The sequence below is a fragment of the Pseudoclavibacter sp. AY1F1 genome (genome assembly GCF_002931075.1).
Taxonomy (GTDB): domain Bacteria; phylum Actinomycetota; class Actinomycetes; order Actinomycetales; family Microbacteriaceae; genus Pseudoclavibacter.
This window is the reverse complement of sequence record NZ_PSTQ01000001.1, coordinates 570,208-800,893: the sequence shown is the minus strand read 5'-3', so window position 1 is coordinate 800,893 and position 230,686 is coordinate 570,208. Positions and strand designations below refer to the sequence as shown.

General features: G+C 66.3%; 201 protein-coding genes, 6 tRNA genes, 1 other RNA gene and 4 pseudogenes (2 of these 212 running past the window's edge). 77 read left to right on the top strand and 135 right to left on the bottom strand.

The window, feature by feature from the left end:
• The 30 genes from gltB to C5B85_RS03585 all read right to left on the bottom strand — a co-directional run.
• Positions 1-1,093, bottom strand: partial view of a glutamate synthase large subunit gene (gene gltB, locus C5B85_RS03730; RefSeq protein WP_258070562.1) — the beginning only. The gene continues 3,476 nt to the left of window position 1, outside the view; only the first 1,093 of its 4,569 coding nucleotides appear in the window; its start codon is at positions 1,091-1,093; its stop codon lies beyond the left edge, outside the window.
• 187 nt (positions 1,094-1,280) lie between these two features.
• On the bottom strand, positions 1,281-2,315 hold the full coding sequence (lgt, locus tag C5B85_RS03725) for a prolipoprotein diacylglyceryl transferase (RefSeq protein WP_104284668.1): 1,035 nt from the start codon (positions 2,313-2,315) through the stop codon (positions 1,281-1,283).
• Positions 2,312-3,133: a tryptophan synthase subunit alpha gene (gene trpA, locus C5B85_RS03720; RefSeq protein WP_104284667.1), complete on the bottom strand. Its 822-nt coding sequence runs from the start codon at positions 3,131-3,133 to the stop codon at positions 2,312-2,314. The genes lgt and trpA overlap by 4 nt, the downstream gene beginning before the upstream one ends.
• Complete coding sequence (gene trpB, locus C5B85_RS03715; protein WP_104284666.1) at positions 3,130-4,392, bottom strand: tryptophan synthase subunit beta; 1,263 nt, start codon at positions 4,390-4,392, stop codon at positions 3,130-3,132. The genes trpA and trpB overlap by 4 nt, the downstream gene beginning before the upstream one ends.
• Positions 4,389-5,162 (bottom strand): indole-3-glycerol phosphate synthase TrpC, encoded by a 774-nt coding sequence (gene trpC, locus C5B85_RS03710; protein WP_104284665.1) that lies wholly within the window; start codon positions 5,160-5,162, stop codon positions 4,389-4,391. The genes trpB and trpC overlap by 4 nt, the downstream gene beginning before the upstream one ends.
• Before the next feature lies 1 nt (position 5,163).
• Positions 5,164-5,442: an HGxxPAAW family protein gene (locus C5B85_RS03705; RefSeq protein WP_258070561.1), complete on the bottom strand. Its 279-nt coding sequence runs from the start codon at positions 5,440-5,442 to the stop codon at positions 5,164-5,166.
• Positions 5,443-5,477: 35 nt separating this feature from the next.
• The gene (locus C5B85_RS03700) at positions 5,478-6,161 is read right to left on the bottom strand and encodes a Trp biosynthesis-associated membrane protein (protein ID WP_104284664.1); all 684 of its coding nucleotides are present in this window, start codon (positions 6,159-6,161) and stop codon (positions 5,478-5,480) included.
• Complete coding sequence (hisI, locus tag C5B85_RS03695) at positions 6,148-6,537, bottom strand: phosphoribosyl-AMP cyclohydrolase (protein WP_104284663.1); 390 nt, start codon at positions 6,535-6,537, stop codon at positions 6,148-6,150. Before hisI ends, C5B85_RS03700 begins: the two co-directional genes overlap by 14 nt.
• On the bottom strand, positions 6,534-7,334 hold the full coding sequence (gene hisF / locus C5B85_RS03690) for an imidazole glycerol phosphate synthase subunit HisF (RefSeq protein WP_258070560.1): 801 nt from the start codon (positions 7,332-7,334) through the stop codon (positions 6,534-6,536). Before hisF ends, hisI begins: the two co-directional genes overlap by 4 nt.
• Positions 7,335-7,339: 5 nt before the next feature.
• On the bottom strand, positions 7,340-8,179 hold the full coding sequence (gene hisG / locus C5B85_RS03685) for an ATP phosphoribosyltransferase (RefSeq protein WP_104284661.1): 840 nt from the start codon (positions 8,177-8,179) through the stop codon (positions 7,340-7,342).
• A gap of 138 nt (positions 8,180-8,317) precedes the next feature.
• Positions 8,318-8,581 carry a phosphoribosyl-ATP diphosphatase gene (locus tag C5B85_RS03680; RefSeq protein WP_104284660.1) on the bottom strand — a complete coding sequence of 88 codons (264 nt, stop codon included), beginning with the start codon at positions 8,579-8,581 and terminating at the stop codon, positions 8,318-8,320.
• Positions 8,582-8,605: 24 nt separating this feature from the next.
• A complete protein-coding gene (gene rpe, locus C5B85_RS03675) occupies positions 8,606-9,271 on the bottom strand; it encodes a ribulose-phosphate 3-epimerase (RefSeq protein WP_104284659.1) in 666 nt (221 codons plus the stop codon).
• 30 nt (positions 9,272-9,301) lie between these two features.
• The gene (locus tag C5B85_RS03670; RefSeq protein WP_104284658.1) at positions 9,302-10,786 is read right to left on the bottom strand and encodes an RsmB/NOP family class I SAM-dependent RNA methyltransferase; all 1,485 of its coding nucleotides are present in this window, start codon (positions 10,784-10,786) and stop codon (positions 9,302-9,304) included.
• Positions 10,783-11,712 (bottom strand): methionyl-tRNA formyltransferase, encoded by a 930-nt coding sequence (gene fmt / locus C5B85_RS03665; RefSeq protein ID WP_104284657.1) that lies wholly within the window; start codon positions 11,710-11,712, stop codon positions 10,783-10,785. Before fmt ends, C5B85_RS03670 begins: the two co-directional genes overlap by 4 nt.
• Positions 11,713-11,759: 47 nt before the next feature.
• Complete coding sequence (locus tag C5B85_RS03660) at positions 11,760-13,838, bottom strand: hypothetical protein (protein ID WP_104284656.1); 2,079 nt, start codon at positions 13,836-13,838, stop codon at positions 11,760-11,762.
• A 14-nt stretch (positions 13,839-13,852) separates the two neighbouring features.
• Positions 13,853-15,046 (bottom strand): methionine adenosyltransferase, encoded by a 1,194-nt coding sequence (gene metK, locus C5B85_RS03655; protein ID WP_104284655.1) that lies wholly within the window; start codon positions 15,044-15,046, stop codon positions 13,853-13,855.
• Between the two features lie 54 nt (positions 15,047-15,100).
• Positions 15,101-16,318, bottom strand: coding sequence for a bifunctional phosphopantothenoylcysteine decarboxylase/phosphopantothenate--cysteine ligase CoaBC (coaBC, locus tag C5B85_RS03650; protein WP_104284799.1), 1,218 nt, complete (start codon positions 16,316-16,318; stop codon positions 15,101-15,103).
• A gap of 70 nt (positions 16,319-16,388) precedes the next feature.
• A complete protein-coding gene (rpoZ, locus tag C5B85_RS03645; protein WP_068484449.1) occupies positions 16,389-16,715 on the bottom strand; it encodes a DNA-directed RNA polymerase subunit omega in 327 nt (108 codons plus the stop codon).
• A complete protein-coding gene (gene gmk, locus C5B85_RS03640) occupies positions 16,712-17,611 on the bottom strand; it encodes a guanylate kinase (protein WP_104284654.1) in 900 nt (299 codons plus the stop codon). The genes rpoZ and gmk overlap by 4 nt, the downstream gene beginning before the upstream one ends.
• Positions 17,608-18,489 (bottom strand): orotidine-5'-phosphate decarboxylase, encoded by an 882-nt coding sequence (pyrF, locus tag C5B85_RS03635; RefSeq protein ID WP_258070580.1) that lies wholly within the window; start codon positions 18,487-18,489, stop codon positions 17,608-17,610. Before pyrF ends, gmk begins: the two co-directional genes overlap by 4 nt.
• Before the next feature lie 9 nt (positions 18,490-18,498).
• Positions 18,499-21,798: a carbamoyl-phosphate synthase large subunit gene (gene carB / locus C5B85_RS03630; protein WP_104284653.1), complete on the bottom strand. Its 3,300-nt coding sequence runs from the start codon at positions 21,796-21,798 to the stop codon at positions 18,499-18,501.
• Positions 21,799-21,800: 2 nt separating this feature from the next.
• Positions 21,801-22,973, bottom strand: coding sequence for a glutamine-hydrolyzing carbamoyl-phosphate synthase small subunit (carA, locus tag C5B85_RS03625; RefSeq protein WP_104284652.1), 1,173 nt, complete (start codon positions 22,971-22,973; stop codon positions 21,801-21,803).
• Positions 22,970-23,512: a hypothetical protein gene (locus C5B85_RS03620; RefSeq protein WP_104284651.1), complete on the bottom strand. Its 543-nt coding sequence runs from the start codon at positions 23,510-23,512 to the stop codon at positions 22,970-22,972. Before C5B85_RS03620 ends, carA begins: the two co-directional genes overlap by 4 nt.
• Positions 23,512-24,855 (bottom strand): dihydroorotase, encoded by a 1,344-nt coding sequence (locus tag C5B85_RS03615; protein WP_104284797.1) that lies wholly within the window; start codon positions 24,853-24,855, stop codon positions 23,512-23,514. Before C5B85_RS03615 ends, C5B85_RS03620 begins: the two co-directional genes overlap by 1 nt.
• Before the next feature lie 29 nt (positions 24,856-24,884).
• Positions 24,885-25,844, bottom strand: a complete 960-nt coding sequence (locus tag C5B85_RS03610; protein ID WP_104284650.1) for an aspartate carbamoyltransferase catalytic subunit — start codon at positions 25,842-25,844, stop codon at positions 24,885-24,887.
• Positions 25,841-26,404 (bottom strand): bifunctional pyr operon transcriptional regulator/uracil phosphoribosyltransferase PyrR, encoded by a 564-nt coding sequence (gene pyrR / locus C5B85_RS03605; protein WP_104284649.1) that lies wholly within the window; start codon positions 26,402-26,404, stop codon positions 25,841-25,843. The genes C5B85_RS03610 and pyrR overlap by 4 nt, the downstream gene beginning before the upstream one ends.
• Positions 26,405-26,559: 155 nt before the next feature.
• Positions 26,560-26,967: a transcription antitermination factor NusB gene (gene nusB, locus C5B85_RS03600; protein ID WP_068484434.1), complete on the bottom strand. Its 408-nt coding sequence runs from the start codon at positions 26,965-26,967 to the stop codon at positions 26,560-26,562.
• Positions 26,967-27,530: an elongation factor P gene (gene efp, locus C5B85_RS03595; protein WP_068484432.1), complete on the bottom strand. Its 564-nt coding sequence runs from the start codon at positions 27,528-27,530 to the stop codon at positions 26,967-26,969. The genes nusB and efp overlap by 1 nt, the downstream gene beginning before the upstream one ends.
• Before the next feature lie 116 nt (positions 27,531-27,646).
• Complete coding sequence (aroQ, locus tag C5B85_RS03590) at positions 27,647-28,114, bottom strand: type II 3-dehydroquinate dehydratase (RefSeq protein WP_104284648.1); 468 nt, start codon at positions 28,112-28,114, stop codon at positions 27,647-27,649.
• A gap of 21 nt (positions 28,115-28,135) precedes the next feature.
• Positions 28,136-29,005, bottom strand: a complete 870-nt coding sequence (locus C5B85_RS03585; RefSeq protein ID WP_181064257.1) for a Cof-type HAD-IIB family hydrolase — start codon at positions 29,003-29,005, stop codon at positions 28,136-28,138.
• Positions 29,006-29,188: 183 nt separating this feature from the next.
• Here C5B85_RS03585 and C5B85_RS03580 point away from each other — a divergent pair, with 183 nt between their 5' ends.
• Positions 29,189-30,046, top strand: a complete 858-nt coding sequence (locus C5B85_RS03580) for an N-acetyltransferase (RefSeq protein ID WP_104284646.1) — start codon at positions 29,189-29,191, stop codon at positions 30,044-30,046.
• A 76-nt stretch (positions 30,047-30,122) separates the two neighbouring features.
• The gene (locus C5B85_RS03575; RefSeq protein ID WP_104284645.1) at positions 30,123-30,752 is read left to right on the top strand and encodes a dihydrofolate reductase family protein; all 630 of its coding nucleotides are present in this window, start codon (positions 30,123-30,125) and stop codon (positions 30,750-30,752) included.
• On the opposite strand, the gene aroB is transcribed toward C5B85_RS03575, so the two are convergent.
• From aroB to C5B85_RS03520, 11 genes are all read right to left on the bottom strand, one after another.
• Positions 30,749-31,831 (bottom strand): 3-dehydroquinate synthase, encoded by a 1,083-nt coding sequence (gene aroB, locus C5B85_RS03570; RefSeq protein WP_258070559.1) that lies wholly within the window; start codon positions 31,829-31,831, stop codon positions 30,749-30,751. The two genes, C5B85_RS03575 and aroB, sit on opposite strands and share 4 nt — an antisense overlap.
• Positions 31,824-32,339, bottom strand: a complete 516-nt coding sequence (locus tag C5B85_RS03565) for a shikimate kinase (RefSeq protein ID WP_104284643.1) — start codon at positions 32,337-32,339, stop codon at positions 31,824-31,826. Before C5B85_RS03565 ends, aroB begins: the two co-directional genes overlap by 8 nt.
• Positions 32,336-33,607, bottom strand: coding sequence for a chorismate synthase (gene aroC / locus C5B85_RS03560; protein WP_104284642.1), 1,272 nt, complete (start codon positions 33,605-33,607; stop codon positions 32,336-32,338). Before aroC ends, C5B85_RS03565 begins: the two co-directional genes overlap by 4 nt.
• A gap of 4 nt (positions 33,608-33,611) precedes the next feature.
• On the bottom strand, positions 33,612-34,517 hold the full coding sequence (locus C5B85_RS03555; RefSeq protein ID WP_104284641.1) for a shikimate dehydrogenase: 906 nt from the start codon (positions 34,515-34,517) through the stop codon (positions 33,612-33,614).
• On the bottom strand, positions 34,495-35,748 hold the full coding sequence (gene mltG / locus C5B85_RS03550) for an endolytic transglycosylase MltG (protein WP_104284640.1): 1,254 nt from the start codon (positions 35,746-35,748) through the stop codon (positions 34,495-34,497). The genes C5B85_RS03555 and mltG overlap by 23 nt, the downstream gene beginning before the upstream one ends.
• Positions 35,693-36,190: a Holliday junction resolvase RuvX gene (gene ruvX / locus C5B85_RS03545; RefSeq protein WP_181064271.1), complete on the bottom strand. Its 498-nt coding sequence runs from the start codon at positions 36,188-36,190 to the stop codon at positions 35,693-35,695. Before ruvX ends, mltG begins: the two co-directional genes overlap by 56 nt.
• A 1-nt stretch (position 36,191) precedes the next feature.
• On the bottom strand, positions 36,192-38,861 hold the full coding sequence (gene alaS, locus C5B85_RS03540) for an alanine--tRNA ligase (protein ID WP_104284638.1): 2,670 nt from the start codon (positions 38,859-38,861) through the stop codon (positions 36,192-36,194).
• A gap of 70 nt (positions 38,862-38,931) precedes the next feature.
• A complete protein-coding gene (locus tag C5B85_RS03535) occupies positions 38,932-39,126 on the bottom strand; it encodes a Na+ dependent nucleoside transporter N-terminal domain-containing protein (protein WP_104284637.1) in 195 nt (64 codons plus the stop codon).
• Positions 39,127-39,164: 38 nt separating this feature from the next.
• Positions 39,165-39,578: a DUF948 domain-containing protein gene (locus tag C5B85_RS03530; RefSeq protein WP_104284636.1), complete on the bottom strand. Its 414-nt coding sequence runs from the start codon at positions 39,576-39,578 to the stop codon at positions 39,165-39,167.
• Between the two features lie 197 nt (positions 39,579-39,775).
• Positions 39,776-40,405, bottom strand: a complete 630-nt coding sequence (gene rpsD / locus C5B85_RS03525) for a 30S ribosomal protein S4 (protein ID WP_068484404.1) — start codon at positions 40,403-40,405, stop codon at positions 39,776-39,778.
• 198 nt (positions 40,406-40,603) lie between these two features.
• On the bottom strand, positions 40,604-41,929 hold the full coding sequence (locus tag C5B85_RS03520; protein ID WP_104284635.1) for a replication-associated recombination protein A: 1,326 nt from the start codon (positions 41,927-41,929) through the stop codon (positions 40,604-40,606).
• 69 nt (positions 41,930-41,998) lie between these two features.
• On the opposite strand from C5B85_RS03520, the gene C5B85_RS03515 reads away from it, so the two are divergent.
• The 3 genes from C5B85_RS03515 (at position 41,999) to C5B85_RS03505 (ending at position 44,791) form a co-directional block, all read left to right on the top strand.
• Positions 41,999-42,778 (top strand): peptidylprolyl isomerase, encoded by a 780-nt coding sequence (locus C5B85_RS03515; protein ID WP_258070558.1) that lies wholly within the window; start codon positions 41,999-42,001, stop codon positions 42,776-42,778.
• Positions 42,779-42,925: 147 nt separating this feature from the next.
• On the top strand, positions 42,926-44,158 hold the full coding sequence (locus C5B85_RS03510; protein WP_104284633.1) for a DUF349 domain-containing protein: 1,233 nt from the start codon (positions 42,926-42,928) through the stop codon (positions 44,156-44,158).
• A 72-nt stretch (positions 44,159-44,230) separates the two neighbouring features.
• Entirely contained in the window at positions 44,231-44,791 is a 561-nt protein-coding gene (locus C5B85_RS03505; protein ID WP_104284632.1) for a hypothetical protein, read from the top strand.
• On the opposite strand, the gene C5B85_RS03500 is transcribed toward C5B85_RS03505, so the two are convergent.
• From C5B85_RS03500 to C5B85_RS03435, 14 genes are all read right to left on the bottom strand, one after another.
• Positions 44,778-46,982, bottom strand: coding sequence for a bifunctional (p)ppGpp synthetase/guanosine-3',5'-bis(diphosphate) 3'-pyrophosphohydrolase (locus C5B85_RS03500; RefSeq protein WP_104284796.1), 2,205 nt, complete (start codon positions 46,980-46,982; stop codon positions 44,778-44,780). The two genes, C5B85_RS03505 and C5B85_RS03500, sit on opposite strands and share 14 nt — an antisense overlap.
• Positions 46,983-47,097: 115 nt before the next feature.
• Positions 47,098-48,180, bottom strand: a complete 1,083-nt coding sequence (gene secF, locus C5B85_RS03495) for a protein translocase subunit SecF (protein ID WP_104284631.1) — start codon at positions 48,178-48,180, stop codon at positions 47,098-47,100.
• Entirely contained in the window at positions 48,180-49,940 is a 1,761-nt protein-coding gene (secD, locus tag C5B85_RS03490) for a protein translocase subunit SecD (RefSeq protein WP_258070557.1), read from the bottom strand. Before secD ends, secF begins: the two co-directional genes overlap by 1 nt.
• A gap of 57 nt (positions 49,941-49,997) precedes the next feature.
• The gene (gene yajC / locus C5B85_RS03485; protein ID WP_181064256.1) at positions 49,998-50,393 is read right to left on the bottom strand and encodes a preprotein translocase subunit YajC; all 396 of its coding nucleotides are present in this window, start codon (positions 50,391-50,393) and stop codon (positions 49,998-50,000) included.
• 126 nt (positions 50,394-50,519) lie between these two features.
• Positions 50,520-51,554: a Holliday junction branch migration DNA helicase RuvB gene (ruvB, locus tag C5B85_RS03480; RefSeq protein WP_104284629.1), complete on the bottom strand. Its 1,035-nt coding sequence runs from the start codon at positions 51,552-51,554 to the stop codon at positions 50,520-50,522.
• On the bottom strand, positions 51,551-52,174 hold the full coding sequence (ruvA, locus tag C5B85_RS03475; RefSeq protein WP_104284628.1) for a Holliday junction branch migration protein RuvA: 624 nt from the start codon (positions 52,172-52,174) through the stop codon (positions 51,551-51,553). The genes ruvB and ruvA overlap by 4 nt, the downstream gene beginning before the upstream one ends.
• Before the next feature lie 4 nt (positions 52,175-52,178).
• A complete protein-coding gene (gene ruvC, locus C5B85_RS03470; protein ID WP_104284627.1) occupies positions 52,179-52,805 on the bottom strand; it encodes a crossover junction endodeoxyribonuclease RuvC in 627 nt (208 codons plus the stop codon).
• 5 nt (positions 52,806-52,810) lie between these two features.
• Positions 52,811-53,575, bottom strand: a complete 765-nt coding sequence (locus tag C5B85_RS03465; RefSeq protein ID WP_104284794.1) for a YebC/PmpR family DNA-binding transcriptional regulator — start codon at positions 53,573-53,575, stop codon at positions 52,811-52,813.
• A gap of 165 nt (positions 53,576-53,740) precedes the next feature.
• Entirely contained in the window at positions 53,741-55,045 is a 1,305-nt protein-coding gene (locus tag C5B85_RS03460; RefSeq protein WP_104284626.1) for a M18 family aminopeptidase, read from the bottom strand.
• Between the two features lie 47 nt (positions 55,046-55,092).
• Positions 55,093-55,692 (bottom strand): pyridoxal 5'-phosphate synthase glutaminase subunit PdxT, encoded by a 600-nt coding sequence (pdxT, locus tag C5B85_RS03455; protein ID WP_104284625.1) that lies wholly within the window; start codon positions 55,690-55,692, stop codon positions 55,093-55,095.
• Positions 55,693-55,699: 7 nt separating this feature from the next.
• Positions 55,700-56,617, bottom strand: coding sequence for a pyridoxal 5'-phosphate synthase lyase subunit PdxS (gene pdxS, locus C5B85_RS03450; protein WP_068484376.1), 918 nt, complete (start codon positions 56,615-56,617; stop codon positions 55,700-55,702).
• Positions 56,618-56,736: 119 nt separating this feature from the next.
• Positions 56,737-57,309, bottom strand: a complete 573-nt coding sequence (locus tag C5B85_RS03445) for an HIT domain-containing protein (protein ID WP_104284624.1) — start codon at positions 57,307-57,309, stop codon at positions 56,737-56,739.
• Entirely contained in the window at positions 57,306-59,228 is a 1,923-nt protein-coding gene (gene thrS / locus C5B85_RS03440; protein ID WP_104284793.1) for a threonine--tRNA ligase, read from the bottom strand. Before thrS ends, C5B85_RS03445 begins: the two co-directional genes overlap by 4 nt.
• A gap of 197 nt (positions 59,229-59,425) precedes the next feature.
• The gene (locus C5B85_RS03435) at positions 59,426-59,854 is read right to left on the bottom strand and encodes a hypothetical protein (protein WP_104284623.1); all 429 of its coding nucleotides are present in this window, start codon (positions 59,852-59,854) and stop codon (positions 59,426-59,428) included.
• Between the two features lie 249 nt (positions 59,855-60,103).
• Here C5B85_RS03435 and C5B85_RS03430 point away from each other — a divergent pair, with 249 nt between their 5' ends.
• The 5 genes from C5B85_RS03430 (at position 60,104) to C5B85_RS03410 (ending at position 64,959) form a co-directional block, all read left to right on the top strand.
• Complete coding sequence (locus C5B85_RS03430; RefSeq protein ID WP_104284622.1) at positions 60,104-61,192, top strand: acyl-CoA desaturase; 1,089 nt, start codon at positions 60,104-60,106, stop codon at positions 61,190-61,192.
• 112 nt (positions 61,193-61,304) lie between these two features.
• Positions 61,305-62,147: a phosphoribosyltransferase family protein gene (locus C5B85_RS03425; protein WP_104284621.1), complete on the top strand. Its 843-nt coding sequence runs from the start codon at positions 61,305-61,307 to the stop codon at positions 62,145-62,147.
• Positions 62,148-62,239: 92 nt separating this feature from the next.
• On the top strand, positions 62,240-63,718 hold the full coding sequence (locus C5B85_RS03420; protein ID WP_104284620.1) for a nicotinate phosphoribosyltransferase: 1,479 nt from the start codon (positions 62,240-62,242) through the stop codon (positions 63,716-63,718).
• Positions 63,715-64,344, top strand: a complete 630-nt coding sequence (locus C5B85_RS03415) for an NUDIX hydrolase (protein WP_104284619.1) — start codon at positions 63,715-63,717, stop codon at positions 64,342-64,344. The genes C5B85_RS03420 and C5B85_RS03415 overlap by 4 nt, the downstream gene beginning before the upstream one ends.
• A gap of 141 nt (positions 64,345-64,485) precedes the next feature.
• Positions 64,486-64,959, top strand: coding sequence for a hypothetical protein (locus C5B85_RS03410; protein WP_146077832.1), 474 nt, complete (start codon positions 64,486-64,488; stop codon positions 64,957-64,959).
• A gap of 106 nt (positions 64,960-65,065) precedes the next feature.
• On the opposite strand, the gene C5B85_RS03405 is transcribed toward C5B85_RS03410, so the two are convergent.
• Positions 65,066-65,998 carry a hypothetical protein gene (locus tag C5B85_RS03405; protein ID WP_146077831.1) on the bottom strand — a complete coding sequence of 311 codons (933 nt, stop codon included), beginning with the start codon at positions 65,996-65,998 and terminating at the stop codon, positions 65,066-65,068.
• An 80-nt stretch (positions 65,999-66,078) separates the two neighbouring features.
• On the opposite strand from C5B85_RS03405, the gene C5B85_RS03400 reads away from it, so the two are divergent.
• Positions 66,079-66,669 (top strand): SMI1/KNR4 family protein, encoded by a 591-nt coding sequence (locus C5B85_RS03400; protein ID WP_219819325.1) that lies wholly within the window; start codon positions 66,079-66,081, stop codon positions 66,667-66,669.
• A 6-nt stretch (positions 66,670-66,675) separates the two neighbouring features.
• Here the strand turns inward: C5B85_RS03400 and C5B85_RS03395 are convergent, their stop codons facing one another.
• The 4 genes from C5B85_RS03395 to C5B85_RS03380 all read right to left on the bottom strand — a co-directional run bounded on the left by C5B85_RS03395 (position 66,676) and on the right by C5B85_RS03380 (position 67,947).
• Positions 66,676-67,581: a methyltransferase domain-containing protein gene (locus C5B85_RS03395; protein WP_181064255.1), complete on the bottom strand. Its 906-nt coding sequence runs from the start codon at positions 67,579-67,581 to the stop codon at positions 66,676-66,678.
• A 78-nt stretch (positions 67,582-67,659) separates the two neighbouring features.
• Positions 67,660-67,734: transfer RNA gene (locus C5B85_RS03390), tRNA-Val, on the bottom strand.
• Positions 67,735-67,740: 6 nt separating this feature from the next.
• Positions 67,741-67,811: transfer RNA gene (locus C5B85_RS03385), tRNA-Cys, on the bottom strand.
• A 64-nt stretch (positions 67,812-67,875) separates the two neighbouring features.
• Positions 67,876-67,947 (bottom strand) — tRNA-Gly (locus C5B85_RS03380).
• A 318-nt stretch (positions 67,948-68,265) separates the two neighbouring features.
• Here C5B85_RS03380 and C5B85_RS03375 point away from each other — a divergent pair.
• The 3 genes from C5B85_RS03375 to C5B85_RS03365 all read left to right on the top strand — a co-directional run bounded on the left by C5B85_RS03375 (position 68,266) and on the right by C5B85_RS03365 (position 69,717).
• Positions 68,266-68,338, top strand: a tRNA-Val gene (locus tag C5B85_RS03375).
• 940 nt (positions 68,339-69,278) lie between these two features.
• Entirely contained in the window at positions 69,279-69,452 is a 174-nt protein-coding gene (locus C5B85_RS19100) for a hypothetical protein (RefSeq protein ID WP_181064254.1), read from the top strand.
• 46 nt (positions 69,453-69,498) lie between these two features.
• Positions 69,499-69,717: a hypothetical protein gene (locus C5B85_RS03365; RefSeq protein ID WP_104284614.1), complete on the top strand. Its 219-nt coding sequence runs from the start codon at positions 69,499-69,501 to the stop codon at positions 69,715-69,717.
• A 438-nt stretch (positions 69,718-70,155) separates the two neighbouring features.
• Here C5B85_RS03365 and C5B85_RS03355 read toward each other — a convergent pair.
• From C5B85_RS03355 to C5B85_RS03345, 3 genes and pseudogenes are all read right to left on the bottom strand, one after another.
• Positions 70,156-70,949: pseudogene (locus C5B85_RS03355) on the bottom strand (leucine zipper domain-containing protein).
• A 325-nt stretch (positions 70,950-71,274) separates the two neighbouring features.
• The gene (locus C5B85_RS03350) at positions 71,275-72,213 is read right to left on the bottom strand and encodes an AraC family transcriptional regulator (protein ID WP_181064253.1); all 939 of its coding nucleotides are present in this window, start codon (positions 72,211-72,213) and stop codon (positions 71,275-71,277) included.
• A gap of 399 nt (positions 72,214-72,612) precedes the next feature.
• Positions 72,613-74,859 carry a helix-turn-helix transcriptional regulator gene (locus tag C5B85_RS03345; RefSeq protein WP_104284611.1) on the bottom strand — a complete coding sequence of 749 codons (2,247 nt, stop codon included), beginning with the start codon at positions 74,857-74,859 and terminating at the stop codon, positions 72,613-72,615.
• A gap of 575 nt (positions 74,860-75,434) precedes the next feature.
• Between C5B85_RS03345 and C5B85_RS03340 the strand changes: the two genes are divergently transcribed.
• Both C5B85_RS03340 and C5B85_RS19750 read left to right on the top strand, forming a co-directional pair.
• Positions 75,435-76,064 (top strand): hypothetical protein, encoded by a 630-nt coding sequence (locus C5B85_RS03340; protein WP_146077829.1) that lies wholly within the window; start codon positions 75,435-75,437, stop codon positions 76,062-76,064.
• A 6,055-nt stretch (positions 76,065-82,119) separates the two neighbouring features.
• Positions 82,120-83,088, top strand: a complete 969-nt coding sequence (locus tag C5B85_RS19750) for an AraC family transcriptional regulator (RefSeq protein WP_104284609.1) — start codon at positions 82,120-82,122, stop codon at positions 83,086-83,088.
• Here the strand turns inward: C5B85_RS19750 and C5B85_RS03330 are convergent.
• Both C5B85_RS03330 and C5B85_RS19090 read right to left on the bottom strand, forming a co-directional pair.
• A complete protein-coding gene (locus tag C5B85_RS03330; RefSeq protein ID WP_146077828.1) occupies positions 83,066-84,031 on the bottom strand; it encodes a hypothetical protein in 966 nt (321 codons plus the stop codon). The two genes, C5B85_RS19750 and C5B85_RS03330, sit on opposite strands and share 23 nt — an antisense overlap.
• 511 nt (positions 84,032-84,542) lie before the next feature.
• Entirely contained in the window at positions 84,543-85,067 is a 525-nt protein-coding gene (locus C5B85_RS19090) for a hypothetical protein (protein ID WP_181064251.1), read from the bottom strand.
• 618 nt (positions 85,068-85,685) lie between these two features.
• On the opposite strand from C5B85_RS19090, the gene C5B85_RS03320 reads away from it, so the two are divergent.
• Both C5B85_RS03320 and C5B85_RS19745 read left to right on the top strand, forming a co-directional pair.
• Entirely contained in the window at positions 85,686-86,507 is an 822-nt protein-coding gene (locus tag C5B85_RS03320) for a hypothetical protein (protein WP_104284606.1), read from the top strand.
• A 260-nt stretch (positions 86,508-86,767) separates the two neighbouring features.
• Positions 86,768-87,175: pseudogene (locus C5B85_RS19745) on the top strand (hypothetical protein); the annotation flags it as partial.
• A 276-nt stretch (positions 87,176-87,451) separates the two neighbouring features.
• On the opposite strand, the gene C5B85_RS18910 reads toward C5B85_RS19745, so the two are convergent.
• On the bottom strand, positions 87,452-87,724 hold the full coding sequence (locus C5B85_RS18910) for an ABC transporter ATP-binding protein (RefSeq protein ID WP_146077827.1): 273 nt from the start codon (positions 87,722-87,724) through the stop codon (positions 87,452-87,454).
• Between the two features lie 87 nt (positions 87,725-87,811).
• Entirely contained in the window at positions 87,812-89,278 is a 1,467-nt protein-coding gene (locus C5B85_RS03310) for an amino acid permease (RefSeq protein WP_104284604.1), read from the bottom strand.
• A 155-nt stretch (positions 89,279-89,433) separates the two neighbouring features.
• Between C5B85_RS03310 and C5B85_RS03305 the strand changes: the two genes are divergently transcribed.
• Entirely contained in the window at positions 89,434-90,327 is an 894-nt protein-coding gene (locus C5B85_RS03305; protein ID WP_104284603.1) for a DUF5996 family protein, read from the top strand.
• A 32-nt stretch (positions 90,328-90,359) separates the two neighbouring features.
• Here the strand turns inward: C5B85_RS03305 and C5B85_RS03300 are convergent, their stop codons facing one another.
• Complete coding sequence (locus tag C5B85_RS03300; RefSeq protein WP_104284602.1) at positions 90,360-90,578, bottom strand: DUF3263 domain-containing protein; 219 nt, start codon at positions 90,576-90,578, stop codon at positions 90,360-90,362.
• Positions 90,579-90,664: 86 nt separating this feature from the next.
• Entirely contained in the window at positions 90,665-91,228 is a 564-nt protein-coding gene (locus C5B85_RS03295; protein ID WP_104284601.1) for a hypothetical protein, read from the bottom strand.
• A 141-nt stretch (positions 91,229-91,369) separates the two neighbouring features.
• Here C5B85_RS03295 and C5B85_RS03290 point away from each other — a divergent pair, with 141 nt between their 5' ends.
• On the top strand, positions 91,370-91,573 hold the full coding sequence (locus C5B85_RS03290) for a hypothetical protein (protein ID WP_104284600.1): 204 nt from the start codon (positions 91,370-91,372) through the stop codon (positions 91,571-91,573).
• 110 nt (positions 91,574-91,683) lie between these two features.
• On the opposite strand, the gene C5B85_RS03285 is transcribed toward C5B85_RS03290, so the two are convergent.
• Positions 91,684-94,086 (bottom strand): ATP-dependent DNA ligase, encoded by a 2,403-nt coding sequence (locus tag C5B85_RS03285; protein ID WP_104284599.1) that lies wholly within the window; start codon positions 94,084-94,086, stop codon positions 91,684-91,686.
• A 92-nt stretch (positions 94,087-94,178) separates the two neighbouring features.
• Here C5B85_RS03285 and C5B85_RS03280 point away from each other — a divergent pair, with 92 nt between their 5' ends.
• Both C5B85_RS03280 and C5B85_RS03275 read left to right on the top strand, forming a co-directional pair.
• The gene (locus C5B85_RS03280; RefSeq protein ID WP_104284598.1) at positions 94,179-95,150 is read left to right on the top strand and encodes a Ku protein; all 972 of its coding nucleotides are present in this window, start codon (positions 94,179-94,181) and stop codon (positions 95,148-95,150) included.
• A gap of 108 nt (positions 95,151-95,258) precedes the next feature.
• Positions 95,259-98,144 carry an ExeM/NucH family extracellular endonuclease gene (locus C5B85_RS03275; protein WP_104284597.1) on the top strand — a complete coding sequence of 962 codons (2,886 nt, stop codon included), beginning with the start codon at positions 95,259-95,261 and terminating at the stop codon, positions 98,142-98,144.
• Between the two features lie 152 nt (positions 98,145-98,296).
• On the opposite strand, the gene C5B85_RS03270 is transcribed toward C5B85_RS03275, so the two are convergent.
• The 4 genes from C5B85_RS03270 to zapE form a co-directional block, all read right to left on the bottom strand.
• Positions 98,297-99,169: a hypothetical protein gene (locus tag C5B85_RS03270; RefSeq protein ID WP_104284596.1), complete on the bottom strand. Its 873-nt coding sequence runs from the start codon at positions 99,167-99,169 to the stop codon at positions 98,297-98,299.
• Positions 99,170-99,279: 110 nt separating this feature from the next.
• Positions 99,280-99,780, bottom strand: a complete 501-nt coding sequence (locus C5B85_RS03265; protein ID WP_104284595.1) for a DUF456 domain-containing protein — start codon at positions 99,778-99,780, stop codon at positions 99,280-99,282.
• 132 nt (positions 99,781-99,912) lie between these two features.
• Entirely contained in the window at positions 99,913-101,145 is a 1,233-nt protein-coding gene (locus C5B85_RS03260) for an ammonium transporter (protein WP_104284594.1), read from the bottom strand.
• A gap of 220 nt (positions 101,146-101,365) precedes the next feature.
• A complete protein-coding gene (zapE, locus tag C5B85_RS03255; RefSeq protein ID WP_104284791.1) occupies positions 101,366-102,352 on the bottom strand; it encodes a cell division protein ZapE in 987 nt (328 codons plus the stop codon).
• 167 nt (positions 102,353-102,519) lie between these two features.
• Here zapE and C5B85_RS03250 point away from each other — a divergent pair, with 167 nt between their 5' ends.
• Positions 102,520-102,981, top strand: coding sequence for a SufE family protein (locus C5B85_RS03250; protein WP_181064250.1), 462 nt, complete (start codon positions 102,520-102,522; stop codon positions 102,979-102,981).
• Here C5B85_RS03250 and C5B85_RS03245 read toward each other — a convergent pair.
• Positions 102,978-104,159, bottom strand: coding sequence for a S9 family peptidase (locus tag C5B85_RS03245; protein WP_104284592.1), 1,182 nt, complete (start codon positions 104,157-104,159; stop codon positions 102,978-102,980). The genes C5B85_RS03250 and C5B85_RS03245 overlap by 4 nt on opposite strands.
• Before the next feature lie 104 nt (positions 104,160-104,263).
• Between C5B85_RS03245 and C5B85_RS03240 the strand changes: the two genes are divergently transcribed.
• The 4 genes from C5B85_RS03240 (at position 104,264) to C5B85_RS03225 (ending at position 109,537) form a co-directional block, all read left to right on the top strand.
• Complete coding sequence (locus C5B85_RS03240) at positions 104,264-104,869, top strand: DUF3000 domain-containing protein (protein WP_104284591.1); 606 nt, start codon at positions 104,264-104,266, stop codon at positions 104,867-104,869.
• Positions 104,859-106,085, top strand: a complete 1,227-nt coding sequence (locus tag C5B85_RS03235; protein ID WP_104284590.1) for an HRDC domain-containing protein — start codon at positions 104,859-104,861, stop codon at positions 106,083-106,085. Before C5B85_RS03240 ends, C5B85_RS03235 begins: the two co-directional genes overlap by 11 nt.
• Before the next feature lie 75 nt (positions 106,086-106,160).
• Positions 106,161-107,390 carry a thiolase family protein gene (locus tag C5B85_RS03230; protein WP_258070556.1) on the top strand — a complete coding sequence of 410 codons (1,230 nt, stop codon included), beginning with the start codon at positions 106,161-106,163 and terminating at the stop codon, positions 107,388-107,390.
• Positions 107,391-107,395: 5 nt separating this feature from the next.
• Complete coding sequence (locus C5B85_RS03225) at positions 107,396-109,537, top strand: 3-hydroxyacyl-CoA dehydrogenase NAD-binding domain-containing protein (protein WP_104284588.1); 2,142 nt, start codon at positions 107,396-107,398, stop codon at positions 109,535-109,537.
• Between the two features lie 89 nt (positions 109,538-109,626).
• On the opposite strand, the gene C5B85_RS03220 is transcribed toward C5B85_RS03225, so the two are convergent.
• The 5 genes from C5B85_RS03220 to dut all read right to left on the bottom strand — a co-directional run bounded on the left by C5B85_RS03220 (position 109,627) and on the right by dut (position 115,813).
• Positions 109,627-110,778 carry a glycerol dehydrogenase gene (locus tag C5B85_RS03220; RefSeq protein ID WP_104284587.1) on the bottom strand — a complete coding sequence of 384 codons (1,152 nt, stop codon included), beginning with the start codon at positions 110,776-110,778 and terminating at the stop codon, positions 109,627-109,629.
• A 155-nt stretch (positions 110,779-110,933) separates the two neighbouring features.
• Entirely contained in the window at positions 110,934-113,750 is a 2,817-nt protein-coding gene (gene acnA / locus C5B85_RS03215) for an aconitate hydratase AcnA (RefSeq protein WP_104284586.1), read from the bottom strand.
• A gap of 119 nt (positions 113,751-113,869) precedes the next feature.
• Entirely contained in the window at positions 113,870-114,619 is a 750-nt protein-coding gene (locus tag C5B85_RS03210; protein WP_104284585.1) for a DUF3159 domain-containing protein, read from the bottom strand.
• Positions 114,616-115,365, bottom strand: a complete 750-nt coding sequence (locus C5B85_RS03205; RefSeq protein WP_104284584.1) for a DUF3710 domain-containing protein — start codon at positions 115,363-115,365, stop codon at positions 114,616-114,618. Before C5B85_RS03205 ends, C5B85_RS03210 begins: the two co-directional genes overlap by 4 nt.
• Entirely contained in the window at positions 115,352-115,813 is a 462-nt protein-coding gene (gene dut / locus C5B85_RS03200; RefSeq protein ID WP_181064248.1) for a dUTP diphosphatase, read from the bottom strand. Before dut ends, C5B85_RS03205 begins: the two co-directional genes overlap by 14 nt.
• Positions 115,814-115,888: 75 nt before the next feature.
• On the opposite strand from dut, the gene C5B85_RS03195 reads away from it, so the two are divergent.
• Entirely contained in the window at positions 115,889-116,353 is a 465-nt protein-coding gene (locus C5B85_RS03195; RefSeq protein WP_104284583.1) for a DUF3093 domain-containing protein, read from the top strand.
• A gap of 79 nt (positions 116,354-116,432) precedes the next feature.
• Here C5B85_RS03195 and C5B85_RS03190 read toward each other — a convergent pair whose 3' ends face one another.
• Positions 116,433-116,729 carry a DUF4193 domain-containing protein gene (locus C5B85_RS03190; RefSeq protein WP_068483549.1) on the bottom strand — a complete coding sequence of 99 codons (297 nt, stop codon included), beginning with the start codon at positions 116,727-116,729 and terminating at the stop codon, positions 116,433-116,435.
• A gap of 213 nt (positions 116,730-116,942) precedes the next feature.
• Here C5B85_RS03190 and sepH point away from each other — a divergent pair, with 213 nt between their 5' ends.
• On the top strand, positions 116,943-118,046 hold the full coding sequence (sepH, locus tag C5B85_RS03185; RefSeq protein ID WP_104284582.1) for a septation protein SepH: 1,104 nt from the start codon (positions 116,943-116,945) through the stop codon (positions 118,044-118,046).
• Positions 118,047-118,122: 76 nt separating this feature from the next.
• Here the strand turns inward: sepH and C5B85_RS03180 are convergent, their stop codons facing one another.
• Positions 118,123-119,271: an alkaline phosphatase family protein gene (locus C5B85_RS03180; protein WP_181064247.1), complete on the bottom strand. Its 1,149-nt coding sequence runs from the start codon at positions 119,269-119,271 to the stop codon at positions 118,123-118,125.
• Between the two features lie 71 nt (positions 119,272-119,342).
• Here C5B85_RS03180 and C5B85_RS03175 point away from each other — a divergent pair, with 71 nt between their 5' ends.
• Positions 119,343-121,889: a DNA topoisomerase (ATP-hydrolyzing) subunit A gene (locus tag C5B85_RS03175; protein WP_104284580.1), complete on the top strand. Its 2,547-nt coding sequence runs from the start codon at positions 119,343-119,345 to the stop codon at positions 121,887-121,889.
• A gap of 79 nt (positions 121,890-121,968) precedes the next feature.
• Here the strand turns inward: C5B85_RS03175 and C5B85_RS03170 are convergent, their stop codons facing one another.
• Positions 121,969-124,068 (bottom strand): type IIA DNA topoisomerase subunit B, encoded by a 2,100-nt coding sequence (locus C5B85_RS03170; protein ID WP_258070555.1) that lies wholly within the window; start codon positions 124,066-124,068, stop codon positions 121,969-121,971.
• A gap of 220 nt (positions 124,069-124,288) precedes the next feature.
• Between C5B85_RS03170 and C5B85_RS03165 the strand changes: the two genes are divergently transcribed.
• Together C5B85_RS03165 and C5B85_RS03160 are read left to right on the top strand one after the other, a co-directional pair.
• The gene (locus tag C5B85_RS03165; RefSeq protein ID WP_146077826.1) at positions 124,289-124,969 is read left to right on the top strand and encodes an alanine racemase C-terminal domain-containing protein; all 681 of its coding nucleotides are present in this window, start codon (positions 124,289-124,291) and stop codon (positions 124,967-124,969) included.
• Entirely contained in the window at positions 124,966-126,018 is a 1,053-nt protein-coding gene (locus tag C5B85_RS03160; RefSeq protein WP_104284578.1) for an alanine racemase, read from the top strand. The genes C5B85_RS03165 and C5B85_RS03160 overlap by 4 nt, the downstream gene beginning before the upstream one ends.
• A gap of 58 nt (positions 126,019-126,076) precedes the next feature.
• Here the strand turns inward: C5B85_RS03160 and C5B85_RS03155 are convergent, their stop codons facing one another.
• Positions 126,077-126,835, bottom strand: a complete 759-nt coding sequence (locus C5B85_RS03155; protein ID WP_104284577.1) for a type 1 glutamine amidotransferase — start codon at positions 126,833-126,835, stop codon at positions 126,077-126,079.
• Positions 126,832-128,115 (bottom strand): Mur ligase family protein, encoded by a 1,284-nt coding sequence (locus tag C5B85_RS03150; RefSeq protein ID WP_258070554.1) that lies wholly within the window; start codon positions 128,113-128,115, stop codon positions 126,832-126,834. The genes C5B85_RS03155 and C5B85_RS03150 overlap by 4 nt, the downstream gene beginning before the upstream one ends.
• 227 nt (positions 128,116-128,342) lie before the next feature.
• Here C5B85_RS03150 and C5B85_RS03145 point away from each other — a divergent pair, with 227 nt between their 5' ends.
• Positions 128,343-128,582, top strand: coding sequence for a hypothetical protein (locus tag C5B85_RS03145; protein WP_068483529.1), 240 nt, complete (start codon positions 128,343-128,345; stop codon positions 128,580-128,582).
• A gap of 214 nt (positions 128,583-128,796) precedes the next feature.
• Here the strand turns inward: C5B85_RS03145 and C5B85_RS03140 are convergent, their stop codons facing one another.
• The 3 genes from C5B85_RS03140 to C5B85_RS03130 all read right to left on the bottom strand — a co-directional run bounded on the left by C5B85_RS03140 (position 128,797) and on the right by C5B85_RS03130 (position 132,614).
• Positions 128,797-130,200: an RNA polymerase sigma factor gene (locus C5B85_RS03140; RefSeq protein WP_104284576.1), complete on the bottom strand. Its 1,404-nt coding sequence runs from the start codon at positions 130,198-130,200 to the stop codon at positions 128,797-128,799.
• Positions 130,201-130,331: 131 nt separating this feature from the next.
• Complete coding sequence (locus C5B85_RS03135; protein ID WP_104284575.1) at positions 130,332-131,648, bottom strand: nitrate/nitrite transporter; 1,317 nt, start codon at positions 131,646-131,648, stop codon at positions 130,332-130,334.
• A 51-nt stretch (positions 131,649-131,699) separates the two neighbouring features.
• Positions 131,700-132,614 (bottom strand): proteasome assembly chaperone family protein, encoded by a 915-nt coding sequence (locus C5B85_RS03130; RefSeq protein WP_104284574.1) that lies wholly within the window; start codon positions 132,612-132,614, stop codon positions 131,700-131,702.
• Positions 132,615-132,716: 102 nt separating this feature from the next.
• Here C5B85_RS03130 and C5B85_RS03125 point away from each other — a divergent pair, with 102 nt between their 5' ends.
• From C5B85_RS03125 to sucB, 3 genes are all read left to right on the top strand, one after another.
• Complete coding sequence (locus tag C5B85_RS03125; protein ID WP_181064246.1) at positions 132,717-134,183, top strand: leucyl aminopeptidase; 1,467 nt, start codon at positions 132,717-132,719, stop codon at positions 134,181-134,183.
• 118 nt (positions 134,184-134,301) lie between these two features.
• Positions 134,302-135,675, top strand: a complete 1,374-nt coding sequence (gene lpdA, locus C5B85_RS03120; protein WP_104284572.1) for a dihydrolipoyl dehydrogenase — start codon at positions 134,302-134,304, stop codon at positions 135,673-135,675.
• Between the two features lie 32 nt (positions 135,676-135,707).
• A complete protein-coding gene (gene sucB / locus C5B85_RS03115) occupies positions 135,708-137,189 on the top strand; it encodes a 2-oxoglutarate dehydrogenase, E2 component, dihydrolipoamide succinyltransferase (protein WP_104284571.1) in 1,482 nt (493 codons plus the stop codon).
• A gap of 18 nt (positions 137,190-137,207) precedes the next feature.
• Here sucB and C5B85_RS03110 read toward each other — a convergent pair whose 3' ends face one another.
• Positions 137,208-138,833, bottom strand: a complete 1,626-nt coding sequence (locus tag C5B85_RS03110; protein ID WP_146077825.1) for a hypothetical protein — start codon at positions 138,831-138,833, stop codon at positions 137,208-137,210.
• Between the two features lie 116 nt (positions 138,834-138,949).
• On the opposite strand from C5B85_RS03110, the gene C5B85_RS03105 reads away from it, so the two are divergent.
• On the top strand, positions 138,950-139,669 hold the full coding sequence (locus C5B85_RS03105) for a DUF4191 domain-containing protein (protein WP_104284569.1): 720 nt from the start codon (positions 138,950-138,952) through the stop codon (positions 139,667-139,669).
• 36 nt (positions 139,670-139,705) lie between these two features.
• Here the strand turns inward: C5B85_RS03105 and C5B85_RS03100 are convergent, their stop codons facing one another.
• On the bottom strand, positions 139,706-140,131 hold the full coding sequence (locus tag C5B85_RS03100) for an RDD family protein (protein WP_104284568.1): 426 nt from the start codon (positions 140,129-140,131) through the stop codon (positions 139,706-139,708).
• 168 nt (positions 140,132-140,299) lie between these two features.
• On the opposite strand from C5B85_RS03100, the gene glnA reads away from it, so the two are divergent.
• Entirely contained in the window at positions 140,300-141,724 is a 1,425-nt protein-coding gene (gene glnA, locus C5B85_RS03095; RefSeq protein WP_104284567.1) for a type I glutamate--ammonia ligase, read from the top strand.
• 134 nt (positions 141,725-141,858) lie between these two features.
• A complete protein-coding gene (locus C5B85_RS03090) occupies positions 141,859-142,185 on the top strand; it encodes a hypothetical protein (protein ID WP_104284566.1) in 327 nt (108 codons plus the stop codon).
• A 43-nt stretch (positions 142,186-142,228) separates the two neighbouring features.
• Here C5B85_RS03090 and C5B85_RS03085 read toward each other — a convergent pair whose 3' ends face one another.
• Positions 142,229-145,246, bottom strand: a complete 3,018-nt coding sequence (locus tag C5B85_RS03085; protein WP_104284565.1) for a bifunctional [glutamine synthetase] adenylyltransferase/[glutamine synthetase]-adenylyl-L-tyrosine phosphorylase — start codon at positions 145,244-145,246, stop codon at positions 142,229-142,231.
• 3 nt (positions 145,247-145,249) lie between these two features.
• Entirely contained in the window at positions 145,250-146,587 is a 1,338-nt protein-coding gene (locus C5B85_RS03080; protein ID WP_104284564.1) for a glutamine synthetase family protein, read from the bottom strand.
• Positions 146,588-146,662: 75 nt separating this feature from the next.
• Here C5B85_RS03080 and panB point away from each other — a divergent pair, with 75 nt between their 5' ends.
• Positions 146,663-147,490: a 3-methyl-2-oxobutanoate hydroxymethyltransferase gene (panB, locus tag C5B85_RS03075; protein ID WP_258070553.1), complete on the top strand. Its 828-nt coding sequence runs from the start codon at positions 146,663-146,665 to the stop codon at positions 147,488-147,490.
• Positions 147,491-147,531: 41 nt separating this feature from the next.
• On the opposite strand, the gene C5B85_RS03070 is transcribed toward panB, so the two are convergent.
• On the bottom strand, positions 147,532-147,720 hold the full coding sequence (locus C5B85_RS03070; RefSeq protein WP_104284562.1) for a hypothetical protein: 189 nt from the start codon (positions 147,718-147,720) through the stop codon (positions 147,532-147,534).
• A 12-nt stretch (positions 147,721-147,732) separates the two neighbouring features.
• On the opposite strand from C5B85_RS03070, the gene map (C5B85_RS03065) reads away from it, so the two are divergent.
• Positions 147,733-148,605: a type I methionyl aminopeptidase gene (gene map, locus C5B85_RS03065; RefSeq protein WP_104284561.1), complete on the top strand. Its 873-nt coding sequence runs from the start codon at positions 147,733-147,735 to the stop codon at positions 148,603-148,605.
• A 48-nt stretch (positions 148,606-148,653) separates the two neighbouring features.
• Positions 148,654-149,436: a polyphosphate--glucose phosphotransferase gene (gene ppgK, locus C5B85_RS03060; RefSeq protein ID WP_068483611.1), complete on the top strand. Its 783-nt coding sequence runs from the start codon at positions 148,654-148,656 to the stop codon at positions 149,434-149,436.
• A gap of 72 nt (positions 149,437-149,508) precedes the next feature.
• Here ppgK and rnpB read toward each other — a convergent pair.
• Positions 149,509-149,895, bottom strand: an RNA gene (gene rnpB / locus C5B85_RS03055) — RNase P RNA component class A.
• A 327-nt stretch (positions 149,896-150,222) separates the two neighbouring features.
• On the opposite strand from rnpB, the gene C5B85_RS03050 reads away from it, so the two are divergent.
• The 3 genes from C5B85_RS03050 (at position 150,223) to C5B85_RS03040 (ending at position 153,737) form a co-directional block, all read left to right on the top strand.
• Complete coding sequence (locus tag C5B85_RS03050) at positions 150,223-151,539, top strand: ABC transporter substrate-binding protein (RefSeq protein WP_104284560.1); 1,317 nt, start codon at positions 150,223-150,225, stop codon at positions 151,537-151,539.
• A 108-nt stretch (positions 151,540-151,647) separates the two neighbouring features.
• Positions 151,648-152,778, top strand: a complete 1,131-nt coding sequence (locus tag C5B85_RS03045) for a carbohydrate ABC transporter permease (RefSeq protein WP_068492550.1) — start codon at positions 151,648-151,650, stop codon at positions 152,776-152,778.
• Entirely contained in the window at positions 152,775-153,737 is a 963-nt protein-coding gene (locus tag C5B85_RS03040; RefSeq protein ID WP_104284559.1) for a carbohydrate ABC transporter permease, read from the top strand. Before C5B85_RS03045 ends, C5B85_RS03040 begins: the two co-directional genes overlap by 4 nt.
• Positions 153,738-153,981: 244 nt before the next feature.
• On the opposite strand, the gene C5B85_RS03035 is transcribed toward C5B85_RS03040, so the two are convergent.
• The 3 genes from C5B85_RS03035 to C5B85_RS03025 all read right to left on the bottom strand — a co-directional run bounded on the left by C5B85_RS03035 (position 153,982) and on the right by C5B85_RS03025 (position 156,938).
• Positions 153,982-155,130: an ABC transporter ATP-binding protein gene (locus C5B85_RS03035; protein ID WP_068479005.1), complete on the bottom strand. Its 1,149-nt coding sequence runs from the start codon at positions 155,128-155,130 to the stop codon at positions 153,982-153,984.
• A gap of 150 nt (positions 155,131-155,280) precedes the next feature.
• Entirely contained in the window at positions 155,281-156,015 is a 735-nt protein-coding gene (locus tag C5B85_RS03030) for a zinc ribbon domain-containing protein (RefSeq protein ID WP_104284558.1), read from the bottom strand.
• A gap of 98 nt (positions 156,016-156,113) precedes the next feature.
• On the bottom strand, positions 156,114-156,938 hold the full coding sequence (locus tag C5B85_RS03025; protein ID WP_104284557.1) for a Nif3-like dinuclear metal center hexameric protein: 825 nt from the start codon (positions 156,936-156,938) through the stop codon (positions 156,114-156,116).
• 176 nt (positions 156,939-157,114) lie between these two features.
• Between C5B85_RS03025 and C5B85_RS03020 the strand changes: the two genes are divergently transcribed.
• Positions 157,115-158,101, top strand: a complete 987-nt coding sequence (locus C5B85_RS03020) for a LacI family DNA-binding transcriptional regulator (RefSeq protein ID WP_258070552.1) — start codon at positions 157,115-157,117, stop codon at positions 158,099-158,101.
• Between the two features lies 1 nt (position 158,102).
• On the opposite strand, the gene C5B85_RS03015 is transcribed toward C5B85_RS03020, so the two are convergent.
• The 6 genes from C5B85_RS03015 to C5B85_RS02990 are packed head-to-tail and all read right to left on the bottom strand — an operon-like array spanning position 158,103 to position 164,466.
• A complete protein-coding gene (locus C5B85_RS03015; RefSeq protein ID WP_104284555.1) occupies positions 158,103-159,077 on the bottom strand; it encodes an aldose 1-epimerase family protein in 975 nt (324 codons plus the stop codon).
• Positions 159,078-159,106: 29 nt separating this feature from the next.
• Entirely contained in the window at positions 159,107-160,534 is a 1,428-nt protein-coding gene (locus tag C5B85_RS03010; protein WP_104284554.1) for an NAD(P)/FAD-dependent oxidoreductase, read from the bottom strand.
• Positions 160,531-161,058 (bottom strand): hypothetical protein, encoded by a 528-nt coding sequence (locus C5B85_RS03005; protein ID WP_104284553.1) that lies wholly within the window; start codon positions 161,056-161,058, stop codon positions 160,531-160,533. The genes C5B85_RS03010 and C5B85_RS03005 overlap by 4 nt, the downstream gene beginning before the upstream one ends.
• Positions 161,058-161,867: a glycosyltransferase gene (locus tag C5B85_RS03000; protein ID WP_181064245.1), complete on the bottom strand. Its 810-nt coding sequence runs from the start codon at positions 161,865-161,867 to the stop codon at positions 161,058-161,060. Before C5B85_RS03000 ends, C5B85_RS03005 begins: the two co-directional genes overlap by 1 nt.
• The gene (locus tag C5B85_RS02995) at positions 161,864-163,405 is read right to left on the bottom strand and encodes a bifunctional PIG-L family deacetylase/class I SAM-dependent methyltransferase (protein WP_104284551.1); all 1,542 of its coding nucleotides are present in this window, start codon (positions 163,403-163,405) and stop codon (positions 161,864-161,866) included. The genes C5B85_RS03000 and C5B85_RS02995 overlap by 4 nt, the downstream gene beginning before the upstream one ends.
• Positions 163,402-164,466, bottom strand: a complete 1,065-nt coding sequence (locus C5B85_RS02990) for an acyl-CoA dehydrogenase family protein (protein ID WP_104284550.1) — start codon at positions 164,464-164,466, stop codon at positions 163,402-163,404. The genes C5B85_RS02995 and C5B85_RS02990 overlap by 4 nt, the downstream gene beginning before the upstream one ends.
• Positions 164,467-164,676: 210 nt before the next feature.
• Here C5B85_RS02990 and C5B85_RS02985 point away from each other — a divergent pair, with 210 nt between their 5' ends.
• The 4 genes from C5B85_RS02985 (at position 164,677) to C5B85_RS02970 (ending at position 169,200) form a co-directional block, all read left to right on the top strand.
• Positions 164,677-166,482: a glycoside hydrolase family 15 protein gene (locus C5B85_RS02985; RefSeq protein ID WP_104284549.1), complete on the top strand. Its 1,806-nt coding sequence runs from the start codon at positions 164,677-164,679 to the stop codon at positions 166,480-166,482.
• On the top strand, positions 166,472-167,362 hold the full coding sequence (locus C5B85_RS02980; RefSeq protein ID WP_104284548.1) for an SMP-30/gluconolactonase/LRE family protein: 891 nt from the start codon (positions 166,472-166,474) through the stop codon (positions 167,360-167,362). The genes C5B85_RS02985 and C5B85_RS02980 overlap by 11 nt, the downstream gene beginning before the upstream one ends.
• A 64-nt stretch (positions 167,363-167,426) precedes the next feature.
• The gene (locus tag C5B85_RS02975; RefSeq protein ID WP_104284547.1) at positions 167,427-168,227 is read left to right on the top strand and encodes an SDR family NAD(P)-dependent oxidoreductase; all 801 of its coding nucleotides are present in this window, start codon (positions 167,427-167,429) and stop codon (positions 168,225-168,227) included.
• A gap of 79 nt (positions 168,228-168,306) precedes the next feature.
• A complete protein-coding gene (locus tag C5B85_RS02970) occupies positions 168,307-169,200 on the top strand; it encodes an SDR family oxidoreductase (protein WP_104284546.1) in 894 nt (297 codons plus the stop codon).
• Positions 169,201-169,235: 35 nt separating this feature from the next.
• Here the strand turns inward: C5B85_RS02970 and C5B85_RS02965 are convergent, their stop codons facing one another.
• Entirely contained in the window at positions 169,236-170,276 is a 1,041-nt protein-coding gene (locus C5B85_RS02965; RefSeq protein WP_104284545.1) for a sensor histidine kinase, read from the bottom strand.
• 64 nt (positions 170,277-170,340) lie between these two features.
• Here C5B85_RS02965 and C5B85_RS02960 point away from each other — a divergent pair, with 64 nt between their 5' ends.
• The 8 genes from C5B85_RS02960 (at position 170,341) to C5B85_RS02920 (ending at position 175,901) form a co-directional block, all read left to right on the top strand.
• Positions 170,341-170,982 (top strand): Pr6Pr family membrane protein, encoded by a 642-nt coding sequence (locus C5B85_RS02960; protein ID WP_258070551.1) that lies wholly within the window; start codon positions 170,341-170,343, stop codon positions 170,980-170,982.
• A gap of 573 nt (positions 170,983-171,555) precedes the next feature.
• Positions 171,556-172,218 (top strand): hypothetical protein, encoded by a 663-nt coding sequence (locus C5B85_RS02950; protein ID WP_104284786.1) that lies wholly within the window; start codon positions 171,556-171,558, stop codon positions 172,216-172,218.
• A 47-nt stretch (positions 172,219-172,265) separates the two neighbouring features.
• Entirely contained in the window at positions 172,266-172,724 is a 459-nt protein-coding gene (locus C5B85_RS02945) for a MarR family transcriptional regulator (RefSeq protein ID WP_308471324.1), read from the top strand.
• A gap of 2 nt (positions 172,725-172,726) precedes the next feature.
• Positions 172,727-173,149 carry an organic hydroperoxide resistance protein gene (locus C5B85_RS02940; RefSeq protein ID WP_104284543.1) on the top strand — a complete coding sequence of 141 codons (423 nt, stop codon included), beginning with the start codon at positions 172,727-172,729 and terminating at the stop codon, positions 173,147-173,149.
• 2 nt (positions 173,150-173,151) lie between these two features.
• Positions 173,152-174,129 (top strand): zinc-binding dehydrogenase, encoded by a 978-nt coding sequence (locus C5B85_RS02935; RefSeq protein ID WP_104284542.1) that lies wholly within the window; start codon positions 173,152-173,154, stop codon positions 174,127-174,129.
• A 113-nt stretch (positions 174,130-174,242) separates the two neighbouring features.
• Complete coding sequence (locus C5B85_RS02930; RefSeq protein WP_104284541.1) at positions 174,243-174,842, top strand: hypothetical protein; 600 nt, start codon at positions 174,243-174,245, stop codon at positions 174,840-174,842.
• Entirely contained in the window at positions 174,826-175,395 is a 570-nt protein-coding gene (locus C5B85_RS02925) for a hypothetical protein (protein WP_146077822.1), read from the top strand. The genes C5B85_RS02930 and C5B85_RS02925 overlap by 17 nt, the downstream gene beginning before the upstream one ends.
• The gene (locus tag C5B85_RS02920) at positions 175,392-175,901 is read left to right on the top strand and encodes a DUF1990 family protein (protein ID WP_104284539.1); all 510 of its coding nucleotides are present in this window, start codon (positions 175,392-175,394) and stop codon (positions 175,899-175,901) included. The genes C5B85_RS02925 and C5B85_RS02920 overlap by 4 nt, the downstream gene beginning before the upstream one ends.
• A gap of 310 nt (positions 175,902-176,211) precedes the next feature.
• Here the strand turns inward: C5B85_RS02920 and C5B85_RS02915 are convergent, their stop codons facing one another.
• The 3 genes from C5B85_RS02915 to C5B85_RS02905 form a co-directional block, all read right to left on the bottom strand.
• Positions 176,212-177,042, bottom strand: a complete 831-nt coding sequence (locus tag C5B85_RS02915) for a hypothetical protein (RefSeq protein ID WP_146077821.1) — start codon at positions 177,040-177,042, stop codon at positions 176,212-176,214.
• A gap of 699 nt (positions 177,043-177,741) precedes the next feature.
• Positions 177,742-177,817 (bottom strand) — tRNA-Val (locus tag C5B85_RS02910).
• Positions 177,808-178,347: a redoxin domain-containing protein gene (locus C5B85_RS02905; RefSeq protein ID WP_146077820.1), complete on the bottom strand. Its 540-nt coding sequence runs from the start codon at positions 178,345-178,347 to the stop codon at positions 177,808-177,810. The genes C5B85_RS02910 and C5B85_RS02905 overlap by 10 nt, the downstream gene beginning before the upstream one ends.
• Positions 178,348-178,470: 123 nt before the next feature.
• Here C5B85_RS02905 and aceE point away from each other — a divergent pair, with 123 nt between their 5' ends.
• From aceE to fabF, 6 genes are all read left to right on the top strand, one after another.
• On the top strand, positions 178,471-181,215 hold the full coding sequence (aceE, locus tag C5B85_RS02900) for a pyruvate dehydrogenase (acetyl-transferring), homodimeric type (RefSeq protein WP_104284783.1): 2,745 nt from the start codon (positions 178,471-178,473) through the stop codon (positions 181,213-181,215).
• 40 nt (positions 181,216-181,255) lie between these two features.
• Positions 181,256-182,500, top strand: a complete 1,245-nt coding sequence (locus C5B85_RS02895) for a CdaR family transcriptional regulator (RefSeq protein WP_104284537.1) — start codon at positions 181,256-181,258, stop codon at positions 182,498-182,500.
• A gap of 78 nt (positions 182,501-182,578) precedes the next feature.
• Positions 182,579-183,502 carry an ACP S-malonyltransferase gene (locus tag C5B85_RS02890; protein ID WP_104284782.1) on the top strand — a complete coding sequence of 308 codons (924 nt, stop codon included), beginning with the start codon at positions 182,579-182,581 and terminating at the stop codon, positions 183,500-183,502.
• 45 nt (positions 183,503-183,547) lie between these two features.
• Positions 183,548-184,558 (top strand): beta-ketoacyl-ACP synthase III, encoded by a 1,011-nt coding sequence (locus C5B85_RS02885; RefSeq protein WP_104284536.1) that lies wholly within the window; start codon positions 183,548-183,550, stop codon positions 184,556-184,558.
• 89 nt (positions 184,559-184,647) lie between these two features.
• Positions 184,648-184,893: an acyl carrier protein gene (locus C5B85_RS02880; protein WP_068479114.1), complete on the top strand. Its 246-nt coding sequence runs from the start codon at positions 184,648-184,650 to the stop codon at positions 184,891-184,893.
• A 90-nt stretch (positions 184,894-184,983) separates the two neighbouring features.
• Positions 184,984-186,225 (top strand): beta-ketoacyl-ACP synthase II, encoded by a 1,242-nt coding sequence (gene fabF / locus C5B85_RS02875; protein WP_104284535.1) that lies wholly within the window; start codon positions 184,984-184,986, stop codon positions 186,223-186,225.
• Positions 186,226-186,366: 141 nt separating this feature from the next.
• Here fabF and C5B85_RS02870 read toward each other — a convergent pair whose 3' ends face one another.
• The 7 genes from C5B85_RS02870 to C5B85_RS02840 form a co-directional block, all read right to left on the bottom strand.
• Complete coding sequence (locus tag C5B85_RS02870; RefSeq protein ID WP_104284534.1) at positions 186,367-186,873, bottom strand: DUF3145 domain-containing protein; 507 nt, start codon at positions 186,871-186,873, stop codon at positions 186,367-186,369.
• A gap of 177 nt (positions 186,874-187,050) precedes the next feature.
• Positions 187,051-189,600 carry an alpha-glucan family phosphorylase gene (glgP, locus tag C5B85_RS02865; protein WP_104284533.1) on the bottom strand — a complete coding sequence of 850 codons (2,550 nt, stop codon included), beginning with the start codon at positions 189,598-189,600 and terminating at the stop codon, positions 187,051-187,053.
• A 52-nt stretch (positions 189,601-189,652) separates the two neighbouring features.
• A complete protein-coding gene (locus tag C5B85_RS02860; protein ID WP_104284532.1) occupies positions 189,653-190,069 on the bottom strand; it encodes a hypothetical protein in 417 nt (138 codons plus the stop codon).
• 119 nt (positions 190,070-190,188) lie between these two features.
• Positions 190,189-191,508 carry a glutamate-5-semialdehyde dehydrogenase gene (locus C5B85_RS02855; RefSeq protein ID WP_104284531.1) on the bottom strand — a complete coding sequence of 440 codons (1,320 nt, stop codon included), beginning with the start codon at positions 191,506-191,508 and terminating at the stop codon, positions 190,189-190,191.
• Between the two features lie 32 nt (positions 191,509-191,540).
• Entirely contained in the window at positions 191,541-192,686 is a 1,146-nt protein-coding gene (gene proB / locus C5B85_RS02850) for a glutamate 5-kinase (RefSeq protein WP_104284530.1), read from the bottom strand.
• Between the two features lie 101 nt (positions 192,687-192,787).
• The gene (locus C5B85_RS02845; protein WP_104284781.1) at positions 192,788-196,510 is read right to left on the bottom strand and encodes an efflux RND transporter permease subunit; all 3,723 of its coding nucleotides are present in this window, start codon (positions 196,508-196,510) and stop codon (positions 192,788-192,790) included.
• A 197-nt stretch (positions 196,511-196,707) separates the two neighbouring features.
• Positions 196,708-197,316, bottom strand: coding sequence for a ScbR family autoregulator-binding transcription factor (locus C5B85_RS02840; RefSeq protein WP_219819324.1), 609 nt, complete (start codon positions 197,314-197,316; stop codon positions 196,708-196,710).
• Between the two features lie 127 nt (positions 197,317-197,443).
• On the opposite strand from C5B85_RS02840, the gene C5B85_RS02835 reads away from it, so the two are divergent.
• Positions 197,444-197,518: transfer RNA gene (locus tag C5B85_RS02835), tRNA-Ile, on the top strand.
• A gap of 50 nt (positions 197,519-197,568) precedes the next feature.
• Positions 197,569-197,913: a thiamine-binding protein gene (locus tag C5B85_RS02830; RefSeq protein WP_104284528.1), complete on the top strand. Its 345-nt coding sequence runs from the start codon at positions 197,569-197,571 to the stop codon at positions 197,911-197,913.
• 6 nt (positions 197,914-197,919) lie between these two features.
• On the opposite strand, the gene C5B85_RS02825 is transcribed toward C5B85_RS02830, so the two are convergent.
• A complete protein-coding gene (locus C5B85_RS02825; protein WP_104284527.1) occupies positions 197,920-198,213 on the bottom strand; it encodes a helix-turn-helix domain-containing protein in 294 nt (97 codons plus the stop codon).
• Between the two features lie 76 nt (positions 198,214-198,289).
• On the opposite strand from C5B85_RS02825, the gene map (C5B85_RS02820) reads away from it, so the two are divergent.
• Entirely contained in the window at positions 198,290-199,072 is a 783-nt protein-coding gene (gene map, locus C5B85_RS02820) for a type I methionyl aminopeptidase (protein ID WP_104284526.1), read from the top strand.
• A gap of 21 nt (positions 199,073-199,093) precedes the next feature.
• On the opposite strand, the gene C5B85_RS02815 is transcribed toward map (C5B85_RS02820), so the two are convergent.
• A complete protein-coding gene (locus tag C5B85_RS02815) occupies positions 199,094-200,347 on the bottom strand; it encodes a glycosyltransferase (protein WP_258070550.1) in 1,254 nt (417 codons plus the stop codon).
• Positions 200,348-200,467: 120 nt separating this feature from the next.
• The gene (locus tag C5B85_RS02810) at positions 200,468-201,478 is read right to left on the bottom strand and encodes a DMT family transporter (RefSeq protein WP_104284525.1); all 1,011 of its coding nucleotides are present in this window, start codon (positions 201,476-201,478) and stop codon (positions 200,468-200,470) included.
• Between the two features lie 65 nt (positions 201,479-201,543).
• Between C5B85_RS02810 and def the strand changes: the two genes are divergently transcribed.
• Positions 201,544-202,119, top strand: coding sequence for a peptide deformylase (gene def, locus C5B85_RS02805; protein ID WP_104284524.1), 576 nt, complete (start codon positions 201,544-201,546; stop codon positions 202,117-202,119).
• A 41-nt stretch (positions 202,120-202,160) separates the two neighbouring features.
• A complete protein-coding gene (locus tag C5B85_RS02800; protein WP_104284523.1) occupies positions 202,161-202,439 on the top strand; it encodes a hypothetical protein in 279 nt (92 codons plus the stop codon).
• Positions 202,440-202,470: 31 nt separating this feature from the next.
• On the opposite strand, the gene hutI is transcribed toward C5B85_RS02800, so the two are convergent.
• The 13 genes and pseudogenes from hutI to C5B85_RS02745 form a co-directional block, all read right to left on the bottom strand.
• Positions 202,471-203,628: an imidazolonepropionase gene (hutI, locus tag C5B85_RS02795; protein ID WP_104284522.1), complete on the bottom strand. Its 1,158-nt coding sequence runs from the start codon at positions 203,626-203,628 to the stop codon at positions 202,471-202,473.
• Positions 203,625-204,968, bottom strand: a complete 1,344-nt coding sequence (locus C5B85_RS02790; RefSeq protein WP_258070549.1) for a formimidoylglutamate deiminase — start codon at positions 204,966-204,968, stop codon at positions 203,625-203,627. Before C5B85_RS02790 ends, hutI begins: the two co-directional genes overlap by 4 nt.
• 79 nt (positions 204,969-205,047) lie before the next feature.
• Positions 205,048-206,712 carry a urocanate hydratase gene (hutU, locus tag C5B85_RS02785; protein WP_258070579.1) on the bottom strand — a complete coding sequence of 555 codons (1,665 nt, stop codon included), beginning with the start codon at positions 206,710-206,712 and terminating at the stop codon, positions 205,048-205,050.
• Positions 206,713-207,279: 567 nt separating this feature from the next.
• A pseudogene (locus C5B85_RS19680) lies at positions 207,280-207,441 on the bottom strand (helix-turn-helix domain-containing protein); the annotation flags it as partial.
• Between the two features lie 150 nt (positions 207,442-207,591).
• The gene (locus C5B85_RS02780; protein ID WP_104284520.1) at positions 207,592-208,119 is read right to left on the bottom strand and encodes a HutD family protein; all 528 of its coding nucleotides are present in this window, start codon (positions 208,117-208,119) and stop codon (positions 207,592-207,594) included.
• 39 nt (positions 208,120-208,158) lie between these two features.
• Positions 208,159-208,764: a hypothetical protein gene (locus C5B85_RS02775; RefSeq protein WP_104284519.1), complete on the bottom strand. Its 606-nt coding sequence runs from the start codon at positions 208,762-208,764 to the stop codon at positions 208,159-208,161.
• A complete protein-coding gene (locus C5B85_RS02770) occupies positions 208,761-209,966 on the bottom strand; it encodes a glutathionylspermidine synthase family protein (protein WP_219819323.1) in 1,206 nt (401 codons plus the stop codon). Before C5B85_RS02770 ends, C5B85_RS02775 begins: the two co-directional genes overlap by 4 nt.
• 111 nt (positions 209,967-210,077) lie before the next feature.
• Complete coding sequence (locus C5B85_RS02765; RefSeq protein ID WP_104284518.1) at positions 210,078-211,913, bottom strand: hypothetical protein; 1,836 nt, start codon at positions 211,911-211,913, stop codon at positions 210,078-210,080.
• Between the two features lie 258 nt (positions 211,914-212,171).
• Entirely contained in the window at positions 212,172-213,278 is a 1,107-nt protein-coding gene (locus C5B85_RS02760; protein ID WP_104284517.1) for a M23 family metallopeptidase, read from the bottom strand.
• A 150-nt stretch (positions 213,279-213,428) separates the two neighbouring features.
• The gene (locus tag C5B85_RS19490; protein WP_258070548.1) at positions 213,429-214,199 is read right to left on the bottom strand and encodes a D-arabinono-1,4-lactone oxidase; all 771 of its coding nucleotides are present in this window, start codon (positions 214,197-214,199) and stop codon (positions 213,429-213,431) included.
• Positions 214,200-214,244: 45 nt separating this feature from the next.
• Positions 214,245-214,679, bottom strand: a pseudogene (locus tag C5B85_RS19740) (FAD-dependent oxidoreductase); the annotation flags it as partial.
• Positions 214,680-215,368: 689 nt separating this feature from the next.
• Positions 215,369-216,190, bottom strand: a complete 822-nt coding sequence (locus C5B85_RS02750; protein ID WP_104284515.1) for a hypothetical protein — start codon at positions 216,188-216,190, stop codon at positions 215,369-215,371.
• Positions 216,191-216,239: 49 nt separating this feature from the next.
• The gene (locus C5B85_RS02745; RefSeq protein WP_104284514.1) at positions 216,240-216,971 is read right to left on the bottom strand and encodes a hypothetical protein; all 732 of its coding nucleotides are present in this window, start codon (positions 216,969-216,971) and stop codon (positions 216,240-216,242) included.
• Positions 216,972-217,384: 413 nt separating this feature from the next.
• Between C5B85_RS02745 and C5B85_RS02740 the strand changes: the two genes are divergently transcribed.
• The 3 genes from C5B85_RS02740 to C5B85_RS02730 all read left to right on the top strand — a co-directional run bounded on the left by C5B85_RS02740 (position 217,385) and on the right by C5B85_RS02730 (position 220,518).
• The gene (locus tag C5B85_RS02740; protein WP_104284513.1) at positions 217,385-218,404 is read left to right on the top strand and encodes a helix-turn-helix domain-containing protein; all 1,020 of its coding nucleotides are present in this window, start codon (positions 217,385-217,387) and stop codon (positions 218,402-218,404) included.
• Positions 218,405-218,698: 294 nt separating this feature from the next.
• The gene (locus tag C5B85_RS02735) at positions 218,699-219,799 is read left to right on the top strand and encodes a hypothetical protein (protein ID WP_146077818.1); all 1,101 of its coding nucleotides are present in this window, start codon (positions 218,699-218,701) and stop codon (positions 219,797-219,799) included.
• Between the two features lie 131 nt (positions 219,800-219,930).
• Positions 219,931-220,518, top strand: a complete 588-nt coding sequence (locus C5B85_RS02730) for an exonuclease domain-containing protein (RefSeq protein ID WP_104284511.1) — start codon at positions 219,931-219,933, stop codon at positions 220,516-220,518.
• A gap of 534 nt (positions 220,519-221,052) precedes the next feature.
• Here C5B85_RS02730 and C5B85_RS02725 read toward each other — a convergent pair.
• The 4 genes from C5B85_RS02725 to C5B85_RS02705 form a co-directional block, all read right to left on the bottom strand.
• Complete coding sequence (locus C5B85_RS02725) at positions 221,053-221,742, bottom strand: TetR/AcrR family transcriptional regulator (protein WP_104284510.1); 690 nt, start codon at positions 221,740-221,742, stop codon at positions 221,053-221,055.
• A 70-nt stretch (positions 221,743-221,812) separates the two neighbouring features.
• Positions 221,813-222,589, bottom strand: a complete 777-nt coding sequence (locus C5B85_RS02720; protein WP_258070547.1) for an alpha/beta fold hydrolase — start codon at positions 222,587-222,589, stop codon at positions 221,813-221,815.
• A 735-nt stretch (positions 222,590-223,324) separates the two neighbouring features.
• Positions 223,325-223,519: a hypothetical protein gene (locus tag C5B85_RS02710; RefSeq protein ID WP_104284507.1), complete on the bottom strand. Its 195-nt coding sequence runs from the start codon at positions 223,517-223,519 to the stop codon at positions 223,325-223,327.
• 54 nt (positions 223,520-223,573) lie between these two features.
• Positions 223,574-224,257 (bottom strand): response regulator transcription factor, encoded by a 684-nt coding sequence (locus C5B85_RS02705; RefSeq protein ID WP_104284506.1) that lies wholly within the window; start codon positions 224,255-224,257, stop codon positions 223,574-223,576.
• Between the two features lie 116 nt (positions 224,258-224,373).
• Between C5B85_RS02705 and C5B85_RS02700 the strand changes: the two genes are divergently transcribed.
• The 5 genes from C5B85_RS02700 (at position 224,374) to C5B85_RS02680 (ending at position 229,831) form a co-directional block, all read left to right on the top strand.
• Positions 224,374-224,991: a hypothetical protein gene (locus tag C5B85_RS02700; protein WP_104284505.1), complete on the top strand. Its 618-nt coding sequence runs from the start codon at positions 224,374-224,376 to the stop codon at positions 224,989-224,991.
• Positions 224,988-226,031, top strand: coding sequence for a peptidoglycan-binding protein (locus C5B85_RS02695; protein WP_104284504.1), 1,044 nt, complete (start codon positions 224,988-224,990; stop codon positions 226,029-226,031). The genes C5B85_RS02700 and C5B85_RS02695 overlap by 4 nt, the downstream gene beginning before the upstream one ends.
• Positions 226,028-226,750, top strand: a complete 723-nt coding sequence (locus C5B85_RS02690; protein ID WP_104284503.1) for an ABC transporter ATP-binding protein — start codon at positions 226,028-226,030, stop codon at positions 226,748-226,750. Before C5B85_RS02695 ends, C5B85_RS02690 begins: the two co-directional genes overlap by 4 nt.
• Positions 226,743-227,930 (top strand): ABC transporter permease, encoded by a 1,188-nt coding sequence (locus C5B85_RS02685; RefSeq protein WP_104284502.1) that lies wholly within the window; start codon positions 226,743-226,745, stop codon positions 227,928-227,930. Before C5B85_RS02690 ends, C5B85_RS02685 begins: the two co-directional genes overlap by 8 nt.
• A 146-nt stretch (positions 227,931-228,076) precedes the next feature.
• A complete protein-coding gene (locus tag C5B85_RS02680) occupies positions 228,077-229,831 on the top strand; it encodes a cell wall metabolism sensor histidine kinase WalK (RefSeq protein ID WP_181064241.1) in 1,755 nt (584 codons plus the stop codon).
• 21 nt (positions 229,832-229,852) lie between these two features.
• Here C5B85_RS02680 and C5B85_RS02675 read toward each other — a convergent pair whose 3' ends face one another.
• A protein-coding gene (locus tag C5B85_RS02675) for a carboxylesterase/lipase family protein (RefSeq protein ID WP_104284500.1) crosses the window boundary here: on the bottom strand, positions 229,853-230,686 show its 3' end. The gene runs 969 nt beyond the window's last position; 834 of the gene's 1,803 nt are visible here — the last part of the coding sequence; its start codon lies off the right edge, out of view; its stop codon occupies positions 229,853-229,855.

Sequence of the window (230,686 nt, the reverse complement as noted above, 5' to 3'; positions counted from 1 at the left end):
CGCACACGTAGCGACCGTCGGTGAAGGCCATCGCTGCCGGCCCGTCCCACGGCTCCATGATGAGCGAGTGGTACTCGTAGAAGTCGCGGACCTCTGCGCTCAGGTCCTCCGCGGTCTCCCATGCCGCGGGCACCATCATGTGCACTGCGTGCGAGAGTGACCGGCCTGAGAGCGTGAGGAGCTCAAGCACCTCGTCGAACGACGCGGAGTCGCTTGCCCCCTCGGTGACGATCGGGAACAGGTCGGACACGTCGCCCAGAATCTCGGATCGGAGCTGCGACTGGCGCGCACGCATCCAGTTCCTGTTGCCACGTACGGTGTTGATCTCGCCGTTGTGCGCCATCATGCGCATGGGCTGCGCAAGCTGCCACGACGGGAACGTGTTGGTGGAGTAGCGCGAGTGGACGATCGCGAGCTTCGACGCGAAGCGCTCGTCACCGAGGTCAGGGAAGAACGGCTCGAGCTGGAGCGTCGTCACCATGCCCTTATAGGTGATCATGCGGCAGGAAAGCGACATGAAGTACACGCCGAGCGAGTGCTCCGCGCGCTTGCGCATGCGGTAGCACTGGCGGTCGAGGGATGCGCCCTTGCGGGGGTTGCCGCGGAAGTTCTGTCGCTCGCTGCGGACGTACAACTGCTCTATGACCGGCATCGCTGCCCGAGCCAGCTTGCCGAGCTCGTCCGGCTGCACGGGGACCTCGCGCCAGCCGATGACGCGGAGGTCTTCCCCCGCTGCCAGCTTCGCGATTCCCGCCTTGACTCTCGCTCGCTCGTCGGCGTCGACGGGCAGGTAGGCGTTGCCAACTGCGTAGCGGCCCTCGGCAGGCAGCTCGAAGTCACTCACCGCGCGGAAGAACTCATCAGGGATCTGCGTCAGGATGCCGGCGCCGTCGCCCGTGCCAGCGTCAGAACCGACCGCACCTCGGTGCTCCATGTGGCGCAGCGCGTCGAGCGCGTGATCGATGATGTCGTGACCAGGCGTGCCACGCAGAGTCGCAACCATGGCAAGCCCGCAGGCATCGCGTTCGTTCGCAGGGTCGTACAAGCCTGCTGCTGTCGGGTAGCCATTCGTGGGAAAGGCGGCGGAGGTCATAACTCGTCCCCTCGTCGGTGGTGCCATGGGTCACTTGGCGGACTCGACAGAAGACTGATGTTGACGGAGCCCGTGGGGGCGGGTGCCTACAGGCGTCCGTCGGTCCATTCAGCAGATTACGACCGCTGTGTTACTTCTGTGTTTCGCAGGTGACCCCCGACGCCTGAGCAGGACGGGGTCGGAGTGGTCAGCTCTTCGGTGCGCTGGTCACTTCTTCTTTCTCATCAGGGGATTCTTCGCTGTCCAACGAGTTAGGCAAGGCTTCGGAAGTTTCCTCGTCGTGACCCTCGTGTTGCGCGGAGGTTTCCTCAGCGTCATCGAGGTCGACAGCGTCAGCGTCGTCTTCCGCTGCCTTCAGCGCTTCCGATTCAGGGTCCCTGCCAGGCAGGTAGATGCTGCTGCTCAACTGAGAGGCGGGCAGTCGAGACACGTAGACGAACAGCGCGATGCCGACGATCACGAGGCACAGCGCCCCGAACACGTTCGAGCGCATGCCCAAGATGACCTCGGAGTAGTCGACGCGAATCGATTCGATCCAGATGCGCCCAGTGCCGTACCAGATGAGGTACGACGCGAGGGTCTTGCCGGTGCGCCAGCGGAACATCCGCTCGAGGAGCACGATGAGCGCGATGCCGACGAGGTTCCAGAGCATCTCGTAGAGGAAAGTCGGGTGGAAGAGCGTTCCCTCCGGCAGACCGATGGGGAACGCAGGGTTGCTCGACTCGATCTGCAGACCCCACGGCAGGTCGGTTGGCCAGCCGTACAGCTCGTGATTGAAGTAGTTACCGAGGCGCCCGACCGCCTGAGCGAGCAGCAGGCCGGGGACGAGCGCGTCCGAGAAGGCGAGCATCCTGATGCCGGTCATGCGGCTCGCGATGAGAATACCGATCGCCCCGCCGATGAGGGAGCCGATGATGGCGTTGCCGCCCTCCCAGATGAAGAAGATGCGCCAGAAGTTCGCGCCCTCGAAGAAGTAATCGGCGGGGTGCGTGAACACGTGGTACAGGCGAGCGCCGAGAAGCCCGAGCAGCACGGCCCAGATCGCGAAATCGACCGTGATCCACTTCTCACCGCCACGCGCCGTCAGGCGGCGGTCGGTCCACAGTACAGCGAGGACCATGCCCGCCACGATGAACAGCGCATAGAGGTGCACCGTGAGCGGGCCGATCTCGAAGCTCGACCACTCGAGGGGCGGGCTGGGGATTCCGGTCAGTGGCGTCATGCCTGTTCCTTCGAAGTCGTGGCGTCGAGCGCCGTGCCGCGTGCAAGCTGCGCCGCGGTCTCCGCGACCGCTTCGACGCCGCCCGATGCGAGGGCTTTGACGAGGGCAGAGCCGACGATGGCGCCCTCGGCGTAGTCCAGCACTTCACGCACCTGCTCTGCCGTCGAGATGCCGAGGCCGACACACGCCCTCATGCAGCCGTGAGCGTGCAGTCGATCAGCGAGCGTCCTCGCGGCCTGGTCGACGTCAGCCCGGGCCCCGGTGATGCCCATTGTGGAGACCGTGTACACGAACCCCCTGCTCGAGTTGATGACGAGGTCGAGTCGAGGGTCGCTCGAGGTGGGAGCCGCCAGGAACACGCGGTCCAGGTCGTGGTCCGTGGCCGCCGTGATCCACTCCGCCCCCTCGTCAGGCACGAGGTCAGGGGTGATGAGCCCGTTGCCGCCAGCAGCGGCCAGGTCGCGAGCGAACTCGTCGACGCCGTACTGCATGACCAGGTTCCAGTAAGTCATGACGACGATCGGGGCATCGACCTCCGCGCGGATCTGTCTGATCGCCTCGAAGACGTGCTCGGTGCGGAAGCCGCCCTCGAGCGCCTGCACGGCGGCGGCCTGGATGACGGGGCCGTCCATGACGGGGTCGGAGTACGGCATGCCGAGCTCCAGCACATCAGCTCCGGCCTTGATGACGGCGATCGCCGCGGCCACTGACGTCTCGAAGTCCGGGAACCCGACGGGCAGGTAGGCGACAAGAGCGCCCCTGCGGTCGCGGTTCGCGGCGTCGATGACGCTCTCGAGTGCGGATGGTGTTGAGGTCACTTGCTCTGTCCTTCTGCTGATTCGTGACCCTCGGTGCGATCCGGGTCGCCGAGCCTGAAGTACTCGGCAGCTGTCTCCATGTCCTTGTCTCCTCGGCCGGAGAGCGAGACCAGGATGGTTGCGTCCGGGCCGAGCTCCTTGCCGAGTTCCAGAGCACCTGCGAGCGCGTGGCTCGACTCGATGGCCGGGATGATGCCCTCGGTGCGCGCGAGGAGCCTAAACGCCTCCATGGCGGCCGCATCCGTGACAGGCAGGTACTGCGCGCGGCCGATCGCCGCCAGGTAGGCGTGCTCTGGCCCAACTCCCGGGTAGTCGAGACCAGCCGAGATCGAGTGCGACTCGATGGTCTGGCCGTCCGAGTCCTGCAGCAGCAGCGTTCGTGCACCGTGGAGGACTCCCGGGCGACCGGCACCGATCGTCGCCGCGTGCCGTGGTGTGTCGACCCCGTCGCCTGCAGCCTCGTATCCGTAGAGGGCGACGGACGAGTCGTCCAGGAAGGCGCTGAAGATGCCGATGGCGTTCGAGCCTCCGCCGACGCACGCGACCACGGCGTCAGGCAGCGAGCCGGTGAGGTCCAGCACCTGCTGGCGCGCCTCTTCGCCGATGATCGACTGCAGGTCGCGGACCAGGGCCGGGAAGGGATGCGGGCCAGCTGCGGTGCCGAAGAGGTAGTTGGTGGTGTCCACCGAAGCAACCCAGTCGCGCATGGCGTCGTTGATGGCGTCCTTGAGCGTCGCTGACCCCGACTCCACGGCAACGACCTCGGCGCCGAGCAGGCGCATCCGGGCGACGTTGAGCGCCTGGCGGGCCGTGTCGACGGCTCCCATGTAGATCGTGCAGTCGAGCCCGAAGAGCGCGGCCGCCGTCGCCGTGGCGACACCGTGCTGGCCTGCACCGGTCTCGGCGATGACCCTGGTCTTGCCGATCCGCTTCGTGAGTAGCGCCTGGCCGAGCACGTTGTTGATCTTGTGCGAGCCCGTGTGGTTGAGGTCCTCGCGCTTCAGGATGATACGAGCGCCACCGGCGTGCGCCGCGAAACGCGGGGCTTCTGTGATGATCGAGGGGCGCCCCGAGTAGTCGCGGTGCAGACGGGCGAGTTCAGCCCAGAACTCGTCGTCCGCTTTTGCCGCCTCCCAGGCGGTCGACAACTCGTCGAGAGCGGCCATGAGGCTCTCGGGAACGAACCTCCCGCCGAACTCGCCGTAGTAGGGGCCTGAGGCGTCGCGCAACGACGTCGTGCTTGGGGGCTGAATGCTCATGCGAGGTGGAAGGTCTCCAGGGTTGATTCGGGGTCACCGCCCGTGACGAGCGCCTCCCCGATGAGGACTGCGTCGGCACCGGCGTCGCGGTAGCGGCGAACGTGCGCTGGTTCGAGGACCGCCGATTCGGCGACTTTGACCACGTCGTTCGGGTAGAGGGGGGCGAGCTCTCCGAAGAGCTCGGGGTGGAGTTCGAACGTCGCGAGGTTACGGGCGTTGACGCCGAGGATTCGTGCTCCCGCGTCGAGGCCGCGAAGCAATTCGTCCTTCGAGTGCGCTTCGACGAGCGCCGTCATGCCGAGCTGCTCGGTGAACTCCGCGAGTCGTGCAAGCGTCGACTGGTCGAGGCCCGCCACGATGAGGAGCGCCAGGTCCGCGCCGCAGGCACGTGCCTCGAGCAGCTGGTACTCCTCGGCGATGAACTCCTTACGGAGCACAGGCACGGCAACCGTGTCGCGAACCGCACGAAGATCGTCAAGCGAGCCGAGGAACTTCCGCTGCTCGGTGAGTACGGAGATCGCGGCTGCTCCCCCGCGCTCGTAGGAGGCGGCGAGAACTGCCGGGTCTGGGATATCGGCGAGGCGCCCGCGGGACGGGCTCGCGCGCTTCACCTCGGCGATGATGTTGACGCGCTCCGAGCGCGCAAGGGCCGAGTAGGCGTCGAGCGCGGGAGCGACGTCCGAAATACGGGCCTCGAGTGCCCGTGCCGGTGTTCGTTCTCGACGCTCCGCGGCGTCCTCGAGAGCGCCGTGGTACAGCGACTCGAGCAAGCTAGTGCGCCTTCGGCCCGAAGCCGAGGCGTGCAAGCGCTGGCCAGGCGATGGCGCCGACGACGATCGCGACGACACCAACCCAGGTCACGATGTTCTGGTCGAACCAGATGCCGAGCGTGCCGACGGTGAAGCCGACGAGCATGATGAGGACTCCGGTCCAGGCGGCGACCGAGTGCCCGTGGCTCTCGTGCGGCTCCTGCAGCGGTGCTTCCTGAATCTCCTCGGCTTCGGCGATGCTCGTGGGTTCGTGGGACGTCTTCGCGGCCAGTTCAGTCATGAGGGTGCTCCTTGTCACGTGCGCTGGGGGTAAGTCTAGCTGGACCGCCGCGGGGAACCGGCGTCGGTCGGGTCGTCGCCGTGGCTCAGCGCGTCCCACTGCTCGACGCGCCGATCGCTGTCCGTCCCCGCGGCGGCCGGTGCCGCATCCGCTTCGCTGCCGCTTTCGGCCTCGGAGTCGACGGGCTCGAGCGAAGTCGTCTTGAAACGACGCCCGCCTGTCGGCCACCGGCGCGCCGTGACAATCGCGAGCACACCCGCGAACGCGAGAACGGCCCCGGCGACAACAGCCAGCCACGGCCAGAAAGTGACCGAGACGGTGCCAGCCGCAACCGCGTCCGCGATCGTCTGCTCACCGGCCAGACCGGATGCGGCGGTCGCCCCGGGAGCGATGGCCGGGACGGGGTTGGCAACAGCCAGGAAGGCCTGGAGCACGAGCACGGCGCCGACAAGCGCGAGGAGCGCGCCGAGGATGTAGCGGAACACGACCCCGGCCAGAGCGAGGGCGGCCAGGACGGCGAGGCCGGCGAGCGCAAGGGCCATGACCGCGGGCGCGGCGACGTCGCCGCGCACCTCGCCGCCGTAGAACTCGGCGCCGAGGGCGAGGTTGTAGGAGAACCAGACCTGCGACCAGGCGAGCATCGCCAACCCCACGCCGACGATGATCGTGAGCAGCGTCCCGCGCTTCCCGCGCTTGCCGGCGAGGTCAGGCGCGATCATGAGGCTGGAAGTCGAGTGCGTGCTCGTCGCCGTCGAAACACGTGCGTGTGCCCGTGTGGCACGCGGGGCCCTGTTGGTCGACGCGGATGAGGATCGTGTCGGCGTCGCAGTCGAGTGCGAAGCTCACGAGCCGCTGAGTGTTGCCGGAGGTGTCGCCCTTGCGCCACAGCTCGGACCGTGACCGCGACCAGTAGACAACCCGACCCTCGGTGAGCGTCATGCGGAGCGACTCAGCGTTCATGTACGCGAGCATGAGCACCTCTCGCGTGTCCCACTGCGTGACGATGACGGGAACGAGTCCGCGTTCGTCGAACGAGGTCCTGGCCACGATCTGATCGATGTCGCCCCGTGCCACAGGGAAGCGTGCTGCCCTCATCTGACGCTCCTCCTCACGGTGACGCCCGCCTCGGCGAGAGAATCCTTGACCTCGCCGATCGTGAACTGCCTGTGGTGGAAGACGCTCGCCGCGAGCACGGCGTCCGCGCCTGCCTCGACTGCGGGCGCAAAGTGCTCGAGCGCACCAGCGCCGCCCGAGGCGATGACGGGGACAGAAGCCAGCTCGCGCACGAGTCGTGTCAGCTCCAGGTCGAACCCAGCCTTCGTCCCATCGGCATCCATCGAGTTGACGAGGAGCTCTCCCGCACCGCGTTCAACGGCCTCGCTCGCCCAGGCCAGCGCGTCGATGCCGGTGTCGGTGCGGCCCCCGTGTGAGGTGACCACGAAGCCCGACTCCGTGGCGTCGGAACGCTTGACGTCGAGAGAGAGCACAAGCACCTGCTTCCCGAACGTCGAAGAAATCTCGTCGAGGAGCGCAGGACGGGCAATCGCCGCGGAGTTGACGCCGACCTTGTCGGCACCGCACGCGAGCAGGACTCGCACGTCTTCGACGCTGCGGACACCGCCGCCGACGGTCAGCGGGATGAAGACCTGCTCAGCGGTCCGGGTCACGAGGTCGTAGGTTGTCCCCCGTCCCTCCGTCGACGCCGTGACGTCGAGGAAGGTCAGCTCATCCGCACCCTGGGCGGCGTAGAGGGCTGCGAGCTCGACCGGGTCTCCCGCATCCTGCAGGTCAAGGAAATTGACGCCCTTGACGACGCGCCCCGCGGCGACGTCGAGACACGGGATGACGCGAGTCGCGAGGCCCGTGCCCCGCGTGGACGGCGAGTCGGTCACCGCCATCACATCCGGACGGCTTGCAGCGCCGTGACGATGATGGCCTTGGCGCCCGCATCCTGCAGGCGGTCCATGACCTGGTTGAGTTCGTTCTGCGGCACCATGGAGCGCACAGCAACCCACTGCGAATCCCGCAGAGGCGAGATCGTGGGCGACTGGAAGCCCGGCGTGATCGCGAGCGCGGCTTCGAGCTTCGAGGATTCGATGTCGTAATCCATGATGGCGTAGCGGCGAGCCACCAGGACCCCGTCGAGGCGTCCCAGGAGGCGCCTCGCGGCGTGCTCCTTCTCTGGCGTGGAGATGAGCACGGCCGTCGACTCGAGGATCACCGGTCCGAAGACCTCGAGGCCCGCCTTGCGCAGCGTCCCGCCAGTCGAGACGACGTCGGCGACCGCGTCCGCGACACCGAGGCGGATAGCCGACTCGACAGCGCCCTCGAGCGGCACGAGTTCCGCCTCGATGCCCGCGCGAGCGAACCAGGACCCGAGGAGCCCCGTGTAGCTGGTCGCGACACGCTTACCCTGCAGCTGACTCACGTCCGTGAACTCGCCGGCGGGACCCGCGAAGCGGAAGGTGGAGTCGCCGAAGTCCAGCGCGCGGACCTCCTTGGCCGCCGACTCGGTGTTCAGCAGGAAGTCGCGGCCGGTGATACCGGCATCGAGCACTCCGGAGCCGACGTACGTCGCGATGTCGCGGGGGCGCAGGTAGAAGAACTCGACGTCGTTGATGGGGTCGATGGCGACGAGCTCTCGGCTGTCGCCGCGGCCGCGGTATCCGGCCTCTTGCAGCATTTCGTTTGCCGTCTCGGCGAGCATGCCCTTGTTTGGCACGGCGATGCGAAGCATTGTGGGAACGTCCTTGGTTCTCGGAGTTGCGAATCGGGGGTGGATGCGCGGGGCCCGGTGGATGCACCGGCGCTGTCGCGCGAGCTGCTCTGCAGGGGCGACGGCCAGCTGGCTCGCCCCGCTGCCGTGGGTTGCCGTCTAGAGCTTGCGGTAGACGTCGTCGAGGGTGAGGCCCTTGGCGAGCATGAGGACTTGCAGATGGTAGAGCAGCTGCGAGATCTCCTCGGCTGTCTCCTCGTCGCTCTCGTACTCGGCGGCCATCCAGACCTCGGCGGCCTCCTCGACGATCTTCTTCCCGATCGTATGCACGCCGGCGTCGAACTCGCGGACCGTCCCGGAACCCTCTGGGCGGGAGCTGATTTTCTCGGAGAGTTCTGCGAACAGCGTGTCGAAGGATTTCACAGCCACAGCGTAGTCGCTTGGCGCCTAGTGCGCGTGCGAGGCACCCGTCGCGGCTGCGCGGAGGGCGGCGATCTGGTCCCCGGGGTCGCCCCGGAACACGGCAGACCCTGCGACGAACGTGTCGGCTCCGTGAGCCGCCGCGAGCTCGATCGTGTCGAGCGAGATGCCGCCGTCGACCTGCAGCCAGGTCTCGAGGCCGTGCGAGCGACGGAGGGCATCCGCCCTGGCGAGTTTCGGCATCATGTCCGCCATGAACGACTGGCCGCCGAAGCCGGGCTCGACGGTCATGATGAGCAGCTGGTCGAAGTGGGGCAGGATCTCTTCGACCGCGCTGAGCGGCGTCGCTGGGTTGATCGCGATGCCTGCTCGTGCGCCGCGCTCCTTGAGTTTCTTCGCGAGGGTCACGGGGCTTGTCACCGCCTCTGCGTGGAAGGTCACCGAGAAGACGCCCATCTCGGCGAACTGAGGCGCCCAGTGGTCCGGGTCCTCGATCATGAGATGGAGGTCGAGCGGGACGGGGCTGATCTCCTGAAGGCGCTCGACCATCGGCTGTCCGAACGTGAGGTTCGGGACGAAGTGGTTGTCCATGACGTCGACGTGCGCCGCGTCTGCGGACGCGATGCGACCGAGGTCCCTCTCGAAATTGGCGAAGTCTGCGGCCAGGATGCTGGGGTTGATGCGCGCGTTCACGGGGCGATCCTACGGGGTCGGTCGCCGCCGCTAGGCGGGATTCTCCGCTGGCGCGCGTCGGAGCAGCGCCAGGAACATCGCATCCGTCCCGTTTCGGTGCGGCCATAGCTGAACGAGCGTGCCGTCGCCAAGTGGCCGGCTGCCGAGCTCGAGGTCGCTCGCGCTGGAGGCACGGGTGGCGATCGCCGCGGCGTCGAGTACCTCGGCCCCGGAGAGTCGAACCGCTCGGCGCACGACCGCAACCGTCTCGGCTTGGTGCGGGGAGCAGGTGACGTACGCCACGATTCCGCCTGGCTTCACCGTGGCGAGCGCGGCCTCGAGCAGCTCCTCCTGCAGCGCGACGAGCTCGCCCACATCGCTACTCTGCTTGCGCCAGCGAGCCTCCGGCCGGCGACGCAGCGCGCCGAGCCCCGTGCAGGGTGCGTCGAGCAGCACACGATCGAACTCGCCTGGGTGAGATTCGGCGAACGAGCGGCCGTCCTCGTTCGTCACGGTGACGGGAGCAGCGAGCGGCGCGAGGGCCGTGCGCACGAGGCCAGCGCGCGCTGGGACGAGCTCGTTGGCGGTGAGCCTCGCCTCGAGTTCTGTGGCGCTGGCGGCGAGGAGTGCCGCCTTGCCGCCTGGGCCGGCGCACATATCGAGCCAGCGTTCACCCGGCAGCACCGGAGTTGCCTCGAGCAGCGCGAGCGTCACGAGCTGCGATCCTTCGTCCTGCACCCTGGCGCGTCCCGCCTTCACCTGCGGCACCCACGAGGGGTCGCCAGAGGCGAGGGTGAGACCCCGCGGCGAGACATGGCCGGGACCGAGCAGTTCGGGGTTGGCCTCGACGAGCTGGTCCGGTGTGTCGAAGCCAGGCAACGAGACGATGCTGACGGCCGGGGAATCGTTGTTGGCTGCGAGGGTTGCTGCCAGTTCGTCGGCGCGGTCCTCTGCGAAAAGGGCGTCGCGGAGGGCGCGCACGATCCAATCCGGATGCGAGTGGCGCACGGCGAGAGCCCGCTCGGCGGTCAAGCCTGACGTGACTTCGTCGAGCCAGTCGTCGAGTTCCGTGCGCGAGATCTTCCGGAGGATGGCGTTCACGAAGCCTGAGGCGCCGCGGGATGCGATGCGAGCAGCCTGCTCGACCGACTCGTTGACCGCAGCGTGGCTTGGCGTGCGCATGCTGAGCAGCTGGTGAGCTCCAAGACGAAGCACATCGAGGAGGGGCGGATCGATGTCGAGGACGTCCCGCCCCGAGGCCTTCGAGATGATGGCGTCGTACGTGCCGCGCCGACGCAGCGTGCCGTAGGTCAGCTCGGTCGCGAGACCGGCGTCGGACGGCGAGAGCCTCGCAGCGGAGATGCGGTGAGGGAGCAGCAAGTTGGCGTAGGCGTCGTCCTCGTCGACCGCCCTCAGTACTTCGAAGGCAACCTGCCGGGAGCGGGTCACCCCGCGGCCGGCCGGGGGCTGGTCCGGTCGTCGCTTGCCGTCGAACGGTCGGTTGCCGCGGCGCCCGCCTGCGCCTGCGGGACTCATGCCAGCACCAGCGTCTCGGCGTCGCGTCGGCCGCGGAGCCAGTCTCTCGCGGGCATCGGCTTCTTGCCGGCAGGTTGCACCGAGAGGAGCTCGAGTGGGCTGGTGCCCGTGCCGACGAAAACCCGCTTGCCGACTGCTCCGAGATGTCCAGGGGCGAGCGTCGGCACCTCGGCGTCTTCCGACGGGCGCGAGATGCTGAGAATCCGCAGGGGCTGTCCATCGACGAGCGACACCGCCCCGGGTTCCGGTGTGACTCCCCGGATGTGGGCGTCGACGACCTCGGAGGGCGCCGACCAGGTGACAGCTGAATCGTGCTTGCCCAGTTTGGGGGCGAACGTCGCCGTTCCCGCCTGGGGCACGGCGTTCAGCGTGTCCGCGCCGATCGCCTCGACCGTCGCCGTGAGGAACTCGGCGCCCTCCACCGCGAGACGTTCGAGGAGATCGCCAGACGTCTCGTCCGCACCGACCGGGGATGTGCGCGCGGCGAAGATGGGGCCCTCGTCGAGCCCGGCGGTGAGCTGGAAGATCGTCATGCCCGTCTCGGAGTCGCCGCGCATGACGGCGCGCTGCGCTGGGGCGGCGCCGCGGAGCTCGGGAAGGAGCGAGAAGTGCAGGTTGACCCATCCGCGGGTCGGTGCCGCGAGCGTCGCCTCGTCGATGAGGGCGCCGTAGGCCACGATCACGCCGAGCTCGGCGTCGAGGTTCGAGAGCTCGTTCGTCACCTCTTCCGACATGCGGTTGCTCTTGATCACGCGAAGCCCGAGTTCCTCGCCGCGGGCAGCGACCGGGGAGGGGGTGAGGACCCGAGAGCGTCCCACCTTGGCATCATCGCGGGTCAGCACAGCCACGATCTCGTGGCCGTCGTCGACCAGTGCGTCGAGGCTGGGGACAGCGGTGATGGGAGTGCCGGCGAAGACGAGCCGCATAGCTGGTGCCTCTCGAGGTTGTTGCGAATGTGGTGCTGGGGCGCGGGTCAGAAGATTCCCGGCGGGTCAAATCGTACGCGCAGGGTCGAAGCGTGGCCGCCGCCACGACCCGCGACTCGCGGGCGCCTGCTCGTCGCAGCGCGAACGAGCTCGCTCTTCAGGGCCCTAGCGAGCGGTGCGCCGAGTGCAAAGCCGAACTTGAGCACTGCCCTGCTCCCGATGTCCTGAGGTGTTGGGCCGAGGATCTGCAGCGCGGCTCCCTGCTGCAGCTCCGGCGTGGCCTGCACCGTCGCGAGGGCGCCGCGGACTTCCTCGTCCGTGCCGGTGATTGTCGCCACGCGGACGGCGGGCGGGAAGTGCAGCTCCCTGCGCTCCGAGAGCTCCCGCGTCGCGAACTCGGGCTGCTGCCAGGTGCGCAGGGCGTGGGATGCCGGGGTCTCTCCCCCGACGATGACGACTTTCGCGCTCGGCCCGGCCAGCGCGGCTGCGTTGGACCAGCCGCGGAGCGCGTCGATCCCTGCGTCGAGGCGTTCCTGGGCCAGCGAGCGCTCCGTGTCGAGCAGCACGATGCCGGCGTAGCCGGACAGCGGGACCGGCTCCGCGCCCCGTGTCGCCACGACGAGGCAGGGGCGGTCGTCGATAGAGACCGTCTCAGAGGCGCCATCGGCGACGATCACTCGCGCGCCGGGGAAGGCGCGACCAAGTTCCTCCGCAGTGCGCTCGGCGCCGAGCGAAGTGTTGCGGAGTCGTTTGTCGCCGCATTCAGGGCACTGCCATTCGGGGTGCAGCGAATCACAGACCCGGCAGGATGGTGGTGCGGACGGGCGTGCGAACTCGAGCGCCCCGCCGCAGACGGTGCAGCGGGCGGGATGCCGGCACTTGGCGCAGCTGAGGCTCGGGATGTATCCGGCGCGAACGACCTGGAGCAGGACGGGCCCATGCTCGAGGGCGCGTCTGGCCTCCTGCCAGGCCAGGGCCGGGATGCGGGCGTGGGACGCTGGCGTCTCCTCGGCGAGCGCCTGGCTGCCGGAGATGATCTTGGGCGAGTCGGGGCGCGCCAGCGGAACGGGGGTGAGCCAGCGCATCCCGACCAGGCGTGCGACCTCGAGGCTCGGGGTCTGGGCCGCGAAGACGAGCGTGAGCGACTCCCGCTCGGCGCGGAGGAGCGCGACGTCTCGTGTGCTCGCGTACGGCGCGAGTTGCTCGGTGAAGCTCTCGTCTGCGTCGTCCCACACGAGTACGGCGCCGAGGTTGGACGCCGGGGCGTAGATGACGCTCCTCGTGCCGACGACGACGCCCGGTGTCTCGTCAAGGCAGGCGAGGAAGGCGCTGTAGCGATCCGCGGGCTTCGCGCGGGTGTCGAGTCTGCGGATGCGCGACGGGTCGAGGAAGCGGCCGAGCGAGCGCAGCGCGAGTTCGACGTCGCGGTAGTCCGGGACGGCGAGGATGACGGACTCGCCCGCCCGAACCCGTGCCGCCGCCGCCGCCGAGAGAGCCAGAAGCGAACGTGGCACGCCTGAGTCGACTCCGACGGGAGCATCGAGTGCCAACCGGGCGGCTCTTCCCCGGGCGAGCAGAGCGGCCGCTTCGGCTCCGTACATAGGGACGAGTGCAGCCTCCGGGTCCTCGAGTTCGCCAGTGCCCGTCGCCGCCGGCGGTGCTAGGCGCGTCTGCTCGGTATCGACTTCGGCATCGACCTCTTCGTCAACCTCGGTAGCGACTGCGACAGCGGCCGCTGCGGCGGCCTCGGCTCGAGCCTCAAGCCAGCGCTGCTCGACTCGGACGGACCTGGCCGGGATGGCGAGGCGCAGCACGTCAGCGGCGCAGCCGGCCTGTCTGTCGGCAACGGCGCGTGCGAGGCCGGCGATCTCAGGGGTGAGCACCCTGGCAGTCGAGACGAGCTCGGTGATGACGGCGAGCTTGCCGGCGTACTCGGCGGCGTGCTCGACGGCCACGACAAACCCCTGCAGCTGGCGGTTGGACGTGCGCAGCGGCACGGTAACCCGCATGCCGACGCCGATGCGCTCGCGCAGCTCGACCGGGATCTCGTATTCGAGTTCTCTGTCGAGCTGCGGGAGCGGGGAAGCGACGACGACGCGCGCTACCCGCGGCAGGGGGTCGTTCACTGCTGGCTGGCCGATCAGAGGCCTGCCGCGCGGCGGAGCTCCTCAGCCCGGTCGGTGCGCTCCCAGGTGAAGTCGGGCAGTTCGCGCCCGAAGTGGCCGTACGTCGACGTCTGGGCGTAGATGGGGCGGCGGAGGTCGAGGTCCTCCACGAGGGCGCCGGGGCGGAGGTCGAAAGTCGAGCGGATCGCCGCGCTGATCTTGTCGTCCTCGATGTGGCCCGTGCCAAACGTCTCGACGTAGAGGCCGACGGGCTCGGCCTTGCCGATCGCGTAGGCGATCTGCACCTCGAGGCGGTCAGCGAGCCCGGCCGCGACCGCGTTCTTCGCGACCCAGCGCATCGCGTAGGCGGCCGAGCGGTCGACCTTTGACGGGTCCTTGCCGCTGAACGCTCCCCCACCGTGTCGTGCCATGCCGCCGTAAGTGTCGACGATGATCTTCCGACCGGTCAGGCCGGCGTCGGCGCGGGGACCCCCATCGATGAAGCTGCCGGAGGGGTTGACGAGGAACGTGGGATCGGCGTCGGCGAAGCCGTTGCGCTCGAGGACCGGGCGCACGACGTGATCGACGACGTCCTTGCGGATCTGCTCCTGCGTGAGGCCGGGGTCATGCTGCGTCGAGATCACCACGGTCTCGATGGACGTGGGGACGCTGCCCTCGTAGCCGACCGTGACCTGGGTCTTGCCGTCGGGACGCAGGTAGTCGACCTCGCCCGACTTGCGGACGGCAGCGAGCTGCTGGGCGAGCTGGTGCGCCAGGTGGATCGGCAGCGGCATGAGCGCCTCGGTCTCGCGGGTCGCATAGCCGAACATGATGCCCTGGTCTCCCGCGCCCTGCTTGGCGATCGCGTCCTCCGAGCTCTCGGACCGGTGCTCGAGGGAGGTCGTGACGCCCTCGCCGATCTCCGGAGACTGCTCACCGACGGAGATCGACACGCCGCAGGAGGAGCCGTCGAAGCCGACGTCGCTCGAGGTGTAGCCGATCTCGCTGATCGTGCGGCGCACGATGCCCGCGATGTCGGAGTAGGCGTTGGTGGTGACCTCGCCGGCGACGTGCACCTGGCCGGTTGTCACGAGAGTTTCAACGGCAACGCGCGCCGCCGGGTCCTGCGTCAGCAGGTCATCGAGGATGCGGTCGGAGATCTGGTCGCAGATCTTGTCGGGGTGACCCTCGGTGACCGACTCCGAAGTGAACAGGCGAAGAGAAGACAAGCGGGACCCCTTGCGGTGAATTGACGGCTGGCCGGTTTGGCGGCGCCGGTGCGACTAGACGATTGCGAGTAGATCCAGGATGACATCGGCCACCGACAACTTGTCGCCTGTGTGACGCGAGACAACGTCGCCGGACGCCGCGAGGACGAAGATCGAGTTGTCGTCCGACTGGAAGCCCAGGCTCCAGCCGACTCGGTTCACGACGAGGTAGTCGCAGCCCTTCCGCGCGATCTTCGCACGGCCGAGCTCGAGCAGCTTGGCGTCATCCGGTTCCGTCTCGGCGGCAAAGCCGATGATGACCTGATCGGCGCCCCTGGAGGAGGAGAGGTCCTGCAGGATGTCGGGATTGCGCGTGAAGGTGAGCGTGAGCTCCTCACCAGCCTGCTCCTTCTTGATCTTGCCCTCGGCCACGGTCACCGGGCGATAATCGGCCACTGCGGCGGCCATGATGACGACGTCGTGACGCGGGGCAATCTCGGCGCAGGCCTGCGCCAGCTGCTGTGCGCTCGAGACGGTGACGAGCTTGACGCCGTCCGGCGGACGCACCTCGGCGTTGGCGGCGACGAGTGTGACCTCCGCGCCTCGAGCGAGCGCACGCTCGGCGAGCGCGAACCCCTGTCGTCCGCTGGAGCGGTTCCCGATGAAGCGAACGGGGTCGAGCGGCTCGCGTGTGCCGCCGGCGGTGATCAGCACACGCCGACCCCTGAGATCGCTGGCGAGGTCTGCGTCCCGGCGTCGCCGGCGCTCGCCTCGTCCTGCGCTCAGAATGGTCGCGACGATCTCGGCTGGATCGGCGAGGCGGCCAGGGCCGGAATCGTTGCCCGTGAGCTGTCCCTCGGCTGGGCCGACCAAGACCACGCCGCGTGCATCGAGCCGGGCCGCGTTGGCCTGCGTCGCCTGGTTGAGCCACATCTCGGTGTGCATTGCTGGCGCGAGGATGAGCGGAGCCGTCGAGGCGAGGATGGTCGTGCCGAGCAGGTCGTCGGAGAGCCCGGCAGCGATCTTCGCCATGGAGTTGGCGGTTGCCGGTACAACAGCAATGACGTCGGCCTGCTGGCCGAGTGCAACGTGTCTGACCTCAGCGACGTCGTCGAAGACATCCGTGCGCACCGGGTTGCGAGAGATGGCCTCGAACGTCGGCCGCCCCACGAAGCGCAACGCGGATTCCGTGGGGACGACGTCGACGTGATGGCCGAGCAGAACAAGATCGCGGATGACCTGGACGGCCTTATACGCGGCGATCCCGCCCGTCACACCAACGACGACGCGCATCGGCTGCCCATCGGACGCGTCGGTCTCGTGGTCAGTCGGATGCCCGCCGGCGATCTCGCTCACGGTCGTGTTAGGCCTGAGGGGCGTCGTCTTCGAAGTTGATCTCGTCGTCGAAGACGATGACGTCGTCGGGAGTCTCGAGCGGGCGTGCCTCGACCATGACGATCTTCTGCTCGTTGATCTCGTGCAGCGCGATCGAGAGCGGCTTGTCGTCGATCGAAGAGTCGATCAGCGGGCCGACGTTCTGGTAGATCGCTCCGTCGTGCAGGTCGGAGTAGTAGTCGTTGATCTGACGCGCGCGACGCGATGCGAAGATGACCAGCTGGTACTTGTTGTCGACTCGCTGCAGCAGCTCGTCCATCGGCGGGTCGATGATGCCCTTTGGCTTCTCAATCATGCGTGCTCCTTGTTCAGTCCCAGATGTTCGACTACGCGTGCCGCAGCCTCAGGCACGGAGTCGTTGACGACCAGTGCATCGAACTCGTCCTGGGCGGCGAGTTCGACCTTCGCGGTTTCGAGGCGCCGAGCCTGTTCTTCGGCCGATTCCGTACCACGCCCGACGAGGCGCCGCACGAGCTCGTCCCAGCTCGGAGGCAACAAAAATACCAGTCTAGCCTCTGGCATGCGTGATCTGACCTGCCTCGCGCCCTGAATGTCGATTTCGAGCAGGACCGACCGCCCGGAAGCGATGGCCTCGTCGATGGGCGCGCGCGGCGTGCCGTACCTGTAGGCGTTGTGCACGGTCGCGAACTCGAGCAGCTGCTCTTGCTCGACGAGGCGGTCGAAGCCGTCGTCGTTCGTGAAGTGGTAGTTGATGCCGTCCACCTCACCAGGGCGAGGAGCGCGGGTCGTGGCTGACACCGAGAGTTCGACCTCCGGGTAGTGCTCCCTGATGTAGTTGGCGACAGTGCCCTTGCCGACGGCCGTCGGGCCGGCGAGCACTACAAGGCGGCTTTCGCCCGTCTGCGCGCCGAGCCGCTCCTCGAGGAAGGCGCGGAGGCGGATGCGCTGGTTGCGCCCCAGTCCGCCGAGGCGCTTCGAGGGCGAGATAGCGAGGTCCTCGAGGATGCGAGCCTGCTTGGTCGCACCGATGTGCGGGATACTCAGCAGGAACTGCGTCACGCGGAGCGAGTGCTCGGCAGCGTGCTCCGGTGAAGCACTTGCGTCGAGAATCGAGAGGGGCGAGCGGGCGCCGCTCGCGAGTGCCCGCTTGACCTCGGCCCTGGCCTGACGGGCGAGCACGGCGGCGCGCGACGCAGCGACGCGGTCGACTGGGGGTGGTACCTGGGTCATGAGAGCACGTCCTCCAGCTCGGCGGTCTGCTCGTCGATGGCTGCAGTTATTCGGTCAGGCCCAGCCGCGAGGACGCTCCGCGAAACGTTCACGATGATCGACTCTGTCGCCTCCCCGAACGTGTCCCTGATGCGTGCGAACTCGGCCCCCTGGTGGCCGAAGCCTGGCGCGAGCACCGGGGTCCTCGGAGCCTTGCCCAGTGACGGGAGATCCACGCCGAGGAGGTCGAAGTCGACCGTGCCACCAAGGACGAGCCCGACGGAGCCGAACTCACCTCGAGCGTGATCGGCGTTCCAGGCAGCGGCGCGCTTCGCGATGCCGCCTGCGACGGTTGCGCCGAGCTGGCTGCCGTGAACGCGACGCGCCGTCTGGATCGAGGTCGACTCGGGGTTCGATGTGGCCGAGAGGACAAACAGCCCCTTGTCGAGGCGCTCCGCGAGCTCGAGTGCTGCCGCGAGCGAGTCGAATCCCTGGTAGGGGTTGACCGTCATGGCGTCCGCCTCAAGAGGCGAGCCCACCTCGAGCCAGGCCTTGGCATAGGCCTCGAGGGTCGTTCCGACATCGCCGCGCTTGACGTCCGCGATCACGAGCAGGCCTGCATCCCGAGCAGCGCCGAGCACCGCTTCGAGCGCCGTGAAGCCCGCGGCGCCGAAACGCTCGAAGAACGCGATCTGCGGCTTGACGACGCCGGTGCGGCCGGCCGCGGCTTCGACGACCCGCAGGCCGAACTCGCCGGCACCGGCTGCCGTGTTTGGCAGCCCCCACGCGTCGAGCAGGAACTCGTGCGGATCGATGCCGACGCAGAGCCGACCCCGCTTCCCCACGGCCTGCTGGAGCCGGGTTCCGAACCCGCCCCCTCCAGCACGCGACGCCACCACTTCAGTCAACTAGCTATCCCCCCTCTGGGTGTTGTACTCCTGCAGGCTCGTGACGGTGAAGCCGCTGCGAAGCGCGGAGAGTGAGCCGACGGCCGCTGAGAGCTCCGAGATCGTCGTGAAGATGGGGAGGTCGGCAGAGACTGCCGCAGTGCGGATCTCGTAGCCGTCAGCCCGCGAGGCGCGGCCGGACGGCGTGTTGATGACCATGTCGACCTCTCCCCCGTGAATCATGTCAACGATATTGCGATCCTGGCCCGGTGTGGTGCCGTCGGGCGAGTCCGGGGTGAACTTGCCAACGACCTTGGCCGAGATGCCGTGGCGGGCGAGAACTGCTGCGGTTCCCTCGGTGGCCGCGATCGAGAAGCCGAGCTCCACGAACTTCGCGATGGGGAGCACGATGGCGCGCTTGTCGCGGTCGGAGACGGAGACGAACACGGTGCCCGACTTCGGCAGTCCGCCGTACGCGGCGAGCTGGCTCTTCGCGAACGCGGTCGGGAAGTCGGTGTCGATACCCATGACCTCGCCGGTCGAGCGCATCTCCGGGGAGAGCAGCGAGTCGACGATGCGCCCATCCTTCGTGCGGAAGCGCTTGAAGGGAAGCACGGCCTCCTTGACGGCGACGGGGCTCGACGCGGGCTGGTGCGTCCCATCCTTCTCGCGCAGGAGCCCCTCGGCCTTCAGTTCTGCGATCGTGACGCCGGTCATGACACGGGCGGCGGCCTTCGCGAGCTGGGTGCCGAGCGCCTTCGAGACGAAGGGCACGGTCCGGGATGCACGCGGGTTGGCCTCAAGCACGTAGAGCTTCCCGCCGGAGAGTGCGAACTGCACGTTGAGCAGGCCGCGGACGCCGACACCCTCGGCGATTGCGAGGGTCGCGTCGCGGACGTTGTCGAGGACCGCGCTCGAGAGCGTGACGGGCGGCAGGGTGCAGGCCGAGTCGCCGGAGTGGATGCCGGCCTCCTCGATGTGCTCCATGATGCCACCGATGTAGAGCTCGTTGCCGTCGAAGAGCGCGTCGACGTCGATCTCGGTCGCTTCGTCGAGGAAGCGGTCGACCAGCAGCGGGTGTGCCGGTCCCACGATCGCCTGTCCCTCGATGCGCGAGAAGTAGTCCTGCATCTGCTCTGGGTCGTAGACGATCTCCATGCCGCGACCGCCGAGCACGAAGCTCGGGCGCACGAGCACCGGGTACCCGATCCCGACGGCGACGTCGAGCGCGCCCTCGAGGTCGATAGCGGTGCCGTTCTCCGGAGAGATCAGGCCGGCCCGGTCGAGGACGCCGGAGAACAATCCACGCTCCTCAGCGAGGTCGATGGCTGCTGGGCTCGTGCCGAGGATCGGGACGCCCGCGGCCTCGAGGCCCTTCGCGAGCCCCAGAGCAGTCTGGCCGCCGAGCTGCACAACCACACCGAGCAGCTCGCCGGCTCCACGCTCGACCTCGACGATCTCGAGGACATCCTCGAGGGTGAGCGGCTCGAAGTAGAGGCGATCGCTGGTGTCGTAGTCCGTCGAGACGGTCTCCGGGTTGCAGTTGATCATGATGGTCTCGAAACCCGCGTCCGAGAGGGCGAAGGACGCGTGCACGCACGAGTAGTCGAACTCGATGCCCTGTCCGATGCGGTTCGGGCCGGACCCGAGGATGATGACCTTGCGGCGGTCGCTCGGGGTCACCTCTGACTCCTGGTCGTAGCTCGAGTAGTGGTACGGCGTGAAGGCGGGGAACTCGCCAGCGCACGTGTCCACGGTCTTGAAGACGGGGCGGACTCCGAAGTTGTGGCGGATCGCGCGGACCTCGTCCTCGCTGCGGCCACGGAGCTCGGCGATCTGCGCGTCCGAGAAGCCGTGGCGCTTCGCGTGGCGGAGCAGGCGGGCGTCGACGACCTCGGCCGAGCTGATCTGGCCAGCGACCTCGTTGATGAGCACGATCTGGTCGATAAACCACGGGTCGATCGCGGTCGACTCGAAGATCTGCTCCGGCGTCGCACCCTTCCAGAGCGCGCGCTGGACGTTGACGATGCGTCCGTCGGTCGGCACCTTGATGATCTCGAGGAGCTCGTCGACCGAGACCTCGTCTGCGGTCCACGTGAACGACGAACCGCGCTTCTCGAGCGAGCGCAAGGCCTTCTGCAGCGCCGTCGAGAAGTTGCGGCCGATGGCCATGGCCTCGCCGACCGACTTCATGGTCGTGGTGAGCGTCGTATCCGCGGCCGGGAACTTCTCGAAGTTGAAGCGCGGTACCTTGACGACGACGTAATCGAGTGTCGGCTCGAAGCTCGCCGGCGTCACCTTCGTGATGTCGTTCGGGATCTCGTCGAGGCGGTAGCCGATGGCAAGCTTCGCCGCGATCTTCGCGATCGGGAAGCCAGTGGCCTTCGATGCGAGCGCCGAGGAACGCGAGACACGCGGGTTCATCTCGATGACGATGATGCGGCCGTTCGAGGGGTCGATGGCGAACTGGATGTTGCATCCGCCCGTGTCGACGCCGACGAGGCGGATGATCGCAATGCCGATGTCACGGAGCCGCTGGTACTCGCGGTCGGTGAGCGTGAGCGCAGGCGCGACCGTGATGGAGTCACCCGTGTGCACACCGACGGGGTCGACGTTCTCGATGGAGCAGACGACGACCGTGTTGTCGGCCGTGTCGCGCATGAGCTCGAGCTCGTACTCCTTCCAGCCGAGGATCGACTCCTCGAGGAGCACCTCGCCCGTCGGGCTCGACTGCACGCCGTCGGCGACGAAGCGGATGAGGTCTTCCTCGTTGTACGCGAAGCCGGAGCCGAGGCCGCCCATCGTGAAGGAGGGGCGCACAACCAGCGGGTAGCCGAGGTCCTCGGCGAAGCCGATCGCCTGCTCGACGCTTGTCGCGATGTGCGATCGCGCGACTTCCGCGCCGGCCTCGATGACGAGGTCCTTGAAGATCTGGCGGTCCTCGCCGCGGCGGATCGCATCCACCTTGGCTCCGATGAGCTCGACGCCGTGGCGCTCGAGGATGCCCTGCTCGTGCAGGGCGATGGCGGCGTTGAGCGCCGTCTGTCCGCCAAGCGTGGGGAGGATCGCGTCTGGGCGCTCCTTGATGATGATCGACTCGATGATGTCCGGCGTGATCGGCTCGACGTAGGTCGCGTCGGCGAAGTCGGGGTCGGTCATGATCGTCGCGGGGTTGGAATTCACGAGGATGACGCGAACGCCCTCTTCGCGGAGTACGCGGCAGGCCTGCGTGCCGGAGTAGTCGAACTCGGCCGCTTGGCCGATGACGATGGGTCCAGAGCCGATGACGAGGACGCTCGAAATATCTGTGCGCTTTGGCATGCTTACGCGTTCTCCTGGCCGTTGGTGGGGGTGGATGGGGACGCGAGGTGCGCGAGCACCATGTCCCTGAACTGGTCGAAGAGCGGGGCGGAGTCGTGGGGGCCCGCCGCCGCCTCCGGGTGGAACTGCACGCTGAACGCCGGGATGTCGAGGCAGCGGAGGCCCTCGACGACCTGGTCGTTGAGGCCGATGTGGCTCACCTGGGCCCGGCCGAAGCCAGCGGGCGTCTCGACGGGGCCGTCGAGCGGCGCCTGGACCGCGAAGCCGTGGTTCTGGGCCGTGATCTCGATGCGCCCCGAGAAGGTGTCGACAACCGGCTGGTTGATGCCGCGGTGTCCGAAGGGGAGCTTGTACGTGTCGAAGCCGAGAGCGCGTCCAAGCAGCTGGTTGCCGAAGCAGATCCCGAAGAACGGCGTGCCGTCCCTGAGCACGTTGCGGAGCAGCTCGACGTGCGTCTCGCTCGAGGCAGGGTCGCCCGGGCCGTTGGAATAGAACACGGCGGTTGGGGCCAGCTCGCGCAGCTGCTCGATGGTCGTGGCGTGCGGCAGCACGTGCACATCGAAGCCGCGCTCGGCGAGCGCCTTGATCGTGGCCGTCTTGATGCCGAGGTCGATGATCGCGACGGCGCCGATGCGCTCCTCGGCCGTCGAGGGGTGGACGACGGCCTCTGGCGTGGAGACGAGGTCGCTCAGGTTGCGGCCGGCCATGCTCGGCTGGGCGCGGACCTTCTCGAGCAGGGTCTCGTCCGCGGCCGAGGCCGCCTCGCCGGAGAAGATGCCGCCCCGCATCGACCCTTCGCTGCGGATGCGGCGCGTGAGTGCGCGGGTGTCGACGCCTGAGATGCCGACGATGCTCGTCGAGGTCAAAGCGTTCTCGAGCGTGTCCTCAGCTCGCCAGTTGGAGACGACTCGCGAGGGGTCTCGGACGACGTAGCCGTCGACCCAGATCTGGCGCGACTCCATGTCTTCCTCGTTCACACCCGTGTTGCCGATGTGCGGGGCCGTCTGGACGACGATCTGACCCGCGTAGCTCGGGTCGGTCAGGGTCTCCTGGTAGCCGGTCATGCCGGTCGAGAACACGACTTCGCCAAGCGTCTCGCCGACGGCGCCGTAGGCGTCGCCCTCGTATCGCGTCCCGTCCTCCAGGACGAGCACGGCGGGAATTGGTGGCGTCATGAGGACTCCTCGGTCGTGGGGGCTGGGGTCAGCTGCAGCGAGTGCAGCGCGGTCTTGAGCTGTTCGCGCGCGTTGGCGTCGACAACTCGGAGAGAGGTTTCAACGGAGACGCGATCGGTCGCGACCTCGTCGGCTGGCAGGAGCCACCGGATGATCGTCAGGCCGCCGTTCTCGACCACCCGGTCGATCGTGACGGTGCCGTCGATCGTGGCTTCGATGTCTCCGGCCGGGATGAAGAAGGGTCGCTCGCCGGCAATCTGGACAACGGGGCCCTCTCGGAGCACCGTGACCTCGGCTCGGCCTCTGAACCCGAGCGGGGGCACGACGATGCGGTCGAGCGCGTCGCCGGTTCGGCTCGTGGACACGTAGTGAACGTCGCGCCATTGGCCGATCGGCTGTGACGTTGACTGCGGGACCTCGAGGGGGCTCGAGATTCCGGCCTGGGCTCGAGTTCGTCGTCGCCAGCCGAGCCACATGAGCGCGACGATGACGAGGAAGGCGAGGATCGTGAGAGCTGCCGGGAATACGCGGTCGTCCATCAGGCGAGTTCCTTCTCTCGTGCCCGAGCCGCGGCGGCTGCGCCCTCGGCGGAGAGCAGCGCCCCGTCGTCGAGCGTGCGTGTTCCGCGGTAGACGGTGTGCACGACCCGTCCCGGCAGAGGCATGCCGAGGAACGGAGAGTTGATGCTCTTGCCTCCGAGCGCGTCCGTCGTGAACGCGGCCGTCGGGGCGGGGTCGTAGAAGACGAGGTTCGCGAGTTCACCGGCGGCGACGGGGCGGCCTGAGATCGGATCGCCGCCGATGCGGGCGGGCGTCTCTGACATGATCCGTGCGACGTCCGCCCAAGTGAGAGCGCCAGTGTCGACCATGGTGTGCTGCACGACGCGCAGCGCGGACTCGAGTCCCACCATGCCCATCGCTGCCTGGTCCCACTCGGTTTCCTTGGCGTCGACCGGATGCGGCGCGTGGTCCGTCGCGACGATGTCGATCGTGCCGTCGGCAAGCGCTTCGCGGACGGCGAGCACATCGTCCTGCGTGCGAAGCGGCGGGTTGACCTTGAACCTGGCGTCGTAGCCGCGCACGAGCTCCTCAGTGAGGAGGAGGTGGTGCGGCGTGACCTCAGCGGTCACGTCGATGCCGCGCGACTTCGCCCAGCGGACGACGTCGACGCCCTCTCGCGTGGAGACGTGGCACACGTGCAGACGTGACGACACGTGGTCGGCAAGGAGTGCGTCCCTCGCGATGATCGAGGATTCGGCGACCGCGGGCCAGCCGCCGAGGCCGAGCTCGGCTGAGAGCGCGCCCTCGTTCATCTGAGCGCCGGCCGTCAGGCGTGGGTCCTGGGCGTGCTGCGCGACTACGCCGCCGAATGCCTTCACGTATTCGAGCGCGCGGCGCATGATGAGCGGGTCAAAGACGCATTTGCCGTCGTCCGAGAACACGCGCACCTCGGCGTTCGACTGCGCCATCGCGCCGATCTCCGAGAGACGCTCGCCCTCGAGTCCCACCGTCACGGCGCCGATCGGGCGAACGTCGGCGTAGCCGGCAGCGCGCCCGAGGGCCGCAACCGCCTCGACGACGCCGGCCGTGTCCTGGACCGGGGAGGTGTTCGCCATGGCGAAGACCGTCGTGTAGCCGCCGAAGGCTGCCGCGCGCGTGCCGGTCAACACGGTCTCGCTCGACTCGAAGCCGGGTTCGCGGAGGTGGGTGTGGAGGTCGACGAGGCCGGGCAGCAGTACGAGGCCCTCGGCATCGATGACGCTTTCCACACCGTCGAGTGAACTGGTTCCGGCCGGAGCGACCTCAGCGATCGTGGTTCCAGTGACAAGCACGTCGACGGGGTCGACGCCGAGCAGCTTGGCGCCTCGGTACAGCGTGGTCATGGTGCCTTTCTCGTTTCCTTGGCCCTCGTTCACGATGCGCTCCCTGAGCGTTCTCCCGAGCACAGCACGTAGAGCGCCGCCATGCGGACTGCGACGCCGTTCGCCACCTGCTCGAGCACAGTCGACTGCGGGGAGTCGGCTGCGATGGAGGAGATCTCCAGCCCTCGATTCATGGGGCCGGGATGCATGACCATCGTAGCGTCGGGCAGGCCCCGGAAGCGGGCCTCGCCAAGTCCCCAGTTCTTCGCGTACTCGCGGGTGTTGGGGAAGAACGCGTCGTGCATCCGCTCAGCCTGGATCCGCAGGAGCATGACCGCAGTCGGGTCAGTGGCGAGGGCCGTGTCGAGGTCGCTTGTGATGGTCGCTGGCCAGGCCTCCGTGCGGACGGGGACAAGCGTCGGCGGGCCGACGAGCGTGACCTCAGCGCCCAGCGTCGTCAGCAGCCAGACGTTCGAACGCGCGACCCTGGAGTGCAGGATGTCGCCGACGATGACGATGTGGCAGCCGTCGAGGCCCTTGCCGCGAGCAGCGCTACGCCCGTGGACGCGACGCCGAAGCGTGAAGGCGTCGAGGAGCGCCTGCGTGGGGTGCTCGTGCATGCCGTCGCCCGCGTTCAGGATGGGAGCGTCGATCCAGTCTCGCTCGGCGAGCAGCTGGGGCGCGCCGCTCGAGGGGTGCCTGATGACTACGGCATCCGCGCCGATGGCCTTGAGAGTCTGCGCCGTGTCCTTGAGCGACTCGCCCTTCGAGACGCTCGACCCCTTCGCGCCGAAGTTGATGACGTCGGCAGAGAGCCGCTTCTCCGCAGCCTCGAAGGAGATGCGCGTGCGCGTCGAATCCTCGTAGAAGAGGTTCACGACGGTGATGCCGCGCAGGGCCGGGAGCTTCTTGACCTCGCGGTCGCCGACGTCGGACATGTCCTCGGCGATGTCGAGCAGCATGATCGCGTCGTCGCGGGTCATGCCCTTCGTTGAGAGCAGGTGCTTCACGCTCGTCCCCCATCGGTGATGACAACTCGGTCGCCGCCGTCGAGCTCCGTGAGCTCGACGCCGATGCGCTCGCTGCGGGCCGACGGGAGGTTCTTGCCGACGTAGTCGGCTCGGATCGGGAGCTCCCGGTGTCCGCGGTCCACGAGGACCGCGAGCTGGACGGCCCGAGGACGGCCCGTGTCGCTGAGCGCGTCGAGGGCCGCACGGACGGTGCGACCGGAGAACAGCACGTCGTCGACGAGGACAACTGTCTTCCCGTCGATGCCGCCCACGGGGATGTGCGTCGGCTGCGATACGCGAGCCGGGCCGCGGCGGAGATCGTCGCGGTACATCGTCACGTCGAGTGCGCCGGCGATGTCCGCGGCTTCGACGTGGGTTCCGTGCGAGGCCTCGAAGCCAGCGATGAGGCCGGCGAGGCGCTTCGCGAGGGGTACCCCACGGCTCGGGATGCCAAGCAGCAGCAAGTCTTGCGACCCTCGGTTCTGCTCGAGGATCTGGTGCGCGATGCGCACGAGGGCTCGTTGAACGTCGTCGTGATTCAGCACGGTTCGCTGTGACACGTCGACCTCCTTCCCCGCCTCACTGGACGGTGTTAAAGGATGTCTGGGATGGAGACCGCGTCTCAACCGAAGTTGACGCTGCGGCCAGAGCCCGACTGGGGCCCGGGTCGTCTCGCCGAAGCGGGTTCGACCCAGGCACCCAGCCTAGCATCGGGCTACTGCTCGCTGATGCGGCCGAGCACTCCGTGGATGAACTTCCCCGACGCGTCCGTCGAGTACTCGCCAGCGGCGCTGACGGCCTCGGTGATCGCCACAGCGGCCGGAATCTCATCGTTGTACTTGAGTTCCCAGATCGCCACTCGGAGGATCGAGCGGTCGAGCGCCGGCATGCGCTCGAGCGTCCAGTCTCGCGCCGTCTCGACGATGTAGCCGTCGATCTCGTCGGCGTGCTCGATGACGCCCAGGACGATCTCCCTGGCGTACCGCCAGCTCGCTGCGCGGTCGGGCTCGTCGGCTGCGCGCTCCGCCTCCTGCCCGAGGAGTTCGGGGATCGGGGTCCCGCGAACGTCAGAGGCGAAGAGGATGTCCATGGCGCGCTTGCGCGCCTTCGTGCGTGCGCTCACTAGTCGTTGACGCGGCCCAGGTAGTCGCCCGTGCGAGTGTCGATCTTGACCTTCGTGCCAGCGTCGACGAACAGCGGCACCTGGATCTCGGCGCCGGTTTCGACGGTTGCCGGCTTGGTGCCCGCGTTCGAGCGGTCACCCTGCAGGCCCGGCTCCGTGTACGTGATCTCCAGCACAACTGACGGCGGGAGCTCGATGTAGAGCGGCTCGCCCTCGTTCAGGGCGATCTGCACGCTCTGCTGCTCAAGCATGTACTTGGCCGCGTCGCCCACGATCCGCTCGTCGAGCGTGATCTGGTCGTAGTCGGTCTGGTCCATGAAGACGTAGCCGTCGCCGTCACGGTAGAGGTACTGGAAGTCGCGGCGGTCGACTGTGGCCGTCTCGATCTTGGCTCCGGCGTTGAACGTGCGGTCGACGGTCTTGCCGCTGACGACCTGCTTGAGCTTGGTGCGCACAAACGCACCGCCCTTACCAGGCTTCACGTGCTGGAAGTCGATGACCTGCCAGAGTTGCTTCTCGATGAGAAGCACAACGCCGTTCTTGATGTCTGCCGTAGTTGCCATGGAAGTTTCTCCGTGTCCATCCCGCGGTGTTGCGGGATTCTTCAGTTATCGGCACCTGGTTGAGGTACGCGCGAGCTGTCGGCGCGAGGCTTTCGCCCCAGCGGCCCCGGAGAAGTCTAGTGCAGGGTGTCGCGCGAGCGCCGATTCGCCTCGCTCAGGGTGCGGATGCCCTCGAGCGCGGCAAGATACGAGCCTGCGCCGAGTCCGGCGACGACGCCCGTTGCGACGGCGGTGATGACGCTCGTGTGTCGGAACGTCTCGCGGGCGTGCGGGTTCGAAAGGTGCACCTCGATGACCGGAGTTCCCGTCTCGGTGACGATGGAGACCGCGTCGCGCAGTGCAATCGAGTAGTGCGTGAGCGCTGCAGGGTTCAGGATGACCGGCGTTCCTGCATCCGCGGCCTCGTGCAGCCACTCGACAAGCTGTCCCTCGTAGTTGGACTGGCGAGCGTCGATCTCGATGCCCTCGCCTGCCCTGCTGCGCAGCAGTTCGACGATGTCGTTGAGCGTCTGCGTGCCGTACGTCTCGGGCTCACGAGTGCCGAGTCGGTTGAGGTTCGGGCCACCGAGAACGAGGATGCGCATGCCCGCAGTCTATCGAGGCGGTCAGGCGAAGGCGGCGGAGCCAACGACCGACGCATCGGCCGCGACGAGCCCGTTGCGCACAAACGCGTTCCAGACCCCGTTGTCGTCCACGCCGGTCGTCACTTGGTCCGCGTGCGCTTTGATGGCGTCCGGCGCGTTGCCCATCGCGACGCCGACGCCCGTGACCTGCAGCATCTCGACGTCGTTGATGCTGTCGCCGATTCCGATCGTGGCCGCCTGGTCGAGGCCCTTGAGCCGGCAGACCTCGAGGATGGCGCTCCCCTTGTTGACGCCGCGCTGCAGGAGCTCTCCGCTGTGCGGCCCGAGCACGGGGACGGTGGCATTGATGACGTCAAAACGACCGGAGAACGCGGCCCTGATGTCGTCGATTGGAGTCTCGGCGCTCAGGAAGCACATCTTGCCGATGTCGTCGCGCAGCACGTCGCCTCCCTGCTCGAAGAACTTCTCGAACTGCAGCTCCCCGTCTGCCTCGACCCGGTTGGACTCCGCGAGCTCGGCCGAGAGCAGTCGGCGCAGGTGCGCCCGGAAACCGTCGCTCGCGACGACGGCCGCGTCGCTCTGCACGTAGAAGTCGATACCGGAGCGCGTGAAGTAGTTGATGGCGAACTCGGCGTCCGCGACCGGCATCGTGCGCGAGACGCGAGTCTCACCGTCGAGCCAGACGAAGCTGCCTCCGGCGCTCACGATGCCGTCGAAGCCGATGTCGAGGATCTGCGGGTAGATCTCCGCGCGGGAGCGTCCGGTGCAGATGAAGAGCAGGTGCCCGGCGGCCCTGGCCCGCACGACCGCTTCGACGGTCGATGCCTGGATGTGCTCCTGATCGTCGATGAGGGTTCCGTCGATGTCGAGGAAGACGATGCGTCTGGTCAACTTGGGTCTTTCTGCTGAGTGGATGCGCGTGGCCCGGCAGCGCCGAGGTGCGAACGCTGAGCTTCCGCCGGCCCGCCGTCCAGGCTAGACGATGCGTCAACTGTGACTGTGACTGTGACTGTGACTGTGACTGCGGCCGCGAGCTCGCTGGCGCTGTGGGCGGAGTGCGCTTAGCCTCGCAGCATGGCTGCAGACCACAAGACCCTCGCCGACGCGGGTGAGCGGGACCCCGCCCATGGCTGGGCTGTGTCGGCGCTCAGGGCGAGCTGGCCCGCGCTCGACGAGCGGCGCCTGCGCGGATGGAGCCTTGGCTTCTCCGAGGGGTTCACGAGGCGGGCGAACAGCGTGTGGATGCTCGGTGAGGTGGGTGACGAAAGCGATGTCAGGGCGGCCATCGGCACCGTCGAGGAGGCCTACCGCGTGCGTGGGCTGCCGAGCCGCTTCCTCACGACGGATTCGAGCGACCCGAGCGAGGTCGCCGCGTTGAAGGCCTTCGGGTACCTATCGTCGCTGTCCGGTCGGATCCTGATGCGGGCGCTCGACGCTCCTCCTGCTGCTGCTCCTGGAGCCGAGGCTGCGGGCGCGAGCGTGCCGGACGACGTCGTCGCCCCAGGCGTAGCAGTGCTCTCGACGACGGCCCGGGATGTCCCGTCCGAGTGGCTCGACGCGTGGCTGGAGTGGAACGGCCGGCGCCTGGCACGTGATCGGCGCGTGGCCCCGCGCATCCTGGCGGCGAACGAGGCGGTTTTCCTCGAGGTGCGGGTCGAGGGCAGGCTGGTGGCGCTTGCTCGCGTGGCGGTGACCGATGGCACGGGTGTCATCGACTGCCTGGCGACCGAGAGCAGCAGCCAAGGGCGCGGCTACGGTCGTCTGCTGCTCGAACGTGCGGCGGGTGAGGCGGCCGCGCGGGGAGCTGCGTCCTGCCTTGCGATGGTCGTCGACAGCAACGCAGTCTCTCTTCGTCTCTTCGAGCGGGCTGGCTTCCGTCAGCTCGGGGCGTTCCGCTACCTGGAAGCACCGGAGCGAGTCAGCTGCTGCTGAACTCGTCCGGTCTCGCGTCCTCGTTTCAGGGCCTTGGACTAGGTTTCTCGAAAAGCAGAGGACACCGGGAGCAGCCATGCGAGAACTTGTGTACTACGTCGCAACCAGCATCGACGGATTCATTGCAGACCCCGATGGCGGCTTCGAGGCGTTTCCCATGGAGGGCGACCACATGGCCGCTCTCCTCGCCGAGTACGCGGACACGTTGCCGGCGCACGTGCTCGCGGCCGTCGGCGCCAGCGCGCCCGGGACGAGGTTCGACACCGTCATCATGGGCTGGAACACGCTGCTGCCAGCCCTCGAGGCTGGCATCAAGAGCCCGTACCCGCACCTCAGGCAGTTCGTCGCGAGCCGCAGGAGAAAGTCAGTTGCGGACGATGTCACGCTGACCGGAGATCCGCTGAAGACGGTGCAGGAGCTGAAGCTGGAGCAAGGGCTCCCCATCTGGCTGTGCGGCGGTGGCGAACTCGCCGGCGTGCTGAGAAACGAGATCGACCGGCTCATCCTGAAGCGGAATCCGGTGGTCTTCGGGGCCGGTGTTCCGCTCTTCGGCCGGGCCGACTACCTGCCGTTGCCCTTCACGCTGGTCGGGACGCGGCGCTTCCAGTCCGGCGTCACGATCGAGGAGTACGTCCGCCTCGACGCGACAGCGCGCGACGAAGCCGACGCACCGCGGGCAGCCGGCGCGAACGAGCAGTGCAGTTAGCTCGCGATCTCCTGGTAGGCCGCGAAGAGCAGGCTCTCGTCAGGCGCCTGCATGATCGTCGGACGCCCGAGGCCGTCGAGGACCACAAAGCGAAGCATGGCGCCTCGTGACTTCTTGTCGCGGCGCATGGTGGCGAGCAGGGTCTTCCAGCGTCCCGCCGGGTAGCTCGTGGGCAGGCCGAGAAGCTCGAGGATCGCCTTGTGGCGGTCAGCCGTCGCGTCATCGAGCCGTCCGGACAGGCGAGCGAGCTCGGCGACAAACGCCATGCCGATGGAAATCGCCGCGCCGTGGCGCCATTGGTAGCGCTCAGCGTTCTCGATCGCGTGCCCGAGGGTGTGCCCGTAGTTGAGGATCTCCCGAAGCCCCTGCTCGGTGAAGTCCTCGCCGACGACCCTCGCCTTCACACGGATCGCGAGCTCGAGGACGCGCAGGAACTCTGGGGTGGTCGGATCCGTCGCGAGCTCGGGGTCGCGCTCGATGATGTCGAGGATCTCGGGCTCGGCGATGAAACCGGCCTTCACCACCTCGGCGAAGCCCGCAAGGAGCTCGTTCCTCGGGAGGCCGGCCAGGATCTCCGGGTCGATGACGACACCTGCCGGCGGGTGGAATGAGCCGACGAGGTTCTTGCCCTCGTTGGTGTTGAGCCCGGTCTTCCCGCCGATGGCGGCATCGACCATCGCGAGCACGGTAGTCGGCATGTGCACGACCTTGACGCCGCGCAGCCACGTGGCTGCGATGAAGCCGCCGATGTCGCTCGTCGCTCCCCCGCCGATCGTGATGACGGCGTCAGAGCGCGTGAAGTCGGCCTGGCCGAGGATCTGCCAGCAGAAGGCGGCCACCTCGATGCGCTTCGCACCCTCAGCATCCGGGATCTCGGCGATGAGGACCTGGTTGTACTCGCTGACGAGCTGCTCGCGAACGCGCTCAGCCACATTGGCGAGGTGCGGCGCGTGCACGATGAGGACCTTGGCGACGCCGTCGCCCAAGAGGGGTGGAATCACGGACGCGGCGTCGCTGAACTGGCCGGCCCCGATGATGATGTCGCCGTGGGCGCCGGGAACCTCGATGATCTCAGGCAACGTCGCTTGGTCCTTCCTTGGTGAGCTGGTCCAACCACTCCGCGATGTCTTCGACAACGCGGACCATGGGCCGGAATGAAGTGTCGAAGCTTGCATCCGCGAGACGCTCGTAGGTTTCGCGGCGCGCTTCGTAGATTTTCGTCCAGCTCTCGATGCCCGTGATGAGCGGGCGCTTCGAGTTGCCGGTGATGCGTTCCGTGATGGCGGCTGGGGTGGCAGTCAGCAGCACGACGGTGTGAGCGTCGAGTCGCGCCTGCGTCTCCGAGTCCATGACCGCGCCTCCCCCGAGGGAGAGCACCTCGGTCGTCTCCAGGTGCTCGGCGATGACCTCGCGCTCGAGGCGCCTGAACTCGGCTTCTCCGTGCTTGGCGAAGATCTCGGGGATCGCGCCGTGCCGATCGACGATGACCTTGTCCGTGTCCGCGTAGCTGGCTCCGAGGACCTTCGCGAGGCGACGCCCCGCCCTCGACTTACCAGCGGCCGGCGGGCCGATGAGGACGACGCTCATACGCGCCACTCGCTGAGCGAGTCCCCCATCGGGGTCTCGTCGACTGGCCCGGCCTGCAGCGCCGACTCGGAGACGGACTCGCTCGAGGTCCGCAGCAGCGGCGGAATGCTCGCGAGGTAACTCTCGATGTTCCGCTTCGTCTCAGCAACCGAGTCGCCGCCGAACTTCTCCAGGATGGAATCGGCGATCGTGAGGGCCACCATCGCCTCGACGACCACACCGGATGCAGGCACGGCGCAGACGTCTGAGCGCTGGTGGTGTGCTGCCGCGTCCTGGCCCGTCGCGACGTCGACCGTGTGCAGCGCCTTGGGCACCGTCGCGATCGGCTTCATCCCGGCACGCACGCGGAGAACCGTGCCCGTCGCCATGCCACCCTCGATGCCGCCAGCGCGGTCGCTCGAGCGCACGATCGAACCGTCGCGAACGTAGAGGGGGTCGTGCGCCGCGGTGCCGGGGCGCCGCGTCGTCTCGAAGCCGTCGCCGACCTCCACACCCTTGATGGCCTGGACGCTCATGAGCGCCTTCGCGAGCCGGGCGTCGAGCCGACGGTCCCAGTGGACGTACGAGCCGATTCCCGGCGGCAGGCCCCAGACCAGCACTTCGGTCACTCCCCCGAGCGTATCGCCGCTCTTGCGGACCTCGTCGATGAGCGCGACAGCTGCCGCTGAGGTCTCCTCGTCGAAGACGCGAACCGGGTCGGCGTCGATCGCGGCGAGGTCGCCGTAGCTCGGCAGCGGCGCATCCTCGGGGACACGCACGGTGCCGATCGCAAGGGTGTGGCTCAGCGTCGTGATGCCCAGTTCGGACAGGAATCGCTTCGCGATGGCCCCGAGCGCGACTCGTGCCGCGGTCTCACGGGCGCTTGCTCGCTCCAGCACGGGGCGAGCTTCGTCGAAGCCGTGCTTCTGCATGCCGATGAGATCGGCGTGTCCTGGGCGTGGGCGGGTCAATTTCGCACCGCGGCCGGTGTCGAAGACAGCGGCATCGACGGGTTCGGGGCTCATGACCTCGACCCACTTCGGCCATTCGGTGTTGCCGATGCGGATGCCGATGGGCGAGCCCATCGTGAAGCCGTGCCTCACTCCAGCGGAGAGCGTGAGCTCATCCTGCTCGAACTTCATGCGAGCGCCACGGCCGTGGCCGAGCTTTCGGCGTGCGAGGTCGGTGCGGAGATCGTCGAGGGAAAGCGGGACACCAGCCGGGAGTCCCTCGAGGATCGCGAGGAGTTCTGGGCCGTGGGATTCCCCGGCCGTGAGCCATCGAAGCATTGGACTATTCTGACACGCGCAGCGCGGCACTCCGCATCGCGGAGCGCACCTCGACCTCTCGCGGCAGCGGTTCCGACTCGCCTCGGCCGGTGAAGAGCCTCACTTGCAGGAGCGCCTGAGCAAGCAGCAGCTCGAGTCCCGACACGACTCGCCCTCCCGCCGACTGCCAACGGGCAGCGAGTTTCGTCGGCCACGGGTCGTAGAGCACGTCGAAGAGCACAGCCCCCTGCACCCAGGACTTGTCCACCCTCAGGTGGTCGCGGTCACCGGGAACCGTGTTCACAACCAGCTCGGCCGCCTTGGCACTGGCCGGCCTGGCGTCGAACTGCGCGAAGGTCATGACCTCGACCTGCAGGCCAAGCGATGACGCGAGCTCAGCCAGGGCCTGCGCGCGCGGCGGGGAGCGGACGACGAGCGAAAGCGCCTCCGTCCGGAGCGAAGGAAGTGCAGCGACCACGGCGGCGGCCGTCCCACCCGCACCGAGCAGCCGCACCCGCCTGGCGCTCTCGATGCCCGCCTCGCTGAGCGCGGCGATGAACCCCGTCACGTCGGTGTTCCAACCCCGGGCCGGCGCCGCCGGGTCGGTCGTGTCGAAGACCAGCGTGTTGACGGCACCGATCTCGGCTGCCGCTGGAGCGAGCGTGGACGCGTAGGCGCGGGCCTCCTGCTTGAGCGGCATCGTCACGGAGAACCCACGCCAACCTCCACCGCGGTTCGCCATGAAATCCGCGAGCTCGCCTTCAGGTACGTCGAAGCGCTCGTAGCGCCAGTCGAGCCCGAGCACCTCGTAGGCAGCGGCGTGGATCGCTGGCGACTTCGAATGCCCGATCGGCGAGCCGAGGACAGCGAGCCGCGTGCCGGTTCCTCTCCCCAGCCCTGCCTTCGCCTCAGCCATACTCGGGGTGCTCATCCATCCAGGCCAGCCACTTGGCAACGGCGACCTCGTGTTCCTCGAACGTTTCGGAGAAGATCGTCTCCCCCGTGTCGAGGTTCCAGGTCACGAAGTACACCCATGGCCCGTCGGCAGGGTTCACGGCAGCGTCGATCGCGATATCTCCAGGGTTGGAGATGGGGCCCGTGACCATACCCGGATGCACGTAGGTGTTGTAGGCGTTCGCGGCGTCAGCTCGCTCAGCGTCGCTCGTCGAGACGCGGTGCGTGTTTCCCGTGCCGTACGCGACCGTCGCGTCGGACTGCAGGAGCATGCCCATGTCGAGACGGTTGAGGAAGACCCGCGAGACCTTGTAGTAGTCCTCGCGGAGGCCGGCCTCCTTCTGGATGAGCGACGCGAGACGTACCGTGTCCCAACGCGCCTCAGGGGCGACGCCGTGCTCGTCCAGCGACTGGAACATGCGGTCGACAAGGGTCTTGAGCACGGTCGTCGCGTCGACGCCAGGGTCGAAGCTGTACGTGGCAGGGAACAGGAAGCCCTCGAGTGTCGTGGCCTCCGCAGGGAGCCCGAAGTTCGCGGGGATCGCTGCAGCCTCGAGGTCGGCAACGGGAATGCCGATGCCACCTTCGATCAGCGCATAGACATCCTGGAGCGCCGTGCCCTCTGGAATCACCACGGTCGACTCCTGGCGGTTCTCCGGGTCGAGCAGCGACGCGAGTGCCGACTCAGCGCTCATCTCTTCCTGCATGCCGTAGCTGCCTGGGATGAAGACTGGGTCCTCCGGCTGCGCCAGAACTTCGTGGACAAACGCGCCTGAGGTTTTCACGATGCCGACTTCGGCGAGTCGTTCGCCGATCGAGGTTCCTGTGTCCCCCGATTCGATCGTGAACGCGGTTTGTGTGCCGTTCCCGGTGCCCTCGAAGTCGGCAGAAGAGGCGCCTCCCCCGAACAGGCTGCGGAGCTGGGAGCCAAAGCCAAACCAGACGACCGCGGCGCTCACAGCGACGACCACGACGAGGACGAGGATGACCAAGAGGCTCCGTTTGCCCTGCCTGACGGCCGCGGACTCGCGTCTGCGCGTGCCGCCAGACCTGCGCGGGTTGCCGCCGTTGGCATCCGCCTGCGTCGCGATCTCGCCGGAGAACAGGTCCCCGAACGGGTCATCCGGGGTGAAGCGCTTTCGTCCGTCTTGGCTACCTGGGGGCTGGTTGTCCGTCAGAGTCCTGATCCTTTCGGGAGAGGAGCTCACCCGGCGCGCGTCCGGATTGGCGCTCCGCGTCGAGCGAGGTCTGCAAGATGACGACTGCCGCCATCTGGTCGATGATGTGCCGAGATCTGGATGCTTTCCTGCCGACGTCACGCAGCTGCCGACTTGCACTCACCGTCGTCAGACGCTCGTCCACCAACCTGAGTGGCACCGGGGAGTGAGCGGCGATCTGCTCGGCGACCCCCCGCGCGTCTGCGGTGGACGCGGTCTCGGCGCCCGATAGCGAGAGCGGAAGGCCGACGACGATCTCGATCGCGTCGTACTCGGCTACGAGTTCCGCGATGCGCTTCGCGTGCGCATCGCCCTTGGCACCGTCTCGCGGCACCGTCTCGAGCGGCGTCGCGAGCATCCCGTGCGGGTCACTCCTGCTGACGCCGACGCGCGCCTTGCCCACGTCGACGCCGAGGCGCGTGCCGAAGCGGATGTCAGCCATTCGCCAGTTCGGAGCGGATCGCGGCGAGCGCGTCGTCGAGGCGCGCGACGTCGGTGCCGCCGCCCTGGGCGACGTCGGGCTTGCCGCCGCCACCGCCGCCGAGGATCGGGGCCGCGATGCGGACGAGCGCGCCGGCGCCTGCCCCTGCGTCGCGGGCAGCCTGGTTGGTGGCCACGAGCACGATCGGCTTGCCGTTTGACGCTGCGCCGAGCGCGACGACGGCCGGGCGGTCACCCAGCTGCTCGCGCACGGCAAGCGCAAGCGAGCGCAGCTCGTCAGCGCTGCGGACCTCACCGAGGTGCTTCGCGACCAGCACGACGCCACCGGCGGTTGTTGCCTCGGCGGCGATGGCCGGCACACGCTGCATTGCCTCGGCCGCTTCGAGCTCTGCGATGCGCTTCTGCGCAGTTTTGAGGCTGGCGGAGAGGTCCTGAACGCGTTCAGCAAGCTGCTCGCGTGGAGTCTTGAGATTGCTCGTGAGCTGCGAGACGATTGCGCGCTCGACGGCGAAGTCGGCGAACGCATCCCGACCCACGAGCGACTCGATGCGACGGTTGCTCGACCCTACCGAGGACTCGCCGACGAGGTTGACGATGCCGATCTCCGACGATGATCCGACGTGCGTCCCGCCGCACAGCTCGCGAGACCAGGGCCCGCCGATGTCGACCATCCGCACCCTGCTGCCGTACTTCTCGCCGAACAGCGCTCGAGCGCCGAGAGACTTGGCCTCGTCGAGATCCATCTCCCGTGTGGTGACGACGTGGTTCGCGCGGATGGCATCGTTGACGATGCCCTCGAGCTCCGACTTAGTGTCGGTCGTGAGCGCCTGAGTCCAGGAGAAGTCGAGGCGGAGGTAGCCGGCCTTGTTGTAGGAGCCGGACTGGTGGGCGTCTGGCCCGAGCACGTCGCGGAGCGCCGCGTGGAGGAGGTGCGTCGCCGTGTGCGCCTGGTTCGCGCTCCGACGGTACGCCCGGTCGACGATCGTCTCGACGCGGTCACCGACGGCCACCTCCCCAGAGACGATGGAGACGGTGTGGCTCACGAGACCCGCGATGGGCCGCTGGACGTCAACCACGTTAGCGACCAGTCCACGGGACGCCGACGTGATCTGTCCTGAGTCGGCTTCCTGTCCGCCGGACTCCGCGTACAGTGCCGTGCTCGCGAGGATGATCTCGACCTGCTGCCCGACGCCCGCGCTGACGGCTGGCAGCCCGTCGACGATGAGGCCAAGGACCTCGCTCTCGTGAGCGAGGTCGGTGTAGCCGACAAACGTCGTCTCGCCGAGCGAGCGGAACTCGCTGTAGACGGAGACATCGGCCAGGGCGGAGCGCTTCGACTTCGCGTCTGCTTTCGCCCGTGTACGCTGCTCGCTCATGAGGCGCTCGAATGCCTCGCGGTTGACACTGACGCCTGCCTCTTCAGCGATCTCCACTGTCAGGTCGATGGGGAAGCCGAACGTGTCGTGGAGCTTGAACGCTGTCTCGCCCGAGAGGTGCTGCACGCCGCTGGCGCGCGTGTCGGTGACGGCGGTCTCGAGGATGGCGGTGCCTGCCGCAAGCGTGCGGAGGAAGGTCTCCTCTTCGGCGTAGGCGAGGCGGGCGATGCGTGGGAACTCCTCGAGGAGCTCGGGGTAGGCATCCTGCATCGCTTCCTTGGAAGCAGGCAGGAGCTGGGGAAGGCTCGCGCCCTCGAAGCCCAGGAGTCGCATGGCGCGGACCACGCGGCGAAGCAGACGACGCAGGATGTAGCCGCGCCCCTCGTTGCCTGGCTCGACTCGGTCGGCCATGAGCATGAGCGAGGAGCGCACGTGGTCTGCGACAACGCGCATGCGCACGTCGTCCTCGTGGACCGCACCGTATGCCTTGCCCGAGATTTCGGCCGCCTTATCGAGCACGGGGCGCACCTGGTCGATCTCGTACATGTTGTCGACGCCCTGCTTGATGAACGCGATGCGCTCCAGGCCCATGCCGGTGTCGATGTTCTGCTTCGGGAGGTCCGCGACGATCTCGTAGTCGTCCTTCGTCGTGCCCTCGCCACGCTCGTACTGCATGAAGACGAGGTTCCAGATCTCGACGTAGCGGTCGTCGTCGGTCTCGGGCCCTCCGTCCGCGCCGTACTCGGGGCCACGGTCGAAGAAGATCTCCGAGCAGGGGCCCGCTGGGCTGCCGGGGCCACCGGCAGACCAGAAGTTGTCCTTCATCCCGAGCCCTTGGATGCGCGCGTCCGGGAACCCGGTCACCTCGCGCCAGATACCGCGGGCCACGTCATCTTTCTCGTAGACCGTGATCCAGAGGTCCTCCGGCCTGAAGCCGAGGCCGCCGGCGCTTTCTGGAGTCGTGAGCAGCTCCCAGGCGAACTCGATCGCGCCCTGCTTGAAGTAGTCGCCGAAGGAGAAGTTTCCGCACATCTGGAAGAACGTGCCGTGCCTCGGCGTCTTGCCGACCTCTTCGATGTCGTTCGTCCTGATGCATTTCTGGACGCTCACCGCTCGGTCGAACGGGGCGGGGACCACTCCGGTGAAGTACGGGATGAACGGCACCATGCCCGCGATCGTGAACATGATCGTCGGGTCGTCGCTTACCAGGGGCGCTGAAGGAACGACGGTGTGCCCTCGCTGCTCGAAGAAGTCGAGGTAGCGGCGACGGATCTCGGCGGTTTGCATCGTGCTGTGTGGCTCTTTCTCTGGCGGCGAGTGACGAAGATCCCCGCGGGTTGCGCGGAGGCTTGTCGCGCTACTTGATGTCGGCGATGGCTGCCGAGAGGTCCTGCGTGCGGGCGCGGTAGCCCTCACCGACGGCTTCGGTGAACTCGTCGACGCGCCCGTTCACGCCCGCGAAGAACTTGCGGCCGGCCGGCGTGGAGTTGACGAGGTGAGCGAGGGCGAATCCTGCGGCGATACCGCCGATGATGCTGAGTGCTGTGCGCATGGGGTCTCCTAAGACAAGGTGTGCGGGGAGCGGGCTGGTCAGCGAGTGCCGCGCTGCTTCGGCTTCTTGGGCTTCGCCGACGACTTGACCGCCGCTGGGGCGTCGCTCTTGAAGCTGGAGATGCCGGCGCGGACAGCGGCAGAGAAGCCCGCGAGCTTGATGAGCGGGCCGCCGACCGTCGCTGCGGTCAATGCGACGAGGCTCGAGACGTTGCTGGTCGTCTCGGAGACGTGGGTCGTGATGCTGTCGATCTTCGCGAGCTGCTTGTTCGCCTCGAGCACGGTGACCTGGGTCTCGGCGAGCGTCGGCGTGATGGCATCCACGGACTCGCGGATGCCGCTGCGCACCTCGTCGAGGACCCCGCCGAGCTTCAAGAGCGGGACGGCGAGCAGAAGGACGAGGACGAGGAAGACTCCGGCCGCGATGAGGCCGGCGATGTCGCCACCAGACATGGTGCTCCTTAATGAGTTCGGCGAGCTGCCGCACGAGTAGGCGGACGGCTTTGCCGCACGGGTAGACGAGCGGCGCAGCGCCGCAGGACAGACAAAGGGGCGGGTCATCTTGCGATGACCCGCCCCTATGCTAGTTGGCTCAAGCGGCTCGGGTTGCCCCGAACTGCCAGTTCCGGTGAACCGGAGTGCCTGCTTGGCTAGCGAGCAGCGTAGTACTCGACGACGAGCTGAACTTCACACGTCACCGGGACCTCGACGCGCTTCGGGCGACGCACGAGGCGCGCCTGGAGCGTTGCGAGGTCGACATCGAGGTACGCAGGCAGCTTCGGGAGGACGTCCGCGTGGCCACCGGCTGCGGCGACCTGGAAGACCTCGAGGGCCTCCGAGCGCTGCTTGACCTGGATGAGCTGACCCGGCTTCACGCGGAAGCTGGGACGGTCGACGAGCTTGCCGTCGACGAGGATGTGACGGTGCACGACGAGCTGACGTGCCTGAGCCGTGGTGCGGGCGAAGCCCGAACGCAGAACCAGCGCGTCGAGGCGCATCTCGAGCAGCTCGACGAGGTTCTCACCCGTCAGGCCAGCCGCGCGACGCGACTCTTCGAAGACGATGCGAAGCTGCTTCTCGCGGAGCCCGTACTGGGCGCGCAGACGCTGCTTCTCGCGCAGGCGGACGGCGTAGTCGCTGTCGGTCTTGCGACGCGTGCGGCCGTGCTCGCCCGGTGCGTACGGGCGCTTCTCGAGCGCGCGCTCTGCCTTCGGGGTGAGTGCGATGCCGAGTGCGCGGCTGAGGCGCACCTTGCTGCGTGAACGTGAGGTCTTGGACACAATTGCCTTTCGAGCGAAGTTTGGCGCGCGTGAGCGCGCAGAAATGAAGTTGCTCTCCGCCAAGGCTGTGCCCCGGCGTCAAACTTGAGCAGTGTCACGCGTGCGTCGGCTACAGACTGCACGCCTTACTCTCGGACGCGCAGCCGCACGAAACCCCGGGAGGTAGACCGAGAAAGACTAGCACAGTGCCGGATGCGGTCAGGTTCCTGGCTTCGTGATGGCGCGCAGCTTCTCGAGCCGCGCTGCGATCTCTCGTTCCTCGCCGAAACGGGTCGGCGAGTAGTACTCGCGTGAGCTCAGCTCGTCCGGGAGGTACTGCTGCTCCGAGACCCCACGCGCGTCGTCGTGCGGGTACTTGTAGCCCTTGCCATGGCCGAGGCGCTTCGCTCCGGCGTAGTGGGCGTCCCTGAGGTGCTTCGGCACGCGGCCGATGCCGCCGGCCTTGACGTCGGCGATCGCCGCGTTGATACCAGAGTACGCAGCGTTCGACTTCGGGGCCGTCGCAAGGAAAACAGTCGCCTGGGCGAGCGGGATGCGCCCCTCTGGCATGCCGATCAGCTGGACTGCGTCGGCGGCGGCCACCGCCATCTCGAGCCCCCGCGGTTCCGCGAGCCCGATGTCCTCGCTCGCGAGAACGATGAGCCTGCGCGCGATGAAGCGAGGGTCCTCCCCCGCGACGATCATGCGCGCCAGGTAGTGGAGCGCGGCGTCTGGGTCGCTCCCCCGCACCGACTTGATGAAGGCGCTGATGACGTCGTAGTGCTCGTCGCCGTCTCGGTCGTACCGAAGCAGCGCTTGGTCGGAGGCGCTGGAGACGATCTCCGCGTCGATCGTCGTCTGCTCTGACGCGTGCGCGGCGGCGGCTGCCGCTTCGAGGGTTGTGAGCGCTCGGCGGGCATCGCCGGAGGAGAACTGGACGATCGCGCGCTTCGCGTCATCTGCGACCTCGAACGCACCTGAGAGGCCCCGCTTGTCTGAGGCCGCCCGGTCGATGAGCTCGATGAGGTCGGCCTCGTCGAGCGGCTGCAGGGTGAGGAGGAGACTCCTCGACAGGAGCGGGCTGATGACGGAGAAGGACGGGTTCTCCGTCGTCGCGGCGACGAGTGTGACCCAGCCGTTCTCGACTCCGGGAAGGAGCGCGTCCTGCTGCGCCTTCGTGAACCTGTGGATCTCGTCGAGGAAGAGCACGGACTGGATCCCGTAGAGGTCTCGCTGAGTCAGCGCCTCATCCATCACCTGACGAACGTCCTTGACGCCGGCCGAGATCGCCGAGAGCTGCGTGAATCGCTTCCCGGACGTGTGCGCGATCGCTTGAGCGAGGGTCGTCTTCCCTGTCCCCGGCGGGCCCCACAGGATGACAGAGGTGCCGGCCCTCGTGTCCTGCTCAGGGGAAGCGAGCGCTCGGAGGGGCGAGCCGGGGCGCAGCAGGTGCCGCTGCCCGACTACCTCGTCGAGAGATCTCGGGCGCATCCGCACCGCAAGGGGCGCAGTTGTGCCCGCAAGGCTTGGCGCGTCACCGGTCATGAAGCCCGATGTTAGTAAACTCCCCTCTGGTGCCTGCACGGCATGCTGAAGACAAGCGAATGGGGCACAGTGGCAACTTCGGACAAGAACTCCCGCGAACAGCGTCGGCGGACCCGCGAGTATGAGGCGCGTGTCGCCGTCCACGAGCGCGGAGTGCGACGACGGAGCCGGGACAACCGCACCTGGGCGATTGCGCTCGTCATGGTGGCGCTTGTCGTCGGCGCGCTGCAGGTCTTCTACTTCACGGGCGGCCCGGGTGGGGAGACGCCTGTCGCGGAGTCGACGTCGACGCCAGGGGCAACGCCCTCCGGTGAGGTGCCGGACCCCGCCCTCGCCGAGGCTCGCACCTGGACCGGTGAGCTGACCATCAACGAGGACATCGCGCTTGGCATCGAACTCGACGGCGCCGCTGCCCCGCAGGCAGTCGCCAATATGGTCTCCCTCAGCGGCGAGAACTACTTCACGGATACTTCCTGCCACCGCCTGACGACGGAAGGGCTCTTCGTGCTCCAGTGCGGCGACCCGACCGGCACGGGGACCGGTGGGCCCGGCTACAGCTGGGGTCCCATCGAGAACGCCCCTGAGGATGGCGTCTACCCGGCCGGGACCATCGCAATGGCCCGTCAGGGCGGCAACGCTGAGAGCATGGGAAGCCAGTTCTTCATCGTCTACGAGGACACGACGCTGCCAGGCGACGCCGCGGGCGGTTACACCGTCATGGGCAAGGTCACGGACGGTCTCGACCAGCTCATCTCCGGAATTGTGGACGCCGGCGTGGACCCAGCCTCCGGAGCAGGTGACGGGGCCCCGGTCGTTCCCGCCGTCATCACGTCGCTTACCCTGAAGTAGCTCGCTCGATCCGATCTCCAGCGACGGCTCCGCTCCCCCCGTCGCGGAGACTGGACATGCGCTGGTGAAGGAAACCTCCGTAGTGTCCTAGCATGGGGAGTCAGTCGCGCAAGCTGCGCAAACGCCTACCGTGAGGGAATACCCGCCATGTCTGCACTCCCCCAGAATCCATGGGGCCGCGTCGAAGAAGACGGCACCGTGTACGTGATCGAAGAAGGTACTGAGCGCAAGGTCGGCCAGTACCCCGACGGCACGACCGAGGAGGCTCTCGCGTACTTCGTTCGCAAGTTCTCCGACCTCGAGGGTCAGGTGTCCCTGCTCGAACAGCGCGTCAAGAATGGAGCACCGGCTTCCGATATCGCGAAGTCGGCCAAGCACCTCAGCGCCCAGCTGGACGGTGCAAACGCCGTCGGCGACCTGGCAGCGCTTCGCACTCGACTCGAGGCCCTCGGGGGCACCGTCAGCGAGCTGACGGAGCAGCAGCGCGAGGCGCAGCAGGAAGAGATCGCTGGAGCCCTCCAGGAGCGAGAGGCGATCGTCGTCGAAGCCGAGCGGCTCGCCGCTCAGCCGCCGGCCTCCATCCAGTGGAAGCAGACGACGGCAAGCATCGACGAGCTCTTCACGAAGTGGAAGACGCACCAGCAGGACGGACCCCGTCTGCCGAAGGCGGAGGCGAACGCCCTCTGGAAGCGCTTCCGCGGTGCACGCAGCACGCTCGAGCGTGAGCGTCGTGCCTTCTTCGCCGAGCTCGACGCCAGCCACAAGACGGCGCGCGACGCGAAGACCAAGATTCTTGAACGCGCCGAAGCGCTTGCCTCGCGCGGTGCAGACGGCGTCGCCGACTACCGCCGCCTGCTCGATGAGTGGAAGGCAGCAGGCCGCGCCGGTCGCAAGTACGACGACGCCCTCTGGAACCAGTTCAAGGCCGCCGGAGACGTGCTCTTCCAGGCCAAGGGCGAGGTTGACGCCGCAGACAACGAAGAGTACGCCGCGAACTACGAGGTGAAGGCCGCTCTGCTCGAGGAGGCGACACCCATCCTGCAGATCACGGACCGCCGAGCCGCCCGCGAGAAGCTTGCCGACATCCAGCGCCGCTGGGACGAGGTTGGCCGCGTTCCTCGTGAGAACTTCAAGGCTACCGAGGACCGCCTGCGCGCGATCGAGCAGCACGTGCGCAAGCTGGACGACGACCACTGGCAGAAGTCCAACCCTGAGCGCCTGGCGCGCAGCCAGGGTATGCACAGCCAGCTCACCGAGGCGATCGAGAAGCTCGAAGCCGAGCGCGCCGATGCCGAGGCGCGCGGCGACAAGCGGGCCGTGAAGGAAGCAGAAGAGGCGCTCGAGGCGCGCCGAGTCTGGCTCGGCGCCATCGGCAGCTGAGTCCCGACAGCACTCTCCACAGCTCTCTGAGCTGATCGGAGCGTGCGGACCGAAGTGGGGCAGGATGCGAGTGTGCATCCTGCCCCACTTCGTCTGCTCCCCGAAGCTGAGCTGCAGGTGATGGTGCGTGACGGCGACATCGTTCGGTTCGGGCACGCGGACGCCGTCGGCTATGTCTCGGTGGCGGACAGGATCACGGCCGAGGTCCGCGCCGCTACGCTGGAGCCCCTGCTCACGGGCAGCTGCGCCGTCGGCGGTGCGTCGGCAGTATGGGTCCACGAGGGTGGGCCGACCCCGCACCTGGTGACACTGGCCACCTCACGCGGCTCACGCCCGCCCCAGGGGGTCGGCGGAGTGCGCTACCGCTCGACGGCCCCGCCAGCGCGGGCCGTGATGCTCGTCGGCGGCGTCCGAGTGGTTCGGCCATGGCAAGCGCTCTTCGACCTGCTCCACGACCCGCAGGCCTGCCAATCGACGATCGACCTCGCCGCGCGGCTCCTGGGCCTGAACCCCGTCGAATTGCTCGCCGAGCATCCGAACGTCAGACGCCCGTATGCTTCGCTCGCGAGGAGGCGAGCGACACTGGCGCTCACAAGCGAGACGCGCGAAGCTGGCGAGACTACTGAGTCTTGACCCGGTACACGTCGTAGACCCCGTCGATGCGACGCACGGCGTTGAGGACCCGGTCGAGGTGTGTTGTATCGCCCATCTGGAAGGAGAACTTGCTGATGGCCAGACGCGCCTTCGAGGTGTGCACGGTCGCAGACAGGATGTTGACGTGATGCTCGCTCAGGACGCGCGTGACATCGCTCAGCAGACCGGAGCGGTCGAGCGCCTCAACCTGGATGTTCACGAGGAACACGCTTGAGGAGCTCGGGGCCCACTGGACCTCGATCATGCGCTCGGGCTCGCGCAGGAGGGTCGAGACGTTGTTGCAGTCGGCACGATGCACAGAGACGCCCTGGCCGCGGGTCACGAAGCCGAGGATCTCGTCCCCGGGGACTGGAGTGCAGCATTTGGCGACCTTGACAAGGATGTCAGGCGCGCCCCTCACGAGCACGCCGGAGTCGCTGGTTGTCGGAATGGTCGTGCCCGGAGTGAACTGCGGGGCCTCATCCGCGGCAGGCACATCCTGCTCCTGGCGAAGTGCCGCCTGCAGCTTCTCCATGACGGACTGCGTCGAGACGTGCCCGTCGCCGACGGCCGCGTAGAGCGCGGTCACGTCGAGGTAGCGGAGGTTCGAGGCGACGGACGAGAATGCCTCCTGGACGTGGTCCTTGTTGAGTGGCAGGCCGGCCTTCCGGAGCGCCTTCGCGACGGAGTCCTTGCCTTGCTCGATGGCCTCGTCGCGGCGCTCTTTCGAGAACCACTGCCTGATCTTGTTCTTGGCTCGGGCGCTCGCCACGAAGGTCAGCCAGTCCTGCTTCGGCCCGGCGTCCGGATTCTTCGACGTGAAGACCTCGACGACGTCACCGTTCTGCAGCTTCGAGTCGAGGGGCAGGAGACGCCCGTTGACCTTGGCGCCCATTGTCCGGTGGCCGACGTCGGTGTGGATCGCGTAGGCGAAGTCCACGGGCGTTGCACCGGCGCTCAGCCCGATGACCTTGCCCTGCGGCGTGAAGACGTAGACCTCTTTGGCGCCGAGGTCGAAGCGCAACGAGTCGAGGAACTCGCCAGGATCCGTGGTCTCCTGCTGCCAGTCGCTGAGGTGCTTGAGCCACGCCATCTCCGTGCGGGTCTCGTCTGCCTTGTCCTGCTTGCCCGACTGGGCGTTCTGCTTGTACATCCAGTGCGCTGCGACACCGAACTCGGCGCGTCGGTGCATCTCGACGGTGCGGATCTGGATCTCGACGGGCTTGCCGTCTGGCCCGATGACCGTGGTGTGCAGCGACTGGTACAGGTTGAACTTCGGCGTTGCGATGTAGTCCTTGAAGCGGCCGGGCATCGGCGTCCACCTCGCGTGGATCGCTCCGAGCACGCCGTAGCAGTCGCGCACGGAGTCGACGATGAGGCGGATGGCCGTGAGGTCGTATATCTCGTCGAAGTCGCGGCCGCGCACGATCATCTTCTGATAGATCGAGTAGAGCTCCTTGGGGCGCCCGTAGACGTCTCCCCGCATCTTGAGCTGGCGGAGGTCGGACTGCACCTCGGCGATGACGCGCTGCACGTACTTTTCCCGCTCAGGCTGGCGGTGCGCGACGAGGTTCTTGATCTCGGAGTAGATCTTGGGGTTGATGACGGCGAAGGAGAGGTCCTCGAGCTCGTTCTTCATCGCCTGGATGCCCATGCGGTGCGCGAGGGGCGCGTAGATCTCGAGGGTTTCTTTGGCTTTGCTCTTCGCCTTTTCCGGGGACATGAAGCCCCACGTTCGGGCGTTGTGCAGCCGGTCTGCCAGTTTGATGACAAGAACGCGGATGTCCTTCGACATCGCGACGACCATCTTGCGCACGGTCTCAGCCTGGGCGTTGTCGCCGTACTTGACCTTGTCGAGCTTCGTGACCCCGTCGACGAGCATCGCGATCTCGTCTCCGAAGTCGGAGCGGAGCTCGTCGAGCGTGTACTCCGTGTCCTCGACGGTGTCGTGGAGGAGTGCAGCTGCGACCGTTATCGAGCCGATGCCCAGGTCGGCGAGGATCTTCGCGACCGCGACGGGATGCGTGATGTACGGTTCGCCACTGCGGCGGAACTGCCCCTCGTGGGCGTCCTTGGCGACCTCGTAAGCGCGCTGCACGAGCGCGGTGTTCGCGCGCGGGTCATGCTTTCTGAGCGACTTGAGAATCGGCTCGAGGACGTGCACGGGCTGCTTCGCGAACATTCGCGGCATTCGCCAGCGCAGCGAGGAGACTTCACTCACACAGCACCTCCATATGAATCATCACCCTGGTCTGCGTGGGTACGCAGACCAGGGTGATGACAAGTTATCACCGTGCGGGCAGTCCTCAGGACGCGGAGGCCTTCGGCGCCGGCTCGGACTCCGCAGCGGCTTCGTCCGCGGCGTTCTCGACTTCGTCCTTCGCGTCGTCTGCAGAGTCCTCGCGCTCCTTGAGCGCGCGGGCACGGGCAGCGAGGATGCGCTTGTCGGTGCGGGCGATCTCGGGCTCGCGAGAGCGCAGCGCGGCGTAGAGCGGACCGGCGACGAAGATCGTCGAGAGAGCTCCTACGAAGATGCCGATGAAGAGCGCGAGCGCGATATCGCGGAGCGTGCCAGCCCCCATGAGGAACGCGCCGATGAACAGGATCGCGCCGACCGGAAGCAGGGCGACAACCGAGGTGTTGATGGAGCGCACGAGGGTCTGGTTGATCGCGAGGTTCACGAGTTCGCCGAAGGTGCGTGAGGACTCCGCGTTGTAGTCCTCGGCGTTCTCGCGGATCTTGTCGAAGACCACGACGGTGTCGTACAGCGAGTAGCCGAGGATCGTCAGGAAGCCGATGACGGCGGCAGGCGTGACCTCGACACCCGTGATGGCGTAGACGCCTGCTGTCACGACGAGGTCGTGGGCCAGCGCGACGAGCGCCGCGATCGACATCTTCCAAGTGCGGAAGTACAGGGACATGAGGATGGCGGCGATCGCGACGAAGACGCCGAGGCCGATCACCATCTGACGAGTGATGTCCTGCCCCCACGATGGCCCGATGGTCGAGAGGTTCACGTCCTCGACCTGCACGGAGTACGCCTCGGCCAGCACGGCGCGAAGCTCGGTGTTCGCGTCCTCCGTGAGCGAGTCGGTCTGCACGCGGATGCCGCCGTCGCCGAGAACGGCGACCTTGGCGGGCGTCGGCGTGAACTCTGCGGCCGCGGCGATCGCGGGCTCCTGTTCGTCGCTTGCGGGCTGCGAGATCAGGAACTCGGAACCACCCGTGAACTCGATCCCGAGCTCGAGTCCGCCTCTGAGGATGGGAACGAGGATCGAGATGAGGATCGCAATTCCCGCGATGGAGAACCAGATCTTTCGCCTGCCGACGAAGTCGAAGGAGCGCTCACCGGTGTACAGGTCGTTGCCAAGCGTCTGGAACTTGCTCATCAGGCCTTCTCCCCATTGCTGGTCGTCGACTTCTGGTCGGCGCTTCCCGATCCGGCGGCAACGAGGTCGTCGCCGGCTTTCTTGGCCGCTTCGGCCTTGCGCTCGGCGAGGGTCTGCCGCTTGGTGGCCTCACGGGTCGCGCCGCGCTTCTTCTGCTCCGGCGTGCGGAACGTGCCGCGACCCCGGTAGACGGCACCGAGCGAACGCGGGTCGAGCCCGGATGCCGGGTGTCCGTCCGCGAAGAACGGGGTGCGAGCGAGGAGCCGCATGAGCGGGTGCGTGAACAGGGTCACGACGATGATGTCGATGATGGTCGTGATGCCGAGCGTCAGCGCGAAGCCGCGCACGTTGCCGACCGCTACGAAGAGCAGCACGATGGCGACGAGGAAGTTGACGGCGTCGGAGGCGAGGATCGTGCGGATCGCCCGGGTCCATCCGCCCTCGACTGCCGAGACGAGCCCCTTGCCGTCTCGCAGTTCGTCCTTGATTCGCTCGAAGTAGACGATGAACGAGTCGGCCGTTATGCCGATGGCGACGATGAGTCCCGCGACACCCGCCAGCGACAGCCTGTACCCCTCTTGGTTGGAGAGGTACGTGACGACGATGTAGGTCAAGGCGGCGGCGATGACCAGTGAGGCGACGGTGACGAGGCCCAGCGTCCGGTACTGGAAGAGCGAGTAGACGACGACGGCCGCGAGCCCGATGAGGCCCGCGATGAGGCCGTTCACGAGCTGCGAGCTGCCGAGGGTCGCCGAGATCGTCGAGGTCGACTGCGCGACGAAGTTGAAGGGCAGCGCGCCGAACTTGAGCTGGTCGGCGAGCGCCTTGGCGCTCTCCTCGTTGAAGTTTCCGGAGATCTGCGGCTTGCCGTCGGTGATCGCCGCGTTTGTGGTCGGAGCGACGATGACCTGGTTGTCGAGCGTCACGGCGAAACGGTTCTGGTTCTCCGTGAGGCCGACGAGGCGTTCGGTGACTCCCGCGAACTCCTGGGTGCCTTGTGCGTCGAACTCGATGTTGACTGCCCACTGGTTGGTGGTCGCACCCGTGCTCGTGGTGGTGAGCCCGCTGGAGGCGTCTGCGATGCGCTCGCCGGTGACCTCGACTGGGCCGAGGACGTACTTCTCGGTGCCGGAGTCGTCACACGTGATGAGCGGCTGCGTCGGGTCGATCTCGGCGGCGGGGGCGAGGTCGGCGCAGTTGAACTGCAGGAAGTCGACGTACATCTGCTCGGTGACCCAGTTCAGGTCACTCGCGTCGGTGGGCTCCGCCGTCGGCGTGGTCGAGAGTTCCTCTGGGAGCTGGTCTGCGGGGATGGCCTGGGTGTTCGCGGCCTGATCGGCGACAAGCACGGCCCGGAACTCGAGCTTCGCGGAGTTCTCGATGCGGTCGCGCGTCAGTTGGTCCATCTCGCCGGGCACGGAGACGACGATGTTCCGGCCGCCCTGCGTGGTGATCTCGGCTTCGGAGACGCCCGAGGCGTCGATGCGCTGGCGGATGATCGAAACCGCCTGCTGCATCTGCTCGGAAGACGGATCGGCCTGGCCCTCAGGCAGCTGGGCCGCGAGCACGACTTGCGTTCCGCCCTCGAGGTCGAGCGCGAGGCGCGGGGTCCACTGACCCCCCTGCGTGGCGACGGCCAGCCAGTTGAGGCCCACGAGGGCAAGGATGAGGATCAGGAGCCACGTGAGCGTGCGCCAGGCGCGCTGGACGATGCCAGCACCCCGACCACGACGCGCCGATGACGTTGTCGACTTCGCCAAAAGAGTTCTGCCTTCTGACCTCGAGACGAGGCCCGTGCGTGAAAGGGAGGGAGTCGCCTACGCCTTGTTGATGTTGGGTCCGGACTCAGAGCCGTTGTCGCCGTCGCGACGTTCTGCTTCTGCCTCAGCTTCGATCTCGGAGCGCTCCTCGACCGCGTCGTGCTCGGCGAGCGCGGAGGCGTCGTCCGGAACGGCCGGCGTGAGGATGTTCGCGATGGTCATCGAGTGGACGCGGAGGCGCGTGCCGGGCTCGGACTCGATCGTCGTGATGTTGTTGTCCTCGTCGATGTCGACGATGGTGCCGTATACGCCGCTCTGCGTCATGACGTCGGCGCCGATGACGGCGCTGCTGCGCATCTCCTGCTGCTGCGCCGAGCGCTTCTTGTTGCTGCGCCACATGAAGAAGATCATGACGCCGAGGAGGACGAGGGGAAGAAGGAGCGTGAGATCCATTGTGGGTGCCTTTCTGGCAGTCCGTACTACGACTATGCACGCCCGGAACGACGGCAAACGCATCTAGTGTACGTCGGGCGCGCCCGGATGTCGCTCAGCAAGAGGTGGAGCGTGAGGTGCCGCGAGTCAGAGGTCGAGGACCGGCCCCGTCGGAACCACTCCCCCTGGCAGGGCTCGGCTCAGGTGGGCGTAGGCCTGCTGGGTGGCGACTCGACCACGCTGCGTGCGTGTCACGAGTCCGGTCCGAACGAGGAATGGCTCCACGACGCTCTCCACGGTCTCCGCTTCCTCGCCGACCGAGACCGCAAGCGATCTGACTCCGACCGGACCCCCGGCGAATCGGTCGATGAGGGCCTGCAGGACAGCCCTGTCGAGCCGGTCGAGGCCAAGCGCATCCACGTCGTACACGAGCAGCGCGTGCTGGACAGCCTGCTCGTTGGCGTCGGTCTCGTGCACAAGGGCATAGTCGCGGACACGCCGCAGGAGGCGGTTCGCGATGCGCGGTGTGCCACGACTGCGCGTCGCGATCTCGGCGAGCGCCGCGTCGTCGACACGCAGGTCGAGGAGCCGGGCCGCGCGTGCCAGTACGCGCTCGAGTTCGCCGTCCTCGTAGAACTCGAGGTGTGCGGTGAAGCCGAAGCGATCGCGGAGGGGGTTTGGCAGGAGTCCAGCGCGAGTTGTCGCACCGATGACGGTGAACGGTGCGAGCTCGAGCGGCACGCTTGTCGCCCCCGCGCCCTTGCCGACCATGATGTCGATGCGGAAGTCCTCCATCGCGAGGTACAGCATCTCCTCGGCGGTGCGCGCCATGCGGTGGATCTCGTCGATGAAGAGCAGCTCGCCCGGCACGAGGCTCGAGAGCACGGCCGCGAGGTCGCCGGCGTGCTGCAGCGCGGGACCGCTGGTCAGCCGGATGGGCTGCCCGGTCTCCTCCGCCACGATGAGCGCAAGCGTCGTCTTGCCGAGGCCCGGAGGGCCAGCGAGGAGGATGTGGTCGGGCGTGCGGCTCTGCATGGCGGCGGCCTTGAGCAGTAGTTCGAGCTGAACTCGAACCTTCGCCTGTCCGACGAACTCCGCGAGGTTCGCTGGCCGGAGCGCGCCCTCGAAGGCGATCTCCGCCTCGGACTCCGGCGCTTCCGGGATGCGGGACGCGTCGGTCACGAGCGGCTCCCGGCCGGACCGAGCAGCTTGAGCGTCGCGCGCAGCAGCGCCGCGACGTCAGGATCCTCGCCATCAAGTGCCTTGGCGGCGTCGTCAACGGCGGGTGCGGCCTGACGCTCGGCGTAGCCGAGGCCAAGCAGGGCTTCGACGACGTCGCGGCGCAGCGCCGCGGAGGCGCTCTCGATGCTGGGCTCCCCCGCCGCCGTCCCTGGGGCGGGCGCAAGAGCGATTTTGCCCGCGAGCGAGAGAATGATGAGCTTCGCTGTCTTGGGGCCGATGCCGCTCACGGCGGTGAACGCCTTGACATCCTCATCGCTGACAGCTCGGGCGACCTGTTCGGGCTCGAGCTGAGCCAACACGCCGAGTGCGGACTTCGGCCCGACTCCGGTGACCGTGATGAGGTGCTCGAAGATCTCGAGCTCCTCGGCGCGCTGGAAGCCGTAGAGCGTCCACGCGTCTTCGCGGACAACGAGGTGCGTGAGGAGCAGTACCTCGGAATCAAGTCGCAACTGCAGCGCGTGGGCCGGGGTCACGTTCACCTGGTAGCCGACACCCGCGGCCTCGATCGTGACCGTGGTGGCGGTCCGGTACAGCACCTGGCCGCGGAGGGAAGCAATCACCGGTCTACCGTACGCGGCGGCTGCGCGTTTTCGCGGCACGCTCGGCGGCGAGCCACGCGCTCTGCGCAGCCGTCGGGGCATCCTTCGATCTAGGCGCAGATGCCGCCGCGCGCTCGGCAGGCGCGCGGTTCCCCGCTGACGCAAGTGCGTCGAGCGGGGACTTCCACGCGGAGCAGATCGCAAGCGCGAGGGCATCGGCGGCATCGGCCGGCTTCGGGATCTCGTCGAGGCGCAGGATGCGCTGCACCATGGTGCCGACCTGCTTCTTCTCGGCAGAGCCGTAGCCGGTCACGGCGGCCTTCACCTCGGAGGGCGTGTGCATGGCGGCCGCGATGCCGCGTCGTTCCGCCGCGACGAGCACAACGCCGGAGATCTGGGCGACACCCATGACGCTCGGCAGGTTCTGCTGCGCGAACACGCGCTCGAGCGCGATGGCGTCTGGTGCGAACTCGTCGAGGATGGCTTCGATGCCGTCGGCGAGGAGCCGCAGGCGACGGGGCAGCTCATCGCCTGGCGCGGACGTGACGACAGAGACATGGACGAACTCCACGCGCTGCCGTCCGTGCGCGTCGACGATGCCGAGGCCGCAGCGTGTGAGACCCGGATCGATGCCCAGGATGCGCCGCGGCACTCGGACTACTCGTCGTCTTCCGAGAGCTGCTGCTGCACCTCTGGGGATACGTCGATGTTGGTGAAGATGTTCTGCACGTCGTCGCTGTCTTCCAGCGCATCGATCAGGCGGAAGACCTTGCGAGCGGTCTCTGCGTCTGCTTCGACCTTGACGTTTGGCACGAACTCAGCGTCGGCCGAGTCGTAGTCGATGCCAGCGGCTTGCAGTGCGGTGCGCGCGCCGACCATCTCGCTCGCCTCGGTGCGGATCTCGAACACGTGGCCGTGGTCGATGACTTCCTCGGCCCCAGCGTCGAGCACGACCTCGAGGACATCGTCCTCGGTTGGCGTCTCCTCGTGCGGGACGACGATGACGCCCTTGCGCTCGAAGTTGAAGGCGACGGAGCCAGGGTCTGCCATGTTGCCGCCGTTGCGGCTCATAGCTGTGCGGACCTCGGCGGCCGCCCGGTTCTTGTTGTCGGTCAGACATTCGATGAGGAGGGCGATGCCGCCTGGGCCGTACCCCTCGTACATGATCGTCGTGTAGTCGATCGACTCGCCGGTGAGGCCAGCGCCGCGCTTGACGGCGCGGTTGATGTTGTCGATCGGGACGCTTGTCTTCTTCGCCTTCTGGATCGCGTCGGCGAGCGTCGGGTTGCCCGCGATGTCAGCTCCGCCGATCTTGGCCGCGACCTCGATGTTCTTGATGAGCTTGGCGAACGACTTCGCGCGACGCGAGTCGATGATGGCCTTCTTGTGCTTGGTCGTCGCCCACTTGGAGTGTCCGGACATCTGTTCTCCGTTGTTCTCGCGCGTCTCGCCGAAGCGGACCCCGCTGCTGATCGTGTGCACGCCGACACCATGGCCCGAGACGTGGGGCATCACTGGTCGCCGCCGGCGAGCGGTCTGCCCGCTAGTTTACTCCGGCTCCTGGACCGCTGCTGTTCAGTGTTCGGTCTACGCGTGCTCAGGCCATGCGCCCGCGAGGAAGACCGCGAGGGCGCGTTCCAGGGCCTCGATGTCGGCAATCGCTGCCAGCTCCCGAGCGGAGTGCATCGAGAGGATGGGGATACCGACGTCGACCGTCGAGATCCCGAGCCGGGTCGCCGCGATGGGGCCGATCGTCGACCCGCACGGCAGGGCATTGCTCGACACGAACGGCTGCACGTCGACGCCGGCGTTCTGGCAGACACCGCTCCAGAGTGCGCTCCCGCGCGCGTCCGTCGCGTAGCGCTGGTTCGCGTTCAGTTTGAGCAGAGTTCCGCGGCCGGCGACCGGTCGCGTCTCGTCGTCATGCTTCTCCGGGTAGTTGGGATGCACGCTGTGGCCGAGGTCGCTCGAAACCAGCCACGAGGCTGCAAGCGCACGGCGTTGCTGCGCGGGGCCAGCTCCGAGGCCTTCCTGGATGCGCGCGAGGACGTCACCGAGGAACGGGCCGGCTGCCCCTGAGCGACTTGCCGAGCCGACCTCTTCGTGGTCGAAGGCTGCGATGACCGGGATGACGCCGCTCGGTACGGTTTCGACGAGAGCCGTGGTGGCAGCGTGCACACTCACGAGGTTGTCGAGGCGGGCTCCCGCGAACAGGGCCTCGCCGTGCCCGAAGAGACGGGCCTCTTGCGCGTCAGCGACGAAGAGATCGTGCCCCGTGATCGACTCGGGGTCGATGCCGGCGTCCGCCGCTAGCGCCGCCAGGACGCCGCCAGCGGCATCGAGACCGAGCACGGGGTGCGTGTGGCGCTGCGGATCGAGCACAAGCCCACGCTCGTTCACTCCCCTGTCGAGGTGGATGGCGAGCTGCGGAATGCGCGCGATGGGGCCCGTCGCGGCGAGCACGGTTGTCCCGTCGGCGAGCGCGAGACGCCCGGCGACGAGGAGTTCACGGTCGAGCCAGGAGTTGAGGAGGGGGCCGCCGTATACCTCGACTTCGAGGCGCCGCCAGCCCTGCGCGGTTGACTCCGGAGTCGGCTTGAGTTTGAAGCCCGGAGAGTCGGTGTGGGCGCCGACGATCGCGAACGGCGTGGTCGGCGTGGTCGATTCAGGCACACGCCAGGCGATGACCGCGCCGTCGCGGACGACGACGTACCCCCCTGCATCCTGTGGCCATTCGTTGCGCTCGTCGAGCGCCGTGAAGCCGGCGTCCTCGAGTCGTCTGGCAACCTCGGCCGCCGCGTGGAAGGACGACGGCGAATCGCGGATGAACGCGGCGAGCGAATCGCTCACCTGCTTGCTTCTGGCTGCCTTGCTCGGCCGGCGTCTCGCCATTTTCTGCTCCTGGCTCTCTATCGATTCGACTGGTGTGCTGGCTCTGGTCAGGCGGAGTGCTCTGCGACCAGGTCCAGGAAGTAGCGGTGGAAGCGCGCCTCGCCGTTCATCTCCGGGTGGAAGGAAGTCCCAAGCAGGTTGCCCTGCGCGACGGCGACCACTCGCCCGTCCGGGAGCGAAGCCATGGCCCGCGCCTGCGGCCCGACGGACTCAACCACCGGTCCGCGGATGAACGTGGCATGCACGGCGGGTTCGCCGAGCTCCGGCACGGCAAGCTGCGTCTCGAAGGACTGGTTCTGTGAGCCGAAGGCGTTGCGCCGCACGGTGACGTCGAGTCCGCCGAAGCTCTGCTGTCCGTTGATCGAGTCAAGTACGGTGTCGGCGAGCATGATGAGGCCCGCGCAGGTGCCGAACACCGGCATGCCTGCCGCGATGCGGGCCTTGATGGGCCCAGCGATCTCGAAGATGCGCGACAGCTTGTCGATGACGCTCGACTCGCCCCCCGGGATGATAAGGCCGGAGACGGCATCGAGCTGGGCGGGCGTGCGGACCTGCACCACTTCTGCACCGAGGTCCGTGAGCACCTGCTGGTGCTCACGGACGTCGCCCTGCAGTGCGAGGACGCCGACTGCGGGAGGTAGTGCCAAAGCCTCGCTACCAGCCGCGCTCTGCGAGGCGGTGCGGGGCCGCGAGGTCGGAGACGTTGATGCCGACCATCGCTTCACCCAGTCCGCGCGAAGCTGCGGCGATCACAGCCGGATCGTCGAACGCCGTGGTTGCCTTGACGATCGCCGCGGCGCGCTGCGCCGGGTTGCCCGACTTGAAGATGCCTGAGCCGACGAAGACGCCGTCGGCGCCGAGTTGCATCATCATGGCGGCATCGGCTGGCGTCGCAACGCCGCCCGCAGTGAAGAGCACAACAGGCAGCTTGCCGGTCTCGGCGATCTCGCGGACCAGCTCGTACGGCGCCTGGAGTTCCTTGGCGGCGACATACAGCTCGTCGCGCGTCATCGAGGTGAGGGCCGCAACTTCGCCGCGGATCTTGCGGATGTGCTTGGTCGCCTCGGACACGTCGCCCGTACCTGCCTCACCCTTCGAGCGAATCATGGCTGCACCCTCGTTGATGCGGCGCAGCGCCTCACCGAGGTTGGTGGCGCCGCAGACGAATGGCGTCGTGAACTGCCACTTGTCGATGTGGTTCACGTAGTCGGCCGGGCTCAGCACCTCCGACTCGTCGATGTAGTCGACGTCGAGGGCCTGGAGCACCTGCGCCTCGACGAAGTGGCCGATGCGGGCCTTCGCCATGACGGGGATGGAAACCTCGGCGATGATGCTCTCGATGAGGTCTGGGTCGCTCATGCGCGCGACGCCTCCCTGCGCGCGGATGTCGGCGGGTACGCGCTCGAGGGCCATGACGGCGACGGCGCCGGCATCTTCCGCGATGCGGGCCTGCTCGGCCGTGACGACGTCCATGATCACGCCGCCCTTGAGCATCTCGGCCAGGCCGCGCTTGACTCGGTTGGAGCCTACGGTCCCGTCGGCGCCGACGAGAGGGGCAGTGCTTTCGCTCATGATGTCCTTACTTTCCGCGTGCAGTCAGTGCAAGGCGGTTCGGGTGTGAATAGTGCTCAAGTCTAGACGGGCGTGCACCGGCGGATGGTTGGGCGACTGCCCAATGAAAACGCCGGAGTTCAGGCGGTCGGCCAGGCTTCGGCGAGCGCTTGTCGTGTCTCCCCCAGCAGCGACGGAAACGCTTTCGTCTTCGCGATGATCGGGAAGAAGTTGGCGTCGAACTGCCAGCGCGGGACGATGTGCTGGTGCAGGTGCCCCGCGATGCCAGCGCCCGCGAGCCGTCCCTGGTTCATCCCGATGTTGAAGCCGTCAACGTTCGAGACCTCCCGCAGCACCCGCATCGCGGTCTGCGTGAGATGCGCGATCTCCAGCACCTCGTCTTCCGATGCCTCGTCGTACATGGCCACGTGCCGATACGGGCACACGAGCAGGTGCCCCGAGTTGTACGGGTACAGGTTCATGACGACAAACGCGTGCTCCCCGCGGGCCACGATGAGCGACTTGGTGTCATCCATCGTGGGCCCGACGCAAAATGGGCAGGCATCTTCGGCGGGGTCCTGGCCGTCCTGGATGTACGCCATCCGATGGGGCGTCCAGAGCCGCTGGAAGGAATCGGGCACCCCGGCGAAGTCGGCGGAGCGCTCGATCTCGAGGCCGTCCAGTTCTCCTTCGGGGAACCCGAGAGCGCTCATGCCAGGTCTTCTGCCGTGTTGACGAGCAGGTGCTCGTCGACCGCTCCCCGCACAAGCCGGATCGCGTCCTCGATCGGAACGCCGTTGCGCTGCGTTCCATCACGGAAGCGGAAGGAGACCGTCTTCGCGGCACGGTCATCTTCGCCCGCGATGAGCTGGAACGGCACCTTGGCCTTCGTGTGATTCCGGATCTTCTTGGGCATGCGATCGTCGGATGCGTCGAGCTCTGCGCGCACACCGTGCGAGCGCAGTTCGTCGACAATGCCCTGCAGGTACTCGCCGTACTGCTCGGCGACGGGGATCGCGACGAGTTGGACCGGCGACAGCCAGACAGGGAAGGCACCCGCGTAATGCTCGACGAGCACGCCGAAGAACCGTTCGATGGACCCGAAGAGCGCGCGGTGGATCATGACGGGACGCTGACGCGTGCCATCCGGTGCCGCATACTCCATGTCGAACAGCTCTGGGAGGTTGAAGTCGAGCTGGATGGTCGACATCTGCCAGGTGCGTCCGATGGCGTCGCGGGCCTGCACGGAGATCTTCGGCCCGTAGAAGGCGGCCCCGCCCGGATCCGGCACCAGGTCGAGACCGGACGCGGTGGCAACCTCCTCGAGGGTGCGAGTCGCCTCCTCCCAGGTCGCGTCGTCGCCCACGAACTTCTCCGGGTTCTTGGTCGACAGCTCAAGGTAGAAGTCGTCGAGTCCGTAGTCCTTGAGCAGCGAGAGCACGAACTTGAGCGTGCGAGTCAGTTCGTCGCGCATCTGGTCGCGCGTGCAGTAGATGTGCGCGTCGTCTTGGGTGAAGCCGCGCGCACGAGTCAAGCCGTGCACAACCCCGGACTTCTCCATGCGGTAGACCGTGCCGAACTCGAACATCCGCAGCGGGAGTTCGCGGTACGAATGCGCCCCCTGGTTGTAGATCAAGTTGTGCATCGGGCAGTTCATGGGCTTCAGGTAGTAGTCCTGGCCCTGCTTCGTGACGTTGCCCGCCTCATCCACTTCCTCGTCGATGCGCATCGGCGGGTACATGCCGTCGCGATACCAGTCGAGATGTCCGGAGATCTCGTAGAGACGTCCCTTGGTGATGTGGGGCGTGGAGACGAAGCTGTAGCCCTCCTGCACGTGGCGCTTGCGGGAATGCTCCTCCATCTCGAGCTTGATGATTCCGCCCTTGGGGTGGAACACCGGAAGCCCGGAGCCGAGCTCGTCCGGGAAGCTGAACAGGTCGAGCTCGCGACCGAGGCGGCGGTGGTCGCGCTTCATGGCCTCCTCGATGCGCTCCTTGTAGGCGCGCAGCTCGTCCTTGGTCGGCCAGGCGGTTCCGTAGATGCGCTGGAGCTGCGGGTTCTTCTCCGAGCCGCGCCAGTAGGCGGCAGCCGAGCGGAGGATGGCGAATCCGTTGCTGAGCATGCGGGTCGACGGGACGTGCGGGCCTCGGCAGAGGTCCTTCCAATAGACCTCGCCGGTCTTGGGGTCGACGTTGTCGTACATTGTGAGCTCGCCGGCCCCGACTTCGACCGACTCATTGTCCGCGTTGGCTCCGCTGCCCTTGAGGCCGATGAGTTCGAGCTTGTAGGGCTCGCTCGCCAGCTCCGCCCTGGCCTCATCGTCAGTGACGACACGGCGCACGAAACGCTGACCCTGGCGCTGGATGCGCTGGGCCTCCTTCTCAATCGCCTTGAGGTCCTCGGGGGTGAACGGCGTCTCGACGTCGAAGTCGTAGTAGAACCCGTCCGTGATGGGCGGGCCGATGCCAAGCCTGGCGTCCGGGTTGATCTTCTGCACTGCCTGGGCGATGACGTGAGCGGCCGAGTGGCGCAGGATGCTGAGTCCCTCGGCGCTGTCGATTGTCACGGGCTCCGCGACGGCACCCTCTGGCACGGCCGTGGCGAGGTCGACGAGCTCGCCGTCGAGCTTCATCGCGACGACGGAGCGGTCTGTGAAGAGCTCGAATCCGGTGGTCGTCGCGCCGGACGTGTTGTCCTGGCGGGGTTCGGTCTCGAGGTCAACGGGATCGCTGGTCACGATGCTCCTTGTCGTTAGGCATGAACAAGCGACCACTTTATCGCGGGACGACCCGCTCCCAGCGCACCGAACAGGGGGAGTCGGGCAGGCGACTACTTCGAGCGTCCGTCGGCCTTGGGCGTGAACGTGCCGATGTCCTCTGGCTCGTCGTGCGCCGAAGCAGAGGGAGCCGATCGCCCTGAGGCTCCGGCGGGCTTCGCCCCGTCCGGACGGGGCGAACCCTTGGCCTCCGACTCGGTCTTCCCGTCCTTGCCGAGGGTGTCGACGAGGCTGTTCAGCGCGAGGAGGGCGAGGCGAATCTTCTGGTGGTGGCGGCCGGCCGTCTTTACGTCCAGCTTCTCGGCAAGCTTCACCGCCTGGTCCTTGATGACGCTCTCACGCCCGGTCACGACCTTCTTCAGCCCCGTGTGCACGGCCTGCACGCGCGCGCCGGAGTCGGCAGATTCCCGCATGCGCTCACCATTGGGCGCACCGGTTTTCCCACCGGTGTTGCCGCTGCTGCCGCTGCCAGTCGAAGTCATCGTTCCTCCAAGTGCGCCGGGCGGCGCGATCCGTGATGGCATCAAGATACGCGTAATCGCGATACATCGCGTGTGAAGACGCTGGGTGACGATTTGGCCAGATACACAGCCAATATGTCCTCGTCTCCCACTAGCCTGAAGTCAGCGATCGGCACACTGCCTTTGGCGAACGAACAACCAAAGGTTGCCGAACGAGGGGATCCTCACATTTCGACTTCATCTTCTCCGCTCCCCCAAGCGTCCGGCCCTATGCAGGGCATCGGTCGCATCCGGACAACAAAGCCTCGCACCCCCGGGGCCAAGTCCGTCACCCAGAGCTACAGCGCCGTGTCGAAGGTCATCCGCGAGATGGGCCTACTCAAGCGCACACGCTGGTTCTACGGGATGCTGGCGGCCGGCCTGATCGTTGCCCTCGGCGGCGCTATCACGGGGTTCATCCTTCTCGGCGACAGCTGGTTCCAGCTCCTGATCGCCGCCGCGCTCGGAATCATCTTCACGCAGTTCGCGTTCATCGCCCACGAGGCCTCGCACCGCCAGGTGCTTGAGTCCGGCCCTGGCAATGACCGCCTGGGGCGCTTCCTCGCGGCCGGCGTTGTGGGTATGAGCTACAGCTGGTGGATGACGAAGCACACGAAGCACCACGTGAACCCGAACAAGATGGGCAAGGACCCTGACATCGACTTCGACACAATCTCCTTCACGGAAGAGGATGCTCGTAAGCAGACCGGTCTGCTCGCGCTCATCACGCGCAAGCAGGGCTACCTGTTCTTCCCGTTGCTCACGTTCGAGGGGTACAACCTCCACTTCCGCTCCATCAAGTCGCTCTTCACGCGTCAGCCCATCAAGGGCCGCTGGATTGAGTTCACCATGATAGCCGTCCGCTTCGCGATCTACTTCGGTGCCATCTTCTGGCTGCTCCCTCTCGGTATGGCGTTCGCGTTCGTCGCCGTGCAGATGGCTGTCTTCGGGGTCTACATGGGCGCCTCTTTCGCCCCGAACCACAAGGGCATGCCGATCATCCCGGCTGACGTGAAGATGGACTTCTTCAGCAAGCAGGTCCTCACGTCGCGCAACGTCAGCGGTGGCTGGTGGGCCAGCGCGCTCATGGGTGGCCTCAACTACCAGGTCGAGCACCACCTCTTCCCGAGCATGCCTCGTCCGCACCTTGCACGAGCCCGCGAGATTATTCGCGAGCACTGCCAGAACCTTGAGGTCCCGTACACCGAGACGACGCTCATCAAGTCCTACGGAATCGTGATCGAGTACCTGAACAGGGTTGGCCTGCAGGCCCGCGACCCGTTCGACTGCCCGCTCGTGAATCAGTTCCGCCGCGTCTGATCTCAGACACGCAGAGAAAGCCCATCCGGAGCACCGGGTGGGCTTTTTCGTTTCCGTGACGACCCCGCTCTCCAGCTATTCGTAAATCTACGAATAGTGATATGCTCGTGGCATGAGCATCCACTTCCAAGCACAGATGCCTTCCGGGTGGAAGGCCACCAGCGCCATCCGCACAATGCGCTTCCCAGGCGGCGAGGTCTCCCTCGTCATCCCAGAAGCACTCGACGAGAAGCCGGCGTACGCAACCGTCACCGGGGCCGACCCGGTTGACTACCTCGCCCTCGGACTCTGGGCCGACTACGTCCACCAGGTGGGGCACCGCGCGGTCGCACTCCTGCCCTACCTGCCAGCTGCGCGCGCCGACCGCGGCGTGCCGTTCGGCGCCAAGGTCTATGCCGAGCTCATCAACGGGTTCGCGCTTGACCAGGTGATCGTGTTCGACCCGCACTCCGAGGTCGCGCCGGCACTGATCAAGAACGTCAAGGTCATTGGCTCCGCGCCGTACGTCCGTCGAGCTGCCATCGGTCGCGTGGGCGACGATCACGACCTCGTCGGCGTCATCGCACCGGACGCCGGGGCTGTGCGTCGCGCCCAAGCAGCGGCCACGGCGCTCCACCTGCCCCTTTACCTGGCAGAGAAGCACCGCGACTTCGCAACCGGTCGCCTCTCTGGCTTCAGCTGCGAGTCGCTCCCCGCAACCGGTCGCCTCTTGGTCGTCGATGACATCTGCGACGGAGGCGGCACCTTCAGGGGCCTGGCGGAGGCGACCGGCCTACCGAGGGAGCGCCTTGCCCTCTTCGTCAGCCACGGGGTCTTCTCGGGCGATGCGCCCTCCCTGCGACAGCACTTCGGAGAGATCATCACCACCGATTCGCACCCTGGCGCCGCGCGCGAAGGGGTTGCCACCAAGGTGCTCTCGATTCGCAACATCCTCGCGCCCTTCGTCGAGGCCTAGCCCTCCCGGTGCGGCTCGTCTCTTCCAGACGACCACATCGTTCAGACGGCCAGACCACATCGTTCAGACAGCCAAATCAGAAAGGCAAGACCATGGATTTCGCGCCAGTTGCCCCGCTCTTCCAGACCGACGCCTACAAGCTCGGCCACCTTCAGCAGTACGGACTTGCCGGTGAGGTCACGGGCGTGTACTCCAACTACACGAACCGCGGATCCCGCATCCCGGACATCGGCGCCGTAATCCACTTCGGTCTGCAGGCGTTCCTGGACACCTACGCTGACTCCTTCACGGTGTTCTTCGACGCCGACGAGGACCAGGTCTGCGCGGCCTACGAGGCCAGGCTGACCGGCATCCTCGGCCAAAACACGATCGGGAGCGCGCATATCCGAGCCCTGCACCGTCTCGGGTTCCTGCCGTTGCGGTTCTGCGCGGTGCCGGAGGGAACGGCCGTGCCGCTGCGCATCCCGAGCTTCACGATCGAGAACACCCACCCCGACTTCTTCTGGCTGACGAACTACATCGAGACGGTGCTGAGCGCCCAGATCTGGCAGGCCTCGACAACCGCGACGGTGGCCAGGGCCATGCGAGAGACGCTCGAGGGAGCGGCGGAGCGAACGGGCACTCCTGCGGCCGCCGTTGACTGGCAGGGGCACGACTTCTCGTACCGGGGGATGTCCTCCAACGAGACGGCCGCGATGAGCGGGGCTGCGCACTTGCTCAGCTTCACCGGAACCGACTCTCTCGTCGCCATCGACTGGATCGAGCGTCACTACGGAGGGGAATTCATCGCGGGGAGCGTGCCGGCCACGGAGCACTCGGTCATGTGCGCGGGAATCGCGACGGTCGGTGAGCGTGAACTCTTCGAGCGGCTGCTCGGCCTCTACCCCAGTGGAATCGTCTCTGTCGTTTCCGACACGTTCGACCTGTGGCGCGTGCTCACCGAGTACCTTCCGGCGCTCAAGAGAGAAGTGCTCGCCCGCGATGGCAAGCTCGTCATCCGGCCCGATTCCGGGGATCCCGTCGACATCCTCTGCGGGGTCGAAGGCAAGCCCGACGCCAAGCCGGCTGAACGCAAGGGCGTCATCGAGCTCTTGTGGGACACCTTCGGCGGCACGGTGAACACGGCTGGGTACAAGGAGCTGGACACGCACATCGGTGCCATCTACGGCGATTCCATCACCCGAGAGCGTGCGGTTCGCATCACCGAACGGCTTGCCTCGAAGGGCTTCGCCTCTGGAAACGTCGTCTTCGGCATGGGAAGCTTCGGGTACCAGTACCAGACCAGGGACACGTTCATGTCCGCGATCAAGGCGACATGGATTCGGGTCGACGGTCGTGGTGTCGACATCCGAAAGGACCCAGTGACCGACAGCGGAACGAAGAAGAGCGCCACAGGTCGACTTGCTGTCGTGCGCGATCCCGAGGGCCAGATGCGTCTGATCGAGCGCGCGACGCCTGCGGAGGAAGCGGATTCACTACTCCAGCCCGTCTGGGAAGACGGAGTGTTCCTTCGACGCCAGAGCTTCCCGGATATCCGTGCGGTGCTCTCCCAGCAGACGGTGCTGCGTTGAGCGAGGCCTACGACCAGCCGCTCGTCGCGATGGATGCACTGCCGGTGCGTTACCGCGACGAGCGGCTGGAGTTCGGCCTGGCTCCCCGCGAGTATTCCCCGCACGAGAGGGTGGAGGCCCTTCCCGGAGTGCTCCTCCTCGCCGGCGAGCACGGTACAGCCCCCGTGCTGCGGGCTCTGCGCACAAAGGCCGGCATCCCGGAAGTCGAGGTGCGGCTGACTCGCCAGCTCGGCTGGTTCGACGGCACGATGCGTGACCCGCGCAGTGCGACCATCTCGCTGGCGAGCCTCGTGCTCCTGGAGGCGGACGCTCGCGATGGCAAGCTGCGCTGGCATCCGCTCGATGCTGTGCCCCCGCTGCCGTTCGACCACACCGTCATCGTCCGATCGGCGCGCGTTCGTCTCGGTGAGATCGTCTGGCGGGACTGGGATGTCACGAGAGCACTCCTCGGCGAGAAGTTCACGTCGGGGACCGCCATTGCGCTTGGAGCGGCACTGCAGGCTGAGCCGTTCGACCGACCGAACTTCCGCCGCTGGCTCGAGGGAACGGGGGCCGTTCGGGTCACGACGGATACGACGGGGGTCAAGCTGCGGGGCCGCACAACCGTCTGGGAATGGAACGACTGACGCGACGAGGGAAGCCCCCAACGACGCGCGGATGGGGAGAAGTCCCCTGACCCGGAGCCCAGTCCCGCCCTGCCGGGCTCCTAGGCTGGCACAAGCCGGACGGGCAGAGGGCTCGGTTAATGGCTGTCGAAAGGACCCCACATGAACCGTCGTATTGCAGTATTGACCATCGCGGCCGCAGCCATGCTCGGCCTCAGTGCCTGCTCGGGATCGCCCTCCGCGGACTCGGGAAGCACCGCAGACTCCGGCTCGGCCGCTGAGGCGCCAGCGAGTGACCAGTCAGTGGCGGACGCATGCGCCGTTGTGCAGACGAAGCTGCAGGAGGCTTCGACGGCACTGTCGGAGATCGACATTACTGCGACCACGTCCGACCCTCAGACCACTATCGACGCCTTCAGTGAGACCGTTGATGGGATCGGCGATGCCGCCGAGTCAGTGTCGAACGAAGAGGTAAAGACCGCGACGACGGCAGTCCACGAGGACTTCGTGACCGTGCGGGACCTCATGCAGAAGGTCCTCATTGATCAGGACACGTCGGTCGCTGGCGAGCTGAGCACGGCAACCACCGACATGCAGACGTCTGGCAACGAGCTCAACACCCTCTGCACCAGCTGACCTCAGGGCGAGCGTCCGGGGCGCTCCGATGGCGCAGCACAGGCTGCGCCATCGGAGCACGCGTCTTTTCGAGGCTCCCCGCTCGCGGTGCGAGCGTGCCGGCGAGCTACGAGTCGACCTCGGACGTCGACGAGAGCCACGCGATGATGAGCTTCTTCTTCGTCGGTGACAGGAGCCGCCCCGGAGAGCCACTCGCCTTGAGCGCCTCCCGCTCGAAGGAGAGCCCGGGATGCGCAGCTTCTAGGTCCCGCAATATGCGCGGAAGATCGTTCGGACTGCCTGCAGGGGGCACCTCACCGGCGACGCCGTGCCCCCGGTCGTAGGCTGCAAGAGGGCTGCTCTTCGGCGGCCGCCAGCGGTCTGCCCCGAGGACATCTCGATTGATGGCACCCAGGCGGAGAGACCAGCGGCTGGGGGTCCCCGGCCGATGCTCGATGTCGACGTAGACGCCCGCATCCGCTCGCCCCTCAGCGAGCTCGCTAGGGATCGCGAGGTTGACTGCCCAGTACTCGGCAGGAAGGTTGAGACCGAGTCCGGAGGCCCAGCTGGCCGCGAGCGTCTCGGGCTCCAGACCCAGGCGGGCACGTGCAGCCGTGCGCAGTGCTGTGGAGCAAGCGAGTTCCGGGTACAAGCCGGCCACGAACTGCACGTGCTCAGCCTGGTTCGGGTCCATCTGCTCCACAAGCGCCGCCAGCCGCGAGATTGGCTCCTCTGCCGAATTCGACAGCTCGGAGTCCCCAGAAGCAATGAGCAGGGCTGCCAGCGCGTAGTCGGACTCGCGGAACTCGGGTGAGAACGCCCCAGCGGCGAGTCCACCGATCTCGGTGGTGCGAGTCTGTACTAGCGCGTCGCCCACCACGGCGACAACTTCGGGTGTCAGTACACCCGCCACCCTGTCCGCATCTTTGCGGTTTCCTGGGGCACGCGCGTACGAGGCGAACTTCTTGGCCGCCCTCGCAAGCGCCGTGCGTGTTACAGAGCTGTCGGATGCAGTCGCGGCTGCCTCGAGCCGTTCTGAGATGCTCTCGTGTTGCGTCATGCCCTGCACCATACTGGCGACAGCCGACAAAGCGGCTCCTCGAGTGAGGGGAGTCTGGAAGTCACGAAAGGATGGGGTACATGGTCGAGATGCCGCACATCGCAGAGGCCTGGAAAACGATCGAGCGTGTCCTGCGCGAGAGTGTCCCCGCGGTCGCCGATACGCTCCGTCCGGGCGTCGACGATGCTGCGTTGGCTGAGCTCACTAGAGCCGTGGGTGAGTTGCCTGACGAGCTGGTGGCAAGTCTGCGCATCCACGACGGGCAGGACAACCCAACCCGGCTTCTTGATCTCTTCGACTATCTGACCTTTCTGAGCGCCGAGGCGATGCTCGACGACCACCGAGTGCGGGGCGAAGCGCTCGGCGACGATCTGGACTCAGATGAGTACTCCTGGATGACTCCGGATCGAGTGCGAACGATCCCGAACAGCCGCGGCTGGCTCCGATTCACCGATTCGGATGGGACGGGTCACGCCATCGACCTTGATCCGCTATCGGCGGGCGAACGCGGGCAGGTCATCTGGCTGCCGATCGACGGGCCGACGCCGACTCCGATCGCCGCATCCTACGGGGCACTCTTGACGAGACTGGCTCGCTGCCTCGAGGACGGGGATTTCACGGTTGACGAGGAGCTCGGAGTGCTCCGCCTCGGACGAGACCTCACGACCTGAGGTGTTTCAGTCGCTGCCGGGAGCGTTCGCCGCAGCCTTCTCGAAGACCCAGATCGCCTTCGTGTCCGGGAACCAGGGCGTGCCGTCCGCTTCGAGCACGGTCCATCCCGAGAGGTGCTGCCGGTACCCGGGCTGGACCCACGCCTCCCGGTGCACAACAGACAACCCCAGGCCCAGGCCCAGAACTTCCTGGACCAGCTCGTCGAGCTCGAACTGGCAGTACTGCTCTTGTGCCTCCCTCGGGAGCGACTCAAGGCCCCAGTTGACCGTCAGCAGGGCCTCCGAGACGGCCCGGGCTGACCCTGTGAAGCTGTGAGGCCCGCTCGCGGTTAGGGCCGCCAGCTCCGGCACCGGGACTTGCTCCAGGTACGCGCCGATCAGCGCGTCCCCGGCCTCTCCAGGTGAGATGAGGGTCAGCGTTCGGTCTGCATCGGCCGGCGTGACGAAGTCTCGGATGATCAACACGCCACCAGGGGCAAGCGCTCCCCCGATGACGGCCAGGTTCGCCAGCGCCGCTTCTCGGCCGTTCTCGGGGCCGCGCGGGTTGTAGGAGGCGATCTCGTGCAAGACCGAGCTCATTACGATGCCGTCCAGATCGTGCAGGCCGAGCTCGGCGAGCTGGTCCGCGGTCCCAGACCGAACCGTGATGCCGTCGATCTCGTTGAGATGAGCGACGGCATCGTCGGAGTCGTCGAGCGCGATGACATCCTTGACGTCGGGAAGCTCCGCAATTCTTGCAGCCAGCTCTCCCCCGCCAGCCCCGATGTCGAGGATGCGTCCGCCGCGCACCCAGTCGGTGAGCTGGGTCTTCTCCTCGACTGCCGCCGCCATTCGCTGGAAGTAGCGCTCCTCAAGCCCACGGCGCGAAGACCTAGCCGCGGGAGAGATTGACGTGTCGGCCACTGACTTCATGACGAGGCCCTTCGATTGTTCCGACACCTGGTGGGGATACAAAGAAGGCCCCTGAAATTTCAGGGGCCTTCTTCTCAATGGTGGGCGATACTGGGATCGAACCAGTGACCTCTTCCGTGTCAGGGAAGCGCGCTACCGCTGCGCCAATCGCCCATTGCGAGGTGACGACGGGATTCGAACCCGTGTGGACGGCTTTGCAGGCCGCTGCCTCGCCTCTCGGCCACGTCACCGTGTTGTGGGTTGAAACCCGTGCAAACTCTGTTTGGTGTTTACCACCAGACTGAGTCACACTCGAGCGGATGACGAGATTCGAACTCGCGACCCTCACCTTGGCAAGGTGATGCGCTACCACTGCGCCACATCCGCATTGCGCTTGTCTCGGGAACTTCCGTTCCGGCTTGACCAGCGCGAGAATGACTCTATAGGAACTCGGGCCGCGATACAAAATCCACCGGTGTAATTCGACGAAAGTCCTGGTCGGGGCGGCAAGTCGCCGAGGGGCACTCAAGCCCATCCCCGCATCTCGGCCTACCGGACCGACGCAGACGCGCTCACCCCGCCCGCGTTTGGCTTCCGGATCCCGGGCAGTCGAGTTCGGCACCTCGACTGACCGACACGACCGCGTCTCGCATACAGCGGTGCTCATGGAGCGCCTGGATCTATGGCATGATTACTTTTCGTCGCGGGTGATTGGCGCAGTTGGTAGCGCGCTTCCTTCACACGGAAGAGGTCGTGGGTTCGAGTCCCGCATCACCCACCGCGCGAACCCCCGGTCGGGAAGGCATTTGCTCTTTCAGGTCCGGGGGTTTTTGTTGCCCAGATGGCCCCGAATGCGGGTGAAGGCACCGTGGCCGGAGCTTGTGGTGGGATCGGCAAGCACAGGCAACGGTTCGCAACGGAACGGTGTCGCTTCGCCGCCGCTTTCGTCGAGGCCGAGGATGGCGTCATGAACCTACAGTTGCTCGACGCGATCCGTTTCGTGACGGAGACCTCATCCCAGAGCAGTTGGCCAAACTGCCGATCGGCCGCACCACCGCCCCATCATCGCCCAGCTGCACGACGAGCTCCTCGCTGCTGGCTACCACCGTTCCAGCGTCGTTCGGTGGGCAACCACAGTCAAATCGGCGTTCACCTGGGCGATCTCGCAGGAACTCGTCGGTGCCGATCCGATCTCGAAAACGTCAGTGCCCACCGCCGTCACGACATACCAGGAACCGATCAGGGCCATGACGTACGAGCAGAGCGCGTCCGTGTTGGCTAGTGCCGCAAAGACGCGTGGACCGTGGGCGGAAATCCCCGATTTCTTCCTCGAGACGGGCCTGCACTGGGTGGCCTGGCGGACCTCCGAGTTTCGCGCGACGAGCAATCCCCAAGCCATACATCACAGTGTCCTGAGCGACTCAGATGGCTACGAGCCGAAGTCCACGAAAAGCTGTCAGACGGGTCGAGTACCTCGATCACCCAGGTTACGAGACATGATCGAGCGTCACATCAGCAGCAAGACATCCGACGCTCTGCTCTCCACATGCTGTGTCGCCGGGCGACTCAACGGCACCAATATCTAACGCTTCCTCGACCGGAAGGCACTCGGCATCGGCTTCCGTATCCACGATCTCCGCCACACCCCACCGGCTGTCAGCGGGGATCGATGTCGCAACAGTCTCCAGCTGGCTCGGGCACAGCAACGCCACAGGACCATGAACATCTACAGTCACCACCTCGGCGGCGCCAGTGACCAAATTGCACTCGAGCGAGTCACCGCGCACCGTGCGTCAGTCGAGCGTGTCCACAGCGACGTCGTCACGCCGGTAGAGCCGCGTGCTCGCGTCCAGCTCTCGGCCGCCGGGCACGAACTCCTCGCGAAGGGGTAGCTCTGCTGGGTGAGCAGTCGAAGGAAGACGTCCCGCCTAGACGGGCATGAGCACTCACAACCCGCACCCTTCCCTCCTCGCCTGTACTGATGCGGAGACCACCGGTTTCGACGATGAGTCCGGCCTCCTCCTCGAGGTTGCCGCCCCCGTCGACGACGTGATCTCGCTCAACGTCGCACCGCGCAGCGTCGAACCCTTCATCGGCGGACTCGGGCCGCGATATCGACCGGGCTCTGCCCGTGGCTGGCCACCGGGCGATGGATGACCTCGGCGCGTGCCAGGCGACTGGTCGGAGCGTTAGCGACAGCATCCAGGCGGTGCTCGCAGCGTTGGACCGCTCATGACCCGGAGCGACACCCGGCCGAGCGAGGCTACGGGTCAAAGCTCCTCCGCTCCCCCTGCTCCGGCTCTCCTACCAGCGTCGCAGCCGAGGTACGTTGCGGTCCGCATTCGCCCGCAGCCCACCACGGATGGGTGCGTGCGTCTCGATCGCGCACCCCGCCGACCGCGTCCTCCAGCAGGTGCCGGGCGTGCCCGCACAGCGTGTCGCGAAGGTCTTCCACTCTCTCGCCGACGTGACGCATCAGAATCACATCTTGAGCCCAGCACTCCTGACCCTCGGTTCGCCGGTTGCGCTGAGTGAGCTTGAGGCGTCTCGTCCGCACGCGCTCGGCCGGTACTTCCACGCCCTAGATGTACTGAGTCATGTGGTTGGTGACACTCGGACGGCGGGCGTGAGTCCGTTGTCTGAGTGGAAGCGTCCAGTGTTGCAGCCCTCGTTCCAGACGCAAGAGCATCGTGTCTGGCCGTGGTGCTCACGAATGGTTGGCGATACGCCCATTCGTTCGCGAGGGTACGGATAAAGCGTTCGACTTTCCGTGGTCGGCGAAGTAGGGCGCCGCCCGGGTGAGGAACCCGGCGGCTGTGGCGCCTTGCTCGTCCGGGTAGATCTCCGCGTGGGCCGGCCGGGATTGGTCAGCGACCGCGGCGTACACGCAGCCGAACGCGACTAGCGCCCGGTCGAGGCGTGAGCGGTGGTTCGAGAGCAAACCGCCGTGCGCGCACCAGCCTTCCGCGATTCGCCCGAGTTTCTCCACTTCGATGTGGATCAAGCACCGGGGATCGGAGTGCTCGTAGCGTTTCGTGGTGGATCGATGCGCGCGGATCGAGGCCCCGGTCACCGGGCCCAACGACGCCAGCGGCGCAGCCCCGTGAGGCTTCAGTACGCGCGACCCGGGCCGGGCCCAACCGCAGCCGCTCTCGCGCTACCAGCGCGCGCTTCGACCGGAGTCTTCGAGGGTGATCGGTGTGGGCGGCTCGATTGATCGACCAGACCCAGCAGGCCCTCCGCTCGGAAACCAGCGACCCAGCGATGCGCGCAGTGCCTCGACACCCGAGCTCGCGCGCGACATGAGACGATGGGCGACGGTCGAAGAGGATTCGTTCGACCAGCAACCGCCGACCGTGAACCATGAGACGGGCATTGGCGAAGGACATAGGGCCTCCTGGGGATGGCGGGACCAGGCATCTCCGCTAAGCCAGGAGACCTCGTCACGTGAATAGATCCGACGTGTCACCGACGTCACGGCGGAGTCCACCTGGTCCCTGAGTCGTATCGGGAATCTCAGCAAAGATCGCAGACCGAGTAGCTTTGGGCGCAAACCGTTGCCACCATCGCACAGCGATTGCCTCGATACCTCGCCCTTCTCTACCCGACGAGATGTCGTGGGCCTGGGGTCGTAAAAAGGGTCGGTGAGGGGCGTAGCGGCGGGCTGAAGCAGCGACCCGCAGACTCATCATAGCTTTGTTATATTTGACGGACTCAATTATCATTATTCGTCCGGTTAGATTGAGGCGAATGGCTCTGTGTATAAGACTCTGAGGGTGTCAGGAAGTCCGAAGGTAATCTCGCGTCTAAGTCTTCTCGTGCGAGCGATCGCCTGAGCACGCGCGCGGAGGTGAACCCAACGACTTCTGCGACTCTTTGGTACTCCGCGGCGCTGGGGTCCGCTTCGCGAAGTAGGCCGCGTGCTAGTGAAATTCGTTGCGACCTTAGGAGTTGTCCTGCAGATCTGCCGCCAGACTTCATGATGCGGTGGAGATGCGTCGTCGAAATGTTGAGGTCAGCAGCGAGCTTAGCGATGCTGTAGTTCGGATCGTGTGCTTTCGCTCTGATGAGGCTGCGCGCCTTGCCGACGAGGTCGGGCTGATATTGGGCCGGGGACATGTCAAGCGAACTTTGCACCATTGCCAGTCCGAGATGTTGCATACCTGCCGCCCAACTGGCAGAGGCGGCCGAATCCGCGGTGAAGGTGCTGTTGAGAGCTGCCATGGAAGCGCTCACGATCGTGTCTCGGTAGCCGGGCGCGCCCACAATGGGGCGCACGTCCCATGCCTGCGAAAGCCAAGGCTGCAAGAGAATTTTCGGGACCTCGAAGAAGGCATGGGCTCCGGGACTATCGGTATGCAGCTCGAAAGTGGTCTGCCCGGGATGCACGAGTATGTCCGGAGCTTCGAGCTTGTGCTCCCTGTCGTTCAGCGTGATTCGGCGTGACCCGGTAAGCGGCAGCGTAATGAGTGCGTGTCCATCGTCGACGGGCCGTGGCTGTACTTCCACTGTCATGGGCGTGTGCCAGATTCTCCCCATCGCGAACGTTCCTGTGCACAGGCGTTCGCTAACTACGCGTATCTCCTGGGTCGGATCTGCGTAGGTGGTGTGCCAGCCTTGCGTCTTCATCCAGTTAAGGGCGGCGGTGCCCACCAGATCTCTTCGGTCACGTGTAAGCATCTGTGCCTCATGGTCAGGTCGCGTGTTCGTTGTGGGAGCTGCAGTATCGGTCTACGGTCGCCCCAGACAGACAGGAATGAACCCTGTACCTTCCTCCGAGCGAAGGAAGTATCCTGTTCGCTGGTTCGAGCCAGTCGTGGGGCGTGTAATTGGGTGGGAACTCGCTTTCACCCGAGCGTGATGTATCAAGCTTGCTGTCGGAGAAGCCTTACGAGATGTCACTCTTATCGTGACCTGTTGAGCAGAAATGTGCTGCCGCACTCTTGTACGGAAGCCTGAATCGTTGGAGACTCCGGACGATTGCCTGTCACGCCGGCGAATGAGGAACGGACTGCTGAGCGTCAGATGGCCATGACTTCTCGCATCACGGCTTCAATCGTTCACCTCATCGTGGGCGATGAACCCGTATTCGAGACCGATGTTAATGGCGTCCCTGCGCGACGTAACGCCAAGTTTCTGGTAGATGGTGGAGAGGTGTCTCTTGGCGGTGTTGTAACTGATGAACATCCGGTCGCCGATTTCCTGTGTGCTGTGTCCAGCTGCCGCGAGCGTCAGCGTCTCCTGCTCGCGGCGCGTCAACCGCACCGTCTTGCGCCAGAAGTTTTCCAGGCCAGCAATTTCGAGCCCATCGAAGGTCACGGCGAGAGATTCGCTGGTGTCGGGGGCTTGGACGAACGAGGCTCGCAGAGCGACCAGCGTTTCGTGTGGAACGAGCGCGAATGCGGTTGCGTGCGGTCCTGAGGTTTTGATAAGTCCGAGTGCTCCTCGAAAGGCAACGAGTGCTCTGAGTTGATCTCCGACCTCCCAATAGCCAGCCGCTTCGAGCGCGAATGCTTCGACTCGGTGATACGGGGACACCAATGACTCTCGGTCGACTTGGCTCGCGCATCTCAGCGCGGTCTCGTTCTTACTGGTGTGCAGTGCGTGCCAGCCACGCGCGAGCTCGCGTGCGTTCTGGTGTCGCGTCTTGTTGCGCACCACCGCCCGGTGGGCGTACTTAAGGAAGCGAGCGATGAGCATCGAGGTTGTGACGTCGAGCGTGAACTGGGCTGCAGTCTTCGGCGGGAGAACCCCCGGCTGCATGAGCTGACGGTAGGAATAGTCGTGAGAGGTCTCGTCGTCCATCGGCTCAGTCACCTGCCACTGGCTTTCGAGTACAGACTGGTACTGCCATCCGGAGTTGATGAGCTCAGTAGCCGCGAGTATTTGATCCGGGACGAGTGCCGTGAACCTCCGGGCGATACGGATTCGCGCATGCACGAGGTGTGGCCAGGCAGGTGAATTGCTGAGCGACGGCGCCACGAGGTCGATGGTCTCGAGGGCTTCCTCCGCGACGTTGCGCTCCGTGGCGATGAGTGCAGTGGTCAGGCGAGAGAAGTTGCCCCAGTAATCGACCGCGGACACAGCATGTCCTTCGTCGATGCCGAGCTCGAGGATCTGGGTTGCTCGGTAGACTTCACCGAGCCTCATTGCGGCGTACGCTGAAGTCGCGGTGAGCGCCCGCCTGAGTGTGCTGCTCGAGCCAATCTGCGCCTTGAGCGAGCGGACGCGCCCCAGCTCCGCGGTGTTGAAGGCGAGGGCGAAGTCGCTGTCGAGGAGTGCGCTGTGAGCAACGGATAGGGCAGCAAATGTCGCTTGCTTGTCAGATCGGATGCTTTCGGAGCGCAACGCGGCGAGTAGTCTGTTGCGGCGCTCTTGCAACGCTTCACCTGAATCCGCTCCTGGGCCGAGCAGTGAATCCAGCAGGACGACGGCAGCGAGCTGCGCGCTATTCGAGGTCGGAAGTGGGGCGTGGTGTTGCTCGCGCAAGCTCTGGAGTCGCCGCAACGCGTGAGACGCAGTCACGGCCCCCTCCAGACTCTCGCAAGCAAGCAGCGCCAGCAAGAGCGGGGATCTCCGAACGGCGCTCAGGTCTCGGCTGTATAGGCTCTGCGCCGCCATCGTTGCAGCGGAACTGACGCACAGACTCGGGTCCGCCTCGAGGCGGCTCTCGAGCCAAACGAAATCACCCGCAGCACACCTGAACTCAAAAGCAGCGTCGAAGTCGCCCGCACGCTCGCTGAAATCCGCGAGCACTGTCCATAGCCGGTCGGCGTCTTCGCCCAGAACTGCTTTGGAGACTCCTGTGGCCATCCGGTGCAAGGCGGGGCTTGACAGTCGTCTCCCGGCTGCGTCGTCAATTACAAGTCCCAGACCGACGGCCGCGCTCATAACTTGGTCTGGGCTCCGGTCGGGCAGCAAACTTGTCCGAATGAGCTGCTCGCAAAGATCTGCAGTCAGGATCGGTGCCGCGAGTAGCACGGTCAGTGAGTGGAAGCCGTCGGCGTGGTCCACTTCGAGTGAGGTGGAGAAGGCGTCCACGAGTCGCGAAATCTCGTCACTGTGCCGCCACCATTCGAGAACGAAATCATTGACTGTTTGAAGCTGTCTGGGACTCGCCGCCAGCGCGTCTTGACGACAACAGAAGGCGTCGATGACCCCCCGGTGCCCCAGGGTGGCCCGGAAAAGCTGTTGGCTTCGAACTCTGGACTCGCCCTCAGGCATTCCGATTTCAATCAGCTTCGCGGCAATCTCTCTGGGCGTCAGCGAGTGATCGTTGTGAGGTGTCTCTTCCGGCACTTCAACTCCTCTGCATCGAGATCCGAGGCTGAATCTGACCTCTCCATGAAGTGTGCACGCTCTAGTGAGAGATGCCGAGGTGGTGGAGGTGTAGATGTCGGGTGAGGTTCTGAAGAATCGCTGTGCGAGAGACGAAAACCAGTCAATAGTGATGTTCGGCAGAGAGACCACGTCGAGGGGGATCTCCGAACGCGAGCTACGACACCCACTCTGGCAGTCGGCCCTTGCAGGGCCCCACGCGGGACCTCTTGCCTTCCTAGGCGGCTAGACAACGCTCCGGGAAGGCAAGAGGTGCCCTCTCAGTCTCAACACGATGAGCAACGGCAGGTGATGCCAGCAATCGGATCCACAGAAGGAGAATCCACATGACCGAAGATATTGATCGCGGACTGACGCGCAGAACGATCGTCCAGGGAGCAGCCTGGACTGTCCCCGTTATAGCGCTTACCACAAGTGCACCCCTGTCCGCGGCTTCGGGTTGTGTCGAGACGGTGACACAAACCGTCGCAGTCCAAGGCGACCCCGCTCAGTACAGTTTCACGCCGGCAGGAGGCACTGGATCGTACAAGCTCCTCGTGTCGACGGTTGTTGACAGCGGAACGGAGACGTCCCAGGCAAACGCAAAATACGGCGGCCCGTTTGATTTCAATATGGGAGTCAGCGGTTCCGGGTGGAACGGCGGCTACGCTGATGATGGGAGCCAGGACTTCCCGTTCAGCGGCTTCGGCGAGAACGGCGCGCTGACCCTCAACCAGCGTGTCAAGGGTTCGTCAGCTCCAGCGTCCGGCGCCGTACCGCTTCAGACGCTCACTTTCACGTTCCAGGATCCCTCGGGAGCGACTTTCAACCCGACCAATTTCGAGATCACCGTCTTCGACATCTCTTCTGGCAACGTGTTGAACCCCGCCCCAGGCCTCACTGGGTGGCGTGGGAGTTACCGCGACGCGGTCGGGTTCAGCACGCCGCCAACGTCGATCACGAACGGTGGTTCCGCCCTTCCGGGTGCAGGTAGCGGTACCCTCGCCGATCCCTACCACCGCGCTACTGCGGACGAGGCGACCCCGGGAACGCTGGACTTCGCCGATACCTTCTCCTTCGCTTCGTTCCCGTCGGGTTCGACGATGAACTACACGCAGGTCGGCGGTACCCAGGGGTGGCAGTTCATCTCGATCTCGCAGATCAAGTTCGACGTCACCGTCTGCTAGGTACTGGACGTCCGGGATTTGCCCGCACCTTCGCTGGGTCAACTATGGATCGATTTGCCTCCTATTGCTCCTCGGCGCACGCACAAGGGGGAATCCATCGCTTGAAGCACGATAGCCTCTCCACCCCGTCTATAGAGGGCAATCGAATTCCGAGCGGGGCATAACGCACAACCGGGGGCAACGGCGCAGCAGTGCCTTCTTCGTCCGGGTTGTCGCATGTTGGGGACATGCGAGAACCCGGCTCCCCCTTCTTCCACTATTTCGACGAATGTGGCTGTAAACGTCAATGGATCTTTCGCAATGCGGACCAAGCACGCTTCGTTAGCGTCGCAATTTCCCGAAAAGGCCGCGGACAGCTGTCGGAGGTCCGTTGCGTATATTCATCTTCATGCTGATTCGCTCCCCAAGGTTGGGGCAGTGCGTCGGATTATTAGCCGTCGGCAGGGAACTGGGACTCCTTGTCGACACTCGACCTGACCCGGGCGTCTGCCCCCCGCAGGCACCCGGGTCAGGCCCTCCTCTGCAGGAATCGGAGAATACCAGCAGCACGTCCTCACTGGCGGTTGTTCGTGCTTGGAGATCGAGCGGCGAGGCAGAAACAGCACCGCAGCCCGTCGTACCCGTGTCTTCCTTCGGGCCGCCGGTTGGGTGAACCACGCTGGATCTCGTGGAGTGAGACCACTTGACTCGTTTCGGGTTCCGTTGGGGAACGACCCGAAACGTGAAGGATGACGGAAGTCCGTCGTCATTCAATCCCGGTCCGTCTTGTTTCTGGGGAAAGACGGACCGGGATCCCTTGCTTCGTTTAAACCTTGTCGGCAATATAGTTGTGTATGGGCGGCGTCTTGGAGAGCCCCGTGGAGTGATGAGCCAGAACGTAGGCGCCGGCTTCACGCACGCATGCTGGGGTGCGTAAACCGCACGCACGATTCAGCGTCGAAGCACTGTCACGGACGTCCGCTCCTCGCTGCTGACCGACAACAGGTTCTCGTCGACAGACATCTCACTTGTGACACTGTGCGGGCTGGTTCCCCGCCAGAGACAGTGGAGCGCGCTAGTCATCCTCGACATCTATTCGGCCGACGCACGACTTCCGTCGTCACGTGTGTGCGGGTCTAAGGGTCGAGGCGTGTTCCGCGAATACGCCACGTCTCGAAAACTGGACCGAAGGTTGGCGGAAGATATTCACTCCCGTGGAGCGCCCGCGCTCCACGCGCGCTCTCAGTTCTCACCAACGAAATGATGGCTGAGGACCGATCCTGATGTTACGTGCACTAGGCAGCAATGGGCGACGTCTGTTAGTCCCCCGTGCTCCGGACCCCAGGGGCTCCCGAGTCGGAACTGGAGATCGGTCGGAAGCGCGCAATCCGGAAGAGGTAGCCTTTTCGGGCCCGCGCAGTAGGCCGGAATCGTTCACGCGAAAATACGAGACTGCCAGACAGTCGTTGTTCCAGGGAACACAGTCACGCCGACAATCTACTTCGATGGGCAAAATTCGACGAACAGTGCTGCTGGTGCAGCCAAAGGAAACCGGCCGGGGCATGCCCAGGCCGGCCTCTTCCTTCAGCTAACCCCAGGTGATGACAATCGAGCCAGGGCCTCCACTGCTGGAAGGAGCGACGCTGCCACCATTCCCGGCGACCCCTGGGGTACTGGCAACGATGATGGGGGCGACCGCTACGAAGTTGCTGCCTGCGCCCCCACCACTTCCGCTCGACGAACCACCTATGCCAGGGGTTGTAGCCCAGACGCGCACAGCGCTACCGCCGCCACCGCCTGCGTACCCGCCGCCGCCACCGCCTGAAGAACTACCATTCGGAGCGCCTTGAGCCCCGTAGATCGAGGCACCGGTGCCGCCATTGCCTCCGCCTGCTTGCCCGGTTCCGTTGCCGCCACCGTTGGCCCCGAACGCGCGATTGACGTTTGCGGCATTTCCCGTGCCGATCAGGCCAGCCGCGCCCCCTGAAGCGCCGGTGGCTGACGCCCCACCCAACTGCGTCGCGAAGTTGGAATCGATGGCAGATCGGGAGCTACCCGCAATGGCGGTGCCAGGACTTGCACCGGTTCCACCGTTTCCACCATTCACAGTGACGACGCTTGACTGGCCGTTGCCGTCGAAGGAACCACCACCACCACCACCACCAGCAACGACAAGGAGTGTAGTTCCGAGGAACAGCGCGGTTCCGGCACCACCGGCCCCGCCCGTGGTGGAGTTGGCCGAGGGACCAGTCGGATCCTGTGAGTCGCCCCCGTTCCCGTAGCCTTTTCCGCCAGCAGCGGCCGCGTCCCCCGCCGATGGTCCCGACCGGCCGCCCGTTCCAGCTATGAGATTGAAGATCTGTCCTGGTGTGACGGTGATGGTCGAGGTTACCCGGGCTCCCGCGGCTCCAAAGCCATTGGAGAAGGAAGGCTCGGTCGGGATTCGTCTTCCGTTGCCACCGCCACCGCCCACCATCGTGACCGTGATCTGCGTGACGCACGGAGGGACGATCCAAGTGCTGGAAGCTCCCGCAGTACCGGGGGCGCCCGCCGTCAGGGTGAACTCGCCAGGATCACCGCACGACGCTGCTGCTAATGGCGCGCCCACGGCAGTAACAAGCACGGGGAGTGTCCATGCCGCTCCTTGAACGATCGTCCTACGAGTTGGTTTGTCTTTGTTCCCGAAATTCTGCGTCATGACGGCCTCCTGGTTGTGAACTATTCATTCGTGAAACTGTCAGGTAGAGAGCAAATGGCCAAGCAAAGGGTACTTTTCGGTTCGACATCGGGAACAATCCGTTGGGGTGCCGCCTGGGGGGACACGTCCAGGCAGTATCCGTGCTGGTGGATGCGGTTTCTCCTTGGCTATTCGCTGATCCGCACTCCCTCGTATATGCTTTCCGGAGGGTGGGGGCGCCTTGTGATCGCTGGCAACGTGCACTGTTTGCCCTTTCCCCCGCAGTGCGAAAAACGCGCGAAAGCTCGACCATAGCGGCCTGTGGCCAATTGAATTCGTCGAGTTCGCGCGTTGAACACTGCGCGAGCTCGGCGCAGAGATTACGGATCAGGGGCTCGTCGGTCGTGTCCTCGTGCAGGACCTCCTGATGTTGCCAGCTCTTGAGTCCCTTCGGGCTTTGGTCGGCTTCGGGCAACAGGCACGTGGGACAGTCGTCGCTCCGTTCATCTAAGAGGAACCATTCGACTTTGGTATCGATCGCGCGGCGTTGTGTGTCCAGAGATGTTGAGACTCAAGAGATTTGCAATCGAACGTCTGCAGCTCGCGGAGTCCTGGCCATCCGCCGCGCTTAGTACCGACACGAGGCCAGTCCGTTCGGTGATGGACGATGCATACTTGAAGAAATGGATTGCCCGCCAATCCTGGTCAGTACTGGGAGGTGCGGAACGTCACCGATGGCACGAAGCGTGCGTTTTGTTTGGTTGGCGTGGATCGATGGATGAAGTCAGGCGATCTGGGATTCTCCCCAGGTCGTGAACAGTTAGTTGGGCAGCGAGCGTGAGCTGCTTGTGGTCGTGGCCTGTGGCGGCGAGGCCTCGTTCGTAATCGACAGGGCTCGCGTAGTTGAGCGCTGAGTGGCGTGGTGGGTGGTTGTTGGAACGTCGCGATCCTGGCGGCGACGGCGAGCTTCGCTTCGGCTCGAGTGGGCCACGAACGGCGGTCGTAGAACTCGGTCTTGAGGGTTGACCGAAACGACTCTGCCGTCACGTTGTCCCACCAAATCCTGGTCTGGCCCGCCCGCGGAGCGGCGCAGCCCGAGCTGCTCGCAGGCGTCGTGGGCTGAGTCGGATGTGTTGGTGATGTCCGAGATCCAAACCGGGTTGAGCGCTCCCTGGTCCCAGCGGCCCTCGACAAGGTCCGGGATGGCGTGCGTGAGAATACCCGGAATCGTGCTCACGAGGCGGAACGTGCGCGACGTGCTAGAGCCCGTGCAGGGGCATTGATATCGCGACCACTCTCACGTCGGCTGAACGCCGTGAGCGGCGAGTTCCGCGGACTCACGGCGGCCCATACAGGCCTCCTGAGGAGTGGTGCGTGTCCTGACCAAGGCAATCCAGGGCTGCTTGTTGCTGCGCTGCGGGCGCTGCCGGGCGGGACCGCCAGGCGCAACACTGCGTTCTCCAAACGTTCAAGAGCCGGGCCATTTGACCGATTCCGTCGTTTGCCTTCACCGCGTCAGTAAGCTCGAACCGTTCCTGCGTGGTGGCTTCGACGCGAAGTAGGCTGCTGCATCTCCCAAGAATTCGATTTCCATGCGCCGCCGACGCCCAGCTTGGCAGCCATATGCGCGACCGGACGACCCGTCGCGGTCACCAACCTCGCGGCATCGATCCGGCACTCCGGCGTGTACTTTTTCCTGGAACTCTTCAGGACACCCAGTCCAGCGGGCCTCACTGCCTGCTTCAATCGCTGTGCACGACCGGAGGTTAACTCCACCTTCGTCAGGCGGCAAATACGAGTGGCTTGTAGATAGCGCTTCTCGGAACATGGCGTGAAGGACGCGGAAGTGACGTCGTGCGAGAGCGATGAAGGCTGAGTTGGTGCGTGTCTCGTGCGCTGATCTGGTCCTCGTGCGCCCGAAGTCAGGTCTCTCACTGCTGCGAATGTCGAAGGGGATAGGGACTCTTCAGGATCTTGGTGTCGCACCGCGAGGCGTGCTCGCCCGTGGATCGTGGCTCCAGATCGCCTCGCTGAGGCAGCGAGCCCGGTGTATGAACGAGATACCGACGAGGTGCGAACAATGTCCCAGCAACTTCGGCGAGGAGCGCCCCTCCGGAAAGGGGCGCTCCAAAGTTTCGAATGAAATCGATCAACGTTTCGCCTACGACGCGGTCGGTTTCAACGCTGCGTGGGCATGACCTACCAGCTCATCGAGAAACGTCCGCTGCCGCCGGTCGAGCCCCCGCCGTTCCCGGCGCTTACAGTCGTAGAAGCGACTGTGATGCTCGCCCCGCCGCCCACGTAGTTCGAACCTGCACCGCCCCCAGCGCCTGCGCCGTTCGGCGCCGACACCATTCGGGCCCCTCCACCGCCACCGCCGGCGTAGCCACCGCCACCGCCACCGCCATTGACGCCGCTGTTCGGGATCGATCCGCCGGCGCCACCCGTTCCACCGGGCGCTGCGGTGCCCGCAGCACCTGCACTGTAATTCGCACCCTGAACGCCACCGCCTGGACCAGCTGCTGCTCCATTCGCCGCGAACCCACCTTGCGTGGTCGTGGTACCCGTCGTACCTCCGCCGCCATTCTGCGGCGTCGGGCCAGCGGACCCGCCGATCCCAGATGTAACAGGGTTGACGGTGCCATTCGACTGCGCGTTTGCGCCGCCACCGCCACCTCCGGCAACGACAATGGCTGTGGTGCCGAGCAAGATCGCGCTGCCGCCACCGCCGTCGCCACCATCCCGTGCAGTTCCTCTGAATCCTCCAGTGCCGCCAGCCCCGTAACCGGTGCTTGTAAACGCCGTCGTGGTTCCGCGAGGTTGACCGCCTCCTCCTACGTACACAGTGAATGTGCGCGCCGTGGTTGAGAAGGGAAGTGACAGCGTGCCCGCGATGCGGGCACCAGAACCACCCGCGGTCCCGGACCCTCCGCCGGCACCTCCGTCGATCGAGAACGTAATGGTCGTTGCGCATCCGGGCACGATCACCGTGTAAGTCCCGCGTGCGGTCTGTGTCGCAGATCCAGGGGTACTGCACGGGCTAGCGGCGGCTCCGGGCACAGCAGCGGCAGCGGCGAGGACGGGGATGCTCCAAGCGGCCCCCTGCACGAGTGACCTTCGGTTGACTTTGGAGTCGGGGGTGCTGTCGTTCACGGGGCTTCTTTCGTCTACGCGGTTGTCGGGGGCATGAGTGTGTCGGGAATCAGGCACCACGGGAAGTTTCCAAGCTTGCGGTATCGGATTCAGCATGATCGTCGGCAGTCCGCCGCGACTGGACAGGAGAGATTCTGGTACCTTCGTGAGACAAATTAGTGAATCTGTGCTGTAGTTCGTGAAGTCGGACACCCACCGATCGCCGTCCAAGTTTCACCGCCCACGCAAAGTTGCCACCTGACGCACATGCCACTCTGCGGATCCCCCGAACGCGAATCTGGGAGTCCTTTCGACTCGACGGAAAGAGCACCTTTGCACCCTCGCGACCGAATTGACATGAACGGAACTGCTGCCGTCGACTGGATGCGCGAACAGGGCTGGCATGTCACGCACGTCGACCAATCGGTATTGATCCGGGTGGTCTGCGAGCGCATCACAACTCCCTCCCTTGTCCTAGGGCGTGTGTGGAGCACCCCCATGAGCCTCCAGATTGTTCCGATCCGGACCGAGCAAGAGCTCTCGTACGTCTCTCTGCCCCTTACGGGCAAACGCTCCCTCTCCATCGAGGGCACCACTCACGCCTTGGAAGCGCCAAGCTTGTTTGTGCATCCTGTAGCTACTCCGTTTGAGCTTCACGCCGCTGACTCTGGGGCTCTCTTGTTCTTGGGACTACCCAGTTCACGTGTCGACCCCTGGCTGCCACAAGGCACCCAAGCCCGCCCGCTCTCAGGGGCCGCCGTGTACCGGGAAACTCTCCTGAGTGCTGTCATGGCGGTCCTCAGTGCTGATGCTCCTCTTGAATCTCCAGGATTCGGGCTTGCAGCCTCGGGCTTACAACAGCTCGCGCTAGCCGTTCTGCAATCGGCAGTCAGCCAAGCTTCCGGAAAACAACCGCCAGCAGGCGCAGCCGCTGCGATCGAGCGCATCAAGCGCAAGGCGCACGATCGGGCCTACAGCGTGGCTCGTCTGGCCCATGACCTCGACGTCTCAACCGCACATCTCCACCGACTGTTCAAACCGTCAGGCTCGACCCCCGGACGGCTTCTGCGGTCGGAACGATTGCACATCGCTCAGGAGCTTCTCATCGGAGGACACGCGAACACACTTGAGCTCGAGCTCATCGCGGACCAATCGGGTTTCTCATCCGCCCGATCCCTTCAGCGCGCACTCTCAGCACAGGCCCTGGAGTCGCTCACACCGCCTCCGGGACTTTGATCCGATGGCGGCGCCCACATAAAGAGACCTTGCCAGCTGCTCTTCCTGCGAGCTCTGTCACGACCGCCAGGCTCGCCCATCCATCGAGTCCGCGGAGCACCAGCCCCACACCGAGCTCGAGTTCCTCGACACCTGCGTCGCAGAAGCCGTCGGCGCTGGTGCAACCGCTCGTCCCGGTCAAGCGCAACTTGCGGCCGCGATCACCGCTGCCCTCGCAATCCGTGCCCACACGATCGGGAAGGCGCCGACTCGTGTCGGCAACGCAATGCCGGGCCTCGGCATCCCCGTCTACCGCCGGCCACGTTTGGGGAGCGCTCGGTCGTCTCGACACGCTTCGACTGAGCCAGCGCCGCCGCACACAGTGCGAGCAAAGAAACCCGAGGAACCTCACCATGACCATGTCTGCAGACACGATCGTCCGCCGCGAGTAGAGCCGCGGCAACGGCACCACCGGTGGCGAGTTCAGTTTCCGACGTCGGAGATCTCGTGGACGAAGCGCACGTCTGCGGCAAGCACGCTCCACTCCAGCAACGTCCGGCACAGCCGACCGTACCTCTGCGCACCTGTGTCCTGGCGTGCCGAGGTCGCAGAGCACGATCTGGAAGGTGCCGGGACGCTCGCTCCCCTTGAACCGGACGCTGTTGGCTTTCGCCTTCGCGATCGAGTCTGCCGCTGCGGCGGTCTTACCCGCTCCCCCGCGGATGCCGACGACTGCCGAGTCGAGTGCGGCATTGCGGGCCTGCTTGTAGATCGCACGCATGTCGTCGTCGCGACGGCCAGTGCCCTTGCCGATACCGCCGGCGCGGTCGACGAATACGGTGTCGGTGTCGACTATCTCGTCGCTGGGTTCCGAGACGTGCGCGTGCTGGACCTTCTCGGGGAGCTCGAGCTCGAGCTGCTTGAAAGAGATGAGGTCCGCGACGCTGGACAGCATGCTGCACACGCCCGAGAGGTTGTTCGTGCCCACGGGCTGGTTCGGCAGGCGGAGCCTGGACCATTCCGGGGAGATTTCGATGTCGGTATCGCTGCCACAGCCACAGCCACATCTCGCGAGGGAGGTCGGACGCTCGCTTGGAGCAGCCCAAGCTCACACTGAAGCCCTTTCGAACGGTTGGCAGCCTGGCTCGGCGATACATGTGCGCCTCGTCGATGAAGTAGTTATCGACGCCAACGTGCTCGATGGTGAGCTGGTCCGCGTCGGCCACCTGGTCGTGGAGTTGCGTGGGTTCGAGTCCCGCATCACCCACCGCGGTGAACCCCGGTTTGGGAGACATCGAGTCTCGCTCACCGGGGTTTTCGTCTGTGCGGGAACGTCGAAGCCTCGCTAGGTTCCCGTTCGAGAGCCGACGAGTGCGAGTCTCGTTCTGAGAGATCTGCGACCGGAGGGGCGGGCAACCTCGGCCCATGCGGCCGTTCTCTTCGCAGCGCCGGAGTTCGATGTCGGCCAGCCGACGTCAGAGGTTGACCGCGAGGACCGTGAGCACGGTGACGACGATCACCACGGCGATACCCGAGCCGCAGCCGATGGCGGCGATGGCGCCGTAGCCGAGGCGTGAGACGCGTGCGCCGGACTGGCGTGCAGCGTCGAGGAACTGTGGTCCGCCGCCCGCGCTCCACGCGGAGGCCGCCGAGATCTGGTTCCGCAGTGCGCCGACGTCCGCTGCGGCACCGGCCACAGGACGATCGAGGACCGCTGCGACCGTGCCTGCAGTGGTGTACCCAAGCGCGCGGTTCACGGCACCCGGGTCGGCGAGCAGCGGGTGCTTCACTCCCCCGACGGCGAGGTGGATGCTCTGCGCCCTCGACGTCACCGTGACCTCGGACGCAGGTGCGCGGAAGACGACGACCCAGCCCTCGGGAGCGAGTGCCCACAGGGTCATCCAGCTGTCAGCGATCTCGGCGTTTGCGGGCACGTAGCTGCCGCCGATTCCGAGTGCACCCGAGAAGGTGGCGTGAGGAAGATGATTGGGGTAGGTCACGATCTCATGCTAGGCGGCAGCGTGCTCGAGCGTCGTCTGGCCTGTGGCACGCGTGGAAGGCGGCGTGACGCGTGCGTTCGACGGCGCCACTGCGGCACCGCGGCGTTCGGCGTTCGGACAGACCTACACTCGCTTGCAGGGCCGACGACGAGGAGTGCAATGGCAAACGCGGGATGGGACCGGGATCGAGCAGCGGCGCGAGCTGCGGCTACGCCGCCGCACGTGTTGACGAACATCGCCACGCGCCGTCCTGATCTGCGTCCGTACATCGCCGCGAACCCGAGCGCCACACCCGAGCTGATCCGTTGGATGAACGGTGTCAGTCGGTCAGTCAATCCGCAACCGCAAAGCAACATTCAGCAGCCGCAGCCGCAGCCGCGTGGTCTTCGGCCGCCGCAGACACGTCCAGGCCTCGGGCCTCCCTCGCCGCCTCCCCCGCCGCTCCAAGGGCCGGCCGCGGGTCCTACCAACCTCGGCCGAAGCCAGCATCCACTGCGGCCGAGGCTGACCGCAGCCCCCTACGCCCCCGGCCGAGGCCGAGGCCCATTCCCGCCGCGCGGGAACGGGAAAGCGGGGTACTGGTTCGCGGGCTGCGGCTGCCTTGTCGTCATAGCGTTCATGGGTCTGTTCGCCTTCGCCAGCCTCGGTGCGATTCTGGGCCTTGGCGACGAGTCCACGACCCCCTACCCTTCCGTCGAGACTGCCCCCGTCGACACCGGCGCTGCGGACCTCACCGAGCACATCGCACTTTACGAGCAGGAGCGGACAAAGATCGATGAGCTTTCAAGCGCGCTCGAAGGCAACCCGGTCAAGCCGCTCGTGGCCCTGTTCGACTGGATGGAGGACCAGGACGCCAAGATGGCGGACCCGAACCTCACCGTCTACTCGGCGGAGAGCATCGCCGCACAGGCGAGCACCTTCCGCGGGGACCTCGAGCAGAGCATCATCGACGCGGAGACGCGCCGCACGAACGCGAGCGGATCCGTGAGCGAGAGCATCGTCGACGCCGCCGGGAACGGGTTCATCGACGTCCAATACGACGCGGCGACAGCCTGCGGCACCCACGAGAACGCGGACCAGGGCTACCAGACCGTGGGATGCGTCAAGGGCGGCAGCCCACTGATCGTGCACCTCCTCCCCGATGGCGAGCGCACCGAGTGGCACAGCACGATCACCACCGTCCATGAACTCGCGCACGTGTACCAACGCGCAGACGACGTCAGGTACCCGGACGACGACGGCGGTTACCGATCTCTCCTCGCGCAAGGCCTGTTCCAGGGAAGCGAAGAGGTCATGGCAGACTGCTACGCCCTGACGTACTTAAACGAATGGACGCTGAGCGACGGTGTCCAGGAGAGCGGCTACGGGTACATCTGCGGCGACAGCGAGCGACAGGCGATCCGTGACTGGGCGGCCGGGATGAACGCACCGATCGGGTGACCCGGGGAGCGAGCTTTCTGGCGTCCGCGCCGCCACCGTTTCCGTAGGTTGGGGTCATGGGGTTCCAGCCGCTTCGCTCGAGGTCCCGTGACCTGTCGGTCTGATTCGCGAGCAGGCCGGAGCTGGAGGTCGCCAGCACCAGGATTCGGAAGCCGGTCCCGTGGGAAGAGCATTCAGGGGAGGTCCTGCCACCCTGAGCCCTCGCACGGGCGAGCGTAGCGAGGCTTCCTGTCCGGGTCTGGCCCGGTTTCGGGCACATCGTGCAGCTCTTGACTCGCGACCGACGCTCGCTGGACGTCGGGTTCCTGCAGTTCGGCTTCGAGCGGTCCGAGATCCAGGAGTATGTGCGGTCGGTGGAACCGGCTGACGCCGAGCTGCAGTTCGCGACGACGCGAGAGGCATCAGCCGCGCCTTGGCTGCGGAACGGGCAAGCGCGCATAGAGCCTGGAGTTCCCACGACGTGGCGTGACGTCGCCAGCGCGCTCGCCGCGACGCTCGAACAGCTGAGCCATCGCGTCCTCGTCATCGTGTCGGCATCCACCGACACGTGGAGGTACGTGCAGTTCGCTGGAGGTCCTGCTGTGCTGGAAGCACTGGCACCCGTGCGTGACGTCGTCGCAGAAGCCGACGAGCGCGCACTCCGGGACGTGGACTGGACGCGGCAGACCCGGATCAGCCGAACTGGTCCTGCACCACTCGCAAGCGAGACCAGCGTCCCGTCTTGCACGCGCTTGCCGAGATGTCCATCGCGGCGCTGCGCGACAGCTACAGCGTCCAGATCCCGCGCGCGCTCACCTACACTGCCTGGCGGGCTCCGCAGGCGTTCCCTCCAGGGACCACTCACACGGCTGGCCAGCGGGATGCTCGCGACCGTGGATCGGCAGCACTGCTGCTCCCCTCGCTCCGACTGCCTCGACGTTGACGACCACGCCTACAGACACCGCTCAGCGCTCCCCGGCCCGCCTGCTCGCCTCGCGGCGCACAGCTCGCCGGGTGATCCACCCCGCGATCACGACCGGGAGGAGGCACACGCAGAAGACGGCGGCCTTGAGCCACCAATCGTCGAAGAGCGGCAGCAGGAAGATGCACCCGAGAACCGTGGCGAGCGCGGCGCCCACGAAGGGTCCGCTTCGCCGCCCGTTGAGCGCGAGACCAGGCTCAACGCGAGGCGGCTCTGCCGGATCAGGGGCAGCCGTCCCGTCCTGCTCAATGTCCATCCCCTGACGCTACCCGAACCGCCCGAGTGACCTACGGGCAGTTCGGGAGGCGGGCAGGTGGGGGTCCTGAAGCCTCTGGGCGCCGTTCTAGTCGTCCTGCGCGTCCTTCGCGGCCCGCAGCGCCGCGTGCCGCGGGCTGTCCGGGTTCATGAGCGAGTGCTTGCGGCCGTAGGCGAAGTAGATGATCAGGCCGATCACGAGCCAGCCACCAAAGCGCAGCCAGGTCTCCCAGTGCAGCTGCAGCATCAGGAAGCCGGATGCGAGCATGCCGAACGCGGGAACCAACGGCATAAGGGGCAGGCGGAACGTTCGCGGAGCATCAGGGCGCTTGTACCTGAAGATGATGACGGACAGGCACACGACGACGAACGCAGCGAGGATGCCGATGTTGGTGAGGTCCGCGACGGCCTTGATCGGGAAGACACCAGCCAGTAGCGCCGAGGCGACACCGGCGATCCAGGTGACGCGCTGCGGGGTGCCGCTCTTGTCGGTCTTGGCGAACCAGCCGGGGAGGAGCCCATCACGGCTCATCGAGAACCAGACGCGGGTCACGCCGAGGAGGAAGGTCAGCATCACGGTGAGGATTGAGAGCACTGCGAAGACGGAGATGATGGTTGCGATAACCGGTAGGCCGACGCTGTTGAACGCGGAGGCGAATCCGGCCTTGGGGTCGATCTCCTCCCAGTTCTGCATTCCGGTCAGGACCAGCGTGGCGGCGACGTAGAGCAGCATCGCGATGATCAGTGACAGGATGATGGCCTTCGGCATGTGCTTCTTGCCGTCCTTGGCCTCCTCGGCGGCGGTGCTCATGGCGTCGTAGCCGAAGACGGCGAAGAAGACGGTGGCGGAACCGGCGAGCACGGGGCCGAAGCCGCTTGGCATGAACGGGTTGTAGTTGTTGGCGTCGATGTAGAAGACGCCGAGGCCGATGATGAAGAGAATCAAGAGAACCTTGATGGCGACCGCGACGAGCTCGAAGCGCCCGAATGCCTTGGTGCCACGGGACAGAATCCACGTCACGAGCAGGCAGACGGCGATGGCGGGGATGTTGACGATGCCGCCCTTGCCTTCGTCGGCCGTCGAGGTCATCCAGACGGGCATGTGGACGCCGATTCCGGAGAGGAAGGCGTCGAAATAGCCGGAGATTCCGATGGCGACGACGGCCACGATCGCGATGTACTCGAGGAGGAGGTCCCAGCCGATGAACCAGCCGATGACCTCGCCGAGGGCCACGTACCCGTACGTGTACGCCGAGCCGGCTCGAGGGATCATGCCGGCGAATTCGGCGTAGGACAGTGCAGCGGCGGCTGACGCGAGCCCTGCGATCAGGAAGGAGATGAGGACCGCGGGTCCTGCTCCTGGCGTCCCCTCGCTCCCCGCCGCCACGAGCCCGGCGAGGGAGAAGATGCCGACGCCGATGATGCCGCCGACGCCGATAGCCGTCAGCTGCCACAGGCCGAGAGATTTGAAGAGGCCGCTGCCCTTGCTGTCCTCCTCCATGTCGTCGATCGGCTTCCGCCGCATGATGGACCGGGACAGGTCTCGTTCGCTCATTCGATGCTCCTCGATTGACGCCGCGACCACCACTGCTCTGTGAAGGTCACTCCGGCATGCCAAGTATGCGAGTACGAGCACCGCAAAAAGTGTGAATGATGCTTACGAATACTCGTCAGGTACGACGAGGATTGGTGGTCGGCTAGTCTCGTGGCGTGACGACTCGACCCATCCTCGCCGTAGACAGCTGGACCGACACCCGCGATACGTTGCACCGCTGGTTGCAGGTCGTCGGGAAGATCCGAATGGTCAGCACGCCACACGTGAATCACTGGTGGAACGTGACCCTGCACCTCACGCCGCGGGGTCTCGGGACCGGGCCCCAGATCCAGGGTGAGGCCATCTTCGACATCGAGTTCGACTTCGTCGACCACAGGCTCGTCATCAGGCACAGCGACGGTGGCGAGCGCGTGCTCCCGCTCGCGCCGATGTCGGTCGCCGAGTTCACGTCGCGCCTGTTCGAGCACCTCGCCGATCTCGAACTCCACCCGCGCATCCACGGGGCACCCAACGAAGTGGAACTCGCGATCCCCTTCGCCAAGGACTTCACACACGCAAGCTACGACGCCGCCGCCGCGCACGCCTTCTGGAGGCAGCTCGTGGACGCCGACCGGGCGCTTTCGAGGTTCCGGTCGGAGTTCACCGGCAAGGTGAGTCCGGTGCACTTCTTCTGGGGCGCGATGGACCTCGCGGTGACCCGCTTCTCAGGGCGGGACGCACCTCGGCATCCAGGCGGCGCCCCGAACTGCCCGAACGAGGTCATGGTCGAGGGGTACTCCCACGAGATCTCAAGCGCGGGATTCTGGCCCGGGGGCGGCCGCGAGGGGGCCTACTACTCCTACGCCTACCCGGACCCAGCCGGGTTCTCGGAAGCCCAGATGCCGGAAGGTGCTCACTGGGATCCGGCACTCGGCGAGTTTCTGCTGCCGTACGAGGTCGTGCGCCAGTCGACAGACCCGGAGGGGCTTGTCCACAGCTTCCTGACGGCCACCTTCCGTGCCGCCGCCGATCTCGGTAACTGGGGTGCTGCCGCTGACTCGCGCGAGTGAGTTGCGTCTGAAGCCCCCGGCCGCATCGGCGCCTAGCGCCCCGATGCGTTCTCGCGTCGCTGATTCCAGTAGCGGTACACGAGCTCTGGATACTCGGCCATCACGTCGACGTCGGCGACAAGCTGCTCGAGCCGAGACTCGTACCCCTCTGGGCTAAGCCCGAGCCTGCGGATCTTGTCGAGCTTCGGGAGGTCTCGCCCTGGGTTGGATGCCTCGAACTCGAGGAGCGCCCTTGCTCGTGCGTTGATCATCTCTGCAGAATAGGTGAGGACATGACGAGTCCCCCCAACTCTTGATTTTCGGCCTCTGCCGCTGTAGTGAGCGAGTCGAGTGCACCTCAACCGGTGATGGGTCGGATGCCCACGAACTGCATCCGGTCCTCACCGTAGAAGCACGACTGGAGCGCGAAATCGCCCTGCAGTCCGATGAGCGCCTCCGTTGTCTCCCAATGCTTCGCCGTGTGCCGCACGTCGACCACCTCGTACGTGCCCGGCAGTCCCTCAACCTCGAGCTGCGTGCCGACCTCCCAGTTCAGGACGATGTCACCGCCGCAGTTGTTGTGCGCCGCATACACGGCGGGAACTCCCACAGTGTTGCGGTAGCTCGTCATCTCGATGAACGAACCGTCGCACTCGTCGAGCTCAGCCTGAGCGCCCTCGACGCCGAGCCGGACGGCGGGCAACTGCACTTCCGCCGCAACGTCGTTGACCGCGGCTTTGACCTGCCCGTACCCGCGCTCGACCGTCGTGGGCGCGAGCAGCGACATCGCGAGCACAATCGCGCCGCTCAGAATCAATGCCGTCCCGAACACGCCGAGGAGGACGTTCCCTCCAGAGCGGCGGCGGCGTCGCTTCGACTCCGGCTTTGCGTGGGCGGGCGGCGCGGGCCGGGTGCTCGACATAAACAGCGGTCTCCTTGTGGTCAGGCGAATCCGATTCTCCAACAGCACCTTATGGGCAGCGTGTGAACCGTGACGCTGCTGTTCAAGCCCCGACCAGGCGGCACTCAAGTTTGTCTCGGCTGGTCTGCGTACGGTCGGAGCATGTCAGATCAGCGAGCCACCCCAGACCACGAGAACGATGCCACCCTCGACGACACGAACAAGCGGCTGGAAGCAGAGTCGATTGAGGGCCTCGGCACCGGCGAGCCGAACCAGGAGCGACCTGACCAGCCGCCGACGCAGGTTCGCGACGACGCGGCACAGCACCGCGACGACACGATCCCCCCGGCAGGTGTCAACGGCTGAGGTATCTGCTCAGCAAGAGAACGAGGCCGGGGTCGCGCGTCGACCCCGGCCTTCGCCGTGCCAACCGCGCAGCCCTTCGCGGTTCGAAGCACATCCGCTCGGTTTGGCCGTCAAGCGCCCTCGATCGCCACTTCTTGGGGCGACTTGTCTGGTCGCCACCCTCGCCAGCTCGGCTGACGTAGGCGAGAGCTTGCCGTCCACTCCGCGAACTCGACTTCTCCGACCAGCAGCGGCTCCACCCAGACGGCGCCTCGGGCATCCGCTGCGGCGACCTCCAGAAACGGCGAGGATGGGCGGATCAGAGGTTCGAGTTTGGCCGCCGCGCGTTCGAGGTCGCCGCTGCTGAAGCCCGTCCCGACCCGGCCGACATAGCGGAGCCCACCAGCTTCAGGGATGCCGAGCAGCAGCGAGCCGATGCTGCCCGACCGGCGTCCTCGTCCCGGACGCCAGCCGCCGACGACCACCTCCTGGGCCCTGTGGTGTTTGATCTTGACCCAGCTCTCCGTTCGCCGGCCAGGGCGGTAGGCGCTGTCGATCCGTTTGGCGACGATGCCCTCGAGCTGGAGATCGGCGCTGGTCTTCAGCGCGAGTTCTGCATCCCCGTCGATAGCCGGTGGAACTCGGAGGCTGCTGTGCTCGCTGACCGACTCGAGCAGGAGCGCGCGGCGCTGTGCATACGGGCGCGCGAGCATGCTCGTGCCGTCCAGTTCAAGCAGGTCGAAAACGAAGTAGTGCACTGGCACTTCCCTGACGCCGCGTTCGATATCGCGGCTCGAGCGCAGTCCCATCCTCGCCTGCAGCCGACCGAAGTCTGGCCGCGCGCTCCGATCCAGCGCGACGATCTCGCCGTCGAGCACGGCCGCGCGGCCGTGCAGGCTCGCACGCAGCGCATCCTCGACCTCGGGGTAGGCGGTCGTCACGTCGTTGCCGTTCCTCGTGACCAGGCGCACGCCGTGTTGGTCGATCGAGGCCACGATGCGGATGCCGTCCCACTTCATCTCGAAGGCCCAGGCATCCTCGTCGTCGAAGTCGCTCACCACTCGCGCTGATGCGAGCATGGGCGCGACGGGGACCCTCCTTTGTTCGGTCCGGCCGGTGCCGCCCCGGGTCGGACGTGAGCCCTTCGCGGGGGAGATTCCGAGCTCCATGCGGTGCAGCAGCCAGTTGCTCTTCGTGTCGCCGCTCCCCCTTGTGCGGATGAGCGCGACCCGCGTCGTCCTGCCGAGACCACCAGCAGGCTGGCCGTGCAGGGTGACGATGACTTCCTCGCCCTCACGCCACTTCTCGAGCTCGTAGGAACCGAAGTCCCAGATGAAGACCTCCCCTGCCCCGTACTCACCTTCCGGGATCGTGCCCTCGAAGGCGCCGTACTCGAGCGGGTGGTCCTCAGTCTGTACCGCGAGGTGGTTCTTCTTCGAATCTACCGGGATGCCCTTGGGCACCGCCCAGGACACGAGGACTCCATCGTGTTCGAGTCGGAAGTCGTAGTGGAGGCGGCGCGCGTGGTGCTCCTGGATGACGAAGGCCCGTCCGGACGACGACGAGGGGGCTTCGGCCGGCACCGGCTCCGTCGTCTTCGTCGCGTCGCGCATCGACCGGTAGCGCACGAGCCTGTCCTCTCGCGCGGCATCTGCGATCGCGGCCAGCGGGTCGGGCCGGGTGCGCATCCGCGTGAGCACCTCGCTGCACTCGAGGTGCCGGAGCTTGGCCGAGGCGAGCTCGCGCCACGTTCGTGGAACAGCCACGGTTGGGCGCCCTCGGCCGCGGAGAGAGTACGGGGCGATCGTGGTCTTCGCAGCGTTGTTCTGGCTCCAGTCGACCAGCACCTTTCCGTCTCGTTTGGACTTCTTCATGTCGCTCACGATCAGGTCCGGGTGGTCGGCCTCGAGCGACCTGGCGAGCTCGTGCGCGACCTGGGAGACCTGGTCAGACGTGTGCGTTCCGTCGAGGGCGGCGTACAGGTGGATGCCTTTGCTCCCACTCGTCACGGGCAATGGGTCGAGCCCCATGCCACGCAGAATGCCTCGGGCGATTCGTGCAACCTCAGCGCATTCAGCGAGTCCGATGCCGTCGCCAGGGTCGAGGTCGAGGACAAGCCGGTCCGGGTTCCGTGGCACCCCATCCGGACCGAATCGCCACTGCGGAACGTGCAGCTCGAGCGCGGCGACCTGGGCAAGCCACGTCAGCGTGGCCACGTCCTGCACAAGCGGATACTCGTTCCGGTGATCGCGGTGCTCGAGCCCCTCCCTCGGCACCCAGTCGGGTGCGCTTGCCTCGAGGTTCTTCTGGAAAAAGAACGTGCCAGGATGCTCGGTCGTCCCGACCCCGTCAACCCACCGCTTGCGCGTCACGGGGCGCCGCTGCACGTGCGGGATCAGGAACGGCGCTATCTCCGCATAGTAGGCGAGTACATCCGCCTTCGTCGTCCCGGTTTCGGGGTACAGCACCTTGTCGAGGTTGGTGAGCGTCACGCGGTGACCATCGACTGTCACCGTCTGCTTCGAGGTCGCCATCGGCCCAGGATGCACCCCCTGCCTGAGGCGAAGACCGGGAACACTCAGCGTCGACTCGGCTTCGCGGCGCCGAGTTCGGCTGTACTTGGTGCATGAGATCCATCTGGAAAGGCTCCATCGCGTTCGGGCTCGTGAATGTGCCGGTGAAGTTGTACAGCGCCACCGAGGATCATGACGTGCGGCTGCACCAGGTGCACGATAAGGACGGCGGGCGCATCCGCTACCAGCGTCGCTGCGAGGTCTGCGGGAAGGTGGTCGACTACGAGCACATCGACAAGGCCTACGCAGACGACGACAGGACAGTTGTGCTGACAGAAGAGGATCTGAGCTCGTTGCCAGAGGAGCGCAGCCGAGAGATCGACGTCGTGGAGTTCGTGCCGAGCGACCAGCTCGACCCGATCATGTTCGACCGCAGCTACTTCCTCGAACCCGACTCCAAGTCGGTGAAGGCTTATGTGCTGCTCAGGCGCACCCTGGAGAAGACCGATCGGACTGCGATCGTGCACTTCTCGCTCCGCCAGAAGTCGCGGCTGGGAGCGCTGCGCACCCGCGGTGACGTGCTCATGCTGCAGTCACTCCTGTGGGACGACGAAGTCCGCGAGGCGACGTTCCCGGCGCTCGATGAACGCGTGCGGATCTCCGCGAAGGAACTGAAGATGTCGGCGTCGCTCGTGGACTCGTTCGCAGCGGACTTCGCACCTGAGCGGTTCACTGACGACTACCAGGAGCAGTTGCAGCAGCTCATCGACGCGAAGCTCCAGGAGGGCGATGCGCTTGATACGGCGGCGACGTTCGGCGAGTCGGACGACGACGGGGATGCGGGTGGTGAGGTGATCGACCTCATGGAGGCCCTCCGCCGGAGCATCGACAGCGGCAAAAGGACGAGTGCGAAGAAGACCAGCGCCAAGGAGTCGAGCGCGAAGAAGACCAGCGCTAAGGAGTCGAGCGCTCAGAAGTCGAGCACGAAGTCGACCAGCTCGAAGAAGACGAGCAGTACCAAAGCCAAATCGAGGAAGACCCCAGCCAAGAAGGCATCGGCGGCGAAGAACGCCAAGAGCGCGTGAGCGGTTCACCCGTTCACCGGGTGTTTACGCGGAGGCAGTCCCTGGGCGACACCGGGACGGTACGGTGACGGCGATCCCGTTAGCCACGCACGCCCCAGGAGGACACACGTGACTCGAACTTGGCAGAAGCTCCTCGCGGTGGGAATCGCGACGACGCTCGCCGGAGGCGGCCTGCTGGTCGCCGCAGCGCCCCCGACCTTCGCAGCCCCGAGCGGCACCGATCTGGTCATCAACGAAGCGTACGGCGGAGGTGGCAACGCGGGCTCGCTGTACTCGAACGACTTCGTGGAGCTCTACAACCCGAGCTCCGCGGCGATCAGCGTCGACGGCTGGTCTGTCCAGTACTTCTCGGCGAGCGGAAACCTCGGCGGCACAGCGGAGCTTGCGGGGTCTGTTGCACCGCATACGCACTACCTCGTTTCTCTCGCGGCGGGGAGTGGCGATACCGGTGCGCTCCCGGCACCGGATGCGACTGGTGACATCTCCATGGGCGCTCGAGGCGGCATCGTTGCCCTCGCGAGCACAATCGACACGCTGACGTTGCCTGGGGCGGGCGTCTCTGCCGCAGACGGGCTTGTGGACCTCATCGGCTATGGCAGCGCGAGCACGTTCGAAGGCCCTGCTCCTGCTCCCGAGCTCAGCAACTCCCTCAGCGCGCAGCGTTCCAACACCGGGGTCGACAGCGATGTGAACTCTGCAGACTTCGTCGCCGCTGCGCCAACGCCGGAGAATTCGTCAGGTGGACCGACCGCAGCACCGGAGCCGACAACAACAACAACTTCGTCCCCGACGGTGTCTCCGACGACCGAGTTCGTCTCGATCGCGGAAATCCAGGGCACGGGCTCTGCATCGCCGTTCGTGGACCGGACCGTCATTACCGAGGGCGTCGTCACCGCCGTGTATGCCGAGGGTGGACTCGGGGGCTTCAACATCCAGACACCTGGTGCGGTCGAACCGAGCACCCACACGGCCTCGACCGGTGTCTTCGTCTACGGACCTGCGGCCGCAGCCACCGTCACCATCGGTGACCGAGTCGCCGTGACCGGCCGCGTCGGTGAGCGATTCGAGTCGACGCAGATCAGCGCGGACGGCGTTGAGCAGCTCGTGGGCGGTCCCGAGCACGTCGTTGAGCCCGTTTCGGTCGCGTGGCCGGAGACCGCGGAGGAGCGCGAACGCTACGAGGGGATGCTGCTCGCGCCAGCCGGCACCTACCGGGTCTCGGAGAACTATGGCCTCAACCAGTATGGGGAGGTGGGCCTCTCGGTCGGCGAGCGTCTGCTTGTGACCCCCACTGAGGTCGGTGAACCAGGGAGTGCCGAGGCTGTCGCTCAGGCCGAGTACAACGAGGCGCACAGCGTGATCCTCGACGACGGCGCATCCACCGACTTCCTGCGCCGCGAGGGCGGCCGCATGATCAACGCCGACATCCCACTCCCCTACCTGAGCATCACCACGCCTGTCACGGTCGGAGCGACAGCGACCTTCACTGAGCCCGTTGTCGTGCACTACTCGTTCGACAGCTACCGCTTCCAACCGACGACGACGCTGACCGGCGCCGACGCAGCACCCGTCAGCTTCTCGGACGCCAGGGAGACGGCTCCGGAGCAAGTCGGTGGAGACCTGCAGCTCGGCACATTCAACGTCCTCAACTACTTCACGAGCCTCGGCGTTGACTACTGCGGCTCGACCCAGAACTACACGGATCGGGACGGAAACCCCATCAGCGCGAACGGGTGCCTCCCGCGTGGCGCCTGGGATGAAGAGAACCTCGCGCGCCAGGAGGCGAAGATCGTCGCCGCGATCAACCAGCTCGACGCCGACATCGTCGCTCTCGAGGAGATCGAGGACTCGTCCGACTTCGGCAAGGATCGCGATGCGGCACTTGTCGACCTCGTAGCGGCGCTCAACGAGTCAGCCGGCACACAACGATGGGCCCACGTCCCATCCCCCGCCGAGGTTCCCGCCGCGGGTGACGACGTCATCCGCACAGCCTTCATCTACCAGCAAGCGAACGTGGAAGTGGTGGGAGCATCGAGCATCCTCGACGACCCCGCGTTCGTGAACGGGCGCGCGCCGCTCGCTCAGACCTTCGCCGACCCCGCGACCGGTACAGAGTTCATCGTCGTCGCGAACCACTTCAAGTCCAAGGGCGGATCCGGCGAAGGCGACAACGCCGACAACGACGACGACGTCGGGCCCGCCGGGGCTGTCGGAGGCTGGAACGGCGACAGGACGCGCCAGGCGCAGGCGCTCGTCGGCTTCACCGAGACGCAGCGCGAGACGCACGGCACTGATCTGGTGTTCCTGACGGGTGACTTCAACAGCTACTCGCAGGAGGGGCCCATGCGAGTGCTCGCAGACGCCGGCTTCGAGAACCTCGGGGATGCGCGCAACCGCGCGGCGGGCGAACCGGGGGCCGCCGGCACCGAGTACTCGTACAACTTCGATGGCGCGGTCGGCTCACTCGACCACATCCTGGCCAGCGGACCGGCCTCCGGCCGTGTCACGGGCGCGGATGTGTGGACGATCAACGCGTATGAGCAGGTCGGTATCGAGTACAGCCGAAACAACTCCAACGTGACGCAGTTGTACTCGGACGACGTCTACCGATCCTCCGACCACAACCCCTTCCTCATCGGTCTTGACTTCGCGGGCGAACCTGAGCCCACTCCGACTGCAACTCAGACGCCAACTCAGACGCCAACTGCGACGCCAACTCCGACGATCGAACCGACCCCGACGGAAACCTCAGCGCCGGAGCCGCCCCCGACCTCGACGGAGGGAGTTGAGCCCGGAATGTCGCCGACCATGGCCGCAACCCCGCCGGCCGCGGGCGGGCCAAGTGGCGCCCCCACCGGCGCCCCTGGGGCTGATGGCGGAGAGCTCGCGACCACGGGTGCCGAGCTCGGAGTGCTCCTGCCGTTCGGTGGTGGAGCTCTTCTGCTCGCGGGTGCGCTCGCCCTCCTCCTCAAGCGACGTGCGGATCAGGTCTGAGCTGATCCCGCGGAGCGAGCCCAGACTCACCCGGAGTAGAAGGCTCGCCCGGAGTACCCGACTCGCCTCGGATAAATTCGGATAAATAGAGACCAGCCGTGGTGCGCAAGCGCACCACGGCTGGTCATCTGCGTTCGGGCCATGCCCGGTCGTCAGGTACCTGAGTCGCTGCCCGAACCTTCAGAAGGGGTCGGCTCCCCCGTCGGCTGCGGGTCGGTCGGCTCGTCAGTCGGCTCCGGAACGGGAGGCTGCGTCGGCGGCGACGTCTCACCAGGCTGCGTCGGCGCCGCGCCGCCAGAGCCGTCTGGGACCGGCTGGCCCGTCATCGCGGGCGGGACCGGCGTCGATGGCTCAGGCGCCTGCGTCGACCCACCATCGCCTGCGTTATCGACCGGCTGCTCGGGCAGGGGGCTGTCGTCGTCTTGCTGCGAGTCCACCGCGGCAGTGTGCGAGCTCTGCGCGGCCGTCGCCTGACGCACCACCGTGGAGATGCCGACTGTGCGCTCTCGGTCGTCGCCGGCATCGGCCAGCTCGATGAGGGCCGCGTCGTAGGCGGTCAGGATGTCCGCGGCCGCGAGAGTGACCTGAAGGCGGTGCTCGCGTCCGAGTGAGAGGGTGCTCGTCGCCATCCCGCCGACCGCATTCTGCAGAGCGGTGTACGAGGTCTGGAGCGCATCCGACTCGGATGACGTCGCGCTCAGTGCGTCCTTGACCTCGCGGAGGGCGTTTTCGAGCGCCGTCTTCTCCGCGGTTCCGACGCGCTCGGCCGGCAGGCTCGCGAGCGGCTGGGCGAGCATGTGCAGGTTGACGACGTCACTTGAGCTCGCGGTCGCGGTCGCGGTCGTCGTCTCAGGAACAGCGATAGTCTCGACGGGAGCTGCGACGTCGCCCCCGTGGCCGCTGGTGACCGTCAGGGCAGCAACGACGGCGCCGACGGCGATGACGCTCATCGTCGCGGCGGCGAGCTCACCAGGGCGTTTCTTGACGAACGCCAGAATGGCGTTCGAGGTCTCACCGTTCGACATCCGGCTCCTCTAAGACGTGCTGCGGGGACGCGCTGAAGCGCACAGCTCTTCCCAGGGTAAGACGATCCTGGCCAAAGTCGAAGTCAGAACTGCCCAGGGGCTCAGGAAACTCAGAGCCAGACGAAGTGCACGAAGATGGAGAGAGCGAGGAGCGTGGTGGCGACGATCGCGCACATGAGCTCGATCACCATGCCGAGACCCAGGGCCTTGACCGCCGTCCAGCTCGAGTCGAGCGCGGCACGGAACTCTCGGACTCGGTAGTACTCGGATGCGACAAGTCCCACCGCGAAGCCGATCGGAAGCCCGAACGCCGGAAGCACGAAGAGCCCGACGATTCCGACACCGAGCCCGATGAGAACCGAGCGATTCGGGACCTGCTTCTTGCGGAGGCCTCGTCCCGTGAGCACCCAGCCGATGATCATGCCGGTGATGAGGAGCGCGGCGCCGATCCCGAATGCCACCCACACGGGCCAGCTGCCCGCGAAGATCGCCCACACGAGGAACCCTATGACGATCGTGATGCTGCCGGGCAGTACCGGGACGATGATTCCGATGATTCCTACGATGGCGAGGACCACGGCGACAATGGCTGCGATCACGGGTGCGCTCATGGCTCAACCGTACCGGGTCGACGGCCGACAGGACTGGGCGGGCCCGCCGAGCAGGGCCGGGAGCGGCAGACGAGAACGGGGGCCGTGCATCCACCGGAGTGGATACACGGCCCCCGAAGGCCGTCCGCGTGATCAGCGGGACAGCGCGTAGCCGGTCTCGCCGTGCACGACCACGTCGACGCCGGCCACTTCGTCCTCGTGGCGCACCCGGAAACCGATGGTCTTCTGGATGACCCAAGCCACGAGGAAGCTCACGGCGAACGAGTAGAGGAGAACTCCGAGGGAAGCGATGAGCTGCACGATGAGCTGCTCGAATCCGCCACCGGTGAAGAGACCGGTGTCGAAGGCGAAGAGCCCGGGCCAGATGGAGCCGACGAGGCCGCCGACGAGGTGCAGGCCGACGACGTCGAGTGAGTCGTCGAAGCCGAGCTTGAACTTGAGCTCGATGGCGAAGGCACAGAGCACACCGGAGACGAAGCCGAGGAGCAGCGCCCAGCCTGGCGTCAAGACGGCGCAAGCGGGAGTGATGGCAACAAGACCGGCGATCGCACCGGAAGCCGCGCCGATCGAGGTCGCCTTGCCGTTGCGCAGCTTCTCGACGATGATCCAGCCGAGGATACCGGCGGCTGGGGCGGCGATCGTGTTGATGAAGAGCAGACCGGGACCGGGGAACTCCGTGCCGCCGAGGTCGCCCCAGGCTGCACCGACGTTGAACCCGAACCAGCCGAACCAGAGGATCGCGGTACCGAGAAGCACAAGGGGAACGTTGTGGGGCTGCGTGATGCCCTTGGCGAAGCCAACACGCTTGCCGAGAACGAGGGCCAGCGCGAGTGCAGCGGCACCCGCGTTGATGTGCACTGCCGTGCCACCGGCGTAGTCAATGACCTCGACGCCCTCGAAGCCGAGCTGCGAGCCGAGCTGCATGATCCAGCCGCCGCCCCAGACCCATGCTGCGACGGGGAAATACACGAAGGTGGCGAAGATACCGGCGAAGAGCATCCAAGAACCGAACTTGGCACGGTCGGCGATCGCACCCGAGATGAGGGCCGTCGTGATGATGGCGAACGTGCCGCCGTACGCGGCGCTAGCCGTCGCGTTGCTGTCCTGAATGAGGTTGGTCAGCGCGAAGTCAGAGAACGGGTCGCCCGCGAACTGGAAGAAGGAGTCGCCGGAGACGGCGGACATGTTGTAGCCGTAGAGGATCCACAGGACCGCGACGAGGCCGAGCGCCCCGAAGGAGAGCATCATCATGCTCACGACGCTCTTTTCCTTGACCATGCCGCCGTAGAAGAGGGCGAGTCCTGGTGTCATGAAGAGCACAAGCGCTGCGCTGATCATCAGCCACGCGGTTCCACCGGTATCCATTGCATCCTCGCTTTCGCCACCCGTGCTGCGGCCTGGAGGACGCGTCGTCGTGACACGAGGTGGGGAGATGCAATGAGTCTGCTGGGGGCGCGTGTCGCTGATGGGGCGGTGCCGTTTCCATCATGTTTCGGAGTGGCGCGGCGTGTTACGAGTCTGTGTCGGGAACGGCCGAATCGCGCTCGGCGGCGGTGCTCAGGCGGCGGTGCTCAGCCCGAGGTACTCAGACCGAGGCGGTCTGCTCCTGCGCCGTCGAGGCGATCAGGCGCGAGACGCAGCGCAGGTACTTCTTCCGGTAGCCGCCATCGAGCATGCCGCCGCCGAAGATCTGGTCGAGCGCGAGCCCTGACGCCGCGATCGGGATCTGCGCGTCGTATACGCGGTCGATGAATGCGACGAAGCGGAGCGCCTCTGCCTGATCGGTGAGCTCGTGCACGTCGCGGAGCACAAGCAGGTCGACGTCCTCGACGAGCCGCACGTACTTCGACGGGTGCACGGTCGCGAGGTGCTGCACGAGATCGTCGAAGCCGTCGTCGGCAACGGTCTTGCCGTCGGCGACTGCCTCATCCGCAAGCCCACGGAGACGTTCTTGCGGCGTCACGGCCGCGTGACCGGACATGTCGCGGCGACGATAATCGGTGCCGTCGATGCGGAGAGTGTCGAAGACGCCGGCGAGTTTCGTGATCTCTCGCAGGAAGTCGGACGCCGCGAAGCGCCCCTCGCCAAGCGCGTTCGGCGGAGTATTGCTCGTCGCGGCGATGCTCGTGCCGGAGTCCACGAGCTCCCCGAGGAGGCGCGACATGACCATCGTGTCGCCCGGATCGTCCAGCTCGAACTCATCGATGGCGATGAGGCTGGTGCCCTTGAGCGAGCGGACGGCCTCCGCGTAGCCGAGAGCACCGACAAGTGCCGTGTACTCGATGAAGGTGCCGAAGTACTTCCGCCCCGGATGCGCGTGCCAGATGGAAGCGAGCAGGTGCGTCTTGCCGACTCCGAATCCACCATCGAGATAGATGCCGGGCTTCACCGGCGGAGCCTTCTTGCGGAACCCGAACAGGCCTTTGCTGCCTGGATTCGCGGCGGCTTTCACTCCTGCGAAACGCTCCCCCGCCTCGACGGCTGCGGCCTGCGAGGGGTACTCGGGGTCTGGTCGGTAGGTGGCGAACTGTGCAGCGTCGAACTGCCGAGGAGGCACGAGGTCCTTCACCATCTCTGCCGCCGTGACGGTCGGTGAGAGTTCGGTCAAGTGCAGCAAGCGGCCTTCGCCCACGGAGTCCTCGTACTTTCCAGTGACAGATGCCCAGAACGGGCTTCCCAAATCCTACCGTCAGGCGCTCCCTCGAGTGTCGCGAGGATTCCGGCCGGTACCGTTGTCCCATGCACGACGTCACGCTGCCCGCATCGCTCGAACTCCTTCGCGAGGAACTCCTCGAGGTGTCGCCGAGAGACCGCCTTGAGCTCCTGTCGGAGATCGGTGCCGAGCTTCCCGCAGTCGACCTTGAAAATGTGGCTGAGTTCGAGCGCGTGATCGAGTGCCAATCACCCGTCTACTTCGAGGCTGCCCTCACACCGGATGCGCGCATCCGGTTGCGCATCTCAGTCCCTCCCGGTGCGCCCATGACCCGAGGCTTCGCAGCGGCACTCGTGCAGGGTGTCGACGGGCTCGAGCCCGAAGCGCTTCTGTCGCTTCCAGAGGACCTCCCGAGCGTTCTGGGGCTCGCGGACCTCGTGTCGCCGCTCCGACGCAGCGGCATGGTTGCCCTCCAGGCCCGGGCCAAGCGGCAGCTGCTCGAGCGGATCGCCGCCGCGTCACACTCCGAGGAAGACAGCGGTCGCTAGAACTTGGCGAGCCACTCGTCCAACGAGTGCTCCCAGCGGCCGCTGTCCACGTTCCAGAGGCGGGTGTGCAGTGCGCGCTCGAATTCCCTGTAGGTCACGAGATCGGGGCGGCGACGCGCGACCTCTCGGCTCGCGTCGACCGGAACTACTGTGTCGCCACTTGAGTGGAATAAGAGGGTGGGCACCTTCAGCTCGGTGAGCCGATCCGGGATCTCGAGCTCGCCGAGCGGGATGGGCGCCTCAAGACCGAGGAGCGGGCGCGCGAGCGGGCTGCCGATGAGCCAGATGCCGAGCCCGGTCACGAAGCGCGGAAGCTTCATCGCCGCTCCCTGGTAGCGCAGGATCGCGCGCCAGCTCAGGGCCGGTGATTCGAGAAACATGCCGACGACGAGTTCTCGGTGCCGCGCGTTGAATGCGGCCTGCATGACGGTTCCACCGCCCATCGACCACCCGACGAGGATGATGCGCTTGGCCCCTCGGGATGCCGCCCAGTCCATGGCTGACTCGACATCTCGCCACTCGGTGGCCCCGAGTCCGAACTTCCCATCCGGCGACTGCGGCGCGAGCGCGTCATTGCGGTAGCTGACAACAAGCGAGTTCCATCCGCGTCCGCGGAACAGCGGGACGGCACGAAGTGGCTCGGTCATAACGGCTCCTCGACCATGCACGTGGATCGCCCAGGAGTCGCTTGCCTGCGCGGCGGGGATAAGCCACGCCGGCATCGCCCCGAGCGGCGTCTGCACATCGATCCAACGCCAGGGAAGATCGAGATCTCGAACCCAGAGCTGAGGCGCTGACGCAAGCCGCACGGATCTCACCCGATCGAGCCGTGCGCCCTGTTCGCCCCAGTAGCGCCGTGTCACGGTGCGCTCGGACTCCCCCACGACCGCGCCGACGTTGGCCCTTCCCGTCTCGGCCGCGAAGACGAGGCTGTAATGGCCGGGTGCCGTCGTCTCAGGCGTTCGCGCGAGGGTGACAGTGCCAGCCTGCTTGTCCACGCCGAGGAGCCGAACGGGGTCCCTGCGGCGGCGAGGCGGAGTGACGACGGCTCGCGCGATCATCGTCGCGGCGGTGGCAACCACCGCCCCGAGGCCGACTGCGAGTGCACCGACGGTGGCCGCAACGATCTTCGCAGCGGGCGAACTCGGAGCGGCTGAGGCACGTCTGGCGGCACACATCACGAAGATGATCCCGCACCTCGCCCGTGAACACGCCGAACGAGCGGTGTTCCGCTACGGCGCGCCTGATCTGCGTTGCCTGCAGCCAGGCCTAGTCTCGTCGCGTGGTTGTCCCGTTGCATCGATCTGCCCCGGAGTTCGAGGCCGCCGTAGAGGCGGTCCGTGCGGCCGAGTTCCGCTCTGCCCTCACGGTGAGCGAGATCCGACCTCCAGCGAACCTGGCCCCTGAATCGCTCGCTCTCTCCGGAGACGTGCGACCAACTGCCCACGCCAGCGATTCAGAGCTCGGCACAGGTAGATTCATCCTCCTCCACGACGAGAGCGAGCCGGAAGCCTGGCGCGGCGCGTTCCGTGTCGTGTGCTTCGCGCAGGCTCCACTCGAACCGGAGATCGGGGTCGACCCCTTCCTCGCACCCGTCGCGTGGTCGTGGCTCATGGATGCCCTCGAGTCGCGAGGCGCAGCGTTCGAGCACCCCTCGGGCACGGCGACGACGATTAATGGTCGCGGTTTCGGCGAGCTGGAAGACCAGGGCGAGGGTGCACAGATCGAGCTCCGCGCATCCTGGACTCCGCGTGAGACAGACTTGGCCGCACACGCAGAAGCGTGGGGTGAGCTTCTCTGCCTCCTGGCCGGCATGCCGCCGGAGAGTGAGGCCGACGACGGAGTCGAGGTACTCCGTCACCTGAGGAAGGCGAAAGATGGGGCTTGATGCGGACCGCCTGAAAGCGGGCGGACTGGAGGTCATCGAGACCGAAGCGCAGCTGCAGGAAGCCCTCGAGCGACTCGCCGCAGGGACGGGGCCAGTGGCTGTCGACGCCGAGCGGGCTTCCGGCTACCGCTACTCGGAGCGTGCGTACCTCGTGCAACTGTTCCGTCGTGGGAGCGGCACGCTCCTCATCGATCCGATCGCGACGGGCTCGCTTGCGCGGCTGCAAGAGGTGATCGGTGGTGAGGAATGGATCTTCCACGCCGCCACACAGGACCTCCCGTGTCTGCGAGAGCTCGACCTCGACCCGAGCCTCATCTTCGACACGGAGCTCGCGGCACGGCTCCTCGGGTACGAGCGTGTTGGCCTCGGCGCCGTCATCGAGCGCCTGCTCGGGATCGCGCTCGAGAAGGCGCACTCTGCAGCTGACTGGTCCACTCGGCCACTCCCGGAGACCTGGCTCGCCTACGCCGCGCTCGACGTGGAGTTGCTTGTCGACGTGCGCGATCAGCTCAATCAGGAACTGCTCGAAGCCGAAAAGCTCGAAGCAGCCAAGGAGGAGTTCGCCGACATCCTCACGAGGGAGCTCGGCGTCAAGAAACCAGACGCATGGCGTCGGATCGGCGGCATCAGCAGGTTGCGCAGCCCGAGGGCGCTTGCTGTGGCCAGGGAACTCTGGCTCTCGCGGGACGAGGCGGCCAGGAGCACGGATACTGCGCCTGGTCGCCTCTTCCCGGACCGCGCCCTTGCGGCAGTCGCGACTGCGATGCCCCGCTCACGAGGCGAGCTCGCCCGTCTCAAGGAGTTCACCGGCCGCGCTTCGCGGACGCAGCTTGACCGCTGGTGGGGTGCCGTCGAGCGCGGGCTCACGACTGAGGAGCTGCCGCCGCAGGCACCGAGGGACCCAGACCGTATGCCGCACCACCGCCAGTGGGAGCAGCGCGCTCCAGAGGCAGATCGACGCCTCAAGCTTGCTCGTGAGTTCCTTGTCGCGCGCGCAGGGTCCCTGCAGATGCCGGTCGAGAACCTCTTGACACCCGAGCATCTGCGACGCACAGCGTGGAAGCCGCGCCAGCCCGTATCAGCGGAGGCGGTGGCCGACCACCTCCGTGAACTCGGCGCTCGCGCGTGGCAGACCAGCGAAGTCGCACAGGGAATTGCGCTTGCGTTTGTAGAAGCTGACCAATTGACTTCCGCCCCGAGCGACGAGGGTTCGTAGCTTCACACGACGCATTGGCATCTCACCAGGCGGGCCTCCATAGGATGACCGAGTCAATAGATGCTTGGAGGCAGTGTGGCCAATCGAGAAGTGTTGTTCATCGACGGCGTTCGGACCCCCTTCGGACGCGCGGGCGAGAAGGGCATGTACTGGAAGACCCGCGCCGACGACCTCGCGGTCAAGGCGATCAAGGGTCTTCTGGACAGGAATCCGCAGATCCCGCACGACCGCTACGACGACGTCGCCATCGCGGCGACCACTCAGCAGGGTGACCAGGGCCTGACGCTCGGTCGGTCGACGGCCATCCTCGCCGGACTCCCCAATACCGTCCCGGGACTGGCCATCGACCGCATGTGCGCCGGCGCGATGACAGCGGTGACGACCATGGGTTCAGGCATCGGCTTCGGGGCGTACGACCTGACCATCGCAGGCGGGGTCGAGCACATGGGAAGGCACCCGCTCGGAATCGGTGCAGATCCGAACCCGCGATTCGTCGCCGAGCAGCTCGTCAGCGGCGATGCCCTGAACATGGGCAAGACCGCCGAACGTCTGCACGACCGCTTCCCGCAGCTCACGAGGGAGCGCAGCGACCGCTACGCGATGCGCAGTCAGCAGAAGGCCGCGGCCGCCTACGACAAGGGCCAATTGCAACCTGACCTCGTGCCGGTCGCGATCGAGTCAGAGGCAGGCTGGGGTCTCGCAACCCGCGACGAGACGCTCCGTCCCGAGACGAACATGGAGACGCTCTCCACGCTCAAGACCCCGTTCCGCCCCCACGGCCGGGTGACGGCCGGAAACGCCAGCGGCCTCAACGACGGCGCTACTGCAGCCATCCTCGCTTCGAGCGACGCGGCCAAAGAATTCGGTCTCACGCCGAAGATGCGCATGGTCACCTTCGCGTTCGCCGGAGTACAGCCTGAGGTCATGGGCCTCGGCCCCGTCCCCTCGACGGAGAAGGCACTCGCCAGGGCGGGCATGACGATCGATGACATCGGGCTTTTCGAGCTCAACGAGGCGTTTGCGGTGCAGGTGCTCTCGTTCCTCGACCACTACGGCATCGACGACGACGACGACCCGTCCGTGAATCCCTACGGCGGAGCGATCGCGATCGGCCACCCGCTCGCATCGTCTGGCGTTCGCCTCATGACCCAGCTTGCGAAGCAATTCGAAGAGCACCCTGAGGTGCGCTTCGGCCTGACCGCCATGTGCGTCGGCCTCGGGCAGGGCGGCACGGTTATCTGGGAGAACCCGAACTGGAACGGCAAGTCGCACGCACGCCGAGGCATCGGCAAGAAGGGACGCTGAGCATCATGGCAACCGATCTCCGAGCACGCTACGCTCCCCTGCTGGCTATGAGCACCGACGAGGTCGTGACCCACTCGCTTGTCCGCGACGTCACGCTCCCGAGCGGCCGCACCATGGCCCTCATCACGCTCGACAACGGCCACGACTACACCAGGCCGAACACGCTCGGGCCCGAGACCCTGGCCGAACTCGGCGAGGTGCTCTCCGGGCTCCGCGCACGCGCATCCTCACACGACATCGACGCGGTTGCCATCACGGGCAAGCGCTTCAACTTCGCCGCTGGCGCCGATCTCTCCAACGTGGGCTCCATCCCGAGTCGTGACGTGGCGCTGCTTCTCGCGAAGCTGGGTCACGAGGTACTCGGCTCCCTCGGCAAGCTCGGGGTGCCGAGCTTCACGTTCTACAACGGCCTGGCACTCGGCGGCGGCGTCGAAATCGGTCTCAACTCCGACTACCGCACCGTTGATACGACGGTCCCCGCGTTCGCCCTGCCTGAGACGTTCCTCGGTCTCGTACCAGGATGGGGAGGCGCAAGCATCCTGCCGAACATCATCGGCATCGAGAACGCGCTCAAGGTCATCATCGAGAACCCGCTCAAGCAGAACCGGATGCTCAAGGGGCCGCAAGTCGCTGAGCTCGGAATCGCCGACGCGATCTTCCCGAGCCTGAACTTCCTCGAGGACTCGCTGGCCTGGGCCGACAAGGTCATCGGCGGCGAGCTCGAGGTCAAGCGACCTCACGCTCCTGGCCGACTCGAGCGCCTCGCGAAGTGGGACCTGGCGATCGGCATCGCCCGCAAGACGCTCGAGGAGAAGCTCGGGACGGTCGCGCTCGCTCCGTACCGCGCCCTCGAACTGTTGAAGCTGGCGAAGGGCGACGACCGCGCGAAGGGGTTCGCTGCGGAGGACGAAGCCCTCGCCGACCTCATCTCCGGCGACCAGTTCGTGGCTTCGATCTACGCCTTCAACCTCGTGCAGAAGCGAGCCAAGCGTCCGGCTGGCGCCCCTGACAAGGCGCTCGCGCGCCCAGTCAACAAGGTGGGTGTCATCGGTGCCGGGCTCATGGCGACGCAGTTCGCCACGCTCTTCGTCCGGCGACTCAAGGTGCCCGTCGTGATCACGGACCTCGACCAGGCGAGAGTCGATACGGGAGTTGCCGCCATCCGCCGTGAGCTCGAGAAGCTCCACGAGAAGGGCCGCATGGACAGCGACGAGTACGGCCGCCTCATCGGGCTCGTGCACGGAACGACGGATCGCAGCGAGTTCGCTGACTGCGACTGGGTGATCGAGGCTGTCTTCGAAGAGCTCGGCGTCAAGCAGCAGGTGTTTGCTGACTTCGAGAAGATCGTCAGCCCTGAGACGGTGCTGGCTACCAACACCTCGTCGCTGTCCGTGGCGGAGATCGGCGCTCAGCTCGAGCACCCGGAGCGTCTTGTCGGCTTCCATTTCTTCAATCCTGTTGCGCAGATGCCACTCATCGAGGTCGTCAAGACGGACAGCACTGACGACGCAAGCCTCGCGACGGCGATGGCAACGGCCAAGAACCTGAAGAAGACGGCCGTCATCACGAGAGACGCACCCGGATTTGTCGTGAACCGAGTCCTCGCCAAGGTACTCGGCGAGGCGATGAATGCCGTCGACACCGGCACCTCGTTCGAGACGGTCGACCACGCGCTCGACCGCATCGGCCTTCCCATGACCCCGTTCGAGCTCCTCGAGCTGGTTGGCCTCAAGGTCGGCGCCCACGTCCTGGACACGCACCACAAGGCGTTCCCCGACCGGTTCTTCGAATCGGAGAACCTCCACAGACTCGCCGACTACGGCAAGCTCTACGACCGCGATGGCAAGGGACGGGCCAAGGGCTTCGACAAGAAGGCCGTGCAGATCGTGGCCGGCGGGAAGACTCCGATGACGGCGGCTTCGTTCGCGGAGCGAGTCGAGGTCGGCCTCGCCGACGAGATCAAGCGGATGCTCGACGAAAAGGTCGTCGCGGCAGCCGAGGACATCGACCTGTGCCTCATCCTGGGGGCGGGCTATCCGTTCCAGGCAGGAGGCATCACGCCGTACCTCGACAGGATCGGGGCCTCGGAGAAGGCTTTCGGGGGCACCTTCCACACGCCGCCCATCCGCGGGGCGTCGGCACGCTGACCTCACGAGCACCGACGAAGGCACCGCCTCTTCCATCCGATGGAAGAGGCGGCGCCTTCGTCGGCCGCGACGAGTTCGACTCTGCCGGGCTAGTGCGCAGCGTGGTACTTCACTGGCTCCGGGAGGCCCGCGTCCGCGCGAATGCGCCGTGAGAGACGTTCGAGCGAGGTGAGCGCCGCAATCACATCGTCGGCGGTCACCGCGAACGGCATGTTGTGGATCGTCTCCCCTGGAACAGTCGCCGCCTCGGCCACAAGACGGAGCTCATGCTTGTCCTGGGTCGACAATCCGATCTCGGTGAGCGTCGTCGGGAGGCCGAGCTTGGTGGTGAAGACGATGAAGTCCCTGATCTCCTCCTCCGGTGCCCCCTCGAGGATCAGCTGGGCGATCGACCCGATGTTGACCTTCTCGCCGTGCTGGAGGCCGTGGGTCTGCGGTGCGGCGGTCAGCCCGTTGTGGATGGCATGGGCGGCAGCGAGCCCACCTGACTCGAAGCCAAGGCCAGAGAGCAGCGTGTTGGCTTCGATGGCGCGCTCGAGGGCGGGCGTCACGACGCCGTCCTCGACCGCGTCGAGCGCCGTCGGCGCGTTCTCCCAGAGCACGTCCCAGCTGAGCTTGGCAAGAGCCGTCCCGGTCTGCGTCGGCAGGCCGCCCGCCATGGTGGTTGAGTTCGAGCGGCTCGTCGCGCGGGCCTCGAGCCACGTGGCGAGCGCGTCGCCGAAGCCCGCCACGAGGAAGCGCGACGGCGCATCCGCGACAAGCTGCGAGTCGATCAGCACGAGGTCAGGGTTGCGGGGGAAAAAACGGTACTCCTCGAACTCGCCAGACTCCGTGTAGACGACGGCGAGCGCAGATGTCGGGGCGTCGGTGGAGGCGACGGTCGGCACGCTCACCCAACGAATACCTGCCAGGAAGCCTGCTGCCTTGGCCGCGTCGATCGTGCTGCCGCCACCGACTGCGACGATGACGTCGCTGCCGCTCTTCGTGATGACCTCGACGAGGCGATCGATCTCACCCGACGAGGCGACGCCGTTGAAGCGTTCGCGGGGAACCTCGACCTTGCCTCCCGTGAACGAGGTCGTGAGGCGCTCACCGAGCAGGTCCCAGACGAAATCGTCGGCGAGCAGAAGGGGCGACTCACCGATCTGGGCGACGAACTCGCCCAGACGCGCGAGCGCTCCTTTGCCCTGCACGTATCGGCCAGGGCTCAGCACTGTGCGAATCGGGATCTCACTGCTCATGGGGAACTCCTTCGTAGTCGGAAATCGCCCCAACGCTAGCGACCGCGCATGGGCGCAAGCAACGGGCGTTCTCAGCGACGAAGAACCGCGAGGGTGTAGGAACGCCGAAGGGCGAAGCCTTTCGGCTCCGCCCTTCGGCGCTATGGCGCTGCTCGCTACGCCGTAGCGAGCTGGCGCAGCACGTACTGCAGGATTCCACCGTTTCGGTAGTAGTCAGCCTCGCCGGGTGTGTCGATGCGGACAACCGCGTCGAACTCGATCGTCTGCTTGCCCTCGGGCGAGTCGGACGTGGGCTCGGCGATCACGTGGACCGTCTTCGGGGTGAAGCCTTCGTTCAGCTGCTCGATGCCCTGAATGGAGATCGACTCCGTGCCGTCGAGCCCGAGCGACGCCCAGGTCTCGCCAGCAGGGAACTGAAGCGGAACGACGCCCATGCCGATGAGGTTTGAGCGGTGGATGCGCTCGAAGCTCTCGACGATGACGGCACGAACGCCGAGGAGGCTGGTGCCCTTGGCCGCCCAGTCGCGCGAAGAGCCGGAGCCGTACTCCTTGCCGCCGAGGACAACCAGCGGAGTGCCCGCCTCTGCGTAGTTCTGGGCGGCGTCGTAGATGAACGACTGAGGTCCGTCCGCCTGCGTGAAGTCGCGGGTGTAGCCACCCTCGACGCCGTCGAGGAGCTGGTTCTTCAGGCGGATGTTCGCGAAGGTTCCACGGATCATGATCTCGTGGTTGCCGCGACGCGAACCGTACGAGTTGAAGTCCTTGCGGTTCACGCCGTGCTCGGTGAGGTAGCGACCGGCCGGGCTGTCGGCCTTGATCGAACCCGCAGGGCTGATGTGGTCGGTCGTAACCGAGTCGCCGAGCTTCGCGAGCACGCGGGCGCTCTTGATGTCGGTGACGGGCGTGAGCTCCATCACCATGCCGTCGAAGTACGGGGGCTTGCGTACGTACGTCGACTTATCATCCCACTCGAACGTGGCACCCGTCGGTGTCGGCAGCGAACGCCAGCGCTCGTCACCATCGAAGACGGCGCCGTACTCGCGCGTGAACATGTCAGTGTCGATCGACGTGTCGATCGTCGACTGCACCTCGTCGGCGGTGGGCCAGATCTCGCTGAGGAAGACGTCCTTCCCGTCTGAGTCCTGACCGAGTGGCTGCGTCTCGAAGTCGAAGTCCATCGTGCCAGCCAATGCGTAGGCGATGACAAGCGGCGGGGACGCGAGGTAGTTCATCTTCACGTCAGGGTTGATGCGGCCCTCGAAGTTGCGGTTGCCCGAGAGGACAGCCGTGACGGCGAGGTCGTTGTCGTTGATGGCTTCCGAGATCTCCTCGTTCAGCGGGCCCGAGTTGCCGATGCAGGTCGTGCAGCCGTAGCCGACGGTGTAGAAGCCAAGAGCCTCGAGCGAGTCGGTGAGTCCGGCCTTCTCGTAGTAGTTCGTGACGACCTTCGAGCCGGGCGCGAGCGTGGTCTTGACCCAGGGCTTCGCCTTGAGGCCTCGTTCGCTCGCCTTCTTGGCGAGGAGGCCGGCCGCAAGCATGACGGAGGGGTTGGAGGTGTTCGTGCAGCTCGTGATGGCTGCGATCGCGACGGAGCCGTGATCGATCGTGTAGCTCTGACCGTCGGCGCCCTGCACCTGGACCGGCTTGCGGTCGTGGGAGAAGGTCGGAGCAGTCTGCTTCTCGCGAACGTCGGAGTCATCCGAGCCCGGGGTGAGCTTCGCGGGATCGGATGCCGGGAAGCTGTCCTCGCCTGCGACGTCGACGAGACCGAAGTCCTCTGCCGTGTAGTCGGTCAGGTCCGCGCCGAACTGGCCCTTGGCCTTCGAGAGCTCGATGCGGTCCTGGGGACGACGGGGCCCGGCGATCGATGGGACGACCGTTGAGAGGTCGAGCTCGAGGTACTCCGAGTAGGAGAGCTCCTTGCTCGGGTCGTGCCAGAGGTGCTGCTCCTTGGCGTAGGCCTCGACGAGCTTGACCTGCTCCTCGCTGCGGCCGGTGAGGCGCAGGTAGCTGAGCGTCTCTTCGTCGATCGGGAACATGGCTGCCGTCGAGCCGAACTCGGGGCTCATGTTGCCGATCGTGGCGCGGTTGGCGAGTGGGACTGCGCCAACGCCTTCGCCGTAGAACTCGACGAACTTGCCGACGACTCCGTGCTTGCGCAGAAGATCCGTGATGGTCAGGACCACGTCGGTAGCGGTGACGCCCATCGGGATCTGGCCCTTGAGCTTGAAGCCGACGACCTTGGGGATGAGCATCGAGACGGGCTGGCCGAGCATAGCCGCCTCTGCCTCGATGCCGCCGACGCCCCAGCCGAGCACGCCGAGTCCGTTGACCATCGTGGTGTGGGAGTCGGTTCCGACGAGCGTGTCCGGGTAGGCCTGCAGGACGCCGGCCACCTCGCGGACGAACGTCACTCGGGCCAGGTACTCGATGTTGACCTGGTGGACGATGCCGGTTCCCGGGGGAACGACCTTGAAGTCCTCGAAAGCCGTCTGGCCCCAGCGGAGGAACTGGTAGCGCTCGCCGTTGCGCTGGTATTCGATCTCGACGTTGCGCTCGAGCGCGTCAGCCTGACCGAAGAGGTCGGCGATGACGGAGTGGTCGATGACCAGTTCTGCGGGAGCGAGTGGGTTGACCTTCTCCGGGTCGCCACCGAGCTGAGTAACGGCCTCGCGCATCGTGGCGAGGTCGACGATGCAGGGAACGCCCGTGAAGTCCTGGAGGACAACGCGTGCCGGGGAGAACTGGATCTCGGTGTCTGGGTCTGCCGTGGGCACCCAAGAGCCGAGCTTCTGGATCTGCTCGGAGGTCACGTTTGCACCGTCTTCGGTGCGGAGGAGGTTCTCGAGGAGAACCTTGAGGCTGAAGGGAAGCTTCTCGAAGCCCTCAACCTTGTCGATGCGGAAGATCTCGTACTCGGTGCCGTCGACACTGAGCGTGTCTTTGGCTCCGAAGCTGTTGACTGCGGTCACGTCTCGGCTCCTTCTTTGCAACTCTGGGTGCGCGGCCCGCGCCCAGCAATCATCTCGCGTCTCGCCGTGGCTTGCCTCGAAGGTGATCCAAAGTTGATCGAGACGCTTTTATCTTGACATCAAGATACTTTACCTGCTTCACTCTGCTCGCCCGACCGCGACGCACTCAAGAGCGCGCGTACGAACAGCACCGTGACGACCAGGACAACGGCATACATCGGCGTCCCCATGAGGAGGCGTGCGAGGCCGAGGGCCTCGACGTTCCCTGCAAAGTAGAGCGGGAGCTGCACGACGAGGCGCAGCGCGAAGAACCCGACCCAGACGAGCGTGATGACCGACATCCAGCGAAGCATCGCTCGGTCCTTACGCCAGCTCGAACCCTGACCCGTGATGAGCCCCGTCACGAGACCGATGACCGGCCAGCGCACGAGGACGGATATGAGAAGCGCCGCCCCGTACGCGGCATTCGTGTAGAACCCGACGAGGTAGAAGTTCTCACCCCTGCCGGTCGTCATTGCGAGGACTCCGGAGATGAGAAGCGCAACGAGCCCTGAGATGGCGGGAACGACCGGCTCCTTCTGGAGCGCACGGACCAGGATGAAGATCAGGCCGAGTACCGCAGGCGCAAGAACGGCGACCCAGAGCTCCATGCCAAGTGTGAACAAGACGAGGAACACGATGCCAGGGAGCAGTGTCTCGACGAGTCCTCGCACGCCGCCCATCGCCGCGAGCAGCGAGGCACCGCTGATGCCACCCTCGGTGAGGCGCCCAAGTGAGGAGGACTTCGCGACGTCCTCCAGCTTCCGCATGTTGGGAGCATCGGCAGCGCTCCTACCCGGTTCTGGCTGCTCGCCGGCGGGGAGGGTCATGCCTTCTCGGCCTCCCCGGACGCGGCATCTTCCGTAGCCGTCTTCGACGTGGGGTCGGCCATCGCCTTCGGGACGACCAGCGTCAGCAGCTCACGCGGCGGGAGCGGCGCGTCACCGCGAACGACGACGACGCTCCTGAAGAGCTCGACGAGCTCGACGCGTGTCGCCTCGTCACGAAGCGCCTTCCCCGTCAGGACTCCACGGAGGAACCACCGCGGGCCGTCCACGCCGAAGAATCGCGCCGACCTGGTCTGGGCGGAAGCCGTGCCCTTGACGACCACGGGAATCTTCGTGTCGAGCACAGGGCCGAGGATGCCGTCGACCTCCTCTGCGGTCCCGCCCTGCTTGCGGACCTGCTCGGCAAGCTGCGCCATGATCGAGTGCCACAGGCCGGTCGATCGCGGAGCCGCGAACGCCTGGATCTGCATCGTGGACTCCTTGTAGTCGAGCGCGACGGCGACAAGGCGCTTGGTCTTCTCCTCGACCTCGAGGCGAAGACCAAGGCCCTCGCGCGCGGGGATGCGCAGCGCACCGAGATCCACGTAGCGCTTCGCGGGGCTCGCCTCACTGATGTCGAAGGGCCCTCGTGACTCTCGGTCTTCCGGAGCTGACTTCGCATCCTCTACGTCCACATCGTCGAGGTCGTCTTCGAAGTCCTCGCCGTCAGTCTGCTCATCGTCGACCGAGAGCTTGACTGCCTTCTCCGGCTTCTCTTCTTCTTTTTTGAGGAAATCAAACAGTCCCATCGTGGACCTCCTGGTCAGATGAATAGCCGGTGGAGCCGAATCCGCCCTCACCGCGCTGAGAAGCGGAGAGCTGCTCGGTCTGGATGAAGCGCACGGGAGCCAGCTGCATGACGACGAGCTGGCCGATCCGATCGCCAGTCGCGATGTCGTAGGTCTCAGTGGAGTCGGTGTTGAGCAAGATCACCTTGATCTCGCCGCGATAGCCAGAGTCGATCGTGCCGGGCGCATTCACGAGCGTGATCCCGTGCTTGGCGGCGAGTCCGGAGCGCGGCATGACGAAGCCGACGGTGCCGTGCGGAAGTTCGAGGCGGACACCGGTGCCGACGATGGCGCGCTGACCGGGGGCCAGAGTGACGGACTCGGTGGCGACCAGGTCGGCCCCAGCGTCACCGGGCTGCGCGTACGTGGGGAGGACGCCCGAGACGGGCACATCTATGACAAAGCTCACCGTACGAGCCTAGCTGAGGCGTGACCGGATCGTGATCTGACAGCGGACCCCACCAAAGCGTGATGCAATATCGGCATGCCAGTTTTCCACGAGCGCCTGTGGCCAGCCGCCTGGGTCTACGTCGTCGGGTTCCTCATGGTCCCCGCCGTCATCCTCGTCTTCACGCCCATCAACTCCTGGATCGGCGCCGCGATCGCGGTGACGCTCTACGCGGCATTCCTGACTCTAGTCCTGGCCTACTCCCCCATAATCGAGGTCACCGCGACGCAGGTGCGGGTCGCTGGCGCGCACGTGCCGCTGAGCTTCACCGGGCAGTGCCTGCCGCACACGACCCGTGAGCGTGCCCGCCAGGCGGCTGGGCCGCAGCTCGATTTGCGCGCCTGGCTGTGCATCCGCGGCTGGATCCCCACGTCGCTCACGATCGAGATCACGGACGACGCCGACCCGGTGCCGTACTGGCTCGTCTCGACTCGGAGACCGACCGAGCTGGCAGCAGCCATCACGGAGGCGCGCGCGGTCAACCAGCGCAAGGCTGGCTAAGCGGATCGACACCGCGCACAGCAAAAGAGCGAAGCCGCATCCAACCGGATGCGGCTTCGCTCTTGGGTGATGCTGTCGGTCAGGCCGTCGCGCAGTCGTGGCAGACGGGGCCGAGGGCCGACGTCTTCTCGAGCTGCGAGCGGTGCTTGACGAGGAAGCACTCGACGCAGGTGAACTCGTCGGCCTGCGGCGGGATCACCACGGTCTCAAGCTCAACGTCTGCGAGGTCTGCTGCTGAGAGGTCGAAGCTGCCGGGGTTGTCGGCATCCTCGGCGTCAACACTGCCGGAGAGACGATCCGGCACTCGCTCCTTCAGCGCCTCGATGGACTCTGCGTCATCGTCGGTCTTGCGAGGTGCGTCGTAGTCGGTCGCCATACCTATCCAAATCTCTTCAACGAGGGGAACTCCCCCAGGCGCGGCAATTGTGCACGACTCAGGGGTGAAACTCAAACCGAAGTGAGCAGTGTTCGCGCGGAGCGAGATCAAAAGGCGATCAGACTTGGGCGGCGCGCCCCAGGGCTCCCCGATTCCACCCCCACTGCGTGTGATGCTGTGCCCCAGGAATCGGCAACGCCAAGGAGTACGAGCATGCAAGAGCTCAGATTCATCGACCTGGATGAAGGTGCCCTCGTCGTGTCCGGAGATGACGGCCAGCGCTTCCGAGTCACGATCGACGAAGCGCTCCGCGATGCCCTGCGGCCGCGCATCTCCACGCGCGTGGAAGCACCGAAGGTGCCACCGCGCGCCATCCAGCAACTCATCCGCGCCGGCAAGACGATCGACGAAGTCATCGAACTCACCGGTGCCGCGCGCGAGGACGTCGTGCGCTTCGAGGGACCGGTGCGCGCCGAGCGCGACTATGTGGTCCGCCAGGCCCGTGCCGTCACCGTTCGGCTGAAGACCGACACCGACCCGCTCGGACAAGACGGCACGAGCTTCGGAGAGGTCATCGACGACCGTCTCGACGCCTCCGCCGCCACGGCCGTCATCTGGGACGCTTGGAAGGACGAGGAAGAGGGCTGGCGCGTTGGCCTGTCGTTCGCGGTGGACGAGATCTCTCGTGAAGCCCTCTGGGGTTTCGAGCCCAAGACCCAGGCGCTCACGCCGTTAAACCCGACGGCGACGATGCTCTCGCAGCAGGGAGAACCGACGCCACTCGGCAGTCCGCGCCTCCGAGCGGTCGTCGAGGCACCCAAGCGGGACGTGCAGGCGGCGACTCATGTCGAGCCGGCCACGAAGGAGCCCGTCTCCTGGATCGGCGCGGCGGCGTCGCGCTTGGAACGTGCGACCGAGCAGCAGCATCACGAAACCGCCGACCTGCTTGAGGCGCTGCGCCGGCGCCGCGGCGAGCGAGTTCCGCAGTCCTTCGAGGAGGACGGCGACGGTGAGGGGAGCGAAGACGCTTCGGCGGATGCTGAAGACGAGTCCAGAGCATCAGAGGTCGAGCCCTCACCCGTCAAGCTCTTCACGCCGCGCACCCGCGACGAGGATCGCTTCGAGACCGAGACGATCGAGCCGAGCGACTTGGGGACAGGCGGAGTCCGAGCAGTTGACGTGCCCCTCGACGGACTCGACGAGCCGAAGCGCGAAGCCGACGAGCCTTCCCAGTCGAAGAACTCGCCGAAGCGATCTGGTCGCGCCGCGATGCCGAGCTGGGACGAGATCGTCTTCGGCACTCGTAGCGACGAATAGCGACGAATAGCGTCGAATAGCGTCGAATAGCGTCGACGAACGACACCCGGCGACGTCGGGGAGCGTCCCGCGTGCCTCAGTGCGTGAACGCGCCCGCGCGAATGAGCGGGACGATGGTCTCCTCCGGCGTGATCGAACCATGCTGGCCGACAACAAGTCGAGCTCCGGACTGCATGGACGAGGCGTAGTACGTGACGCCCTTCGTCGCGGCCACGATGACATCGCCGATGCGCTCTGCCGCGGCGAGCGCGACGTTCGGCCCGTACCAGCCATTCGAGACGGCTTCAGCGCGCGTGAGGACGCTCGCGCGGGCTCCCTGCGACTCCAGCCACCGGTCCCGCAGCTCCTCCGCGGCCTGGTCCCCCGCGTCCGCCTCGAGGTACAGATGCCGAAGCCGCGGCTCCCCCGCCATCGCGACGACCCCGTCGAACAGCGGGTCGTCATCGTCGACGTCGATCTGCCGATGCCGAGGGATGTCGATCATGCCGTGGTCTGCCGTCACGAGAATGCCAGTCCCCGCATCCACGCCTCGGTTGAGTGAGTCGAAGGCCGCGTCGAGTTCCTCGAGGCGAGCCAGCCAGGCGTCCGATTCCCAGCCGTGAGCGTGACCCGCCTGGTCGAGCTCCGCGTTGTAGAGGTAGATGAGTGCACGCGGATACTCGTCGAGGGCGGCCAGCGTCACGTCGACTCGCTCCCGCATGGTCGCGCCCTCGAGGTAGATCGCCCCGCGGAGCGAAGCGTGAGTGAGGCCAGAGTCACGGTACTGGGGCATGCCGACGACGATGCTCTGCACCTCGGACCCCCCGTCTCGCAGTTCCTCGAAGACCGTGCGCTGGAGCTGCCAGGTCGCCGGGTCCATGCCATCCCCCCAGCCCGAAAGCTGGTTGCGGATGATCCCGGCGTCGCGGTCAAAGAGCGAATAGCCCATGAGCCCGTGTTCGCCCGCCCGCGTGGCGGTGGTGAGCGACGTGATGCCAGCGACCGTCGTCGACGGGAACGAGAAGGCGGTGTCCTTCTTGCGCCAGTCAGCGGTGAGGTGCCTGGCGTGACCGGTTCTGGAGCGCAGCATCGACGCTCCGAGCCCGTCGACGAGCATGACGACGACGGATCGTGCCTCAGGGAGGCCAAGCGCACCGGTTTCACCCCGCAGAGAGGTGAGCGAATTCGGCAACACGTCGGAGAGCGTCGGGCGACCGCTCGCCGCGCTGAATAGCATGGACGACATCCGTCCCAGTCTCCCACAGGGGCGCCTACGCGCTGGACTTTCAACTCGAACACGGCCTTCCGACAGGTGACATGAGCACAACACGCAACGACGACTCCTCCTCGATGAGCGAACAGCGCATCGAGGACATCGACGTCTCGACCGAGATGCAGTCTTCATTCCTCGAGTACGCCTACTCGGTCATCTACGCGAGGGCCCTTCCCGACGCACGCGACGGCCTGAAGCCGGTGCAGCGCCGCATCCTCTACCAGATGGCGGAGATGGGGCTTCGACCTGACCGAGGGCACGTGAAGTCGGCGCGTGTCGTCGGAGAGGTGATGGGGCGCCTCCACCCGCACGGCGACACCGCGATCTACGACGCGCTTGTCCGCATGGCGCAGGGGTTCGTGCAGCGTGTGCCCACGATCGACGGCCACGGCAACTTCGGGTCGCTTGACGACGGCCCCGCGGCCCCTCGCTACACGGAGGCCAGACTCGACGCCGCCGCCCTGGCGCTCACGGCCGAGCTCGACGAGGACGTCGTCGACTTCGTGCCCAACTACGACAACTCGACGACCCAGCCGGAAGTGCTTCCAGCGGCCTGGCCGCACCTGCTCGTCAACGGAGCGAGCGGGATCGCCGTCGGCATGGCCACGAACATGGCGCCGCACAACCTCGGCGAGGTGATCGCCGGTGCCCTGCACCTCCTCGAGAACCCGGGTGCGACCCTCGAAGAGATCATGCAGTTCATCCCTGGGCCCGACCTGCCGTCCGGAGCGCGAATCACTGGGCTCGACGGCATCAGAGATGCATACGCTGGTGGGCGCGGCTCGTTCCGCACCCGTGCCACGGCGAGCGTCGAGCGGGTGACCGCACGCAAGTCCGGCATCGTCGTCACCGAGCTGCCCTATATGGTTGGCCCCGAAAAGGTCATCGAGAAGATCAAGGACGGCGTGCAGGCGAAGAAGCTCGCCGGTATCAGCGACGTCGCCGATCTCACCGATCGCAAGCATGGCCTGCGCCTTGTCATCGAGATCAAGACCGGGTTCGATCCGGAAGCGGTACTCGAGCAGCTCTACAGACACACGCCGCTCGAGGACATGTTCCACATCAACAATGTGGCGCTGGTCAACGGCGGACCGCAGACCCTCGGACTCATCGAGTTGCTCCGCGTGTACCTCGACCACCGGATCCTGGTGGTGCGCAGGCGGAGCGCCTTCCGTCTCGCGCGGAGGCTCGAGCGTCTTCACCTCGTCGAGGGACTCCTTGTCGCGATCCTCGACATCGACGAGGTCATCCAGATCATCCGCTCGAGCGATGACGCGTCGGCCGCCGGCGAGCGTCTGCGCATCGTGTTCGACCTGTCGGAGCTGCAGTCCGAGTACATCCTCGAGCTCCGTCTGCGGCGCCTCACGAAGTTCTCGCGGATCGAGCTCGAGTCGGAGCGCGACCAGCTCAAGCAGGAGATCGCCGAGCTCGAGCGACTGCTCGGCGACGAGCAGCTGCTGCGAGCCCGCGTCGGTGCCGAGCTCCGGGAGACGAGCGACCGCTTCGCCACTCCCAGACGCACCCTCCTCACGGAGGGTCAGGGGACTCCCCCGAAGCGCGGCAAGGCGATCGAGACGACGCAGCTGCAGCTCGCCGACTCCCCGACGCAGGTGCTGCTCTCGACGACGGGCCGCCTGCTCCGAATCGACACCCTGGAGGCGGATGCGCGCCTGCAGCAGCCATCCAGGCGCAGCAAGCACGACGCCGTGAGATCGCACGTGACCACGACCGTGCAGGGCGAGCTCGGGGCCGTCACCAACCTCGGTCGGCTGCTCCGGGTCCCCGTCGTGGCGCTCCCCTCGAGCCCCCAGGGCTCTGTGCTGCTCTCGGCCGGAGTAAAGGCGCACGACTTCGTCGGCCTGACGAATCCCAAGGAGCAGGTTGTCGCCCTGGTACCCATCGATCAGGAGACCCCGATCGCGCTCGGCACCAAGCTCGGCGTCGTGAAGCGCGTGACGGGCATCGACTTCGGGAAGAACCGCGAGCTCGAGATCATGACGCTCAAGGCCGGCGACGAGGTTGTTGGCGCCGCGCTCGCCTCGGACGAAGATGAGCTCGTCTTCGTCACGGACGACGCCCAGCTGCTTCGCTTCTCTGGCAACCTTGTGCGGCCGCAGGGCCGCTCAGCCGCGGGAATGGCCGGCATGAAGCTGTCGGACGGGGCAGCCGTGCTGACGTTCGCCGTCGTGGCAGCGGCGAACATCGAGATCGCCGAGGTCGCGAGCGTCGCCCGCAACGAGGACGCGCTGGAGGGAACGGACTCGGGGACGGCCAAGGTGTCGAGCCTCAGCGAGTTCCCCGCGAAGGGCCGCGCGACGGGTGGGGTCAGGGCCCAGCGTCTCCTTCGCGGAGAGCGTCGCCTCAGCACGGCCTGGGTCGGGCCCGGTGCCCCGTTCGGAAACGCCCGTGACGGCGCCGTGCGCGCGCTGCCCACCGGTGGCGCGAAGCGTGACGCGTCCGGAACCCCGCTTGAGCAGGTCGTGGACTTCATCGGCCGCGGAATCGGCGATCCGACGCCGTTGCCCGGTGTCGGGGCTGAGGGTGCCGCGCCGGGCTCCGGCGACTCGACGGCCGCATCCGTCGCCGACTGATCGATCAGTCCCGTCAGAACGAAGAGGGCAGGCTTCCTTGGGAGCCTGCCCTCTTCGTTCTGCTGCGAGTCGAGCGGGGCTAGACGTCGATGTCTGCCCGCGCGATCTGCTCTGATCCCTCGATGATGAACTCCTTGCGAGGCGCCACGTCGCTGCCCATCAGCAGGTCGAAGACGCGCTCAGCGTTGTGCGCGTCAGCGTTGGTGACCCGCCGGAGCAGACGCGCGCTCGGGTCCATCGTCGTGTTCCAGAGCTGGTCCTCGTCCATCTCGCCGAGGCCCTTATACCGCTGGATGGGGTCCTGGTAGCGCTTGCCCTGCTTGTCGAGCTTCGACAGCAACGTGTGCAACTCCTTCTCGGAATAGGTGTACACGGTTTCGTTCGGCTTGCGGCCGGCATGCATGATGACCACCCGGTGCAGAGGCGGCACCGCCGCGTAGACGCGCCCCGCGTCGAGCATGGGACGCATGTAGCGGAAGAACAGGGTGAGGAGCAGAGTGCGGATGTGCGCGCCGTCGACATCAGCGTCGCTCATCAGGATCACCTTGCCGTAGCGTGCCTGGCCGATGTCGAAGCTGCGACCGGAGCCCGCCCCGACGACTTGGATGATCGATGCGCACTCCGAGTTGGAGAGCATGTCCGAGATGGACGCCTTCTGCACGTTGAGGATCTTGCCGCGGATCGGGAGGAGCGCCTGGAACTCCGAGTTGCGGGCAGGCTTCGCCGTTCCGAGCGCGGAGTCTCCCTCGACGATGAAGAGCTCGCTCTGCGCGACGTCGTTCGAGCGGCAGTCGACGAGCTTCGTGGGTAGCGAAGAGCTCTCGAGCGCGTTCTTGCGGCGCTGGGTCTCCTTGTGGGCGCGGGCGGAGAGCCGCGACTTCATCTCCTGCACGACCTTGTCGAGGAGGAGATTGGATTCCGCCTTGTCCTGACGCTTCGTCGAGGCGAACTTCTCCGTCAGTCCGGCGGTGACGGCCTTCTGGACGATCGCGCGCGCAGCGGGCGTGCCGAGCACTTCCTTCGTCTGTCCCTCGAATTGCGGCTCTGGGATGCGGACGGTCACGACCGCGGTGAGCCCGGCGAGGACATCGTCCTTGTCGAGCTTGTCGTTGCCCACCTTGAGCCGCCTGGCGTTCTTCTCGACCTCTGCTCGGAAGAACCGGAGCATCCCCTGTTCGAAACCGGCGAGGTGAGAGCCGCCCTTCGGTGTCGAGATGATGTTGACGAAGCTCTTGACGTTCGTCTCATAACCGGTACCCCAGCGGAGAGCGAGATCGACGTGCATCGTGCGCGCGACCTCTTTCGTGACGAGCTGGAGGCCCTCGTCATCCAGCACTGGGATGGTCTCGGTGAACTCCCCGCTCCCCTCGATCCGCCAGGTGTCGGTAGTGGGCGCATCTGGAGCCAGGAAGTCGGCGAACTCGGTGATGCCGCCGTCGAAGCGGAACTGCTGTGTCGTCGGCTGCGACGACTCGTCCCTGGCGTCCTCGATCACCATCTCGAGCCCAGGCACGAGGAACGCCGTCTGCCTCGCCCGCTCGGCGAGGTCGTTGGTCTGGAAGCTCGCCTCCTTGATGAAGACCTGCGGGTCAGCCCAGTAGCGCACGCGCGTCCCGGTGACGCCGCGCTTCGCCTTGCCAACGACACGGAGCTCGCTCGTCTTGATGAACGGAACGAAGTTCGACGTCGGGCTCGGTCCGCCTGACCCGTCCTCGAAGATGCCGGGCTCGCCTCGGCGGAAGCTCATGGCGTAGGTCTTGCCGCCGCGGTCAACCTCGACGTCGAGACGGGCGGAGAGCGCGTTGACGACGGAGGCGCCCACGCCGTGCAGTCCACCGGCGGAGCCGTAGTTGCTCGCGCCGAACTTTCCGCCGGCATGCAGCTTCGTGAAGACCACCTCGACGCCGCTCAGGCCAGTCTTGGGCTCGATGTCGACGGGGACTCCTCGCCCGTCATCGTCAACGCTGACGGATCCATCGCTGTGCAACTGAACCCGGATGCGCGAGCCGTGGCCGGCGAGCGCCTCGTCAACCGAGTTGTCGATGATCTCCCAGAGGCAGTGCATGAGCCCGCGGGAATCCGTTGACCCGATGTACATGCCGGGCCTCTTCCGAACCGCATCGAGCCCGTCGAGCACCGAGAGGTGTCTGGCTGAGTATGCGTCTCCGGAATTCGCCACCGAGGTCCACGTCCTTCTTCTGGGTTGCCTTGCGTTCGATCTCAGCACAGCCGCAGACAGCGGCAGGCCACCTTCGAGCGTAGACCGGATGCGCGCATTCGGGGGCCTCCCACACCACGGTGGCCCCACGCGCGCCTCAGCCGGGCCTTGAAGCGCCGGTGCTAGCCTGACCAAGCCCAGCGACGACAAGAGAGGGCACAACGTGCAGACTCCCGAGCCGGTGCGCAGACGCATCCACATCGACCTTCGCGCGATCCGCGAGAACTCCACCAGACTCTTGGGATCCGAGACCGCCAGCTACGCCGACCTCCGAGCCGACGCATACGGCCATGGCGCGCTCCGCGTGGCCGAGGCGCTCGACGGTGAAGGCTACGAGGGCTTCATCGTGTCCCCCGAGCTCGACCGAGGCTCCCTCTCGCACCTGCGCACAAAGCTGCTGGACGCCGACTCGGTCAACTCGGACAAGATCACTGGAGGCTCCCTCTTCGGGCTCACCGACCGCGCATACCGCCCGGCGATGCGGGTGAGCGCTGAGGTGCTCGCCGTCAAGGACATCGGGCCTGGCGAAGGTGTCTCCTATGGCTACAGCTATGTCACGACGAGGCAGACCCAGCTGGCGCTTGTCGGCGTCGGCTACGCGCACGGCGTCGTCCGGCGGGCATCCAACACGGCACCCGTTCTCCTCGGTGGCCAGACTCGAACCATCGTCGGGGCGATCTCCATGGACCAGTTCTCGGTAGACCTGCTTGGCGCCGAGGTCGCCCCGGGTGATCTGGCGATCCTGTTCGGCGATCCGGCTCTCGGCGAGCCGAGCATCCTCGACTGGCAGCACGCGACGGGTCTGAGGGCCGCGGCGATCGCAAGCCGGATGAGTCCGCGATTCGAACGGAGCTACACATGAACCGGGCCACCGCGCACGTCGATCTCGGGGCTATCCGCCACAACATCCAGACACTCGAAGCCCTCGCCCCACAGTCGCAGTTCATGCTCGCCGTGAAGTCCAACGCCTACGGCCACGGCCTCCACGAGGTTGTGCGCACAGCACTTGACGCTGGTGTGACTTCCTTCGGCGTCCTGGAGTCGACCGCTGGACTCGAGCTTCGCAGCTCGGGCGTCGACGTCCCTCTCTTCGCTTGGATGCACGGCCGGGACACCGACTTCGCAGCGGCAGCTGAGGCACGCATCGATCTCGGCGTGCAGACATTCTGGCAGCTCGAGGCGATCGCCGCGAGCGGTGCTGGGGTTGTCCCGCGCGTGCACCTGAAGATCGACACGGGGTTGCATCGCGGTGGCGCTGACCAGCCACGCTGGACCGAGTTCGTGACCGAGGCACTGCGCTTGCAGGCCCTTGGCAAGGTCGAAGTTGTAGCGGCCTGGAGCCACCTGTCCGATACCTCGCACAGTGCCGACCTCGAATCGACCGCGCTGTTCCGCTCGGCCGTAGAAGAGGCCAGGTCGCTCGGCGCGCAATTCGAGCTGCTGCATCTCGGGGCGAGCGCAGCCGTCATCGACCTCCCGGAGGCCCACTTTGACCTCGTGCGCGTTGGCATAGCTGCCTACGGCATCTCGCCGTTCGGCGACCGCAGCGCTGCCGACCTCGGACTGCGACCGGCGATGCAGCTCCGAGCTCCGGTGCTGGATGCGCGCCACGGGCTGGCCAGCATCGCGGTCGGCTTCGGCGACGGCATCCAGTCCGACCCGGACGGAGGTGCGTTTGTTCTCGTCGACGGCCACGTGGCACCGGTCGTCGAGGTTGGCGTCGACGAGACCGTCGTTGCACTTCCCTCGGGTGCCGGCCAGGTTGCCGCCGGCAGCGAGTGCATCGTGTTCGGCGATGGCACCCACGGCGAGGCGACGGCAGAGCAGTGGGCCGTCTGGGGCGAGACGGTCGGCGACGAGATCGTGACCGGGCTCACCAAGCGCGTACTCCGCGACTTCGCCGCGGCCTGACCGAACCCGCTCGAGCCTCAGCTCTGGGGGCGTGACTTTCCCGCCCCCAGCGGCGGAGTCAGGAAGCTGGAGCGGTCAGGCCGATCCGCCGCATGAGCGCGAGGCGTGCGTTCCTGGACCAGAGGTCAAGGCGGGCAAGTTCCTCGCCGCCGTCCCCGAGGCTGTGGTCGGCATCGCGGCGCTGAACTGCCTGCTCGAGGAGCTGGTCTGCCAGCGAAGGGTTCAGGGCGAGAATCGGGCCGTGCAGGTGCGTGCCGATCGCGTTGAGCTGTCTGGCGCCTTCCGACCCTTCGTTCTCCGCCGCCGCTCCGCCGTTGCCGAACCCGCGCACGATCTCGCCGAGCGCTTTCGCGCCGGCATCGAGTGTCGTCACCGCGTTGTGGTTGGCGAACCCTGCGAGGAGGCCGCCGTCGGTACGTACGACAGTTTCTGCGACGCTCTGGGACTGCTCGCGAACGGCTTTCGAGGCGAACACGCCGAGGCCGTCGAGCTCTCCGTCGTCGTGGATGATGCTCGAGCCGAGCAGCTCCCAGCCGCCGCCGACCGCGAGAAGCGGCATGCCGGCAGTGACGAGTTCGCGGAGCTGCATCGCGTGCCGAAGTGCATCCGACTGGACCGTCTGCACCGCTGCAAGCGGGCCGGAGCCGATGTGGAGGAGGTCGACGGCGTCTGGCAACGCGACGGCACCACGGCCGACGTTGACAACTTCGACCTCGAGGCCGCGGGCTCTGGCGCGCTTGGCGAGCACGGTCACGTTGCCGACGTCGCCGTTGATCCCGAGCTCGACCGGGTAGAGGTGCGCGATTCGCAACATCATGAGTTGGCCTTCCCCTCGATGCCGGACTGCCCAAGTCGGCGGCGGATCGACATCATCTGCTCGTAGTTCACGATCATCGTCTTCATACCCTTGCTTGGCTTCGGCAGAGCGAGGAACTTGTCCAGTGCATCACCGAGGCTGGGCTCAACAAGGCCAACGGGGATATCGCCGTAGCCGAGCCTGGTCGCGATCTGCCACGCCTTTGTGCCGGAGACCACGTCGACGTGGTCGAGTCGGCTCAGGTCGGCGCCGAAGATCCACGACGGGTCCGGGGTGCCCTCGTCGACGGAGACGAAGACCTGCTCGGGAGCCTCTTCGAGGGCATCCAGGTTCATCTGCAGGCTCGGAGGGTTCTTCATCATGATGATCTCGATCTCCTCACCACGCACGCTCATGACTTCGCCACGACCGTAGACCGTCTGCGACTCGCCAAGCGCTTCCGCGACGAGCGCGGGCACAAACGAGTCGCCGAGGATGCGCTGAGCGGTGGCGGCAGCGCCAGCGGCGTCGAGTGCGTAGTGCAGGCCGCGGGCAGGGAGGCGGATGGCGATCTCTTCATCGCCGAAGCGGAGGGTCGCGTCCCGCCCGTTCAGCGAGACGACTTGCACAGCTCGATCACCAGCAGCAACCTCGACGCTCGCGGCCGAGATGTCATCGAAGTTCGAGAGGCCGTTCGGCGACTGCTCGATGAGTTCGGGGGTGACTCCGAACCACGTCACAGGCGCGTCGAGTGACGGCGGAAGGCTCCGGAGCGAGGCGTCGTCAGCGTTCAGCACGCTAAAGTCGCCGCAGGCCCCGGCAATGGTGCGGAGGAACTCCGTCACCCGAGACGGGTCGTAGAAGCGGTTGAGCTGATCGACCTGCACGTTGAGCAGGAGCACTCCACGAGGGTGGAGGTGCCCAAGGAGGCGCGGGCCGTAGGCCTCGTCGACCTCCAGTACCGCGATGTCAGCTCGAAGATTGCCGTTGACGTCGACGTCAGGGAGCATCGAAGAAGCGATGCCCTGCGGGAGGTTGCCACCAGAGGAGTTCGTGAAGACGCGCAGCCCGTGGCGGCGCAGCATCCTGGTGAGGAAGTGCGTGGTCGTGGACTTGCCGTTGGACCCGGAGACGAAGATGACGCCGAGCGGAAGTTTCGCCACTGCCGTCTCGAGGAAGTCCGGAGAGATGGCGAGTGCCACCCTCCCCGGCACCGCGGAGCCACCTCCGCGGAGACGCATGGCTCCGCGCGCGCTCCGTCCGAGACCGACGGCGATCATTCGCCGCAGCTTGCCACCCATGCACACTCCCGTTTCCGCGCAGTGTCTGCGCATCCGTCGAAACGGCGAGAGACCCCCGCCTCGCCGACCGCCGCCAGTATCTCACGGGCCCGTGTCGGGACCACGGACGTCACGCGGTGGCGCCGCTGCTACGCGCAGGGCGAACCTGACCCCTCAAATCACCCGGGATTCCAATGCCCGTGCTCTAATTGTCGTGATCGCAAGATCACCGAAGCTTTGGAGGCATCATGACGGAGAGCACAACGGCCCTGCGCACCGACTCGGCGCCCATCGCCGCAACAGACCGTTGCGACGCGTGCGGAGCTCAGGCGTACGTCCGCGTGCAGCTGAGTGCGGGAGAACTCCTCTTCTGCGCCCACCACGCGACACGCCACGAAGAGAAGCTCCGCCAGCAGGCGGTCGCCTGGCACGACGAGACTTCCCGCCTGCACGGCGAGAAGGCTGCAGCCGGACAGCCCGCAGAGTAACCCACCGACGAATCCCGTCACGGCACACGCCGCGAACGACGAAGGCCCGGATGCGATTGCATCCGGGCCTTTATCGTGAACTGAGTCCTGCCGTGCGCACTTGCCGAGCGGGCCTAAGCGTGCCGAGTGGGCCTGAGCGTGCCGAGTAGACCTGAGCGCTCTGGCCGAGTGGGCGCGATCTCGTCCTCAGATAGCGCCCACTCGACAGGTCTCGCTACTCGAGGTAGTCGCGCAGCGACTGCGAGCGCGACGGGTGGCGCAGCTTGGCCATCGTCTTGGACTCGATCTGGCGGATGCGCTCTCGAGTCACACCGAACGTGTCGCCGATCTGATCGAGCGTCTTCGGCATGCCGTCTCCGAGGCCGAAGCGCATGCGAATGACACCAGCTTCGCGCTCGGCAAGCGAGTCGAGCAGCGATTCGAGCTGGCGCTGCAGCATCGTAAAGCTCACCGCGTCTGCGGGGACTACGGCCTCGGTGTCCTCGATGAGGTCACCGAACTCGCTGTCTCCGTCTTCACCGAGCGGCGTGTGCAGCGAGATGGGTTCGCGGCCATACTTCTGCACCTCGACGACCTTTTCAGGGGTCATGTCGAGCTCCTTGGCGAGCTCCTCCGGCGTGGGCTCGCGACCGAGGTCCTGCAGCATCTGACGCTGGACGCGGGCGAGCTTGTTGATGACCTCGACCATGTGCACCGGGATGCGGATCGTGCGTGCCTGGTCCGCCATTGCACGCGTGATGGCCTGGCGGATCCACCAGGTCGCGTAAGTGGAGAATTTGAAGCCCTTCGTGTAGTCGAACTTCTCGACTGCACGGATGAGGCCCATGTTGCCCTCCTGGATGAGGTCAAGGAACTGCATTCCTCGACCCGTGTAGCGCTTGGCGAGGCTCACGACCAGGCGGAGGTTTGCTCCGAGGAGGTGGCTCTTAGCCCGGTCGCCGTCTCGGGAGACCCACTTGAGCTCGCGGACGAGCTGCTTGTCGAGCTCACCTTCCTGCTCCTTGAGCTTCTCGGCGGCGAACAGGCCAGCCTCGATGCGCATGGCGAGGTCAACCTCTTCGGCCGCGTTCAGCAGTGCGACCTTTCCGATCTGCTTCAGGTAGTCCTTGACCGGGTCAGCCGTCGCACCGGTGATGGCCGCGGAGTAGACCGGAGTCTCTTCCTCGTCGTCGCTTGGCGTGAGAACGATGGCGCCCTGAACGCGCGCCTTCTCTGTGTCTGCCTTTGCGTCCTTCGGGTCGGCCGGCTTGACCGAGTCGTCGTCGGAGTCTGCGTTGTCGGACGCATCCGCGTCGACATCGACCTCTTCGATCTCGCCCTCTTCTGCGCCGTCTTCGGGCTCGTCACCCTCGACCTTCTTCTTCGCTGCAGCGCGCTTGCGGGGTGCGGCCTTCGCGGTCGTCCCCTCGGCCGCAGTTGCGGTCTTACGCTTCGCAGGTGCGCGCTTCGCAGCGGGCTTCTTCGCCGCCGTTTCGTCTGCTGTGCTCTCGGTGTCGACGGCTGCGACAGTGTCTGCGCTCGCCTTCTTCACCGGCGTCGCGCGCTTGCGCGCCGGCGCCTTCTTGGTTTCCTCGGTTGCTTCTGCAGTAGCCGTGGTAGCTCCCGTGCGTGTCGCCATGTTCAGACCCCTCTCGTCACGGTGCGGGCATAAGGAAGGCCCTTGTCAAGTCTGCACGAAGGCAGACCCGCAGGGTCCATCCGTTGATTATGGCACGGTTTCAGACGAAACCCTGGATTGACGCCGTGGATTCACATCCCGTGTCTGCCCGACCCGAACCATTTCCTGCCTATTGCAACCCAGATCGGGTCGATGATTATTCCCTCGTCGCGCGCCATTCGACCTCGTGTGCGCCGACGACTGAGCAGCAGACCGCTGAGCCCGACGAGCATGATCGCCGGGATGACCCAGAATGCGAGCTTGTACTGCTGCCAGTCCACAGCCCCGGCCACCCCGATTCCGAGAGCGTCGAGCGAGATGCCGATGAGGAACATCGTGGTGAAGCTGGCCACGAAGCCACCGACGTTGACGATGCCGGAGGCGGAGCCGAGGCTCGAGGCAGGGTTGAAGGTTCGCGCGTAGTCGAATCCGATAGCCGAGCCAGAGCCGCCGATGCCCATGACGACCAGGAGAACGATCAGCAGCCAGAGTGGCGGTTGACCAGGCCATAGGAGCATCGCAACCCAGACGGACAGGATCAGGAGCGCGCAGATGAGCACCAGGTTCGAGCGGCGCAGCGGATACCTGCCGGTGAGGACGCCGAGGAACGGACCGAGCACCATCCCCGCGAGGACGATGACCGGCAGCAGCGACGACGCGACAGCAGGTTCGAGGCCAAGCCCCTGGGTCATGAGCGGGTAGCCCCAGAGCAGCCCGAAGATCGTGCCGGGGAACTGCGTCGTGAAGTGAGCCCAGAACCCGAGCCGAGTCCCGGGGCGCCGTGCGGCCTGACCGACCTTGGCGAGCACTCCGCGGACGCTGATCGCTTCCCCGGCGCGACGAAGATCCGGACTGTCGCGGAGGAAGACGGCGACTGCGATCGCGGTGATGAAGGCAAGACTCGCGACGGAGAGGAAGGCCGGAGTCCACGACGTCGAGCGAAGCAGGAACCCGAACGGCACGGCGGAGAGCACCTGGCCAAGCTGACCGAGGTTCCCGTACCACTGCACAAAGATCGGTACGCGGCGCGGTGGGAACCATGCGGCGATGATGCGCAGCCCAGAGACGAAGGTCGTCGCGTCGCCAGCTCCCACGAGCATCCGGCCCATCACAGCGACGCTGAGCTCGGGCGCGAGCGCGACGATCAGCTGCCCGCCGGACATGAGCAGCGCGCCCACGAGGATGAGCCGCGCGGGGCCGAACCTGTCGAGGAGCATTCCGACAGGGATCTGCAGTGCCGCGTAGACCGCCAGCTGTGCGACCGCCAACGTCGAGAGTGCCGTCGCCCCCACCTCGAAGCGCTCGCTCGCCAGCACGCCGGCGACCCCGAGCGAGGAGCGCTGCGTAACGGCGACCATGTAAGCGATCGCCGTGATGGCGAACATCGCGGGGGCAAGACGACGATTCATTCCGGCTATTGTCCCCTACCTGTGGAGACGGGCCTGCTCGGCCCCGACGACTCAGGCGTCGTCGTCGCGACCCAGCGCCAGGTACCGCTCGATCTCAGCGGCCAGCTGGTCTGCCGAGGGGAGCTCGCCTGCGGCATCTTCGAAGTCGTTGGTCACCGACAGATTCTGCAGGTACGCGTCGTGCTGAGTCTCGAGGGCATGGATGAGCTTCTGCCCGTCCGGGTTCGACTCGAGTTCGGCGTCGACGCCTGCTCGGAACGTGCGGTCGCGCTCGCGCAGCGCCTCGGTCGCGATCATGCGGCCCGTCGCGCTGCCGAGCGCTGAGAGTGCGGCGACGGCTCCGGCCGGAACCGAGGAGTCTGCGACATAGTGCGGGATGAGCATCGCGAGGCTCAGCACGGGGTGCCCCAGCTCCTCGGCCCTGACCTGGAAGTACTGCATGACGTGGGCGGGCGCCTCGGTCGTCGGGTTCCAGACGGAGAGCGTGTCGACGAGCTCTTCCCGGTTACCCGTGGCTGCGATGCGGATCGGGCGCGTGTGCGGAACGGGCATCGGCACGGCGTGGATCCACGTCGTCGAGGACACCTCGAGCGCGTCGACAGCACTCACGAGCGCCTCGCTGAAGACCCGCCAGCGGTAGTCGGGCTCGAAGCCGGACAGGAACAGGAACTCCTGACCGAGTTCGTCGGTGACGAGGCGGAGATCGAGCCTCGGCTCCGACACGGACTTCACGCGGCCGTTGGAGACGGACACGATCGGACGACGCGCCCGGTAGTCGTACAGCTCATCGGCGTCGAACTCCGCGACGATTCGCGCGTCCGCGTCGAGGTCGACGATCTCGTCGGAGACCTGCGCGGCGACGGCCCCCGCGTCGTGGCCACCGCGCAGCGCCACAATGAGGGGCAGGCCGGCAGGGACGTCATGCCAGGCGGCAGCCACTCGGAAGATGCGCTCAGTCTCGCTCATAGGCTCAATGCTAGGTCCGAAGGCTGGCGTTCGAGCGGGCGTTCGCGCTTGGCGCACGAGCTCGCCAGCTCGGCCCGGCACGGCCGCAATATGCTGGCATGCATGACGCTCGCCATCTTGGAACTCGCCGAATCCGCCCCCGACGCACAGCTCCTGGTGCTCCCCGTGCTCCGACGCGAGGAGTCGCTCACGATCTCGGCGCCTCCGGGGTTCCCGGATCTCGAGCCGTACCTCGAGGCGACCGGCTTCCGCGGGAAGAGCGGCGAGACGCAGAAGATCGCGATCCCGCTCGACGGCGGCGTGCGAGCCGTCATCGCGCTCGGTCTCGGTGACGGGACCGACGAGGAGCAGGCGCGTCGCGCGGGCGGCTCGCTCGCTCGCGCCGCGGGAACGTCAGCGGTCGCGATGGACGCTGACGCGCTTGACGCCGACGTTCGCCAGGCCGTCTTGCTCGGCGCGCTCCTCGCCAGCTACCGCTTCACCGAGTACAAGTCGGAGGCCGACGACTCGGCGCTCACCAAGATCACCGTCGTGACGTCGGACACGGCTCGCGCAACCGCGGAGAATGCCAGGGCGACGACCATCGCCCAGGCGGTCGCCCTCGTGCAGGATGCGGTGAACACGCCCCCGAACGACCTTCCTCCTGCAGCCCTTGCCGACGTCGCACTGCGGGTCGCCAAGGAGAACGGCATCGAGGCCCGCGTCTGGGACGACACCGAGCTCCGCGAGGGAGGCTTCGGCGGCCTGACCGCTGTGGGCCAGGGGTCATCCCGCGGCCCTCGCCTGGTGCGCCTCGACTACCGCCCGGAGGGGGCAGAGCTGCACATCGCGCTGGTGGGCAAGGGCATCACGTTCGACACGGGTGGCCTCTCGCTCAAGCCCGCGGGGTCGATGGTCGGCATGAAGTTCGACATGGCGGGCGCCGCGACGATCGTCGGCGTCCTGCAGGCCGCTGCCGAGCTCGGGATCAAGGTTGCGATCACAGGATGGCTCTGCATCGCAGAGAACATGCCATCGAGCACCGCTACCCGGCCCGACGACGTTGTGACCATCTACGGCGGCAAGACCGTAGAGATCACGAACACCGACGCTGAGGGGCGAATCGTCATGGCGGACGGCATCGCCGCCGCGAGCGAAGAGCACCCCGACTTGATCATCGACATCGCGACACTCACGGGCGCGCAGGTCGTCGCGCTCGGGGACCGCACCACCGCGGTCATGGGCAACGACGACGCATGGATCACCAGCGTCGTCGACGCTTCCAAGTCCATCGGCGAACCGTCGTGGGCTATGCCAATTCCCGAGGAGGTCGGCGACACGCTCAAGTCCCCGGTCGCGGACCTCGCCAACATGCGCTCCGGCAACCGCTCGGCCGGGATGCTCGTCGCCGCGGCGTTCCTCGAACGATTCGTCGGAGAGCGCGCCGACGGCAACGGAGCGATTCCGTGGGTGCACCTCGATATCGCCGGCCCGTCCAACAACGAGTCGGCTCCGTACGGGTACGTGCCCAAGGGTGCGACGGGCGTGATGGTGCGAACGCTCATCGCGCTTCTCGAATCACGCTCCTGAGCTGGTTATTCCTGCCAGTTCGACGCGTGTAGGCTTCCCTGAGGGGTAATTTCGCCGCGCGTGGCGACCACAAACCGGCCGCCGCTTCTCTATGAATTCCATTGAGGGAGTTTTCCGGGTGTCAGAACACAATTTCGACCTCGTCGTCCTTGGCGGAGGAAGTGCGGGATACGCCGCAGCTATCCGCGCCGTTCAGCTGGGCTCAACCGTCGCTCTGGTTGAGAAGGACAAGCTCGGAGGCACGTGCCTCCACCGTGGCTGCGTGCCTACAAAGGCCATGCTTCATGCGGCTGAGCTTGCGGACAATGCACATGAAGCCGCATCCGTCGGTGTGATGACCGAGTTCCAGGGCGTCGACATCGTCAAGGTCAATGCCTTCCGTGAGGGCATCGTCGCCAGCAAATTCAAGGGGCTGCAGGGCCTCCTGAAGGCCAAGGGCGTCACCGTCTTCCAGGGTGAGGGCAAGCTCGTCTCCCCCACTACCGTTCAGGTGGGCGACGACACGCTCACGGGCAAGAACGTCGTCCTCGCGACGGGGTCGTTCTCCCGCTCGCTGCCCGGCCTCGAGATCTCGGGCAACGTCATCACCAGCGAGCAGGCGCTTGAGCTCGAGTGGCTCCCGAACCGCGTCGTCATCCTGGGCGGCGGCGTCATCGGTCTGGAGTTCGCCAGCGTCTGGCGCTCGTTCGGTGTCGAGGTCACGATCGTCGAGGGCCTCAAGCACCTCGCTCCCGCCGAAGAGGAGTCCGTCTCCAAGCAGCTCGAGCGCGCATACAAGAAGCGCGGCATCGACTTCAAGCTCGGCGTGCGCTTCAAGGGCGTCACGCAGGACGACTACGGCGTGCACGTCGAACTCGAGTCCGGCGAAGTGCTGGATGCGGACCTGCTGCTCGTCGCGGTGGGCCGTGGCCCGGTGACCGATGGCATCGGCCTGGAAGAGGTCGGCGTCACGACCGACCGTGGATTCGTCCCCGTCGACGAGAGCCTCCAGACGAACGTGCCCGGCGTGTACGCGATCGGTGACATCGTTCCCGGCCTCCAGCTCGCTCACCGCAGTTACCAGCACGGCATCTTTGTCGCGGAGCAGATCGCCGGCCTCAACCCCGTGCAGGTCGAGGACATCAACATTCCGAAGATCACGTACTCCGATCCCGAGATCGCCTCGGTCGGCTACTCAGAAGTCAAGGCCAAGGAGAAGTTCGGCGCTGACGCCATCTCCACCGCTGAGTACAACCTCGCTGGCAACGCGAAGAGCTCGATCCTCGGCACGAGCGGAACCGTCAAGCTCGTGCGCGTCAACGACGGCCCGATCGTGGGTGTCCACATGATCGGCGGCCGCGTCGGCGAGCTCGTCAGCGAAGCTCAGCTCATCGTCAACTGGGAGGCTTACCCAGAGGACGTCGCACACCTCATCCACGCCCACCCGACGCAGGGTGAGACGATCGGCGAGGCAGCACGTCTGCTCGCCGGCGTCCCGCTGCACGCACTCTGACCCGCCAGAACCACTCAAGGAGAACCCACATCATGAGCGAAGACGTAACGCTCCCGGCACTCGGCGAGAGTGTCACCGAAGGAACCGTCACCCGCTGGTTGAAGAGCGTCGGCGACACCGTCGAGGTCGACGAGCCGCTGCTCGAGGTCTCGACCGACAAGGTCGACACCGAGATCCCGTCGCCTATCGCGGGCGTGCTCGAGGAGATCCTCGTCGGCGAAGACGAGACCGTCGAGGTCGGCGCAGTTCTCGCACGCCTCGGCGACGGCTCCGGTGCCGCCTCGTCTGGCGACAGCGCCCCGGCCGAGGAAGAAGCCGCGGCTGAGCCTGAGGTCGAGGAAGCTGCCGAGTCCACCTCGCAGCCCGCCGCGGCCCCCGAGGCCGAAGAGGCTCCCGCTGAGAAGGAAGACGAGGGCTACGCGAAGCCGGCTCCCGAGAAGGAGACGACCTCCGAGGCGCCTGCGAAGGAGGCTGCAACTCCGGCCGCTCAGACCGCTCAGCAGTCGGCTTCCGCTCCGAAGCCCCCGGCCCAGCCCAAGCAGCCGTCGCAGCCGAAACAGGCTGGAGAGTCGGCGCAGGCCGCCTCGAGCTCTGACCCCCGCTACGTGACGCCGCTCGTGCGCAAGCTCGCGGCTGACGCTGGTGTCGACCTGACGAAGGTCCAGGGCACCGGAGTCGGCGGCCGCATCCGCAAGGAAGACGTCGTCGCCTTCGCCGAGTCGAGCAAGAGCGCAGCTCCCGCGCAGGCTGCCTCTTCTGGCACGCCCGGCGAGCCGACTCCGTTCGAGGTCTCGGAGCTCCGCGGCACGACGGCGAAGATGTCACGTCTCCGCAAGGTCGTCGCAGAGCGCGCAGTCGCATCGATGAACTCGACGGCTCAGCTCACCACGGTCGTCGAGGTCGACGTGACCCGCATTGCGCAGCTGCGCGATCGTGTCAAGGGCGACTTCCACGCGAAGACGGGCAACAAGCTCTCGTTCCTGCCGTTCTTCACGCTCGCCGCTGCCGAGGCTCTCCAGAGCTTCCCGATCATCAACTCGACGGTCGACGGAGATTCCATCGTCTACCCCGAGTCCGAGAACATCGCCATGGCGGTCGACACGGAGCGCGGTCTGCTCACGCCGGTCATCAAGAAGGCGTCTGAGCTCGACATCGCTGGTCTCGCTGGTCAGATCGCCGATCTCGCCGAGCGCACGCGCGACAACAAGCTCCTCCCGGATGAGCTGGCTGGTGGCACGTTCACCGTCACCAACACCGGTTCACGCGGTGCCTTGTTCGACACGCCCGTCGTGTTCCTCCCGCAGAGCGCGATCCTCGGCACCGGAATCGTCGCCAAGCGTCCCGCGGTCGTGAAGACGGCTGACGGACAGGAGTCCATCGCGATTCGTTCGCTGGTCTTCCTGGCGCTCAGCTACGACCACCGCATCATCGACGGTGCGGATGCAGCTCGCTTCCTCTCGCAGGTCAAGAACCGCCTCGAAGAGGGTGCGTTCGAGGGCAACCTCGGCCTGTAGCAGGTCCTCGCGATCGGCTTAGGTCACTCGCACATCACGCAGACGCCATCCGGCCTCCCCACGAGCGATCGTGAGGGAGGCCGGTGGTGTTTCCGCGGTTTGCACAGCCTCCGCAGGCCAGAGGTCGACGACGGCGAAGTCTCCGTAGCGGTCTCGGAGCGTTGCCGTGGTGAGGCCAGCAAGCTCGACGGCTGGTCCTTCTCCGCGTGCGAGGTCAGCGTGGAGACCAGGGGCGTCACTCTGGTACACCTCCTCGAGGCAGCCGTCAGGTGAGCTGGCGAGGCACTCAGCTCTCCGTTCGAGAAGGGCCGTTGCCGCCGCAGTCGGATCTTCGGCAGCAGCGGCTGCCCGCCAATCGGGCGCTGGCTCCTCTGGCGAAGCCGCAGCCTCCTCAGCTATAGGCAGGGCATGGCTCGGCGACGTCACCGTCTCTGGCGCACTCGCACTGTCCTGGGACACGCCGCTCTCCGCCAGCCCTCCTGTGCCCTGCGCGCCCTCGCCCGGCTCACGGCCGAGTAGGCCGATGCTCACGGCGCAGACGCACATGACAACGGCTGCGGCAGCAGCTATGCGGTACGGAATCCTGATCCCAGACAGGAAACCCTGTCTGGTGCCGGATAGCCGCTGAGCACGTTGCGCCCTTCTGCTCGTCGTACTGCGTGGAGTACCGGCCCGGCCGGAGCCGGCGATGTCATCGCCTAGGTTGTCCGAGTCGCCCGCGAGCAGGGAACCGGCGTTGATTTGGCCGCCCTCGCGCTCAGGGAGCTCGATCCGTCGGGATGCGGCAGTCTCGGCTGCCGACTCCGCAAGGACCGCGGTTCGCGGAACCTGTTGACCGGTCGACGGGTCGTGCACTTCCCTCGCGTCCTGCCAGGAGAAGAGCGCATCGAGCAAGCGGTGGCCGAGCTCAGCATCCACTTCGCCCGAGAGGCATCGGTCGAGTTCCCGCTCGAGCGCGGCCGGGAGCTCCGTCTGGCTCGGCAGCTGAGCCAGCACAAGATCGGCCACGGATTCGAGGGCCTTCCAATCTCGGACGATGCTCACGTGCGCGCGAATATCAGCTTCGGGCAGGCGAGCAGCCGCGTGCCAGTTTTTGAGAACGGGACGCCCCGCCGAGGTAAGCCGCACATCGTCGCAGCTCAGCGCGCCAAGCGACACCCCCTGAGCGTGGAGCTCGGCGAGCGTCTCCACGAGCGGGGCCAGAATCGTGACGATCTCGCCTGCAGTGAGTGGGTTCGGTCGGTCAAGGAGTTCCTCGACGCTGGACCCGAGCGTGGCCTCGAGCACAGCCACCGCCTCCCGTTGTTCCGTCATTCCCACGTCGAGAATCTCGGGCAGGCTCGGCGCTTCGATCTCGTCGAAGAGCTCGCAGAGGTCCGAAAGCGGGAGGCCTGGCCCAGGGGCGGCCTCCACGAGCAGCTCGACCGCCCCTTCCGGGGCCGACAGCGATGCAGCGCGCGAGGGCACACGCGGTGAACCCGCCAGCCACTCCCCCTCGTCGAGCACTGCCCGCTCACGCGCAACGGCGAGGTACCGGTGCCACGGGCCTGTGTCTGCGAGCAATTCAACGACCCGCCAACCGACGATGTCGAGGTACTCGGGCCGGTCTTGGTGTTCGCTTCTTCGATGATTTCTGGCTTGCACACCGCGAGTCTGAGGGCCCCGCGGCTGCTCGAACGGACGAGCTTCATCGTCTGTGGAGAAGTCGTCACGAGTCCGAATGTGAATACCGGGTGAAGTACCGGTATTCTGGGTGCACTATGGCGAACTCTCCACAAGCCGGCGCAGCAGCGGAAAAAGAACCGGGTCGCTTCAAGCAGATCTGGCAAGTCCTCAAGATGACGGTCAAGTACGACAAGACCGCACCTTGGATCATGGCCGCTGCCGTGCTCGTCCCCCTGATCATCGCAGCGCTCGTGAGCATCTTCCTGCCCGGATCGAACGCGCTCACCTGGATCCTCACGATGATCCTCGGCCTCATGGTCGGTGTGCTCCTCTTCATGTTCACGCTGAACTGGCGTGCTGAGCGGGTCGCTTTCGGGCAGCTCGAAGGTCGTGCCGGGGCGGCAGGGCAGGTACTCACCAGTGCCCTGCGCGGAACCTGGCAGACGAGCGAGATGCCAGTGGCCTTCAACGCGAAGACGCAGGACGCGGTCTACCGCGCGATCGGCAAGCCCGGTGTTGTCATCCTCACGGAGGGCAGCAAGGCAGGCACGAAGCGACTGCTCGACGACGAGCGCCGCAAGACCGCTCGAATCCTGCCGAACGTCCCGATCCACCACTTCCATGTGGGAACCGGCGCTGACGACGTGAAGCTCGTCAAGATCCGAAAGACCCTCAACAAGCTCCCGAAGAAGCTCACCAAGCCGGAGATCGTCGCTGTGACGAGCCGACTCAAGGCGCTTGGCAGCAACGCACTGCCGATTCCCAAGGGCATTGACCCGATGCGGATGCGCTCGTCGCGTTCGCAGATGCGCTGACCTGCAGCATCCCCGCCACAGACTCGCCCTGTTGCTCTATACGAGCCGCAGGGCGAGTTTTGTCATGATGTCGTGGCCGCCGCGCTGATCGCTGTCCCAGACGAGCATGGGGAGCACGAGCGTGACGAGCAGCTGCCGGACGAGAGGTCGGATGTAGCCGGGAGCGGAGCCATCCAGTTTCGTCACGCGCATCCGGAACAACAGGTGTCCGAGGGAGCCGCCGAACAGCATGATCCCCACCGTGGTCATCGCGAAGAACAACAGCAGGATGGCAATCGAGTCATAGTCGAAGAAGAGGAAGGCGAGCCCTGCCGCCACCGCGTAGTCGGCGATGAGGGCGGGGATGCGACGCCGCATTGGTGCCATCGAACCGCGGCCCTCTTCTGGGTAGCCGAGGCGGTAGCCCGGGTAGCGGTTGTTCTCCGGCTTTGCGAACTCCGGGCTGCTTGACTGTGCGGGCATCCGGAAAGCTTACCGTCGGCGAAACACCGGAGCTTGGGCCAGCCGCGCGCGAATATCACGCTCGGCGTAACGTGCGCGAAACATAACAGTGACCACGGGGCAACAGCGAGTGGTTAGCTTGTGACAGGACCCCGTCCGCCAACACCTTCGACACGACCCGGAGAAGCCATGTTCAAAGAACCGTCTGAAGTCCTCGCCTATATCGCCGATAACGATGTCAAGTTCCTCGACATCCGCTTCACCGACCTCCCGGGTGTGCAGCAGCACTTCAACATCCCCGCGTCGACCGTCGACGAGGAGTTCTTCTCCGTCGGCCAGCTCTTCGATGGATCCTCGATCCGCGGCTTCGCGTCGATCCACGAGTCCGACATGCAGCTCATCCCCGACGTCACGACGGCGTACCTCGACCCGTTCCGCGACGCGAAGACCCTGATCATGGTCTTCGACATCTACAACCCGCGTACGGGTGAGATCTACCACCGCGACCCCCGCCAGGTTGCTAAGAAGGCCGTCGACTACCTGTCCTCGACCGGAATCGCCGACACCGCGTTCTTCGCCCCCGAGGCAGAGTTCTACATCTTCGACGACGTGCGCTACTCCGTGACGTCGAACCAGAGCTTCTACTCGGTCGACTCCGAAGAAGGCGCCTGGAACTCGGGCCGCGAAGAAGAGGGCGGCAACCTCGGCAACAAGACGCCGTTCAAGGGCGGCTACTTCCCCGTCTCCCCCGTCGACAAGACGGCTGATCTGCGTGACGACATCACGCTCAAGCTCATCGAGGCTGGTTTCATCCTCGAGCGCTCGCATCACGAGGTCGGCACGGGTGGCCAGCAGGAGATCAACTACCGCTTCGACACGATGGTCAGCGCGGCGGACGACATCCTGAAGTTCAAGTACATCGTCAAGAACACTGCAGAGCAGTGGGGCAAGTCGGCGACGTTCATGCCGAAGCCGCTCTACAACGACAACGGCTCTGGCATGCACACGCACCAGTCGCTCTGGAAGGACGGCGAGCCGCTCTTCTACGACGAGGCCGGCTACGGATCGCTCTCCGACACGGCCCGCTGGTACATCGGCGGCCTGCTCGCGCACGCCAACTCTCTCGCGGCGTTCACGAACCCCACGACGAACTCCTACCACCGTCTGGTGAAGGGCTTCGAGGCTCCCATCAACCTCGTCTACTCGGCAGGTAACCGCTCGGCTGCGATCCGCATCCCGATCACCGGTTCCAACCCGAAGGCGAAGCGCATCGAGTTCCGCGCTCCGGACGCTTCGGCGAACCCGTACCTCGCCTTCGCTGCTCAGCTCATGGCTGGCCTCGACGGTATCCAGAACCGTATCGAGCCGCACGAACCCGTCGACAAGGACCTCTACGAGCTTCCCCCGGAAGAGGCGAAGACCATCCCGCAGCTCGCGACCTCGCTGCCCGAGGCGCTCGCAGCGCTCGAGGCTGACCACGAGTACCTGACGAAGGGCAACGTCTTCACGCCGGAGCTCATCGAGAACTGGATCAACTACAAGACGATCAACGAAGTGCAGCCGCTCGCGCAGCGCCCGCACCCGTACGAGTTCGAGCTCTACTACGGGGTGTAATCGGACGCTGGGTCTCTGCTGGTAGACCGCAACGACTGACGCTGAGCCCGCCTGGACTTCCTCGCTCGAGGAAGACCAGGCGGGCTCTTCTGTTCCTCCCAGGTATGCCGTCCGCGCCGTGCCAGGCTGGGTGGATGGAAGAAGCAGAGCTCCGCGCGCAGGCCCTGGCCGCCGTCGACCACCACAAGCGCCTTGCCGCGAGTATCCACGCCGCGGCCGTCCGGCGGCTCTCGTCGGAGCCGCAGAGCGAGGAATGGCACCAGCACAACGTAGACCTCGATCACTCCATCGACGAGTTGCTCGGCCACGAGTTCACGACGCCGAAGTCCGCGCTGCAGGCGCTCGCCTCGCACGAGGCTCAGCACGCCGTCGGCATCGGCAGGCAGTCAGGCCTCGACGCGGTGCTGATCGCCGATAGCCTTGAACGCGCCATCCTGGACCAGCAGTCGACCGAAGCGTGACCCTCCGGCCTGCAACCAGCAGGGTCCCACGGCAGTCGCCGAGCTACTCGCCGTAGAAGAGGCGCTCGAAGACGCGACGTGAGCGCCGCGTCTCCCCGAGGTAGTCATCCTCGAGGTGGGGGCCCGAGCCCGGCGCGTAGCCGAGCGCGCGCGCGACCGCGTCGAGCGTCGGGCCGTCCTGCGGCAGCAGGTCGGACTGCTTGTTCGTCGCAAGGTACAGCGCCGAGCGCACACGCGACGCCAGAAGCCAGGCATCGCGCAGCTGGTTCGCGTCTGCAGGAGTAAGCAGCTCCTCAGCCTGCGCAGCATCGAGCGTTCCGAGCGTCGACGTCGTACGCAGCGAAGCGCTGTGCATAGCGTGCTGCAGCTGCAGCGTCTGTGCGAGCCACTCGACGTCGCTCAGCGAACCTCGCCCGAGCTTCAGGTGTCGCTTCGGATCTGCACCCTGCGGCAGACGCTCGTTCTCGACGCGCGCCTTGATGCGACGCACCTCGCGCAGCCCGTCCTCCGACAGCTCCTTGCCGTAGCGGACATCGTCGACCAAGTCCATGAAGCGGTCACGCACGTTCGGGTCGCCAACGACATCGTCCGCGCGGAGCAGCGCCTGAGTCTCCCACCCGAGCGACCACCGTGCGTAGTAGCTGCGGTAGGCGGAGAGAGAGCGCACCAGCGGGCCGGACTTGCCCTCGGGACGGAGGCCGGCATCCAGGTCGATGGGCATGCGCGGGTCAGCCGTGAACTCGACGATGCGGTGGACCAGTGCAAGCGCACGCCTGCTCGCGAGGTCGGGGTTCGAGAAGTCGCCCGGCTCGAAGACGTAGAGCACGTCGAGGTCTGAACCGAACCCCAGCTCACGGCCGCCGTAGCGACCCATCGCGATGATCGCGAAAGGTGGGTACTCGACCTTGTCGATGCGGCGGACCGCGTCATAGGCACCCTGAAGGGTGGCCGTCGCGATGTCAGAGAGCCCGGCACCCGTCTGCTTGATGTCGATGAGGCTCAGCAGCCCGCCGATCGCGAGACGAAGCACCTCTCGCCGGCGGAACGTGCGGAGCGCACGCCTCAGCGCAACCTCGTCGTCATGGCGGCGGATGGTCGTCGCGACCTCGTCGAGCAGAGCACTGAGCGAGCGGGGCTTCAGCTGCGCGTCGTCGTCGAGCCACTTGACGGCCTCGGGGTAGAGCTCAAAAAACTCGGCGGCGAACTTGGAGCCGGAGAGCAGCTGCGTCAGTCGCTTCGCCGCGGCCGAACTGTCCCGCAGCAGGCGCAGGTACCAGGCGGTGTCACCCAGGCGCTCAGACAGCTTGCGGAACGCGAGGAAACCGCTGTCGGGGTCGCTCCCCTGCGAGAACCAGTCGATGAGCACCGGAAGCAGCGTTCGCTGCATGATGGCGCGCCTCGACACGCCCTTCACGAGCGCGGTGATGTGAGCAAGCGCGCCCTTCGGGTCGAGGAAGCCGATGGCTCGCAGACGAGCCTCGGCCTGGTCGGAGCTGAGGGCGAAGCCCTCGGTTGGCAGGGCGGCGACCGCTGAGAGCAGCGGACGGTAGAAGACCTTCTCGTGGAGCCCCCTGACCCGGAGCTTCACTCGCTGCCACTCGTCGACGAGCTCACGCGAGTTCGCGAAGCTGGCGGAGCGGGCAAGCACGGCGCGCTCGATGTCGCTCGTCGGCATGAGGTGCGTACGTCGCAGGGCGCGCAGCTGAATGCGGTGCTCCAGCAGCCTCAGGAACTCATAGTCGGAGGAGAACTGGTTCGCGTCGTCACGCCCGATGTATCCGCGCTCGCTGAGCGCCTCGAGCGCGGCGAGCGTCGATCGCTCGCGAACGGTCTCGTCGTGCTGGCCGTGCACCAGCTGGAGCAGCTGGACCGTGAACTCGATGTCGCGCAGCCCTCCTGGGCCGAGCTTGATCTGCAGGTCGACTTCCTCGGCAGGGATGTGGTCGGTGACGCGTTCGCGCATGGCCCGGACCTGGTCGACGAAGTCAGCCCGGCTCGCGCTCGCCCAGATGAACGGCTCGACGCGGCGCTCGAACTCCGCCCCGAGCCGCAGATCGCCCGCCATAGCCCGCGACTTGATGAGCGCCTGGAACTCCCAGTTCTTAGCCCATCGTTCGTAATACCTTGCGTACGAGTCGATCGTGCGGACGAGGGCGCCGTCCTTGCCCTCCGGCCGGAGGTTGGCGTCCACTTCCCAGAGTGCAGGTTCGACGTCGGTCGAGTCGATGACCCGCATCGTGAGGCTCGCGAGCCTCGTGCCGATCTCGACAGCTCTCGGAACTGCGACGCACTCAGGATCGGACGACTCCGCGACGAACATGATGTCGACGTCGCTGATGTAGTTGAGCTCCTCGGCCCCGGCCTTGCCCATGCCGATGACCGCGAGACGAACGCACTCGACCTGCTCGGCGGGGAAGCGCCCGAAGCCGCTCGGCGGGGCCTGGGTCTCGGCGCGCGCGACCATGATCGCCGCATCCAGCGTCTCCCCTGCGAGATCCGCCAACGCGCGGCTCACCTCCCGGACACAGCCGCGCTGATCGTCCTGCGCGAGGTCGAACGCCGTGATGCGTGCCAGCTCCGTGCGGTAGCGGATGCGCAGCGAACGGGCCGCCTCCGAACCTGTCAGCTGAGCGACCGCCATGCCGAAACCGCCATCAGCGTCAGCTCGTTCGGCATCGACGCCGACACTCGCGGCCATGCGGCGTTGCAGCTCGTCTCGGGTCGGCAGCTCGGCTTCGCCGGACTGCACGACCTCCATCGTGCGCGGGTGCCTGAGGAAGAACTCGGCGAGCCCCGTCGAGGCTCCCAGAAGTCTCACCACGGTCTTGGCATTCGGTCGTTCGGCGAAGAGCGAGTCGACGGCGCTGGGATGCTGCCTCGCGAGGTAGACCAGCCACTGCAATGCCTGGTCGGGGTCGGCGACACGCTCGTCGACCACCGAGAAGACGTCGTCGGCCCGCACGCCGGTCAGCTCGGCGAGCTCCGCGAGACGCGGCTCGGCCTCGCTCGGTGCGGCAAAGCCAGCCCTCGCGAGGCGGGTCCGGAGTCCGTCTGAGCGCACGGTCTACAAAGCGTGCAGGTTCGAGGCCAGCTCGAACGGCGTGACCTGGGCCCGGTACTGCTTCCACTCGGCGCGCTTGTTCGCCAGGAAGTAGGCGAAGACCTGCTCGCCGAGCGTCTCAGCGACCAGCTCCGAGTTCTCCATGATGGAGATGGCCTCGTTGAGGCTGGAAGGCAGTGGGTCAAAGCCAAGCACGCTTCGTTCTCGAGGAGACATCTCCCAGATGTCGCCCTCGATCTCGGCGGGAAGCTCGTACTCCTCAGCGACCCCCTTGAGCCCGGCCGACAGCAGGACTGCATAGGCGAGGTACGGGTTCGCGGCGGAGTCGATGCCGCGGTACTCGACACGCGCCGATCCGCCCTTGTTGGGCTTGTAGGTCGGGATGCGGACGAGCGCCGAGCTGTTGTTGTGGCCCCAGCAAGCGTAGCTCGGGGCCTCATCTCCGCCCCAGATGCGCTTGTAGGAGTTCACGAACTGGTTGGTCACCGCGGTGATCTCCGGTGCGTGCTTGAGCAGACCGGCGACGAAGTGCCTGCCGATCTTCGAGAGCTGGTACTCGGCGCCTGGCTCGTGGAAGACGTTGGTGTCGCCTTCGAAGAGCGAGACGTGCGTGTGCATTCCGCTGCCGGGGTGCTGCCACATGGGCTTCGGCATGAACGTCGCGTAGACGCCCTGCTCGATGGCGACCTCTTTGACGACCGTGCGGAACGTCATGACGTTATCCGCCGTGTTGAGCGCGTCGGAGAAGCGGAGGTCGATCTCGTTCTGGCCCGGGCCAGCCTCGTGGTGGCTGTACTCCACGGAGATGCCGAGATCTTCCAGGATGCGCACCGCGCGGCGACGGAAGTCGTGCGCGGTGCCACCTGGGACGTTGTCGAAGTAGCCGGCGTTGTCGGCGGGTACCGGCTCGCCGCCGAGCGCCTCGTCGGACTTGAGCAGGTAGAACTCGATCTCGGGGTGCACGTAGAACGTGAAGCCCTGCGCCGATGCGACGTCGAGGGCTCGACGGAGCACGCGACGAGGGTCGGTCACGGAGGGCTGCCCATCCGGAGTCGAGATGTCGCAGAACATGCGCGCCGTCGGGTCGATGTCACCGCGCCACGGAAGCATCTGGAATGTCGAGGGGTCCGGGTGAAGGAGCATGTCGGCTTCAGAACGCCTCGTGAAGCCCTCGACGGCCGAGCCATCGAGGCCGATGCCCTCGTTGAACGCACCCTCCACCTCCGCCGGTGCGATCGCCACGGACTTCAGTGTTCCGAGAACGTCCGTGAACCACAGGCGGATGAACTTGATCCCGCGCTCTTCAATCTGGCGGAGTACGAAGTCCTGCTGCTTGTCCACTCGGGCTCCAATTCTTGTTGTGCGCCTCCCCCTAGGCTACTGGGCCTGAGGCCGCCCCGCCGTATGATGGCCAGCATGTCTCAGGCCAGTGCACCGAAGCGAGTCCGAATTCGACACTTTCAGACGGCCAAGGCCGCCGGTGAGCGCATCACCGCTCTCACGAGCTATGACGCCATGACCGCTGCGGTGTTTGACGAGGCCGGCATCGACGTCCTCCTCGTCGGCGACTCAGCGGCCACCACGGTGCTCGGAGAGACGTCGACACTCCCCGTCACGGTCGACGAGCTGATTCCCATGGCCCGCTCTGTCGCGCGCGGCGTGTCGCGAGCCCTCGTGGTCGCCGATCTGCCCTTCGGCAGCTACGAGCGCGGGCCGGAACAGGCGCTCGACACCGCCGTGCGCTTCATGAAGGAAGCAGGCGTGCAGGCGGTGAAGCTCGAGGGAGGCGTGCGATCGCAGGCGACCATCAAGCGCATCGTCGAGGCGGGCATCCCCGTCATGGCGCACATCGGCTACACGCCGCAGAGCGAGCACGGGCTCGGCGGTCACGTCGTGCAGGGCAGGGGCGACTCGGCCGATCGCGTGCGAGCAGATGCACGGGCCGTGCAGGAAGCCGGAGCCTTCAGTGTTGTCCTCGAGATGGTGCCCGCTGTTCTCGCGGCCGAGATCACGCGCGAGCTCATGATCCCCACGATCGGCATCGGCGCCGGCGCCGAGTGCGACGGCCAGATCCTTGTGTGGACTGACGCCATGGGCCTCGGCACCGGGCGAGTGCCTCGCTTCGTCCGCAAGTACGCAGATCTGCGCACGACCCTCCTCGACGCGGCCTCCACCTACCGCGACGAGGTCAAGTCAGGCGCGTTCCCCTCCGCGGCAGAGAGCTTTGAAGACCAGACCAGCTGACTAGGCGACGAAGCTCCGAGAGGACCGAGAGGATCGAGAGGTTAGCGGTCCTCTTCTGCCTCTTCCTCAGCCCACGCCTTTGCGCGCTCCTGAAGCTTCTCGGGGGCGCGCTTCGCTTCTGCTTCCGATGAGAATGGGCCGACGAGCTCGGAAGCGAGGGACTGCTTTCCAACCTCGACCTCTCCCGTGCGGGAGTTGTACCAGAATTCCTGTGCATGCGTATCGGTCATAGGCTCAAGCGTATGCCGAAAGACCCGAGAACCGGACTCCTCACGCCCGGACAAAGCGCTCCGCTCCGACCCGTCGCAAGTACGATCACCCGGCCGCCTTATGTCGGCAAGTCAGCGCCGGACAAATGGACGGGCGGGGACGTCTACTCGCCGGACGAGGTCGAGCGCATCGCTCGAGCATCCGCGATCGCAGCGGACGCCCTCCAGCACCTCGAGCAGTACGCGGTTTCCGGCGTCACGACGGACGAGCTCGACGGCATTGCACACGACTTCGTGACTGCCAGAGGCGCATACCCGTCAACGCTCGGCTATCGCGGTTTCCCGAAGGCGAGCTGCACCTCGCTCAACGAGGTCATCTGCCACGGCATCCCCGACAGCACGGTGCTCGAATCCGGCGACATCCTCAATGTCGACATCACTGCCTACTTCGAGGGGATGCACGGCGACACGAACCGCATGTACCTGGTCGGTGACGTCGCCGATGAGTCTCGGCTGCTTGTCGAGCGTACGCACGAGGCGATGATGAGGGGGATAGCAGCGGCCAAGCCCGGGCGCCAGGTGAACATCATCGGCAGGGTCATCGAGAAGTACGCGGGTCGATTCGGCTACGGAGTTGTGCGCGACTACACGGGGCACGGTGTTGGCGGAGCCTTCCACTCCGGCCTGATCATCCCCCACTACGACGCGCCGCAATACAGCACGGTCATCGAGGAGGGCATGGTGTTCACGGTGGAGCCGATGCTCACACTCGGGACCTCGGACTGGCGTCTCTGGGAGGACGGGTGGACGGTGGTCACGGCTGACGGCTCCCGCTGCGCGCAGTGGGAGCACACCGTCGTCGTGACCGCGGATGGTGCTGAGCTCCTCACCGTTCCGACGACCTGAGCCCCTCATCGAATCGAGCAGGACCTCCTGCCGGATATGCTCACTCGCATGGGGAAGAGCAGAGCCACTAAGGCCATCGGCATCGACATCGGCGGAACCGGCATCAAGGGAGCACTTGTCGACCTGCGCACCGGAGAGCTGCTCTCCAAGCGACGGAAGGTGCCGACGCCCGTCGGCGGCGACCCGCGCGAGGTCATCGAGGCGACCATGGAGATCGTCCGCAAGATCTGGGACAAGGACCTCGACGGCGACACCGACGTGCCCGTCGGCATCAGCGTTCCCGCCATCGTCAAGCACGGCGTCACACGGTCCGCCGCGAACATCTCCCCGCTCTGGATCGATTTCGCCGCGCGCGCCGCGTTCTCGGAGGCAGTTGGCCGAGAGGTGGCGCTCGCGAACGACGCCGACGCCGCCGGGATCGCAGAGGTTCGCTTCGGTGTCGCCCATGGACGGCTCGACAGTGTCATCATGACCACGCTCGGAACCGGCATCGGCACCGCAATGTTCTACGGCGGTCACCTGTTCCCGAACAGCGAGCTCGGCCACATCAGCATCGGAGAGCACAGCGACTACGAGAAGTTCGCGTCCTCGAAAGTGCGCGAACGCGAAGAACTCGCGTTCGCAGAGTGGGGTGCGAGACTCACGCCGTACTACCGGCAGCTCGAAGCCCTCTTCTCCCCCGATGTGTTCATCGTCTCCGGGGGAATCTCCAAGCAGGCCGATGAGTTCCTTCACTACATCGATGTGGAGACGCCAATCGTCGTCGCGGAGTTCATGAACAATGCTGGCATCGTCGGGTCCGCCTGTCTCGCAGCAGAGCACTGGGTCTAGCCACTCGCACAGCACAACGCCGGGGGCCGGGAGCTTCACTCGCTCCCGGCCCCCGGCGTTTTCCCACGAAGGCGAGCAGGCCGACCGATACGCCGGGTTCTGTCCCGACCTGGGTCGGGGGCGGCCATCTCTCTCGCTCGCACGTTGCCGCGCGAATCTAGCGGCCTACCCGGGGACTCGGCGAGCCGCGTCAACATCCCCTGTATGGCCTTGCTCCGGACGAGGTTTACCGTGCGGCGTCTGTCACCAGGCGCCCGGTGGGCTCTTACCCCACCCTTTCACCCTTACCCATGCACCCCGAAGGGTGCTGCCGTCTCTCGAGAGAGACGGCAGGGCGGTCTGCTTTCTGTGGCACTGTCTCGCGGGTTTCCCCGGGTGGGCGTTACCCACCGTCCTGCCCTATGGAGCCCGGACGTTCCTCGGCATGGTTTCCCATGACGCGACCGCCTAGTCGACCTGCTCTTCGTCAATGCTATCGCGATCGACGCAGCCTTCTGTTTGTGATGACAGCAGGACCAACTCGAGGCGCTCCCCCGCTGTCCTGCGAAACAACATATTCGGCCAAGGTCTAGGGGCTTCCCACCGCGCGGGACGTCGATTGATAACGACTTAGTGAACGGCGTGGATGAACTCATATGTTCGTGTACGCTCCAAAAGCGCACGGCATTTCCACACGCAGATCTCAGGAATGCAGTGCTCGAACCGTTGCGCTCCAGCAGCGATTTGCGGGCAATGACTGCCCGGAACGACGGTTCGCTCGCAGTCAAGGACTTAAGGAGGAGTTCAATGACAACATCCACGAAGCGGCGCGCCGCAACAGCGGTTGCCGCACTCGCAGTCGCCGGCCTCGGGCTGACAGCCTGTTCCGGTGGACCCGGTGTGCAAAACAACGAGGGCGGCCCCAGCGATAACAAGGTCACCATCTACGGCACCATCGTCGACGCCGAGGCAGAGCTGCTCGAGCAGTCGTGGGCCGGCTGGGCCGAGGAGAACGGCATCGAGATCGTCTACGAGGGCTCCAAGGAGTTCGAGACGCAGATCTCGGTTCGCGCGCAGGGTGGCACCCCACCCGATGTCGCGATCTTCCCGCAGCCTGGGCTCATGGGCGACCTCGCCAGCACCGGCCTTCTCACCGAAGCGCCCGAGGGCGTCGTCAGCAACCTGGAAGAGTACTGGTCGGAAGACTGGAAGACATACTCCTCCTACGACGGAACCGTGTACGGCGCGCCACTCATGGCGAACCTCAAGGGCTTCGTCTGGTACTCCCCGCAGTTCTTCAAGGACAACGGCTACGAAGTGCCCAAGACCTGGGAAGAGCTGGTCACCCTGACGGGCGAGATCCAGAGCAAGACCGGAACCGCGCCCTGGTGCGCAGGCTTCGGCTCGGATGCGGCAACCGGCTGGCCGGGAACCGACTGGATTGAAGACCTCGTGATCCGCATGCACGGCCCAGAGGTCTACGACCAGTGGGTTGCCAACGAGATCCCCTTCACCGACGAGCGCATCCAGGCTTCGTTCGAAGAGGCAGGCAAGATCCTCACGAACCCTGACTACGTCAACGCAGGCTTCGGCGACGTTCGCTCGATCAACTCAACCGCATTCGGCGACGTAGCCCCCAAGCTCGTCGACGGCACGTGCGCGCTGCACCACCAGGCATCCTTCTACGACGGCTTCATCACCGAAGCCGGCGGCACCGTCGGCGAAGACGGCGACGTCTGGGCCTTCATGACCCCTCCTGCTGAGGGTAAGGAACAGGCTGTCACCGGCGGCGGCGAGATCGTCGGCTCGTTCAACTCGGACGAAGACACGGTCAAGGTGCTCGAGTACCTCTCCAGTCCGGAGTGGGCGAACAGCCGCGTCGCACTCGGCGGCGTCATCAGCGCGAACACGGGTCTCGACCCGGCCAACGCAAAGAGCCCGATCCTGCAGGAGTCCATTCAGATCCTCCAGGACCCCGAGACGACCTTCCGCTTCGACGGCTCTGACCTCATGCCTTCGGCAGTGGGCGCAGGCACGTTCTGGAAGGGCATCATCGACTGGATCAACGGCACGGACGTCAACACCGTGACGACCCAGATCGAATCCGGCTGGCCGTCCAGCTAAGCACCCGTGTGGAGCATCCGGCAGTTGCCGGATGCTCCACACGCATTCCACCGCACGGACGACGTCGTCCCCCGCGAACGTGCTTTTCTGCCACCCCGGAAGGTCACAATGGCAAGCTTCTTCACGTGGCTGGCTCAACTGCCGCCACTTCTGCAGGTCCCGATCGTCATCATCGCGTTTCTCGCGGTGGTTGCGCTCATCGTCTACTTCGTTGAGCTCGCGCCAAGGCCCGGTACCAAGTACACGGTCCTCCGCCTCGTGGTCTGCATCGCAGTCCCGGTCGCGCTCGTCTTCATCCTCGGCACCTACACGTGGGCGGCCATCGTCGCCATCGTGCTCGGCGCCCTCCTCTTTTGGCTCGATCACAGGTCGCGCGAAGGTGCCGGCTACCTGATCGGCCTCATCGGCTTCCTGGCTCCGGCGCTGGTCCTCGTGATCATCGGGCTCATCGTGCCGAGCATCCAGACCACCGGCCAGGCGTTCACGAACAAGGCCGGCGACTTTGTCGGTCTCGAGAACTTCATCTGGATCTTCACGCAGCCAAGCGGCATCCGGACAGTCCTCAACACGATTATCTGGGTCGTCGTCACGCCGATCCTGTCCACCGTCGCAGGCCTCGCCTACGCCGTGTTCATCGACAAGTCGCGCGGCGAGAAGTTCCTCAAGGCGCTTGTCTTCATGCCGATGGCTATCTCGTTCGTCGGTGCGTCGATCATCTTCAGGTTCATGTACACGGCGCGCCCTGCCGACCAGGACCAGATCGGCCTCCTCAACCAGATCATCGTCTGGTTCGGTGGGCAGCCGTACGACTTCCTGGCGGAGTCGCCGCTCAACACGTTCTTCCTCATCATCGTGCTCATCTGGGTGCAGACCGGTTTCGCCATGGTCGTGCTCTCCGCGGCCATCAAGGGCGTGCCGATGGACCAGATCGAGGCGGCATCGCTTGACGGCGCTAACCCATGGCAGCGCTTCATCAACGTGACGGTTCCCGGCATCCGCTCGTCGCTCGTCGTCGTCGTGACGACGATCTCGATCGCGTCGCTGAAGGTCTTCGACATCGTTCGCACGATGACCGCAGGCGCCAACGACACGAGCGTCATCGCCAACGAGATGTACACGCAGTTCAAGACCTTCGAGACCGGACGATCGGCCGCCTTCGCGGTTGTGCTGTTCATCCTCGTGCTGCCGATCATCATCTACAACGCGAACCAGATGAAGAAGCAGAGGGAGATCCGATGAGCGCCATCGTTCCAGTTGAACTTCCCGTCGACAAGAAGACGGCGGAGCAGCTCGCACGAGGCGAGAAGACCACAAGCGGCAAGGTGAAGAAGAACCTCACCAGCCGTTGGGCCACGGTCGCGGCGATCGCGATCGCCGTCGTGTGGACCATTCCGACCTTCGGCCTCTTCGTCTCCTCGTTCCGCCCCAAGGCGGAGGTCGTCAGCACCGGTTGGTGGACGATCTTCGAGAACTGGGGCTTCACCTTCGACAACTACGTCGAGGTGCTCGCGTCTGGCAACACGCAGCTGACGATGGCGCAGGCCTTCCTCAACTCGATCGTGATCGCCCTCCCCGCGACGGTCATCCCGCTCGCGATCGCCCTCCTCGCCGCCTACGGGTTCGCGTGGATGGACTTCAAGGGAAAGAACTGGCTGTTCATCCTGGTCTTCGCACTGCAGGTCGTGCCGATCCAGATGGCGCTCGTTCCGCTGCTCCAGCTCTTCGCCCGTGGCGAGATCTTCGGTGTGCCCGTCATCGCCGCCTTCGGCGCCGACGCTGGGTTCGCGCAGGTGTGGATCGCTCACTCGATCTTCGCCATGCCACTGGCGATCTTCCTGCTGCACAACTTCATCGCGGAGATCCCGCGCGAGGTCATCGAAGCTGCTCGGGTCGACGGCGCAAGCCACGGCCAGATCTTCTTCCGCATCATCGTCCCGCTGACGCTTCCCGCCGTGGCATCGTTTGGCATCTTCCAGTTCCTCTGGGTCTGGAACGACCTGCTCGTCGCGCTTGTGTTCGCTGACGGTGCGGTTGCGCCGATGACGAAGCTGCTCGCTGAGATCACGGGCTCCCGTGGTCAGGAATGGCCGCTGCTCACAGCAGGCGCGTTCCTTTCCATTTTGGTCCCGCTCATCGTGTTCTTCTCGCTGCAGCGGTACTTCGTGCGTGGCCTCCTGGCAGGTTCCACGAAGGGCTAGTCACCTGCCGGCACCACCGCGTGCCAGCAACCATCAGATGAGGGGGAGCCGAAAGGCTCCCCCTCATTCGTGTCTCTGCTCGCTGCGTCCACACGGCGCCACACGCCCGCGCCGTGAGAAGCCTTTCGCAGGCGCGGGAGGAGCGAACGGGAAGGCGGACAGATCGTCGACAGAGCGGACAGCAGAACGCCCTCCGCAGATCGTGTGATCTGCGGAGGGCGTTCCGATCTCCTCTGAGGAGTTCCTAGCTAGCTGCGCCGCTCGCGAGAGCGTCGTTCGCCTCCTGCAGGCGGATGGCCTCAGTGAGGGCACCGCTGATGCGCTGCTCGGTCTCCGGGTCGAAGATGTGGATGTGGTCGTTGTCGGTCGTGACGTAGATCGTCTCTCCGACCTCCGGGTGGCTGCGACCGTCGACGCGGGCGACGATGTCCGTGCGCTTGCCGTCGATCATCGAGTGGCCGTAGAGATACCCCTCGGCGCCGAGCTCCTCGACCAGGTCGACCTCGACCTTGAGGCCAGGCTTCTCCTCGCGCGAGATGATGATGTCGTCGGGGCGGACGCCGACCGTGGCGGTGCCCGTCTTGAGCTTCGCCAGCGTCGCACGCTCGAGTGGGATGACGTCGGTGCCGAAGCGCACACCCTCTGAGGTGAGGTCGGCGCCGAAGATGTTCATCGACGGGCTGCCGATGAAGCCTGCGACGAAGACGTTCTTGGGCTTGGCGTACAGCTCACGCGGGGTTCCGACCTGCTGCAGGACGCCGTCCTTGAGGACAGCGATACGGTCGCCCATCGTCAGGGCCTCGGTCTGGTCGTGTGTGACGTAGACGGTGGTGACACCGAGACGACGGGTGAGGCTCGCGATCTGCGTACGCGTCTGCACGCGCAGCTTGGCGTCGAGGTTCGAGAGCGGCTCATCCATGAGGAAGACCTGGGGGCTGCGGACGATGGCGCGGCCCATGGCGACACGCTGACGCTGACCACCCGAGAGCGCCTTCGGCTTGCGGTCGAGGTAGGGCTCGAGGTCGAGGATCTTGGCGGCCTCGAGGACGCGCTTCGCGCGCTCTTCCTTGTTGATGCCGGCGATCTTGAGCGCGAAGCCCATGTTCTCGCCGACCGTCATGTGCGGGTAGAGCGCGTAGCTCTGGAACACCATGGCGATGTCGCGGTCCTTGGGTGGGAGGTGCGTGACGTCGCGGTCGCCGATGAGGATTCGTCCGCGATTGACCTCTTCGAGGCCCGCGAGCATGCGGAGCGACGTGGACTTGCCGCAGCCGGACGGGCCGACGAGGACAAGGAATTCTCCATCGTCGATCTCGAGGTCCAAGCTGTCAACCGCTGGGCGAGCGCCCTCGGTGTAGATGCGCGATGCGCTTTCAAAGGTCACAGTTGCCATAGGAGTACTCCCTCATTACCGGCAGGTACGTGCCGGACGATCCGTAGTAATAGGTGAGGAGCAACGATGCGTTTCACTTCAAGCGACGCCGTCGGCGCTCCGCCACTGAGTATGTCAGAACTCAGCGGCGAGCGCGCGACTTCTTTCGCCTCAGAGTGAAGATTTCTCCGTGCGCACGAGAATCGCCCCGGAATCCGGGCAGATGACGACGTCGTCCGGCGCAGCTCGGCGGATCTTCTCGAGCTCGGGACGGTCGAGCGCGACGTTGGTGCCGGTAGTGATGATGCCGATGAGCTCGGCGGCTCCGACTCCGTAGCGTTCGCGTTGCTTCTCGTAGAGCGCGACGAGGTCGGCCGGCAGCGACCCGAGTACGCTTGCGCGCTGCTCAGCGAGCACGCGGTACTCGCCCTTCAAGTTGTCGCGCGCGGCGTCGCGGAGCACCGCCAGCTCGGTTGCGCGATCCTCCACGCCACGCTGAGACTCGAGCGCACCCTCGTGGGCGGCCGTCTGCTCTTCGACGCGCTGCATGACTTCCAGCTCACCGTCCTCGAGGATCGTTCGGCGGCGCTGCAGCACCTCAATCTCACGTTGCAGGGCTTCGATGTCCTTGCGGCTCGACGCGCCCTGCAAGCGGTCGTTGTCGCGCTTGAGGCGGGCCTCGACCGTCTCCACGTCTGACTCGATTTTCTTGAGTTCGCTGCGTGAATCCTCCAGCTGCCCGAGCAGCTGGACGACCTCAGCGCGGTGCTGCGTTCGTTCCTCGTCGAGGGCGTTCAGGTGGTGCTGCTCCGGCAGGTTCTTCGCGACGTGCTGCACTCGGCGCCGTTTCGTGTCGATCTCGGCGAGCTCCAGCAGACGACGCTGGTCTGCCTCGCTGGCCTTCATGCTCGGCCCACGTTCATGTCTTGGATGGCGTTCATAATGTCCTTATTCTGTCGTGAAGTCGTGTGCTGCCTGCACAGGGCGCGCGCCGGCGCGGGGCGTCACTGGGGAATGGCGAAATCCCACGGATCCGTCCGGAGCTCCGACACCTCGACCTGGAGCTGCGGGAATTCCTCCTGAAGCTCCCGGGCGGCGTAGTCCAGCCACAGCCATTCGCTCGCCCAGTGCGAGGTGTCGATGAGGGCAGGTCCGGTTCCACGGGCGATCGACTGCTCAAGCGACTCCGAGGCCGGGTGGTGGCGGAGATCGCTGGTGATGTAGACGTCGGCGCCAAGGACGGCGGGATCGTTGAGGAGCGAGTCGCCCGCTCCCCCGCACAGTGCGATGGTCTCGACGACTCGTTCAAACGAGCCAGCGGCACGGATGCCCGTCGCTGTCGAGGGAAGGATGCCCGCGAGCTTTCGCGCGAGCGCCCCGAGCGTCGTCGGCTCCCGGAGGACGCCGATGCGGCCGAGTCCTCGCTCAGGGTCGCTGGCTGCAGGGACGATCGGCTTCGAGCCTTCGAGGTCGAGCGCAGCGGCCAGCGCAGCTGAAGTGCCCGTCTGGACGACATCGGCGTTGGTGTGGGCGGCGATGAGTGCGACATCCGCCCGGATGAGCTGCGCGAGCAGTGAGCCCTTCGCGGTCGTCTCTGCCACCGTGGTGACCCCACGCAGAAGCAGCGGGTGGTGGATGAGGAGAAGGTCCGCTGAGGTGTCCACAGCCTCCTGGACGGTGAGCTGCGCAGCATCCACCGCAAGGAGAATTCTGCGAATCTCAGCGTCGAGCGCGCCAGAGACTAGCCCGACCGAATCCCAGGACTCCGCCCCCGAGGATGGCCACTTTCTCTCTACAAAATCGAGCACGTCGCGAAGTCGGGTCACCATAGGCTGATCCTAGCCGCGACGTTCGGGGAATTCGGCGGACTTACCCCGTAGAGTGGGCAGTTCACCGCTCCTTTCCCCCAGGAGTCCTTCTCTTAGAGTTTCCCCCAGGAGACCTCTTGTCAGAACATCAGCGCACTGCTGTACGGAATTCCGCAAAGCGTCCAACTATTCGCGACGTGGCGGCGGTGGCTGGCGTGTCCAAATCTCTTGTCTCGCTCGTCTACAGCGACCCGGAGAAGGTCAGCGAGGCCAGGAAGAGTCGCGTGCTCGCGGCTGCAGAGGAGCTGGGCTTCCGGCCAAACCTGCTCGCCCGCTCGCTCGCCACCAACATGAGCGACTTCATCGGCATCCTCGTCGCCGACCCCGTTAACCCAGTGTTCGCCGAGATCATCGACGCCGCGAGCCTCGAGTTCGACCGGGCAGGTCGCCGCGGTCTGATGACGACGGCTGTGCTCCCGCAGAGCGGAACCGTGCGTCGTCTCAACGAGGGAACCATCGCCACCCTCAGCGATCTTCGCCCCAGGAGCGTCCTCATCGCGGGCTCGCTTCCGGACGTCGCCTCGCTCGGCTCACTCGCCGAGGATCGTCCCGTCGTCGTCGCGTCCGGCCTGTCGGAGGGCCTGCCGAATGCCGGTAGCGTGCGCACCGACGACCGGAAGGGGCTCGCGCTCCTGGTCGAGCACCTCACCTCGCTCGGGCACAGCGACATCGTGCATCTCGGCGGATTGACCGCCGTCGGCCGGAGCAGGGCTGACGCGTACGAGGAGGCCATGACGAAGCACGGCCTCGGCAGCCACGTGCACGTCCAGGACAGCGACTTCACGGAACTCGGCGGCTACATGGCCGCAACAAGCGTGCTGGCGCGGGCAACTCGGCCGACCGCGATCATCGCATCCAACGACCTCGCCGCCCTCGGTGTGCAGCGCGCACTCGATGAGCGCGGGCTCACGCCGGACGACGTCGCGCTCACCGGCTACGACAACTCGTTCCTCGCGTCGATCGCGGGAGTCTCGCTGACATCCGTCGACCCGCACAACGCAGTCATCGGCCGCGAGGCCGCGCGCTGGCTCATCGAAGCAGAGGCCGGCAAGGACTCCCTGCCAAGCGAGTTGCTGGTGGAACCGCGTCTCGTGGTCCGGCGCTCCTCCGGCAAGGGCATCTGAGTCAAGACCTCCTCGACCCGAACGGCCTCGCTGCGGCCCCAGCGGACTCCGAGCTGGTGAACCTGACGCCCCAGGCGGCGCTCCATGTCTGGCCGGCCTCGATGCCGATGAGGTCAGTGCCCGAGTTGAGGGCGTCTGGCGGCGAGGTCATGGGCTCTGCCGCGAAGGCGAGCCCTGTGCCGCCGTGGTGCCCGTCTGGACGCGGGAAGTCGCTTGGCGTGTAGAGCTGGAGATGACGGAAGGCTTCGTCTCCCCACAGCTCGAGGTGCGCGCCGGTTCGCGAACTGAGCGTCAGCAGAACCCGGTCACCTGTCGGGCGAACCCGGAATGCATAGTTGAGGTCGAGCTGACCGACCTCCCGTCCGCGAGTCAGGTCGAACTCTCCGCCGCGCTGGACGGGCTCCGTGCCGATGGGGAGCAGGCGGTCGTCGAGAAGGACACGCTCGACCAGGTCCGACGTCACGACGAGATCCGCGATGGGCTCCTCGCCGATCCGGAAATACGGATGCGCGCCGACCGCGAAGACGGCGTCTCGGGCCCCGAGGTTGGTGACGGTGTGAGTGACCTCGAGGCCGCTCTCGGTGGCCCGGTACCGCACGCAGTGGCGGAGCGTGAAGGGCCATCCGTGCTGTGGGAAGACAGTCGCGCCGAGCTCGATGGTCGAGCCGTCCTTCTGGGCCACCGCGTACTCCGTGTTGCGGAGCAGCCCGTGCGAGGCGTTGCCCTTGCTCGGCTCAGTGAGGTCGAGCTGCTGAGGCCTGCCGTCCAGGAGCCATTTGCCGTCGCGCACCCGATTGGGCCAGGGGAAGAGCGTGATGCCGGCGCCGAACGGCGGGAGGACACCGTCGCCGAAGTCCTCGACGAGTTGGGTGCCGTTAACCTCGAGGGAGCGCAGGACGGCGGCTACCGTGCCGACCTCGACGCGGACCCGATCGTTCTCGAGATCATGCCTGGTTCCGGTGACGGGTGGATGCATGGCTCAACCGTAGCGGCCACCGGCGTGCCTCACGCGCCGCTGGCCCAGTCGCGCAGCACCGCGCGCGCGGCGTGCATCCCCGGCATGCCGTGCACTCCGCCGCCAGGCGGGGTCGACGAGGAGCACACGTACAACCCGCGTCGTCCGGCTCGGTACGGGTGGAGCGTTGGTGCTGGCCTGAACAGCTGCTGCGTGCCTGCGAGGGTCCCTCCCCCGATGTCGCCGCCGACGAGGTTCGGGTTCCACGCTTCGAGGGCGCTCGGCGACCACTCCCGGCGATCGAGGATGACGTCTCCGAACCCGGGGGCGAAGCGCTCGATCTGCGCCTCGAGCCGGGGGCGTACGTCGAGTGAGGCTCCGTTCGGCACGTGCGCGTACGTCCAGAGCACCTGCTTGCCGCCTCGTGTGCGACTCGGGTCCGCGTTGGACTGCTGCGTCACCATGACAAACGGACGATCTGGCATCTCGCCACGGTTGACGGACCGCTCGGCGGCAACGATCTCCCCCATCGTTCCGCCGACGTGCACCGTTCCCGCGCCGGAGACGCGGGCATCCGCCCACGGCACGGAGCCGTCGAGCAGGTAGTCGATCTTGTGGACGCCGACCCCGTACTTCCACCGCGCCAGGTGAGCCGCGTAGCGAGACTCCAGCTGGTCGGGCGCTACCCGCAGGATTTGCTTGGGCGTGAGGTCGAGGAGCACCGCGTCGGCTTCCGGAAGGTCGCGAAGATCGGTGACCTCGGACGTGGTCTCGATGCGGCCACCGTTGGCGATGAGGACCCTCGCGAGCGCATCCGTGATGCTGACCGAGCCTCCCCGGGCGACGGGCCAGCCCGTGCTGTGTCCAAGCGCACCGAAAACGATGCCGAACGCGGCCGTCAGCGGCCGGGTCAACGGCAGGGTCGGGTGCGCTGAGGAGCCTGCGAAGAGGGCTTTAGCCGCACCGCTCCTGAAGAGGAGGCCAGCCAGCGTAGCCGCCGGTAGTGCGCCGGGCAGGCCAAGCCGAACCATGTCGATCGGATGCGGCGGGATGCGCAGGAGCGGCCCCATGGCGTTCTCGACCGTCTCGACTGGGCGGCGCGAAAAGTGCTCGTGGAGCCGCCGCCACGCCGGGCCATCGATGCCGAGTTCCCGCGCGGTCTGCTCGATGTCCCGGTGGAGCATCGCGGCGCGCCCGCCCGGGAGTGGGTGCGCCATCGGGACGACGGGGTGAACCCATTCGAGCCCGTTCCGCTCGAGCTCAAGCTCACGGAAGGCCGGGCTGGCGATACCGAACGGGTGAGCCGCGGCGCCGAGGTCGCTCACGTATCCCTCGCCGAAGAGCTCGGCTGACCTGGATGCTCCCCCGACCTGTGTGTCACGCTCGTAGACGGTGACCTCGACCCCTTGCTTGGCGAGCAGTGCCGCGGCGGTGAGTCCGTTCGGTCCCGCCCCGACGACGATCGCGCTGCGACTCACGACGCGGCGCCGGCCCGCGGCTCCTGTGCGAGGAACCGCTCCTCAACGGAGTCCTGGCTGATGCTCTGGATGAGGTCGATCTGCGTCTGTGCGCGAGCCTCGAGCTCTTCGAGCCCAGCGAGCACCAAGCGCGGGTCGCGCGGCTGTATCGCGATGAGCGCCTCCCACATCGAGAGCTTGGCGCGCACCATGCCGGTGAGCGTGTCGAGTTCGAGCTGCGTGCTCGGCCTCTCGCGGAGGCGCAGGATGTTCACGGGGTTGAAGGTGCCCGCGATACGGGCCGCGTTCGTGAGCCACAGCTTCAGGGCGGACTCCCGGTAGCCGAGCGCCTCGATGAGGGCCAGCAGGTCTCTTCGGTCTGCGGCGATGTGCAGGACGAGCAACCGCATCGTCTTCGCGTGCGGGGTGCCCTCCCAGGTCGCCGTCGCCGACTTGAACGCCCGAAGCCCGGCCTCAGACGCCAGGAGGTGCGCATTGAGGTATCCCGCGTAGACCTCGTGGTCGAATCCTCGTGCCGATGTCATCAAAAGCTCCTGACGATTGTCGTATCCCGATTGTCTCGCGGCCGAAGTCCCGGACCACAAAGGTCGCTGAGGAAGCTCGCAAAGCCTCCCGGGGTGCGGCCGACCCGTCGCGCGGAAGTCACGATGGGGAGCCGCGCGCTCGAGCGGATGATCGCACCGGTGGCGGCCACCGCCGCAACGAGGCCGACGTCCTCGTGTTCTCGCGATGCGGGGAATTCCCCGGCCTTCACGTACGTGGATGCTCGGATCCCGAGATTCGCGCCGTGCACGTGCGGGTGGCCCTCGACGCTTTCGTATCCCTCGAACCACCTCGCGCTCATCGCCGGGTTCTCGGGGTCCGGCGCGAGAAGGACTGTGCCGAGGAGCAGGTCGACCCCGTCGTTGGCGAACTCGAGGTGCTTGGTGAGCCAGTCTGCGGGCACCGTCGAGTCGGCGTCGGTCGAGGCGATCCAGGTCGCACCGATGTCGAGGGCATGCGCATCGTGAGGAGCTTCGAGCGAGAGCGCGACACGGACGCCGTCGCGCCTGGCCATGCCGACGGAGCCGTGCGTGCGCTCGATCACGTGGATGCGCGCGTCGCGGGCCGCTGCGTCCGCGGCGATGCGCGCGCTTGTGTCACGACAGGTGTCGAGCACCAGGAATGTGCTGACACGGACGTTCCTGCACGAGGCCTCGTCAGCGCGCTGAAGGGTGTTCATAGCGTCGGTGAGGGCGCTGAGACAGGCGCCGAGCGTCTGCTCTTCGTCGCGAACCGGCACCACGACCCGCACATCTCGGATGGGCGGTCGTCGCATCAGCGGCTCAGTCACGATCGCACCGCCCGTTCTGCCCGTGGTGCCGGTCGCGGCGACGGCATGTGCTGCGCCGTGGGGTCTTGGCTTGGATCCCCGCGCCACTGCGCGAAGCAGCTTCGGCCGGACCCCGGCTCTCCGTTCTCGTAGACGTCGATGAGCGTGTCGTCTTGCGCGAACGCGGCGAGGCGGCGCATCCCCAGCCTCGCCGCGAGAGCGTGCACGCGGTCGCCGTCGAGGGGCCATCCGACGATGGGCCCACGCCAATGGCACAGCACAAGCGCGCCCGTCGGCGCGAGCGCCCGTCGCGACCGGGTGAGGAGCTCGCAGAGCTCATCCTCGGCGAGGTAGTAGCCCGTCTCGGAGAGCACCACGAGGTTCAGCGTCCCGTCTGGGACTTCGAGCCGGTCCCACTCGTGCGGGAGCGTCGCGAGCACCAGCTGGACGGACGCGGTGCCCGCGATCCGGGCTTCGGCGAGTCGGAGCGCGGCCGCGCTGGCATCAACAGCGATGAGGCGGGAGGATCTCTCAGCCAGCGCCGCGGTGCTCTCGCCAATCGAGCAGCCGATCTCGAGAGCGATCGATGCGTGTGTGTCCGGCAGCATGGCCAGCATCAGGGCGAGCTTTCGTCGCTCGTACCAGCTGGTTCGGAGGCCCCACGGGTCGTCGGCGTCTGTGTGGACGCCATCGAACTCGCTGTTCGCGGAAGTGGAGTCGCGCGTCGCAGGAGCCGTCACCCGAAAGACCTCGAAGTCTCGCTGGAAGTGCTCGAGCTGAGCCTTGCCCAGTACCGGCTCGTCGCCCGCGGCATCCGTGAGTGGCGTGAGCTGTGAAACGTGCGCTCCGAGCGCATCCGACTTACTCATGACGGCCGCTGAGGAGAGAGGCAGTCGCCTCCAATGTCGCCATTCGGTGTCGACGTCCGGCTCGGCCCAATGCCAGAACCAGATTGGGAACTCGAGCAGGAGGGCGCCCGCGTCGAGCGCTGAGCGAGCGAGCGCCTCGCCGACGGCCGCGTGGTCGGGGTGGCCGTCACGCCGATACGGGGCGGCGACTATCACTCGTTTGTTGTCAGAATCCCGGATCAGCTTGTCTGCCGCTGCGGTGATCTCGGCGACGGAATCCGCGAGCGAACCATCCCGAAGCCCCAGCTCCATGGCGTCAGCGCGCCCGGGTTGGACGCCTGCCGGGCCGGCGATCCGTCGCGCGCTGCTGCGCAGCTCTCGCAGAGCAGCGTCGAACTCGGCTCGGCGGGTCACCGCCAGCTGCTCGGCGCTGACACTGGGCGACGCCGGATGCGATGCCTCACCCCGGGTGCACAGCAGCACCGTCACGTTGGCGCCCGCAGCGAGTGCGGTCACGATGAGGCCTGCGGCGCCAAGGCACTCGTCGTCGGGATGGGCGGCACCGACCAGGAGCATCGTGCCAGGACCGAAATCGATTCCCGGCGCCTCGGCGTCCAGGACGGGCAAGTTGTCGAGGTCCACGCGTCGCCAGACCGCCTCGGCCGTTCCCGTCTGCAGGTGCGTGAATTCGGGATGCGCCGCACCGATCATGCGTCTCCATCCTCGCGACTTGGCAGTGGGTGGGCGACACGCGCCGCGGCGAGGAGATCCGTGCCGTGAGCTGCGTCGTCTCGTGCACCGTGGTGCTGCCTGAGATACATGGTGAGGTCGGCGACGCGTCGCGCGTGATCGGCATCGAAGGCCAACGGTCCCGGGCCGAGCGCTTCGCCGCAGATCTCGAGCAGACGCCAGCACGCGCTGGCCGTGTTGCCCCGAACGCGCTGCGCGAGCGCCCAATCGGCGGTTCCGGCGTCGACCCGGTCGGCCGCGTCATCGAGCTGGACCCGCAGACCGTGCAGCAGACGGTCTGCCTCGCCGAGCCACGCAAACCCGAGCTGGTCCGGTTCACGCGTCTCGGCCGCATCCAACAAGGTCCGCCCGAGGGAGACGGCCGCACCGAACCACACGGCCGCGACACCGATGCCGCCCCACGCGAAGCCGGGCCGCGAGGTGTACCAGTCAGGTCCGTCGCCGATGACTCTCACGCCGGCTCCGCTCAGGTCGAGCGGCCCGCTCGGAACCCCGCGGAGACCCGTGAGCGGCGTGCCGCCCTCGCTCGGTGCGACTTCGTCCTGTCTGAGATCAAGCACGAACATCCACTCACCCTGCGCGTCCGAGGCCGTCACGAGGGCGAAATCGAGGTGCGCTGCGAGGGAGCACCAACGCTTTCTGCCCGTCAGCACCGCGTCGGGACCGCTCGCGAGCGGATCGCGCGCAGATTGCCATTGGATCGCGACGGGCGACGCCGAGGCGAAAACGCCCCAAGCCTGCCCATCCTCCATGGAAGCGCCTGACTGGCCGAGGATCGCCGCCGCGTCGAAGTGCGGTTCGACGACACGGGCAGCGGTGAGGTCGAGACCGCCGAGAGACGCGAGGAGCCGGAAGAGCGCGCGAGTCCTCCCCGCTCCGGGAACGGGTGGCGCGGGTACTTCACGCAGGATCTTGAGCATCGTCTCAGCGTCACCGTCGCAGGTCGCGGCGGCCTCGAGGACGCGACCGGTGCCATCCCAGAAGTCGACCTCGACGTCTGTCGGGTCAGAGAGTTCAGGCACGTGATCTCCTTTTCGAACGCCGGACATACGCGGGACGCCAACTGCACCGATCTCAGCACGCTACGCACGTCAACCGGGAGGCACCGGAAGGGTTGACAGGGGCTGAGCGACCCACTAACTGCGCGCGCTCACGAGTAGCGGCTGACGTTCAGGCACGCGGAGGAAACTCCCACGGAGTCGACCGCGCCGTCACGTAGCGTCGTCACCCTCATGACGAAGACTCCCCCCGGACTTCCCCTTCGCGACTACGCCGCCATCGGCGATGGTCGCACCGTTGCCCTCGTCGCGCCGAACGGCCGCGTCGACTGGTTGCCCCTGCCCAACCTCGACTCGCTCCCCGTCTTCGCTCGAATTCTCGACGAGGAGACCGGCGGATTTATCGAGCTGGTGCCAGAGAGCGAGTTCACTTCGACGAGGCGCTACATCGAGCGCACGAACGTGCTCGAGACCACCTTCACGACCGCGAATGGCGTCGCCCGAGTGACGGACGCGATGGTCACGGGTGTTGCAGGTCGGCTCCCCTGGGCCGAACTCGCGCGTCGAGTCGACGGCATCAAGGGCTCGGTCGAGTTCACCTGGCAAGTCACTCCCGGAACGATGCTCGGCACGAGGTCTCCGTGGCTGGACCGAGTGGGCGAGCACACGGTCATCCGCTGCGGGGACCTGTCGATGGCCGTCGTCGGAACTGAGCACGGGGCCGCGATTGCCGACGCGGCAAGCCCAGAGCCCGCCGAGCTGCACGGCAGCTTCACCGCCTCTGTCGATTCTCGCCACTTGCTTGTCCTCACCGCCACGGAGGGCGAACCCCTCCGCGTGCCGGACCCGGAGAAGGTTGACGAGGGCATAGACCGAACCGTCAGGAGCTGGCTCAGGTGGTCAGAGGAATTCTCCTACGACGGTCCGTGGGCGGACCAGGTGCAGCGCAGCGCGCTCGCCCTGAAGCTCCTCATCTTCAGCCCGACGGGTGCCATCGCCGCGGCTGCGACGACCTCGCTCCCCGAGAACCCCGCCGGCGGCAAGAACTGGGACTACCGCTTCGCCTGGATCCGCGATCTCGCCTACACCGCTCACTCCTTGACGTGGTTCGGGCTTCGCGAGGAGACGCACGCCGCGATCTCCTGGCTGCTTCGGACGATCCGGGAGCAGAGCCCCGACATCTACGTCATGTACACGTTGGACGGGGCGACGTGCGCCGGCGTCGAGAACTACGACGTGCCCGGTTGGCGAGGCAACTCCCCCGTCGTCACAGGCAACCCCGCACAAGGGCAGCTCCAGCTCGGCATCTACGGCGACCTCATCGCGATCAGCCGCACGTACGTCGATGACGGCAACCTGCTGGATGTCGAGACGGCACGATTGCTCGCGAAAGTCGCCGACAAGGCCTGCGACGACTGGCGCAAGCGAGACGCAGGCATGTGGGAGCTCGGCGATGAGCAGCACTACGCGTCCTCCAAAATGGGCTGCTGGCAGGCACTCACCGATGCCGTCGCGCTCGCGGAAGGCTTGCACATCGAGGGCGACGTGGATCGGTGGCGGGCGGAACGCGACCGCATCCGGGAATGGACAATCGAGCACTGCTGGTCAGACGACCTCAAGAGCTACGTCATGCATCCCGGGTCCGATCGTCTCGACGCCTCGGTGCTGCTGCACGCTCCGAGCGGCTTCGACCGGGGCGAGCGAATGTCATCCACCATCGATGCCCTGACAGAGGAACTCGGCTCGGGACACTTGCTCTATCGCTACTCCGGCGTCGACGCCGAGGAGCACACGTTCGTGGCCTGCGCATTCTGGCGCGTCTCCGCGCTCGCGTGCGTCGGCAGGCACGACGAGGCGGTCGCAGCCATGGAAGCACTGGTGACGCAGACGAACGACGTCGGCCTGCTCGCGGAGATGATCGCCGCCGGCGACGGCGCCTTCTGGGGCAATCTCCCCCAGGGGCTCAGTCACCTCGCCCTCATCAACGCAGCCCTCATGATCAAGGAACTGGCCCAAGAGGAGGAGCACCATGGCAGCTGAACCGCGCATCTTCCGCGAACTCCGCTCGATACTCGTCGAGAGCATCTGGTGGGATGCACGCACGGAGGAACTGGCCTGGGTGGACATTGCCGAAGGAACGTTCCACCTCGCCGAGCTCGGCGGCCCCGTGAACGGCAGCGCAGACCGCGTGGCCGCTCTCCCAGCCCCGGTCAGCGCCGTCCAGCCCGCCGCGGGAGGCGGATTCGTCGCGTCGCTGCAGGACCGCATCGTCGAACTCGACTCCGCCGGCACACTGACGAAGACCATCGCCTCCGTTGAGCATTCACACGGCGGAATCCGCTTCAACGAAGGAAAGATCGACCCGTTCGGACGCTTCGTCGTGGGGTCGATGAACACAACCTCGCCAGCGGCCGACGGGGCCCTCTACACGTTCGACGCCGAGGGTACGGTGCGGATGCTGCTCGGTGGGTTCCACACGACGAACGGCCTCGAGTGGAGCGAGTCAGGCGACACGATGTATGTGACGGACACCTCAACGCAGACCATCTACCGCGCGAGCTACGGACCCGGGCCAGACGACCTGGGTGAGCTCGAGCCCTTCATCACAGGTCGGAATTCGGATGGGCTGGCTCGTGCCGTCGACGGCACGTTCTGGAACGGCATCTACGGCGCGGGACGCGTCGCTCACTGGGATGCCGATGGCCGTCCCCTCGGAGATCTGAGCCTCCCGACGCCGAACGTGACCTCTGTCGCGTTCGGCGGCGAAGGTCTCGCGACCCTGTTCGTCGGCACCGCACGCGAGAACCTCACGGAGCACGACCTGGTCGACGCACCGCTCAGCGGCTCAATCTTCGCTTTCGACTCGGCCGGGCGAGGCCGTGCCACCTACGAGTTCGGGTCGAGTGCCGCAACGAGGTGACCAGAGCGGCACCCGGACTTTCCAGACCACCATCGCACGAACCACCCAGACGGGAGATACAGACATGGATCTAGGCATCACCGGCAAGAAAGCGCTCATCACGGGCGGCGACTCTGGCATCGGCTGGGAGACCGCGAAACAGCTCCTCGAGGAGGGTGCCATCGTCGTCCTGAGTGATAAGGACGCGGCTTCGCTCGAGGAGGCGGCTGCCAAGCTCGACGCGCCGGAGGGCAGGCTCTACGCGCATGCCACCGACATCACGAAACTCGACGAGCTCGCCGAGCTGCACGGCTTCGTGCAAGAGCACGTCGGCGACATCGACATCCTCGTGCAGTCCGCCGGCGTCACGGGCGCCCAGGGACTCTTCCACGAAATCGACGACGAAGGATGGACCAAGACCGTCGAGATCGACCTCCTCGGCCCGGTTCGCCTGGTTCGCCAGTTCCTCCCCTCGCTTCGTAGGGGAGGTTGGGGGCGACTCGTGTTCCTCGCCTCAGAGGACGCGGTCCAGCCCTACGACGACGAGCTGCCGTACTGCGCGGCGAAGGCGGGCATCCTCGCTCTCTCGAAGGGCCTCTCCCGCAGCTACGCGTCGGAGGGGCTGCTCGTGAACGCCGTCTCACCCGCGTTCATCTCCACGCCCATGACCGACGCGATGATGAAGAAACGCGCTCAGGAGCTCGGCACAAGCGTCGACGAGGCCATCGAATCGTTCCTCGACGAGGAGCGACCGTACATGGAGCTCGGCCGTCGTGGCGAGCCGACCGAGGTCGCCTCGGTCATCGCGTTCCTCTGCTCCGACCGGGCCTCGTTCGTGAACGGCTCGAACTACCGGGTCGACTCCGGCTCGGTCGCGACCATCTAGACACAACCCAACCGCGAGTAGTCCCCCGCTGCCCGCATCCTCATCCCCATCTCGAAACCCCATCCCTAGGAGTCTCACCATGGCAAACCAGTACACCTTCACCGACCCGACGAAGCTCTACAGCGAGATCGATCCGAACTCCGACGACCAGACCGAGCCCGGTCTCGACTCGAAGCTGCGCGACACCGCCGACCTCGGCGAGAGCACTTACGAGGGAACGGGGCGCCTCAAAGGCCGCCGAGCTCTCATCACCGGCGGCGACTCAGGAATCGGCGCCGCGACGGCAATCGCGTTCGCCCGCGAAGGTGCCGATGTCGCCATTGCCTATCTTCCACAGGAGCAAGAAGACGCCGATCGAATCACCGCGATCGCGCAGGACGCCGGCGTCAACGTCGTGCAGCTGCCCGGTGACCTGACAGACGAGAAGTACGTCAAGGGCCTCGCGGATGCCGCCGTCGCGAAGCTGGGCGGGCTCGACATCCTCGTCAACAACGCCGGCAAGCAGATCTACAACGACGACCTGACGACGCTCACGAGCGAGCAGTTCGACGAGACCTTCAAGGTCAACGTGTACGCAATGTTCGAGATCTCGAAGGCTGCGATCCCACACCTCCCGCCGGGGTCGACGATCATCAACACGACGTCGATCCAGGCGTACTCGCCCGCTGCGATCCTTGTCGACTACGCCTCCACGAAGGCGACCATCAACGCCTTCACCAAGGGGCTCGCGCAGCAGCTCGCGCCGAAGGGCATCCGCGTCAACGCGGTTGCTCCCGGCCCCATCTGGACTCCCCTGCAGGTGACGGATGGACAGCCGCCGGAGAAGGTCGAGGAGTTCGGCGAGGACACGCCGCTTGGTCGCATGGGGCAGCCCGCAGAGCTCGCACCGGCCTACGTTTTCCTGGCCTCGCCTGAATCGAGCTACGTGCTCGGCGAGACACTCAACGTGAACGGTGGCATGCCCACCCCATAGCGTTCGCAGCGCGAGCTGATGAGGACGCCCGAGTCTCAGGCTCGGGCGTCTTCGCCTGTGTCGGCCGTCAGGCACTCGTCGCGGGCCGTGGGGCAGGTGACCGTCACGGTCGTCCCGGTCTTGTTCGTCTCGAAGCGAATGCGCGCGTGCACAAGGGCCGCCCGCTGGCGCATGGAGGAGATGCCGTAGCTTCCCGATGCGAGCTCCTCGAGCGGAGCGGGGGCTCCCTGCCCGTCGTCCGTGATGGTGAGCACGAGCGTCGAAGGTCGCCAGAGGAGGACCACGTCGATCCGGCTCGCGAAGGCGTGCCGGCGAGCATTCCGGATGGCTTCGATGGCGAGCGCGTGGAGCGCCTCTGCCGCGGCCGGCGAGACCTGCCCCCTGGCGCCGATCTCCGTGACTTCGACAGGGGTCAGAGCCTGCTGCGTGCATCCGGCGTATTCGAGCAGCGATTCGGGGAAGCCGGAAGGGGCCGGCTGCCCCAGATCCCAGCTGAGTGCGCGAACCAGCGCCGCGGCGCTCGCCGACTGCTCTCCGGTCAGTTCGGGCAGGACCGCCTCCCGGAGCCGCCGCGCGAGTCGAAGCTCGGCAACGCGCTCCACGCCATCGAGCTGTGTGCGCAGCGTCTCCGCGTACGCAAGCGCGCCAGGGACGAACCTGCCGAAGACGCTCGCATGCAGGACCTGCGCGACAATCACGGTCGGCACGGGCATGCGAGTGGCAAACGCGGGAAGTGCGACTTCGAAGAGCACGTTGGCTGAGACGAGGGGTTGAGCTGGATGCAGCCCCTGCGCGAGGAGCACCTCCGCCGTCGCCCGCATGAGTCCCAGATCGAGTGCAGCCGGTGCTTGCAGGTGACCATAGTCGCGAAGGCCCGCGAGCCTGGTCCAGGCCTCGGTGAGGATCTCCACAACGTGCGCACGGAAGACGGGGTCGAGTTCGCTATCGACCATGGCGGCATCGCCGCGTTCGAGCAGCAGCGCACTGGTTGCCTCGACCACCTCGTCGAGGGCGTCGGCCAGGCCGGACTCGGTCGAGGAGAGCGCGCGGTCGCGAAGGAGGGAGTCGTCGGTCACGGTCTCGATCCTAGGAGTGCCGGTCGCAGTCGGGTGCCAGCCTCGCGGCCCTAGGCTGACGCAGATGATGGACGTGACGAGGAAGCGGACAACTGCACTGGCTGGCAGAACAGTTGGTGCGCTGCGCGTCGGAATCGGGCTCACCATCATCGTGCTGCTCGGGGTCACCTATACGGGACGAGTCGGCGTCGGCGACGGCAACCCCTTCGATTTCTTCGGCTACTTCACGAACCAGACGAGCCTCATCACGAGCGTGCTCCTCATCGCATCCGGTGCCTTCGCCCTTCGTGCTCGCGCGGCACCCGCCTGGCTCCCGGTCCTGCGTGGCGTCGCCACGAGCTGCATGATCATCGTCGGTGTCATCTACAATACGCTTGTGCCAGGCACCGGCTCCGCGCCGCCCTGGGTGAGTGCGATCCTGCACGTCGTCTTCCCCGCCTACGTCGTCCTCGACTGGCTTCTCGTGGGAGACCGGCGACCGCTCGCGTGGCGCCGGCTGTGGCTGGTCCTCCCGTATCCGCTGTTGTGGATGCTCGTGGTGCTGGCTCGAGGTGCGACGGATGGCTGGGTGCCGTACGGCTTCCTGCTGCCAGAGAACGGGGCGCTCTCGCTCTCGCTCCACGTGCTCGGCCTGCTCGCCGCGCTCCTCGCGGCGGCGTCACTCGTGTGGGGCGCGAGCCGGTTCCGCGGGTACATGCTGGCCTGAGATCTCACGGGTCTCATCCATCCGTTCCGGCCTCGGTCGAGTTAGTGTCCTGGTCCGAGGCGCGAGGCAAAGGCCCGAGTGAGATCGGCAACCTGCTGAACGATCACGACCACCTGTTCAACAATCCGCGCAGCAACCTCGGGGACAAAGAGCCACAGAATGCCGAGCGTGGCAGCGAGCGTCACGAGCGACACGGCAAGAAGGAACCCTGCCGCTGCGAGTCGCGGATAGCGAAGCGATGACGTCACCGGCTTCGCCTGCGTCCACCAGTCAGGCGCACGCCTCGGAGCAGCCGTCCGACCTGGCCTCTTCGCGGCGGTCCGGCGTCCGGCCGGGGCCGACGCGGTTGCCCGCCGAGCGGGCCGTGTCCGCGCACTCGATGAACTCGATCGCGTCGCGGCGCGCCTCGCGTTGCTCTTACTGGCGCTGTGACGCTTCTTGGGCGACGGGCGAGTCACGGGCGCTCCTACGTGGTCGGGGTTCCCCAAATCTATCCGTTGCACACCCGATGCACGGCTACGTTCAGGTCACGTTCTGGAGCGCTACGCAGGGCCGATTGTTAGCGTGTCGACGATGTTCTCCGACTGGAAGCGCAAGCGAGCCGCCCGACGAGTGAAGCCGGGCGACGGCCACGAACTGAAACGCTACCGGTGGTGGCAGCCGTTCTCGAGGGCTCTTTTCCATCTGCGCCTCGTCGAGAACGACGGACTCCAGCACCTCTGGTCGGTAGATGTGAAGCTCTGGGGTGACTCTGACGGCGAGATCGTCGCCGGTCTCTACCGGGACGGTCGGCATGTGGCGCAGTCGAAGCTGCCGGCGATCTTCGAGGTCCCTGGCGGTCGCTTCGATGTGGTCAACAGCGGCTACGGGCTCAAGCGATGCCACTTCGTCTCCGCCGATGGGCGTGAACAGCAACTCGTCCCTGACTCCGCGTCCGCCGAGGGGCGCCGGGCCCGCCTCCATCGCACGCGGCCAGGGCTGAGCCGCCTCATCGGCGTAGCCTCCGTCAGCGTCCTCGTGGTCGCACTTGTGCTGGGCGTTCCACAGATCATCGAGCAGGTAACGAGCATCCCGCTGGTGGCCGAGCGGGTCGGCACGTTCACGTCACCCATCCATCTGCCCTCGTGGCTGAACATCTCCCTGATCGTCGCGAGCCTGGTCGCGAGCAGCGAGCGCGCGCTCCGGCTTCGATACAACTGGCTCCTCGACGGCGGACTCTTCGATGGAGACGACTGACACCGATTTAAATTGTGCACAACTGAATTGTGTGCAAGTATTTGATTGTGCCAGTGACCGACGACATGATCTGCTTCTCTCTCTACGCGGCGAGTCGAGCCACGACGCAGGCCTACCGCAAGCTGCTCGAACCTTTCGACCTGACCTACCCGCAGTACCTCGTTCTCGTGGTCCTCTGGAACGACGGCGAGCAGACGGTGCGCTCGCTTGGCGACTTCCTGCAGCTCGATTCGGGCACGCTCTCACCGCTCCTGAAGCGCATGGAGGAAGCGGGCCTGATCGTCCGCGAACGCCGCACGGGCGACGAGAGGGTCGTCCATGTCGCCCTCACCGAGAGCGCCGTCGCGCTCCGGACTGAGCTCTCTCACATCCCGTCCCGCATCGCAGCGGGAACCGGCCTCGACGGTGAGGAGTCGGGTGCCGCACTGCTGCGCACCCTCCAGCACTTGACCGAGACCATGCAAGCCACCGCCGCACAGGCGGATGCACAAGGAAAGAAGGACTAGCTGTGGACGCTCTCTACACCGCGGAAGCTCTCTCGACCGGCCAGGGACGAGACGGTCGCGTCGTCACGAGCGACGGAACTCTCGACCTCACGATGGCCATCCCGAAGGAGATGGGAGGGTCCGGCGCAGGCGCAAACCCCGAGCAGCTCTTCGCAGCTGGCTACGCTGCCTGCTTCCACTCGGCACTCAACGCCGTGGCGCGGGCACAGAAAGTCGATGTCGGCGACTCCAGTGTCGGCGGGCGCGTGCAGATCGGGCCGAACGGCGAGGGCGGCTTCCAGCTCGCTGTCCTCCTCGAGGTCGTCATCCCGAACCTTGGGCACGACGAAGCTCAGGCACTCGCAGACGCCGCACACCAGGTCTGCCCTTACTCGAACGCCACCCGCGGCAACATCGACGTCACGATCACGGTCTCGGAGGACTGAACATGCGCACCATCACCCACCCCACTTTCGGCGAACCACAGGACGTCCTGACGGTCGAAGAGCACGAGCTGCCGCAACCCGGTGCAGGCCAGGTGCGCCTGCGTATCCTGCTCTCCCCCATCCACAACCACGACTTGTGGACCGTACGCGGCACCTACGGTTTCAAGCCGGAGTTGCCCGCACGAGCTGGCACCGAGGCGGTCGGAGTGGTGGATGCGCTCGGCGCCGACGTCGAGGGCCTGAGCGTCGGCCAGCGGGTCGCGACCGGAGGATCGTTCGGCGCCTGGGCCGAATACGTGACGACCCCAGCTGCCGGCCTCATCCCCGTCCCGGAGAGCCTGCCGGACGAATCGGCCGCGCAGCTCGTGGCGATGCCGTTCAGCGCCATCAGCCTGCTCGAGTCGCTCGGCCTCGAGTCCGGCGACTGGCTCGTGCAGAACGCCGCGAACGGCGCGGTCGGCCGCATGATCGCGCAGATCGCAGCGGCCCGCGGCATCAACGTGGTCGGCCTCGTGCGCCGAGCCGAGGGAGTCGAAGAGCTTCGCGAGCAGGGCATCGAGCGGATCGTCGCGACGAACGTCGACGGCTGGCGCGATGAGGTCAAGGCGATCACCGGTGGCGCGCCGATCAAGGTCGGCATCGAATCCGTCGGCGGCAAGTCGGCTGGCGAAGTGCTGTCGCTCCTCGCGGAGAACGGCGAGCTCGTCGTGTTCGGTGCGATGGCATCGCCGACACTCGAGCTGTCGTCCGGCGACGTCATCTTCAAGCAGGCGACGGTCCGCGGCTTCTGGGGCAGCAAGGTCAGCCAGTCCATCGACGCCGGCCTCAAGCAGCGCCTCTTCGGTGAGCTGCTCCAGCACCTCGGCTCGGGCCAGCTGACGCTTCCCGTGGCCGGCGTGTTCCCGTTCGAGCAGATCACGAACGCCGTCGAGGCGAGCATGACCGCCGGTCGAGTTGGCAAGGTGCTCCTCCGCCCGTAGTCCGTCCCGTCGCACAACCCGCAGGATGCAACGCCCCTCCCGTGCTCATCAGGGAGGGGCGTTCTGCGTCTCTTTCCCTGGGTCCACTCAACCCCGAGCACCATGCTTGGCGCATGTCACACCTCACGAACCTCCTGGCGCCGAAGCTCCCAGACGACATCAGCATCCCCGAACCCCTCGAGCGGGCCTGGTCGTGGATGGAATCGCAGGGCTGGGGGTTCGAGAACCGCAACGGGTACTTCCTCACCCCGTACGCGGGCACCGCCGAGCTCGGTATCGTCTTCTCCCCCACCGAGTCGCTGACGGGCTGGTTCGAGCCGGACGAACCCGGCTACGACCGCCTGTTCCCGCTGGGACAGACAGACGGGAGCGGCAGCTTCGCCGCGCTGTGGCTGGATCCGTCGGACGCGATCCGCTTCGTCGTGCTCGGCTCAGAAGGTGAGCGGCTCTACCTCGCTGACGATGCCGTCGACTTTCTGCGCCTGCTCGCCATCGGCTACCTGGAGCTGAACGACTACGTGGTCGTGGAGGAACCATCTGAAGAGGACGAGGAGTCCGTGGCGGCGCTCGCCCCGTTCAGGGCCTGGCTCGAAGCAGAGTTCGGCGTCGACGCGCCCGCGCGCTGGGAGACTCGCGAACCGGACCCCTTCGACGCCTGGGTCGCTGAGGTCAAGAACGAGGAGCCCGCAGCCATCGATGAGACGGACATCTGAGCTCATGCCGGATTCCATTGCCTCCGGCGGCTCTCGCCTCATCGTAGACCTGGCGCGACTGGGTCTCGGAGACGCCTGGTACCGCTGGTGCGATGCCAAGCGTGACTGGTCAGCCGAGTCCCGGCGGCGTTTCGACGACGATGACCTCGCAACCCCCGGCGGGGGTTACGCTGCGCTGTCACTCTCGGAGTTCATGGCCGCGTTCCGGGATGCCGGGGCTTCGGTTTCCAAAGGTTCCTGGTTCTCGAGCGGGCGCAACAGGTCCTTCACTGCAAAGGTCGGTGTCGGGACTGACGAGTGCGCCCTGGCCGTGCAACTCGGGCGCGGGCTGAACTCAATGGAGTGCAGTCTCCGGCTTTTCAGTTCCGGTGACCCCGTGCACGATGCGGAGCTGCTGCACTCCGTCGCGCGGCGCATCCTGCAACTGCACGGCCAAGCTGACCCCGACCCGCGCATGCCCTACCCGCGGCCGATCATCGGCAGCCGAAGTCAGCTGCAAGTCGTGTCGCGCGAGCTCGTCGACATGATGCGAGCCCTGGCCAGCAGTACATGACCGAGCTCACCTACGCGGAGGTCGGATGGACGTCCGGCGAGCTGCCTGACGGCTATCGTCACGTGCGCGAATCGCTGGTGATCGGGCGAGGGCGCGACACGTTCGAGCGAGCAGCCGACGACCTCCTGGCCGGGCGCGCGCAGAGTCGCGCGGGCGCCTCCATCGAGCTGTCTGACGTTCCGCTCAGCAAGGGCTCACTCGTGATCATGCAGATGCGTGTCGGTCCGCTGAAGTTCAGAATCCCTTGCCGCGTCGTGTGGGCCGAACGGACGCCCACTACGTGCGGCTTCGCCTACGGAACCCTGCCGGGGCATCCGGAGCGACGCGAAGAACGATTCCAGCTCGTGCTCGCCGACTCCGGCGACGTCATCTTCAGCATCGTCGCGTTCTCCAAGCCGGGGCGCTGGTTCACACGCCTCGGCGGGCCTCTCGCACGCTCCGTGCAGACGCGGATGACGCGCCGGTACCTGGAGGCGTTGACTGTGGGCGGGGCGGAGGCCAGCTGAGGGCTGGCGGGCACTCCGCTTGGACCCGACTCCTGCCAACGCACTTCACGGTCCCCCTGGCCATCTTCCTCCTGGTGGACTGGCCGGGACGCGCGCGGGTGACGCCGGCCCGCGGTCGCTCCCTCGCCTCGGGCGATGCGCCATCCGTTGGTCGCGATCCCCTCGGACGAATCCGCACGGACCAATCCGCACGGCAGAGTGATGGTCCTCACGACCCATCAGCACTGGGCGGGGCCTCCGCGCAGCGTGGGCATGGGGCCGGTCGCACGGAGACCGTCACCCTCCCCTGCCCCCTGTGCCTTCTCGGCGGTTACGGGGTCGCTTCGTAATCCGCGATTACGAACGCCGGGAGCCCATAGCCGTGGAACCTGTTCCCGTTGATGAACGCGACCTCGCGGAGCGCCGTGTAGTTCACGGTGAACCCCTCGCCGGGGTTCAGCTGGGCGATGGGAACGGAGATGGTGAAGATCGAGGCCGAGTCGCTGGTCGTCGATGTTGTCGAGACGCCGTCGCTCCGCGTGAAGACGAAGTCGTTGCTTCCGAGCAGGGGGCGGTGCGTGGAGAACGGCGTCCTTGCGAGGCGTGACCTGCTGGCGGTCCAGGTCCCCGGATTCACGAGTGTCGTCGCGTACTCCGGGTTGCCTTCCGGGGGACGCTGAAGGTTCGGAAGAAGACGTGGGTCGCCATTGAGCCAGCGTCCCGCAGTATCGGACCACTGAGCGGCGTACGCTTCCCGAACCGGTGTGGTCGTCGGCGAGTTTCCGCACCAGGGAAAGACGACAACGATGTTGCTCAGACGGTAGCCGGCATCCGCCGGCACGACCCATGAAGTAGTCACGTCGTTGCCGACCCAGCGAGACGCCGGATCGGCATCGACGCCGAAATCGCTTGGCGAACGATTGGGTTCTGAACCCGAGTAGGTAAGGGTGAAGGGTGAGTCGATAGGGATCTGCGCAGCCATGTTCCAGATGCCCAGGTGGTACATGTCGCCACCGACGACGCCGCGCATGCTGACACCGCTGGCCGCAGACATCGGCGCAGCGACTGCTGCGGCAAGAACGGGCATGGTCCACGCAGCCCCCTGGAGCAAGGTCCGCCTGGTGGGCTTGTTCTGATTCTCGGACGATAGTGGCTGTTTCATAGATCTCCTCAGGCTGGGGCGAGGCCCTGGCTCCGTCAGTTCGAAGCAGCCGCGGGACACGTGTGAAGTCAGAACCGAACGATCCGAATCCGATGGGCGGAACAAGATGTTGAAGAATCATCGCGAATCAAGCTTCTTTTCACGCATGTTCACTTGGTAATCGGAGAGAAACTCAGATGAGCGACGTAGACCCGTGGCACGCCAACTGACGCACCAATACGGGAGTCGTCTGACCGAATCATGCGCCCATCGCTCAGATTCTTAGGACACAACAGTCACACAGACCAGGTTGTTCAACCGTCACATCACGACGAAGACACACCTAAATAGTCCCGACACATAGTCCGCCGCCGACACTTCCCACATGTGTGGAGCAGGGCTGGAGTCCTCTCCCGGCATGCGGAGTCGGTTGACGAGGAGAGCCGGGTCGAGGACGGCAGTGGACCTCGCTGCCAGGTGGGCGCCCTTGCTCTTCCTCTGCGCGAACCCGGCGTAGTGGCGAAGAGTGCCAGCTCGCGGTCGTCGCTTGGGGCCCAGGGCGACCACTACCTACGGACGATTGCCGACACGCGTCGGCTCGCCGGAACGAGCGAAAGCTACCGAGAATCGCGACTGGCAACACCGCATCGCTGACTGCGACGGAGAGCGCGCGGGATCCGGGCGCTCGGCGCGAACGCGCCTCTGACCAGGGGTGGAGAGTGGTGGGCCCTGCCGGGATCGAACCGACGACATCCACGGTGTAAACGTGGCGCTCTACCAGCTGAGCTAAAGGCCCTCGGCGAGCAAGTGTAGCGCGGTCGCGTGCTCCGAACGACCACGCGCCTCGCCGGGCCGAGCGGATGCGACGAGGCGATAGGAGCCGTCGGGTCGCACGAGGAACGATTTCCTTGTCGCCGTCCCGGCGTCCTCGTCGAACGCCCCGTATGCACGAGCCGCATGTCCGTGCGGCCAGAAGTCGCTGCATCCGCTGACTGAGGAGGCGACTCCGAGCTCGTGCAGCCAGGCGCGTAGCGTCGCGGAGGTGTCGGTCGAGACCACAAGAATCTCGGGGATTCTCGAGAAGACATCAGCCGAACCCGTTTCGCGAGCCTCGACAACCAGCTCCGCGAGCGTGCCAATCTCGTCAGCGCACACGGGCGTGAACGCCATCGGAACGAACACAACAAGCCGCTCCATGTGCGACGGACCCGCAACAGCGCGCATCCCACCGTGATGATCGACAAGTGAAATCGAATCGAGAGGCGGCGCGAATTCGCTCACGATCAGGCCCTCTCCGGCGACGATGTTCGGTTGTGCGCGGTTCAACAAGGATTCCCGCCAACCTGCGTGTGCATCGCACAAACCATAGATAGGCTAGCGGATGGACTGCGCGTCATAACCTGGCGTGCGCCATAGACGTGACGAACCCGGAACGAAATGAGGTCGACGGTGGCTGTTAACAACCAGGATCCGTACTCAGAGCATTACGTTGACAGCGACCCCGAGGAGACCGCCGAATGGCGCGAATCGCTCGATGCGGTCGTAGACGCGCAGGGACACCAGCGCGGACGAGACATCATGCTCAGCCTTCTTGAGCGGTCTCGGGAGCGCCACCTCGGCGTTCCCATGGTTCCAACCACCGACTACGTGAACTCGATTGCGCCCGAGGACGAGCCAGAGTTCCCCGGTGACGAGTCGCTGGAGCGCACCTACCGTTCGTGGATCCGCTGGAACGCGGCCATGACGGTGCAGCGCGCGCAGCGCGAAGGGGTCGCCGTCGGCGGCCACATCTCCTCCTACGCCTCCCAGGCGACGCTCTACGAAGTGGGCCTGAACCACTTCTTCAAGGGCTACGACCACGCGGACGGACCCGACCAGGTCTTCTTCCAGGGGCACGCCTCCCCCGGCAACTACTCCCGCGCCTTCCTTCAGGGGCAGATCTCCTCTGAGCAGCTCGACGGCTTCCGCCAGGAGCAGTCCGCTGCCCCGTTCGGCATGCCCTCGTACCCGCACCCGCGCCTCATGAAGGACTTCTGGCAGTTCCCGACGGTCTCGATGGGTATCGGGCCGCTCAACGCGATCTGGCAGGCACAGTTCAACAAGTACCTCACCAACCGCGGCATCAAGGACGCCTCCGGTTCGCACGTATGGGCGTACCTGGGTGACGGCGAGATGGATGAGGTCGAGTCGCGAGGCCAGCTCCAGGTCGCAGCGAACCAGAACCTCGACAACCTCACCTTCGTCGTGAACTGCAACCTGCAGCGCCTCGACGGCCCGGTGCGCGGAAACGGCAAGATCATCCAGGAGCTCGAGAGCTTCTTCCGCGGTGCAGGCTGGCACGTCATCAAGGTCGTCTGGGGTCGCGAGTGGGACTCGCTGCTCGAGCGCGATGACAAGGGCGCGCTCCGCACGCTCATGAACGAGACGCCAGACGGCGACTTCCAGACCTACAAGACGGAGTCTGGTGGATTCGTCCGCGAGAACTTCTTCGGACGCAACCCCGAGGCGCTCAAGCTCGTCGAGAACTACAGCGACGACGAGATCTGGGGCCTCAAGCGAGGCGGCCACGACTACCGCAAGGTCTACGCGGCGTACAAGGCGGCGACCGAGCACAAGGGCCAGCCGACCGTCATTCTCGCCCACACGATCAAGGGCTACGGCCTCGGACCGCACTTCGAGGGCCGCAACGCGACGCACCAGATGAAGAAGCTCACGCTTCCCGACCTGAAGGCGTTCCGCGACCAGCTGCACATCCCGATCTCGGATGCAGCGCTCGAGGCTGACGTCTATCAGCCGCCGTACTACAACCCGGGTCCCGACAACGAGGCCATCCAGTACATGCAGGAGCGTCGTCGCGAGCTCGGTGGTTTCGTGCCGGAGCGTCGCTCGAAGTTCACGCAGATCGCGGTTCCGGAAGACAAGACGTACTCGTCCATCAAGAAGGGCTCCGGAACGCAGGAGATCGCTTCGACGATGGCGTTTGTCCGCCTTCTCAAGGACCTCATGCGCTCCAAGGACTTCGGCGCACGCATCGTGCCGATCATCCCGGACGAGGCCCGCACGTTCGGCGTCGACGCGTTCTTCCCGACCGCGAAGATCTACAACCCCAACGGCCAGCACTACATGTCGGTCGACCGGGAGCTGCTCCTCGCCTACCGCGAGAGCGAACAGGGCCAGATCAACCACGTCGGCATCAACGAGGCCGGCGCCATGGGCGCGTTCACGGCAGCAGCCACGTCGTACTCGACGCACGGCGAAGCCATGATCCCGATCTACATGTACTACTCGATGTTCGGCTTCCAGCGCACGGCTGATGCCATGTGGGCAGCCGCTGACCAGCTCTCGCGTGGCTTCCTCATCGGCGCAACTGCGGGACGCACGACGCTCGCCGGCGAAGGACTGCAGCACATGGACGGCCACTCGCCGATCATCGCCGCAACCAACCCGGCAGTCGTCACCTACGACCCCGCGTACTCGTACGAGCTTGCGCACATCATGCAGGCTGGTATCGAGCGGATGTTCGGCCCGGACTCCCAGTCGGAGAACCCGAAGCAGGACCCGAACGTCATGTACTACCTCACGGTGTACAACGAGCCGATGGTTCAGCCAGCCGAGCCGGAGAACGTCGACGTCGAGGGCATCCTCAAGGGCATCTACTACCTCAAGGGAACCGAGGCATCCGGCCCGCGCGTGCAGCTGCTCGCATCGGGTGTCGGTGTGCCGTGGGTTCTCGAAGCGCAGGAGATCCTCGAGAAAGACTGGGGCGTTGCCGCCGAGGTCTGGTCGGTCACGTCTTGGAACGAGCTCCGTCGCGACGGCCTCCGCGCCGAGGAGTACAACTGGACGCACCCGAACGAGGAGCCGAAGGTTCCGTTCGTCACAGACAAGCTCCAGGCATCCGAAGGTCCGGTCATCGCGGTGAGCGACTTCTCGCACGCCGTGCAGGACCAGATCCGCCCGTTCGTGAAGAACGACTTCACGACGCTCGGTGCCGACGACTTCGGAATCTCCGACACGCGTCCGGCAGCTCGTCGCTACTACCTGATCGACAGCCACTCCGTCGTCGTCCGCGCCCTCGAGCGCCTGGCGACGCAGGGCAAGCTCGACCGCTCGGTCGTGCAGGAGGCAATCGACAAGTACGACCTGCACAACCCGAAGGCGGGCACGAGCGGCAGCGCGGGCGGAGACGCGTAACAGCGCCTCTCCCCTGCTCGCCCACTCACAGTTCGGAATCATGCCCGCTCCACGCACTAAGGACCAGACACTCAACTGGCTACGGTCGATCTCAGGAGAGCTCTCGACCGCAACAGTGAAGCGATTGGAAGAGACCCTTCCCTGGTTCGGGGACATGCCCCCTGGGCGACGAAGCGCCGTTGGCCTCGTCGCCCAGTCGGGCATCTCCTCCTTCATCGCCTGGTTCGAAGACCCCACCGCCACCCCGTGGGTTGCGGCGGACGTCTTCGATTCCGCCCCTCGCGAGCTCCTGCGATCGGTGAGCCTGCAGCAGACGCTGCAGCTCATCCGAGTCGTCGTGGAAGTTGTTGAGGAGCGCACCAAGCTGACGGATGGCGACGTGCGCGAAGCGGTGCTGAAGTACTCACGCGACATCGCCTTCGCGGCCGCGGACGTCTACGCCCGCGCCGCGGAGGCAAGAGGGCTCTGGGATGCGCGCCTCGAGGCACTTGTTGTCGACTCGATCCTCACGGGCGAGCACGACGACGAGCTCCCGAGCCGCATCGCAGCCCTGGGCTGGCACGGGCACGGCGAGGTCAGTGTGCTTGTCGGAACGACCCCGAGGATCCTCGAGGTCGATCAGATCCGCCGCACAGCCCGTCACAACAAGGTCGACCTGCTCGTGGGCGTGCAGGGTGGCCGGCTCGTGCTGGTCATCGGCCGCGCCCACCCCAACGGGGAGGGCGACGAAGCCGAGCAGGTGCCCTTCATGGAGATCGCGGAACGGCTGGAGCCAAGCTTCGGCGACGGGCGTCTTGTGCTCGGCCCACCCGTGCCGAGTGTTGTCGAAGCGTCCCGTAGCGCGCGCGCGGCACTCGCGGGCTTCGCGGTCGCGGGCGCCTGGCGCAAGGCGCAGCGCCCCATGCTCGCCGACGAACTCCTCCCTGAGCGAGCACTCGCCGGTGACCCGCTTGCGCGACAGACCCTCGTCGCGCGCGTCTTCAGGCCACTCGCCGATCACCAGAGCGACCTCCTGACCACGCTCTGGTGCTACCTCGACAACGGCCGCTCCCTCGAGGCGACCGCACGCGAGCTCTTCGTGCATCCCAACACCGTTCGCTACCGTCTCAAGCGTGTCAGCGAGGTCATCGGGTGGGACGCCACGGGGCCGCGCGAGGCGCTCATCCTGCAGTGCGCGCTCATCCTCGGCAACATCGCCGAACCCAAGCAGCCAGAACCGCGTCGACACTCGGGAACCGCTCCCGCGAGCAACGTGGCCCGACGCGGCCGACGCACCTCGCACTAGAAATCCTCTAATGATCTCTCGACTTCTTGGGACTGTTGCTACAGGGCTGAAGGCTCAGGTGCTGTCATGATGGAATCCATGATTGTCGTCACCTGCCCAGGCCAGGGTTCACAGACTCCAGGATTCCTGCTTCCGTGGATCGAAGACACGAGAAACCGGGACACGCTCGAGCAGCTGTCCGCTTCCTCCGGCATCGACCTCGTCAAGCACGGCACCGAGTCGGACGCCGACACGATCCGTGACACCGCTGTCGCGCAGCCGCTCATCGTCGCCGCCGGCATCCTCGCGTGGAACTCGCTCATGGAGCTTCCCGGCGCCGCATCCGCCGTGCGTGGAGTGGCTGGTCATTCCGTCGGCGAGATCACGGCCGCCTACGCGGCGGGAATCTTCGACGCCGACACAGCAATGCGCTTCGTCGCCCGCCGCTCTCAGCTCATGGCTCAGGATGCGGCCGCGACGCCGACCAGCATGAGTGCGGTCCTCGGTGGTGACGAAGAGGTTGTGCTCGCGCGACTCGCCGAGCTCGACCTCACTCCGGCAAACTTCAATGGCGGCGGACAGATCGTCGCGGCAGGGACCCCGGATGCCCTCGCCGCGCTCCGCAGCGAGCCCGCCGCGGGAACCCGCGTGATCCCCCTCAAGGTTGCCGGCGCGTTCCACACGCGCTTCATGGAGCAGGCCCGCACCGCGCTCAGCGCAGACGCCGAGCTCTTCGAGGTCCGCGACCCCGTTCGAACGATCTGGTCGAACGAGACCGGTGAGATTGTGAGCGACGGCGCGGAGTTCCGGGCGGCGCTCATCCGCCAGCTCGCGCAGCCGGTGCGCTGGGACGCCTGCATGCGATCATTCGCGGCTGCCGGCGTCACGTCGCTCATCGAACTCGCGCCAGCCGGCACCCTCAGCGGTCTCGCAAAGCGTGCTCTCAAGGGCACTCCGACGCTTGCGCTCTCTACCCCAGCAGACCTCGACGTGGCGCGCGAGCGCATCAGCGCCGACTCCTGAACCAGAACTGCCCGAACTGCCCTGGGCATCCTCGAGAGGACTCGCATGACCACAGCAACACCAACCCTCGTGCAGTCGACAGGCGCGCAGTTCACGCGCATCCTCGCCATGGGCGCAGCCCGCGGCGAGCGTGTCGTGCCGAACTCGGAGATCATCGAACCGATCAACTCGTCAGACGAGTGGATTCGGCAGCGCACCGGCGTCATCACGCGTGTCCGCGCGAATGAGGACACCAGCGCACTCGACCTCGCCGTCGACGCCTCTCGCGAGGCCATCGAGCGCTCCGGCATCGACCCGACCCGCATCGGGGCTGTCATCGTCGCGACGATCAGCAACGGGATGCAGACCCCGTCGCTCGCCGCACGCCTCGCGGACCTCGTCGGAACGACGCCAGCAGCGGCGTACGACCTCAACGCAGCATGCGCTGGCTACTGCTACGCCGTCGCGCAGGCGGATGCACTGGTTCGCACTGGTGTGGCCGAGCACGTCCTGGTCGTCGGCACAGAGAAGCTCTCCGACCTCATCGACCCGACCGACCGCACGATCTCGTTCCTCCTCGGCGACGGTGCAGGGGCAGCGATCATCGGGCCGAGCGACACGCCTGGCATCTCGAAGTCGATCCTCGGCTCCGACGGATCCCGCTGGGAAGCCGTCTCCATGAACGCGAGCCTGCAGGAGTACCGCCAAGGCGGCTCCGAATGGCCGACACTGCGTCAGGACGGTCCGAGCGTGTTCCGCTGGGCAGTCTGGGACATGGCCAAGGTCGCGCGGCGCGCACTGGAAGAAGCCGGCGTCACCGCCGAACAGCTCTCCGCCTTCATCCCGCACCAGGCGAACATGCGCATCGTGGACGAGTTCGCGAAGCAGCTCGCACTGCCCGACCACGTCGTCATCGCGCGCGACATCGCGACAACCGGGAACACCTCGGCGGCCTCCGTGCCGCTCGCGACGCACCGGCTGCTGGAAGAGAACCCTGAGCTCTCAGGCGGCCTCGCCCTGCAAATCGGCTTCGGCGCAGGCCTCGTCTACGGCGCCCAGGTCGTCGTGCTCCCGTAAACGGCACAAGAAGTCCCCGCACGCCTCCACCACGCACCCCCGCCGACCAATACACTTGGCTCGGTCATTGACAATCAAGGAGAAACACCATGGCACTTACCAACGACGAAGTTCTCGCGGGACTCGCTGAGCTCGTAAACGACGAGACCGGAATCGCGGCTGACACGGTCACGGTTGAGAAGTCTTTCACCGACGACCTCGACATCGACTCGATCTCCATGATGACGATCGTTGTCAACGCCGAAGAGAAGTTCGACGTCAAGATCCCGGACGACGAGGTCGCAAACCTCAAGACCGTGGGCGACGCCGTCAACTTCATCGTCGCAGCGTCCTAAGTACGCTCCTCCACTTCGAGTGGGCGGCTTCTGCCGCCCACTCTTAGTGACTGTTTCACCTTCGCCCCAGTTCATTCAGGAGCAGTTGTCATGACCAAGAAAATTGTCGTCACCGGAATCGGAGCGACTTCCCCGCTCGGCGGAGACGCCCGCAGCACGTGGGAAGCACTCCTCGCGGGTGAGTCAGGAGCTCGGACGCTCGAGGCCGAATGGGTCGCGAAGTACGAGATCCCCATCGAATTCGCCGCAACCGCAAAGGTGCCGGCAAGCGAGGTGCTCCCCCGCCACGAGGCGAAGCGCCTCGACCCCTCAAGCCAATTCGCGCTGATCGCCGGCCGCGAGGCCTTCGCCGACGCAGGCCTGAAGGTCGGCGACATCCCCGCCGAGCGCCTCCTCGTCGACTGGGCCACCGGTATCGGCGGCGTGTGGACGCTGCTCGACGCCTGGGACACCCTCCGCGAGAAGGGACCGCGCCGCGTCATGCCGCTGACGGTCCCCATGCTCATGCCGAACGGCCCCGGAGCCGCGATCGGCATGGACATCCAGGCTCGCGCCGGTGTCCGCACCGTCGTCTCAGCCTGCGCGTCAAGCACCGAGGCCATCGCGGACGCCTACGAGCATCTTCAGCAGGGTCTCGCCGACGTCGTCGTCGCCGGCGGCTCCGAAGCCGCCATCCATCCCCTCCCCGTTGCGTCGTTCGCTGCCATGCAGGCACTCTCGAAGCGCAACGACGACCCCTCGCACGCCTCGCGCCCCTACGATGTGAGCCGCGACGGATTCGTGCTCGGCGAGGGCGCGGCGGCGCTCGTGCTGGAGACGGAAGAGCACGCGCTCGCTCGCGGCGCGCGCATCTACGCCGAGCTCATCGGCGGCGGCGTCACGGCGGATGCGCACCACATCACGGCGCCGGACCCAGAAGGCACCGGAGCTGCGCGCGCCATCAGGGCTGCTCTCGGACAGGCCGGCGTCGAAGTTGCGGACGTCAGGCACATCAACGCGCATGCCACATCCACACCCGTTGGCGATATCGCCGAGTTCACGGCGCTCAAGGCGGTCTTCGGCGAGCACCTCGCCTCCATCCCGGTCTCCGCGACGAAGGCCTCCACGGGCCATCTGCTTGGCGGTGCCGGTGCCATCGAGGCGATGTTCACCGTGCTTGCGCTCTCAGAGGGCACGCTGCCTCCGACCATCAACCTCAACGAGCAGGATCCCGCTATCCACCTCGACGTGGTCACCGAACCGCGTCCGTTCGAGGCGTCAGGCAAGGTCGCTATCTCGACCTCGTTCGGCTTCGGCGGTCACAACGCCGTCGTCGCATTCCGAGGCGTTTAAAACCAGAAGCACCTCGACAGCCGATCCGCGGCATCGACAGAGAACTGTGGCCCCTCAGGTGAAAATCTGAGGGGCCACAGTCCTTGGAGTGTCGAGAACCGCTTCCCGTCTGCGTTGGAGCAGACCTTCAGCGTGGCTGACCTAGCCGACTCGGTGGTGCATCCACACGACGGGACTCTCGTCGCCGGCGATGCGGAAGGGCTCCAACTCGTCGTCCCAGGCCTGCCCAAGCGCGAGGCGCAGTTCGCGGTGGAGCTCAGAGGCGTTGCCTCCCGCGATCTCCATCGCGTACCGGATGCGTTCTTCCGGAACCGCGACGCCGCCAGAGGCATCCGTCTGGGCGTAGTAAATACCAAGCTCAGGCGTGTGCATCCAACGACCGCCATCGACGCCAGGACGCGCGTCCTCGGTGACTTCGAAGCGAAGGTGAGCCCACCCGCGCAGATGCGACGCAATAGCCGCCCCCGCACCAGGCTCGCCTTCCCAGGTGAATTCAGCGCGCAACTGTCCAGGAATGACCGGCTGGTCAATCCAGGGAAGGTTGACCGCGTACCCAAGGGCGCGACCGACACCCCACTCGACGTGCTGGCAAAGCGCCTTAGGAGAGGAGTGCACGTAGAGCACCCCTCCTGCGTTCGGTGCAACCATGAGTTCTCCTCCATTCGTTTGGTGATTCGTCTTCCCCAACGATCACGTGATGAATGGATGCGAACTGCATCGTTTACCAGACGTCGACATTTCTGTCGTCTCTTGAATTATGCCCGACGGCGACGTCGAATGACAAGCCTGTCATTACTTTCGACGCCGCCGTCCACGTCTTGGCGCTCAGGATGGAAGGCGAACCAGTCCGAGCTCAGCGGGTGCCTGCAGGAAGGCGTGCCGAGGTTGCACCCGAACGGTGTAGCCGAGGCGGCCTGGCGCGTCGACGAGCACCTCGACGACAAACTCCGAGGAACCATCAACGACAGGGTGCATCTGGAGGATGCGGGCGTCACGCAGCTCCCCCGTTTCATCTGGAACCCCGACAACAGCCTCGACCAGCACATCGTCAGACGTCAGCTGCCCCAGAGCAAGACGTGCGGACAGACGCAGACCCTCGCCGGTCCTCGGCTCTCGGGTCTCGGAGACGACGTCCTCGACCAGCACGCTCGGCCACGCCGCGCGTACGTTGCCGAGCCAGACGGCATACTCGCGCGTCGCCACGGCATCCGCCGCAACGCTCGCCGAACGGCCAGCAGGCAGGTACAGCCCGTCGACGTAGTCGCGGACCATGCGCTCGGCTGCAACCTTGGGCCCCACCACGGCGATGGACCGGCGGACCTTCTCGACCCACTCGGTCGGGAGGCCACGCTCATCGCGCTCGTAGAAGAGCGGGGCGATCTCGTGTTCGAGGATGTCGTACAGGGCGCCTGCCTCAAGCGAGTCACGCGTCCGCTCGTCGACTCCGTGTGCGTCCGGGATCGTCCAGCCGACTGAATCATCGGCCATCTCGTCCCACCAACCGTCTGAGATCGAGAACGTCAGGCAGCCGTTCATGACGGCCTTCATGCCAGACGTTCCCGAAGCCTCCTGGGGGCGCACGGGGTTGTTGAGCCAGACGTCGCTGCCGGCAACGAGATGCTTGGCGATCGTCACGTTGTAGTCGGGCAGGAAGACGATGCGATCGCGCACGCCGGCCTCGTCCGCGAAGTTCACGAGCTGCTGTAGGAGCTGCTTGCCGCCCATATCGGCCGGGTGCGCCTTGCCGGCGATCACGAACTGCACCGGGCGCTCTGGGTTGTTCAGAATGCGCGCAAGCCGCTCGCGGTCCTGCAACATGAGCGTGAGGCGCTTATAGGTCGAGACGCGTCGCGCGAACCCGATCGTGAGCCGCTCCGGATCGAGCACGTCACGGATCCAGCCGAGTTCCGCGTCCTGCGCCCCGCGTGCCTTCCAGGATGCGCGCACGGAGTCCCGCGCCCGCTTCACGAGTTCGGCCCGAAGTTCGCCGCGGATGCGCCAGAGCTCTTCAGCACCGACCGCGTCGGGGTGGTCCCAGGTAGTGGAGGTGGCGAGGTCACGGCCACCATTCATCGCCTCGATGACCGGCATCATGGACGGGCGCGTCCAGCTCGGGATGTGCACACCGTTGGTGATGGAGCCGATGGGGACCTCGTCGACCTCCACACCCGGGTACAGCTTTGCGAACATGCCTCGCGACACGACTCCATGGAGCTTCGCGACACCGTTGGCGTACTGCGCCAGCCTGAGGCCCAGGTGCGCCATGTTGAAGCGACCCGGGTCGTCTTCTGCACCGAGTTCCATGATGCGGGGCGAGGGCACGGCTGGGACCAGCGTGTGGCCGCCGGAGGATCCCAGGTAGCGCTGGACGACATGCGAGTCGAAGCGGTCGATGCCGGCGGGGACGGGCGTGTGGGTCGTGAAGACCGTGCTCGATCGCACTGTCGCGAGGGCCGTCTCGAAGTTCTCACCCCTCTCCATGAGCTGGCCGATGCGCTCGATCCCTGAGAAGCCGGCGTGCCCCTCGTTGAGATGGAAGACCGTCGGCTGCGCACGACCGCGGAGCACTGTGTAGGCCTGCACCGCCCGCACCCCGCCGACACCGAGCACCAGCTCCTGGCGGATGCGGTGCTCAGCGTCGCCCCCATAGAGGCGGTCGGTGATCGCCCGGAAGTCCTCCGGGTTCGAGGGCAGGTTCGTGTCGAGCAGCAGCAGCGGGACGCTGCCGACCTGCGCTTCCCACAGCGCTATGTCCAGGGCACGTCCGTCCGGGAAGCTGAGCGAGACGTGCACCTGGGTGCCATCGGCGTCGAGTACCGGGTCGACGGCAAGATCCGTCGGAGGGTGCTCTGTGTAGGCCTCCTGCTGCCATCCCTCGCGCGAGAGCGTCTGCGAGAAGTAGCCGTAGGTATACAGGAGCCCGATGCCGATGATCGGCGCTCCGAGATCACTGGCACTCTTCAGGTGGTCGCCGGCAAGCACGCCGAGACCGCCAGAGTAGACCGGCAAGGATTCCGTGATGCCGAACTCCATCGAGAAGTAGGCGACGCTCGTGGCCTCGTCTTCCGTGCCCCTCGTGTGCTTGTGGAACCAGCGCTCGCTCTCGAGGTAGGCCGAGAGGTCCTCAGTCTCCTCGGAAAGTCGAGCCAGGAACGCACCGTCGGCGGCGAGCTCTGCTACCCGGGTCGCCGAAAGTGACCGGAGCATCACGACCGGGTTGCGGCCGCAGGCGCGCCAGAGGGGCTCGTCGATTCCAGCGAAGAGGCGCTCGGCGCTCGGACGCCAGGACCATCGCAGGTTCTTGGCGAGAGTCCGCAGAGGAGCGAGCTCAGCGGGGAGGACAGTGGATACGGACAGCGAGTCGTAGGCCTTCACGCCGTACAGCGTAGCCCCCAAATGAGGCCCCGCTGCGTCACGCTGATGAACGTCAGTGAACGGAAGAAGTGACTGTCGCGATGATTTCCCGAGCAGCGGCAGCCCGGCCCTGCAGGTCCTGCCAGATCCACGCCGCTGAGCGAGCATCCACTGGCACGAAGCTTGTGAGCGTTCCGGTGGGATTCGAGACCCGCACCTCATAGCCGCCGACGACACGGTCCTCTTTGACGAGCAGGAAGAGGAGGCTGAAGATCGTCAGGACGAAGAAGCCGGCAATAGCGACGATGATGGCCCAGGTCGGGATCGCCCGTTCGACGCGCGACATGTTCGTGACAAAGACCGTGGAGCCTGCCGTCGGAAGCGAGCCGTATGGGCCCGCTATGCGCTCAGGCGACACCTCGAGCTCACCGAGGAACACTCGGTCGAGGGTGTGCGGCTGGTTCTCGATGGGCAGTGGGGTGCTCGTCATGTTCGTCCCTTCTCGTCTCCCAGAAGGCTACGTGGCACGCCTGACCGAGCGCGTCATCACCTGGTCTGATCTTCGACTACCGGCCCCGCCGATCCGAGAAGGAACGGCGATGCGGTCGATCAGGCGCGGATCTGGCCGTCGCCGGTCACAACCCACTTCGTCGTCGTGAGCTCCTCGAGCCCCATTGGCCCGCGGGCGTGCAGCTTCTGCGTCGAGATGCCGAGTTCGGCACCGAGTCCGAATTGTCCCCCGTCGGTGAAGCGCGTGGAGGCGTTGACGATCACGGCGGCAGCGTCAACCTCAGCAGTGAACCGCTCGGCGGCCTGCAGCGAGCTCGTGACGATCGCCTCGGTGTGGCCGGTGGAGAACTCGCGGATGTGCTCGAGTGCCTGGTCGAAGTCCTCGACGACGCGCACGGCGATCTCGTAGTCCAGGTACTCCGTGGCCCAGTCCTCGTGCGTCGCCTCAAGGACCTCGATGCCGTCCGGCGCGGCGGCACGCGTGCGGTCATCACCGTGCAGCCGAACACCTCTGCTGCTGAGCTCTGAGAGCGCGACCGGCAGGAAGGCGTCGGCGGCGTCCGCGTGCACCAGCAGCGTCTCAGCGGCGTTGCAGACCCCGACACGGTGCGTCTTGGAGTTGATGATGATGTCAAGGGCCATGTCGAGCTCGGCCGTGCTATCGACGAAGACGTGGCAGTTGCCGACACCCGTCTCGATCACGGGAACCCGGGACTCGCGGACGACGGTCTGGATCAGGCCGGCGCCGCCCCGTGGCACAACGAGGTCCACGTGTCCGCGGGCGCGCATGAGCGCTCGAGCCCCGGCACGGCCGTATTCGTCGATCGACTGCACAAGATCTGCCGGGAGCCCGTAGGACTCGAGGGCGCTGCGCAGCGTCCCGATGATCGCCTCATTCGAGGACTCTGCGGCGGATCCCCCGCGGAGGAGCACGGCGTTGCCGCTCTTCAGCGCAAGACCGGCAACGTCGACCGTCACGTTCGGACGCGCCTCGTAGATGACGCCGATGACGCCCATCGGAACCCGCAGCTGTCGGAGGCGAAGCCCGTTCGCGAGCGTCGAACCTCGAACCACGGCACCGACCGGGTCGGGAAGCGCGGCGACTTCGCGGAGCGAGTCTGCGATGCCTCGAATGCGGGTCTCGTCGAGGGCAAGTCGATCCAGCAGGCCGCCGGACATGCCCGAGGCTCGCCCGCGCTCGAGGTCCTGCGCGTTTCCGGCGAGGATCTTCGGCGTGGCGGCCACGAGAGCGTCTGCGAGCGCGAGGAGCGCACCGTCTTTCTGCGCGCGCGTCGACCGTGCCAGCACCCGCGACGACGCGCGAGCCCGCCCGGCGAGCCCGATGATGGCGTTGCTCGCCGCCTCGTCTGCGTTGCCCTCGTCGACCGTTTCCGCGCGCTCACCCTGCAAGATCGTCATGACAGAGCATTCTACGCGGGGTGCACCCTCGCTCAGTTGACGCGGAGGCCCTTCGGGCGCACCAGTACGAGGTCGTCGCGGTGGATGACTTCGCGGTCGTAGCCGGAACCGAGCGACTCCCGGAGGGCGCTCGACGACTGGCCGAGCATCTCCGGGATCTCGGCGGAGTCGAAGCCGCTGAGCCCGCGCGCGATCACGGTGCCGCTCTTCGAGACGAGCTCGACCGGGTCCCCCGCCACGAACTCCCCTTCGACGCCGACGATCCCTGCCGCCAGCAGGGACGCGCGACCACCGAGGACCGCATCAACTGCACCGTCGTCGAGCACAACCTTGCCCTGCACGCGCGCTGCGTGGGCGATCCAGAGGCGTTTGCGCGACGAGCGCTTGCCAGTCGGCGCGAACCACGTGCCGACTCGCTCGCCGGCGATCGCCGGGCGCGCGTTATCCGCCTTGGTCAGCACGACCGGGATACCGGACCCGGTGGCGATCGACACCGATTCGAGCTTCGTGAGCATACCGCCGGTGCCCACGTCGCTCCCCCTGCCGGACACCTCGATGCCCTCGAGGTCGCTCGGACCGAGGACCTCGGTGATCCGTCGAGTGCCTTCCCTGCTGGGCGGCCCGTCGTAGAGGCCGTCGACATCGGTGAGCAGCACAAGCGCGTCGGCACCGACAAGCTGAGCGACAAGCGCGGCGAGCCGGTCGTTGTCACCGAACCGCAGCTCGTCGGTCACGACCGCGTCGTTCTCGTTCACGATCGGCACGACCCCGAGTCGGAACAGGCGCTCGAGCGAGCGCTGCGCGTTCTTGTAGCGCGTGCGCCGCACCGTGTCTTCGGCCGTGAGGAGAATCTGCCCGACGGTGATCGCCCTATCGGCGAACGCCTCGGCGTAGCGGGCCACAAGCATCCCCTGGCCCACCGATGCGGCTGCCTGGGCGGTGGCTACGTCGCGTGGCCGCGATGGGAGACCGAGTGGGCCGATTCCCGCCGCGACGGCGCCCGAGGTCACGAGCAGGGTCTGCAGGCCCAGGTCATGACGATCGGCGATGACCTGCACCAGCAAGCGCAGCGCGTCGAGGTTCAGGTGCCCGTCGGCGCCGGTCAGCGACGACGATCCGATCTTGACCACGATGCGGTGGGCGGTCGAGAGCTGAGCACGGGCGGCGATCGGATGCATCCGCCTATTCTCTCTCGATCCTCGGCGCTTTCCGAATTGCGTCCGAAGACGGCGCCGCCGACAGCAAGACGGCGCCGCGCTCACGCGCGACGCCGTCAGGGTCAACTGGCCGCGGGTGACGCGGCCAGCGCCTTCTTCCGCGCCGCGGCCTCCGACTTCTTGTCGGCCCGCGCCGCTCGCTTCGCGGCCCGACGGTCGGCGCGCCGTTCCACGCTCGAGTAGAGGACGGGCACGAGCACAAGCGTGAGGAGCGTCGAGCTGATCAGACCGCCGATCACGACGATGGCAAGCGGCTTGGAGATGAAAACGCCGCCGCCGGTCAGGCCGAGCGACATCGGCACAAGCGCGAAGATCGTCGCGGCGGCCGTCATGAGGATGGGTCGCAGGCGCAGTCTCGTGCCGTGCACGATCGCATCGTGCACGCTCGCGCCCCGTTCTCGGATGTGGTTGATGAGGTCGATCAGCACGATCGCGTTGGTGACCACGATTCCGATCAGCATCAGCAGGCCGATGAGCGAGGGCAGTCCGAGCGGCGTGTCCGTCAGGAGCAGCAGTGCGACTGCGCCCGTCGCAGCGAACGGCACGGAGACGAGCAGGATGAGCGGTTGCATGAGGCTGCGGAACGTCGCCACCATGATGAGGAACACCAGGACTATAGCGAGCAGCATTGCCATGCCGAGCTGTTCGAATGACTCGTTCTGGTCAGCGGAGGCACCGCCGACAACAAACGTCACTCCGGCGGGCAATGCAAGGCCGTCGGTCGCTGCGTACACGGACTGGGTCACGGTTCCGAGCTGCCCCTCGGCTGGTGTGATCGAGACGGTGACCTGACGGGCACCGTCGTTGCGTGTGATCGCGCTCGGCGTGGCCTCCTCGCGGACCGCCGCGATGTCACCAAGACGGATCGGAGTCGCCTGCGTATCGGCGAGACCCTCCTGCCTGGCCTGCGTCTCCTCCGCCTCAAGCGTCTGCGCTGCCATATCCTCCTGAGCCTTCACAGCCGCGTCGACACCGGCGTTTGCCTGCTCGATGCCCGACTCTGCCTGAGTGATCGCGTCGGTGAGGGCAGCGATCTGGGCATCCCGTTCAGCCTGTGCTGCCTGCTCGGGAGTCATGCCCGAACCTGCGTCCGGAACGGTGGGCGTCAGCGGGGCACTCTGGAGGGAGGCCAGTTGGGTCTGCAGCTCGGACAGCTGCGACGAGACCGTGTCTCGCGCCTCGACCGCGTCGTTGACCGTCTCCTGCATCTGCTCGACGGCTTCGGCCTGCTGCTCCTCGGCCTTCGCCTCCTGCTCATCGGCGAACGCATCCGTAGCGTCCTGGATGGCACGCTGCTGCTGGACGGCGGTGACCGGCAGCTGCATGAGCGCAAGCTGGTCGAGTGCCACCGGGCCCTGCGTCGGTGCGATCACGATGTCGCGGTCAACGCCTTCGAGCCGCACCGATCCGAGCGGCGTTCCGGTGAGCGCGGCGGAGACGGCCTGACCGACCGTGGCCTGCGTGTAACCGAAGCCAGCAGCCTTGCTGCGATCGACATCGACGACAACGACGTTGCCGCCAGTGCTGAGATCGTTGGTGACGGCAGTGACCCCCGGGAGGTCCTTGACCGCATCGCTGAGCTGCGTCGCTGCCTGGTTGAGTGCATCCGCGTCGTTGCCCTGAATCGCAAGCTGGACGTCGCTCGCCAACGCTGACGATGCCGCCGTCGTGACGGTCACCTCGCCCACGTCGCTGAGCCCGCCGAAGTCCGCACGAAGGCCGTTGGCGACGGCCTCTGCATCCTCTCCCTCGACTGGGATGACGGTGATCGAGGTGTCTCCCCCGCCACCACCGAAGGCGCTGGCCCCGCTCGCTCCGATAGAGCTCACGAACGTCTCGACACTGTCTTTCGTCGAGAGCACTGCCTCGAGCTTCTCCGCACTCGCCAGGCTCTGCTCGATGGTGGTCCCCTGAGCGAGCTTCTGCTCGACGAGGATCGTCTCGTCACCCATGCTGCCGAGGAAGTCGCTTCGAAGCGCGGTCGCCCCAACTCCCGTCAGCAGGAGGAGCGCGAGCGCCGCGGCGATCGTGCGACGCGGGTGCCGCAGCGTTGCATCCAGAATCGGGACGAACGCGCGCTGCAGGCCGTCGTAAGGCGAGCCCTCTTCGCCGTCGCCACTCGCATGCACAACTCCGGATGCGGACGCAGGGACCGGCAGGAGCGACTTCCCGCGTTGCTCCCGCTTCGCGTTCTTCGCCTCGAGCTTTTCGGCCTGACGGACCCACCGACGCTCGGCGGAGTCCTCCTGGCGAGCCGCCCAGGCAGCCTGTGCCGCACGCGCTCTGATGAAGCGCTCACGCTTCATGGGCTTGGACGGACGGCGCAGCATCCAGTACGCGAAGACCGGCACGATCGTGAGGGCAACGACCAGGGACGCGATCAACGCGATCGAGACGGTCACCGCGAAGGGGCGGAAAAGCTGCCCGACGATGTCGCCGACAAACGCGATAGGAAGGAACACAGCGACGGTCGTGAGCGTCGATGCCGTAATGGCGCCCGCGACCTGCCCGACGGAACCGACGATGCCCTCGATGGTCAGCGCACCGGAACCCTGGCGTCGCTTGATGTTCTCGATGACCACGATCGAGTCGTCGACCACTCGCCCGACGGCGATCGTCAGCGCACCGAGCGTCAAGATGTTGAGCGAGTACTCGCCCAGGTTCAGGCCGACCATCGTGATGAGCAGCGACATCGGGATGGAGATCGCTGCGACGATCGTCGAACGGAACGAAGCGAGGAAGAGGAAGATGACGAGGACCGCGAAGATGAGGCCAAGTCCACCCTCGACCGACAGATCGTGGATGGACTGCTCGATGTAGGGAGCCTGGTTCTCGATCTCGGTGAACACCACGTTCGACGGGAGTGTCGGCGTGATCTCGGCCAGCTTCTCCGTGACACCGTGCGCGACGGAGACAGTGCTCGCGTCCGTGGCCTTCGTGATGCTGAGCGTCAGCGTTTCCGCACCATTGACGCGGGAGATGGACGTCGCAGGGACTTCCTTGAGGTCGACATCCGCGAACTGCGAGAGCAGAACCGTGGAGTCCTCCGTCGTGAAGGGCAGCGCGCGGAGGGCGTCGAGCGTGTCGAGTTGCGAGCCGACCTGCACGGAGATCTCGCCGCTGCCTCCCGTGACGTCGCCGGCCGGCAGCACCAGGCCGGCCGCGGTGAGCGTCGGCTCGATCATCGAGGTGTCGATCTTCAGCGCGTCGACGTCGGCCTGGCGCAGGCTGATCTCGACGCGTTCCTCGCGGGCACCGGAAACCTGAACGTTCTGCACACCGTCGACCTGCGAGAGCGCGGGCACCACGGTGTCCGTGAGCGTCTTCGAGAGCGCGGCGGTGTCGGCGTCGGACGACGCGCCGAGAGTCAAGACAGGCAGCGCGTCGAGCGAGAACGTCATGAGCTCAGCGGTCGACGAGTCAGGACGCGTGGCTTCGGTGGACTCGACCGCGGCACGGAGGTCGGCCTCGACCTGCGACTTGTCGGCATCGAAGCTCCAAGCGACGACGATCTGCGCGAACCCCTCGGAAGTCGTGGAAGTCACCGACTGCACCTCCGAGACCGCTCGAAGGGCGTTCTCGATCGGCTCTGTGACCTCGGAGACCATGACGTCTGGAGACGCACCGTCGAGAGTTGCGGTCACGAAGCCCTGCGGGATCTCCATCGACGGCATGAGCTCCTGCTTGAGCTGCGCCGTCGAGATGATCCCCGCCGCTGCGATCGCCGCGGTGAGCAGACCGATCAGAATTCGATACTTGAGACTCAGACGGGTGAGCACAGACACAGAGGGACCTTTCGACGCGACACGACGCCGAGCGATGACCTGGCGCCACTCAATCCTGTCGCCGAGGACGAACCTTGGAATCACCCGAAAGGACGGGTTCCTCGCCTCTCATGCCCTACCTGAGACTGATCTTTGGCCGAAGACAGGAATGCGCGCAACGCAGGCACCGCCCCTCTGGTAATGGGGGATGCGGCGAGTCAGGATTGTGTGACTGAGCGCCCCGGGGTAGCGAGGGTGACCCTGTGGACCGCCCACATCTCCCTGACACGATCCGCGATACTCCGACCGTCGTTCAGGTCATCGATGAGCAGCTGAATGCCCACCAGGTTCGCCAGGATCTGCCAGGCCGCCGCATCCACATCGATGTCGTCGCGCAGCACACCAGATTCGCGAGAGGCCTGGAGCGCCTCTTTCGTCACATCGAGCCAATGATCGAAGGGGCGAGGAAGCTCCTCCTCGATCAGTTCACGTTCGCGAACGAGCCTGATAGTCGCGCGGATGAGCGCGTCAGACTGAAAGCGCTCCGCGATCCGGATCATGAGCGACTCGAGCTCGTCAAGCGAGAGCCCTCGCTCGCGAGAGGCGGCGATCTCCTCCTCCCACATCACCGACCAGTTCGCGGTGACGGCCTGGGCAAGCAAGGCCTTCGTCGGGAAGTGGAAGTAGACCGTGCCCTTGGTCATGCCAAGACGGTCGGAAATATCACTGAGAACCGTCGCGGCGTAGCCGTTGGCCTCGAACTCGAGCGAAGCCGCTTCGAGAAGCGCCTGCCTCGTCTGCGCTCGCTGTTCAGCTCGCTTCATCATCCCCTGCTTTTCGTGCATACGGAATCGACGTCGACCCCGCTTGTGGGGCCCAAGTCTAGACCTGCCCGTGTTCACAAGTCCGTCCGCCGCACACGGGAGTGAAATCTGGCTAGAATCGACAGCGCTTGGGGCGGTAGCCAAGCTGGTTAAGGCATCCGGCTCATAACTGGACGATGCGTGGGTTCGAGTCCCACCCGCCCTACTTCTGAACACAGCAGGACGACCGCGTGACGGCGTGGCACGATGGTGGGCATGATCGTTGCCTTCTCCGTCGCCCCCAGCGGAACTCCAAGCCCGTCAGCCCCTTCTCCGGGAGAGGGCGACGCGTCACTCCACAACGCCGTCGCCGCCGCGGTCGCCGTCGTGCGCGCATCCGGGCTCCCCAACCGCACCGACTCGATGTTCACAACCATCGAGGGTGAGTGGGACGAAGTGTTCGCCGTCGTCAAAGCAGCGACGGAGGCTGTGGGCCAGTTCGGGAGCCGTGTCTCCCTGGTTCTGAAAGCCGACATCCGGCCAGGACACACTGGCGAGCTCGACGGCAAGGTCGAGCGCCTGGAAGCCGCGCTCGAAGCGCGGGAGGCGCAGACGAGCTAGACAGCTTCAGCTGACGGCGCGCATCCCGGGGTCCGTCGCTGAGCCCGCACGGACCTCCGACTCGCTGATTGCCGACCAGATCTCGTCGAGCGAGACCGACAGGACTCCGGCGATCGCCGCGATCGTCGAGAATGCTGGCGTCGCCACCCGGCCCGACTCGATCTTGCGAAGCGTCTCTGGCGACACGCCCGCGTCGAGCGCAACCCGAAGCATGGGGCGATCGCCCCGCGCGCGCCGCAGGAACGCTCCGAGGCGCTCCCCGCGCTCGATGTCGTCTGGGCTGAGTGGAAGTCTGACCATGTCCCAATACTAATCCGGTATACCTTTACCGGGATACTTATTGGGGCATATGAGGCCTCACGACGAAAGGCGCCGCATGATCGAGATCCTCAACGAGACCGAGCTCGCACGGGCAGCAGTGACCGGGCAGGTCGTCGGGACGATCTTGCAGCACCTGAAAGCGAAGATCAGGGTCGGCACGAACCTGCTCGAGATCGATGAGTGGGCGAAGACGCTGATCCTGGAGGCTGGGGCAACCTCGTGCTACGTCGATTACGAACCGTCGTTCGGGAGAGGCCCGTTCGGGCACTACATCTGCGTCGGAGTGAACGACGCCGTCCTCCACGGCAAGCCACACGACTACCGACTCACGGACGGAGACCTCCTCACGCTCGATCTTGCGATCGTGAAAAACGGCGTGGCCGCAGACGCGGCCATCAGCTTCATCGTGGGCTCGTCTCGTGATGCCGCCGACGAAGCGCTCATCGAAGTCACCGAACGCGCTCTTGCCGCCGCCATCGCCGTCGCAGTTCCCGGTGCGCGCGTTGGCGACATCTCGCATGCCATCGGCAGCGTCCTCTCGTCAGCCGGGTACGAGATCAACATGGAGTTCGGCGGGCACGGGATCGGCTCGACGATGCACCAGGACCCGCACGTCGCGAACGACGGTCGTCCCGGCCGCGGCGTGCGTCTACGCACCGGGATGATGCTGGCGATCGAGCCGTGGGTCATGGCCGACACGAACCGGCTCGTGACCGACGAGGACGGCTGGACACTGCGCAGCGCAACCGGATGCAGGACCGCCCACACTGAACACACGATCGCCATCATGGAAGGCGGGGCACGCATCCTGACTCTGCCCGGCGATCAGAACGGCTGAGGCCAGAGGCGTGCGACGGACTCAGTCGAGCGAGTGGTCCTGCTCGTTGACCGAATCGCGCGCGACTTCCTTGACGGATGCGCCCCGGTAGAGCCGCTCGAACAGCTCAAGCGTGCGGTCGATGTCGTGCATGCGCACGAGGTCGAGACCCGCGCGGGCCATCTCCTCGCGTTCGGAACTTGAGAGCGCAAGGACCTGCGAGAGCTTGTCGGCGAGGTCGCGCTCGTTGTTCGGCTCGAAAAGGAAGCCGTTTTCGCCGTCGTGCACGAGGTGGGGCAGCGCCATCGCGTCGGCCGCGACGACGGGCTGACCGGAGGCCATGGCCTCCATTGTCGCAATCGACTGCAGTTCAGCGATCGAGGGCATCGCGAACACGGAGGCGCGCGTGTACATGCGGCGAAGCTCCTGATCGCTCAGGTAGCCGTGGAACGTCACGCGATCCGCCAGCCCGAGCTGCTTGGCGAGCGACTGCAGGTTCTTCTTCTGGTCTCCCCCACCGACGATGTCGAGCCCCACGTCCGACGGCAGGAGCGTGAGGGCGCGGAGCAGCACATCGATCTTCTTCTCTCCGGTCACTCGACCCACGAAGAGAATGCGCTTGGACTCGCGTGGCGAGAAGTCGAACGTGTAGTCGGAGGTTCGGATGCCACACGAGATCGCGAGCACGTCGGAGATGCCGCCGTTCGCCTCGAGGAAGTCAGCGGCGCGGCGCGTCGGGGTGGTGATGGCGGATGCGCGGCCCAATGTCGAGCGCGCATCCTTCCACCAGATGCTCGCCGCGATACCGCGGAGGGCCTGTGGCAGCAGCGAGTGGTCGACGAGGTTCTCGATCATGAGGTGGTTTGTGCCGATGATGCGAATGCCACGCTTCTCGGCTTCGATCGCGACACCGCGGCCGATGATGACGGCAGACTGGAAGTGCACGACGTCGGGACGGACTTCGTCGACCACACGCTCCGATTCTGCTCGGATGTGCCACGGCGGTGCGTAGCGCAGCCAGTCGTGTGCCCACCAGCGATGAGACCTGAGGCGGTGCGCGGTCACCTTCTGCCCGTCGTATTCTTCCGTCCAAGTGCCGTGGCGCCTGCTGGCGGCCGGCACGATGACGTGCACGTCGTGGCCTCGAGCGGCCATGCCGGATGCCAGGTGCTCCGTGAACTTGGCGGCGCCGTTGACGTTCGGCGTGAAAGTGTCCCCCGCGATCAGAATCTTGAGCGGCCGTTCGCCGTCAGCTGCGACGGCGGTGGTGCTTGTTGAATGACCTTCATTCGGCACGGGGTGGTGACCTCGATCTCGTCTGGGGCTCGCGACAGGTTGTGGCCGTCGCTCGCGGAATCTCACGTCATGGTACTGGCCGTGTCCGGAGGCGTGGCCTCAGCACACGCTGGATGACTGCTATTGCTCGGTGACTCGCGCCTCGGTGTCGCTTCGACGCCCCTCGGTGTCGAGCGATCCGCGACCCTCGACCGCGTTCCGGCGAACAGCTTCGACTTCGGCATCCGTCTGTCCTCGCTCGAGCACGAACACACCCGTGACGGCGATCGCGCCAGAAGCGATGAACAGCACGAACGCGTACCAGGGGGCTGCACTCGCCTCGCCGAGGACGGCGATGGCGATGGCGACCGCGATGATCGGGTCGATGACCGTCAGCCCTGCGATGACCATGTCTGGCGGGCCGGAGGCGTAGGCGTTCTGGACGAAGTAGCCGCCGACGCCCGTCGCGATGAGGAGCGCAACAAGGCAGATGAGAGTCAGCCATTCGAAGTTGTCGTGCTGGATGCGGTTGATCGTGATCTTGGCGAGCGTCGCGACGAAGCCGTAGATGACGCCGGCTCCGAGCACGTAGATGAGCGCCTTGAATCGCTTGCGCAGCAGGAAAAAGCCGGTGCCGAACACGACGACGACGATCGCGAGGAGGACAAGCACGGTTGCAACCTGCTCGTCGGAGATCGCCTTTTCCTTGGCGAACAGCGCAGCGACCGTCACGAACGCGCCGACGCCGATGATGCAAAGGGCCACGGCGAAGATCTTCACGTTCGGGAGTCGCTGCCTGATAGCCCGCGCTGTCAGCAGCGTGGTCAGGAGCAGCGAGACCACTCCGAGCGGCTGCACCACGATGATGGGCGAGAAGACGAACGAGGCGAGTTGCATGACGACGGCGAGCCCGAGCATGACCGTGCCGATGACCCAGGAGGGTCGACTCAGCAACGCGAACAGGTGCTTCAGGTTCAGTCCGGCTGCGCCGCTCGTGCCACTCGCCGCTTCTACCTTGCTCACACCGCGATGCTGGTACATGGCACCGAGTGACATGAAGACAGCGCCGATCAGAGCGAGCGGGATGCCGATCATCTGGACCGGAGTGAGCCCTGGGAGCATTGCCAGATCACTGAGGGGTGCGATGGTCATGATGGGCAATCCTATTGTGCGGCGCGCGTCGTGAAGGGATGTTGGCGCGAAGATACGCTGATGGGATGACAACTCTCCCAATTCGCATCTACGGCGAGCCCGTCCTTCATGAACCCGCGGTACCGGTCGGCGAGATCACGGAGGAGATTCGCGAGCTCGTCGCGAACATGTTCGAGACCATGGATGCGGCCCCAGGCGTAGGCCTCGCAGGCCCCCAGATCGGCGTCGGCAAGCGCCTCTTCGTCTACTCCTACGAGGAGGCCGACGGCACAGAGCGCCGCGGCGTGGCCATCAACCCAGAGTTGTACGTCACTCCGGCCGAGCCGGAGTCGCTGCTCGAGCTCGACGACGAACTCGAGTCGGAGGGCTGCCTGTCGTTCCCGGGCGAACGCTACCCCCTGCGCCGATCCGAACGCGCTCTGCTGCGCGCCACGGACCTCGACGGGGAGCAGTACGAGATCGAAGCCGAGGGCTGGTTCGCCCGCATCCTGCAGCACGAGTTCGACCATCTCAACGGCATCATCTACGCCGACCGGCTCGAGCACCCCTGGTACAAGGATGCGTTCAAGGTCATGCGAAAGCGCAGTTGGGGTGGGCCGGGGAAGAGCTGGCTGCCGGGCGTGGACGACCTCGAGGGCTGACGCGGGCGGTCAATGTCGGTGGCCACTGCGAGGGTTCCGACATGACCACAGCGCTTGACGACCCCATCGAGGTCGAACTCATCGATGAGCTTCCCTCCGTGTTCTGGTGGGAGCGCTTCGCCTACGTTGTGCACGGCTTGCCACAGGCGTTCTACCGCAGGGTTCAGCAGCGCTGGTGGGCTGGCGAAGGCGACCCGTCTCGACTCGACACCGAATTCTGGCGAGTCAGCGCGAGTCGAGACGGGCATGAGGGTGAGCCGTGCCTCTACGACCTCCGGCGAGATCCGGACGGCTGGCGGCTGGTGCTCCGGTGGGAGTGACCGCCTCGGGGCCCAGTCTGGTTCGCCATCTTCACACGATTCGGTTGCCTGCCTGCCAGACGGCGTGCGTGAGCTGCATGCCAGGCCTGTAGGCCAGGTGGGTGACCGATGGAGCGTCGAGCACCTGCAGGTCCGCACGGGAGCCCGCATCAAGGCCGCCGATCCGGAGATCTCCTTCGTGTCTGCGGAGGGCGCTAGCGCCGCCCATCGTCGCCGACCAGACCGCCTCCTCCACCGTCATGTGCATCTGCAGCACGGCCGTCGCCACGCAGAACGCCATCGACGTCGTGTAGGACGTGCCAGGGTTGCAGTTGCTGGCCAGAGCGATAGTCGCACCGGCATCGATCAGGTCTCTCGCGGGCGGGAACGGCTGCCGCGTTGACAGGTCGCAGGCGGGCAGCAATGTCGCAACGGTCGTCGACGCGCCGAGGCGATCGATGTCTTCGGTGTCGAGGAAGTTGCAGTGGTCGACGCTGGCCGCGCCGAGCTCCACGGCGAGCCTCACCCCTGGACCGGGGCCGAGCTGGTTGCCGTGCACGCGCAGACCAAGGCCCGCTTCGAGGCCGGCCTGCAGTACTGCTCGCGACTGGTCCTCATCGAATGCTCCCCGCTCACAGAACACATCGATCCAGTTCACGTGGGGGCGCACGGCGTCGAGCATCTTGCCCGTGACGAGCCCCACGTAGTCATCGGCGTCCCAGCCGTCTGGCACGACATGGGCGCCGAGGTACGTCACGTCCTGCGATACCTCAGCCGCGAGGCGGGCCGATCGCTCTTCGGTCTCGACATCGAGCCCGTATCCGGTCTTCGTCTCCAGCCACGTCGTACCCCCGAGGTTCGCTTCGCGGACACGCCCGGCCATGAGCCGTCGCAGTTCCTCGCTGCTCGCCGCACGGGTGCGCTCCACCGACACCTTGATGCCGCCGGCCGCGTACGCCTCTCCCGCCATGCGCGCAGCGAACTCGGCGGACCTGTCTCCGGCGAATGCGAGGTGGGTGTGCGAGTCGACCCACCCAGGCAGCACGGCGCGGCCGTCGACGTCGACGCTGTTGTCGGCCGCGGGTGCCCGGGAGCTCGGTCCGACCCAATCGACCCGGTCCCCAACGATGACGAGGGCGGCATCACGCAGCACACCTTCGTCACCGTTTGTCGTGAGCTCCCCGATGTTCGTGAAGACAGTCGAGCTCATGAGTTCTCCTCTGCCATGGCTGCTGGATCGGCGGCGAAGCGGGCAAGGTCGACCGCGGCCTTGCTGAGCCGCGCCGAGTCCCTGCTTCGTTCATAGACAACCCGTCCGGCGACGATCGTACGGATCACATCGCTTGCGGTTCCAGTCAGCAGAAGCTGCTCTGGCAGCGACCCTGCAGTGCGCACGGATGCCGCATCGACTTCGACGAGGTCGCAGAGGCCGCCAATCAGACCAGGCGCTTGCAGCCCGAGCGAGGAATATCCGACCCGTGTGCCGATGTCCAGTAGCTGTTCGGGTGAGAACCTGCCTCGTGTCTGCGAGCGCAACCGCTCCCCCGCTTCGAGGCCACGCAGCTCGAGCAACGGGTCGAGAACGGCGTTCTGATCGGAGCCAACTGCCAGCCGCGCACCGGCTGCAAAGAGTTCTGAGGCCGGGCCGAGGCCGTCGCCGAGATCAGCTTCGGTGGTCGGGCAGAAGACCGCGTGCACGCCTGCTTCGCCGAGCAACACGATGTCCCCGTCGCTCAAGTGCGTCGCATGCACGACGCTCAGGCGACCAGAGAGGGCACCAGCCTCGGCGAGCACCGCGGTCGGGGTCCGCCCGTAGGCGGCCAAGCTCTGCTCGTTCTCCGCGACCTGCTCTGACAGGTGGATGTGCAGTGGCACTTCGGCGGGCAGGGCGCGAGCGATCTCTGCGATAGCCGTCGCTGGCACCGCTCGCACCGAGTGGATGGCGGCGCCGAGCACAAGCTCCGGGTACTCGTCAGCGAAGCGTTCGCGCAGCCTGAACCACCGCTCGAGCCAGCGGGCGGCACCCCCGTCGCCGAACCTCAGCTGCTCCGGCGCGAGTCCCTTGCCGATCGAACCGGTGAGGTAGCAGGTGTCGAGCAACGTGAGGCGGATGCCCGCAGTCGCCGCAGCGCGTGCGAGCGCGAGCTCCATGTCGTGGTCGGGGTAGGGCGCGCCATCGACGCGGTGGTGGACATAGTGGAACTCGCCGACGGCGCCCCATCCGCTTGCCACCATCTCGGTGAAGCTGGCTGCGGCGATGCTCTCGAAAGCGGGAGGCGTGAGGCTGCCGGCCAAGGCGTACATTTTCTCTCGCCACGACCAGAAGGTGCCACCGTCCGCGTGCGTGCGCCCGCGCAGCAACCTGTGGAAGACGTGCGAGTGGGCGTTGCCGAAGGCCGGGAAGACAGTGCCGAGCACGAGATCGCCCTCGCAAGCGGGTACGCCCAACTGCTCCTCGGCGACCATGCCTGTCTCGTTCCGGAGCCGAACGGACCGAAGCGTGTGTCCACCACGCACGAGCGTGTCGATCCAGATCCATTCGGCGCTCACCGCAGCACCGCCGCTCTGGAGGACCTGGCGGTGATCGACGGCTCGCTACCTGTCTCGGCCGCGGCGTTCGGCCGCTCGGTCACTCGGTCACTCCCTCCCACATCGGGACGCGCAGCCCGCGCTCCCTTGCGATGTCGGCGGCGTGCTCGTAGCCGGCGTCCACGTGACGCATGACCCCCGTTCCGGGATCGTTGGTGAGCACACGCTCGATCTTCTGCGCCGCGAGGTCTGTCCCATCGGCCACGATGACCTGGCCCGAATGGATCGACCTGCCGATTCCGACGCCTCCGCCGTGGTGCAGCGACACCCAGGTCGCTCCGGATGCGGTGTTGAGCAGCGCGTTCAGGAGCGGCCAGTCGGCAATCGCATCAGATCCGTCCTTCATCGATTCGGTCTCTCGGTACGGCGAGGCCACGGAGCCGGAGTCAAGGTGGTCTCGCCCGATCACGATCGGCGCGGAGAGCTCGCCGGTAGCGACCATCTCGTTGAACTTGAGGCCCGCGAGGTGGCGCTCCTTGTAGCCGAGCCAGCAGATACGGGCTGGCAGGCCCTCGAAGTGCACTTTCTCGCCAGCGGCCTTGACCCAGCGGTGCAGTCGTTCGTCGTCGGGGAACAGCTCGAGGATCGCGCGGTCAGTCGCGGCGATGTCAGCGGGGTCACCCGAGAGCGCCGCCCAGCGGAACGGGCCGCGCCCCTCCTCGAACTGGGGGCGGATATGCGCCGGCACGAACCCGGGGAAGTCGAACGACCGCTCGTAGCCACCAAGCTTGGCCTCGGCGCGAATCGAGTTGCCGTAGTCGAAGACCTCGGCACCAGCATCCTGGAACTCGACCATCGCCTTGACCTGCTTTGCCATGGATGCGCGAGCACGCTCCGTGAAGCCCTCCGGGTCTCGCTCGGCCTCCGCCTCCCAGTCCTCGACGCTCACGCCCTCTGGCAGGTAGGCGAGCGGGTCGTGCGCGCTTGTCTGGTCAGTGACCATGTCGATGGCGACTCTGCGCTCGAGGAGCAGCGGGAAGATCGTCGCCGCGTTGCCGACAACCCCCACCGATCGCGGTTCGCGGGCAGCCTTCGCCGCGAGCACGCGCGCGATCGCGACGTCGAGATCGTGCGTCATCTCGTCGAGGTAGCCGTGCTTCACCCGGCGGTCGAGGCGGCTCGCGTCGACGTCGACGATCAGGACGACGCCCTCGTTCATGGTGACGGCGAGCGGCTGGGCTCCGCCCATGCCTCCAGCGCCGCCAGTGAGCGTGAGTGTGCCCGCGAGCGTGCCACCGAAACGCTTCTCGGCTGCCGCAGCGAACGTCTCATAGGTGCCCTGGAGGATTCCCTGAGTGCCGATATAGATCCACGAGCCTGCAGTCATCTGGCCGTACATCGTGAGCCCGGCAGCCTCGAGGCGCCGGAACTCCGGCCAGTTCGCCCAGTCCCCGACGAGGTTCGAGTTCGCGATCAGCACGCGGGGAGCCCACTCGTGTGTGCGGAAGACACCGACAGGCTTGCCTGACTGGACAAGCAGGGTCTCGTCATCCTCGAGGGTCGTCAGGGTGCGGACGATCGCGTCGTACGCCTCCCAGTTTCGGGCGGCCTTACCCGTGCCGCCGTAAACGACCAGGCTCTCCGGATGCTCGGCCACCTCTGGGTCGAGATTGTTCATGAGCATGCGAAGCGGAGCCTCGGTCTGCCAGCTCTTCGCGGTCAGCTTCGTCCCGCGTGCTGCCCTGATGTTCTTGTGCGTGTTCATCTGCAACTTCCTTGGTGCGTCTCGATGAGGGGATTTCAGAGAATGTCTGCTCATACCCCGACGGGGGGGTGCCGGGGTCGACTCCGCGCCGAGACTGCTCTCGACGCTGGCTGCGGCTGCGACAAGCAATCGGCCATAGCGCCCGATCTCCGTCTTCGTGATGCGATAGCTCGGCACAAGCACGCTGAGCGAGCCGATGACGCGCTGCCGGAGGGCTATCGGAGCGGCGATGGCGGTGACGTCCTTCTCGATGCCACGTTCGACCACTGCATAGCCACCTGGCGGGGTGCCCCCGCGCAGCACCTGACCGGAGGCCGTCCCCTCGAGCGGGATGGTCCGGCCGACCCAGTTCGTGTGGCGGACGGAGTGGCCGCCCTCGTGGATGGCGATATACAGAGCCTGGTCACCGTGGCCCTCGACGCTCAGGTACACCGACTCCCCCGTCGCTTCTGCGACGTCACGCATAACCGGCGCACACAGCCGCACGAGGTTATCGTTCGACAGCGCTTGCGCACCCAGCTGCACGATGCGGCTTCCCGCGTGGAATTCGCCGATCTCGTCGCGCCGCACGAATCCGGCCGACTCGAGGGTGCGCAGAAGCCTCAGAGACGTGCTCGGCGAGAGTTCGGCGAGCCGAGCGCTTTCGGCGAGGCTCAGGCTGCCGCGTTCGCAGACCAACGCGAGTAACGACAGTGCTCGTTCAACGGTTCGCGTCGACGGTTCGGCCATCTTGTCTCCTTCTGTGCAGACAAGATCCGGCGGGAACGGATGAAGTGACGGCCGGGACTGTCTCCGCCTAGTACAGCCCATATGTCATTCAATGGCAAGACCTGACCACCAGGTGGCAGCCCAAAGCTCCGTGAACTGGGGAGCGCTTCATCAACTCACGACGTGGACGACGGCGATCTGGCCAGTGCCACTGAAGTTCTCGGCATATCCGCCAGGCGCGAGTATCACCGAGTCGAGGAAGCCGAGCTTCGACCCCGAAACCTCGAGCACTCCAGCGAGGACGACGGCTGCCAATGCTGTGTCCGGTAACCCGTGCGCGCTGCGGATGATGCTCAGCCCGAGGTTTGGAGTCCCTTCCGCGTACATCAGGTTGAGGACCCGTGAGGTCTCTCCAGCGGATGCGCCGCTCACGCTCTGCTCGCCCGTGAACCGCACCTGCTCTCCACGGTCGAGACGAGACTCGGTGCCATCGATGACAAGGCGCACTGCATCGATCGCCAGCTGCACTCGCTGAACTCCAGGGATGATGGAGAATACAGCCGAACGCTCGATCGTGGCGATGCTCAGCGACCAGCCGCCTCCATCCGCCATGGACTGGATGGTGCGCGTCACCCCCAAGCCATTCCGCCAGGGATTGGGCTCGAGATCGTCGCGGCGGATCACAGTCGCTGGCTTCATGCACTCATTCTCCCGCCCAAGAAACCCTGGGCAGGCATGTCAACCACCGGTCGAGCTGCCGCCACCGCCACTTTTGCCCTTGACCGTCGAGCCGAAGCCCGACTTTCCGGTCGACCCGAAGCCGTTCTTCAGCGGCGCGCGCGAACCGACCGTTGCGCCCGCTGGTGCCTTCTGGGCCACGTCAGAGTGGGCGGCCGAGCCCGGGGCAGCGAAACCACCTGAGGTGACGGGCGCCCAGGAACTGACCCTCGTGCTGTTCCACCGCGAGGAGGCGAACAGCATGGGGCCAAGCCAGAGGGCGGAGCTGTAGTGCGTCCCGTAGCTGCTCGACGACTCGCACAGCGACTCGGCATCACCCTCAACCTGTTCGCCCTGCTGCACCAGGAGCTGGATCTGCTCGTTCACATCCGCGAGGCAGTCCTCCTTCGACGTGTAGGTCGGTCGCTCGGCGCCCTCGGGGACCACGTAATTCTCCCCGTCTGCACCCTCGACGACGATCCCCTCTTCAGGAACCGTGCTGCATCCGGCCAGGAACATCATGGCGGCGGCAATGCCCATCGCGCCCACGGTCTTGGGCGCGGAAGGTCGGGTGATCCCGGAAAGGCTCACTCCGCTGCTGCGGCGAAGCTTGGGTTCGTAGGTCATGGCCGCTCCTCGTGGTCGGTGATGTAGTGCGGCACGAACTCGGCAAGGTCGCCCGTAATCGGCCCGCTCGTCTCGCGCACGTCGATTCCCGCGGGCGTCTCGCCCACAACCCAGGAGCCCACGATGACCGTCTTGCCATCGATGTTCGCCAGCCGGGCTCGTTCCTGGTAGACGAAGCCCTCCGCGCCGTAATCGCCGCCGTTCTCGGCGGTCTTGCGTCCGACCATGTCGTAGATCGTGACGTTAGCCCCCTCGCGCCCGAGCTTCGGCTTCTCGACATAGGCCTTGCCGCGGAGCCGCTCTGGAGTCGCGTACGCGGCGAGGAGCAGCGGATGCTCCGGAAAGAGCTCCCAGAGCACAACGAGGAGCTGCTTGTTCGAGAGCAGCATCTTCCAGATCGGTTCGACCCAGGCAGTCGTCGCACGCGTCGTCGGGAAGTACTGCGCGAAGTCCTCGCGCACCATCCACTCCCAGGGGTAGAGCTTGAAGATCCGATCGATGCGCTCACCGTCACCATCGACGAAGCCGTGCGACGCCTCGTCGAACTGCACGTCCTCCATGTAGATCTGCTTCACCTCGAAGCCGGCGAGGCGCGCCGTCTCAGCCATGTAGCTCACCGTGTCCGCGTCCTCGACGATGAGCTGCCCGTCGCCGTCGTCGTGCAGGGAAGCCAGGTGAAGCCGCGCTCCCTGCGGCAGGAACCAACGCTGCACGCGAATGTGCACCCACTGCTCCACGAGCAGCTCGTGCAGGAGGTTGAACTGGTCGGCGGTCGCGCCGCGGGTCTCCACGAGCCACTGCCACTGCGCGGCCGCCGACTCCACGAGCGACGTGGGGGTGTCCGCGTTGAACTCGAGCAGTTTGATGGTGCCGGCCCCGTCGTAGGCGAGGTCGAACCGTCCGTAGACCGTCGGGTCATCTTCATCCCAGGACTTCTCGACGAGGTCCCAGAGCTCGACGGGGATGCCGAACTCCGCGAAGCGTCGGTCTCGCACGACTCGCTCGCAGGCCTCCATCGACAAACGGAAGAGCTCTGCCGTGGCCCGCTCGAAGTCGTCAACCTCGCCGCCCGAGAAGCCGTAGGCGGCTTCCTCCTGCCAATACGGACGACCGCCCTCTGACTCCATGTCATAGAAGGTGAAGCCAATGGAATCGAACCTCGCGCGCCAGTCGGCCCGCGGAGCACTGTACGTGCGGATCAAAGTTGGCCCATCCCTGTTTCTCTCGACTCACTCCCGGGCCAGCCCACGCGGGTCCCCCAGCAACACTAGAGGCCTGGCACCGAGAATCCCCGGAGAACCGCTCCCCGCCACCTACTTGATCGTGAACACCTGGCAGCCGAGGTTCGCCATGTTCGTCGATGACTCGATGGCAACCGCGCAGACCGTGTGATTGCCAGGAGTGAACGCCGCTGCCGTGAAGAAGGCATGCTGCCCGGGAACTCCGCTGAGATAGCCCGAAGGCCTGTCGGCGGCCACGAGGTGATGCCAGGACCCGTCGACCAGGATCGCGACGGGAAGCGAACGACCTGGAGCACTCGGACCGTATGTCCAGCCGTAGATCGCCTTGGTGCGTGATGGAGCGTCTGCGATCGCCATACTGCCGAGTGGCGCGGCCTGCTTGGCGACCACGACGGTCTGACAGGGCGGGTAGCTGTGCTGCCCCGCACCGAAGCCGATGCCGACGGTGCAGACCTCATGGCTCCCTGGTTGGAGGTCAAATGCAGCCGTGTACCCATGCTGTCCGGGCACGCCGTAGCTCCCGAGCTGCGGGGAAGGGGAGCTCGCCGTGAGCGCGCTCCAGGCGCCGTCGACGGTGATGCCCACCGGAATGGTCGCGTAGAGGTCCGACAAATCGAAGGCGTGCCCCGAAACCGTTACCCGAGACCCCTCGACTCGGATCGCGGCCGTCGAGTTCACGTCGAAGCGCAGGACCGCCTGCGAGTACGTGTACCCCTCATTCACCCAACGCGCGAGATACCTGCCGGCAACGTTCATGCCGACGGCATTCATGTGCGTCGTGTCATCGGGTGCCATCCAGAACGACCTCGGGTTGAGACCCATCGCGATGGTCTCTCGGTCCGAGGCGCTCGGTACGCGCCCTGCATCGACCAGTGCTCCGTTCGAGAGGTAGTCGGCGAGCGGAATCGCCCGCTCGCCGTACGTCGCCCGAATCCAGTCGTTGACCTGGTGACGGTTGTGGTTGAGCGGGTTCGAGAAGTCCCAGCGCGGGGGCAACTGGATCACGTAGGACGTCGCACCAACACGGTTGCCGGCTTCGACGATTCCCGAGATGACGTCCTTGACGCGCTGCATGTCCTCGATGCCGTTGGCCCCAACCCAGAGCACGCTTGTTGAGCCCGGCTGCGGCTTCTCCAGCGAGTTGATGGCAGTTCCGACTCCCGCGTAGACGGCGCTCCCCGAGCCGTGACGCGTGAACTTCCAGTGCAGGCTGGTGTCCGCGAGGTCTGGGTAGTGGGTGATCTGTCCCGCGACTCCGGCGATCTCGACGTCGAAGATGATCCGACCAAGAGTTCGCGAGTCGATCGGCAGGCCCGTGACGTTACCGAGGTTGACCGCACCGGAACTCGGGATCGTGACGGCGCGCGCAAGGGCCGTCTGGTACACGCCTGCGATCGTGCCGATCGCAACCGGGCCGATCGACCCCACCCCGTGATTGAGCACGTTCCACCCGGCAAGATGCCGGCCGAGGTAACCGCCACCGCAGAGGTAGTCGATGGAGGACGAGCCGTAGCACTGGGCCGTTCTCGCCCCGGACGGACGCGATTCGGGAATCGCGCTTGGCACGGGTGGCAGCGGAGTCGGCGGAACCGTCACGACGGGCGTCGGCGTCGGCGTCGCTCCCTCGCCCGGCGCGGACGACTCGACCGGCGCATCGACGACCGGGGGCAGAGAGGGTTGCGGCTGCGGCGAAGGCTCGACCGGAGCTGGCGTGACGTCACTCGTGGGCGGCGTTGTGGCCGTCGGCTGCGGGGTCTGGACCCCACCATCCACGAGCTGACCGTCGACCGGCGCGTCCGAGGTCGGTGGAGGCGACGCGGGACTCGCGGCGGCCGGCGTGAGGGGCGCCGCCACGAGAGCAAGGCCAAGCGCCAGGACCATGATTGACTGTTTCGCTGCGGATCGCATCCGGGATTCCTATCGTCACGCTGAAAGAACAGCAGGACGAGACGCGGCAGCAGCGCTGGCGTGGAGGATGTGTGTCGGCGCGCTCGAAGAGCGCCGTCACCGAGTCAGGAGTGCGCCCTGCGACCCCCCGACCAATCCCCCGTTGGCGCGACGCGTCGTTTCCGCTGGACCGCACCAGACGCGACGATAGCAGGGATGCCCCCTCCTCCGATTACCCGGGTCTGGAAGTGGCGCGAGCTCAGGCCGTGGCTGCGCGGATCAGGACTCTGGCGGGGTCGCAGGAGTTGCCGAGTTCGTTTCGCTCGAAGGACTCGACGGCGTCGGCTCGCTCGAGTTCGACGGTGACGGGCTCGGCGATTCCGGCTCGCCGGTGGGTGTCGTCGACGGCGGTGGCGTCGGCGAGCCGCTCTCCGAAGGTGAAGGGTTTGGCACGGAACTGTTTCCAGGCGGCGGTGTCAACTGCGACCCGGCCGGGGGTGGAGTCGAGACAGGCACGGAGGAAGGTGGCGGCGTCAAGGTGGACTCCGAAGGAATCCACCCGTCGTCCTTCTGAGGGTCGCCGGAGGGTGGACTCCAGGTCGGTACCTCGCCGAAGATGTCGACGGCCGCTCCGTCTGCGTACTTGTTGAGGAACTTCTGCGGGTCGACGTGGGTGCCGTCGACGATCGTCTCCAGGTGAAGGTGCGGCCCGGTGGATGCTCCGGTGTTGCCGAGGAGGCCGACGAGCTGCCCTGTCTTCACCTCGTCCCCGACTTTGACTGCGGGCGACCCTGCGATGAGGTGACCGTAGACGGATCGGACCTGCAGGCCGTCGATCCGATGCTCGACAACAACGTGAGCGCCGAGGCCTCCCCCGTCGGTCGGAACGGACTCGATGACGACACCGTTGGCGATGCTCCCGACCCGCGTGCCCTGTGGGCCGGCCATGTCGAGGCCGCGGTGGTTTGAGGAACATCCTGAGCACGGAGAATTGCGCGGCCCGAACCCGTCGGAGATTCGAACGAGACTCATGTCGACCGGCCACTGGACGCCCGGGGCAACGCTGCCACCGGTCGCGCCAGCGGCGCTGTTCTGAACGACAGGCACATCGCGAGCTCCGATGAGCTGCTCAGGCACGGTCCCCGACACCGTGTAGGTGACGCCATCCGCTTCCTTGGAGCTCACGACGGGAACTGTCGACTGGCCATCATCAACTGCACCCGTCACCGCTGCGGCCCCTATCGACGCAGCCGCGATCAGCCCGAGCGTCGCCGCGACAACTGGCACAGCGAGGAGCCTGGCCCGGCGGCGCTCTTTTGCGCGGCGTGCACGGCGGCCTGGAATGTCGGGGTGAGTGTCTGGCGTGGCGATGGACGACTTCGGCAAAGGAGTCTCCTGCGGTTGGTGCTTCAAGGGCAACGTGTCCGAGTCTAAAGAGCGCTTTGCGAATGCGGAAGAGTCGATTTTGAAAGGAAGGCGAGAAACGGCCTCGAGAACGGGGCCCTCTGGGAGCCGTCAGCCTCGGTAGCGCTCATTTCAGATACCAAGTAGACGTTCGCTGAACGGCGACGCAAATTTTCGGTCTGGATCGAGCTCCGTCACGAGACGGCGGAACTCCGGGAGGCGCGGATAGAGGTCGCTGATCGAGTCGCGATCGAGAGAGGTGAGTTTGCCCCAGTGCGGGCGGGCGCTGAACGGCGTGAGGCTCCTCTCGATATCGACGAGCAATTCCGCCACGGCTTCTGGGACTTTCTTCCAGGTGAAGGCGATGCAGAGCACGTCCTCACCCTGCGTCGAGCTCAGCCAGAGGTCATCACCTGCCATTGTCCTGAGCTCGCTGACGTGCAGGAGGGGCAGGAGGCGCCGAGCGTGAGCGCGGACCGCCTCGAGGGCTGATCCCGCATGCCGGAGAGGCACGAAGTGCTCGCTCTGGAGTTCCGAGCCGACACTGGGCGTTGATGCGATTGGAAAGTGCGGGAGGCGATCCCACCAGGGCCCGACCGATCCGTCTCGCGCGGTGACCGAGGTGCCACCCGGATCTCCCGAAAGCCGTGGCGCTCCCAACAGGTCGTTCACGATTTCGATGTCATGGGCGCCGTCAGGAATTCGTGATTTCACGAGGATCTCGTGCACGGTTTCACCGAAACTCGTAAAAGCACTCACCGAGTAGCCGGCGGCGTGGATTTCTTCCAGTTTGTCGAGATACGTATTCCACGGCATCGGGCCGTACGCGTCCTGTCGCATTCTGTAGCTCGGCTCGAGTTCCAACGTGACCCGCGTTACGACCCCGAGCAGTCCCAGGTGCATGACAGCGCCGGGAAATCTTCCTGAATCAGAGTTGAACGTACGCACCGATCCGTCGGGACCGAGAACCTCCAATGCCCGTACGACTGTGCTTAGGGAACCGAGGGTCGACCCTGACCCGTGCGTCCCTGTGGCGGTGGCCCCTGCGACAGAGATATGCGGCAACGAACCCTCGTTGTGGAGCGCGAAGCCCGCCAGGTCGAGCGCGGGCGCGACTTTCCCGTACGTTGCCGCAGCGTTCACCGCCGCAGTTCCTGTCGACGCATCGATGTCAAGCTTGACCGGAAGCCCGCCGAGGTCCACAAGCACGCCGGCCGTGTCCGCAACGTCGCTGAAGGAGTGTCGTGTGCCGAGTGCGTGCACCCGGTCGGAGCTCGCGACAATGCTCGACAACTCGTCCATCGAGCGCGGCCTCGCCACCTCTCGAGCGGAGTAGGTCAATGACCGCGCCCAGTTCGTCCGACGCTGTTCGGAATCGTTCATCGTCATCGACTGCACGCCCTTGTGTGTCCTCGGAGTTGGCCCCTCAAGAGGACCACGTCCGGCGCTCAGTCGGCAACCCGCGCCGGAGCCCCGTGTTACCGTCGCGATCCTTGAGACGGTCGCCGAAACGAGAGAACCCCAGCGCCTGAGGCGCTGGGGTTCTTACTGCTCCCTGAGATGGACTCGAACCATCAACCTGCCGATTCTGAGCCACCTGCCTAAGCATGACCGGCATGCCCCGACTTCCTTGATTTCCCGGGCCTGTTCGACCCGCCTGAGTCAAACTCTACGGGTTCGCACGGACTGATTGCGGGTTCAAAACGGGGGGTTTTCGGGGGTTTTTGGGGTCAAAAGAGGGTTCGGTTGTGAGGGTGTCCGCACGGCGTGTCGCATTCAACCGGCGCCCCGGGGCCGGACGTCCAAAAACCACTTTGCCCCGTTGCATCGCCGTGCATTGGATGCGATCCGGACGAAAATGGAAGACCCCGCCGGAAGTGATTCCGGCGGGGCCTGGTGCCGCTGTCCAACGGGGCCCGCATGCAGGTTCCCCAACGCGCCGGGGCTGACCGGGAAGCGGCTTGGACAGCGTACGACTCGCTCACGGGGCGACTGCACTGACGACCCGATTTCGGGATGAAGTGACGGTGAAGCAGGACACCTCGGCTCCTGGAATGGCGAGCGTCTTCTGTTTAGTTGGCAGGCGGGCAGGGAACTTCGACGTCAAACTTGAGGCCGGCGATGGAGATGAATTGCCACCCCTGCGCCCCTCCGTTCTGCGTGTAGAGCATCGTCGAGCCAGTTGGGAAGGTAGCGAAGCGGAACACGTCGAGGAAATCGGAGTCCAGTGGCGTGAACTCGTTGTCGCCTTCGCGGTGGAATGGATCCGCGAGCGTGCCTGTGCCGACTCCAGCCGATACTGAGCTCGGGGTGATCGATTCTGGCGTGACGCTGAAGCCCACGGCGTCCCAGTAGGTGGCTCGCCAGCCCGAGTTGGCAACTGAAGAGATGTCGAAGACGGTCAGCTCAAAGTTCTTCGGCGTGAACGCTGCCCCCGTGCTGTCGACGAATTCGAATGTGAGCGTCTGAGTCGGGGCCAAGGTCGAGGCCGGTGCGGTCGTGCCATCGACGCGTTGATTAAGCACGAGCGATCCAGGTGCGCCGAAGCCGGAGAACTCGTAGTCGTCGCTGCCGTCTGCAGCGGCTTCCCCGTTCCATCCTGCTCCGTCATCCGTGAGGTTGTGGGAGATGCCGTTCTGTGTGGTGGTCGTTCCCGGGCCGAGTGTTGACACAGCACGGACGGTGTAGGTCGTGGTGCTTCCCGGGACGGTCGCTGTCCATTCCGAGGGATTGCCGGCGACGGCGACTGCCGACGCGGTGGCGGTGCTCGTGCACAGAAGGGTCGAAGCTGCCGCGAGAGGAGCAGCTGTCGCAACGCTGATGACTGGGATGGTCCACGCTGCAGCGGTCACGATCGTGCGTCGGGAGACGTGGGCGGGCTGGGGATTGTTCATGTTCCTGGTTTCTCTTGAATGGTCTGTGCGACGGCGGTGTTGGTCTTGGTCAGTAGTCGAGGTCGAAGTTCAAGTTCGTGAGGTGGATGCCGCCGCCTGCAGCCACACCTTGGCGCTTGAACAAGACGCTGAATTCGGTGATGGGGCCGCCCAGGACAAATCGAACTTCGCGGTCCGGGTCCTCGGGGTTCACTCCTCCGAAGACATGGGCGGAGTAGATGTCTGGAGCGGTCTCGTAGGTCATCCCCATTCCAGCGGCTGCTGAGACGGTTTGACGCCCAACGATGTTGCGGATACCAACCCACTGCTTGGCAACGATTGCCTTGGGGGTTCCGATTGTCTTGACGTCACCGATGCGAAATCGGACATTTCGAATGGGAGCGTCAAAGACAACGCGTGTGTCGCTGCTGTACTGAGGATCGAAGACGTCCGGCGCGAGGGTCTCCCGTGGTGTCGAGTCGAGTTTGAGTCCCTGACCACTCGCACTGAGATTCTCGGAACCTGGTTTGAGGGCGCCATCGGCCTGGATGGTGGAGGTGATCTGATAGTCGATCGGTGTACTGCCGCTCGGTCCGATAGCGGTCACGGTTCCGTGTCCTGACACACTGGAATCTCGCACAAATCCGGGGTCGCTCCACACGATGGTTCCGCTCGCACACCCACCCGATGCAGCAACAGTCGGAGTCGCGACAGCGGCACTGAAAATCGGAACTGACCACGCGGTGCTGTGGATGACGATACTGCGCGCGCGATCTCCTTCGTTCGGATCCAGGTCGGCCATCCGGTGAAACTCCGTGGAATTAGGGAAGCGCAACCCGCTGCTGCGTTCGCGCTTGATGCTCTCTCTCAGCCGTGCACCGCAGTGAAACGAAACACAGATCGTGGACTTTCGTGTCGAACTCGAGGACGATTTGGCACTGTCGCCCAAGGTGGGGTCCTCAACCACCCCAACACGCACGTGGATGGCCCGAGGCGCATAGCATCACTGAGGGGAACACGGCTAGGTCCCGATGAGATCCCCACTCATGGGATATAGGCGAGGTCTGTTCCCGCGAATTGAGACATTCGCGTCGAGTCGCGGATTCGCTGACACCGGGACAGGATTTTTCGTCGCTGGAGTTGCCGAGGGTTCGCCCGGTGCCCAACAGTTCCCTGGTCCCCTCCAGGACGCTCCCCCCAGCGAAAGAAGACCGAGTGCCGGACGACCGCGACGTACACCTCACAGGCCCGGATGCCGTGGACTGGCTCGGCAAGCGCGGTTGGCACGTGCGCTCCTACCGCGGGACATTCCGCCTGAACGCAGATCTCATCTGGACGGATACCTTCGCCATTGGCCGCATCTGGCACACCCCGGCCGAGATCGAGATCATCGGTTCGGACACCGAACCGAACGTCCGGGCGATCGTCGTCGTCGGTGTGTCTGGCGACCACCAAGTGGTGAATGAGGCCGGCACGCACACCCTTCGCCCTGGAGACCACGTTGTCCACGGCAACGCAGATCTGTTCTCGCTGATCACCCACGAGCCCGCGTCACGAGTGGTGCTCGCGACGCTCAAGACCCGGCTGACGGTTCAGAACCCGGACTTGCTCAGAAACGGCACACCTGTCAGCGTCGCTTCCACAATCGCCTCCATCTTCATCAGCGCGGCCCATGCTTCGCTGGCCTCTCCTATGACCGAGGCCTCGGCAGCATTCCCTGCCTGGCGGCGGGGGCTCGAGAACCTCCTCGCCGCTTCGCTGGACTCAACTGCCCGCGACCGGTACTCCTTCACGTCCTACGCCCAGTCCGAGGAAATCGGGCGCGCCATGGCTGTGATCGATTCGAACGCCACAGACCCCTCCTTCACAATCAGACACCTGGCGACTGACCTCGTAATGTCAAAGTCTCGCCTGCACGCTGTCTTCGACGGCACCGGAACCACTCCCGGCCAGCTCCTGCGTCGAACCAGGGTGAACTTGGCCAATGCCCATCTCCGCGAGGCTCGTCCAACAGGAGCAGAACTCGCGAGAGTCGCCAAGCTCTCTGGCTTCGGCTCCGTGAGATCACTCCAACGCGCCCTAGCCGAGCAGCGCGCGCTGGAGTCTGGCGAGCACGCGGCGCAAACCCTCCGCGTTCCAAGTCCCGTCGATGTCGCCGTCACCGTCGACGTCGACATCGACAAGCTGATCGACGACACCGATGGGCAGAAATCCGGGCACGAGCCACAATCCTGAACAGCGTCGCGTTCCGACAACTCATCTGCCGTCGTACTTGTAAGCCCGCACCTACGTGCCGGCAGGTACTGCGTTCGCGTCAGTTTGTCTTGACGATCCAGTCGAGCCCTAGCGGGCTTCTAATCTGGCGAACGACCCCACCGTCCCAAGAGTGTGTCCGACCGGCTGAGCATATGCCGCACTGGCTTGCACGTCTCCAGGGGGCGTGGATCGCTGAGCGGCCCAAAGCCCGAAGCACGTTTTGACCGTTCAAGCCGGGGAACGCGAACCGGCTCGCCACATCGAAGAGGACCCATGACCACCACTCCCTCAGAATCCAATCCCGCGCGCCGGACTCTCCTCACTGCGGGAGCCTGGTCGGTACCCATCATCGCGACCGGAGCTGTAGCCCCGTTTGCAGCCGCCTCCTGTGGAGAGACGGGCACGATCACCTTCAACGGAGGAACTGCAGGCACTGCTGCCGTGACCGGTACTTGGATCGTGCCCCCGTGCATTTCGAGGATCACGGTGTCAATCGCCGGTGGCGGCGGCGGAGCGGGCCGCAGCTTCAACGGCCAGATGACCCAACAAGGCCGAGGAGCCGCCGGCGCTCTCGTTACCGTCACGCTCAACGTGACACCCGGCCAAACTTTCAACGTCATCGCCGCCAGCGGCGGACGATCCGGCCCATCCTCACCCGACATAGCAGCAGCTGGCGGACAGGGCTACGGCAACGGAGGTAACTCCCAAGACCCCGCGACGCCTGCAAGCATCTCGTCAACAGGCGGTGCAGGTGGCGCCGGCAGCGCACTTCGCCTAGGCACCACCCTCGTCGCAGTGGCGGGTGGCGGAGGCGGTGGCGGGTCCGCAGACGCCAACGCGAGCAACGCGAACATCACTGGAATATACGGCGGGAACGGGGCAAGCCCCGGAACAGCGACTGGCGGTGGCTCGCGAGCAGACTTCAACGGCTTCAACGTCCAACAGACCGGTGGCGCCTCCGCGACAGGAGCTACGGGAGGCGCCGCAGGGGTCGCAGGCACCGCCAACAACACCAACATCGCCAGAACCTTCGGCACGGCCGGAGGAAACTCCGGCACAGGCGCAAACGCCGGCGGCAATGGCGGCACCGGCGCCTCGGTCAGTGGCACCAACTCGGCACCAACTGGATCCTCCTCTGGCGGTGGTGGCGGAGGTTACGCGGGCGGGGGCGGTGGAAGTGCCGCACGCATCTGGGACACCGCCAACTCGAATGCCTCAGCCGCAGGCAGCGGCGGCGGTGCGGGATCGAACTTCGTTGTCTCGAATCCGACCCTCATCGCCACCAGCACACAGGGCGTCGCATCCAACGGCGGGACTTTCTCACCTCCGAGTAGCGGCGGGAGCGGCTTCGTCACCATCAGCTGGCCCGCCTAAGGCACACATCGGTGGGGCCCGGCCAGGCACACAAGCCGGGCCGGGCCCTCCTAGTCCCGCGAGAACTATCAAAAAGTCCACGTCCCCCGCATAGACGGAACACGAGCACTCCCGAACCGCACCCGTCCCTCATGGTCTGCATCGATCTGGAGACCATCGATCTGGAGACCACCGGTCTCGGCGAGCAGACTGGCATCGTCCTCGAGGTCGCCGCCCGCGTCGTCACGAACGGCCTCTCCCCCGTCGACGACGGCATATCGCTCGTTGTCGCCCAGCGCAGCCCCACGGATTCGATCTTCCCCGTCTTCCCGTGGCGTGGCCGCATGAACGACTTCGTCGTGGACATGCACACCAAGAGCGGACTCGTCGCCGACGTCGACCGCGCCAGTCTGACGGTCGCAGACGTGGACGCGCGCATCGCCGCCTACCTCGAGTCGCACGCAGACGGCGTTCCGCTGGTGCTCGTCGGCAACTCGATCACTCTCGATCGCAACTTCCTGCGCGAGCACCTCCCGCTGACCTTCGCGAAGCTCCACCACCGCAGCGTGGACCTCACCAGCGTCGAGCTGTTCCTCGCCCGCTACTCCGGGCTCGACATCGACCGGGTGGCACCCACGACCGGACACCGAACGATGGACGACGTCGACGCGTGCCTGGCGACCGGCCTGAGAATTGGCGACACCGTCCAGGCGGTGCTCGCAGCGGTGGACCGCTCATGACCGCGGGCGACACCCGCACGAGTGAAGCCGCGGGTCAAAGCTCCTCTGGTTCCTTCGTGGTTGCTGCCCTGCCAGCGTCGGCGCCGAAGTACGTCGCCGTGCGCGTCTGCCCGCAGACGACCACGGACGGGTGTGTCCGCATCGACCGGACGCTCCGCCCAACGGTCCCTCAGAAATCATCCCCTCGAAGCCATTCGTGACCCAGCGGCCCCGTGCACTCATTCGAGAGCGTCCAACTGACCGGGGGCCCGATCCGGCGACCGCTCGGCATAATTTCCTTCCCAAGCTGCAGGCCCTGGTGTCGCGGGGCGCCTAGACCGAGTCGTGTCTGATCAAGCCCAAGGTCTAGTTCCCGTCGTCTTCGGGCGCGAGCTCGCGTTGGTCGATCGGGTGGGGAGACGCAAAAGCCGATTCCGGAGGAGCCAAACCATGATTGTTCGCACACAACTTTCAACAGTGTGTAAAGTCTGTCGTGGGGTCACATCCCGCAGGAGGGTCAGCGAACCGGACCGCACAGGTCTTGGCTGTTCGTGCCTAGTCCGAACTCCAGCATCGGCGGGGGAGGCGCAGGAGATACGCGCCTCCTCCGTTGACGCTCGAGTCGACCGAGGCTACTGGGGGGGAGCTCGAGGCGGGGCGGACGCGGGTCCGAGTCCCCGTGACGAAGAGGTCGTCGATGGTCGCCCCGAGCAGCGCCGGGGTGTCGAGCGAGGGGTCGAGCAGCCACTGCATCTGGATGCCGTCGGCTATCGCGATGATGCGCCTTGCCGCATCACCCGCATCGACCGTCGCTCGCACGAGACCCTGCTTCTGCCCTTCGAGGATGGTCTCGGCTGTTCGAGCGGCGTGCCCCTCGAAGCGCGTGATGAAGTACGCGTGCGCCGAGTGCGTCTCCTGCGCGGCTTCTGCGGCGAAAGAGAGGTACAGGTGCACGATTCCTCGGACACCGGCGTTGAACCGAAGCGCGTCGAGAAGGACCTCGAACTGGTCGAGACCTTGGGTGCGCTCATGCAGGTCCGCGTCCCACCGCTCGATCACCTCGCGAAGCAACCCCTCGCGTGATCCGAAGTAGTAGCCGATGTGTGCTGGATCGATGTCCAGTGTTCGGGCGATGCCGCGCAGGCTGGTTGCGTGGTACCCGCGTTCCGCGAGCGTCGCCAGCGCGACGCCGAGAATCTCTTCCCGCCGCTTCGCGCCCCGTGCATATGTCCCCCTGGCTGGCATCCGATCAGCCTAGCGTCGCGTGAGCGGCACCCTCATTCGCGCGAGTGGCCGGATGAGGGCGCTGGTGAGATCAGCTGTCCCTGGAGACGTGGAAGGAACGGATGGCGCTGGCGAGCGCGGCTGGCGCTTCGATCGGGAGCAGGTGTCCGCTGCCGGCGACGAATTGGAGGGTGGCGCGAGTGAAGTGATCGTCGAGCCGGTCGGCCCACTCAGTAGGGAAGAGGGGGTCCTCCGTCGGCCACAGCATGACGGTGGGGGTCTTGATCGGCGACGGGTCGCCCGCATACCCGCGGTTCGCGAGATACCACTGAATGCTCGCGGCGAACGCTCCCGGCCGCGAGTAGGCCGCGATGAGTTCCTCGCGGTGCGGGTGACGCTGGGGTGCGGTGGCTCCGCTCCAGGCGTGCCAGAGGTAGTCGAGGTAGGTGGCCACGGCGCCGGGTTTGCCGTCGATGAGCCCTGCGGCGATCGGTTCGCGGTGGAAGTGCTGGTACCAGAACGTTGGTGCCAGGGACGGCGCCGTCGCGCGGTCGCCGATGCCGGGATACGCAGGGGTGAGCACGGCGGCGTCGAACCGCGACGGGGCGAGGCGCAGGGCCGCCTGAGCGATGCGGCTGCCAATGTCGTACCCGGCGATGATGGTGCGGCCGCCGACCACCGAATCCTCGAGCGTATCGAGGATCCGGTGGGCGTGCGCTTCTGCTGTGGCCTCGCCCAGTGGGAGGTACCCGTCGAACGCCGTGCCGAATCCGCGGAGCTCTGGCACGATCGTTGTCGCGGGCAGCAGGGCGTCTCGCACCTCGTCGTAGTCCGACGGGAGCCCCGGCCAGCCGTGGAGGAGAATCACCCGGTCACCTTCAAACACATCCGCCATCCGCTCCCCCGATCCGTGGATCGATTCTCTGTGGTCGCCTGCAGCGGATACCGGTGCCGTCCTGAACGATCTGTATCCGCCAGCGAGGTGGACCGACCCGCGCCCGCGGGCAAGATGCGGGACAAGCGTCAACAGTTGAACCGCTCTTACCACCTCGACCCAGATGAGCCGATTACCTACTTGATGTTCGGCGGGGCCTCTCAGCAATGTAAACCAGTCTCGGCCGTGATGGAAGCCGGCGGCCTTGATCGCCGGGCCAGCGCTGCTACACGTGCAGTTTCGGGTCTGCGAGTCTGCCATGGCTGCTCGAAGCCAGCATCCAGCGACCCGTCCGGCGTCGCGAGTGACGTCCTGAGGAACCTCGAGCTCCATCGAGGAAACCTGTTCTTCGGCATGCAGGTGGCCGCGATGCGGGTCGACCCAGAACTACCTCCCGACCCCGAACGCTACCCGGGGCCTCGATTCGCGCTTCGGGTCACGGCGATTCCGCAGGGTCACACCTTCGAGGCGGCGCAGCAGCTCAGGATCGATGACAGAGTCGATTCTCTCGAAGTCGAAATGGACGCGAACCTCGTTATCCTCGACAGGGACTTTGGACGTGGAGCTCGACCCGCTCGGCCAGGTGAGCCCGTTGGCGGTCTTGTTCGAAGGAGAGCTGGCCTTCGGCTCGCTCACCTAGACCGACGGCGGTCTCCGTCCGCGAAGTCCTCAGCGAGATGTGCGCTTCGGAATGAGCAGAGTGACGAGGAGAACGGCGAGACCTGCGCCTCCGGCGACGAACCCCGCCATCTGGAGGATCCCGGCACCGATGTTCGCGTCGAGTGCGGTTGGGTCGGTGATGAGGACCGCCGAGGCGAGCGCGATGAATCCGATGGCAAGAAGAATCGTTCCGAGAAGTCGCATGCAGTGTTCCTTTGGTTGAAGCGCGGTTGGGTGTGGTCGTGATGCGTGCCTGGCTCAGCCCTCGTGGAGCGTGTACCCGACCCCGTAGACGGTGAGGAGCCTCGACGGCGTCTGAGGATCGGCCTCGATCTTGGCCCGGAGGTTCTTCACGTGGGTGTCGATCGTGCGGCCTCCGATCCAGCGATCTGTGCCGTGCAGGCGGTCGAGCAGGCGGGCGCGGCTGAGGACGATGCCGGGATGCAGGGCGAACTCCTCGAGCAGGTCGAACTCGGCGCGGGTGAGGTCGAGGAGCCGATCGGAGAGGGTGGCACGACGCCGCTCCGGGTCGATCTCAAGGTCGCCGACGGTGACGACCCTCGTGGCCGGCGCCGTGCGGTGCACTCGCCGCAGAAGCGCGCGGACTCGCGCGACGAGCTCGCGCGGGCTGTACGGCTTGGCGAGGTAGTCATCGGCGCCGAGCTCGAGCCCGAGGAGCAGATCGTTCTCGGTGGAGCGTGCGGTGAGGAGGAGTATCGGGAGCTCGAACTGCTCCTCGCGCAGCGTGCGGCAGATGGTGAGGCCGTCGGCCCCGGGGAGCATCACGTCGAGGACAAGCAGGTCGGGCGCAGAACGGCGCACCTCGGAGAGCGCTTCGGCGCCGTCGGCCAGCACCGTCACGTCGTGCCCCTCGCGTTCGAGGTATCGGCGGACGAGCTCGGACTGCAGCGCATCGTCCTCGACGATCAAGACTCTGGTCACGACCCAACCCTAAGCACGCGTCCGCCATGCGGTCTGGCTCTGCACTGGACGCTCACAAGTCCCTCACATCCGAGAACGAGCGTGGGTCACGGCCGCTCACGACACGAGGAGGACACATGCTCCGCATCACCCACCGATCCCTGACCGCCGCAGCAGGCGCCATCGCGCTCGTCGCAGTGCTCGCCGCATGCTCCGCACCCTCAGCCGATCAGAGGCCTGAGGGTGGCACCGGCATCGCGACGTTGGAAACGGCCGCTCCGGCCCCGACCGAGGCAGCCGATGCTCTCATCGCGGAGTACGGCGAGCCGGTGCGCCTGCGTCTCGACATGTCGGACGAAGAACAAACGGACGCCTGGAAGGCTCGGGATCGCTGCCTCGAGGACCACACCGATGCACCACAGGACGCCCCCGTGGGCGGCGACGGCTCGGTCACCGGTAGCGACGGTGGGGATCCGGCGAAGGCCGCCGAGGCCGAGGCTCTCTGCCTGCGCGTGGCGCCGCTGCCTCCGTGGGAGCTCGACGTGCAGAACCCGGATGCGCTGCGGTTCGCGCAGGGCGTGGTGGACTGCCTGCATGATCGCGGTGTCCGCGAGGTCGAGATCGCAGAGGCGGACCAGTTCGGCCGGATCAATATCGCCTTCGGCGGTGAGACGAACGATGCCACCTCGATCTCGCTTGGCATGCAGTACGTGGACGCCTGCGTGGCCTCCGAATCGGGTGGGAGCACTGCGTGACCCGGGGTCGCGGGCGCACCGCGCTCATTGTCACGCTCGCGGTCTGCTTCGCGCTCGCCGCGGGCGCCGGCAGTGCCGCCCTGGTGCTCCGGCCCGCGAATGACGCAGGCCCCGTGGAGGAGACAGCCGCGCCGGCCACCGCGGTCGTCGAGCGTGGCGAGCTCGTTCAGACCGCTCGCCTCGACGGTTCCGTCGGCTTCGGCGCCGCGGCCTCCGTGACGACAAAGGCGGACGGCATCATCACCTGGCTGCCCGAGGTCGGCGAAGTCCTCGATCGGGGGTCGGTGGCCCTGCGCGCGAACGAGCGCCCGGTGCCCGTGCTCATCGGCGAGGTTCCGCTCTACCGCGCGATCGACAAGCCAAAGATGGAGGGGGCCGATGTCAGCATGGTCGCGTCGAACCTGATGGACCTCGGCTACCTGTATCCCAGCGACATCGACACGTTCGAGACGGGGAAGCACTTCAAGCAGGCGGTGCGGGACTGGCAGGAGTCGCTCGGCGTCGAGCGCACCGGCATCCTCGGACCTGCCGACGTGGTCGTCCTGAGCGCGTCGAGTCGCGTCGCCACCGTGAGTGCCCGCCTCGGCGACACTGCCGCTGGTCAGCCCTACACGGTGACGCTCACGACGCGGGTCGTCGGGGCGTCCGTCCCTGCCCAGGACGCAGGGCTGATCGGCGCCGGTGCACGAGCCACGATCGAGCTACCGGATGGACGCGTCGTCGACGGTTCCATCGACAGCGTGAACACGACCGGTGAGGGGGCCGAGGCGAAGGTCGACGCGATCGTCGCGATCGACGATCAGGCCACCCTCGACGGCGTCGACGCTGCCGCCGTGACCGTCCGCATCGTCACCAGATCGGTGCAGGACGTGCTGATCGTCCCCGTGGCCTCGCTTGTCGCCCTCGCCGAAGGCGGGTACGCCCTGCAGGACGACCGGGGCGGACTGCACGGCGTCGAGATCGGTCTGATCGCGGACGACCGCGTCGAGGTCAGCGGCGAAGGAATCGACGCCGGCATGACGGTGGTGTCGGCACGATGACGACGACGCCCGCACTCGAGCTCGAGCGCGTCAGCCGCATCCACCCCGGCGGAGTCGTCGCCCTCGACGAAGTCTCGCTGCAGATCGGTCCCGGTGAGCTCACCGCGATCGTCGGACGCTCCGGCGCCGGCAAGTCGACGCTGCTCAACGTGCTCGGCACGCTCGACCGCCCCACGAGCGGTGCGGTTCGCATCGGCGGGACCGACACCCGAAATCTCACGGATCGCGGGCTCTCCACCCTGCGGGGCAGCACGATCGGGTTCGTCTTCCAGGGCTTCCACCTGAGCGACGGAGTGACCGCCGAGCAGAACGTCATGATGGCGCTCCTCTACAGCGGTGTTCCGAGGCGAGCGCGCCGCGATCTCACCCGCGCGGCGCTCGAGCGCGTGGGGCTCGAGCACCGCATGGGGCACGCGGCGCAGCAGCTCTCCGGCGGCGAACGGCAGCGAGTCGCCATCGCCAGGGCGATCGTGACCGATCCGCTCGTCGTCCTCGCCGACGAACCGACCGGCGCCCTCGACACCGCGAACGGCGAACGCGTGCTCAGCCTGCTGGAGCGACTGCACGACGAGGGCACCACCGTCGTCGTCATCACCCACGACGTCGAGCTCGCCACGCGACTGCCGCGGCGGGTCGAGCTGAGAGACGGCCGCATCGTCGCCGACACGAACATCGACACCACCACCGAGGCCGGCACCGAGGCGGTGCAGCATGCGTGAGCGCCACAGACGTCTCGGCCTCCGAGACCTGCTCGAGGTGGGCACGGTCGGGCTTCGCACTCGGCCGCTGCGCGCCGTGCTCTCCACCATCGGCATCGCCATCGGCATCGCCACGCTGGTGACCGTCACCGCGGTGCCGGCATCCTCGCAGGCCGCGCTCGACGAACAGCTCACCGCGCTCGGCGCGGACCTGCTGCGCGCCGACCCACGTGCAGGTGCCGACGGAGACCCCGTCCCGCTTCCGGCCGAGGCGCTCGGCATGCTGCAGCGCATCGGGGCCGTGACCGATGCCGCGACGGTCGGCAATGTCCACGCCCCCATTCGCAGCAACGAGCTCCGCGAGTACCCGGAGACTGGGCTGACGACGCTCGCCGTTCGCGGTGACCTCCGCGCGGTGCTCAGGGCGGAGGTGACCTCCGGTCTCTGGCTGGCAGAGAGCGACCTGCCCACAGCGGTGCTCGGCATGGACGCGGCTGAGCGGCTCGGCCTGTCCCAGCTCCCCGACCGTCCCGTCACGATCGACGTCGGCGGCGTCGCGTTCACCGTCATCGGAGTGCTCTCCGCGACGCCGCTCTCCGGTGACCTGCAGTCAGCGGTCCTCGTCGACGATGCTGCGGCGCAGCGCTGGCTCGGCTTCGATGGCGCACCGACGGTCGCCTACGTCACCGGAGACGAGGCGTCGATAGAGGCACTGCGTCCGGTCGTCGCCGCGACCCTCTCCCCGGGGGCGAGCGGGCTCGTGCAGGTGAGTCAGCCCTCGGCCGTCCTCGCCGCGAAAGACGCCGCCCGTTCCAACTTCGATGGGCTGTTCCTCGCGCTCGCCGCGGTCGCGCTCGTGATCGGCGGCATTGGCATCGCGAACACGATGTTCGTCTCCGTGCTCGAGCGTCGCCGGGAGATCGGCCTGCGACGCGCGCTCGGCGCGCACCGCGGGCAGATCCGGGCCCAGTTCCTCGTGGAGGCGATCCTCCTCTGCGCGCTGGGCGGCGCATCCGGAGTGCCGCTCGGACTGCTCGGCACCGCAGCATGGAGCGTCTTGCAGGGGTGGCCGCTGGTCGTACCGGTGGAGACGATCGTGGCAGGCATGACAGCGGCGCTTGCGACAGGCGCGGTCGCCGGACTCGCCCCCTCGATCCGCGCCGCGCGACAGTCGCCGACGGCGGCCCTCGCCGCGACGTGAGCAGGCAGGGCGTTGACCGTGCGTGGATGCCATTCCGGGCGAACGGCGATGAGAGCATGGCAGACGATATGAGCAGAAGCAGAAGCAGAAGCAGAAGCAGAAGCAGAAGCAGAAGCAGAAGAGCCGGGGCCGCGGGCGCCCGGCGTGTGCCCCGGCTGCTCGCCCGCTACCTCGCGGCTGGAGTGCTGCTCGTCTTCGCGTCGGCGGGCGGCACGATCTGGCTCGCGGAGACCTCCGAGTACCGCTACGACGAGCAGGCGTCCGGCGCCGCCCTCATGCGGGATGAGCAGGTGATCGACGAGCTCACGAACTGGGCGGGGAGCCACACTGACTGGAGCGCAGTCGGGCCAACGCTGCTGCTCCTCAGCAACGAGACCGGGCGCCGCATCGCCGTCATCGACGCTGCGGGGACGGTCATTGCCGACACGGCGCCCGAGCTGCCCCGCCCAGCGAGCTCCACTCGGCTGCTCGACCCGCTCGAGCCGCTCTCCGACCCGGTGACGCTCGAGCCGCAGCTGCACGAGGGAATCACCGGGCCCTTCCTGCTCGATCAGACGCAGCGCGACCAGCTCACGGGGCAGGCGAGCGCGGTGGTGGAGTGCTTGGGTGACGCGCTCGTCGACACGACGGTGTGGGCGAGCGGTCGCCCCGTGGTCGTCGGCGGAGAAGAGGCCCAGGATTGCGGCCGTGCGGCCTTGAACACGCCGCTGCCGAGCGAGCGGATCGCCCTCGACGAGCTCCGCGATCGCACGAACGCGTGCCTGCTCGCCGCAGATGCTCCGCTCGTCGCCGACGTCGAGCTCGACCTGCCTCCGTCGGACGACTCCGCGCATCTCGCGCTGCGCACCGTCCCGGCGAGCGGTGATACCGCAGACGAGTGCCTCTTGCAGGCGCGCATCGACCAGTCCGAGGCGACGACGGCGCCCGCGGTGCACGTGGTCCTCACCGACGAGCGTGGCGGCCCGCAAGGTCCCCTTGACGCGAGCCCGGGATCGATCGCCCGCTTCGGAGTCTTCATCGTGGTGCTGCTCGCGCTTCTGTCGGCAGCGGCGGCGCTCATCATCGGGCCGACTCTGCGGAGCGCGCGCCGACTCGAGACCGCCGTCGATCGCTTCAGCGCCGGTGACCGCGACGCTCGCACGGGGCTGCATGCTCGCGACGATCTCGCGGGAATCGGTGCGGCATTCGATCGCATGTCCAGCGAGATCGCCGGGCACGAAGCGTCCCGCCGTCGTCTGCTCGGCGATATCGCGCACGAGCTGCGCGGCCCGCTCACGAACATCCGCGGTTGGGTCGAGGCTGCGGACGATGGACTCGGTCTCGATGATGCGGCACTCCGCCGGCTCGTGCTCGACGAGGCCAGGCGCATGGAACGTATCACCGGCGACCTCCAGCTCCTCGCGCTCGCGGAGTCCGGTGACCTCGTGCTGGAGCGCACGAGGTGCGATGCGGCCGCCGTCGTGCGAGAGCTCGCCGAGGCGTACCGAGCCCGCGCGGCCACCGCGGGTGTCGAGCTGAACGTCACGACCCCTGAGCAGCTGCCGCTCGACACGGATCCCGCCAGATTGCGGCAGATCCTCGACAACCTCCTCTCGAACGCGCTGCGGCACACCCCGTCCGGTGGACACGTTGACGTCGAGGCGGCGGCGGCAGCAGACGGCACGGTGCGCATCTCCGTGATCGACACCGGGACGGGCATCGCCCCAGCCGACCTTCCCCGCGTCTTCGATCGCCTCTGGCGCGGGGAGCCTTCTCGAGTCCGCGCAGGGCAGAGCACCGGCCTCGGCCTCTCGATCGCCCGCAGCCTCGCCGGAGCGTTGGGCGGCACCATCCAGGCGTGGAGCACTCTCGGCGAGGGCAGCCGGTTCGAGGTGGCGCTGCCTGCGCTCAGACCACAGTGACGGGTTCCGCGTGCAGCACGGTCAGTCCTGAGCCAGCCAGAAGTCGACCTCCTGCTGGCGCGGCCTCCGAACGACCCTGGTCTCGTCGCCGAGCTCGAGGACGTGATCGGGAGAGGCCTGGAGCGTGGGCCAGGCAGGCCGCGCACCGCCGTTCGGGTCGCCGGTCCTGACGAAGGCCAGCCAGTAGCCGGTCATCTCGGCCTCGAGACGGTGATCGATTGCTTCGTAGGCGGCGTCCCCGTCGGCCCCGAGATTGCCGTACGCGTACATGACTTCGGCCCCGTGGTACGCGCCGAATCGCTCGAGTGCGGGGTCCGGAGGCACCCGCGTGAAGAAGTACGGGTAGACGTTCCCGGAGCCCGTTGACGCCGAGCTCACGCCCCACTCGTGCATTGCGCTGACCATCGACCTGTCGGTCTCCGCCCGCACACGCGAGTCGAGCACCTGCTCGACAGTCTCGCCCGGGTAGAGCCGCAAGTAGGTGGCCGCGTCTGCGCCGTACATTTCGCGGGCTTCCTGTTCGTAGGCACCCGGGTCCGTGTCCAGGCTCCCCAGCAACGACAGCGAGGCTTCGTCGGCGTTGCTGCCCAAGAGCAGAGGGACGTCATTCTGCGCGCCGGCGGCGTAGATCTCGGTGGGCGACGCGGGGAGCAGCGCGCCGTCGATGTGCGGCCACCAGTGCGCCGACAGCGAAGCGGCAGCTTCTTGGATCGTCTCGGAGGGCAGTGCGCGCAGTTCGGCCAGACTCGCGACCCCGAGCGTTTCCTGCAGCGAGGCTGCGGCCGCGCGGGCGTTCTCGGCGGTGTCGTACAGGTCGCCGGCGTCTCTGTCGCCGGCCGTTCCGAGACAGCTGCC

Bases quoted from the DNA above. Each gene is read 5' to 3' on its own strand.
- C5B85_RS03245 (WP_104284592.1), bottom strand. From the start codon at position 104,159: ATGTGTGCCGCCAGACGTGCCTCAGCCGCTCCGAGTTCGCCCGCTGCG.
- C5B85_RS18910 (WP_146077827.1), bottom strand. From the start codon at position 87,724: ATGGACATTGAGCAGGACGGGACGGCTGCCCCTGATCCGGCAGAGCCG.
- C5B85_RS03425 (WP_104284621.1), top strand. From the start codon at position 61,305: ATGAGCATCCACTTCCAAGCACAGATGCCTTCCGGGTGGAAGGCCACC.
- C5B85_RS02700 (WP_104284505.1), top strand. From the start codon at position 224,374: ATGCTCCGCATCACCCACCGATCCCTGACCGCCGCAGCAGGCGCCATC.
- C5B85_RS02750 (WP_104284515.1), bottom strand. From the start codon at position 216,190: ATGAACAATCCCCAGCCCGCCCACGTCTCCCGACGCACGATCGTGACC.
- C5B85_RS03130 (WP_104284574.1), bottom strand. From the start codon at position 132,614: ATGAGCGAGACTGAGCGCATCTTCCGAGTGGCTGCCGCCTGGCATGAC.
- C5B85_RS03430 (WP_104284622.1), top strand. From the start codon at position 60,104: ATGCAGGGCATCGGTCGCATCCGGACAACAAAGCCTCGCACCCCCGGG.
- C5B85_RS03235 (WP_104284590.1), top strand. From the start codon at position 104,859: ATGGGGCTTGATGCGGACCGCCTGAAAGCGGGCGGACTGGAGGTCATC.
- C5B85_RS03580 (WP_104284646.1), top strand. From the start codon at position 29,189: ATGGCTGCAGACCACAAGACCCTCGCCGACGCGGGTGAGCGGGACCCC.
- C5B85_RS03105 (WP_104284569.1), top strand. From the start codon at position 138,950: ATGGCGAACTCTCCACAAGCCGGCGCAGCAGCGGAAAAAGAACCGGGT.
- hisG (WP_104284661.1), bottom strand. From the start codon at position 8,179: ATGCTTCGCATCGCCGTGCCAAACAAGGGCATGCTCGCCGAGACGGCA.
- C5B85_RS02935 (WP_104284542.1), top strand. From the start codon at position 173,152: ATGCGCACCATCACCCACCCCACTTTCGGCGAACCACAGGACGTCCTG.
- carB (WP_104284653.1), bottom strand. From the start codon at position 21,798: ATGCCAAAGCGCACAGATATTTCGAGCGTCCTCGTCATCGGCTCTGGA.
- C5B85_RS02685 (WP_104284502.1), top strand. From the start codon at position 226,743: ATGCGTGAGCGCCACAGACGTCTCGGCCTCCGAGACCTGCTCGAGGTG.
- C5B85_RS02765 (WP_104284518.1), bottom strand. From the start codon at position 211,913: ATGCGATCCGCAGCGAAACAGTCAATCATGGTCCTGGCGCTTGGCCTT.
- def (WP_104284524.1), top strand. From the start codon at position 201,544: ATGACAACTCTCCCAATTCGCATCTACGGCGAGCCCGTCCTTCATGAA.
- C5B85_RS03195 (WP_104284583.1), top strand. From the start codon at position 115,889: ATGCCAGTTTTCCACGAGCGCCTGTGGCCAGCCGCCTGGGTCTACGTC.
- C5B85_RS03460 (WP_104284626.1), bottom strand. From the start codon at position 55,045: ATGGCGAGACGCCGGCCGAGCAAGGCAGCCAGAAGCAAGCAGGTGAGC.
- fmt (WP_104284657.1), bottom strand. From the start codon at position 11,712: ATGCGGCTCGTCTTCGCCGGCACTCCCATCACCGCTGTCCCCAGCCTC.
- C5B85_RS03265 (WP_104284595.1), bottom strand. From the start codon at position 99,780: ATGAGCGCACCCGTGATCGCAGCCATTGTCGCCGTGGTCCTCGCCATC.
- C5B85_RS03295 (WP_104284601.1), bottom strand. From the start codon at position 91,228: ATGTCGAGCACCCGGCCCGCGCCGCCCGCCCACGCAAAGCCGGAGTCG.
- hutU (WP_258070579.1), bottom strand. From the start codon at position 206,712: ATGAACACGCACAAGAACATCAGGGCAGCACGCGGGACGAAGCTGACC.
- secF (WP_104284631.1), bottom strand. From the start codon at position 48,180: ATGAGCAAGTTCCAGACGCTTGGCAACGACCTGTACACCGGTGAGCGC.
- fabF (WP_104284535.1), top strand. From the start codon at position 184,984: ATGACCAAGAAAATTGTCGTCACCGGAATCGGAGCGACTTCCCCGCTC.
- C5B85_RS03300 (WP_104284602.1), bottom strand. From the start codon at position 90,578: ATGATCAACGCACGAGCAAGGGCGCTCCTCGAGTTCGAGGCATCCAAC.
- C5B85_RS03420 (WP_104284620.1), top strand. From the start codon at position 62,240: ATGGATTTCGCGCCAGTTGCCCCGCTCTTCCAGACCGACGCCTACAAG.
- C5B85_RS02725 (WP_104284510.1), bottom strand. From the start codon at position 221,742: ATGCCAGCCAGGGGGACATATGCACGGGGCGCGAAGCGGCGGGAAGAG.
- C5B85_RS02690 (WP_104284503.1), top strand. From the start codon at position 226,028: ATGACGACGACGCCCGCACTCGAGCTCGAGCGCGTCAGCCGCATCCAC.
- C5B85_RS03160 (WP_104284578.1), top strand. From the start codon at position 124,966: ATGAACCGGGCCACCGCGCACGTCGATCTCGGGGCTATCCGCCACAAC.
- C5B85_RS03005 (WP_104284553.1), bottom strand. From the start codon at position 161,058: ATGACATCGGCACGAGGATTCGACCACGAGGTCTACGCGGGATACCTC.
- C5B85_RS03035 (WP_068479005.1), bottom strand. From the start codon at position 155,130: ATGGCAACTGTGACCTTTGAAAGCGCATCGCGCATCTACACCGAGGGC.
- lgt (WP_104284668.1), bottom strand. From the start codon at position 2,315: ATGACGCCACTGACCGGAATCCCCAGCCCGCCCCTCGAGTGGTCGAGC.
- C5B85_RS03400 (WP_219819325.1), top strand. From the start codon at position 66,079: ATGGTCGAGATGCCGCACATCGCAGAGGCCTGGAAAACGATCGAGCGT.
- zapE (WP_104284791.1), bottom strand. From the start codon at position 102,352: ATGGTGAAGGACCTCGTGCCTCCTCGGCAGTTCGACGCTGCACAGTTC.
- C5B85_RS02730 (WP_104284511.1), top strand. From the start codon at position 219,931: ATGGTCTGCATCGATCTGGAGACCATCGATCTGGAGACCACCGGTCTC.
- C5B85_RS02880 (WP_068479114.1), top strand. From the start codon at position 184,648: ATGGCACTTACCAACGACGAAGTTCTCGCGGGACTCGCTGAGCTCGTA.
- C5B85_RS02745 (WP_104284514.1), bottom strand. From the start codon at position 216,971: ATGGCCGACCTGGATCCGAACGAAGGAGATCGCGCGCGCAGTATCGTC.
- C5B85_RS03555 (WP_104284641.1), bottom strand. From the start codon at position 34,517: ATGAGCACCCCGAGTATGGCTGAGGCGAAGGCAGGGCTGGGGAGAGGA.
- C5B85_RS03155 (WP_104284577.1), bottom strand. From the start codon at position 126,835: ATGATGTTGCGAATCGCGCACCTCTACCCGGTCGAGCTCGGGATCAAC.
- C5B85_RS03210 (WP_104284585.1), bottom strand. From the start codon at position 114,619: ATGACCCTCCCCGCCGGCGAGCAGCCAGAACCGGGTAGGAGCGCTGCC.
- C5B85_RS02830 (WP_104284528.1), top strand. From the start codon at position 197,569: ATGATCGTTGCCTTCTCCGTCGCCCCCAGCGGAACTCCAAGCCCGTCA.
- efp (WP_068484432.1), bottom strand. From the start codon at position 27,530: ATGGCAACTACGGCAGACATCAAGAACGGCGTTGTGCTTCTCATCGAG.
- C5B85_RS03135 (WP_104284575.1), bottom strand. From the start codon at position 131,648: ATGAATCGTCGTCTTGCCCCCGCGATGTTCGCCATCACGGCGATCGCT.
- C5B85_RS03700 (WP_104284664.1), bottom strand. From the start codon at position 6,161: ATGATCGCGCCTGACCTCGCCGGCAAGCGCGGGAAGCGCGGGACGCTG.
- C5B85_RS03260 (WP_104284594.1), bottom strand. From the start codon at position 101,145: ATGGATACCGGTGGAACCGCGTGGCTGATGATCAGCGCAGCGCTTGTG.
- C5B85_RS02895 (WP_104284537.1), top strand. From the start codon at position 181,256: ATGCCCGCTCCACGCACTAAGGACCAGACACTCAACTGGCTACGGTCG.
- proB (WP_104284530.1), bottom strand. From the start codon at position 192,686: ATGCATCCGATCGCCGCCCGTGCTCAGCTCTCGACCGCCCACCGCATC.
- C5B85_RS03040 (WP_104284559.1), top strand. From the start codon at position 152,775: ATGAGCGCCATCGTTCCAGTTGAACTTCCCGTCGACAAGAAGACGGCG.
- aroQ (WP_104284648.1), bottom strand. From the start codon at position 28,114: ATGCGCATCCTCGTTCTCGGTGGCCCGAACCTCAACCGACTCGGCACT.
- C5B85_RS19100 (WP_181064254.1), top strand. From the start codon at position 69,279: ATGAACATCTACAGTCACCACCTCGGCGGCGCCAGTGACCAAATTGCA.
- C5B85_RS03510 (WP_104284633.1), top strand. From the start codon at position 42,926: ATGTCTGCACTCCCCCAGAATCCATGGGGCCGCGTCGAAGAAGACGGC.
- C5B85_RS02870 (WP_104284534.1), bottom strand. From the start codon at position 186,873: ATGGTTGCACCGAACGCAGGAGGGGTGCTCTACGTGCACTCCTCTCCT.
- C5B85_RS03405 (WP_146077831.1), bottom strand. From the start codon at position 65,998: ATGACGCAACACGAGAGCATCTCAGAACGGCTCGAGGCAGCCGCGACT.
- C5B85_RS03670 (WP_104284658.1), bottom strand. From the start codon at position 10,786: ATGAGTCCCGCAGGCGCAGGCGGGCGCCGCGGCAACCGACCGTTCGAC.
- C5B85_RS03565 (WP_104284643.1), bottom strand. From the start codon at position 32,339: ATGAGCGTCGTCCTCATCGGCCCGCCGGCCGCTGGTAAGTCGAGGGCG.
- C5B85_RS02890 (WP_104284782.1), top strand. From the start codon at position 182,579: ATGATTGTCGTCACCTGCCCAGGCCAGGGTTCACAGACTCCAGGATTC.
- C5B85_RS02860 (WP_104284532.1), bottom strand. From the start codon at position 190,069: ATGACGAGCACCCCACTGCCCATCGAGAACCAGCCGCACACCCTCGAC.
- C5B85_RS03270 (WP_104284596.1), bottom strand. From the start codon at position 99,169: ATGTCGAACGGTGAGACCTCGAACGCCATTCTGGCGTTCGTCAAGAAA.
- C5B85_RS03015 (WP_104284555.1), bottom strand. From the start codon at position 159,077: ATGCATCCACCCGTCACCGGAACCAGGCATGATCTCGAGAACGATCGG.
- C5B85_RS02970 (WP_104284546.1), top strand. From the start codon at position 168,307: ATGGCAAACCAGTACACCTTCACCGACCCGACGAAGCTCTACAGCGAG.
- C5B85_RS03150 (WP_258070554.1), bottom strand. From the start codon at position 128,115: ATGGGTGGCAAGCTGCGGCGAATGATCGCCGTCGGTCTCGGACGGAGC.
- C5B85_RS02840 (WP_219819324.1), bottom strand. From the start codon at position 197,316: ATGATGAAGCGAGCTGAACAGCGAGCGCAGACGAGGCAGGCGCTTCTC.
- C5B85_RS03365 (WP_104284614.1), top strand. From the start codon at position 69,499: ATGAGCACTCACAACCCGCACCCTTCCCTCCTCGCCTGTACTGATGCG.
- C5B85_RS19490 (WP_258070548.1), bottom strand. From the start codon at position 214,199: ATGCACCTGGGACTGCTCGGGGTCGTAACGCGGGTCACGTTGGAACTC.
- C5B85_RS03530 (WP_104284636.1), bottom strand. From the start codon at position 39,578: ATGTCTGGTGGCGACATCGCCGGCCTCATCGCGGCCGGAGTCTTCCTC.
- C5B85_RS19750 (WP_104284609.1), top strand. From the start codon at position 82,120: ATGCCACTCTGCGGATCCCCCGAACGCGAATCTGGGAGTCCTTTCGAC.
- C5B85_RS02980 (WP_104284548.1), top strand. From the start codon at position 166,472: ATGGCAGCTGAACCGCGCATCTTCCGCGAACTCCGCTCGATACTCGTC.
- C5B85_RS03285 (WP_104284599.1), bottom strand. From the start codon at position 94,086: ATGGCGACCTCGAAGCAGACGGTGACAGTCGATGGTCACCGCGTGACG.
- C5B85_RS03535 (WP_104284637.1), bottom strand. From the start codon at position 39,126: ATGCGCACAGCACTCAGCATCATCGGCGGTATCGCCGCAGGATTCGCC.
- C5B85_RS03705 (WP_258070561.1), bottom strand. From the start codon at position 5,442: ATGACTGAACTGGCCGCGAAGACGTCCCACGAACCCACGAGCATCGCC.
- C5B85_RS03190 (WP_068483549.1), bottom strand. From the start codon at position 116,729: ATGGCGACCGACTACGACGCACCTCGCAAGACCGACGATGACGCAGAG.
- map (WP_104284526.1), top strand. From the start codon at position 198,290: ATGATCGAGATCCTCAACGAGACCGAGCTCGCACGGGCAGCAGTGACC.
- C5B85_RS03290 (WP_104284600.1), top strand. From the start codon at position 91,370: ATGTCAGATCAGCGAGCCACCCCAGACCACGAGAACGATGCCACCCTC.
- sucB (WP_104284571.1), top strand. From the start codon at position 135,708: ATGAGCGAAGACGTAACGCTCCCGGCACTCGGCGAGAGTGTCACCGAA.
- trpB (WP_104284666.1), bottom strand. From the start codon at position 4,392: ATGAGCATTCAGCCCCCAAGCACGACGTCGTTGCGCGACGCCTCAGGC.
- C5B85_RS02930 (WP_104284541.1), top strand. From the start codon at position 174,243: ATGTCACACCTCACGAACCTCCTGGCGCCGAAGCTCCCAGACGACATC.
- sepH (WP_104284582.1), top strand. From the start codon at position 116,943: ATGCAAGAGCTCAGATTCATCGACCTGGATGAAGGTGCCCTCGTCGTG.
- C5B85_RS02775 (WP_104284519.1), bottom strand. From the start codon at position 208,764: ATGACCTACGAACCCAAGCTTCGCCGCAGCAGCGGAGTGAGCCTTTCC.
- C5B85_RS03050 (WP_104284560.1), top strand. From the start codon at position 150,223: ATGACAACATCCACGAAGCGGCGCGCCGCAACAGCGGTTGCCGCACTC.
- C5B85_RS03465 (WP_104284794.1), bottom strand. From the start codon at position 53,575: ATGTCCGGACACTCCAAGTGGGCGACGACCAAGCACAAGAAGGCCATC.
- C5B85_RS02975 (WP_104284547.1), top strand. From the start codon at position 167,427: ATGGATCTAGGCATCACCGGCAAGAAAGCGCTCATCACGGGCGGCGAC.
- thrS (WP_104284793.1), bottom strand. From the start codon at position 59,228: ATGAAGCTCGACGGCGAGCTCGTCGACCTCGCCACGGCCGTGCCAGAG.
- C5B85_RS02780 (WP_104284520.1), bottom strand. From the start codon at position 208,119: ATGAAGCCAGCGACTGTGATCCGCCGCGACGATCTCGAGCCCAATCCC.
- yajC (WP_181064256.1), bottom strand. From the start codon at position 50,393: ATGGATCTCACGCTCCTTCTTCCCCTCGTCCTCCTCGGCGTCATGATC.
- gmk (WP_104284654.1), bottom strand. From the start codon at position 17,611: ATGACCCAGGTACCACCCCCAGTCGACCGCGTCGCTGCGTCGCGCGCC.
- C5B85_RS03410 (WP_146077832.1), top strand. From the start codon at position 64,486: ATGAACCGTCGTATTGCAGTATTGACCATCGCGGCCGCAGCCATGCTC.
- aroC (WP_104284642.1), bottom strand. From the start codon at position 33,607: ATGCTTCGATGGCTCACGGCCGGGGAATCCCACGGCCCAGAACTCCTC.
- C5B85_RS03175 (WP_104284580.1), top strand. From the start codon at position 119,343: ATGAGCACAACACGCAACGACGACTCCTCCTCGATGAGCGAACAGCGC.
- pdxS (WP_068484376.1), bottom strand. From the start codon at position 56,617: ATGAGCGAAAGCACTGCCCCTCTCGTCGGCGCCGACGGGACCGTAGGC.
- rpoZ (WP_068484449.1), bottom strand. From the start codon at position 16,715: ATGATTGAGAAGCCAAAGGGCATCATCGACCCGCCGATGGACGAGCTG.
- C5B85_RS03140 (WP_104284576.1), bottom strand. From the start codon at position 130,200: ATGGCGACACGCACGGGAGCTACCACGGCTACTGCAGAAGCAACCGAG.
- C5B85_RS02985 (WP_104284549.1), top strand. From the start codon at position 164,677: ATGACGAAGACTCCCCCCGGACTTCCCCTTCGCGACTACGCCGCCATC.
- C5B85_RS03090 (WP_104284566.1), top strand. From the start codon at position 141,859: ATGGAAGAAGCAGAGCTCCGCGCGCAGGCCCTGGCCGCCGTCGACCAC.
- alaS (WP_104284638.1), bottom strand. From the start codon at position 38,861: ATGCAAACCGCCGAGATCCGTCGCCGCTACCTCGACTTCTTCGAGCAG.
- C5B85_RS03250 (WP_181064250.1), top strand. From the start codon at position 102,520: ATGCACGACGTCACGCTGCCCGCATCGCTCGAACTCCTTCGCGAGGAA.
- C5B85_RS03395 (WP_181064255.1), bottom strand. From the start codon at position 67,581: ATGAAGTCAGTGGCCGACACGTCAATCTCTCCCGCGGCTAGGTCTTCG.
- C5B85_RS03445 (WP_104284624.1), bottom strand. From the start codon at position 57,309: ATGAGCGCTCTCGGGTTCCCCGAAGGAGAACTGGACGGCCTCGAGATC.
- C5B85_RS02995 (WP_104284551.1), bottom strand. From the start codon at position 163,405: ATGATCGGTGCGGCGCATCCCGAATTCACGCACCTGCAGACGGGAACG.
- C5B85_RS03280 (WP_104284598.1), top strand. From the start codon at position 94,179: ATGAGATCCATCTGGAAAGGCTCCATCGCGTTCGGGCTCGTGAATGTG.
- ppgK (WP_068483611.1), top strand. From the start codon at position 148,654: ATGGGGAAGAGCAGAGCCACTAAGGCCATCGGCATCGACATCGGCGGA.
- C5B85_RS03030 (WP_104284558.1), bottom strand. From the start codon at position 156,015: ATGAAGGCCAGCGAGGCAGACCAGCGTCGTCTGCTGGAGCTCGCCGAG.
- C5B85_RS02925 (WP_146077822.1), top strand. From the start codon at position 174,826: ATGAGACGGACATCTGAGCTCATGCCGGATTCCATTGCCTCCGGCGGC.
- C5B85_RS02960 (WP_258070551.1), top strand. From the start codon at position 170,341: ATGATGGACGTGACGAGGAAGCGGACAACTGCACTGGCTGGCAGAACA.
- C5B85_RS03100 (WP_104284568.1), bottom strand. From the start codon at position 140,131: ATGCCCGCACAGTCAAGCAGCCCGGAGTTCGCAAAGCCGGAGAACAAC.
- glnA (WP_104284567.1), top strand. From the start codon at position 140,300: ATGTTCAAAGAACCGTCTGAAGTCCTCGCCTATATCGCCGATAACGAT.
- C5B85_RS03070 (WP_104284562.1), bottom strand. From the start codon at position 147,720: ATGACCGATACGCATGCACAGGAATTCTGGTACAACTCCCGCACGGGA.
- C5B85_RS02915 (WP_146077821.1), bottom strand. From the start codon at position 177,042: ATGAAACAGCCACTATCGTCCGAGAATCAGAACAAGCCCACCAGGCGG.
- C5B85_RS03220 (WP_104284587.1), bottom strand. From the start codon at position 110,778: ATGAGCAGTGAGATCCCGATTCGCACAGTGCTGAGCCCTGGCCGATAC.
- carA (WP_104284652.1), bottom strand. From the start codon at position 22,973: ATGACGCCACCAATTCCCGCCGTGCTCGTCCTGGAGGACGGGACGCGA.
- C5B85_RS02885 (WP_104284536.1), top strand. From the start codon at position 183,548: ATGACCACAGCAACACCAACCCTCGTGCAGTCGACAGGCGCGCAGTTC.
- C5B85_RS02810 (WP_104284525.1), bottom strand. From the start codon at position 201,478: ATGACCATCGCACCCCTCAGTGATCTGGCAATGCTCCCAGGGCTCACT.
- C5B85_RS02825 (WP_104284527.1), bottom strand. From the start codon at position 198,213: ATGGTCAGACTTCCACTCAGCCCAGACGACATCGAGCGCGGGGAGCGC.
- panB (WP_258070553.1), top strand. From the start codon at position 146,663: ATGTCTCAGGCCAGTGCACCGAAGCGAGTCCGAATTCGACACTTTCAG.
- C5B85_RS02710 (WP_104284507.1), bottom strand. From the start codon at position 223,519: ATGCGACTTCTCGGAACGATTCTTCTTGCCATCGGATTCATCGCGCTC.
- C5B85_RS03180 (WP_181064247.1), bottom strand. From the start codon at position 119,271: ATGTCGTCCATGCTATTCAGCGCGGCGAGCGGTCGCCCGACGCTCTCC.
- coaBC (WP_104284799.1), bottom strand. From the start codon at position 16,318: ATGCGCGTCGTCGTTGGTGTGACGGGCGGGATCGCCGCGTATAAGGCC.
- map (WP_104284561.1), top strand. From the start codon at position 147,733: ATGCCGAAAGACCCGAGAACCGGACTCCTCACGCCCGGACAAAGCGCT.
- C5B85_RS02855 (WP_104284531.1), bottom strand. From the start codon at position 191,508: ATGACGATCTTGCAGGGTGAGCGCGCGGAAACGGTCGACGAGGGCAAC.
- C5B85_RS03620 (WP_104284651.1), bottom strand. From the start codon at position 23,512: ATGGACGACCGCGTATTCCCGGCAGCTCTCACGATCCTCGCCTTCCTC.
- C5B85_RS03500 (WP_104284796.1), bottom strand. From the start codon at position 46,982: ATGCCGCGAATGTTCGCGAAGCAGCCCGTGCACGTCCTCGAGCCGATT.
- C5B85_RS03225 (WP_104284588.1), top strand. From the start codon at position 107,396: ATGGCAACCGATCTCCGAGCACGCTACGCTCCCCTGCTGGCTATGAGC.
- C5B85_RS03045 (WP_068492550.1), top strand. From the start codon at position 151,648: ATGGCAAGCTTCTTCACGTGGCTGGCTCAACTGCCGCCACTTCTGCAG.
- C5B85_RS02800 (WP_104284523.1), top strand. From the start codon at position 202,161: ATGACCACAGCGCTTGACGACCCCATCGAGGTCGAACTCATCGATGAG.
- C5B85_RS02950 (WP_104284786.1), top strand. From the start codon at position 171,556: ATGTTCTCCGACTGGAAGCGCAAGCGAGCCGCCCGACGAGTGAAGCCG.
- C5B85_RS03205 (WP_104284584.1), bottom strand. From the start codon at position 115,365: ATGGGACTGTTTGATTTCCTCAAAAAAGAAGAAGAGAAGCCGGAGAAG.
- hutI (WP_104284522.1), bottom strand. From the start codon at position 203,628: ATGAGCTCGACTGTCTTCACGAACATCGGGGAGCTCACGACAAACGGT.
- C5B85_RS03145 (WP_068483529.1), top strand. From the start codon at position 128,343: ATGACGGAGAGCACAACGGCCCTGCGCACCGACTCGGCGCCCATCGCC.
- C5B85_RS03320 (WP_104284606.1), top strand. From the start codon at position 85,686: ATGGGTCTGTTCGCCTTCGCCAGCCTCGGTGCGATTCTGGGCCTTGGC.
- C5B85_RS03575 (WP_104284645.1), top strand. From the start codon at position 30,123: ATGCGAGAACTTGTGTACTACGTCGCAACCAGCATCGACGGATTCATT.
- C5B85_RS03520 (WP_104284635.1), bottom strand. From the start codon at position 41,929: ATGACCGGTGACGCGCCAAGCCTTGCGGGCACAACTGCGCCCCTTGCG.
- C5B85_RS03615 (WP_104284797.1), bottom strand. From the start codon at position 24,855: ATGACCACGCTGTACCGAGGCGCCAAGCTGCTCGGCGTCGACCCCGTC.
- hisI (WP_104284663.1), bottom strand. From the start codon at position 6,537: ATGAGGGCAGCACGCTTCCCTGTGGCACGGGGCGACATCGATCAGATC.
- C5B85_RS03025 (WP_104284557.1), bottom strand. From the start codon at position 156,938: ATGGTGACCCGACTTCGCGACGTGCTCGATTTTGTAGAGAGAAAGTGG.
- C5B85_RS03310 (WP_104284604.1), bottom strand. From the start codon at position 89,278: ATGAGCGAACGAGACCTGTCCCGGTCCATCATGCGGCGGAAGCCGATC.
- C5B85_RS03435 (WP_104284623.1), bottom strand. From the start codon at position 59,854: ATGACTTCGACTGGCAGCGGCAGCAGCGGCAACACCGGTGGGAAAACC.
- C5B85_RS02920 (WP_104284539.1), top strand. From the start codon at position 175,392: ATGACCGAGCTCACCTACGCGGAGGTCGGATGGACGTCCGGCGAGCTG.
- C5B85_RS03125 (WP_181064246.1), top strand. From the start codon at position 132,717: ATGACGCTCGCCATCTTGGAACTCGCCGAATCCGCCCCCGACGCACAG.
- C5B85_RS02735 (WP_146077818.1), top strand. From the start codon at position 218,699: ATGACCACCACTCCCTCAGAATCCAATCCCGCGCGCCGGACTCTCCTC.